The 230,686-nt window shown below is 47.0% G+C and carries 203 protein-coding genes, 5 tRNA genes and 1 pseudogene (2 of these 209 running past the window's edge); 56 read left to right on the top strand and 153 right to left on the bottom strand.

Annotated features, from left to right (window positions below):
- The 4 genes from acs to AMJAP_RS02920 all read right to left on the bottom strand — a co-directional run.
- A protein-coding gene (gene acs, locus AMJAP_RS02935) for an acetate--CoA ligase (protein ID WP_019622986.1) crosses the window boundary here: on the bottom strand, positions 1–1,518 show its 5' portion. 432 nt of this gene lie to the left of the window's left edge; 1,518 of the gene's 1,950 nt are visible here — the first part of the coding sequence; it begins with the start codon at positions 1,516–1,518; its stop codon lies off the left edge, out of view.
- A 308-nt stretch (positions 1,519–1,826) separates the two neighbouring features.
- Positions 1,827–3,200 carry a sigma-54-dependent transcriptional regulator gene (locus tag AMJAP_RS02930; protein ID WP_019622987.1) on the bottom strand — a complete coding sequence of 458 codons (1,374 nt, stop codon included), beginning with the start codon at positions 3,198–3,200 and terminating at the stop codon, positions 1,827–1,829.
- Between the two features lie 78 nt (positions 3,201–3,278).
- Positions 3,279–4,400, bottom strand: coding sequence for a sensor histidine kinase (locus AMJAP_RS02925; RefSeq protein ID WP_019622988.1), 1,122 nt, complete (start codon positions 4,398–4,400; stop codon positions 3,279–3,281).
- Positions 4,381–5,856, bottom strand: coding sequence for a sigma-54 interaction domain-containing protein (locus AMJAP_RS02920; RefSeq protein ID WP_019622989.1), 1,476 nt, complete (start codon positions 5,854–5,856; stop codon positions 4,381–4,383). The genes AMJAP_RS02925 and AMJAP_RS02920 overlap by 20 nt, the downstream gene beginning before the upstream one ends.
- Before the next feature lie 425 nt (positions 5,857–6,281).
- Between AMJAP_RS02920 and AMJAP_RS17860 the strand changes: the two are divergent.
- From AMJAP_RS17860 to AMJAP_RS02895, 6 genes and pseudogenes are all read left to right on the top strand, one after another.
- A pseudogene (locus AMJAP_RS17860) lies at positions 6,282–7,217 on the top strand (flagellin N-terminal helical domain-containing protein); the annotation flags it as partial.
- Between the two features lie 168 nt (positions 7,218–7,385).
- Complete coding sequence (locus AMJAP_RS17855; protein ID WP_376787805.1) at positions 7,386–7,811, top strand: flagellin; 426 nt, start codon at positions 7,386–7,388, stop codon at positions 7,809–7,811.
- 67 nt (positions 7,812–7,878) lie between these two features.
- Complete coding sequence (locus tag AMJAP_RS02910) at positions 7,879–8,250, top strand: flagellar protein FlaG (protein ID WP_019622991.1); 372 nt, start codon at positions 7,879–7,881, stop codon at positions 8,248–8,250.
- A 46-nt stretch (positions 8,251–8,296) separates the two neighbouring features.
- Entirely contained in the window at positions 8,297–9,700 is a 1,404-nt protein-coding gene (fliD, locus tag AMJAP_RS02905; RefSeq protein WP_019622992.1) for a flagellar filament capping protein FliD, read from the top strand.
- 55 nt (positions 9,701–9,755) lie between these two features.
- Positions 9,756–10,169, top strand: a complete 414-nt coding sequence (gene fliS, locus AMJAP_RS02900) for a flagellar export chaperone FliS (protein WP_019622993.1) — start codon at positions 9,756–9,758, stop codon at positions 10,167–10,169.
- Between the two features lie 3 nt (positions 10,170–10,172).
- Positions 10,173–10,547: a hypothetical protein gene (locus AMJAP_RS02895; RefSeq protein WP_019622994.1), complete on the top strand. Its 375-nt coding sequence runs from the start codon at positions 10,173–10,175 to the stop codon at positions 10,545–10,547.
- A 67-nt stretch (positions 10,548–10,614) separates the two neighbouring features.
- Here AMJAP_RS02895 and flgL read toward each other — a convergent pair whose 3' ends face one another.
- From flgL to AMJAP_RS02830, 13 genes are all read right to left on the bottom strand, one after another.
- A complete protein-coding gene (gene flgL / locus AMJAP_RS02890) occupies positions 10,615–11,871 on the bottom strand; it encodes a flagellar hook-associated protein FlgL (protein WP_019622995.1) in 1,257 nt (418 codons plus the stop codon).
- 22 nt (positions 11,872–11,893) lie between these two features.
- Positions 11,894–13,879: a flagellar hook-associated protein FlgK gene (gene flgK, locus AMJAP_RS02885; RefSeq protein WP_019622996.1), complete on the bottom strand. Its 1,986-nt coding sequence runs from the start codon at positions 13,877–13,879 to the stop codon at positions 11,894–11,896.
- Positions 13,880–13,962: 83 nt separating this feature from the next.
- The gene (gene flgJ, locus AMJAP_RS02880; RefSeq protein WP_156815254.1) at positions 13,963–15,048 is read right to left on the bottom strand and encodes a flagellar assembly peptidoglycan hydrolase FlgJ; all 1,086 of its coding nucleotides are present in this window, start codon (positions 15,046–15,048) and stop codon (positions 13,963–13,965) included.
- Between the two features lie 5 nt (positions 15,049–15,053).
- Positions 15,054–16,145, bottom strand: a complete 1,092-nt coding sequence (locus tag AMJAP_RS02875; protein WP_376787804.1) for a flagellar basal body P-ring protein FlgI — start codon at positions 16,143–16,145, stop codon at positions 15,054–15,056.
- 23 nt (positions 16,146–16,168) lie between these two features.
- Positions 16,169–16,843: a flagellar basal body L-ring protein FlgH gene (gene flgH, locus AMJAP_RS02870; protein ID WP_019622999.1), complete on the bottom strand. Its 675-nt coding sequence runs from the start codon at positions 16,841–16,843 to the stop codon at positions 16,169–16,171.
- 22 nt (positions 16,844–16,865) lie between these two features.
- Positions 16,866–17,651, bottom strand: coding sequence for a flagellar basal-body rod protein FlgG (flgG, locus tag AMJAP_RS02865; RefSeq protein WP_019623000.1), 786 nt, complete (start codon positions 17,649–17,651; stop codon positions 16,866–16,868).
- Between the two features lie 36 nt (positions 17,652–17,687).
- Complete coding sequence (gene flgF, locus AMJAP_RS02860; protein ID WP_019623001.1) at positions 17,688–18,431, bottom strand: flagellar basal-body rod protein FlgF; 744 nt, start codon at positions 18,429–18,431, stop codon at positions 17,688–17,690.
- Between the two features lie 165 nt (positions 18,432–18,596).
- Positions 18,597–20,612, bottom strand: a complete 2,016-nt coding sequence (locus AMJAP_RS02855; RefSeq protein WP_019623002.1) for a flagellar hook-basal body complex protein — start codon at positions 20,610–20,612, stop codon at positions 18,597–18,599.
- Between the two features lie 15 nt (positions 20,613–20,627).
- The gene (locus tag AMJAP_RS02850; RefSeq protein WP_019623003.1) at positions 20,628–21,308 is read right to left on the bottom strand and encodes a flagellar hook capping FlgD N-terminal domain-containing protein; all 681 of its coding nucleotides are present in this window, start codon (positions 21,306–21,308) and stop codon (positions 20,628–20,630) included.
- A gap of 32 nt (positions 21,309–21,340) precedes the next feature.
- Positions 21,341–21,775 carry a flagellar basal body rod protein FlgC gene (flgC, locus tag AMJAP_RS02845; RefSeq protein ID WP_019623004.1) on the bottom strand — a complete coding sequence of 145 codons (435 nt, stop codon included), beginning with the start codon at positions 21,773–21,775 and terminating at the stop codon, positions 21,341–21,343.
- Between the two features lie 2 nt (positions 21,776–21,777).
- On the bottom strand, positions 21,778–22,179 hold the full coding sequence (gene flgB, locus AMJAP_RS02840; RefSeq protein ID WP_019623005.1) for a flagellar basal body rod protein FlgB: 402 nt from the start codon (positions 22,177–22,179) through the stop codon (positions 21,778–21,780).
- Positions 22,180–22,437: 258 nt separating this feature from the next.
- The gene (locus AMJAP_RS02835) at positions 22,438–23,259 is read right to left on the bottom strand and encodes a CheR family methyltransferase (protein ID WP_315972440.1); all 822 of its coding nucleotides are present in this window, start codon (positions 23,257–23,259) and stop codon (positions 22,438–22,440) included.
- 48 nt (positions 23,260–23,307) lie between these two features.
- A complete protein-coding gene (locus AMJAP_RS02830) occupies positions 23,308–24,243 on the bottom strand; it encodes a chemotaxis protein (protein WP_019623007.1) in 936 nt (311 codons plus the stop codon).
- 69 nt (positions 24,244–24,312) lie between these two features.
- On the opposite strand from AMJAP_RS02830, the gene flgA reads away from it, so the two are divergent.
- From flgA to AMJAP_RS02810, 4 genes are all read left to right on the top strand, one after another.
- Positions 24,313–25,014: a flagellar basal body P-ring formation chaperone FlgA gene (gene flgA, locus AMJAP_RS02825; protein WP_019623008.1), complete on the top strand. Its 702-nt coding sequence runs from the start codon at positions 24,313–24,315 to the stop codon at positions 25,012–25,014.
- 117 nt (positions 25,015–25,131) lie between these two features.
- The gene (gene flgM, locus AMJAP_RS02820) at positions 25,132–25,443 is read left to right on the top strand and encodes a flagellar biosynthesis anti-sigma factor FlgM (protein WP_019623009.1); all 312 of its coding nucleotides are present in this window, start codon (positions 25,132–25,134) and stop codon (positions 25,441–25,443) included.
- A gap of 8 nt (positions 25,444–25,451) precedes the next feature.
- Complete coding sequence (locus AMJAP_RS02815) at positions 25,452–25,940, top strand: flagella synthesis protein FlgN (protein ID WP_019623010.1); 489 nt, start codon at positions 25,452–25,454, stop codon at positions 25,938–25,940.
- Positions 25,941–26,000: 60 nt separating this feature from the next.
- Positions 26,001–26,076: transfer RNA gene (locus AMJAP_RS02810), tRNA-Arg, on the top strand.
- A 67-nt stretch (positions 26,077–26,143) separates the two neighbouring features.
- Here the strand turns inward: AMJAP_RS02810 and AMJAP_RS02805 are convergent.
- Positions 26,144–26,323, bottom strand: a complete 180-nt coding sequence (locus AMJAP_RS02805; protein ID WP_019623011.1) for a hypothetical protein — start codon at positions 26,321–26,323, stop codon at positions 26,144–26,146.
- Positions 26,324–26,435: 112 nt separating this feature from the next.
- Positions 26,436–28,070, bottom strand: coding sequence for a tetratricopeptide repeat protein (locus tag AMJAP_RS02800; RefSeq protein WP_019623012.1), 1,635 nt, complete (start codon positions 28,068–28,070; stop codon positions 26,436–26,438).
- 310 nt (positions 28,071–28,380) lie between these two features.
- Between AMJAP_RS02800 and AMJAP_RS02795 the strand changes: the two genes are divergently transcribed.
- A complete protein-coding gene (locus AMJAP_RS02795) occupies positions 28,381–29,304 on the top strand; it encodes a histone deacetylase family protein (RefSeq protein ID WP_019623013.1) in 924 nt (307 codons plus the stop codon).
- Between the two features lie 302 nt (positions 29,305–29,606).
- On the opposite strand, the gene AMJAP_RS02790 is transcribed toward AMJAP_RS02795, so the two are convergent.
- From AMJAP_RS02790 to AMJAP_RS02770, 5 genes are all read right to left on the bottom strand, one after another.
- Positions 29,607–30,908, bottom strand: coding sequence for a sodium ion-translocating decarboxylase subunit beta (locus tag AMJAP_RS02790; RefSeq protein ID WP_019623014.1), 1,302 nt, complete (start codon positions 30,906–30,908; stop codon positions 29,607–29,609).
- 13 nt (positions 30,909–30,921) lie between these two features.
- Positions 30,922–32,703 carry a sodium-extruding oxaloacetate decarboxylase subunit alpha gene (gene oadA, locus AMJAP_RS02785; RefSeq protein ID WP_019623015.1) on the bottom strand — a complete coding sequence of 594 codons (1,782 nt, stop codon included), beginning with the start codon at positions 32,701–32,703 and terminating at the stop codon, positions 30,922–30,924.
- A 60-nt stretch (positions 32,704–32,763) separates the two neighbouring features.
- Entirely contained in the window at positions 32,764–33,000 is a 237-nt protein-coding gene (locus AMJAP_RS02780) for an OadG family protein (RefSeq protein WP_019623016.1), read from the bottom strand.
- A gap of 269 nt (positions 33,001–33,269) precedes the next feature.
- Entirely contained in the window at positions 33,270–34,727 is a 1,458-nt protein-coding gene (gene thiI, locus AMJAP_RS02775) for a tRNA uracil 4-sulfurtransferase ThiI (RefSeq protein WP_019623017.1), read from the bottom strand.
- Positions 34,728–34,867: 140 nt separating this feature from the next.
- A complete protein-coding gene (locus AMJAP_RS02770; RefSeq protein WP_201356402.1) occupies positions 34,868–38,737 on the bottom strand; it encodes a VCBS domain-containing protein in 3,870 nt (1,289 codons plus the stop codon).
- A gap of 241 nt (positions 38,738–38,978) precedes the next feature.
- Between AMJAP_RS02770 and AMJAP_RS02765 the strand changes: the two genes are divergently transcribed.
- From AMJAP_RS02765 to AMJAP_RS02755, 3 genes are read left to right on the top strand one after another with little or no spacing between them, the layout of a single operon-like run.
- Positions 38,979–40,625: a peptidase domain-containing ABC transporter gene (locus AMJAP_RS02765; protein WP_169336937.1), complete on the top strand. Its 1,647-nt coding sequence runs from the start codon at positions 38,979–38,981 to the stop codon at positions 40,623–40,625.
- A gap of 4 nt (positions 40,626–40,629) precedes the next feature.
- The gene (locus AMJAP_RS02760; RefSeq protein WP_019620693.1) at positions 40,630–42,789 is read left to right on the top strand and encodes a peptidase domain-containing ABC transporter; all 2,160 of its coding nucleotides are present in this window, start codon (positions 40,630–40,632) and stop codon (positions 42,787–42,789) included.
- Complete coding sequence (locus tag AMJAP_RS02755) at positions 42,786–44,141, top strand: HlyD family type I secretion periplasmic adaptor subunit (RefSeq protein WP_019620694.1); 1,356 nt, start codon at positions 42,786–42,788, stop codon at positions 44,139–44,141. The genes AMJAP_RS02760 and AMJAP_RS02755 overlap by 4 nt, the downstream gene beginning before the upstream one ends.
- 145 nt (positions 44,142–44,286) lie before the next feature.
- Here AMJAP_RS02755 and AMJAP_RS02750 read toward each other — a convergent pair.
- From AMJAP_RS02750 to AMJAP_RS02695, 12 genes are all read right to left on the bottom strand, one after another.
- A tRNA-Arg gene (locus AMJAP_RS02750) sits at positions 44,287–44,363 on the bottom strand.
- Between the two features lie 42 nt (positions 44,364–44,405).
- Positions 44,406–44,482: transfer RNA gene (locus AMJAP_RS02745), tRNA-Arg, on the bottom strand.
- Positions 44,483–44,551: 69 nt separating this feature from the next.
- Positions 44,552–44,628: transfer RNA gene (locus AMJAP_RS02740), tRNA-Arg, on the bottom strand.
- Between the two features lie 4 nt (positions 44,629–44,632).
- Positions 44,633–44,722 (bottom strand) — tRNA-Ser (locus AMJAP_RS02735).
- 67 nt (positions 44,723–44,789) lie between these two features.
- The gene (csrA, locus tag AMJAP_RS02730; RefSeq protein WP_019620695.1) at positions 44,790–44,972 is read right to left on the bottom strand and encodes a carbon storage regulator CsrA; all 183 of its coding nucleotides are present in this window, start codon (positions 44,970–44,972) and stop codon (positions 44,790–44,792) included.
- Positions 44,973–45,124: 152 nt separating this feature from the next.
- Entirely contained in the window at positions 45,125–46,360 is a 1,236-nt protein-coding gene (locus AMJAP_RS02725; RefSeq protein ID WP_019620696.1) for an aspartate kinase, read from the bottom strand.
- Between the two features lie 39 nt (positions 46,361–46,399).
- Positions 46,400–48,952, bottom strand: coding sequence for an alanine--tRNA ligase (alaS, locus tag AMJAP_RS02720; RefSeq protein WP_026339994.1), 2,553 nt, complete (start codon positions 48,950–48,952; stop codon positions 46,400–46,402).
- Positions 48,953–49,151: 199 nt separating this feature from the next.
- A complete protein-coding gene (locus AMJAP_RS02715; protein WP_019620698.1) occupies positions 49,152–49,610 on the bottom strand; it encodes a regulatory protein RecX in 459 nt (152 codons plus the stop codon).
- A 115-nt stretch (positions 49,611–49,725) separates the two neighbouring features.
- Complete coding sequence (gene recA, locus AMJAP_RS02710; RefSeq protein WP_019620699.1) at positions 49,726–50,766, bottom strand: recombinase RecA; 1,041 nt, start codon at positions 50,764–50,766, stop codon at positions 49,726–49,728.
- 97 nt (positions 50,767–50,863) lie between these two features.
- Complete coding sequence (locus tag AMJAP_RS02705) at positions 50,864–51,358, bottom strand: CinA family protein (RefSeq protein WP_019620700.1); 495 nt, start codon at positions 51,356–51,358, stop codon at positions 50,864–50,866.
- An 87-nt stretch (positions 51,359–51,445) separates the two neighbouring features.
- Positions 51,446–52,375, bottom strand: a complete 930-nt coding sequence (locus tag AMJAP_RS02700) for a lysophospholipid acyltransferase family protein (RefSeq protein WP_040404142.1) — start codon at positions 52,373–52,375, stop codon at positions 51,446–51,448.
- A gap of 1 nt (position 52,376) precedes the next feature.
- Positions 52,377–53,774: a cytochrome P450 gene (locus AMJAP_RS02695; protein ID WP_019620702.1), complete on the bottom strand. Its 1,398-nt coding sequence runs from the start codon at positions 53,772–53,774 to the stop codon at positions 52,377–52,379.
- 193 nt (positions 53,775–53,967) lie between these two features.
- Here AMJAP_RS02695 and AMJAP_RS02690 point away from each other — a divergent pair, with 193 nt between their 5' ends.
- The 3 genes from AMJAP_RS02690 to AMJAP_RS02680 are packed head-to-tail and all read left to right on the top strand — an operon-like array spanning position 53,968 to position 64,137.
- Positions 53,968–61,539 carry a type I polyketide synthase gene (locus tag AMJAP_RS02690; RefSeq protein ID WP_019620703.1) on the top strand — a complete coding sequence of 2,524 codons (7,572 nt, stop codon included), beginning with the start codon at positions 53,968–53,970 and terminating at the stop codon, positions 61,537–61,539.
- Complete coding sequence (locus AMJAP_RS02685) at positions 61,536–62,858, top strand: aminotransferase class I/II-fold pyridoxal phosphate-dependent enzyme (RefSeq protein WP_019620704.1); 1,323 nt, start codon at positions 61,536–61,538, stop codon at positions 62,856–62,858. Before AMJAP_RS02690 ends, AMJAP_RS02685 begins: the two co-directional genes overlap by 4 nt.
- 19 nt (positions 62,859–62,877) lie before the next feature.
- Positions 62,878–64,137 (top strand): capsule biosynthesis protein, encoded by a 1,260-nt coding sequence (locus tag AMJAP_RS02680; protein WP_019620705.1) that lies wholly within the window; start codon positions 62,878–62,880, stop codon positions 64,135–64,137.
- Positions 64,138–64,202: 65 nt separating this feature from the next.
- Here AMJAP_RS02680 and AMJAP_RS02675 read toward each other — a convergent pair whose 3' ends face one another.
- The 17 genes from AMJAP_RS02675 to AMJAP_RS02595 form a co-directional block, all read right to left on the bottom strand.
- Positions 64,203–65,015 (bottom strand): SDR family NAD(P)-dependent oxidoreductase, encoded by an 813-nt coding sequence (locus AMJAP_RS02675; RefSeq protein ID WP_019620706.1) that lies wholly within the window; start codon positions 65,013–65,015, stop codon positions 64,203–64,205.
- A 147-nt stretch (positions 65,016–65,162) separates the two neighbouring features.
- Positions 65,163–67,157 carry a capsular polysaccharide biosynthesis protein gene (locus AMJAP_RS02670; RefSeq protein WP_019620707.1) on the bottom strand — a complete coding sequence of 665 codons (1,995 nt, stop codon included), beginning with the start codon at positions 67,155–67,157 and terminating at the stop codon, positions 65,163–65,165.
- Complete coding sequence (locus tag AMJAP_RS02665; protein ID WP_019620708.1) at positions 67,154–68,065, bottom strand: glycosyltransferase family protein; 912 nt, start codon at positions 68,063–68,065, stop codon at positions 67,154–67,156. Before AMJAP_RS02665 ends, AMJAP_RS02670 begins: the two co-directional genes overlap by 4 nt.
- Before the next feature lie 124 nt (positions 68,066–68,189).
- Positions 68,190–70,451, bottom strand: coding sequence for a glycosyltransferase family 2 protein (locus AMJAP_RS02660; protein ID WP_019620709.1), 2,262 nt, complete (start codon positions 70,449–70,451; stop codon positions 68,190–68,192).
- Positions 70,452–71,385: 934 nt separating this feature from the next.
- Positions 71,386–71,934 carry a dTDP-4-dehydrorhamnose 3,5-epimerase gene (gene rfbC, locus AMJAP_RS02655; RefSeq protein WP_019620710.1) on the bottom strand — a complete coding sequence of 183 codons (549 nt, stop codon included), beginning with the start codon at positions 71,932–71,934 and terminating at the stop codon, positions 71,386–71,388.
- The gene (gene rfbA, locus AMJAP_RS02650; protein ID WP_019620711.1) at positions 71,931–72,818 is read right to left on the bottom strand and encodes a glucose-1-phosphate thymidylyltransferase RfbA; all 888 of its coding nucleotides are present in this window, start codon (positions 72,816–72,818) and stop codon (positions 71,931–71,933) included. Before rfbA ends, rfbC begins: the two co-directional genes overlap by 4 nt.
- A gap of 3 nt (positions 72,819–72,821) precedes the next feature.
- A complete protein-coding gene (rfbD, locus tag AMJAP_RS02645; RefSeq protein WP_019620712.1) occupies positions 72,822–73,718 on the bottom strand; it encodes a dTDP-4-dehydrorhamnose reductase in 897 nt (298 codons plus the stop codon).
- Positions 73,715–74,800, bottom strand: coding sequence for a dTDP-glucose 4,6-dehydratase (rfbB, locus tag AMJAP_RS02640; RefSeq protein ID WP_019620713.1), 1,086 nt, complete (start codon positions 74,798–74,800; stop codon positions 73,715–73,717). The genes rfbD and rfbB overlap by 4 nt, the downstream gene beginning before the upstream one ends.
- Before the next feature lie 63 nt (positions 74,801–74,863).
- Entirely contained in the window at positions 74,864–75,949 is a 1,086-nt protein-coding gene (locus tag AMJAP_RS02635; protein ID WP_019620714.1) for a hypothetical protein, read from the bottom strand.
- A 55-nt stretch (positions 75,950–76,004) separates the two neighbouring features.
- Entirely contained in the window at positions 76,005–76,691 is a 687-nt protein-coding gene (locus AMJAP_RS02630) for an ABC transporter ATP-binding protein (RefSeq protein WP_019620715.1), read from the bottom strand.
- Entirely contained in the window at positions 76,688–77,482 is a 795-nt protein-coding gene (locus AMJAP_RS02625; RefSeq protein ID WP_019620716.1) for an ABC transporter permease, read from the bottom strand. The genes AMJAP_RS02630 and AMJAP_RS02625 overlap by 4 nt, the downstream gene beginning before the upstream one ends.
- Before the next feature lie 65 nt (positions 77,483–77,547).
- Positions 77,548–79,260: a polysaccharide biosynthesis/export family protein gene (locus tag AMJAP_RS02620; protein WP_019620717.1), complete on the bottom strand. Its 1,713-nt coding sequence runs from the start codon at positions 79,258–79,260 to the stop codon at positions 77,548–77,550.
- 66 nt (positions 79,261–79,326) lie between these two features.
- The gene (locus AMJAP_RS02615; protein WP_019620718.1) at positions 79,327–79,692 is read right to left on the bottom strand and encodes a hypothetical protein; all 366 of its coding nucleotides are present in this window, start codon (positions 79,690–79,692) and stop codon (positions 79,327–79,329) included.
- A 148-nt stretch (positions 79,693–79,840) separates the two neighbouring features.
- On the bottom strand, positions 79,841–81,238 hold the full coding sequence (locus AMJAP_RS02610; protein ID WP_019620719.1) for a hypothetical protein: 1,398 nt from the start codon (positions 81,236–81,238) through the stop codon (positions 79,841–79,843).
- A gap of 181 nt (positions 81,239–81,419) precedes the next feature.
- On the bottom strand, positions 81,420–82,361 hold the full coding sequence (locus tag AMJAP_RS02605; RefSeq protein WP_019620720.1) for a hypothetical protein: 942 nt from the start codon (positions 82,359–82,361) through the stop codon (positions 81,420–81,422).
- A 126-nt stretch (positions 82,362–82,487) separates the two neighbouring features.
- On the bottom strand, positions 82,488–83,222 hold the full coding sequence (locus AMJAP_RS02600) for a sulfotransferase family 2 domain-containing protein (protein ID WP_019620721.1): 735 nt from the start codon (positions 83,220–83,222) through the stop codon (positions 82,488–82,490).
- Positions 83,223–83,245: 23 nt separating this feature from the next.
- On the bottom strand, positions 83,246–85,882 hold the full coding sequence (locus tag AMJAP_RS02595) for a glycosyltransferase (RefSeq protein WP_156815129.1): 2,637 nt from the start codon (positions 85,880–85,882) through the stop codon (positions 83,246–83,248).
- A gap of 693 nt (positions 85,883–86,575) precedes the next feature.
- Between AMJAP_RS02595 and mutS the strand changes: the two genes are divergently transcribed.
- Positions 86,576–89,167, top strand: a complete 2,592-nt coding sequence (gene mutS / locus AMJAP_RS02590) for a DNA mismatch repair protein MutS (RefSeq protein ID WP_019620723.1) — start codon at positions 86,576–86,578, stop codon at positions 89,165–89,167.
- A 67-nt stretch (positions 89,168–89,234) separates the two neighbouring features.
- On the opposite strand, the gene rpoS is transcribed toward mutS, so the two are convergent.
- The 26 genes from rpoS to rpsB all read right to left on the bottom strand — a co-directional run bounded on the left by rpoS (position 89,235) and on the right by rpsB (position 116,958).
- A complete protein-coding gene (gene rpoS, locus AMJAP_RS02585) occupies positions 89,235–90,227 on the bottom strand; it encodes an RNA polymerase sigma factor RpoS (protein ID WP_019620724.1) in 993 nt (330 codons plus the stop codon).
- 69 nt (positions 90,228–90,296) lie between these two features.
- The gene (locus AMJAP_RS02580; RefSeq protein WP_019620725.1) at positions 90,297–91,178 is read right to left on the bottom strand and encodes a peptidoglycan DD-metalloendopeptidase family protein; all 882 of its coding nucleotides are present in this window, start codon (positions 91,176–91,178) and stop codon (positions 90,297–90,299) included.
- A gap of 3 nt (positions 91,179–91,181) precedes the next feature.
- On the bottom strand, positions 91,182–92,120 hold the full coding sequence (locus tag AMJAP_RS02575) for a polyprenyl-phosphate transporter (protein ID WP_019620726.1): 939 nt from the start codon (positions 92,118–92,120) through the stop codon (positions 91,182–91,184).
- A gap of 24 nt (positions 92,121–92,144) precedes the next feature.
- Entirely contained in the window at positions 92,145–92,813 is a 669-nt protein-coding gene (locus tag AMJAP_RS02570; protein ID WP_019620727.1) for a protein-L-isoaspartate(D-aspartate) O-methyltransferase, read from the bottom strand.
- Complete coding sequence (surE, locus tag AMJAP_RS02565) at positions 92,810–93,559, bottom strand: 5'/3'-nucleotidase SurE (protein ID WP_019620728.1); 750 nt, start codon at positions 93,557–93,559, stop codon at positions 92,810–92,812. Before surE ends, AMJAP_RS02570 begins: the two co-directional genes overlap by 4 nt.
- Positions 93,559–94,611, bottom strand: a complete 1,053-nt coding sequence (gene truD, locus AMJAP_RS02560) for a tRNA pseudouridine(13) synthase TruD (protein ID WP_019620729.1) — start codon at positions 94,609–94,611, stop codon at positions 93,559–93,561. Before truD ends, surE begins: the two co-directional genes overlap by 1 nt.
- Before the next feature lie 16 nt (positions 94,612–94,627).
- Positions 94,628–94,951 (bottom strand): cell division protein FtsB, encoded by a 324-nt coding sequence (gene ftsB / locus AMJAP_RS02555; protein WP_425304023.1) that lies wholly within the window; start codon positions 94,949–94,951, stop codon positions 94,628–94,630.
- An 82-nt stretch (positions 94,952–95,033) separates the two neighbouring features.
- Positions 95,034–96,329 carry a phosphopyruvate hydratase gene (eno, locus tag AMJAP_RS02550; RefSeq protein ID WP_019620731.1) on the bottom strand — a complete coding sequence of 432 codons (1,296 nt, stop codon included), beginning with the start codon at positions 96,327–96,329 and terminating at the stop codon, positions 95,034–95,036.
- 29 nt (positions 96,330–96,358) lie between these two features.
- On the bottom strand, positions 96,359–97,990 hold the full coding sequence (locus AMJAP_RS02545) for a CTP synthase (RefSeq protein ID WP_019620732.1): 1,632 nt from the start codon (positions 97,988–97,990) through the stop codon (positions 96,359–96,361).
- A 66-nt stretch (positions 97,991–98,056) separates the two neighbouring features.
- The gene (gene tilS / locus AMJAP_RS02540; RefSeq protein WP_019620733.1) at positions 98,057–99,376 is read right to left on the bottom strand and encodes a tRNA lysidine(34) synthetase TilS; all 1,320 of its coding nucleotides are present in this window, start codon (positions 99,374–99,376) and stop codon (positions 98,057–98,059) included.
- Positions 99,377–99,426: 50 nt separating this feature from the next.
- The gene (accA, locus tag AMJAP_RS02535) at positions 99,427–100,380 is read right to left on the bottom strand and encodes an acetyl-CoA carboxylase carboxyl transferase subunit alpha (RefSeq protein ID WP_026339996.1); all 954 of its coding nucleotides are present in this window, start codon (positions 100,378–100,380) and stop codon (positions 99,427–99,429) included.
- A gap of 118 nt (positions 100,381–100,498) precedes the next feature.
- A complete protein-coding gene (gene dnaE, locus AMJAP_RS02530) occupies positions 100,499–103,993 on the bottom strand; it encodes a DNA polymerase III subunit alpha (RefSeq protein WP_019620735.1) in 3,495 nt (1,164 codons plus the stop codon).
- A gap of 10 nt (positions 103,994–104,003) precedes the next feature.
- Positions 104,004–104,621, bottom strand: a complete 618-nt coding sequence (gene rnhB, locus AMJAP_RS02525; RefSeq protein WP_019620736.1) for a ribonuclease HII — start codon at positions 104,619–104,621, stop codon at positions 104,004–104,006.
- On the bottom strand, positions 104,602–105,774 hold the full coding sequence (gene lpxB, locus AMJAP_RS02520) for a lipid-A-disaccharide synthase (protein ID WP_019620737.1): 1,173 nt from the start codon (positions 105,772–105,774) through the stop codon (positions 104,602–104,604). Before lpxB ends, rnhB begins: the two co-directional genes overlap by 20 nt.
- 7 nt (positions 105,775–105,781) lie before the next feature.
- Positions 105,782–106,552 carry an acyl-ACP--UDP-N-acetylglucosamine O-acyltransferase gene (lpxA, locus tag AMJAP_RS02515; RefSeq protein ID WP_019620738.1) on the bottom strand — a complete coding sequence of 257 codons (771 nt, stop codon included), beginning with the start codon at positions 106,550–106,552 and terminating at the stop codon, positions 105,782–105,784.
- 2 nt (positions 106,553–106,554) lie between these two features.
- Entirely contained in the window at positions 106,555–106,992 is a 438-nt protein-coding gene (fabZ, locus tag AMJAP_RS02510) for a 3-hydroxyacyl-ACP dehydratase FabZ (protein WP_019620739.1), read from the bottom strand.
- A complete protein-coding gene (lpxD, locus tag AMJAP_RS02505; RefSeq protein ID WP_019620740.1) occupies positions 106,992–108,038 on the bottom strand; it encodes a UDP-3-O-(3-hydroxymyristoyl)glucosamine N-acyltransferase in 1,047 nt (348 codons plus the stop codon). The genes fabZ and lpxD overlap by 1 nt, the downstream gene beginning before the upstream one ends.
- A 6-nt stretch (positions 108,039–108,044) precedes the next feature.
- The gene (locus AMJAP_RS02500) at positions 108,045–108,536 is read right to left on the bottom strand and encodes an OmpH/Skp family outer membrane protein (protein WP_019620741.1); all 492 of its coding nucleotides are present in this window, start codon (positions 108,534–108,536) and stop codon (positions 108,045–108,047) included.
- Positions 108,537–108,546: 10 nt separating this feature from the next.
- Entirely contained in the window at positions 108,547–110,847 is a 2,301-nt protein-coding gene (gene bamA / locus AMJAP_RS02495; protein WP_019620742.1) for an outer membrane protein assembly factor BamA, read from the bottom strand.
- A gap of 29 nt (positions 110,848–110,876) precedes the next feature.
- Positions 110,877–112,229: a sigma E protease regulator RseP gene (gene rseP, locus AMJAP_RS02490; protein ID WP_019620743.1), complete on the bottom strand. Its 1,353-nt coding sequence runs from the start codon at positions 112,227–112,229 to the stop codon at positions 110,877–110,879.
- 12 nt (positions 112,230–112,241) lie between these two features.
- Entirely contained in the window at positions 112,242–113,057 is an 816-nt protein-coding gene (locus AMJAP_RS02485) for a phosphatidate cytidylyltransferase (RefSeq protein WP_315972437.1), read from the bottom strand.
- Positions 113,047–113,808, bottom strand: coding sequence for a polyprenyl diphosphate synthase (uppS, locus tag AMJAP_RS02480; RefSeq protein WP_019620745.1), 762 nt, complete (start codon positions 113,806–113,808; stop codon positions 113,047–113,049). Before uppS ends, AMJAP_RS02485 begins: the two co-directional genes overlap by 11 nt.
- 38 nt (positions 113,809–113,846) lie before the next feature.
- Positions 113,847–114,404, bottom strand: coding sequence for a ribosome recycling factor (gene frr / locus AMJAP_RS02475; protein ID WP_019620746.1), 558 nt, complete (start codon positions 114,402–114,404; stop codon positions 113,847–113,849).
- Positions 114,394–115,152 carry a UMP kinase gene (gene pyrH, locus AMJAP_RS02470; protein ID WP_019620747.1) on the bottom strand — a complete coding sequence of 253 codons (759 nt, stop codon included), beginning with the start codon at positions 115,150–115,152 and terminating at the stop codon, positions 114,394–114,396. The genes frr and pyrH overlap by 11 nt, the downstream gene beginning before the upstream one ends.
- Before the next feature lie 97 nt (positions 115,153–115,249).
- Entirely contained in the window at positions 115,250–116,110 is an 861-nt protein-coding gene (gene tsf / locus AMJAP_RS02465; RefSeq protein WP_019620748.1) for a translation elongation factor Ts, read from the bottom strand.
- 107 nt (positions 116,111–116,217) lie between these two features.
- Complete coding sequence (rpsB, locus tag AMJAP_RS02460) at positions 116,218–116,958, bottom strand: 30S ribosomal protein S2 (RefSeq protein WP_019620749.1); 741 nt, start codon at positions 116,956–116,958, stop codon at positions 116,218–116,220.
- Between the two features lie 282 nt (positions 116,959–117,240).
- On the opposite strand from rpsB, the gene map reads away from it, so the two are divergent.
- From map to AMJAP_RS02445, 3 genes are read left to right on the top strand one after another with little or no spacing between them, the layout of a single operon-like run.
- On the top strand, positions 117,241–118,011 hold the full coding sequence (gene map / locus AMJAP_RS02455; protein WP_019620750.1) for a type I methionyl aminopeptidase: 771 nt from the start codon (positions 117,241–117,243) through the stop codon (positions 118,009–118,011).
- Between the two features lie 40 nt (positions 118,012–118,051).
- Positions 118,052–120,742, top strand: coding sequence for a [protein-PII] uridylyltransferase (locus AMJAP_RS02450; RefSeq protein WP_019620751.1), 2,691 nt, complete (start codon positions 118,052–118,054; stop codon positions 120,740–120,742).
- Positions 120,743–120,794: 52 nt separating this feature from the next.
- Positions 120,795–121,091, top strand: coding sequence for a DUF1244 domain-containing protein (locus AMJAP_RS02445; RefSeq protein WP_019620752.1), 297 nt, complete (start codon positions 120,795–120,797; stop codon positions 121,089–121,091).
- A gap of 65 nt (positions 121,092–121,156) precedes the next feature.
- Here the strand turns inward: AMJAP_RS02445 and AMJAP_RS02440 are convergent, their stop codons facing one another.
- Positions 121,157–121,639 carry an LPP20 family lipoprotein gene (locus AMJAP_RS02440; RefSeq protein ID WP_019620753.1) on the bottom strand — a complete coding sequence of 161 codons (483 nt, stop codon included), beginning with the start codon at positions 121,637–121,639 and terminating at the stop codon, positions 121,157–121,159.
- Positions 121,636–122,346: a FlgO family outer membrane protein gene (locus AMJAP_RS02435; RefSeq protein WP_019620754.1), complete on the bottom strand. Its 711-nt coding sequence runs from the start codon at positions 122,344–122,346 to the stop codon at positions 121,636–121,638. Before AMJAP_RS02435 ends, AMJAP_RS02440 begins: the two co-directional genes overlap by 4 nt.
- A 128-nt stretch (positions 122,347–122,474) precedes the next feature.
- Between AMJAP_RS02435 and AMJAP_RS02430 the strand changes: the two genes are divergently transcribed.
- Positions 122,475–123,695 carry a flagella assembly protein FlgT gene (locus AMJAP_RS02430; protein ID WP_019620755.1) on the top strand — a complete coding sequence of 407 codons (1,221 nt, stop codon included), beginning with the start codon at positions 122,475–122,477 and terminating at the stop codon, positions 123,693–123,695.
- A 14-nt stretch (positions 123,696–123,709) separates the two neighbouring features.
- On the opposite strand, the gene AMJAP_RS02425 is transcribed toward AMJAP_RS02430, so the two are convergent.
- On the bottom strand, positions 123,710–124,360 hold the full coding sequence (locus AMJAP_RS02425; RefSeq protein WP_019620756.1) for an OmpA family protein: 651 nt from the start codon (positions 124,358–124,360) through the stop codon (positions 123,710–123,712).
- A 283-nt stretch (positions 124,361–124,643) separates the two neighbouring features.
- Here AMJAP_RS02425 and AMJAP_RS02420 point away from each other — a divergent pair, with 283 nt between their 5' ends.
- Positions 124,644–126,551: a beta-ketoacyl synthase gene (locus AMJAP_RS02420; protein ID WP_019620757.1), complete on the top strand. Its 1,908-nt coding sequence runs from the start codon at positions 124,644–124,646 to the stop codon at positions 126,549–126,551.
- A 56-nt stretch (positions 126,552–126,607) separates the two neighbouring features.
- Complete coding sequence (locus AMJAP_RS02415; protein ID WP_019620758.1) at positions 126,608–127,024, top strand: hypothetical protein; 417 nt, start codon at positions 126,608–126,610, stop codon at positions 127,022–127,024.
- On the opposite strand, the gene AMJAP_RS02410 is transcribed toward AMJAP_RS02415, so the two are convergent.
- The 3 genes from AMJAP_RS02410 to AMJAP_RS02400 all read right to left on the bottom strand — a co-directional run bounded on the left by AMJAP_RS02410 (position 127,010) and on the right by AMJAP_RS02400 (position 130,432).
- Complete coding sequence (locus tag AMJAP_RS02410; protein WP_019620759.1) at positions 127,010–127,780, bottom strand: TatD family hydrolase; 771 nt, start codon at positions 127,778–127,780, stop codon at positions 127,010–127,012. The genes AMJAP_RS02415 and AMJAP_RS02410 overlap by 15 nt on opposite strands.
- Positions 127,781–127,981: 201 nt before the next feature.
- Positions 127,982–129,562, bottom strand: coding sequence for a peptide chain release factor 3 (locus AMJAP_RS02405; RefSeq protein WP_026339999.1), 1,581 nt, complete (start codon positions 129,560–129,562; stop codon positions 127,982–127,984).
- Between the two features lie 225 nt (positions 129,563–129,787).
- Entirely contained in the window at positions 129,788–130,432 is a 645-nt protein-coding gene (locus tag AMJAP_RS02400; RefSeq protein ID WP_019620761.1) for a hypothetical protein, read from the bottom strand.
- 201 nt (positions 130,433–130,633) lie between these two features.
- On the opposite strand from AMJAP_RS02400, the gene AMJAP_RS02395 reads away from it, so the two are divergent.
- Together AMJAP_RS02395 and AMJAP_RS02390 are read left to right on the top strand one after the other, a co-directional pair.
- Positions 130,634–131,908: an ATP-binding protein gene (locus tag AMJAP_RS02395; protein WP_019620762.1), complete on the top strand. Its 1,275-nt coding sequence runs from the start codon at positions 130,634–130,636 to the stop codon at positions 131,906–131,908.
- On the top strand, positions 131,898–132,452 hold the full coding sequence (locus tag AMJAP_RS02390; RefSeq protein ID WP_019620763.1) for a response regulator transcription factor: 555 nt from the start codon (positions 131,898–131,900) through the stop codon (positions 132,450–132,452). The genes AMJAP_RS02395 and AMJAP_RS02390 overlap by 11 nt, the downstream gene beginning before the upstream one ends.
- A gap of 8 nt (positions 132,453–132,460) precedes the next feature.
- Here the strand turns inward: AMJAP_RS02390 and AMJAP_RS02385 are convergent, their stop codons facing one another.
- From AMJAP_RS02385 to AMJAP_RS02370, 4 genes are read right to left on the bottom strand one after another with little or no spacing between them, the layout of a single operon-like run.
- Positions 132,461–133,129, bottom strand: a complete 669-nt coding sequence (locus AMJAP_RS02385; protein ID WP_019620764.1) for an energy-coupling factor ABC transporter permease — start codon at positions 133,127–133,129, stop codon at positions 132,461–132,463.
- 31 nt (positions 133,130–133,160) lie between these two features.
- Entirely contained in the window at positions 133,161–133,631 is a 471-nt protein-coding gene (gene rimI, locus AMJAP_RS02380; RefSeq protein WP_019620765.1) for a ribosomal protein S18-alanine N-acetyltransferase, read from the bottom strand.
- Positions 133,624–134,562, bottom strand: a complete 939-nt coding sequence (locus AMJAP_RS02375; RefSeq protein WP_019620766.1) for a uracil-DNA glycosylase family protein — start codon at positions 134,560–134,562, stop codon at positions 133,624–133,626. Before AMJAP_RS02375 ends, rimI begins: the two co-directional genes overlap by 8 nt.
- Positions 134,563–134,608: 46 nt before the next feature.
- Complete coding sequence (locus tag AMJAP_RS02370; protein WP_019620767.1) at positions 134,609–136,147, bottom strand: 2-isopropylmalate synthase; 1,539 nt, start codon at positions 136,145–136,147, stop codon at positions 134,609–134,611.
- Between the two features lie 245 nt (positions 136,148–136,392).
- On the opposite strand from AMJAP_RS02370, the gene AMJAP_RS02365 reads away from it, so the two are divergent.
- From AMJAP_RS02365 to AMJAP_RS02355, 3 genes are all read left to right on the top strand, one after another.
- Complete coding sequence (locus AMJAP_RS02365) at positions 136,393–137,550, top strand: MalY/PatB family protein (protein WP_019620768.1); 1,158 nt, start codon at positions 136,393–136,395, stop codon at positions 137,548–137,550.
- A gap of 296 nt (positions 137,551–137,846) precedes the next feature.
- Positions 137,847–138,641: a substrate-binding domain-containing protein gene (locus AMJAP_RS02360; protein WP_019620769.1), complete on the top strand. Its 795-nt coding sequence runs from the start codon at positions 137,847–137,849 to the stop codon at positions 138,639–138,641.
- A 2-nt stretch (positions 138,642–138,643) separates the two neighbouring features.
- Positions 138,644–140,908 (top strand): putative bifunctional diguanylate cyclase/phosphodiesterase, encoded by a 2,265-nt coding sequence (locus AMJAP_RS02355; RefSeq protein WP_169336938.1) that lies wholly within the window; start codon positions 138,644–138,646, stop codon positions 140,906–140,908.
- 118 nt (positions 140,909–141,026) lie between these two features.
- On the opposite strand, the gene epmA is transcribed toward AMJAP_RS02355, so the two are convergent.
- Together epmA and efp are read right to left on the bottom strand one after the other, a co-directional pair.
- On the bottom strand, positions 141,027–141,998 hold the full coding sequence (gene epmA, locus AMJAP_RS02350) for an EF-P lysine aminoacylase EpmA (protein ID WP_019620771.1): 972 nt from the start codon (positions 141,996–141,998) through the stop codon (positions 141,027–141,029).
- A gap of 250 nt (positions 141,999–142,248) precedes the next feature.
- Positions 142,249–142,812 carry an elongation factor P gene (gene efp / locus AMJAP_RS02345; protein WP_019620772.1) on the bottom strand — a complete coding sequence of 188 codons (564 nt, stop codon included), beginning with the start codon at positions 142,810–142,812 and terminating at the stop codon, positions 142,249–142,251.
- A 109-nt stretch (positions 142,813–142,921) separates the two neighbouring features.
- On the opposite strand from efp, the gene epmB reads away from it, so the two are divergent.
- Both epmB and AMJAP_RS02335 read left to right on the top strand, forming a co-directional pair.
- Positions 142,922–143,932 carry an EF-P beta-lysylation protein EpmB gene (gene epmB, locus AMJAP_RS02340; RefSeq protein ID WP_040404222.1) on the top strand — a complete coding sequence of 337 codons (1,011 nt, stop codon included), beginning with the start codon at positions 142,922–142,924 and terminating at the stop codon, positions 143,930–143,932.
- A gap of 52 nt (positions 143,933–143,984) precedes the next feature.
- Entirely contained in the window at positions 143,985–144,737 is a 753-nt protein-coding gene (locus AMJAP_RS02335; protein WP_019620774.1) for a glucosaminidase domain-containing protein, read from the top strand.
- A 39-nt stretch (positions 144,738–144,776) separates the two neighbouring features.
- Here the strand turns inward: AMJAP_RS02335 and AMJAP_RS02330 are convergent, their stop codons facing one another.
- Positions 144,777–148,112, bottom strand: a complete 3,336-nt coding sequence (locus AMJAP_RS02330) for an EAL domain-containing protein (RefSeq protein ID WP_019620775.1) — start codon at positions 148,110–148,112, stop codon at positions 144,777–144,779.
- A 505-nt stretch (positions 148,113–148,617) separates the two neighbouring features.
- Here AMJAP_RS02330 and AMJAP_RS02325 point away from each other — a divergent pair.
- Entirely contained in the window at positions 148,618–149,040 is a 423-nt protein-coding gene (locus AMJAP_RS02325) for a DUF805 domain-containing protein (protein ID WP_019620777.1), read from the top strand.
- A 77-nt stretch (positions 149,041–149,117) separates the two neighbouring features.
- Here AMJAP_RS02325 and AMJAP_RS02320 read toward each other — a convergent pair whose 3' ends face one another.
- Positions 149,118–149,438 carry a DUF1820 family protein gene (locus AMJAP_RS02320; protein WP_019620778.1) on the bottom strand — a complete coding sequence of 107 codons (321 nt, stop codon included), beginning with the start codon at positions 149,436–149,438 and terminating at the stop codon, positions 149,118–149,120.
- 159 nt (positions 149,439–149,597) lie between these two features.
- Here AMJAP_RS02320 and miaB point away from each other — a divergent pair, with 159 nt between their 5' ends.
- The 5 genes from miaB (at position 149,598) to lnt (ending at position 154,916) form a co-directional block, all read left to right on the top strand.
- Positions 149,598–150,971 carry a tRNA (N6-isopentenyl adenosine(37)-C2)-methylthiotransferase MiaB gene (gene miaB / locus AMJAP_RS02315; protein ID WP_019620779.1) on the top strand — a complete coding sequence of 458 codons (1,374 nt, stop codon included), beginning with the start codon at positions 149,598–149,600 and terminating at the stop codon, positions 150,969–150,971.
- Positions 150,972–151,016: 45 nt separating this feature from the next.
- Positions 151,017–152,018, top strand: coding sequence for a PhoH family protein (locus tag AMJAP_RS02310; RefSeq protein WP_019620780.1), 1,002 nt, complete (start codon positions 151,017–151,019; stop codon positions 152,016–152,018).
- The gene (ybeY, locus tag AMJAP_RS02305; RefSeq protein ID WP_019620781.1) at positions 152,015–152,473 is read left to right on the top strand and encodes an rRNA maturation RNase YbeY; all 459 of its coding nucleotides are present in this window, start codon (positions 152,015–152,017) and stop codon (positions 152,471–152,473) included. Before AMJAP_RS02310 ends, ybeY begins: the two co-directional genes overlap by 4 nt.
- Before the next feature lie 62 nt (positions 152,474–152,535).
- Entirely contained in the window at positions 152,536–153,381 is an 846-nt protein-coding gene (locus tag AMJAP_RS02300; RefSeq protein WP_019620782.1) for an HlyC/CorC family transporter, read from the top strand.
- An 11-nt stretch (positions 153,382–153,392) separates the two neighbouring features.
- Positions 153,393–154,916, top strand: coding sequence for an apolipoprotein N-acyltransferase (gene lnt, locus AMJAP_RS02295; RefSeq protein WP_019620783.1), 1,524 nt, complete (start codon positions 153,393–153,395; stop codon positions 154,914–154,916).
- On the opposite strand, the gene AMJAP_RS02290 is transcribed toward lnt, so the two are convergent.
- Positions 154,863–155,402, bottom strand: coding sequence for a zinc ribbon-containing protein (locus AMJAP_RS02290; protein ID WP_019620784.1), 540 nt, complete (start codon positions 155,400–155,402; stop codon positions 154,863–154,865). The two genes, lnt and AMJAP_RS02290, sit on opposite strands and share 54 nt — an antisense overlap.
- A 124-nt stretch (positions 155,403–155,526) precedes the next feature.
- On the opposite strand from AMJAP_RS02290, the gene leuS reads away from it, so the two are divergent.
- From leuS to AMJAP_RS02270, 4 genes are all read left to right on the top strand, one after another.
- A complete protein-coding gene (gene leuS / locus AMJAP_RS02285; RefSeq protein ID WP_019620785.1) occupies positions 155,527–158,118 on the top strand; it encodes a leucine--tRNA ligase in 2,592 nt (863 codons plus the stop codon).
- Positions 158,119–158,128: 10 nt separating this feature from the next.
- A complete protein-coding gene (locus tag AMJAP_RS02280) occupies positions 158,129–158,629 on the top strand; it encodes an LPS-assembly lipoprotein LptE (protein ID WP_019620786.1) in 501 nt (166 codons plus the stop codon).
- A gap of 6 nt (positions 158,630–158,635) precedes the next feature.
- Complete coding sequence (holA, locus tag AMJAP_RS02275; protein WP_019620787.1) at positions 158,636–159,655, top strand: DNA polymerase III subunit delta; 1,020 nt, start codon at positions 158,636–158,638, stop codon at positions 159,653–159,655.
- A gap of 129 nt (positions 159,656–159,784) precedes the next feature.
- Positions 159,785–160,108 carry a c-type cytochrome gene (locus AMJAP_RS02270; protein WP_019620788.1) on the top strand — a complete coding sequence of 108 codons (324 nt, stop codon included), beginning with the start codon at positions 159,785–159,787 and terminating at the stop codon, positions 160,106–160,108.
- A gap of 284 nt (positions 160,109–160,392) precedes the next feature.
- Here the strand turns inward: AMJAP_RS02270 and AMJAP_RS02265 are convergent, their stop codons facing one another.
- On the bottom strand, positions 160,393–161,238 hold the full coding sequence (locus tag AMJAP_RS02265; RefSeq protein ID WP_019620789.1) for a LysR substrate-binding domain-containing protein: 846 nt from the start codon (positions 161,236–161,238) through the stop codon (positions 160,393–160,395).
- 80 nt (positions 161,239–161,318) lie between these two features.
- Here AMJAP_RS02265 and AMJAP_RS17850 point away from each other — a divergent pair, with 80 nt between their 5' ends.
- Together AMJAP_RS17850 and AMJAP_RS02260 are read left to right on the top strand one after the other, a co-directional pair.
- Positions 161,319–161,633, top strand: coding sequence for a DUF6552 family protein (locus AMJAP_RS17850; RefSeq protein ID WP_019620790.1), 315 nt, complete (start codon positions 161,319–161,321; stop codon positions 161,631–161,633).
- Between the two features lie 249 nt (positions 161,634–161,882).
- Positions 161,883–162,749 (top strand): DMT family transporter, encoded by an 867-nt coding sequence (locus tag AMJAP_RS02260; RefSeq protein ID WP_026340001.1) that lies wholly within the window; start codon positions 161,883–161,885, stop codon positions 162,747–162,749.
- A gap of 350 nt (positions 162,750–163,099) precedes the next feature.
- On the opposite strand, the gene AMJAP_RS02255 is transcribed toward AMJAP_RS02260, so the two are convergent.
- From AMJAP_RS02255 to AMJAP_RS02170, 18 genes are all read right to left on the bottom strand, one after another.
- Positions 163,100–163,537 (bottom strand): OsmC family protein, encoded by a 438-nt coding sequence (locus AMJAP_RS02255; protein WP_019620792.1) that lies wholly within the window; start codon positions 163,535–163,537, stop codon positions 163,100–163,102.
- A 193-nt stretch (positions 163,538–163,730) separates the two neighbouring features.
- Positions 163,731–164,594, bottom strand: coding sequence for a phosphatase PAP2 family protein (locus AMJAP_RS02250; protein ID WP_019620793.1), 864 nt, complete (start codon positions 164,592–164,594; stop codon positions 163,731–163,733).
- Complete coding sequence (locus tag AMJAP_RS02245; protein ID WP_083935268.1) at positions 164,569–166,221, bottom strand: ArnT family glycosyltransferase; 1,653 nt, start codon at positions 166,219–166,221, stop codon at positions 164,569–164,571. The genes AMJAP_RS02250 and AMJAP_RS02245 overlap by 26 nt, the downstream gene beginning before the upstream one ends.
- Positions 166,136–167,170, bottom strand: a complete 1,035-nt coding sequence (locus AMJAP_RS02240; RefSeq protein ID WP_019620795.1) for a glycosyltransferase family 2 protein — start codon at positions 167,168–167,170, stop codon at positions 166,136–166,138. Before AMJAP_RS02240 ends, AMJAP_RS02245 begins: the two co-directional genes overlap by 86 nt.
- A gap of 98 nt (positions 167,171–167,268) precedes the next feature.
- Entirely contained in the window at positions 167,269–168,204 is a 936-nt protein-coding gene (locus AMJAP_RS02235; protein ID WP_019620796.1) for a lysylphosphatidylglycerol synthase domain-containing protein, read from the bottom strand.
- Entirely contained in the window at positions 168,204–169,238 is a 1,035-nt protein-coding gene (gene lipA / locus AMJAP_RS02230; protein WP_019620797.1) for a lipoyl synthase, read from the bottom strand. Before lipA ends, AMJAP_RS02235 begins: the two co-directional genes overlap by 1 nt.
- Entirely contained in the window at positions 169,228–169,887 is a 660-nt protein-coding gene (gene lipB / locus AMJAP_RS02225) for a lipoyl(octanoyl) transferase LipB (protein ID WP_040404229.1), read from the bottom strand. Before lipB ends, lipA begins: the two co-directional genes overlap by 11 nt.
- 29 nt (positions 169,888–169,916) lie before the next feature.
- The gene (locus tag AMJAP_RS02220; protein ID WP_019620799.1) at positions 169,917–170,198 is read right to left on the bottom strand and encodes a YbeD family protein; all 282 of its coding nucleotides are present in this window, start codon (positions 170,196–170,198) and stop codon (positions 169,917–169,919) included.
- 16 nt (positions 170,199–170,214) lie between these two features.
- Positions 170,215–171,066, bottom strand: a complete 852-nt coding sequence (locus tag AMJAP_RS02215; RefSeq protein ID WP_019620800.1) for a D-amino acid aminotransferase — start codon at positions 171,064–171,066, stop codon at positions 170,215–170,217.
- Positions 171,067–171,138: 72 nt separating this feature from the next.
- Positions 171,139–172,293, bottom strand: a complete 1,155-nt coding sequence (locus tag AMJAP_RS02210) for a D-alanyl-D-alanine carboxypeptidase family protein (protein ID WP_019620801.1) — start codon at positions 172,291–172,293, stop codon at positions 171,139–171,141.
- 108 nt (positions 172,294–172,401) lie between these two features.
- Entirely contained in the window at positions 172,402–173,244 is an 843-nt protein-coding gene (locus AMJAP_RS17775; RefSeq protein ID WP_019620802.1) for a septal ring lytic transglycosylase RlpA family protein, read from the bottom strand.
- 3 nt (positions 173,245–173,247) lie between these two features.
- Positions 173,248–174,255, bottom strand: coding sequence for a lytic murein transglycosylase B (gene mltB / locus AMJAP_RS02200; protein WP_019620803.1), 1,008 nt, complete (start codon positions 174,253–174,255; stop codon positions 173,248–173,250).
- Between the two features lie 196 nt (positions 174,256–174,451).
- Positions 174,452–175,588, bottom strand: coding sequence for a rod shape-determining protein RodA (gene rodA, locus AMJAP_RS02195; RefSeq protein WP_019620804.1), 1,137 nt, complete (start codon positions 175,586–175,588; stop codon positions 174,452–174,454).
- The gene (gene mrdA, locus AMJAP_RS02190) at positions 175,589–177,514 is read right to left on the bottom strand and encodes a penicillin-binding protein 2 (RefSeq protein WP_019620805.1); all 1,926 of its coding nucleotides are present in this window, start codon (positions 177,512–177,514) and stop codon (positions 175,589–175,591) included.
- Between the two features lie 27 nt (positions 177,515–177,541).
- The gene (gene rlmH, locus AMJAP_RS02185) at positions 177,542–178,009 is read right to left on the bottom strand and encodes a 23S rRNA (pseudouridine(1915)-N(3))-methyltransferase RlmH (RefSeq protein ID WP_019620806.1); all 468 of its coding nucleotides are present in this window, start codon (positions 178,007–178,009) and stop codon (positions 177,542–177,544) included.
- Positions 178,010–178,059: 50 nt separating this feature from the next.
- A complete protein-coding gene (rsfS, locus tag AMJAP_RS02180; RefSeq protein ID WP_019620807.1) occupies positions 178,060–178,407 on the bottom strand; it encodes a ribosome silencing factor in 348 nt (115 codons plus the stop codon).
- Positions 178,408–178,413: 6 nt separating this feature from the next.
- Positions 178,414–179,073: a nicotinate-nucleotide adenylyltransferase gene (gene nadD, locus AMJAP_RS02175; protein WP_026340003.1), complete on the bottom strand. Its 660-nt coding sequence runs from the start codon at positions 179,071–179,073 to the stop codon at positions 178,414–178,416.
- 6 nt (positions 179,074–179,079) lie between these two features.
- A complete protein-coding gene (locus tag AMJAP_RS02170; protein WP_019620809.1) occupies positions 179,080–180,336 on the bottom strand; it encodes a glutamate-5-semialdehyde dehydrogenase in 1,257 nt (418 codons plus the stop codon).
- A 155-nt stretch (positions 180,337–180,491) separates the two neighbouring features.
- On the opposite strand from AMJAP_RS02170, the gene AMJAP_RS02165 reads away from it, so the two are divergent.
- The 5 genes from AMJAP_RS02165 to AMJAP_RS02145 all read left to right on the top strand — a co-directional run bounded on the left by AMJAP_RS02165 (position 180,492) and on the right by AMJAP_RS02145 (position 184,296).
- Complete coding sequence (locus tag AMJAP_RS02165) at positions 180,492–181,988, top strand: hypothetical protein (protein WP_019620811.1); 1,497 nt, start codon at positions 180,492–180,494, stop codon at positions 181,986–181,988.
- Between the two features lie 126 nt (positions 181,989–182,114).
- Positions 182,115–182,885: a sulfite exporter TauE/SafE family protein gene (locus AMJAP_RS02160; protein WP_019620812.1), complete on the top strand. Its 771-nt coding sequence runs from the start codon at positions 182,115–182,117 to the stop codon at positions 182,883–182,885.
- 34 nt (positions 182,886–182,919) lie between these two features.
- Complete coding sequence (locus AMJAP_RS02155; RefSeq protein WP_019620813.1) at positions 182,920–183,537, top strand: LysE family translocator; 618 nt, start codon at positions 182,920–182,922, stop codon at positions 183,535–183,537.
- 143 nt (positions 183,538–183,680) lie between these two features.
- On the top strand, positions 183,681–183,857 hold the full coding sequence (locus AMJAP_RS02150) for a hypothetical protein (protein ID WP_019620814.1): 177 nt from the start codon (positions 183,681–183,683) through the stop codon (positions 183,855–183,857).
- Positions 183,858–184,080: 223 nt separating this feature from the next.
- On the top strand, positions 184,081–184,296 hold the full coding sequence (locus tag AMJAP_RS02145; protein WP_019620815.1) for a hypothetical protein: 216 nt from the start codon (positions 184,081–184,083) through the stop codon (positions 184,294–184,296).
- A 186-nt stretch (positions 184,297–184,482) separates the two neighbouring features.
- On the opposite strand, the gene AMJAP_RS02140 is transcribed toward AMJAP_RS02145, so the two are convergent.
- From AMJAP_RS02140 to AMJAP_RS02105, 8 genes are all read right to left on the bottom strand, one after another.
- Entirely contained in the window at positions 184,483–184,635 is a 153-nt protein-coding gene (locus tag AMJAP_RS02140; RefSeq protein WP_156815130.1) for a hypothetical protein, read from the bottom strand.
- A gap of 217 nt (positions 184,636–184,852) precedes the next feature.
- The gene (rpsA, locus tag AMJAP_RS02135; RefSeq protein ID WP_019620816.1) at positions 184,853–186,532 is read right to left on the bottom strand and encodes a 30S ribosomal protein S1; all 1,680 of its coding nucleotides are present in this window, start codon (positions 186,530–186,532) and stop codon (positions 184,853–184,855) included.
- A gap of 306 nt (positions 186,533–186,838) precedes the next feature.
- Complete coding sequence (gene parC / locus AMJAP_RS02130; RefSeq protein WP_019620817.1) at positions 186,839–189,121, bottom strand: DNA topoisomerase IV subunit A; 2,283 nt, start codon at positions 189,119–189,121, stop codon at positions 186,839–186,841.
- Between the two features lie 83 nt (positions 189,122–189,204).
- Positions 189,205–191,097, bottom strand: a complete 1,893-nt coding sequence (gene parE, locus AMJAP_RS02125) for a DNA topoisomerase IV subunit B (RefSeq protein ID WP_019620818.1) — start codon at positions 191,095–191,097, stop codon at positions 189,205–189,207.
- Positions 191,098–191,105: 8 nt separating this feature from the next.
- Positions 191,106–191,735: a YqiA/YcfP family alpha/beta fold hydrolase gene (locus AMJAP_RS02120; RefSeq protein WP_019620819.1), complete on the bottom strand. Its 630-nt coding sequence runs from the start codon at positions 191,733–191,735 to the stop codon at positions 191,106–191,108.
- 87 nt (positions 191,736–191,822) lie between these two features.
- Positions 191,823–192,599: a metallophosphoesterase gene (locus AMJAP_RS02115; protein ID WP_019620820.1), complete on the bottom strand. Its 777-nt coding sequence runs from the start codon at positions 192,597–192,599 to the stop codon at positions 191,823–191,825.
- Positions 192,596–193,036, bottom strand: coding sequence for a DUF1249 domain-containing protein (locus tag AMJAP_RS02110; RefSeq protein WP_019620821.1), 441 nt, complete (start codon positions 193,034–193,036; stop codon positions 192,596–192,598). The genes AMJAP_RS02115 and AMJAP_RS02110 overlap by 4 nt, the downstream gene beginning before the upstream one ends.
- Positions 193,037–193,092: 56 nt before the next feature.
- A complete protein-coding gene (locus AMJAP_RS02105) occupies positions 193,093–193,716 on the bottom strand; it encodes an NUDIX domain-containing protein (protein WP_019620822.1) in 624 nt (207 codons plus the stop codon).
- 132 nt (positions 193,717–193,848) lie between these two features.
- Between AMJAP_RS02105 and AMJAP_RS02100 the strand changes: the two genes are divergently transcribed.
- Positions 193,849–195,582, top strand: coding sequence for a SulP family inorganic anion transporter (locus AMJAP_RS02100; RefSeq protein ID WP_019620823.1), 1,734 nt, complete (start codon positions 193,849–193,851; stop codon positions 195,580–195,582).
- A 186-nt stretch (positions 195,583–195,768) separates the two neighbouring features.
- Positions 195,769–196,341: a phosphatase domain-containing putative toxin gene (locus AMJAP_RS02095; protein WP_019620824.1), complete on the top strand. Its 573-nt coding sequence runs from the start codon at positions 195,769–195,771 to the stop codon at positions 196,339–196,341.
- A 151-nt stretch (positions 196,342–196,492) separates the two neighbouring features.
- On the opposite strand, the gene AMJAP_RS02090 is transcribed toward AMJAP_RS02095, so the two are convergent.
- From AMJAP_RS02090 to ffh, 20 genes are all read right to left on the bottom strand, one after another.
- The gene (locus AMJAP_RS02090) at positions 196,493–197,305 is read right to left on the bottom strand and encodes a tetratricopeptide repeat protein (RefSeq protein WP_019620825.1); all 813 of its coding nucleotides are present in this window, start codon (positions 197,303–197,305) and stop codon (positions 196,493–196,495) included.
- 114 nt (positions 197,306–197,419) lie between these two features.
- On the bottom strand, positions 197,420–198,304 hold the full coding sequence (locus AMJAP_RS02085) for a tetratricopeptide repeat protein (protein ID WP_040404155.1): 885 nt from the start codon (positions 198,302–198,304) through the stop codon (positions 197,420–197,422).
- A gap of 3 nt (positions 198,305–198,307) precedes the next feature.
- Positions 198,308–199,123, bottom strand: coding sequence for a tetratricopeptide repeat protein (locus AMJAP_RS02080; protein ID WP_156815132.1), 816 nt, complete (start codon positions 199,121–199,123; stop codon positions 198,308–198,310).
- 118 nt (positions 199,124–199,241) lie between these two features.
- Positions 199,242–200,135: a tetratricopeptide repeat protein gene (locus tag AMJAP_RS02075; RefSeq protein ID WP_019620828.1), complete on the bottom strand. Its 894-nt coding sequence runs from the start codon at positions 200,133–200,135 to the stop codon at positions 199,242–199,244.
- Positions 200,128–202,305 (bottom strand): phospholipase D-like domain-containing protein, encoded by a 2,178-nt coding sequence (locus AMJAP_RS02070; protein WP_019620829.1) that lies wholly within the window; start codon positions 202,303–202,305, stop codon positions 200,128–200,130. Before AMJAP_RS02070 ends, AMJAP_RS02075 begins: the two co-directional genes overlap by 8 nt.
- The gene (locus AMJAP_RS02065) at positions 202,302–204,707 is read right to left on the bottom strand and encodes a type VI secretion system Vgr family protein (protein ID WP_019620830.1); all 2,406 of its coding nucleotides are present in this window, start codon (positions 204,705–204,707) and stop codon (positions 202,302–202,304) included. Before AMJAP_RS02065 ends, AMJAP_RS02070 begins: the two co-directional genes overlap by 4 nt.
- A gap of 98 nt (positions 204,708–204,805) precedes the next feature.
- Positions 204,806–205,672, bottom strand: coding sequence for a deoxyribonuclease IV (nfo, locus tag AMJAP_RS02060; RefSeq protein ID WP_019620831.1), 867 nt, complete (start codon positions 205,670–205,672; stop codon positions 204,806–204,808).
- Entirely contained in the window at positions 205,669–205,851 is a 183-nt protein-coding gene (locus AMJAP_RS02055; protein ID WP_019620832.1) for a hypothetical protein, read from the bottom strand. The genes nfo and AMJAP_RS02055 overlap by 4 nt, the downstream gene beginning before the upstream one ends.
- A 43-nt stretch (positions 205,852–205,894) precedes the next feature.
- Positions 205,895–207,628, bottom strand: coding sequence for a single-stranded-DNA-specific exonuclease RecJ (recJ, locus tag AMJAP_RS02050; protein ID WP_019620833.1), 1,734 nt, complete (start codon positions 207,626–207,628; stop codon positions 205,895–205,897).
- Complete coding sequence (locus AMJAP_RS02045) at positions 207,621–208,430, bottom strand: YdcF family protein (RefSeq protein WP_019620834.1); 810 nt, start codon at positions 208,428–208,430, stop codon at positions 207,621–207,623. Before AMJAP_RS02045 ends, recJ begins: the two co-directional genes overlap by 8 nt.
- Before the next feature lie 72 nt (positions 208,431–208,502).
- Complete coding sequence (gene thrC, locus AMJAP_RS02040) at positions 208,503–209,897, bottom strand: threonine synthase (RefSeq protein ID WP_019620835.1); 1,395 nt, start codon at positions 209,895–209,897, stop codon at positions 208,503–208,505.
- Between the two features lie 28 nt (positions 209,898–209,925).
- On the bottom strand, positions 209,926–211,221 hold the full coding sequence (locus tag AMJAP_RS02035; RefSeq protein WP_026340009.1) for a homoserine dehydrogenase: 1,296 nt from the start codon (positions 211,219–211,221) through the stop codon (positions 209,926–209,928).
- A gap of 177 nt (positions 211,222–211,398) precedes the next feature.
- Entirely contained in the window at positions 211,399–212,139 is a 741-nt protein-coding gene (locus AMJAP_RS02030) for a DsbC family protein (protein ID WP_019620837.1), read from the bottom strand.
- A 105-nt stretch (positions 212,140–212,244) separates the two neighbouring features.
- Positions 212,245–213,186: a site-specific tyrosine recombinase XerD gene (gene xerD, locus AMJAP_RS02025; RefSeq protein ID WP_019620838.1), complete on the bottom strand. Its 942-nt coding sequence runs from the start codon at positions 213,184–213,186 to the stop codon at positions 212,245–212,247.
- A gap of 28 nt (positions 213,187–213,214) precedes the next feature.
- Entirely contained in the window at positions 213,215–213,631 is a 417-nt protein-coding gene (locus tag AMJAP_RS02020; protein ID WP_019620839.1) for a PH domain-containing protein, read from the bottom strand.
- Positions 213,632–213,804: 173 nt separating this feature from the next.
- Positions 213,805–214,164: a 50S ribosomal protein L19 gene (gene rplS, locus AMJAP_RS02015; protein ID WP_019620840.1), complete on the bottom strand. Its 360-nt coding sequence runs from the start codon at positions 214,162–214,164 to the stop codon at positions 213,805–213,807.
- A gap of 16 nt (positions 214,165–214,180) precedes the next feature.
- Entirely contained in the window at positions 214,181–214,930 is a 750-nt protein-coding gene (gene trmD / locus AMJAP_RS02010) for a tRNA (guanosine(37)-N1)-methyltransferase TrmD (RefSeq protein WP_019620841.1), read from the bottom strand.
- Positions 214,931–214,933: 3 nt separating this feature from the next.
- On the bottom strand, positions 214,934–215,467 hold the full coding sequence (rimM, locus tag AMJAP_RS02005) for a ribosome maturation factor RimM (protein WP_019620842.1): 534 nt from the start codon (positions 215,465–215,467) through the stop codon (positions 214,934–214,936).
- Positions 215,468–215,498: 31 nt separating this feature from the next.
- Positions 215,499–215,738, bottom strand: a complete 240-nt coding sequence (gene rpsP / locus AMJAP_RS02000) for a 30S ribosomal protein S16 (protein ID WP_019620843.1) — start codon at positions 215,736–215,738, stop codon at positions 215,499–215,501.
- A 182-nt stretch (positions 215,739–215,920) separates the two neighbouring features.
- Positions 215,921–217,321: a signal recognition particle protein gene (gene ffh / locus AMJAP_RS01995; RefSeq protein ID WP_019620844.1), complete on the bottom strand. Its 1,401-nt coding sequence runs from the start codon at positions 217,319–217,321 to the stop codon at positions 215,921–215,923.
- 278 nt (positions 217,322–217,599) lie between these two features.
- Here ffh and AMJAP_RS01990 point away from each other — a divergent pair, with 278 nt between their 5' ends.
- Positions 217,600–218,400, top strand: coding sequence for a cytochrome C assembly family protein (locus tag AMJAP_RS01990; RefSeq protein ID WP_236588741.1), 801 nt, complete (start codon positions 217,600–217,602; stop codon positions 218,398–218,400).
- A 96-nt stretch (positions 218,401–218,496) separates the two neighbouring features.
- Positions 218,497–219,783, top strand: a complete 1,287-nt coding sequence (locus AMJAP_RS01985; RefSeq protein ID WP_019620847.1) for an HlyC/CorC family transporter — start codon at positions 218,497–218,499, stop codon at positions 219,781–219,783.
- Positions 219,784–219,830: 47 nt separating this feature from the next.
- On the opposite strand, the gene AMJAP_RS01980 is transcribed toward AMJAP_RS01985, so the two are convergent.
- From AMJAP_RS01980 to AMJAP_RS01965, 4 genes are read right to left on the bottom strand one after another with little or no spacing between them, the layout of a single operon-like run.
- The gene (locus AMJAP_RS01980) at positions 219,831–220,130 is read right to left on the bottom strand and encodes an MTH1187 family thiamine-binding protein (RefSeq protein ID WP_026340012.1); all 300 of its coding nucleotides are present in this window, start codon (positions 220,128–220,130) and stop codon (positions 219,831–219,833) included.
- A 13-nt stretch (positions 220,131–220,143) separates the two neighbouring features.
- Positions 220,144–220,341 carry a DUF1289 domain-containing protein gene (locus tag AMJAP_RS01975; RefSeq protein ID WP_019620849.1) on the bottom strand — a complete coding sequence of 66 codons (198 nt, stop codon included), beginning with the start codon at positions 220,339–220,341 and terminating at the stop codon, positions 220,144–220,146.
- Positions 220,342–220,351: 10 nt separating this feature from the next.
- Positions 220,352–220,876 carry a gamma carbonic anhydrase family protein gene (locus AMJAP_RS01970; RefSeq protein WP_019620850.1) on the bottom strand — a complete coding sequence of 175 codons (525 nt, stop codon included), beginning with the start codon at positions 220,874–220,876 and terminating at the stop codon, positions 220,352–220,354.
- Positions 220,877–220,878: 2 nt separating this feature from the next.
- Positions 220,879–221,484, bottom strand: coding sequence for a CoA pyrophosphatase (locus AMJAP_RS01965; RefSeq protein WP_019620851.1), 606 nt, complete (start codon positions 221,482–221,484; stop codon positions 220,879–220,881).
- Positions 221,485–221,662: 178 nt separating this feature from the next.
- On the opposite strand from AMJAP_RS01965, the gene AMJAP_RS01960 reads away from it, so the two are divergent.
- Complete coding sequence (locus AMJAP_RS01960; RefSeq protein WP_019620852.1) at positions 221,663–223,801, top strand: TonB-dependent receptor; 2,139 nt, start codon at positions 221,663–221,665, stop codon at positions 223,799–223,801.
- A 76-nt stretch (positions 223,802–223,877) separates the two neighbouring features.
- Here AMJAP_RS01960 and AMJAP_RS01955 read toward each other — a convergent pair whose 3' ends face one another.
- From AMJAP_RS01955 to AMJAP_RS01930, 6 genes are read right to left on the bottom strand one after another with little or no spacing between them, the layout of a single operon-like run.
- Positions 223,878–224,594 (bottom strand): energy transducer TonB, encoded by a 717-nt coding sequence (locus AMJAP_RS01955; protein ID WP_019620853.1) that lies wholly within the window; start codon positions 224,592–224,594, stop codon positions 223,878–223,880.
- On the bottom strand, positions 224,591–224,992 hold the full coding sequence (locus AMJAP_RS01950) for an ExbD/TolR family protein (RefSeq protein ID WP_019620854.1): 402 nt from the start codon (positions 224,990–224,992) through the stop codon (positions 224,591–224,593). Before AMJAP_RS01950 ends, AMJAP_RS01955 begins: the two co-directional genes overlap by 4 nt.
- On the bottom strand, positions 224,982–225,593 hold the full coding sequence (locus AMJAP_RS01945; protein WP_019620855.1) for a MotA/TolQ/ExbB proton channel family protein: 612 nt from the start codon (positions 225,591–225,593) through the stop codon (positions 224,982–224,984). Before AMJAP_RS01945 ends, AMJAP_RS01950 begins: the two co-directional genes overlap by 11 nt.
- Complete coding sequence (locus tag AMJAP_RS01940) at positions 225,590–226,333, bottom strand: sulfite exporter TauE/SafE family protein (protein ID WP_019620856.1); 744 nt, start codon at positions 226,331–226,333, stop codon at positions 225,590–225,592. Before AMJAP_RS01940 ends, AMJAP_RS01945 begins: the two co-directional genes overlap by 4 nt.
- Positions 226,330–227,373, bottom strand: a complete 1,044-nt coding sequence (locus AMJAP_RS01935; protein WP_019620857.1) for a 4Fe-4S binding protein — start codon at positions 227,371–227,373, stop codon at positions 226,330–226,332. The genes AMJAP_RS01940 and AMJAP_RS01935 overlap by 4 nt, the downstream gene beginning before the upstream one ends.
- Positions 227,370–228,161: a hypothetical protein gene (locus tag AMJAP_RS01930; RefSeq protein ID WP_019620858.1), complete on the bottom strand. Its 792-nt coding sequence runs from the start codon at positions 228,159–228,161 to the stop codon at positions 227,370–227,372. The genes AMJAP_RS01935 and AMJAP_RS01930 overlap by 4 nt, the downstream gene beginning before the upstream one ends.
- A gap of 286 nt (positions 228,162–228,447) precedes the next feature.
- On the opposite strand from AMJAP_RS01930, the gene AMJAP_RS01925 reads away from it, so the two are divergent.
- The 3 genes from AMJAP_RS01925 to AMJAP_RS01915 all read left to right on the top strand — a co-directional run bounded on the left by AMJAP_RS01925 (position 228,448) and on the right by AMJAP_RS01915 (position 229,925).
- Positions 228,448–229,017, top strand: coding sequence for an NUDIX hydrolase (locus AMJAP_RS01925; protein ID WP_019620859.1), 570 nt, complete (start codon positions 228,448–228,450; stop codon positions 229,015–229,017).
- A 15-nt stretch (positions 229,018–229,032) separates the two neighbouring features.
- On the top strand, positions 229,033–229,194 hold the full coding sequence (locus AMJAP_RS01920; RefSeq protein WP_019620860.1) for a YqaE/Pmp3 family membrane protein: 162 nt from the start codon (positions 229,033–229,035) through the stop codon (positions 229,192–229,194).
- Positions 229,195–229,316: 122 nt separating this feature from the next.
- Positions 229,317–229,925: a MarC family protein gene (locus AMJAP_RS01915; protein WP_019620861.1), complete on the top strand. Its 609-nt coding sequence runs from the start codon at positions 229,317–229,319 to the stop codon at positions 229,923–229,925.
- A 285-nt stretch (positions 229,926–230,210) separates the two neighbouring features.
- Here AMJAP_RS01915 and AMJAP_RS01910 read toward each other — a convergent pair whose 3' ends face one another.
- Both AMJAP_RS01910 and AMJAP_RS01905 read right to left on the bottom strand, forming a co-directional pair.
- Positions 230,211–230,522 carry a YqfO family protein gene (locus tag AMJAP_RS01910; protein ID WP_019620862.1) on the bottom strand — a complete coding sequence of 104 codons (312 nt, stop codon included), beginning with the start codon at positions 230,520–230,522 and terminating at the stop codon, positions 230,211–230,213.
- 67 nt (positions 230,523–230,589) lie between these two features.
- On the bottom strand, positions 230,590–230,686 hold the end of the coding sequence (locus AMJAP_RS01905; RefSeq protein ID WP_019620863.1) for a DUF3461 family protein. It continues 293 nt past the right edge of the window; the window shows 97 of its 390 coding nt (coding positions 294–390); its start codon lies beyond the right edge, outside the window; the stop codon is at positions 230,590–230,592.

Below are 230,686 nucleotides of genomic sequence, written 5' to 3'. Positions count from 1 at the left end.
TTCATCACGACGAGCGCCATCACCGGTAGTGTAAACACCCTTATACGTCGTAAAGTAAGTCTGGATAAAGCGCTCATGATCACCCCAGATTGAACGACTCTGACCAGGCCAGGAATCTTTAATAACCAGGTTACCATCAGTCGCACCTTCCAGCTCTTTACCATCAGCATCAAGCAACGCTGGCTGAACACCGAAGAACGGACGAGAAGCTGCACCCGGCTTAGCCGCAGTCGCACCCGGCAATGGCATAATCATCATGCCGCCAGTCTCAGTCTGCCACCAGGTATCAACGATTGGGCAACGGTTTTGACCGATGATCCGATAGTACCAGTCCCAGGCTTCAGGGTTGATCGGCTCACCCACAGAACCCAGAATACGCAGACTGGACAGATCAGAGTCACCCAGCACATCTTCACCCTGCTGCATCAGCGCACGAATCGCTGTTGGCGCAGTGTAGAACTGGTTAACCTTATGCTTTTCAATAACACGACCAAAGCGACTGTTATCAGGATAGCTTGGTACACCTTCAAACATCAAAGAGGTTCCGCCGTTAGCCAGTGGGCCGTAGACAATATAACTATGACCCGTTACCCAGCCGACATCTGCAGTACACCAGTAGATATCGCCATCTTTATAATCAAATGCGTACTCATGGGTCATCGCCGCATACACCATGTAACCACCAGTGGTGTGCTTCAAACCTTTTGGCGCACCGGTAGAACCCGAGGTGTACAGAATAAACATCGGCGCTTCAGCTTCCATCTCTTCTGCAGGGCAGTCAGCAGACGCATCAGCAACCAGGTCTTCGTACCAAACATCAACATCATTCCAGGCGACATCCTGTTCAACCCGCTTAACAACGATAACACTCTCAACCAGCGCTTTCGCCGCATCATGCTCAAGCGCTTTATCAACGTTCAGCTTCAGCGGAACCGACTTACCGGCACGCAGGGAATAGTTAGAGGTAACAACAACTTTAGATTTTGCACCTTCGATACGCGCAGCCAGCGCTTCAGGAGAGAAACCACCAAATACGATTGAGTGCACCGCGCCAATACGCGTACAGGCCAGCATCGCTACAGCCGCTTCTGGAATCATCGGCATATAAAGGGTTACAACATCACCCTTTTCAACACCCCGAGCTTTCAGAGCGTTAGAGAATTTACAAACACGCTCATGCAGGTCGCGGTAGGTAATATTTTCAGAGTCACTTGGGTCGTCACCTTCCCAGATAATAGCAACCTGATCACCACGGGTTTCCAGATGACGATCCAGACAGTTGTACGAAGCGTTCAGCGTACCGTCTTCAAACCAGCGGATATCGACATTATGCGGATCAAAAGTTGTATTTTTAACCTTAGTGTAGGGCTTAAACCAGTCCAGCCGCTTGCCTTCTTCGCCCCAAAACGTATCCGGATCATTGATGGACTGTTCGTACATCGCCAGATATTTTTCATTATTGATATGTGCAGACGCAGCCAGCTCTTCACTAACCGGATATACCTTAGAATCGCTCATTTATAATGCCCTTAGCTTATTATTTATTCTTGCAGTAGCGGTAACCCGATACCAGATATTCATCTGGCTCAGATCACATCTCCCTATCCCTGCCCAGCCGATATTATTATTCTTGCGGTGAGACAAATCAGGTCACTAAACCCCAGGACAAACAAGCTGCCCTGAAATCTGTAAAATCAGAGGTTAACTTTATAATAAATGGTTGATTACAGCATAATTAGACATTGGTCTATCCGGCACCGGCCATTAGTCGTAGAGCCCTTATTTTCTACAACTATAGTCGCTAAATTTCGAGAAAATAAAGGATTTTACCCCTTTAGCTCAGCATCAAGATCGATCCCAGCCTCTCTCATCTTAGCCAATTTATAGCGTAACGTTCGTGGGCTGATTCCTAACTTATCAGCTGCGTCCTTCCGGCTCCCCCCAGTCTCCCGAAGCGTATCAACAATTAGCTGAAACTCATGCTGTTTCATATCATTACCCAGCTGACTACTATCGACCTGGTTCAGGCTGACAGAATTTATCCGCCCGGCCATATCAGCCGCATGCATACTACCCGGCTGAATATGAAGATCCGCAGGGCCAATCAACGCTCCCTGCTGCAAGATCAGCGACCGCTGAATAATATTATCCAATTCACGCACATTACCTGGCCAGAGGTGGGATTGAAGAACACGCTGAGCGTCATCACTCATAGAAACAGCTGTGCGATTCATTTTACGAGAGTACTTAGCCAGCAACCGCTGAGCCAAAGGCACAATATCAGCTACTCGCTCCCTCAGAGGCAACCACTGCAATGGGAATACATTAAGGCGATAGTAAAGATCTTCCCTGAACTTATGCTCCGCGACATATTCTTCCAATTTTCGGTTGGTGGTCGCTAATATCCGCACATCAAGATTGATAACCTTGCGACCACCAACCCTTTCTACCTGCTGCTCCTGCAATACCCGCAACAACTTAGCCTGCAATCCCAGATCCATCTCTGAGATCTCATCCAAAAGAATAGTGCCACCATTCGCCTGCTCAAACTTACCCGGATTACTACTATAAGCGCCGGTAAACGCCCCTTTCTCGTGACCAAAAAGCGTTGCTTCCAGCATATTCTCAGGTATTGCAGCACAGTTAATCGCCACAAAAGGCTTATCAGCTCGCGGAGAATGCATGTGGATATACTGAGCCAGCACCTCTTTACCGGTACCGCTCTCACCCGTAATCAGCACTGTAGAATCGGTTTCCGCCACCCGGCGAGCCACTTGTAGCAACTGTTTACTACTGGTTTCTTCCGCTACAGGCTGCAGGTTACTCTGTTCATTTATCTGAGTACCGGTATAGCGTTTAATCACCTCAATCAACGCATCCGGTGCAAAAGGCTTCATCAGGTAATCCACAGCACCGCTTCGTATCGCATCGACCGCTTTGTTAACCTGACCGTATGCGGTAATCAACATCACTGGCAAGCAGGGGTGAGTTTGCAGTATTTTTTCCAACAACTGGTGCCCATCCATCCCCCCCATATTGACGTCACTTACCACCATATCCACCGGATACTCGGCAATAACTTCCAGCGCACGCTCGCCAGAATCTGCTTCCAGGTATTCAAAACCGGCCAACTCGAGAGTATCCACCAGCGCCTCGCGCAGATCAGCGTCATCTTCTACCACTAATATTTGAATACTCATAAGTTACCCGGCCCTGCCTTCATTATTGTCGGTATTACAGCTTTGCAATTTACTTCACAGAAAGTACTGCTCAGTATGTTAATCAACTTCTTCATTCATCTGATAAGGAATCAAAAATCCGGCTTGCGTGCCTATTCCCGGCTGAGACCGCAACATAAATTCACCATGATGCGCTTTCGCAACGACCTGAGCGACAGCCAACCCCAACCCCGTGCCATGAGACTTAGTCGAGAAAAACGGCTCCATCACTTTATTGCACAACTCAGCATCCATACCCGGGCCGTTATCACGCACCTCTATACCCAGTTTATCGCCAACCAGTCGCGCTTCGATAACCAGCTCAGTTCCCTTACCCCCGGCCTGAAGGGCATTATTCACCAAATTCATAATGGCACCCAACAGCGAATCTTTATTACAGTGCAGCTGAAGATCTGACACATGATTAATACAATCACAGTCAGCATCCCAACTATGCAGAGGCATATCCAGGGCATCTTCCAATTCACGAAAAAGCTCAGCAATACTCAACTGATCTTCTAATCGGGTCTCCCCCCGGGCAAAAATCAGCATGTCCCGAACCTGCAATTCCAGATTATCCAGGCGAGACTTTACCTTCCCGGCAAACTTAATTCGCTGCTCTGGACGCAGTTCCGGCTTCATTAGGTGACTGGCATACAAAAGGGCTGCAGATAGCGGGGTACGCACCTGATGCGCCAGTGAGGCCATCATCCGCCCCATTTCAGACAATCGCTGAAAATGCGCCAAACGCCCCTGCAACAAGCGCGTTTCAGTTTGATCGGTCAACATCACCAACTGACCCGCTTCATTCTCAAGCGAGCGGGTCTGTAAACCCACCCGACGACCACTTTTCAATGACACTTCATGGCCATCATCACTGCGCGGGGCAAAGCTACGGTTAATAACCGATACCCATTTTTCGCCCTGCAACGGTCCGTCCAGCAATTTATCTGATGCCTGATTGCAGAGACTTACCTCTCCCCGGCTATCGATCACCAGAATACCTGCGGGCAGTAAATTCAGCAGATCATCCAAACGCCCTGAAGTTCGTAAGTGATCTTGCTCAGCATCCTGTTTATCACGCTGTAACTGATCTAACTGCGCCTGTAGTTCAGCCACCTGTGCCTGTAAGGCATTTATCTCTTTATCGACAGCGCTCATGTTATTTTCGCTGAATCCCATATTTACGCATCTTTTCAACTAATGTCGTCCGACGAATCTGTAACAAATCCGCCGCGCGGGCGACCACACCAGCAGTTTGATCTAACGCCTGATTAATATAGCCCCGCTCAATCTTTTCCAAATACAGCTTCAAATCCATCCCCTGCTCGGGGAGCTCATTCAGTACCTGTCCGATACTTTCACCACCAGAGGACCCGGACACTACCGCATCAGCATTAATATCGGGGCGCTGACCATTGCCTTTATATAACCCAGGATCAGGCTCTTCAATATGACGAAATTTTTCAGGCAATTCCCGGACCCCAATCACCGCATCCGGATACAAAATAGCTAACCGCTCAATGAGATTGGCCAGTTCGCGAATATTTCCAGCCCAGTCATGTTGTTGCAACGAACGAATCGCCGCCGGATGAAAACGCAGCCGGCCAAACCCCTCCTTAGCCAGCCGACGGGTAAACTCATCGACTAAAGGCGGAATATCTTCGATTCTGGAACGCAGACGGGGCATATCAATAGGAAAAACATTCAGTCGGTAATACAGATCTTCACGAAAACTGCCATCGATAATCATCTGATCCAGATCTTTATGGGTCGCCGCTATAATGCGCACATCACAGTCAATGGTCTGACTGCCCCCCACCCGTTCAAAACAACGCTCCTGCAGTACTCGCAGCAATTTCACCTGCATCGGCAGCGGCATATCGCCGATCTCATCCAGAAATAGCGTGCCACCATTGGCCAGCTCAAACCGCCCCGCCCGGGAACTGATCGCGCCGGTGAAGGCCCCTTTCTCATGGCCAAACAGTTCACTCTCAAGCAGATCTGCAGGGATAGCTCCGCAGTTAACCGGCACGAAAGGGCCTGCCGAACGTTTTGACGCTTTATGCAGGTTATTAGCAACAATCTCTTTACCAGTGCCGCTATCCCCGGTGATAAGGACGTTCACATCCCGACCCGCCACCTGACTGATCATTTTGCGCACCAGTGCCATCGCCTCACTGTGTCCTACCATTCCCTCAAACTGACTGGCTACCGACTTAGGTGAAAAGAGATCCGGCTGGCCAGCATACTGAAGCTGTAGCTGTCGATAGATCAACGCTCGGTGCAACATTACCGTTAAGGCTTCCAGGTCAGCATCAGGATTAAGACGACCTATAATTTTTTCCTGGAGATTCTGTGAGAGCTGGTCCAACTCCGGCCAGGGGGAGATAGCAATGACAGGCAGTTTGTCATCTAGCTGATCAAACTGATGTATCAGTTTTTCTAACGAGATAGGAAGCGAGCAATGCCCCAGCCAGATAACGGATCGGTCACCGGGCTCTGTTATATCGCCCTGCAACCAGGACACATAATCGGTGGTTGTATGAGTGATATCAGCAAAGCTAAGCCGTTCTGATAGCTGCGCCCTGGAACTCGCATCATCATCTATAAATATTATCTGTAACGGGCTACCCATAACGATACCAAACTAACCGATATTAAAGTGAGAGAGTCTGATGAATATCACTACAAACTCTATTACGTCAAATTTATGACATAACAAAGCAAAAGACAACCTATGGCGGCGATGTTTTTTTGACGCTTAAATACGATCTAACGATTAAGGTCTTGAGCAATCTCCTTTATTAGAGCAGCTTTAAGAGAAGCACACACAAAATGGGTAATCACTTTTTCAGCCTTAAACCCTCGTAATATAAGGGATTTAATAAAAACACCCAATAAATATTACTTTTTCTTTAACACCCCCCTAAAGTTTCAAAACAGTGCGCCGTTAACCCTTTCACGACATAAATTATTAGTGAGGTGGCGCTGCCGCCTCGAAAGCTCAAAAAAACCAACCGGGGGGACTCCAATAACCGGTTAGGTTAAGGAGATGATCAAATGGCTGTTATCAATACAAACATCGCTTCACTAAACGCTCAAAACAACCTGAGCAAATCTCAAAACGATCTGCAGACATCTCTACAACGTCTGTCTTCTGGTCTGCGTATCAACAGTGCAAAAGATGATGCGGCAGGTCTTGCGATCTCCGACCGAATGACTTCACAGATTCGTGGTCTTAACCAGGCAGTTCGTAACGCGAACGATGGTATCTCTCTGGCACAAACCGCTGAAGGCGCGCTGTCTGAATCATCAAACATTCTGCAACGTATGCGTGAGCTGGCTATCCAGTCTGCCAACGATACTAACAGTGCATCTGACCGTTCTAACCTGCAGAAAGAGGTTGCTCAGCTACAGTCTGAACTTAACCGTATTTCTGAAACAACCACATTCAACAGTAAAAATATTCTCGATGGCAGTTTCACAACCGCTAAATTCCATGTTGGTGCTAATGCAAACGAAACCATTGATGTAAGCATCAAATCTTCAGCTGCAACTGATATGGGAGCGTACGCTGTTGCATCTGAAGGCAACACCGGGATAGCTGCGGCGGGCTCTGCAACTCTAGGTGATATTGCTCGTACAGCAGAAACAGTTACAGTTGCTGGACCACTTGGCTCTCAAGATGTAGCTTTTGCAGTTGCGGACTCAGCTAAACAGCTGGCCGATAAAGTAAATGGCACTGATACCGGCGTTACTGCAACAGCAAGCACTTCAGTTGATATCACTGCAGGCGCTCAACTATCGAATGGTGATTCGCTCAGTCTGACTCTTGGCTCTTACACTACCGCTGCTAACACCATCGGTACTGCGAAAGTATTTGACGTTGTTGTCAACGATACAAGTGATCTTACCGATGTAGCTGCTGCAATAAATGCTGAAAGCGCCTCAACCGGTATTACTGCTACTCTATCAGATGATTTGGCAACAGTAACTCTGACAAATTCTCAGGGTCACAACATAGGCATTACTGATGTAAATGATGGTGACGGCGTTGCTGATGCTGCTCTTTTAGGCGCTAAAACTACCGGCAATGATGGAACTACTATCACCACAACCAATCTTGGAGATGTCATAACCACAAACGCTTCCACTGAAGCTCTGATGGTTTCTGGTACAGTTTCTTTCTCTGCTTCTGCTGATTTTACAATTTCATCTAGCACTGGAACTGGCTCTATGCTGTCTAACAATGCTAATGGATTAGACGCAACTCTAAGTTCTGTAGCAGATGTAGACATAAGCACTCAAGTAGGTTCAAACAACGCTCTTTCAGTCATTGACCAAGCGCTGGCCTTCATCTCTGAATCCCGAGCAGACCTAGGTGCGGTTCAGAACCGCCTAGAAAGCACAATTTCCAACCTAAGCAGCATCAGTGAGAACGTTTCTGCGGCACGGTCTCGAATTCAGGATGCAGACTTTGCGGCTGAAACTGCCAACCTGACTAAGAACCAGATTCTGCAACAGGCAGGTACAGCGATGCTGGCTCAGGCAAATACTTTGCCACAGGGCGTACTGTCTCTGCTACAGTAAGCATAAAGCAAAACTAGAAAAGGGCGGGCTTTGCCCGCCTTTTTTAGCTGAGATAAGGAGGTAAATCATGTCCAGTGAAATACAAATTTCTTCCGCTCAGGCCAATCTGAAGCCCGCTGTCGACACACAGGTCAATACCGAGCAGGCCCAGCAGACTCAACAACAGCCAGTTGAAAAAGCGGCTACGCCAAGTCCGGCAGAACTGTCCGAACAAAACTCTGAAGCGCTGCATGAAACAGTAGCGGCAATTAATGACTTTATGTCGCAGTTCAAGCGTACCCTCAACTTCTCGGTTGATATTGCTGCGGGACAGACGATAATCAAGGTCATCGATACATCCAACGATGAATTAGTACGTCAGATTCCATCGGAAGACTTTATCGCAATCAGTAAACACATTGAGCAGATGAATAATCTGCTGTTTAGCGAGAAGGCGTAACCCGCCTTCCTGCTTCTCTAATAGAGAATAGTAAGACGAGGTTGTTATGGCCATTTCATCCCCCGGTATCGGTTCTGGTATCGATATCAAAAATATTGTTCCCGACCTGGTTGCAGCTGAACGCGAGCCCACGCTTAACCGCCTCGCTCAAAAAGAGGCCAACCTTCAGGCAGAACTATCTGCTGTTGGCATTCTTAAGAGTGCTTTATCAGAATTTCAAAGTAAGTTCAGCGGATTAAATGACGCCACTACCTTTAGTAACCGTACCTCGTCATCTTCTGATGCAGAAACTGCCAGTTTCAGCGCTGATAACGATGCCGCTGTAGGTAGCTATTCACTGGAAGTCACCAGCCTCGCAAGCTCTCAGAAACTGGTGACGCAACAAGACTATGTTGTGAACGAAGGTACACTTGAATTTACCGATGCAGGGGGAAGCTTTTCAGTCACCCTTGATGCGACCAACAATACGACCATTGAAAGCGTGCGTGATGCCATCAACAACGCTGAAGATAATATCGGTGTAACGGCAACTATTCTAAATGTGAACGGCAGCGCCCGATTGGTGTTCACCGCGAATGAAACCGGCGCCGACAATGCACTAACCATCACCGGCACTAACACCGACGGTAATACTGATCTCGCAAATTACAATTACAGCGCAGGCGCTGCCGATATTAATGGAGACATAGCCGGCTTTTACGACCAGGTAACGGCCGCCGCTGACGCTGTCTTCAGCGTTGACGGTCAGTCAATGACCAGCGTAACGAACAGCATCACCGATGTAATACCCGATGCGACCATTACGCTTAAAGACAGTAATGTTGGCGAGCCCATTACGCTCTCTATCAGTGAAAACACCAGCGCCATCAAAAATCAGATCACCACATTAGTTGAAGGTTATAACGAGCTGATCGCGCTGATCAATGAGCAGACCAGCTACAACGCTGAAACAGAAGCATCCGGCACGCTGTTTGGTGACTCACTGATTAACAACATTGAACGGCAGATTCGTAGCACCCTGACAGATCGCATTGAAAACAGCGAGAGCAGCTATACATCGCTGGCATCCATCGGCATTACGACCAACAGTGACGGCACTCTTGAGCTGGACGACGGCAAGCTGGATACTGCGCTGACCGATGACTATGCCGGTGTAACAACACTGTTTTCAGACGACCCTAACGGCGTCGCCTTTAAAGTCGATATCATTCTGGAGAACTACCTTCAGACCAGCGGTACCATTGATGGCCGCACAGATTCGATAAACGATAAACTAAAAGATATAACCGAAGAGCGTACTGCACTTGATTACCGTAGCGCTAAATTGGAAGCTCGCCTATTTAAGCAGTTTAACGCGATGGATCTGATCGTTGCTCAGCTTAATTCAACTGGCCAGTGGCTAACCTCAGCTTTGGATAATCTGCCCGGCGTAGTCCGCGAGTCTAAATAACTTTTTACAGGCTTGAGTGAAAGCATCCGGGCCTGGCACATTTTAAGGAAACATCATGAATCGTAACCTTGCTTCTCAGCAGTATCAGAAAGTAAGCCTTAACTCCGCACTTGCGCATGCCACACCCCACCAGCAGGTACTGATGCTGATGAACGGCACTCTAGAGCGTATCGCGGCCGCTAAGGGCGCTATCGAGCGCCAGGACACAGAACTCAAGGGCACATGCCTGAGCAAAGCGATCTCTATCCTGGGAGGCCTGCAGGCTTCTCTGAGCGATACCGAAAACAATGAGATCGCTCAGAATCTTGATAACCTCTATATCTATATGGCAGACACGCTTATGAAAGCCAATGTGGAATCTTCCGTAGAGAAGCTGGATGAGGTCACGCAACTGATGCTGGAAGTTAAATCCGCTTGGGAGCAGATCCCTGCTGAGCACCACAACACCCAAAGCCCTGTGGAAAAATAATCCATGACTCAGTACAGCCCTGCCGCCACCCTGTGGCTGCAGGGGTTTGCAGCAACAGAACGTCTACAACAAGATATATTTGCGAGTTTAAAAGCAGAGAATGTTAGTCATGAGCCTGATGGTGATGGTGATGGTAGCGATGACTCTCTATCTGATCTGATTCAACAACAAGATACGCTTATTCGCCAACTACCCTTTGATCGATTAACCCTTCAGGATGTGGAAGTATTGAAAAGCAAGATCGCACGGTTACAGACAAATCATCAAACCCTCGTTGAGGCGATCAGCATCCGGCGTCAGTCCCTCCTGGATCAATCCAGTCAGAGCAAGAAAGCTAATCGCAGTATTAAAGCGTATCAGCAAGCACAAGATCTGTAAGATCAACCTCGAAAACCAGCCATAAAAAAGCCCGGTATTTCCGGGCTTTTTTATGGCTGAACTGCTATCAGTTTATATAGTTAAACAAGCTTAGATTCTGAATCTTTGCAAAGCTGCCATAAGCCGCATTCAAAGCGGTCTCCTGCAGGGTAAACTGGCTAATCGCTTCGTTGTAATCTAAGTCTTGAAAAGATGACCGTGCATCTTTTGTATGCAGCAGGAACTCTGTATTCACATCCTGCTGCGCATCCATGGTATTGATCCGACCGCCAATACTACCGCGGGTTTCGATATTCTTTTCCTGTATGCTTTCCATCTGCAGTAATGCACGGCTGACGGCGCTATTCAATTTTTCATTACCTTCCGGATCACTTTCTGTACTTATATTTTTAAGTGCAGAGCTTAGTTCATGAACCATATTAAGAATATTAGTACGTTGATCTTCAGTATTGATAACAACAGGACCATTCACCTTTGGAGCGTCTATAATTAAACTTGCCCCTTCAAATTCAATCACATCTCCCGGCAAATATTCAATATTACTAAGTTGAACAGGAGGGTCACCACTAAAAACAGGATCTCCATTTGCATCTTCCACACTATAACGCGGGTTATTGCCTACACCACCGACATTACCAAAAGAGATAACTGCAGGCCCACGAGTATCATTAAATGCCTGGAAAGCCACATTATCCGTAATTAGCTGCTCTGAAAAGTGTGACGCTTGATTTCCTGTCTGTTGCGAAATAGTAAGAACACCTTCAACATTCTCAAATATCTCAAACCCAGAGTCGGTCGACGCCATTTTGCTGTCCGGGCCAATCTGAATAGAGCGCCGCCCTTCATCACCATTAAAGATATACTTATCGGTTGCACCATCATAGCTATAAGCGGCATCAAAGCCTTTATAACCCGAAAACAGATACTCACCCTGTACATCTTTGGTATTCAGCAAACCGAACAACTGTTTTTCAAGCTCATCCAACTCAGTAGCAATCAAAGCGCGGTCCGTATCAGATACCGCTCCGCTATTGGCCTGTATCGCCAACTCTTTCACTCTTACTGTCGCATCATTCACAGCATCTAGCGTTGTCTCTTCGAGACTAAGTCGACGGCGAGAGATATCAATATTGTCCTGATACTGCTCAGTTTTCTCAACTTCTTTAGTCAACTTAAGAATCTGAGCGGATGCTAGCGGGTCATCCGACGGCTTCAGAATACGTTTACCGGTTGAAAGCTGTTGCTGGATCTCATACAGGCTATTACTCGTGCTGGTAATATTATCAGCACTGCGATTGAATATCTGAGCGGTTGAAATTCGCATAATCTACACCTCACTCTGCTGCTTAAATACTTTGCAACAGGGTATCAAAAATTGTCTGAGACACATTTATCAGTTTGGCAGAAGCACTATAGGCTTGCTGATACTGCACCAGCTTAGTTGCTTCTTCGTCCAGATTGACGCCGCTAATAGAGTCACGTTGATTGACACTGACATCCAGTACCGCCTGACTCGCCTGAGCATTGATTTGTGCCACATTCGTTGCTGTTCCAATATTAGTAACCAAAGCTCCGTAAACATCCTGATAGGACGAACCTTCAATCAGTTTGGCAAGCTGTAGGTCAGACATCGCCAATGCATTGCGATTATCCGACACACCTCCGGTATTGTAGTTAACAGAGAATCTATCACCCACTGCCGGATTATTACTGAGCGTAACCTCATAACCATCTAACGCTATCGCTTCCCCTGCGACATAATTACCAGTCGCCATCACGGTTGCAGTACCTTGCTCATAAACAGTGTATATAAGACCCGTACCTGGATCAGAGATTTCAATATCTATCGCAGGAGTCATCGTTCCCGCAGTACCAAATGTAGACGTCGTCACATCGGTGGCCGCCACTGAAATCGTACCGGTACCAGTATTATCAATGGAACGGCTCGCGCTGAGGGGTGCAGCCAGCGCAAGATCTCGAGGATCCGTCAGCGCCACAGCAAAATCAGACGCGCCGTTGCGTACCGGGCGAATCATAAAGGCATCACCCCCCGCAAAAGAGGTCTGAGCATTTAAAGATAACTTAAATCCATCAACTTGAACTGTCAGCTCATTGGTGCCCGTATCCCAATAGTACTCACCATCCTGATTAACATCTGCCGCCGAGGTCGCTAGTGCAAACGAACTTTGAGTCAGTAGAGCGCCGTCTGATTCACGAGTCAGCGTAAAAGAGTTCTGAGTATTAAATATCAGCTCATACTCAGAGGCTTTCAATGCTTGAACATCGGTAATTTGAACCAAATCCTGCTGTATGATCGAATTATTCGAAGTAGAAGCGCTAACCCTGGCATCCATCAGTTCAAAGTCATTAATATCACGAAATAATAGCCCACCTAATTCGCCATCAAGGTCCACTCCCAGGGCATGCTGATCATTCATGGAGTCAGAGAACGCCATGACAATCCGACCTAACTCGTTAGCTGCATTGGCCAGACTCGATTCACGATACTCAATCAGACCGCCTAACTGGCCGCCGGAAATTTTATCTGTCAGCAGATTACCGCGAGAACCTATTTCAACAGCAACTTCATTTTTTGTGGCATCAGGAGTTCCCTGTACGGAGACTAACCTCTGGCCCCGATCATTAAGCACCAGAGGCTGGCCATCACCAATATAAATATCGACAGAACCGTTCGCATCAAAAGAGGTAGAGATATCAACAAATCCAGCTAGCTGCTCAATAAGCAGATCCCGCTGATCATACATCTCATTAGGTACAGAGTTGGAAGCAGAAAAACGCTCAATATCTTCATTCAGGCTGGCAATTTGCGGCGTTATGCTATTAATTTGAGAAATAACGCCATCTATTTGCCCATTAATAGAATCGTTTTGACGCGTCAGGCTGACATCCATCGCATTGATTCGGTTTTGCAGGGCATCAGCCTGGGCCAGAAAAAGCTGTCGTGCTGGCAGAGAAGTTGGATCATCGACTGCCGTTTGCAAAGCCCCAAAATACTCATTCATCGCATTCGACAAACTTGTACTTTCTGCAGCTAATAAGTTATCCAGCTCGTTAGCAAAACTTTCCATCTTGCTATAAAAGCTCTGGTTACTGGTATCAGACCATACCTGGCGGACCATGAACTGATCAGAGATCCGCTCAATATCATTGACGAAAACACCGCCCCGGTCTTGCAAACTGACAAAATCAACACGCTGACGACTATAGCCGTCAGTATTCACGTTACTGATATTCTGGCCAACCGTATTCAACGCGGACTGATTGGCTTGTAACGCCTGATTACCAATGCTTAACAAATTAAATGAAGACATACATAACTCCCGGGAACACTCTATCGGCAAAGCAGGGAGCAGACAGGTTTCACCTAGACACTGCTCTCTTTAGCGGCCAAAAACTAACTTTCTTTAGTATCTGAACCAGGATTCAAACCGGCCAGAACATCCCCATCAAAAATCCTACTGATCTTTTCCGCATACTCGGGGTCGGTGGCATAACCCGCTTCCTGTAACCGGCTCAAATACTGATATGGGTCTCCAGCCTGCTCCAATGCATGCTGATAGCGCGGACTGTTTCGCAAAAACTCTGCATAATCACGGAAGCTGGCCTCATACGAGTCATACACCCGAAAGGCAGCGCGCTCCTTTTGCGCCACGCCATCGCGAAATTCAACGGTACCAACGCTGGCATTCTCACCAGACCAGCGACTATCAGCCTTAATATTAAAGAGGTTATGACTACTCCCCCCCTCTGGTCGCTGAACCAGGTATCGCCCCCAGCCGGTTTCCAATGCTGACTGCGCCAACAACACCTTAGGATCGACTCCCAACTCAGCTGCAACCGATTCAGCCAGCGGTAACAATGTTTGAACAAACTGCTCTGGCGTTTCAAAGCGTTGCGGCTGCGCCTTTTCAACAACGGCTTCCGGAACAGAGGCTTTAACTTTTAATTCAGGTGTCACCGACGTAGCAACATCTGGCACTGTACTGACTGATTCTTCTGCTTTAGCCTTCTCTATTGCCCGGCTATTAGCCTGTGCCTGACCGAGAATCGCAGAAGCAGCCATGCTTGCCGCTGTATCAACGGTCCGATTCAACATCCGCTCTGATTCAGAAAGCGGTTTGATTCGCCCTTCCTCATCCTGTCCATCATTCAGTCGAGGATCGAGATTGCCACCCAACTGCCGAACCAACACTTCTGCCAGTCCTATTCCTTTATTTTCAGCCAACTCTTTCGTCAACTGGGAATCAGACATCTCTTGATAAAACTGAACTTGAGAACTATTGAAGTAACTGTCTTCTGAAAAAGTAGCGTTGGCATCGCGCATACTCTTCACAAGCATATTCAGAAATAGCTGTTCGAACTGTTCTGCCACTGACTGCAAGGCTTTAGGATCATTGTCCCTTGCCTGCTGGCGCAGCTTATTCATCTCGCCCAATTCAGTGTATAACTGAGCATGTTGAGTCGGATCAGTTTTCATCATCGGCCTCAGATCACTATCAGTTCAGCTTTCAGAGCGCCAGCCTGTCGCAGCGCTTCCAGAATAGCCATCAGGTCACCGGGCGCGGCACCTACCTGATTAACCGCCTGTACGATCTCCTGCAGTGATGCCCCAGGAGAAAATTCAAACATATGGCCACTACCTTCATCTACCTCGATACCTGTACGGGGAGTGACCACAGTATCACCTCCGGCCAGTGCATTCGGCTGATCAACATTAAGATCTTCAGTGATAGCGACTGTCATACCACCGTGGGTAATCGCAACAGGTGATACACGTACGTTCTGACCGATAATGATGGTGCCGGTACGCGAGTTTATAATCACCTTTGCTACTTCCTGTGCGGGCTGAACCTCAAGATTTTCCAGTACAGAGAGAAAAGAAACGCGCTGATTAGGATCACGAGGCGCTGACACCCGAATTGAAGTAGCATCCATTGCCTGCGCCATCCCCGGTCCCAGCAGACTATTCACCTGCTCAGCCACACGGCGAGCCGTCGTAAAATCAGCATGATTCAGGTTCAACACTAAACTATCTCCCTGAGCAAAAGCATTCGGGACCGTCCGCTCTACCGAAGCACCACCGGGAATGCGACCAACACTAGGGACATTCAAAGATAACCGTGAACCATCTGAACCCTGCACACCAAAACCAGACACGACGAGGTTACCCTGGGCAATAGCATATACCTGCCCATCAGCACCTTTCAGGGGCGCCATAATTAAGCTCCCGCCGCGCAAGCTTTTTGCATCGCCTATAGTAGAAACGGTTACATCTATAACCTGACCCGGCTTAGCAAACGGAGGCAGATCAGCATGCACTGCTACAGCAGCAATATTCTTCGATTTAGGGTCAATATTTGGCGGAATAGCCACCCCAAAGTTATTCAACATATTACGGAACGTAGCAGAGGTGAAAGACGTTTTATCACCGGTTCCATCAAGACCAACAACCAAGCCATAGCCTACTAGCTGGTTACTCCGAACCCCCGCCACCGAAGATAGATCCTTTATTCTTTCAGCTTGTACTGCGGAACTAAGCAACGCAGTCATAAAAGCGATTATCCAAAAACTTTTCATCATCTTATCTCCGCTTTGTCCGCTCAAAATGGCCATAGCTGGCCAATAAAGAACTTCGATAGCCAACCCATTGAGTTAGAGTCATTCAACTCACCTGAACCACTGTAGGTAATCCGGGCATCCGCTAACTGAGTAGACAGCACTGTATTACTGGTTGAAATATCCTGTGGTCGAATCATCCCGCTCACACGAATATATTCATCACCCTGATTAAGGGTTAGCCACTTCTCACCCTTCACGATCATCAGACCATTCGGCAGTACCTCATGAACCGTCACAGTAATATTGCCATTCAGACTATTACTCATATCGGATTTACCCTCACCTTCAAACGCGGTGGTCGAGTCACCGGTACTGGCACTCAAAGGTTTACCTAAGATGGTTGGCTGAATACCGAAGACGGTCGGTGAAGCCAGCGTTTGAGAATTTGACTTATCCACACTGGTTTTATTGCTTTTAGTTGAAGAGGTACTTTCCTGAAGCACAACAGTGATGATGTCACCTAACCGATGCGCACGACCATCGCCATATAAGCTATTACTGGTTGCAGCATTAAAGATAGAACCCGTTACCTCACGGGGCGCTGTCATTGCCTGCGGGCGAACCGGTGCAAAATGCGGGCTATCTGGCTTAGGCGGAGCACTGACGCAGCCCTCCAGAACCAGAATTGCAGTGAGTATAGTTAACAGTCGTTTCATCACTTACCTCCTCAACTCAGGCTTACAGATTCTGTGTCACGTAGGACAACATCTGGTCTGCAGTTGAGATCACTTTTGAGTTCATCTCATAAGCACGTTGCGTTGTAATCATATTAACCAGCTCTTCTACCGCATTAACGTTAGAGCCCTCTAACATCCCCTGACGCAGTTGACCCGTTCCGCCCTCACCAGGATTTGCCAGCGTAGGCGTACCACTCGCAGCAGTCTCAAGATACAGATTCTGACCATAAGCCTGTAATCCCTGAGGGTTAACAAAGTCCGCTAACTGGAGTTGCCCCACTTGCTGTGGTGCGGCACTCCCCTGCACTATCACACTGACAATGCCGTCAACGCCAACAGTCATCGACTGCACTTCTGCAGGCAAGGTTAAGCCCGGATCGAGCAGGTAGCCTTCGGAAGTAACTATTTCATTGTCCGAATTCAGCTGAAACTGACCCTGACGGGTATAGCCGGTATCCCCATTAGGCAGTGTGACTTGCCAGAATCCCCGACCAGCGATAGCAATATCAAATGCCTCCCCGGTGGTTTGCATCTCTCCTTCCTGAAACAGCTTTTGCGTACCGGCTACCCTGACACCCGATCCAAGCTGCAACCCTGAGGGGAGCTGTGACTCTTCTGCCGACTGAGCACCGGGCTGACGCTGGATCTGATACATCAGATCTTCAAACACCACCCGGTCTTTTTTGAAGCCAACCGTACTAACGTTAGCCAGGTTATTCGATATAACCTTCAGGGACGTGTCCTGCGCACTTAAGCCTGTTTTTGCTACAAAGAGGGCTCCATGCATAACTATTCTCCACCCTTAATATTCATTATTATTCTGTTACTGAAGCGATAAAATACGCGCAGCAGCAGAGGAGTTCTCTTCAGCCGTCTTCATCATCTTCACATGCATTTCGAATTGACGCGCCAGATCGATAATTGAGGTCAGCTCAGTTACAGAGCTCACATTGCTTGATTCAACAAAACCGGAACGAAGCTTCACCCCTGCATCCGGCAATAACGGCTGATTATTGCCGGTATGCATAAGGCCATCGGTACTTTTAAACAGCTCCCCGGATTCAGGCTTAACGAGTTTGATCCGGTCCAGAATAGCCAGTTCAGACGCACCAGCACCCAAGGGTTTTATGGTAATGGTGCCATCACCACCAATATCTAACTTTTCAAAAGGCGGCAATGTAATGGGTATCCCGCCATTGCCCATGACACGTGCACCAGAGCCCGTTACCAATTGATTGAACTGATTTACCTGTAACTCTCCCTGCCGGGTATAAGCTTCATTACCATTGGCATCAATGACCGCCAGCCAACCATCGCCATCCACCGCTACATCGAGTGAACGGCCTGTCTGCATCAGTGTTCCGCTGGCCGTATTAGTCGCTGGTCGCTCTGCCATTGCATAAACACGGGACTCATGACCTTCACCATAAACCTGCATCGCCCGCGCTTGAGCAAAGTCTGCTTTAAAACCGGTGGTTGTCGCATTCGCCAGGTTGTTGGCGTGGGCTTGCTGAGAGCGCATGGTTTCCCGCGCCCCACTCATTGCCAGATACAACACTTTATCCATTGGATTCCCCGCTTGCCGCCTTCACGCTAAAACGGTCAGACATTGCCGCTTTAGTGGTTTAAATTCTCTATCAGGTAAAATGCAATGGTTGTGCCAACAAATCACACAGACATAAAAAAAGGCGACCGAAGTCGCCTTTTTCTGTTACTTGAGAGTAATACTTGATCAGATCTGCAAAATCGCCTGAGTCACAGTATTCAAGGTCTCCAGCGTTTTAGAGTTCGCCTGGAAGTTACGCTGCGCTTCAATCAGCTTTACCAACTGCTCTGACAAATCAACGTTAGACTGCTCTAAAGCACCAGAACGCAAAGTACCATTAAGACCCGTACCTGGAGGGTTAGGGATCGCGTTACCCGAACTTAACGATGCGGCCCACTGGGTATCACCCACCGGCTGCAAGCCTGCCTGATTTTCGAAGGTAGCAACCGCAACAACACCTAGGGTCTGGTTTTGACCGTTACTAAAGCTCGCTACCATCTCGCCGTTCAGACCGAAACTCACACCGATCAAATCGCCTTTCGGGTATCCGTTTTGCGCTGAAGACTTCTTAATTGAATCCGACGCAAACTGGGTAGTATTGGTCAGATCAAGCTTAATAACACTCTGTGAGTCGGTATTATTCGCCAGAATCTGATCGTTTTCATTAAATCCCTGCACGGTAAGCTGCGGGATAGCCAGCGTACTGGTAACTGTCTGACCATTAATCTCGGTAATATTACCGTCCAGATCATTAAACTTCATCAGGATAGGGCCTTTCTCAGGAAGAGAGCCCGCCTCACCTGGATCAGGATTTTTACCGATAACCAACAATTGATCTTTTTCGCTATCTTCAGGATCTAGAAGATAAGCATACAATCGATAAGTCCCTTCGTAGCTATTATCACCATCAACTGCCAGATCAGGTGTTAATGTGCCGGTGCCACCGCCCGGTACCGCTACACCCGAAAATGGATTTATCGGACCGGAAAGTACTTGCATTGCCAACGTCGTATTCGAAATATCACCACCCTCTGCACGATAATTCACCAGCATACGAGGGGAGCCGGTAGACAGGTCCAGGGAGAAAGATTCAATATTACTATTCGTATTAGAAATAGTAGTGCGCTGAGCATTAACTTCGTTGACAATATCCTGCGCGGTAATACCGCTTGTACCGGTATCAATTGAGATAGTCACACCAGAAACACTCAACTCAAGAACAGCATTAGCACCACCAAAGAGTGTCGAGGACGTTGCACCGGTGAAGTTAAAATAATGTTGCTCGCCAGCCGTCAACTCCGTGACTTCTTCATTGGTTAACGCAACACCACCATCAGCGGTCACCAGATCACCGTACTGAGTTGAGTCAGACTTAAAGATAACCTGAATCTTGCCTGCCGATGGCTGATCAAGAACCACATCAAAAACGCGGCCGTCTGCAGATTGCAACGTTGACAGAACCGCGTCATCCAGAGTACCGCCTGCACCGGTAAAGTCTGCCGTATTAAGCGTTACACCTGAGACCTGAAAGGCACCAGCACCTGCATAATCATAGGTGTGAGTTTCTTTAACCGGACGCTGCTCAACATAGTTATACTTTATTGCAGAGCTATCACCCAGGGCATCTATTCGCTCCATCGTGGTCGAATACGTATACGAGCCTGGAATATCTTTATCGTAGAGTGACTGCAGCTCATTGGCATCCTTACGTGAATCAATATTCACTGAAAGGTCCATCGTATAAGTAGCCTGAGGACTACTCTCTTTTTCGCTAACAGACAGATTACCCAGCGGCAGCTCAATATCATTTACAACCGGATACCCTCGCAGATACTGACCGGTTTTATTAACAATAAAGCCATCTTTATCGAGTTCAAATGCACCGGCACGCGTGTAGGTCAAACCACCCTGATCGTCCGCCAATTGAAAGAAACCCGCCCCATCGATCGCCAGGTCCAGGTTGCTATTGGTAAACTCTGTTGTACCCGCAGCAAAGTCCTGGGCAATATCGGTTACCGTAACACCGGAACCCGGAACATTACTTGATCCAGCACCGACAACCGCCGACGTATAAATATCGCCAAACTCGGTACGAGAAGCCTTAAAACCCACCGTACTGGAGTTGGCAATGTTGTTACCGGTCACATCAAGATCAGTTGTTGCTGCCTTCAAACCGGTAATAGCAGTATTAAAACCCGCCATGGTGTTCTCCTCGCTTTACCCTATCTGTTTAATATCACTTAGCGACACTGCACCCGCCTCGGTATTCACTTTCATACCGATGCCGTTTTGTCCCAAAGTAACGCTATTTACGTTGTAACCTATGTAACTTGCTGCCAGCTGATATTCACCATCAACCTGAGCTTCAGCTACCACACGGTAACTGCCTTCAGGGCGGTCGCCGGCATTCCATTTAAAGTTATGATCGCCCACGTTTTGAGCGCCCATACTAAATTGTTCAACTTTGTCGCCATTGGCATCATAGATCGTCACCCGTACATCCGGAGAACTCACGGGTAATTCAATCACACCGCTGATCTCTTTGGACTCACCGACAACCGCCTGATCAGTCTTGGCATATACAGTCTGCCCCACCAACGAAGACGCTTGTAAGGCGGCCTGGCTCGACAGAAGTGAAGACGACATATCTTCAACCGTGCTATTTAGTTTATTGATACTTTCAACCGTACTCATGCTAGAAATTTGCTGCATAAAGTCAGTCGTATCTGCCGGACTAGTCGGGTCCTGATTTTGAAGCTGCGCAATCATCAGCTTCATAAACATTTCACTATCTGCACCACTGCTACTGTCAGCAGAAGATGAGGTAGATCCCGCATTATTCTTGGCATTAATCTGGTCAAAGACCGATTGTGTATTGTTGACGTTATCAACACTCATAACATACACCTCATATCAAACACTCTCAGGGCTTACTGACCCAGAGTCAGTGCTCGCTGCATCATCTGTTTTGCAGTATTCATAATCTCAGCATTAATCTGAAAAGAGCGCGACGCTGAGATCATATCCGCCATCTCTTCAACAACATTTACATTGGGGTAGTACACATATCCCTTTTCATCCGCCATCGGATGGTCCGGGTTATACTCCTGTCGCAACGGCGCATCGCTTTCAACAATACCCGCTACATTAACGCCCTGGCCCGCCTGCACACCCAAAGGCACACTACCTGGCTGGAGGTTTTCCATCTGTTTCAATTCAAAAACAGGCTTACGTGCACGATAGGTTTCACCTTCACTACTACTCACGCTCTCAGCATTCGCCATATTGCTGGCAGTCGTGTTCAAGCGCACACTTTGAGCGCTCATCGCGGAACCAGCAATATCAAAAACATTACCCAGAGACATAATTACTCACCCTTAATCGCGTTACTTAAGCCTTTAAACTTTTTATTCAGGAACTGGAACGATGCCTGATAATCAACCGCATTCTCAGTGTACCGAGCCATCTCTTCCTGTACGTTGACGGTATTTCCATCGATACTGGGTTGATTTGGCATGCGGTACATCATCTCTGAAGCAAAACCAGAAGCGATCAAACCAGAATTATGAGCATCATCTGTATGTGTCATTTTCAACGGTTGCTGACCACTTTGAGCCCCTTGCAAAACACTCTTAAAATCAATATCGCGTGCTTTGTAATTCGGGGTATCACTGTTAGCAATATTATTCGCTAGAATTTCAGCACGCTGAATCCGCAAGCCAACTGCTTGCTCATGAATTCCTAATGCTTTATCAAAGCTAATCGCCATCGTCCTGCCTCAAATATTCCTATATCACCTATAATGCAAAGGCGATACCAAAATAAAAAACACTTTAATAACAACAAGTTAATAACTATCAATATATTAAGCGGCAACCGACTTCCGTTATAAAGCGGCAAAGCGGCAACGTAAAAGAGATAGCGGCAATAAAAAGAAGGAGGGGGAAAAGTAAACGAAGGGCTGTTGTGAATACGTTCTTGCTTGCGATATTCGAATGACGAAAAACGACTATAAAAAATACATTCCTTATTTTGCCTTATAAATAATACCCGGCCGACAATGAACCATCTCAAACAGATCATTTAATTCTGCAACTGATTCAGATGCCCCCAGAAGGAGGTAGCCACCAGGCTTGAGCGTTTTATGGATTTTCTGCAGAATTTCTCGTTTTCGTTCCGTCGAAAAATAGATCAAAACATTACGACAAAATACGATATCACAAGAACCGATTCCCACGTAGGAACCTAAAAGATTTAACTCACGAAAACGCACCCGGTTCTTAATCTGCGGCTTCAGCGACCAGGCTTCACTTTTTCCAGGCTCAAAAAAAGTTTTCAATCTATCCTGAGACAGCCCTCGCCCGAGTGCGAGCATCTCATACTCAGCCTGCCGTGCCTGTTCCAGCACACGGGTACATATATCCGTTGCAACAACCTCTTCACCATAACTGAATACACCTGGGTTTTCAGATTTGAACTCATCCAAAATCATACTAATCGAATAGGGTTCTTGTCCGGTTGAGCATGCAGCCGACCATATTTTAAGACGCTGCCCTGATAGAGAAGAGGCTAATTCAGGTAACAGTTTACCTTTTAAAATTTCGTAGGGGTGGATATCCCTGAACCAGAGCGTCTCATTGGTCGTCATTGCATTGATGACCTGCTCTTTCAGGTGACTTTTCCCCGGGAGACTCAGACTATCAACAAGGCGCCCTAATGAACCATACTGGCCATCGATCAGAATCTTACTTAATCGACTTTCCACCAAATACTGCTTATGTTTCGCCAACAGTATTCCGCACGCCTGTTCTAAAAAAAGACAAAATCGGTCAAACTCTTGTTCAGTTATTGTTATTTTATGCGCGTTCAGTGTTCTTTCTCCATCGCGTAAAGTGAATCAAGCCTCAACCACGTTAATTCGTGATACAACTGCTTCAGCCAGTTCATCCGGATTAAACTTACCGATAAATGCATCCGCACCCACCCGCTTAGCCATTGCCAGATTAAACCGACCACTCAATGAACTGTGCAGTACAACATACAGTGGTTTCAAGCGACTATCTTCACGAATCTTCTTTACCAGGGTATAACCATCCATTTCAGGCATTTCAATATCAGAAATGACCATCAGAAAAACATCTTTGACCTTATGATCTTTATCCGCCAGCTGCTTCAGTACATCTAACGCGGCCTGCCCATTGTTCGCAGTTGACACTTTAATATTTAAACTTTGCAGCGCCTTTTTTACCTGCGTCCGGGCAACACTTGAGTCATCTACAACCAGTATATGGTATTTAGACGCATTATCTCTGTCAGCGTCACTAATAGATGTCGATTTTACTTCTGTACTGACAGGAATCAGATCCGCTAAGACCTGCTCTACATCGAGAATTTCAATCAGGCCTTTCTCATACTGGACTACCGCTGTCAGGTAGTTTTTCTCATTGGTTTCGATTGGCGGCGGACTCACCTGATCCCATTTTGCGGGCAGGATACGATCAACATTACGCACTAAGAATGCCAAAACCCGACGATTATACTCAGACACAATCAGAAAGCAGTTCTGGCGATCACTTTCTTCTACCGGCACTCCGCCTATCGCTTGCGAAAGATCTATAACCGGGATAGTTTCCCCTCGAATATGAGCAAGACCTTTCAAAGCTGTCGTCTGCTTAGGGATACCCGTAAGGCTTGGGCAAGGCAATACCTCCCGAACCTTGAATACGTTGATGCCGTATTCCTGATCATCATTTAGCCCGAACAAAAGCAGTTCCAGACGGTTCTGGCCCGCCATGTTTGTACGTTGGTTTACAGTACTGTTTATACCTGACATGATGCTCTCTGTACTAAGCGTTACTAAACATTGCTTACTTCACCAGCAATGTAAACTTACGGATTTACCGTGAATAAAAACATTACCACTCTAATAGTCACACTTATAGCTATGTTAGCTGCGCCAGTAAAGAGCACGCTGGCCGCCAACCCTGAGTCTATCACTCAAAGAGCTCATCAACACCTGATTAAACAGTACCAGACAAACAACCCATTTGCCCGCACTGCCATCAAAGTTAAGCCACTACCTAAAGCATTAGACCTTAGACGCTGCGATACCCCTATCGCCTTTATCCACGCGCCCGGCAGCTCATCAAGAATTTCAGTAAAAGCAGTTTGTACTCACCCGGCATGGACAATTTTCATATCAGCAACAATCGAACAATGGCAACAGATCGTTGTTTCCAGTCGCGCCTTAAGCAAAGGTACCATTTTGGGGGATTCAGACATCTATCTCAGAGAATTTGATGTGAAGCGACTATCCTCTCCCTACTTCAGTAATCCCGCCGAGTTATTTGGCAGAGAGATGAAACGTGCTATCGCATCTAATCAAATAATATCTCCATCACAGGTTGAGAAAAAATTACTGATCCGTAAAGGCGACCTGGTCTATATTGAAGCCCAAAATGGTTCAATGTCCGTTCGAATGACCGGCACCGCACAACAAAACGGCTCTCTCGGTGAACAAATTTCAGTCACCAACACCCGCTCTGGCAAAAAGGTAAGGGGCTATGTAAAAGGCAGGGGAATCATATCAGTCAGTCCAGAATAGAGGCTCTCGCAGGCGGATAATTCAGCTGCTATAATGAGCGCATATTTCTTTATAAACTGTTAAAGTTTTCCCTCTACGCGCCGATAGCTGTATTAAGAACAGCATGAGGACCAGAAAATGGTTATTGATATCACGGGTTTATCGTCGACTACACAAGCGACTAACTCTCGTGCCAAGGTAAGTGATCAACCTGCCGCCGAGAGCAAAGCTCAAAAAGCTCCAGAGAGTGGAAACCTGTCATCTGGCGTGAGCTTGAGCGATGCCGCTCAGGCCATTCAGAAGAATGCTGAACAGCTGGTTGATGAAGGAATATCTGTTAACGAACAGAAAGTTGCTGAGCTGAAAGCCGCTATCGATGATGGAAACTATCAGATTGATTACGACAGCACAGCACGCAACCTGTTCCAGTTAGAAAGCCTGCTGGATTAAGCACTGCCGTGACACAGCTACCGCCACTCGAACACATCAATGCCCTGACGACTCAGGGCATTGCCTTTCTTGATACATTAAATAGCCTTCTGGATCAGGAATACGAAGCCCTGCAGCAGCGAAACATTGAGCAGCTACAAGAACTTGTTGAACAGAAGACCGAAGCGTTACAACAACTGGAAGAAAATAATCAGGTTCGAAATCAGCTTTTTATCTCGGCAGGCATCACGCCTGACAAGGCAGGCCTACAAGCCTTTCAAGCTGAATTAGACGAAGCTGATGCAAAGACTTTCTCAACGCTCTGGAACCAGCTCGAAAAAGTACTCTTGCAGGTCAATGATAAAAATAAACGCAATGAACTTATCATTACTCGAAATAGCAGAAATCTGGAACAGCTTTTAAGCATTCTCAGAGGCCAGAATCAGAAAAACACTCTCTACGACCAGAGCGGAGAGAAAGGCAATTACTCCGCACAAAATAGTCTTGGAAAAGCCTGATTTTTTTTGCTTTATCCCCGTGACCTAAAGCCCCAGACCAAGTAGAATTCACCTCGTCGCCTCCCCGTAGTTCAACCGGATAGAATAGGGCCCTCCTAAGGCTTAGATAGGGGTTCGAGTCCTCTCGGGGAGGCCATATTTTCTTTCGTTTTCGATAGCCACGCTATAGACGAAGACACCCCCTACAGCACTTCAACTCTCCATTACTCAATTTCTACCAGCAGTTCGTGTCCAACCACTTCATCTATCACGTCGTACGCTATCCTGTACTCTTTGCCTTCATATTTAACCACAGCATAGTCGTAGCACATTTTGACTATTATGCAGTTGGCAACACTGCCATCTTTAGCGACACGAATGATATTGCGATTATGCAGCAGCATAGTAAGACCACTTAAGTTGTAATGACGGATATCAGAATAGGAACTGGCGTAGAAGACCCTACAAGGTCATGAAACTTATAAAGCGGAGCACTTTTATGAGCTCCTATATATATTATTTTAACAATGACCCCAAAGAAGATGCCGGCAGATCTTCTATTGCCATACTCCGGTACTTTTTCAAAAGACGATTTTTACTGTTTAACTCACCTTCTAAAACTCTGCGTTCCACCAGGTTCAGATAACGATCAACCATCTTGAGCCGACCTTCACGCCGCTCAGAGTCATCCCTTGCCGTCTCCAGAAAGAGCTGGGCGAGATTTAATATCGCAGCGTGATTATTAAAATCGAAGTCAATTGCAGCACCAAAGGATTTAATCGCCAAACCAAATTTACCTGATAAATAATGCTTGATACCCAGGCGATTTGCCTTATCACTCATATCAGGATTTCGCTGTTTCCCAGCAGACGCTTTATCATCCACCTTAGCCGCAGGCTTCTCCAGCAGAGGCAGCGCATCTCCCGACATAACCAGGAGCTCGCGATCAATATCAACTGGGTTTTCAAGCTGACGATTAATCAGTTTAGCGTCTCTAAGAAACTGTTCTTTATCCTTTCGATCACCCATATCTTCTGCCAGCTGACTCCGAATAAGAAACGCTCTGATTTCTGACTCAGAATCTGCAGGGAACTGCTTTCGGGTACTAACAAGCAGCCCATCTATCTCATGCTGAATCTGATCTCGAGTAGCTTCATCACTACTCTTAACATCCATTCGCCGAAGATTTGCGAGCTTCAGATACGGCTCTGCAGAGCGATAACAACTATGACGGCCCAACGAAATTGAGCGTCTGTACGCCCCCTTTGCCAGATCGACTTCTTTAGTTTGTAGAGCGACTCGCCCTAACTCCATCTGCCGCGGGATACCCAGAGGTGCATGAGTTGTTGCCAGACGTAGAGTCTCTCTGGCTTGCTCCAGATCACCCATTTTTTCATGGACTTCAGCCAACAAATCATAAGCGGCAATCAATAACGGATTATCGAGTATCAGTTCCTGCAACAATTGCTCCGCAGCAGCCAGATCATCCAAACGACAATAAGCCTGACACAGATATAATCCGGCCTCCTTATCTCTGGATTCCCAATAGATACCGTCCAGTAATTCTCGTGCTTTGTCGTAGTCACCCAGGTCTAAAAGCAAAAAGCCTCTGAGTTTCTGAAGGTGATCATACTCCGGGTGTTGCCGATCGATCAGCGCCTCACAGATCTGCAAAGCCTGATTTTTGGCTCCGGATTCAATCGCCAGATCAACAGGACGCAGAGCTAACTTTCGCCGCATAATCTGATCAAGCCGGTACTTTAATTCTTCAATAGAAAAAGGCTTGGTAATGATATCGTCTGGATGACTGTCTATTGCATGCAGTACTACTTCTTGTGATGAGTCGCTGGTCATACAGATCCATGCTGCACTGGGCTTCACATAGCCTCTGTAACGAGCTTCTTCCAGAACCTGAACACCAGTAACACTGTCACTGGAATTATGCCCCAAGAGAATGACATCAAAATCACTTTGCGCAATCAAGGGGATAACTTTATCGTTGATAGTAACTGCTTTAACGTTATGAATGCCTAGCTCACGCAACATATAATAAATAGTCGAGCGCATATTACCGCTACTATCGATAAGCAAAACCTGCTTATCGGCATAGTCGACTTGTAATTCACCTGCATTGTTACGAAAAGCGGTCACGTGCCAGCCTTACCCTGAAAAAGTTGTGTCGAATCCAGTATAAAAGCCACACCCCTGAGTAGAAAGGAAAAATGTCTCAAAACGAGCTTAGTTTTCTCAAGACAAAAAAAAGCACCGGGTGTAGGGTGAAACACACGGTGCTAAATACAGTTCTATGCTGTGAAAGTCATAATATAGACTTCAGAAATACAGATACTGATCCATGTCAACAGTCGTAGCAGTAAAATCTTTATTCCCTACAACTTTTGAATAAGCGCTGGCAGAGTAGTAATCCAGTAAACTTAAGAAAAATAAACGAATTTGATCAAATATGACGACTGCATTTATTACCCATCACGATTGTGGCCTGCACAATATGGGGCCAGAACATCCAGAAAGCCCGATTCGCCTTCTTGCCATTCAGAAAGTACTGCAGAAGACCGGCTTAATCGAACAGCTTAAACAGATGGAATCGGTACATGTCACCCCTGAGCAGATTCAACTGGCACATGCCAACCTGCATCAGAAAAGACTGGAAATGAAGCAACCCGACGAAGGGGTTGTTTATGCCGATGAAGATACGGCCCTCTGCCCGGACTCGCTTCACGCTGCCAGCCTTGCCGCCGGCTCTAGTATATTGGCAACCAATCAAGTGCTATCTGATAAGGTCGATAATGCCTTTTGTGCAGTTCGCCCGCCAGGCCATCATGCTGAACACAACGCAGCTATGGGCTTTTGCTTTTATAACAACGTTGCGATTGGCGCCATGCACGCCCTGCAACAACCTAATGTAAACAGGGTTGCCGTTGTTGATTTTGACGTGCATCACTGTAATGGCACGGTCGACATCTTTAAAGATAAGCCGGAAGTTCTGGTTTGCTCTACCTTCCAGCACCCTTACTATCCTGAACGTTACTGTGACATTCAGAGGGATAATATTGTTAACTGTCCGATCGAAGCGCATACCCGCGCCTCAGTATTCCGTGAACAGTTAGAAAAGTACTGGCTTCCAGCTATTCAGAACCATAAACCGGATATTATTTTTATCTCCGCTGGCTTTGATGCACACCACGAAGATCCAATGGCTGATCTTAACCTTACCGAAGAGGACTACCGCTGGGCCACTCAGCTTCTCATGGACGCAGCGCGCACCACTTGTGGCGGACGCATTGTTTCTGTCTTAGAAGGGGGTTACAACCCCGTTTCTCTGGCATTTAGTGTGCAGGCGCACTTAGAAGTGATGGCTGGCTATTAGCCAGCAATCACTTCTATTAAGACCGGAAAGCAAGCTTTCCTAGCTAGACGTGACTGCGTCACTTGCTAGAACGGAGTCTTGGACTCCTACTAGTCGCTAGAAAAACATAAAACCGCCTGATGGCGGTTTTTTTATATCTATAAATCTACAGGCGTATTTTTTTTCTAGCTACTAGCAAGCGACGTAGTCGCGTCTAGTAAGGAGGAACAGCCTCCGGCTAGCTAGGAAAACTTGTTTTCCGGTCTAAGCGTTCAGCACAAAAAAAGGCTGCCATAAGGCAGCCTTTTTTAACATTGAAGCATTTAGCCTACAAACTTAATCATAACGCCTGCTGCAACCGCAGAGCCGATAACACCGGCTACGTTTGGTCCCATTGCATGCATTAACAAGAAGTTCTGAGAGTTAGACTCCAGACCTAATTTGTTAGATACACGCGCTGCCATAGGTACAGCGGAAACGCCTGCTGATCCAATCAGTGGGTTGATGGAGTTACCACCTTGCATCTTGTTCATAAACTTAGCCATCAGCACACCACAAGCAGTACCGATACCAAATGCAACCACACCCAATAGCAAGATACCCAGAGTTTCCACATCCAGGAACTTATCAGCAGAAAGCTTAGAGCCAACTGACAGACCCAGGAAGATGGTTACAATGTTGATCAAAGCATTCTGAGCTGTATCGCTCAAACGATCAACAACACCACACTCACGCATCAGGTTACCAAAACAGAACATACCCAACAGCGGAGCAGCATCTGGCAGCAACATAGCAACCAGCATCAGCAACACGATAGGGAACATAATCTTTTCAGTTTTAGGCACATGGCGCAGCTGAACCATAGAGATCTTACGCTCAGCTTCTGTTGTCAGCGCACGCATAATCGGCGGCTGAATCATTGGTACCAAAGCCATATAGGAGTATGCAGCTACCGCAATTGCACCCAATAGATCTGGAGCCAACAGAGAAGCCACATAGATCGCAGTCGGACCATCAGCACCGCCGATAATACCGATCGCTGCAGCATCCTGGATAGTGAAATCCATCACACCCAGAGTAGTCAAACCCACCGCACCCAACACTGTAGCAAAGATACCAAACTGCGCAGCAGCCCCGAGGAACAGTGTCTTAGGGTTAGCCAGCAGAGGACCAAAGTCAGTCATCGCACCAACACCCATAAAGATCAGAAGTGGCGCAACGCCCGATGCAATCGCTACAGTGTAGAAGTTATACATCATGCCATTGTTGTAGCCAGCATCATTTGCAGCATAAACAGCCGCAGTATGTGCCTGAGCAGCAGCAGCATTATAAGCTTCTTTTACTGCATAAGGATCAGTCGTATCCAATCCAAGTGCGGTCGCTAGAGAGCTAATAACTTCAGGACCCCCCAGGTGCAGCGCATTCTCAACGGCTGAGAAAGCAAGGCCTGCTTCTGGGATGTTGGCCATGATGCCGCCAAAACCGATAGGAACCAGCAATAGAGGCTCAAAGTTCTTGCGAATCGCAAGGAACAGAAGCAACAGGCCTACTAAGATCATGACGATCTGGCCCGGGCTTACATTGTATACCCCTGACGCGTGCCAGAGGTCTAATAGCTTATCCATTTAGAATCCGCCCTTACACCAATGTCAGCAGACTGTCGCCGACCTGTACAGTATCACCTTCCTTTACATCAACGGTAGAAACCGTACCCGCACGTGCTGCGCGAATCTCTGTTTCCATCTTCATTGCTTCAAGGATAACAAGTACATCACCTTCCTGAACCGCTTGACCTGTGGATACCTGAACCTTCCAGATATTTCCAGCCAGTGGAGCAGGAACAGACTCAGCAGGACCGCCAGCCGGTGCGGCGGCAGCAGGCGCAGCGGCGGCAGCCGGTGCAGCAGCAGTGATATCACCACCCTCTGAAACCTGAACAACGTAGTTCTGACCATTAACATTGATAGTGTAAGTCTGTGGACCAGTATTCTTAGGTGCAGCCATTGCTAGGGCGTCCTCTAAAGTAGGGGCGGGTTCAAATGCATCTGCATTCCCGCGATTTTCAAGGAATTTAAGACCAACTTGTGGGAATAGCGCATAAGTCAGAACGTCATCAATCTCGTTCTCACCCGTTGCCAGGCTAGCCCCTTTCTCTGCCGCCAGCTCTTTCAGCTCAGCAACCAGCTTGTCCATTTCAGGCTCAAGCATATCGGCTGGACGACAAGTGATCGCTTCACCACCATCCAGAACACGTGCTTGCAGTTCAGCGTTGTAAGGAGCAGGCGCTGCGCCATATTCACCTTTAAGAACACCCTGAACTTCTTTAGAGATCGTTTTATAACGCTCGCCCATCAGGACGTTGATTACCGCCTGAGTACCAACGATTTGTGAAGTAGGCGTTACCAGCGGGATCAGACCCAAGTCTTCACGCACCCGTGGAATCTCGGCTAACACTTCATCAAACTTATCTGAAGCGCCCTGTTCACGTAACTGGCTCTCCATGTTTGTTAACATGCCGCCTGGAACCTGAGCAACCAGGATACGCGAATCCGTACCTCGCAGAGAACCTTCAAATTTAGCGTACTTTTTACGTACTTCACGGAAATAAGCAGCGATCTCTTCCAATGCAAGCAGATCAAGGCCCGTATCACGATCAGTACCCGCCAGCGCGGCAACAACAGATTCAGTTGCTGTATGACCATAAGTCATAGACATTGATGAGATAGCCGTATCCACACGGTCAATACCGGCTTCTACAGCTTTCAGGATAGTCATATCAGACAAGCCCGACGTTGCATGTGCGTGCAATTGAACTTCAAGATCAGTCTGAGCTTTCAGGCGCGAAACCAGATCAAATGCATCATAAGGTGTCAGAATACCGGACATATCCTTAATCGCGATTGATTCAGCACCCATGTCTTCCAGAGTCTTAGCATACTCAACCCACATATCAGTGGTGTGTACGTTACTCTTGGTATAGGAGATGGTGCCCTGTGCGTGCTTGCCGCTTTCCTTAACAGCTTTGATCGCTGTTTCCAGGTTACGGGGATCGTTCATCGCATCAAAGATACGGAAAACGTCAACACCATTAGTAGCAGCGCGTTCTACAAACTTACTAACCACATCATCAGCGTAGTGACGGTAGCCTAACAGGTTCTGACCACGTAACAGCATCTGCTGCTTAGTATTCGGCATCGCTTTTTTCAGTTCACGAATACGATCCCAAGGATCTTCACCGATATAACGAATACATGAGTCAAATGTCGCTCCGCCCCAGCTTTCCAGGGACCAGAAACCGACTTTATCCAGTTTCTCAGCAATTGGCAGCATGTCATCGATGCGCATGCGGGTAGCAAACAGAGACTGATGTGCGTCCCGCAATACTACATCTGTAATGCCAAGAGGTTTTTTATCAGACATGGGTATAGGCCTTTTGTCGATTAATGCTCTTTAAAATAAATTCTTGGTTTTGGCTGCAAATCAGTGCTTACGGTATTGATGTACTGCCGCAGTCATAACTGCAACCAATTCATCACTACCTGTAGCAACAGGTGCAACAGCTGCTGGTTTGGCAGGCTCTGGAATAGCCTCAGGCGCCACTTTGGCAATCAGCTTTGACATAAAGCCGGTTGCAAAGACCAACAGGGTTAGGAATACAACAACGAATCCCATACCAAAGACCATCAAATTCAGGCCTTCCGACATTAGATTATCCATCTAACGGGTGCTCCTTCTTTGTAAGAAAACCATATGTCTGCTGCCGGCTTGTGGCCGCAGTATTACCCCGAAGGTTAAAACCGGTCGCAACAGAACAGATGAACAGTTAATAAATGGCTAACAATTAAACCTGAATTCTGCACTTCAGGCAACTAGTTAGATAGTATTAACAGCATAAAAAGTGCTTCTATCGTCTGTAATTAAACTACAAAATTCAGCGAAAAAGCCCTTATTTACGATGTTAATTATTTAAAAGCCCACAGCCTTAATCAAAGCTCTGGACGATATACTTTAACGTTCAAAAAGCCCTTTTCCTGCAGGTTCTGGGCATGCATCTGGCTCATTACTCCCTTATCACAGAACAAAAGATACTCTTTGCTCTGGTCCAATTCCTGAAATTTTTCTCCAAGAGAAAAGAAAGGGATTGTCAGCACTTCGACTTTAGGCATATTCAGCGGTTTACGCTCCTGCTCATTGCTATGCCTGACATCAATAATAACCTGATTATCACCAACCTTGGTTAACGCTTCGATTTCTGCGTGAACATTAATATCATCCACGATTTTATCAATAGTAATTACCTGAGCATTTTCCAATGCCTGATCTAAAACATCAAAATCGAAGTTAGCTTCCTCTTCTTCTATCCGTTCAAGCTTTGCGTTCGTTGTCGGCCGATCAGAGATAACGCCACAATACTCAGGAATGTTTTTAGCAAAATCATAAGCTCCTAGCTTCTTTGTGATATCGATAATGTCTTGCTTATCCATCGTAACCAGTGGGCGCACAACTAACTTATTGGTCACGGAGTCAATTACCTGCAGATTAACCAGCGTCTGGCTTGAGACCTGAGCAATACTCTCACCGGTCACTATCGCCGGCAATTTCATACGATCTGCTACTTTTTCAGCGGCACGCATCATCATCCGCTTAAGAACAACACCCATATGCGTATGATGAACGTTTTGTAATATTTCACCCACGACTTCATCAAAAGGCACAGAGATAAACTTAACCCGGGCAGCGCTGCCATACTTTTGCCAGAGATAAACGGAGATCTGTTTTACACCGATCTCATGGGCGCGGCCTCCCAAATTAAAAAACAGAAAGTGCGTTTTACTACCGCGACGCATGGTCATATAGCTGGAAACAACCGAGTCAAACCCTCCCGATATAAGTGATATAACATCTTCCTGCGTACCTAAAGGATACCCACCCTGCCCCTTATGTTGATGGGAGATCAAATAAAGATTCTCATCACGAATTTCCAGCTTAACCGTAAATTCAGGCGTATGAAGATCAACCCCTTTGGTATCACAGTGCTGAAGCAAACCACCACCTATATAACGCTCCAGGTCACCGGATTTAAAGTCGTGCTTACCCGCACGCTTAACACGCACCACAAAGGATTTACCTTTAACCTTATCCCCATAAACGTCTTTAGTGAGCTGAAACACCTCTTCAAAAGAGCCTAGCGCATACTGATCCACTTCTAAAAAGTGGGAAATGCCCGGCGTGCAGCTCATCAGCTCTATAACCTGTTCTCTCAGCTCAGCGCTATCAGAAGGGACCTCTACTTCAATCTTATCCCACAGTCCGCGTACTTTAATATCGTTATCCAGACGCTTAAGAGTTACCTGTAAATTAGACTGTAATCGCTGAATAAAGCGTTTACGCACGGGCTTACTCTTGATGGTTATTTCTGGAAATAGTTTAACGATAATTTTCATATTCGATTTCTGTACCGGATTAAAAGGCGGCCATTATACATTGGTGTGCAGGGGGTACAAAATTCATGCAACAAAAGCCACACTGCAGCATTCAACCAATAAAAAAGAGGCCGAAGCCTCTTTACAAAATTGCACGATATCTACCACTCAATTTTTTCAATACCCTCAAAGGTTAGCTCACTGCCATCAGCCATAGTGACCACACCTGAGGTATCTGGATTTAACTCCAGCGCTTGAGCCGCCATGTCATATTCTAACTCCTGGCCATCGACTGTAATGGTCCAGGGGTTATCCGGATCACTTGAACCATCAGCGCTCAACGCAACAGTATCTGCCCACCCTCCGCCGGTACCTCCGGAGAAATGATCATTTCCTTCGAATGGATTGTAGATATAGGTATCTGAACCATCACCGCCTTCGGCCTTGTCGTTGCCTGAGCCTCCAGTCATAAGGTCATCGCCATCACCACCTTTCAGCTTATCGTCGCCTTCTCCGCCAACCAGATAGTCATTACCGTCACCACCGTCCAGCTTATCCTTACCGGACCCTCCATCCAGGTAGTCATTGCCATCACCACCTTTGAGGTCATCTTTATCTGCCCCCCCATAGAGAGTGTCATCACCAGCGCCACCATCTAACTTATCTTTATCAGCGCCACCATCGAGGACGTCATCTCCTTCACCGCCCTTAAGGTCATCTTTATTGCCTCCTCCATAGATAAAGTCAGCTTCGTTGCCACCCTCCAGCTTATCCTTGCCACCACTCCCTGAAACTTCATTCATCCCTGAAGTGTCAGTATTTTCTTGACCGTATAGATCGTAGTCGATACCAGTCACATCTACTTCAGCAACTGGAGCACTATTAGTACCATTAACAACGATTTGCACTTGCTGTGTGTCTGTGGCGCCGTGCTCATCAGTCACCGTCACTGGGATTGTTAAGGTCTGACTTTCGCCTTCACCCATACTTTGATAGGCAGCATCAGCAGGATCAAAGCTGTAACTGCCATCAGACTCCAGTGCAAACCCCGCCGGAAGAGCGACTCCTTCAGCAAGCCCAAAGCTCAGTAAAGAACCATCATCAACATCTGTTGCACTCAACTGACCAGTGACCTTATTATCAAGCGCTGTCATGACCGTCTCAGTTAACTCAATGTTATCCAGACGCGCACCACGACCGTAATTCACAGCATCGCCAGTGGACACAAACTGGATATTCATTGACTCGCCTGTCCCGGTAAAGGTTACAGTCTGACTTTCCCAATCATTATCTGAATCCCCTGAACCATCAGGACGAACAGTCTCCAACACCTCTCCATTAACCAGCACCTGAAATTCATTTACATCTTCATCAAATCCCGCCCGGGCAGAGCAATCAAATGTCAGGGTATATGTAGCGCCATCTGTTGTATCAACATCTCGGTTAATACTTACTGCATCAGAATAATGATCTACTGCATCATCATTTAACTCAATGTACTGACCATCCCCTGTATGGCCATCCTTGCTATTCCAGACCTCAATCGCATCAGAGTTAGTACTCCAGCCATCAGCACTTTGAACAAAGGAAGACGATGCATCTACTGAATTAAATGTGGTGAGAAAAACAGTAGATGTTTCAGGTTGAGCATCTGGAACAGAAACAGTGGCGGTCACATCGGCACCGGCTACCGGGGCATCGTTAGTGCCGGTCACGGTGACCTGGATCTGTTGTGAGTCAGTCGCACCGTTTTCATCGGTTACGGTGACGGGAATGGTCAGCGTCTGGCTATCGCCTACACCCATACCATCGTACGCGGCATCGGCAGGATCGAAGCTGTAAGAACCATCACTCTCTAGGGTGAAGCCAGCCGGCAGACTGTCAGCACTGAAACTAACACTGTCGCCGTCTATATCAGACGCAGTTAATTGACCTGAGATCGCTGAGTCGCCTTCGGCAACAGTCGCAGTGACATCCGCACCGGCTACCGGCGCATCGTTGGTGCCGGTGACAGTAACCTGGATCTGTTGTGAGTCGGTTGCACCGTTTTCATCGGTAACCGTCACTGGAATGGTCAGCGTCTGGCTATCGCCCACACCCATACCATCGTACGCGGCATCGGCAGGATCAAAGCTGTAAGAACCATCACTCTCTAAAGTAAAGCCAGCCGGCAGACTGTCAGCACTGAAGCTAACACTGTCGCCATCCACATCGGACGCCGTCAGCTGTCCGGAGATCGCCGAGTCGCCTTCGGCTACGTTAGCCGTGACATCTGCACCGGCGACTGGCGCATCGTTGGTGCCAGTCACGGTTACCTGAATCTGTTGTGAGTCAGTCGCACCGTTTTCATCGGTGACCGTGACAGGAATAGTTAAGGTCTGGCTATCGCCAACGCCCATACCGTCATACGCTGCATCTGCAGGATCGAAACTATATGAACCATCACTCTCTAAGGTAAAGCCGGCAGGTAAACTATCCACACTAAAGCTAACGCTATCGCCGTCCACATCGGACGCGGTGAGCTGACCGGAGATTGCAGTATCGCCTTCGGCCACATAAGCCGTAACATTTAAACCAGCAACGGGTTCATCATTGGTACCCGAGATAGTAATCTGAACCTGTTGACTATCAGTGGCTCCGTTCTCATCGGTTACCGTAACAGGGATACTCAGAACCTGGCTATCACCTACAGCCATACCTTCATAAGCAGTATTACCTGGATCGAAACTATAAGAACCATCGGATTCCAGGGTAAAGCCGGCCGGCAGACTGTCCGCACTGAAGCTAACACTGTCACCATCCACATCGAAAGCAACTAACTGGCCGCCGATAGAACTATCACCCTCGTCGGTTACAAGGATGACATCCGTATCAGCTATTGGGGCATCATTAGTGCCAGCAATATTGATTCGAATATCAGCAACACTCTCTAGCCCTCCTGAATCAACAACTTTGACAGGAATAGTCAAAATTTGAGTATCGCCTACTCCAAGATGCTCATAAGCTTCATCTTCAGGATCAAAGCTATAATCCCCATCAACCGTCAACTCAAAGCCTGGCGGCAAAGAAAAGCCGTCAGCTATAACAAATGACAATTGCTCAGAAAGGTCTTGATCTACCGCCTCCAGCTCACCATTAAAGAGTGAGCCTCCTTCCTCAACACGGAAAGAAGCTGAAGATAAAACAGGGGCTTCATTAATATCATTTACATCAATAGAAACGGTCTCAGTAAAACTCTTGCCACCAGCATCCGTAACCGTAATCTCAACAGGCAAGCTCGACTGGGCTTCATAATCAAAGGAGGCACCGACTTTCACAACTAGCTCATTACCGACTATTTCAAATAGATCAGCCCCCTCACCAGTTAACTCAAACTGAAACCCATCAACATTATCAAAATCAGAGGCGGTGAGTGTTGCCACCACATCACCAGGCTGTAATGTCTCGTCAATAGACGTTTCACTTAGGCTGATACCATCCGGAGCAACATTAATAATGCCCTCATTAATTTCATTGATAAGGCTAGCTAACTCATCAAAACTAATATTAAGGGGTACATCGATCGCAAATTCGCTGGTATTACTAATCGCATTTACATTGAGCGAATAAATCACACCCTGCTGGGGGGTTAATGTTTCATTTAGAAGAAGAGCATCGCCCTCTACAGTAAATTGTTTATCATCCAGGCTAAAAGAAAAATCGGCCCCTTCAACCGGAATAGATAACGTCGCGATCTCAGTGCCTGCAGGAAGAGAGCCTTGCCCAGTAAGCGATAACAGCAAATCATTATTCAATTCAAAATTGAATCCGTCAGACTGTAATTCTGGAAGTACAGTGTCCTTCAGGTCATGATCAATACGCCCCTGAATATTCTGTTTAAAAAGCTCTTCCGAGCTAAGAGTGTTATGCCCAAAGACCTCTTCAGCCTCAGAGCGGCTCGGATTTATATGTGTAGTTGTTTCCTGATTAAATAGATCCGCCGATGCCGCTTCGCGTGCAGATTCAGGGGAAGTGTTTTCTTCATCAGCCATAACTCGCCTCTACTACCTATAAATCCAAAAGAGCTTTATTAAAAGCAACCTATTCAGAGTATTAAAAACTTTCGAAGGCCTTGAGAATAAGGCCAAACAGATGCAATATAACCCGAGACAAAAGTGTCTCAATTCAATATGTTGCATTACGCCCTGGTATATAAGAGCTCATATGAGTAGGAATAGGTCGGAACATTTTTCAATTAGGAAGCTAAAAACACCAGGAACATGGAGTCACCCTGTGGTTTTGCTCTCCTCTCTGGCTATCAACATCCTAGCCCTTGCCCTCCCTACAGTCATACTTCAAGTGTATGACCGTATCATTCCTAATCAAGCAACAGAGACCTTTATATTCCTCATATTGGGCATGCTGGGCGTGGTTGTTCTCGATACAGCGCTACGGATTTTTCGCTCCACTTTACTAAGCTGGAGCGGCGCTCAATTTGATCATCGCGAAAGCCTTAAAGCGATGAACCACATTCTAAATACCGACAACGCTGCATTTGAAAAAGAACCTGCCGGATATTACCTCGATAAAACCCAGGCCTTGGAGCAGATTCAAGAATTTTATTCCGGTCAATCGATCCTACTCGTCATGGACTTACCTTTCGTCCTACTATTCTTAGCACTTATCTGGGTCATCGCCGGGCCGCTCATCATGATCCCTGTCGTGCTATTACTAGTGTTTTTTATTGTTGCAGTAATCACCGGCCGCCAGTTACGCCATGCACTCGAAACCCGTTCAGTTATGGAAGACAGGCGACAAAACTTCATCATTGAGACCCTTAAGGGGATTCACACCATTAAATCAATGGCGATGGAAGCACTGATGCTGCGACGCTATGAGCGATTACAACACCAATCAGCTGAAAGCATTTACGATCTAAGCCGCATTAACAGCATTGTCCAGGGTATAGGCGCCACTTTTTCGCAACTAGCCGTCGTCGCGTTTGTCGGTATCGGCAGCATCTCTGTTATTAGCGGCGACCTGACCGTCGGCGCCCTGGCAGCAGGCACTATGCTTTCCAGTCGCGTATTACAGCCCGGTTTGAAAGCTATGGGGTTCTGGTCACAATTCCAAACACTACGCCTGGCAATGGAGAAGATAGAAGACCTATACCAACAGCCGAAAGAAAGCGGCGGAGCAATTCGACAAGAGTCCGGCCTAAGCGGAAAAGTGGAGATTCGCAACATCAGCTTCGCACACCCGGGACAAGACAACACTCTGATCAAAGATCTCTCTCTTGTTGCTTACCCTGGCGAAACCATTGGCATCACTGGCAATAATGGCAGCGGCAAAAGCACATTGGTCAGCCTTCTTTCTGGTTTCCTCAAGCCTGAAACGGGACAAATCTACCTGGACGATCATGACATCCGGGAATACGACCTGGAATTTTTACGTGCGCAGATTGGCATCATGCCTCAAAGAGGCATCCTGTTCGAAGGCTCTATTCTTGAGAACATGACCCTATATCGTGAAGGCGAGGCTCTACAACAAGCCCTTCAGCTATCAAAAATTCTCGGCTTAGAAGAAATTGTAGCTAGACTACCCGACGGATTAGATACTCAAGTAGGGGGCGCTGCGGTAGATGCTCTCTCTGAAGGAGTAAGACAAAAAATAATTATGGTGCGATCACTAGTCGGCCATCCTCAGATTATTCTATTCGATGACGCTAATGCCAATTTCGATATCAAAAACGATGGCAGGCTACTCAATGTCATCAAGGATATGCGGGGTTCCAGAACAATGATTATTGTTACCCATCGCCCATCATTTTTGCGCATCTGTGATCGCCAATACATCCTGAAAGAGGGGCACCTCGAAGAGTACATAGACCCCTATATCGCCTTCCAGGCAACACAAGCCGCTTCACAGGCAAAGGGATAATTAGATGAGCAGCAACCCGCGCCCAATGATGGCCTCAGAACAACTTGCCGACGATCTTCGAAACCATAATGAAACGGCTTTCAAAAAAGTTTCCCCTTTCTCTTCCTGCTTACTCCCTCTGTTAAGAGAGCTCGGCTGGAACAACTACGCAAAAGAACTGATCGAAGCTCTTCCGCATTTCTCTGAACAGATAGATCTGATCGATGTACGTAACATGCTGGCCACACTAGGCTATGAAAGCACACCGGTTAAAACATCCGTTTCTGATCTTAAAAAAGAACTTTATCCCGCCCTGTTTATCTCTGATAACAATCGAGTATTACTACTTCAAGGCTTAGAGGATGAAACAGTATTCTTCTATGATCCAGAAAGCGACAGTTACGAAACATCAACGGCGCTAGACCTACAAGGCACCGCATATCTTTTTACCGACAACCATGCTCATCACGGGAGTAACACCCCCGAGTTAACTAACGACTGGTTTGGTAGCCTACTGCAACGGTTTAATAAAATGATCATCCACCTACTTGGCATGACATTTATTATCAATCTTGCCGCCCTATTAGTACCACTATTTATTATGGTGATATACGACAAAGTCATCGGCGCAAAATCAGCAGAGACCCTGCCTTTTTTAATCACAGGAGCCGCCATTCTCTTAGCTGCTGATTTAGGATTACGTTATTTACGGGCAAAGCTTCTCGGCGTCACTGCTGGACGACTTGATTACCTGATAGGCGTTGAGACTTTCAAACGAATGCTCTACCTGCCACCCCTCTATACCGAACGCTCCACGGTGGCCGCACAGCTATCACGCTTAAAACAATTTGACTCTGTAAGAGACTTCTTTACCGGGCCCAGCGCAGCTATTGCCCTGGAACTTCCATTTGTCATTCTCTTTCTTATCGTCATCGGAATATTAGGCGGTGTAATAGCCCTGATACCACTGGCAATGGTGATAGGCTTTATCATGTTAGGGCTGTTCTGGATGCCTATGCTAAATAGCAAAATAATGCGTGCAGGCAAAGCCAGGACCGATAAACAGCGAATTATTATGCAGACCGTCGCCGGACGGAAAGAGATTAAATCCATTGGCGGCGAAACGGTCTGGTGGGAACGTTTCAGAGAGAACTCAGGCGAATCAGTGCTATCTAACTATCAAACCTTCCTCTCAAATAACGTAATGAACAATCTTGCCCAGGGCATGATGACTTTTACAGGTGTAGCCGTACTTGGCGTAGGAACAATGCAAGTGATGGCAGGGGATATGACTATTGGCGCACTCATTGCCATCATGGCATTGGTATGGCGCGTCCTATCTCCACTGCAAAGTGCTTTCCTTTCGTTTTCTAAATTTCAACAAACCATTAAAGCGATTCGGCAGATCAACCAACTAATGAAACTAAGAAATGAATGCTCCAATGGCAAATCCGGGCTTATTCTGGAAAAGCTCAAAGGAGATATTCGTATTGAACGAGTCAGCTTCCGCTACGGACCCGACAGAGATCCGGCATTACTAGGCGTATCATTCCAGATTAAGCCCGGAGAGATGGTAGCCATCAGCGGCAATACAGGCTCTGGCAAATCGACCCTGATGAAAATGATTGCTGGCATGTACGCACCGCAAGCCGGCTCACTTCAGCTTGATGGCATGGATCTACGCCAGCTTAATGCGATGGACCTAAGACGAGCTATCGCCTATGTTCCCCAGCAAATCCACATGTTCCACGGCACCATTGCCCAAAACATACGTTTAAACAACAGTTTAGCCACTGATAAACAAGTACGCGACGCTGCTGCTGAAGCCGGCGTACTGGACGAAATCATGGCACTACCAGAAGGACTAGATACAAGAATTGGCGATACTACTATTGACCGCATGCCTCCTGGATTTCTTCGCTCTTTATCGATGGCCAGAGCTTTTGTTAGCCCGGCCAAAATCCTCTTACTGGATGAACCCGGCGCCTCGCTAGATGACGAGTCGGATAAACGATTTGTTGAACAACTGAATAAAATCAAAGGGAGTCGCTCAATTATTATGGTTAGTCATCGACCCAGCCATATACGGCTCGCAGATAAAGCAATTTTGATGGAGCAGGGAGCCGTGATTCATGCAGGCTCTCCTGATGAAGTCGTCAGCCTGTTGCTGGAGAATGCAGCATGAGTAGTAAAAACGATAATGTTTTCTCATCCCGTAGTGGCGCTAGCTTGCCGAGAGCCCGGGCTCGTTTTTTGGCACAAGCGATTCAACTCGAGGAGCATAACCCTTCTGCCATCATTAATGCGGCTATATATTTCACCGCTTTTATCCTTGTCGCAGCAATCGCCTGGGCATTCTTCACCAACGTTGACGAAGTCACTTCGGCCCGTGGTGAAGTGATTCCCGCCGGCCTTATTCATGATGTACAGCACCTTGAGGGAGGCATTGTCAGCGAAATAGTCGTCAGGAATGGAGATACCGTTCGAGAAGGCGATCTTCTCTTACGTTTTTCACCACCCGCAAGCCAGTCAGAATTAACTCAAACCGAGATCAGGCGCGCCTCTATGATTCTCGAGGGCGAACGGCTTCAGGCGATTATTGAAAACAGGCCCCCAGACTTCGGCGAGATCGGTAAACAATACCCGGCACTGACCAAAAAACAGCTCACAATATATAGCGCTGAACTGGCAAGCCATGCCAGTGAGTTAAGCGTTATTGATGCCCAGATATATCAACGTGAACAAGAGCTACAGCAACAGGAAAACAGAGTCACTTCCGTTAAAAAAAGCATTAAGCTACTCTCTCAACAAGTACGTATGCGCAAAGAGCTTTTCAAAAGCAGAATTGTTTCCGAATCAGAGCTAATATCCAGTCAAACTGATCTGACTAACAAACAAAGTGAAGAGCGAAACCTTATTGACGGCATTCGGGTTTCGAAATCAGCACTGGCTGAAGCTAAAACTCGCAAAGAAGAATTAAAGTCGCGCTTTATTAAAGACACAGAGCTCAAAGCAGGCGAGGTAGGCGAACAACTGGCAGAAGTCGAACAAACGTTGATCAGAGCTGAAGACAGAGTTAATCGACTGGATGTCTACGCTCCCCTCAGCGGCATAATTCAGGACCTCTCTATTACACGCATCAATGCCGTCGTTGAACCTGGACAGGTTATTATGCAACTGGTGCCCACCGGGGATGAGATGGTCGTAGAAGCACGAGTATCACCTAGTGAGATAGGCCACATCCATCCAGGCCAAAGAACCGAGATCAAGGTCGACAGTTACGACTCAGCCCGTTTTGGGATTGTCACCGGTATTGTCGAACGAATTTCAGCTTCAACCTATCTGGATGAAAAGAAAAACCCTTACTTCCGCGCAGAAATCAGCCTGGACGCCAGCGTCGTCGGCGGCAACCAAAGCATGCTAATATCTCCCGGAATGACCGTCACGGCCGACATAAAGACCGGTTCCAAGTCAATTCTTGATTACCTGCTCAAACCCATCTCACGTGGTTTAAATACTGCATTCAGAGAACGCTAATAAATTAATGCTCAATAAAAAAACCGCCATCCGGCGGTTTTTTTATACTTATAAACACAGTAATAGCGCACGAAATCACATGCGGATAACGCATATAAATGACAATAAAATATAGGAACTTTCAAACACTAACGAGGAAAATAGATGGCGCGCCCGGCACGATTCGAACGTGCGACCGCCTGGTTCGTAGCCAGGTACTCTATCCAGCTGAGCTACGGGCGCTAAAAAGGTAAAACAGATTAAAACCACAAAGTTTGAGAAGGTTGGCGCGCCCGGCACGATTCGAACGTGCGACCGCCTGGTTCGTAGCCAGGTACTCTATCCAGCTGAGCTACGGGCGCGTATAAAACCCAAACTTGTTGTATTCCCATTTGTAACCAATTTCTAAGACTATAAAAAGCCTTTGAAAATGGCGCGCCCGGCACGATTCGAACGTGCGACCGCCTGGTTCGTAGCCAGGTACTCTATCCAGCTGAGCTACGGGCGCTAAATGGCGGTGAGCGAGGGATTCGAACCCTCGATAGAGTTTCCCCTATACGCCCTTAGCAGGGGCGCGCCTTCAGCCACTCGGCCAGCTCACCTAAACAACGGCGCGTATAGTACAAGATTGATTTTCAAAAGAAAAGCGCTATTCCTAAAAAATAAAAATTATTCGCTGTCTTGCTCTTTTTCTTTCTGAATACGCTGATAAATCTCTTCACGATGAACAGAAACATCCTTAGGCGCGTTTACACCGATCCGAACCTGGTTACCTTTAACCCCCAGTACCGTAACTGTAACATCATCTCCAACCATCAGTGTTTCACCAACTCGACGAGTAAGAATAAGCATAGATAAATCTCCTTATTTAACAGACAAGTACTACCGACCTGACATATCCTGTTTGCTCTTCAGCGAAATAACGGGCTGCCGCAGGATTACCTTGCGTTAAACATTAATTATTGTGCAACAGCAGTCTAACTATAGACCACTGCTGATATTTTTTATTCGCTAACAGTATCAGCTGCATCCAGATCGAAAGCAGAGTGTAAACCTCGCACCGCTAACTCAAGATACTTCTCTGCAATTACAACTGAAACCTTTATTTCAGACGTCGAGATCATCTGTATATTAATATTGTCGCCTGCCAATGTATCAAACATCTTAGTAGCAACGCCAGCATGAGAACGCATTCCCACGCCTACAATAGAGACTTTAGCAATTTTATTGTTACCGATGACTTCACGCGCTCCTAACTCCTCTTTAACCTGCTGAAGAATCTCTTCTGCAACAGCAAAGTCATTACGGTGCACTGTAAAGGTAAAGTCAGTAGAATTATCCGCAGAAATATTCTGAAGAATCATATCCACTTCAATATTGGCACGACTTATCGGACCCAGAATACGAGAAGCTACACCTGGGATATCTGGTACACCCAGAACTGTCAGTTTCGCTTCGTCGCGGTTAAATGCAATCCCTGAGATGACCGGCTTTTCCACTGTATCGTCTTCCTCTGTTGTTATAAGCGTACCAGGGCCTTCCTGAAAACTATGAAGAACCCGAAGCGGTACATTATATTTACCCGCAAATTCAACAGCACGAATTTGCAGAACCTTTGAACCGAGACTGGCCATTTCCAGCATCTCTTCAAAGGTAATCTTATCCATACGCTGCGCACCTTCCACAACCCGGGGATCCGTTGTATATACACCATCAACATCCGTGTATATCTGACACTCATCTGCTTTTAACGCTGCCGCCAAAGCAACACCTGTAGTGTCTGAACCTCCACGCCCCAGCGTAGTGATATTACCGTCAGGATCAATCCCCTGAAAGCCAGCAACAACAACCACACGACCTTTATCAAGATCAGTACGCATGTTATCTACTTCAATATCCTGAATACGTGCTTTCATATGCACATCATCAGTCATAATTTTTACCTGGCCACCGGTGTAAGATCGCGCACTTACACCCCGCGCTTCAAGCGCCATGCAAAGTAATGCAATCGTCACCTGCTCACCGGTAGACACCAGCACATCCATTTCACGAGGACTCGGCTGCGACTGCATCTCCTTTGCCATACCGATCAGGCGATTTGTCTCTCCACTCATAGCAGAAACAACCACTACAATATCATGCCCGGCCTCACGGAAACCTTTAACCTTATCCGCTACTCCCTGAATACGATCAACGGTACCAACCGAGGTTCCACCATACTTCTGTACATATAGGGCCATAGTTACCTGTTCCCATCATCAGCCTCTCGGCTGCCATTATTACAAATTCTGTTCAACCAGAGCTTTCACATCTGCTAACGCTACTGAAAGCGAGGCAACATCTGTACCACCACCCTGAGCAAAGTCAGGGCGACCTCCACCCTTTCCACCAAGCTTAGCCGTCAACTCACGCACTAAATCACCCGCCTTTATCTGACCAGTAAGATCCTTAGTGACACCCGCAGCCAAGCTTACCTTCCCCTCAGTAACCGTCGCCAATACGACAACACCGCTACCCAGTTTATTTTTCAGCTGATCAATAGTGTCACGCAGCGCCTTAGGATCAATACCCTCAAGCTGTTCTGCCAGCACTTTAACGCCTTTCACTTCAACAACGTTACCTAAAAGGTCAGCGCCTTTTGCCGCTGCCAGCTTTGCTTTCATTTGCTCCAGTTCTTTTTCCAACTGGCGACTCTTGCCGATCTGCTCTTGCAATTTAGTTTCTAGTTGCGCAGCTGACTGGTCAATAAACTCCATCGCCTTAGCACCGGTAACCGCCTCTACCCGCCGTACACCCGCTGCTATACCACCCTCTGAAACAATCTTCAGCAACGCAATATCACCGGTACGATTAGCATGAGTACCACCACAAAGTTCGACAGAGAAGCCTTCCCCCATAGTTAAAACACGCACAGTCTCATCATACTTCTCACCAAACAAAGCGGCTGCACCAGTTGCTTTAGCTGACTCAATATCCATGATATCAGTGCGCACTTCTGAGTTCAGGCGTATCTGCTCATTGCAAATCTGCTCAACCTTCTTCAACTCTTCAGGCTTAACGGCTTCAAAGTGCGAAAAATCAAAACGCAAACGACCTGCATCACAAAGAGAACCTTTCTGTTGAACATGCTCGCCCAAAACCTGACTTAGCGCTTCATGAAGAATATGCGTTGCAGAATGGTTAACGGCTGTCGCCTGACGTAGGACCCGGTCTACTTGCGGAGCTACCGTATCCCCCACTTTTAAAGAACCACTGTTGAGCACACCATGATGAAGGTGATTTTTCGATTCTTTGGTACAATCCTGAACATCGAATTCAACACCTGACGCAAGTAATAATCCCTTATCGCCGACCTGGCCTCCAGACTCTCCGTAAAAAGGAGTCTGATCCAGTACCACCATGCCTTTATCACCTTCATTCAGCTGCTTAACTGCTTCACCATCGCAGAACAAAGCGACAACGTCAGCCGAACCATTTAACTGCTGATAACCTGTAAACTCGGTATGCCCATCCAATTGAATCGCATCATTATAATCAACATTAAACTTACCCGCAGCACGGGCCCGGTTACGCTGGTCATCCATCGACACTTCAAAACCAGCCATATCAACTGTGAGCTGATGTTCTCTGGCTACATCCGCGGTCAGATCAACCGGAAAGCCATAGGTATCATATAATTTGAATACTGTTTCACCAGGAATCTCTGCACCTGCAAGGTTACTAATAACATCCTCAAGCAAGCGCAAACCATGGTCTAACGTCTTGGCAAACTGCTCCTCTTCTTTAAGCAGCACACGCTCAAGCTGGGCTTGCTTCTCTTTAAGCTCTGGATAGGCATCACCCATCTCAGCAACCAGAGCACTAACCAGGGTATTAAAAAAGGCACCGGAAGCGCCCAGCTTATTACCATGACGCACCGCGCGACGAATAATACGCCTTAGCACGTAGCCAGCACCTTCATTTGAAGGGATAACACCATCACAGATAAGAAAAGCACATGATCTAATATGGTCCGCGATCACACGTAATGATTGCGTATCTGTTTCTTTACAACCGACAGCAGTAGACGCTGCCTTTAAGAGATTTTGAAACAGATCAATTTCATAATTTGAGTGAACACCCTGTAGAACCGCCGCTATACGCTCAAGCCCCATGCCGGTATCAACAGAAGGTTTAGGCAAAGGCGCCATCTCACCATCTGCAGAACGGTTGTATTGCATAAAGACAAGGTTCCAGATTTCAATATAGCGATCGCCATCTTCTTCCGGGCTTCCTGGAGGGCCTCCCCAAACATCGGCACCATGATCAAAAAATATTTCACTGGATGGACCACAAGGACCTGTATCACCCATAGACCAGAAATTATCTTCATCCAGCTTCGAGAAGCGCTCAGGATCGATACCAACTTCATCTTTCCAGATTTTTTCAGCTTCATCATCAGAGACATGTACAGTAACCCAAAGCTTCTCTTTAGGCAGCTCAAGTACCTCGGTCAGGAACACCCAGGCAAAGCGGATAGCATCACGCTTAAAGTAATCACCAAAACTAAAGTTCCCCAACATTTCAAAGAATGTATGGTGACGGGCGGTATACCCAACATTATCCAGGTCGTTATGTTTACCCCCGGCACGAACACAGCGTTGACTGCTCGTAGCGCGATTATATGAACGCTTATCACTTCCCAGGAAAACATCTTTAAACTGAACCATTCCCGCATTAGTAAACATCAGGGTTGGATCATTTGCAGGAATCAGTGAACTACTTTCCACAATCTCATGGCCATGGTTCTGGAAATATTCCAAAAAGGCCTGACGCAGTTCAGCACTTGTCATATTTTTCATGGTTTTAATCGCTCGTAATACCTGACCGTCACCAGCACTACTTCTAAGCAATATTAAAACTTAGAAAAAGGCTCGAAAATCATTATAAAAATGGCGGGGTAGTATATAACGAGACAATAAAATCTACGAATTTTTTTGTTTAAGACTATTTTCTGATCAAAATTAGTACAACTAAAACACTATAGGTAATTTAATCGCTTTCATCGGCAGCAGCTATCGCATAGCCAATCTGCTCTGAATTGAAGCCTCTTTGTGACATGAATCGCATTCGCTTAGCCCGTTCTTTGTAATCATTAGCTAATAATGCTGCTTTATATTTTCGTTTGTACCTATCTGCAGCCAACTCAAACCAATCGATTTCTGCCGCTTCAAATGCACTAGCAATCAACTCACTATTCACCCCTTTACGCTGCAATTCAAAACGAATCTTGATCAATCCCTGTCCCTGAGATGCTCGCATGCGTATAAAACTTTCGGTAAAACGCTGATCCGATTGATACCCACGCTCAATCAACTCATCTAACACTATATCAAGATCAATAAGTTCACTTCTGGCAATCAGCTTTTCTTTCAGTTCTTTCCGTGAATGCTCCCTTCTCGCTAACAGGTAGATAGCTGCGTTTTTTGCTGCACTTTCATTTTCAAACATCTCTTATGCCTCAAAAGATAATTTCTTTGACCAGCACCACTCGTTAACCATCTTCAACCATCAAAAAAGGAGCCTATAGGCTCCTTCATAATTACAAATCCTGGCCAGACCTGCTTTAAAGGTCTAACTGAGGCTCTGCTTCTTCGCTTTCTGTCTCTTTTCCTTTCGGTGCTGCCAGCAACCTTTCTCTTATAGCCGTTTCAATTTCATTAGCTATCTCAGGCTTCTCTTCCAGGTATTTAGCTGCATTCGCTTTACCCTGGCCAATTTTATCGCCTTTATAGGCGTACCAAGCACCGGACTTATCCACCAGGCCTTCTTTAACACCCAGGTCGATCACTTCACCCATATGGTAAATACCCTTTCCATATAGGATCTGGAACTCCGCTTGGCGGAACGGTGGCGCTACTTTATTCTTAACGACCTTCACTCGGGTTTCGTTGCCCGTAATTTCATCACCCTGCTTAACGGCACCAATACGACGAATATCCAACCGAACAGATGCATAGAACTTAAGCGCATTACCGCCAGTTGTAGTTTCCGGGCTGCCAAACATAACGCCAATCTTCATCCGAATCTGGTTAATAAAGATCACCAGGGTATTAGCGTTTTTAACATTACCCGTCATTTTACGCAGTGCCTGTGACATCAAGCGTGCTTGCAATCCCATATGGGAGTCACCCATATCGCCCTCAATTTCGGCTTTAGGGGTCAACGCAGCAACAGAGTCAACCACCAACACGTCAACCGCGTTTGAACGCACCAACATATCGGTAATTTCCAGCGCCTGCTCACCGGTATCAGGTTGTGATACCAGCATTTCATCCACGTTTACGCCTAGCTTTTCAGCATACGTAGGGTCAAGTGCATGCTCAGCATCAACGAATGCGCAGGTCTTACCCATCTTCTGCGCCTCTGCAATCACCTGCAGCGTCAGCGTTGTCTTACCAGAGGACTCTGGCCCATAGATTTCGACAATACGTCCCGTCGGCAGACCGCCTATTCCCAGAGCAATATCCAGGCCTAATGAACCAGTTGAGATTGCAGGTATCGCTTCCCGGGGATGATCCCCCATCTTCATAACAGCGCCTTTACCGAACTGACGCTCAATCTGACTCAGGGCAGCATCAAGTGCTTTCTGTCTGTTTGTATCCATTATAGTGACCTATCTCTGCTGAGCAGTTAAAATACTGTACGTTTGGACAGTATTATTAACAGAGCCAAGCTGCTTTGCAAGAAAAAAATATGTTTTTTTATACAGTATTTTTATTCAGTTGTTTTACAAGCCCTTTTAATGCGCCAACAACCGCTTGTTTCCTAACACTCTGGCGATCGCCCGCAAACTGGTAACGGCCTGCTTCAACCTCGCAACCGTCAAAATACCATGCGATCCAGACTGTTCCAACGGGCTTTAAATCGGTTCCACCGCCCGGGCCTGCAACTCCACTGATAGCAACACTAAGCTGCGCCCGACTTTTCTGAACAGCACCCTTTGCCATAGCAACAACTACAGACTCACTGACTGCACCATCACTGATAAAGAGTGATTCAGACACTCCTAACATCTGCTGCTTAGCTTCATTGCTATAGGTTACAAAACCACACTCAAACCACTCCGAACTTCCAGCCAACGCCGTAATTTCCTGCGCTATCCAACCACCAGTACAGGACTCGGCCGTAGCAATACGCACCTGTTGATCAAGCGCAAGTTTTGCCAGCCCTTCCACTAACAATGTTATCTTTTCCATAAACTGTCCAACTTAAGCATTTGAATTTTAATTTACAAAAAACATAGTCTCTCATCGAACACTGCTTCTGTCTTTTTATAAAAACCACTAGCAGTCTCGCTTTTTGAAAAAACGTTCCGGAAACTTCTTTTCTAGCTTTAATCGTGACAGCCAATACCAGTGGATATAATCATCTTTCAACCACCTTTCAAGAGTTTCATTCAAAAGCTCTGCCAAGTCAGCTGCCGTTCCAGCACCATATTCACCGTTCACCGGAACCAAAGGTGATTCCACAACCGCCTCAAAGTCAGCACCGTCCTTTCGTGTTAAATGAATGGGAATAATGGGGACTTTAAATTTTTCCGACAACCTTGCCGCCATCATTCGATTGCCAGCACTTGGGATATTTCTTCCCAGAGCAGGAGCCCAAACTAAGCCATCTTTCTCTTCATCAATAAATAGAATCAAATTATCTCCAGTCTTCAGGCAGGCAACTAACTCTCTCGTTGCACTGGCCGAAGCAGGAATGAATCTGTTCCCCTGTTCTTCAGGGCTTAAATGCCTACGCACTTCCATCGCTACCTTCAGAAAAACCTTTTCCGGGATAGGATCATAAAGCACAGTGGTAGAAATATGCGAACGCCTCATCACCTCTAAAATCAGTTCCCACTGCCCCGTATGCGCACTAACAAAAATAACAGGACCTGCTAAATCCCGCAGATGCTCCTCCCCCTGCACCGACAAGCGGTTCCTCGCAATCTTGTGCAGTACTGGATACTCAGCATATACACGGCCAATGTGCATAGCATGCTGAATAATGCGCTGCTCTCGGGTCTTGAAGTCTGCAATACCTTCCAAATATTCAAAATTACGATGTAGGCGATTGATCCATGGGCGCTTTGCCTTTATTGATCTGCTCGCCTCAAAATAAGCAATTCGAGCACCAACCCCTGACGCAACATCAATGGGTAATAAACGAAATACTCTGGCTGAAAACAACTCACACCACTGACGTAGCAATGCCGCACGCTTTACCATTTCACCCCCTTCTTTCAAGGATCATGGGCAAGCCTCCTTTCGGCCTCAGCGTCAAACGACATTCAATATCTACTCGATGATCTTCTGGTAGTTTAAGTCTGAATCGTTGCGCTAAAGTAGCCAGACACAGAATACCTTCTGTCAGGCCAAACCGCCCCCCCAAACATACCCGATGACCTACGCTAAAAGGGATATACAAAAACTTATCGGGGCGTGGAGCTCCAGGCAAAAATCGCTCAGGATAAAAAGCATCGGGGTTATCCCACTCTTTTTCATGCCGGTGCAGAAGCCAGGGTAGCGTTAACATTATGGTCCCGGGCTTTATTTTAGTGCCTCTGATTTCATCTTCATCGCGTGCCTGCCTGCTTAATAATGGCACAGGCGGGTACAAACGTAGCGTTTCTTCGAAAACGGCTCGAGTGAATGGTAAGTTAGCCACATCTTCAAGCGTTGGAGTTCGGCCCTGGAGCACTTGGTCAATTTCAGCGTACATTTTAGTACGGGACCGTTCACAACCATCAATCAGGTACCAAGCCCAAGCCAATGCATTAGCAGTGGTTTCGTGCCCCGCCATAAACATCACTATCGCTTCATTTCGCGCCGCCTCAGCATGTAACGGACAGCCTCCTTTGCCAGAAGACGAACTGTCGCCATCAAGAAGTACAGACAATAAGGTCAATTGATCGGGCTTATTACCTTGCTGGTGACGCCTAATAATCTGATCTATCACTTCATGCACTTCTGCCGTAGCTTTCGCTGCTCTTTTTCGCCGAAATGGATTATACAAACCTCGTAAAAATGGCACCCCAAAGGTATCCGCATAATCAAGCTGGTTTATCGTATGCTGATATACCGTAAAACCATTAACCACCTTAGCAGCGTCCGCATCAGAGACATCATCGCCAAATACCGTCCGCCCAATTATTTGAGCCGTTAACCGAGCCATCTCATTCAACACATCAACACAACTACCTTCCGGCATCATAGCCCAGTCATTAGCCATAGTTCTGGCTGATCCCGACATAATGTCAGCAAATCCTGGTAAGTATCTATTTTCAAAAGGAGGAGAACAGGCCTTACGACGCTCTCGCCAAAGCTCCCCATCACTCACAAACAAGCCATCACCTAACAATGGTGCCAGCGCATGTCGCATCTGCGGGCTTTTCTTATCGTAAATATCGTGGCGATCCAGAAACACTCGTCGCACTGTGTCGGGAGAGTTACACAGAAAATACTGTTGATTTAATAATTTAAAAGATAACGATCGGGCCCGATACGCTTTATCCGCCCACACAGATAACATATTTCGCCGAAACCCCAATATATTGCGTGGTGAAAGCCCAAAATACTTAGGCCGGGGCGTTGCTACAGGAATAAACAAGGATTCATCTAAGCTCATTATTAATAATCTGACCTATCAATTTGAAATTCACGTGCTGCAACGCAATCACACTAACAACATCATATCTCTCTACTTAAACCATAACACTTTCTTAAAATTACTGATTAAATAAAATCTCTTATACCTTACTCACATTTCCTCTAGAATAGACCTTTTCTATTTCTATATTTTGCTCGGATATACTTCTTACATGGATAGACGCGTTGCTCTTGTAGGTTACTCATTTCGCCTGCCTCAAACTACACTAAATACGTTTTGGCAAGATCTGGTTAACGAAAAAGACCTGATTACTGAAGTCGAGCCCTCACGCTGGTCCTTTGATAACCATTTACATCCGGACCAAAGCCACCCCGGAACCAGCTATACATTCAAAGCTGGGTCTCTGGGAGATATCTCTGGCTTTGATGCTGATTTCTTTGGCATCTCCCCCCGAGAAGCCGCTGTCATAGATCCTCAGCAACGCTATTTACTAGAAATGTCATGGGAAGCAATTGAGCACGCTGGCATCAAACCATCGTCTTTAAAACGTTCAAACTGTGGTGTGTATCTGGGCATTTCCAGCCTGGACTATGGCAACAGAATGTCAGATGACCTGAGTTGCATCAACGCATCGACAGCAACCGGCAATACCACCAGCATTGCATCAAACAGATTATCCTATAGTTTTGATTTAACAGGCCCCAGCATCTCAATGGATACAGCCTGTTCGTCTTCTATGGTCGCTTTTCATCAGGCCTGCCAATCAATTCTTAGTGGTGAAGTGAGTACAGCACTGACCGGTGGTATTAGCCTGCACCTTCACCCATTCGGCTTTATCATTTTTTCCAAAGCAACCATGCTCTCCCCAGACGGACGCTGTAAGGTATTTGACGAGTCAGCGAACGGTTATGTGCGTTCAGAGGGCGGCGGGATCTTTCTACTTAAAGATTATGACCAAGCAGTTAAAGACGGCGATACCATTCACGCTATTGTCGCCGCTTCTTCGGTTAATACCGATGGGTACAAATCAGGAATTACGATCCCTTCATGCCATAGTCAGGCCAGACTTATGGAGCAAACCTGCGTAAAAGCAGGTATCTCCGCAGATGATATTGATTATCTTGAAGCCCATGGCACTGGTACTCCGGTGGGCGACCCAATTGAAACCAGAGCAATAGGGAATGCTCTGGGGAAAAAGCGCCAAACGCCATTACCTATTGGCTCCGTAAAAAGTAATCTCGGCCACCTTGAACCCGCTTCTGGCGTTGCCAGTTTAATAAAAGCATTGCTGATTATTAAGCACCGAGCGGTGCCTGCTACCATCAGCATGAAAACCCCCAATCCGAATATAAAGTTCGATGACTGGAACATTCAGGTCGTTGATAAACTACTGCCATTGAAACAAGATGGGATTATCAACATTGGCGTTAACTCCTTTGGATTCGGGGGTGCCAATGCTCATGTAATTCTTCAAAGCGCACCTGACCGTCATAGCATTACTACCCAACCGCCGACATTAGAAAAAATACTGCCCATCATTATCAGTGGTCGAACTGAAAACGCACTTAAAGCTAACGCGGCTAACCTTTCTCGTTACCTTAAAGATGAAAAAGGCACTTCCTTTTATGACATCGCCTGGAATTACAATTACCGCAAAGAACGTCACTCTGATACGGCGCTGCTCTTCGCAAAAAGTGCTGACGAAGCCTGCACAAAGCTAACTGACTTCATCAATTCAACAGATCAACCAGCCGAGACTCAAGTTCTGACAGGTAACGGGTTAGAAGAAACCAAAGGGGCTGTTTTTGTTTATTCAGGCAACGGATGCCAGTGGGAAACGATGGGCAAAGCCTTACTCGAATCATCTGAGACCTTCCGTCTCGCTGTGACCGAAGTGAACGAGCTTTTTAGCCAGCATGCCGAGTTCTCGCTTTTAGAAGAGATCAAGGGTCACAACGGTGCTGACCGCTTTGAGTATACGGAGATAGCACAACCTGCACTATTCGCCATTCAGGTGGGCATTACCGAATACCTAAAACATCAGGGTATTCGCCCTGTAGCTGTTCTAGGTCACAGTGTAGGTGAAGTAGCTGCCGCCTGGGCCTCTGGCGCATTAACACTTGCTGACGCTGTCAAAGTCATCTATTTTCGCAGTCTCTTACAGGGTCTGACTAAGGGCACTGGCGCAATGACTGCCGCAGGCCTCAGCCAGGAGCAGACTGAAACACTATTACAAGAACCATGTTTTAATAAAATAAGCTTAGCGGGTGTCAATAGTTACAAAGGAGTTACTTTAGCCGGCGACTCAAAGCAGCTAACGGAACTCGAAGACAGGCTGCAGCAAGAAAGCGTGTTTAATATACGTCTGCCTCTCGACTATGCCTTTCATAGCTCTGCTATGAACTCCATTGAGTCCGAATTGCTAACGACCTTAGCTGACCTTAAACCGTCTTCCACAAACATCCCATTTATTTCAACCGTTACCGGTTCAGTACTTCAAGGCAACGCACTAGATTGTAATTACTGGTGGCAAAACATTCGTAAACCGGTGCTATTTTGCCAGGCTCTGGACACGGTGATCGAAGACGGTCAGAACTGTTTTATAGAGATTGGGGCTCACCCCGTTCTGCGAACCTATCTGAATGATCAGATACGTCATAATAGTATCACCGCTCGGGTAATACCGACCTTAAGCCGTAGCCTTGGTTCTCTTGATGAGTTACAGAAGTGTACAGCTTCCATCATCATGGCTGGCGCCAGTGATTTAAAACAATGGTTCCCTATCAGCGGAAACCGCCTTGAACTACCAACATATGCTTTCCAACATGAAAGACACTGGCACCCAACCACCGTTGAGTCACATAAATTACTCCAACGACCTTCTGTCCACCCATTGCTAGGGGCTGAATTACCCTTTCAATCGCAGCTTTGGGAAAACCAGATCGACACAGTCCGCTTCCCATGGTTAGCAGATCATAAGGTGGGGGAAAGTGTCGTTTTCCCTGGTGCAGGTTTTGTGGAAATAGCTCTCAAAGCTTCAACATACTTCACATCAGCTGAAGCCATTGAAATAGAAGAGTTAGAAATACTGGCGCCACTGATACTTGAGCAAAGCCACAGCAAAGTCATACAAACTAAAACTAATCCTCTCACTGGAGACATATTCCTTTCCAGTCGAACTCATACCCAGTCAGAAGAGTGGACGCCAAACTGTAAGGCCCGAGTCTCTCACCAAAGTACTGGTATCACTCTTAAGAGACAGTCCCCTGAAATACCAACACGTGAGCACGATTTCAATCATGAATTTCATCTGGCACTGACAAAAAAAGCAGGTCTACAATATGGCCCGGCATTCAGCGCTGTTGAATCCGGCTGGAATGACGGCGATCAAGTTCTGGCTCAGTTTAGCTGTCCCGACTGTATTCATCAGGACATAGACAATTTTATTCTGCACCCAGGGATACTGGACAGCGGGATTCAACTGGTTGTCCACTTCCTAAAAAGTGAACTTGAACACACCAATGGCACAGCCTTTATCCCAGTTCGTGTTGGGCGAATTACAACGCAGCTGGATGCGAAAAGTCAGCCAACCCTGGCTCGTTTAAAGCTATTACGAAAATCACCCCATTCGCTCCTTATAGAGATGGAGCTTTTTGATGATCAGGGCATTTGTATAGCAGTATTGGAAGATATCCGTTTCAAATCAGTCCGACTGCATAAGTCTGAACATAACAGGCTCGCTTTTCTTAACTACCACCTGACTCCGATTAACTCGGCAATAAGTAATACAACATCGCTCAATTCACAGTTACAAAAGCTCATCCTAACCTCTGGAGTTCAACACATATCAGAGGCGAGCCGCTTCCACGACGAGGTTGAACCCTTATTAGAAAGCTTTATTGTTCATACACTGCTCGAGACGGTGCAACAAGTTCAGAAATCACTGGGTCATATAAACGATTGCGCACTCGAAGCATTCCAGCTACAACACCCTGATCGAATCAAACTCTTTAAACGAGTACTTGAATTAGCCACTGATGCGCAACTCATATCGCGGCAAGATTCAAACTACCAAATCAATCAGGACTGGCAAAACCCAGAAATTGACAGCCGGCTTATCTGGAACACTTTAGTCAGAGAATATCCGGACTACTTTAGCCTGATAAACCTGGCAGGTCACACGAGCCTGACTCTGCCAGATAAGATATTAAATATAACTAACCGCAGCTCTATTGAGCCGGAAGAAACTTATTCACGCATCTTCCGTGACCTGTCAAATCAGACCTGTTACTCCTATATCGCAACAAGCCTGAATGAATTATTAGCACAGCAAGAAAAATCATTACTCCCTGGAGAGCGCTTACAAGTACTCGAGGTCGCTTCAAACCGGGTTCATTTTGGCCATGGCATTTGTAATCAGATTGATTTTGGCATTTGTGATTATAGTTTCGCCAGTCATAACCCTTCTGCCATCGAGAACTTCAATCACCTAAAGGAGCGTTATCCATTTACGGAGTGCCTCGAGCTGGAAAATACTGATACAGCAACAGCCAACACCGTAAATCCATCCTTTCAACTGGTCGTTATTAGCTTTGATAGCTATCGAGTTCAGGATAACCTCTCATTACTTAAACAAATATCCCCACTCTTAGCAGAAGGCGCCAGCTTACTCATTTATGGCATGAAACCAATCTTCTGGTTAGATTTATGTTTCGGGGACAATCCTGACTGGTGGTCTGCCGAGCAGACGTCACAAGCTTCATCTGACCAGTGGAAAGCCACGCTTGAGCAGCTACGCTTCTGTAATCTGACAACGCTATCTGACGACTTACCAGACAGCGGATTCTATTTAATCAGTGCTACTCAACCTGACAACCTACAAGATGAGCCTGTAACGAATAAAGAGGCCCGATGGCTGGTAGTCAGCAGTAACAGTGAGAAGGAGCAACGACTGATCGATCAATGGGTTAACGCAAATATACCCTTAACCGTTATTCAATCAGCCAACCGATCTTCGCTCGAGCAACAGCTCAGGATATTGAGTGACAATGGTACTCCTGTCACCGATGTAATTGATATGCATCTGTTCGGATCAAACGCAGACCCATTACAAAACCAAACCTCACGGTGCGCCTGTGCCACTGAGCTTACAATGGCGATAGAGCAATCTGCTTCCACAGCAGATTTATGGCTATTAACAGAAGGCGTAGGATCGACTCTTCCCAGTGATCAGCCTATACAATGGAATGAGGCTCAACTGGTGCCGTCCGATTCAGCGCTTTGGGGCTTCGGCAGAACACTGATGAATGAATCACTTAATCATCAGGTTCGCCTGGTCGATCTTCCTCTTGGTTTCTGCAAGCCAGCCATCACAACACTGACCGACATTCTCTGCTCTGAACCAGTAGAACATGAACTATTTATTACCCCTCAGGGCACCCTGTTTGCGCCCAGATTAAGATTCGAAGAGGAACCTGGCACAACAGAACTTCAAGTGAATGATGAAACTATTTCCCTTGGATTTGAATTGCCTGGACAGTTACGAAATCTGGAGTGGCAGGCCAAGCCTTCAGAGTTGATCGCTGACCAGGAAATTGAAATAGAAGTCATGGCCACCGGCTTGAATTTCCGGGATATCATGTATGCATTGGGCATGCTTTCTGATGAAGCGATTGAAAATGGATTTGCGGGCGCTTCGCTTGGACTAGAATTTTCTGGCCGTGTGACCAAAACCGGCAAGCTAGTGAGCGAGTTTTCTGAAGGCGATTCGGTTGTAGGCTTTGGCTCTGCATGCTTTAGTAACCGCATAATCGCAACAAAAAGCTCAATAGCACCAATGCCTGAAGGGCTTAGCTTTGAGGGTGCGGCAACCATCCCAACTACTTTTTTGACGGTCTATTACGCCTTACATCACTTAGCAAGATTACAACCCGGCGAAAGAGTACTGATTCACGGTGCGGCAGGTGGCGTCGGGATTGCTGCCATACAGATAGCCCAGTGGCTGGGCGCAGATATTTATGCAACCGTAGGCTCTGATGAAAAACGCGCTTTCATTGAACTCTTAGGTGTTAATCCTCAACAGATATACAACTCCCGGGCACTAACGTTCGGAGAGGAGATACTGCTAAATAGCGATGATGGAAAGGGCGTAGATGTGGTCCTTAATTCGCTATCAGGAGAGGCTATAAACCAGAATCTAAGAGTACTTAAGCCATTTGGCAGATTCCTTGAACTGGGCAAACGGGATTTCTATGAAAACACCCATATCGGCCTTCGTCCCTTTAGGAACAATATCAGCTATTTCGGTATTGATGCCGACCAACTGCAACAGGAGCTGCCAGAGCTTTCCGCTAAACTGTTCAGTGAACTAATGGAGTTATTCCGAAACGGAACCCTCTTCCCTTTACCCTATACTCAGTTTAATGCACATCAGGTCGTTGATGCTTTTCGCTATATGCAGCAGGCTAAACAGATCGGTAAAGTTATCGTGACCTACGATCAAGGCCTTAATGCAGATCAGCGTACAATTAAAAAAGCGCAAACGAAGAGCTTACAACTATGTCCTGATAGTACTTACTTAGTTACCGGAGGTTTAGGCGGTTTCGGGTTAAAGACAGCCCAATGGCTGGTTAGAAAAGGTGCACAACACTTACTCTTAGTGAGTCGACGTGGAGCTAAATCAGAAGAAGCTCAGGCATTCCTGAAACAATGTGAAATAGATAACATTTTTGTCAGAGCTGAAGCCTGCGATGTTTCTAACCGTGAGGCACTTAGCAACATTATCAACCTGTGCGGGAGTGAGCTTCCCCCTCTCAAGGGTGTTATCCACGCTGCAACAGTCATCAACGACAACTTCATCAGGAACTTGGACCAAGAGCAAATAAAACATAGCCTCGCGGCAAAACTCAGTGGTGCACAATACCTCGATGAGCTGACCCGATCACTAGATTTGGATATCTTTGTACTATTTTCTTCCGTGACAACGTTAATTGGTAACCCAGGGCAAGCGGCTTATGTTGCAGCAAACCATTGGCTTGAAGCGTTAAGCACAACCCGCTACAACCTGGACCTTCCTGCAACCTGTGTCCGCTGGGGTGCAATAGATGATGTCGGCTTTCTGGCCCGAAATGAAGAGATTAAAAATGCACTACAGAACCGTTTGGGAGGTACAGCCCTTAACTCTGAAGCAGGGCTGTCAATACTTGAGCAAATGATTGTAAATAATTGTCAGCCTCTAGGTGTAATGGAGCTCGACTGGCATAGCCTGAGTAAGTTTCTGCCTACATCCGCCCATAAGAAGTTTCGCGAGATTAGTTTGGTCGCAGGTGAGAACGAACAAAGCGATGAAGATACCCTAGATCTCGAAGCGATGATGCGAGATATGACAGAAGCGGAGTTTCACACCACTATTCTGGATATTCTAACCAGCGAATTAAGTGAGATACTGATGATTCCAGCCGCCAAGCTTGACCCCAACAAGTCAATCTACGACATGGGCATGGATTCATTAATGGGCGTCGAACTCATGACGGCCTTAGAGGCGCGCATGGGTATTCAGGTACCTGTTATGGCATTAACTGAAACGCCGATGTTGTCTCAACTTACAAGCAAAATCATCAGTCTGGTTAAGCAAGATGACACGGAAGCAAAGCAATCTCAGGACACACTGTCAATTCAGCACCTCGCCGCACAACATGGTGAAACAGCCGCTGCAGACATCTCCGAAGAGATTATTAGTGCCGTAAACTTAAAAAACGGCCATCAACGGATTGACAATAAATGAGCGCAAAAAAGCTAACAACAGACCTTAAACAAAAACTCATTCAGCAGTCCTTACGGCGAAAATATGAAAAGGTTGATAGGGAAGCCGATGAGCCACTGAAACCCCTGAGGCAATCAAACATACCTAAAAAGTTCTACCGCTTTGATCAGCATCCGGGCTATCGACAGATGCAGATTATCGATCAGGGCGCATCAATGCTGGACTTAGAGAGCCCTTTTTTTAGGGTTCATGATGATATCGCTGGCGCCACAACAAACATTGATGGCCGCGAAATGATTAATTTTGCCAGCTATAACTATTTAGGCCTCTCAGGGCATGAAAAAGTCAATCAAGCTGCGATTGAGGCTATACAGCGATACGGCACATCTGTTTCTGCCAGCCGGATTATGGCTGGTGAACGCCCGATCCATGCCCAGTTGGAAAGCGCTATAGCTACAAGCTACGGCGTTGATGATGCTGTTGTCTACGTCAGCGGCCACGCAACCAATGTGTCCACCATAGGCTATCTGTTTAGCGACAAAGACCTCATTATTCATGACGAATATGCCCATAATAGCACTATTGTAGGAGCGCAACTTTCGGGCGCAAAAAGGCTTTCATTTAGTCACAATGACATGCCGGCTCTGGAGCAATTGCTGGAGCAACACAGACATCTGTTCGAAAGAGTCGTCATAATTGTTGAAGGCCTCTACGGCATGGATGGTGATTACCCTGACCTTCCCCGCCTGATCGAATTAAAGAAACAGTTTCACTGCTTCCTGATGGTCGATGAGGCACATTCATTTGGCGTACTGGGCAAAACCGGCAAAGGACTGAAAGAGATCTATGGTATTCCAGGCCCTGAAGTCGATATCTGGATGGGAACCCTGAGTAAAAGCCTGTCAGGCTGCGGCGGTTTCATAGCAGGAGAATCTGCTCTGATAGATAATCTTCGTTACCTGTCACCCGGATTCTTATACAGCGCAGGCCTTCCTGCACCTACTGCTGCTGCAGCCATCGCTTCTCTTGAAATAATGGCCACTGAACCGGAGCGCATCACTCAATTACACAACATTTCAACCTACTTCTTAGCGCAAGCTCAGTTAGCAGGCCTGAATACCGGTGTAAGTAAAGGCATTGCAATTATCCCGGTTATTATTGGCAGTTCAGTTAAAACCACTCGAATTGCCGCAAAGCTGTTCCGGGAAGGGATTAATGTGCAATCAATCGTTTATCCCGGCGTACCTGAAAATAGTGCCAGACTTCGATTTTTTATCTCTTGCGACCATACTAAGAAGCAAGTCGATACAACCATCGATATCCTGAAGCAACTGCTCTGAACCATAAAAGGAAAGTAAATTGCGTAACAGCAAAAAAGTTTTTCTTTTACTGCAGGGGCCACCATCCGGATTCAGTGCAGCACTTAGCAAAGGCCTTCAAAACCGTGGTGCCAAATGCTTAAAAATAAACTTCTGCCTGGGTGAGTGGTTATTCTGGCAAGGAGCAGAAGCGATAAACTATCGCGGAACACTCACCGACTGGCCTGGCTTTCTGGTTGATTTCATTAAGCAACATAACGTCACTGATGTAGTCTATTATGCTGACCGCCTCCCCTATCACCGGCTTGCTATCGATATTGCTGCTGATTTAGGCATTAATGCGATCACCTATGAGAACGGTTATCTGCGCCCCTATTGGATTACGCTGGAACATGGCGGAATGTCACGACTGTCACACTTCCCTACGGACCCTGGCCATATCCTTGAGGAAGGAAAGAAACATCCAGCACCGACAATTCAACAAGGCCTCGGGCATCCTTTTTGGCAGGAGGCCAGAAATGAAGTTGTATACAACCTGGCTAACTTCTTTGATATCGCCTTCTTTCGCCGCTATCAGGCAGATAAGGTTTATAACCCCTTATATGAATACCTAAACTATATCCCCCGGCTGCTGCAAAACAAAAAACAGACTAAAATCGCGCGCAAGGTAATTACAGGCCTAAAAAGCAAACGTTTCTTTCTTTTCCCGCTACAGATGCAAAATGATTATCAGCTCCGTGAAAACTCACCCTTTCAGCATCAGACTGAAGCAATCACACTGGCGATATCAGCCCTCTCAGAAAGCGCTGAACAGGATACGCACCTGCTATTTAAAATCCACCCTATGGATAACGGAATTGAGTCATGGTCAGATATCATCAACGATCTCACCACACGCTATAAACTAAATGGCAGAGTTTGGTATATCGATGGTGGTAACCTGGATCACATTATCAGAGACTGTGCAGGAACAGTTACCATTAACAGTACCGTTGGCGTTACAGGTATCCAGAAGTTAAAACCGGTGATCACACTTGGCGATGCGATGTATGACATTCCAGGGTTAACCAGCCAACAGACACTAAAAGCTTTTTTCCAACAACCTCAACCTCCTAATCCAGAACTCGTTGACAGTTTCATCCGGTTGATGGCCGCAACTATACAGGTTCACGGCAGCTTCATATCGGAAAAAGGTCGTGAGTTTGCTATCTCTGAGATGAGTGAAAGGCTAATCAATAACAGGGTGAATCAACCCGGAGCTTTACTATCAGAGCCGCCAAGGAATAGAAAAACAAACTAACCTGCTACAAGTAACGAAATCACCAACTCGCGAGATACGATTTACATGCCGAATATAACCATGCCCTACCCTTTGGGACGGCTATAACTGAGCAAACGAAGAATTTTCTGAGATACCGAGGCAGGCAGTAACATCAGGCACCAGGTTCCCAGATTCAACGGAAACGGAAAACTTACCCTGGCAGCATTTCGTGCAATACCACGCTGCATAACTCTGGCAGCATATTCAGGCGTCATCAGAAAAGGTTTCGGGCCCAGCATCCCATCGCACATAGCCGACTGAATATTACCTGGCATGATTACTGTCACTCCAACACCGGACCCTGACAACCATCCTCTCAACGCCTCACCATAAGCTTTCACTGCAGCTTTACTGGCACAATAACTGGGCATCATAGGTAAGCCATAAAACCCTGCTAACGAACTAATTAATGCAATTTTTCCACTGCCACGCTTGCGCATCTCCTTAGACAGATAACTACTCATTAGCAAAGTAGCCTTGATATTGAGATCCAACAATTGGAGCATTTCGTCTTCACACTCTCCGGCATTATCAACCCCAGTACTGATATTCATTCCTGCATTAGCAATAAACAGGTCTACACAGTAATCTTCATTTAACTGGTCTAACCAGGCTATCACCGAGGGTGCATCTAATAAATCAATGCAATACGGCCGTACCTCTGCCCCCATTTCAACGCATTGCTGGGCAACCTGATCCAACACTCTTTCTTGCCGCCCCTGAAGAAGCAGTATAACTCCTGGCCCGGCATAACATTTAGCCAAAGCAGCCCCAATCGCACCAGTGGCACCGGTTATTAATATAACAGCAGGCGTGTAACTATCCCTGAGACGGCGGTTGAAAAAATGTTTCAGCACAATAATTATCCCTGTTATATAACGACAGAAAACAGCTCAGTAAAGAAGAGCATACGAAAAAAAGTCTCTCTCAAGCGAATGATAAGTTTCAGGCGCCCTCATTCTTAATCTAAAAGTTTGTTGCCTTGCTGTTTAGAGCGAGTACTTTTAATCTGGTTTACGGATCCGTTGCCAAACCCACGAGTTTAACGTCGTTCTTGCCGGTTTAAGACGTTGTGAATGAATAAGATCAATCGCTGTCTCGGCATTAACCTGATCACCGGAACCTGGGTCAATGTATACCGGATATAAAATCAAACTCCCGGCGACCAATTGATCCACATTCAAATGACGTGTTCTACGAGCACATTGATGACGATCTGTTGTCAGGCCCCAGCCTGCGTAAAATGGCATACCATACGTAAAGACAGTGAGGCCTCTCATCAATGCTTCAAAACCTGTTAGAGAAGTAAGGGTATGCACCTCATTAACTTTCTCTAATAACTCCGGCATAGCTATATCAGTAATCAGTAGATCACAGTTCGCAGCCATCTGTTCAAAATTATCATTAGCTAATCTGGCCCCTGCCAATACATCAGGATGAGGCTTATAGATAATAAACGCTTCTGGGTTTTCCTGCCGTACGGTACAAAGCAGTTCTGCATTAGTTTTTATATCGTACGAGCCCATACGAATTGATGCATCAGTTTCAACCTGACCAGGAACCAAAATAATTCGACGCCCCTTTGGTAACTCCAATACGGACTCGGCTCCGACGTTATACTTACTCACTTTCAGCATGACCAGGCGCTTTCTTAGCTGCTGAGCACGTAGTATCAAATCTTCAGAAAAGTGACTATCTTGCAAAAGACACTCTAACTCCGAAGGGCGCGTCGCATCATAATAGATTCCCTTCGCATCGATCACTAAAGAAAGAGGCTCTACAGCATCAGCCCCTAGCCCAACCGAACGAATAAAGCCGTCTTCCATATAACTGACAGATAATCTGTTCTGCGTTATTTCAAGCTCGCGTTTTGTTTCTGTATCAGAAGACCATACAAGCACCCGTTCAAAGGGTGCATTAAATTTTGACGCTACCGCTTTAGAGAATTTTATTTGCGCATTTTTTCCCAAAAAAGAACCAACAAACCCTTTCTTCCAATAACCAAAATTAATACCCAGCCACCGACCCCGGTACTGGTCTCGCTGTCGCTTCTGGTCTGCAAGCAAAGACAGAGTTTGTTCGAATTCGCAGCGTACACCTGTATAGGGGTTGATGTAACGGCAGTAGCGAAGATAAGCAGCAGCAAAAAGCTGAGTGATCGATCGAGTAACTTTTCGACGAGAAACTGTCTTTTGGTCTTGCGTTAAACCCCAACCAGAGTAGAAAGGAGCCCCAAAACAATAAACCTGTTTACCAGCAAGCAGGGCTTCAAAACCAAGCTGGCTTGTCACAACGTAGACTTTATCCACAACATCAAGTAACGCCCAGGGGGATAGATCTTGATCGATAACAGTACAACCACACTCTCTAGCCAACGTCAGTAAGTGGCCTGCCTTCTTACCCGCAATAACATCCGGATGAATCTTAACTAAAATTTCTGAATCTGGATTATCAATACGTGCTGACTCTAACATCGACGTAAAACTATTAGCATCAGCCAGTCCATATTCAATAGATGCGTCACCCTCCGTCTGATCTACAACCAGCACTTTTGACTTATCTTCAGATAGCTGGGTGACGGCTACATCAGGGGCATGGTTATATTTTGATAAGCGATAACGACGTAGAAGATCCATACCCAGCCAGGCCCTTCCCAGTTCCTCAGTCGAGAAATCTGACTGGATAATCAACGTTTCAAGATCACTCGCACGGGTAGCATCATAATAAATGCCGGTTTTATCTACGATTAAGCTATGAATAGGTGCGTTATGTACTCCCAAACCCAAAGAACGAAGAAAACCATCTTCAAGTGATAAATATGGCAGCTCAAATTTTGCGGCAAAACGCCGGGCTTTAGCTGAAGTTGGTTTTAAGCCCCAACCAGCAACTGCCGAAAGCCCTGGATCATCTCCTCCAAACCAGAGCATCTGAGAACGACTGCCTAACAACTCGTCTAAATGTCGTAAACGACCTATTCCCGGAGAAAAAAAACCTATCACAAACCAGCCCTTGCCTGAGTAAGCATCTGCTCTCGAATATCACATTGCCGACTCAGTTCCAAAATAGCATCTATCCAGCGCTGCTCATTCATGGGAACTAATAACCCATTAACCTGATGGCTAACAATGGATTGATAAACAGGATGGTCTGCATAAATACCCACAGCCCCTGCCTGGGTAATATCATAAAACTTAGTAAATGAACGCGCATCATTGAAGCGACTTGCCAGCAATGGCGCTAAGCCTATGGTTCGCCCAGGCCTACTAATCATTGCTTTATACGAGATCCAACTCATGGGGTGTAACACATTAACTCTGGGCAAACTTGAAAACAATTGTCGAATTTTTTTATCACCAATGACCTCAAACACAAGAGACTCATCTTGTTCCAATACTTTGCGGATTACCGGTAATAGCCAACGAATCTCCCCCATATGTGATGAAGAGCCATGATAAAAAACTGTTTTAACTTTATGCGAACCAATATAAGGAGACTTAGCGCTCAACAATTTAGGTTGCCAGGCTTTATATTTATCTGCCAGCAAAGGGGTAGAAAGCCACAAACTCGCATTTTGAGATTTAAGCCAGGACATATAGATACGAGCGTTAAAGTAAAGCTTCCAACGATAAGTTATTGATAAACCTGTGTGAGTGGCTGCGTCAAATAAATCGTCGTCCATAAAGTAGATGAGATCGGCAATAAGGTCTCTGTACTGTTCAATCCAGCGTAACCAAGAGCGGTTTAAATAACGAACAAATATTAATGAGATACCAGTTTCCGGTGGCGTAGATGGTGGCAGACGAGATAAGTCAAATACCTGCACATCAGCATTCTGCAATTCAGGACTGATGAAAAAATCTGATGAAGGATTATCACCCGCCTGAACTAACCAAAATTTCTTCATCATAATCACCAAACCTTTTGAAAACAGGGGATCCGATTAAATTAAGGCTGAGTTCAATGTAAATCACTCAAGACGCATACAGTCTTATTAAATATAAAAGCCGCTTTATATCAAAGATAAAATCTATTTAGCGAAGCGAAAAGTCTTCATACGCCAATGTTAAATGTGGATTATAGGCCGGATCAGAATCTAATTCAGCTTTCCAAATTTTGCGCATATACTCCACCTCTTTACGTGCTCGTGCCCGCTTTTTAGCATTATTTTCTGCACCACGGGAAACAGATTCGTGATGATAAAGCTCAGCGTAGGGCGTCCATAAATTTCTATAACCTGCTGAGCGAACCTTGAGACACAGATCGACATCATTAAAAGCTACAGTTAAATCAGTCTCATTCAAGCCCCTTACTTTATTGTAAACATCTTTCCTAATCAGCATACAGGCTGCTGTTACTGCTGAAAGGTTCTGAACTAATTTTAATCTAAAGAAATATCCAGAGTGGTTTCTTGGAAAATATTTATGTGAATGTCCTGCTACACCGCCAAGACCCAAAATCACACCACCATGCTGTAATGTGTCATTGGGATAGTATAGTTTAGCTCCAACGCAACCTATGTCTGGTCTAGATACCTGCCTAACCATTTCGGTAAGCCAATCTGAATTAATCGGTTCAATATCATTATTAACTAAACCAATGATGCTTCCTTTAGCATTTCTTACGCCAAAATTATTAATTGCCGAATAATTAAAAGGAAAATCCCAACGTAACACCTGAACCCTGCTATCACGGCGCTCAATAGCATCTAAGTATTTAAGTGTTTCTGAGCATTTTGTTTGATTATCAAGTATTAAAATTTCAAAATTTTTATACTCAGTTTGTTCGAGAATAGCATCAACACAAGGTTTAAGAATCTCTATCCCGTCACGCGTAGGGATGAGCAAGCTTACTAAAGGCAATAACTCCGGCAAAGGCCAAATTACCCTATAGCTATTTTCGACAAGACCATGAACGACTTTCGCCTGCGGATTATCTACAGAGATAACATCACTCACAGCTTTCAGCCCTGCAATAGATGTATAGCTTTTCTCATTACTATTTAATGCTGTAGAGCCCTCAATTGCCCTCCAGTGATACAAAATACGAGGAATATGTATTATATCTTTAGCACATAACCCCTCAGTGAAGCGTAACACAAGATCATGGTCCTGACTTCCTTCAACACCATGGCGAAACCCTCCGATTTCAATTAATCGATCAGTTTTAAAAACAGACAAATGACATATATAATTTTGCGAGTAGATTAAATCCTGATTCCAGTCAGCCTTAAAGTGAGGTGAATAACGGCCATTATCCGCATCAATTTTATCTTCATCACTATAAATAAACTGTACACTATTGTGTCTATTTATTTCTTCAGCAATATAGAAAAGTGCGTTACATGCCAACTTATCGTCATGATCTAGCAGTAGCACATATTCACCTTTAACTAATTCTAAAGCAGAATTACTTGCGGCTGAGATGTGACCATTACTTTTACGCCAAACAATCTCAATTCGATCATCGGTATGTTCAATTTCAAGAAGCAGATCTATAGTCTCCTCAAGCGTTGAAGAATCATCTGCTATACATAACTGCCAATTACTATAACTTTGTAACCTAACCGAATCGATACAATCCCGTAAATACTTTCTATTAACGTTATATACAGGCAAAATAATTGAAATCTTAGGCTGAGACTCAAAACCAGAAATTATACTATCAATGTCTTTAAGTCTTAGATCTGAAGATTCAATAGCATTAACCCAACGAGAATAATCCGCAACTTTCTTATATTCTCCAAAGACCTTATTATATAAATCATAGACAACCCTATTCCATGATTTACCGCTATCCTTAGAGATCTTTTTTATCTTTTCATACGCAGATTTTTTAGATAAAGAATCAAAGCCAGGATCCATATTTGATAATTTATTAAACATCTTCTTATGGGCAAAGCTAGCTGGAGCCCAAAAAAAACACAGAGACTTAATTGAGAAATTTGATTCAAAATCAACTGGATCAAGCCTTAATCTAGAAGTATCTATAGAGATATAAATTAACCTTTTAGCGACAACATTTTTCCTGACCGGAAGATCAAATCGCTCTTCTTCTCTAAAACCATTTCCTGAATTCACATAGATTGAAACATTTGCAAAATCAACTTCACAGTCTACAATCAACTCCAACATATACCAGCCAGGGATCCAGAACTTAGTATTTATATTGAACTGAGGATCATTATTAACAGACAGCCAATCGTACTTTTCATTATCACTTTCGATTAGCCCCGATAATACTTTTACCTTAGGCTTTCTAACAAATAGAAATTCGTATATTTTTTTAAAAAGCATCAACCATCCTATAAAAACTAGAAAACTGCCTACTAAAAAACAGGAGAGACAATGACACAGACCTTTACACTATGCATACTGCAACAGTATAACCTAAGTCAGCGATAATAAAACCTACTCAGGCTCCTTTATGAGAAGCAACCTTTTATCAACTCGCATCATGAATTAAGAAATTGTAAAACACTCTGGACGTACAACTAAAACTCCACTTATCAAAATTAGTACCCCCTCAAAAATAATATTTCCGCCCCCCCTGAAATATTATTTCCAGTCAAGGATCTAGGCTTAATTTCAAAATTAATGATAGAAAAACAAAGTTTACAACGAGTAGATTAACGCCACCTAGCACATAGAAAAAGGCTATACAAAAGACCGACATCTCCTCGAACTATTTTTTCAAAGCATAATTATCATCTAGATATGTCTTCGTACACATTTATCATTGATAATAAAAATTTAACTATGACAGAAGAATTATGTACGCAGGCCTAACTTAAACCCTATCAAAAGGTTTTTTTAACCAACAACCTTAGAGAACAAACTTATAATAACTTACAACCCACAAAAGGCAAAAAACTAACAATTTAAAACTATAAAAAACCATCTAACTATGTTTTTTATAATCACAAAGAGATAGCATACAAGATAAATATATAGCTATGCAAAGCTCAAACGCATCATCCGCATTTAAATTGAAATCAACTATTTTTTTCATCCCTCTTTCAATAACAGCAGTGACTATTTTTCCATTTAAAAATTCCACCTTCCATTATCAACGACTTTTGACAAGCAACACTTCCTATGTAACTTAGAGAAAACAAACTCACTACACATCAGCCTCTGGAACCCCCTATATGGGATAAAAACATATCTAGGTTCTTTTCAACTTTAACTTCTTCCCAACTCACAACCAAACCGTATTCGGCAATTCTTCCTAAATGTCCTGAAATTTAGGTGCATCGACAAATACTAAGCCGGCCCCATCTTTATCTGAAGTTATAGGATCAATATCAATGGGCCAGCCTATATTCAGCGTTTTATCATCCCACAATATAGAGTATTCATCACCAGGAGCGTAATAATCTGTGCACTTATATTGAAATTCTGCTTCTCCACTTGTCACATAAAACCCATGAGCAAAACCAGGAGGAACCCACAACATCCGTTTATTATCTTCACTCAATAAAGCACTAACCCACTGCCCAAAAGTAGAAGAATTTTTTCTTAAATCGACAGCTACATCGAAAACTTCTCCACGAGTAACTCGGACTAACTTACCTTGAGGATTAAGTAACTGATAATGCAGCCCTCTTAAGATTCCCTTTGTTGATTTGCTATGATTATCCTGGACAAAAGAGTATTTACCACAATGCTCTTCAAACTCACTTTGTTTAAAGCTTTCAAAGAAAAAGCCTCTCTCGTCACCAAACACTTGCGCTTCTATTAAAACAACATCAGGAATCGCTAGTTTTGTAAAATTCATCTCTTTTCCCGGAACTCTTCAACTAACGCAATCATATATTGACCATAACTTGTCTTTCTTAATGCCTCACCATGAGACATTAACTCATCAGTGGAGATCCAATTCTGTCTCCAAGCAACCTCCTCAAGACAAGCAATCTTCAAACCCTGACGATGCTCAATAGTTTGAACGTAGTGCCCTGCGTCCAATAAGCTGTCATGTGTGCCTGTATCTAACCAGGAAAAGCCACGCCCTAAACGCTCCACATTCAGTTTACCTCTGTCTAAATAGGCATTATTGACACTGGTAATCTCTAACTCTCCACGCTCTGAAGGTACGACTTTTTTTGCTATATCTATGACCTCATTATCATAGAAATACAAACCCGTTACGGCATAACTAGACTTGGGGCACTCTGGCTTCTCTTCTATCGAAATAGCTTTGCCATTTGAATCAAACTCAACTACACCAAACCGTTCCGGGTCTTTAACCAAGTAACCAAAAACAGTTGCTCCTTCCTGGTTCACATTAGCCCGTTTCAGTTGATCGGAAAAATGTTGGCCGTGAAAAATATTGTCACCGAGAACTAAACAAACAGGATCATCTCCAATAAAGTCTTCACCAATAATAAATGCTTGAGCCAGTCCGTCAGGAGAGGCTTGCTCTTCGTAGCAAAAATTGACACCAAACTGTTTTCCGCAACCTAATAGCTTTTGGTATTGGGGTAAATCTTCAGGCGTAGAAATAATGAGGATGTCACGTATACCAGACAACATCAAAACGGAGATCGGATAATAGATCATAGGCTTATCATAGATAGGTAGCAGCTGCTTTGACACACCTAATGTAATTGGATGCAGACGGGTGCCCGACCCTCCAGCCAATATTATTCCTTTACGTGCCATATCTTATTCCTCACCATTATTTAAGCTCAGGTATTCATCTAGTGTTAATTGCAGCTGGCTATACCAGTCAGGCATAGTTATGTGGAATTCTTGTTCGATTTTTCCCAAAGATAATCTCGAATTCATAGGCCTTTTAGCTGGAGTCAAATATTGACTTGAAGGAATCCCATTCACTTCTGCAACTTTAAGTGTAACATCCCTCTCTCTAGCCAAATCAAAAATCGAGCAGGCAAACTCATACCAGCTAGTCTCTCCTCTCGTAGCTAAATTATACACTCCAACACGAGGCACGATCGGCTGGCTAATACTAGTTACTGCTTGCGCAGTAACCTCGGCAATTAAACGTGCAGGAACTGGGACACCACACTGGTCATTAACAACACTTAATGATTCCCGGCTAGCCCCTAAAGTTAACATCGTTTTCATAAAGTTACTGCCACGAGCACTATATACCCAGCTTGTTCTAAAAATCAGATAATCACAACCTGATGAAATAACATTCTGATCTCCTTGCAACTTAGATTGTCCGTAAACAGACATTGGGCCTTTTTCATCAGTCTCACTCCAGGGAAGCGAGCCTGTTCCCGGATATACATAATCTGATGAATAGTGAATCAACCATATATTATTTTTTGCCGCATAGTTAGCTAGCAATTCAGGTAAAGCAGCATTCATTGCAAAAACCGCATCATGCTTCTTCTCTGCCTCATCAACAGCAGTCCATGCTGCAGCGTTCACAATCAGGTCTGGGCTTGTTTCTTCAAGATAATCAGCAACACGACACATATCCTCCAGATCTAAACGATCCCTATCTGGAGAGTCAATCTCGCCAAAAATAGATAAACTACGTTGTAACTCAAACCCTACCTGACCACTACAGCCAGCAATCAGTACTTTCATAATTTACCTAGCCGCTCTCCCTGATAGCTTCCATCCAAAACCGCTTGCCACCAATTTTCATTATCAAGATACCACTGAACAGTTTTCTTTAAGCCTGTTTCAAATGTCTCTTCAGGTATCCAGCCAAGCTCTTTTTCAATTTTACTTGCATCAATCGCATATCTTAGATCATGCCCTGGACGATCTGTAACATATGTAATCAACTCCTTATAACTAGTAAGGTCCACGGAGTCATTGTTATTTGTAGGATACAACTCATCAAGCAGATTACACAAAGTCATTACCACTTCTATGTTCTGCTTCTCATTATGTCCACCTATATTGTAAGTTTCCGCAATAACTCCTTCTTGTGCAACCTTGATCAAAGCTCGGGCATGATCTTCAACGTAAAGCCAGTCTCGAACCTGCTTACCGTCACCGTATACCGGTAAAGCTTTCCCCGCCAAAGCGTTGAGAATCATTAAAGGAATTAGCTTTTCGGGAAAATGAAAAGGACCATAATTATTTGAACAGTTCGTCACCAACGTCGGCAACCCATATGTTCTCTGCCAAGCTCTTACCATATGATCTGAACTGGCTTTACTTGCAGAGTATGGAGAGCTGGGAGCATAAGGAGTATCTTCTGTGAAGAGATCCTTTTCGCCATGTAGATCACCATAAACTTCGTCGGTAGATATATGGTGAAAACGAAACTCTTCGGCCTTTTGCTTATCTGTATTTTTCAGCTCAATATAATAGTTACGAGAAGCTTCCAGCAGCGTATATGTACCAACAACATTCGTCTGAACAAACTCTCCAGGACTATCTATAGAGCGATCAACATGGCTCTCAGCGGCAAGATGCATGACAATATCAGGCATAAAATCTAAAAAAACCGAATTCATTGCTTCTCGATTACAAATATCCTCATGTATAAAAAAATATCTGGGATGTTCGTTAATTCCAGCCAATGATTGTTTATTACCAGCATAAGTTAATTTATCGACATTAACGACTTGATGCTGTGTATTATTAATTAATTCACGAATTACGGCAGAACCGATAAATCCAGCCCCACCAGTAATTAAAAAAACCTTTGACATATTAGTAGCTCGAAACATGATTATTTAAAAGTTATTTACTTATGCTAGCATTAGTAGAGCAATCTAATCTCGATGATCCTTAATGATCATCATTAACATCTGAGCAATTAAAGCAATAAAAATTGCAACAATTGAATAAACCGCAATACTATGGGCTCGTTGCGGCTCAAGCGGATATTCTGGATATGTTGGTGTTTGCAACACAGAAACCTGTTTTAATTTCCGAGCAGCTTCAATCCGAGTCCCTTCTAACGCAGCCAATGCCCCTGAATAACTCTCTAAAGCAAACCTAACCTTAAGCTCAAGAGTTTGATACTCTGCGGAGACCGTATTTAAAGCACCTCCCGACTGCTTTGCCATCCGATCTTGTTGCTTACTTATTTGATTACGGGTAGCTTGAATTGCACTTTCAATTCTTACCATTGAAGGAGAAGTGCTACTCTGATAACTCTTTAAGACAGCCCTCTCAGCCTGCAAATTAGATAATTGACCTTCAAGTGAGGCAACGACTGCACTTAAACTAGCTACAGTACCAGTAGGGGATATCAATCCTTTCTCGTTTTGATACTCGATAAGCAACGCACTCGCTTGAGCAAAATCATCTCCCAATACACTAACCTGATTTTCCAAAAAGCTAACCTGCTCTTGAGCAAGTCGCCTACCTAGCAGATTCATATATATTTCACCCTCTTCCAACAATAAATTGGCAATCTTATGGGCTACATCCGGACTAAAAGCTTCAACTTTAATACGCAAAACATTTGCATATTCATCTAATTCAACGGAAATTCTTTGTAAATAATATGCATGTAAATCTTCCATCGGAACATAGCCACTCGGAAGACTAGAAATAAAATCAGCATCCGAATCTGAGTAATGTTTACGAAAATCTACTAATTCATCAACAGTTTTAAGCATATCAACTGACAAAAGGTAATCTCTTAGTAGCAACATATCCCCGCCACCTGATGCCCCTCCAAATAACGAAGCCACATCCATTGTTGGCAAAGTAATTTGGGGGCTTTCAAGAACGATATTAGCCTCAGAAACATATCGATCACTAGCTATTAGCCCCCAATATATAACTGATAGCGCAATAAAAAGTAAACATGCACCCCACACTGGGTTTTTGATTAGTCTTTGTTTCATTCAGTTCTCTTCAACAGACGTTGATTAAGGTTACTGTATATTTTAATTTTTGGAATTAGTTAGCGACTTCAAGAAGTTTCGGTAGGTTATTCTTCGTATGATATGCCTTCAATGCATCATTGATATCATCAAACCAAATCGCTGTTCCTTCATCTACAAATATTCCGGCCTGACATAAATCTTTTAAAATCCCTTCACCATGAGAGACCATAATCAAACTAGCTTGTCCAACCTTATCCTTAAAAGCTTTCTTTGCCTTATGACGAAAGATCTGATCGCCTACAGAAGTAGCTTCATCAGATAAGAACACATCAAAATCGAAAGCTAATGACAAGCCAAATGCTAAACGTGCGCGCATACCCGAAGAGTATGTCTTCACGGGCTCATCAAATGATTTACCTATTTCAGCGAAATTTTCAACTTTCGCAATGATAGTATCGATATTACTTTCCTTAGAGTGAATACGTGCTACAAACTTCACATTCTGCCTACCTGTCATGGTCCCCTGAAAGCCACCTCCTAATCCTATAGGCCAGGAAACACTGCAGTTTCTGATAATTTTGCCGCGATCAGGGCTATCCATTCCACCAATTAACCTGAGCAACGTTGATTTACCAGCTCCGTTTCTTCCTATTAAACCAACACTTACACCTTGAGGTATTTCTAGATTGACATCTTTTAAAACCCAGTCACTACCATGGTGATTATGATAACGCTTATACAGGTTACGAATACTAATCATTGTGCTTTAAGTCTCTGATCGAAGCGAAGATGTAAAATAAGACCAAGCAAAATAAAACTCAAATTCCAATACCATAAATAAGCCAAATTAATTCCCAGTAGAGAGCGATAGCCCTCAAAAAAACCTAACCTTAAACTTTCTAACCCATGCACTATAGGATTCCAAAGTAAAAACTCTTGAATCCAATGTGGCAAAAAATTTAATGGAAATATCACCCCAGAAACAATCATTAAAGGAAGCATTATGATTTTTAATACATAGCCAATTTCCGGAACCATTTCAGAAGCTGCGGAGGCAGTAAAAGCAGAGCCTAACCCTAGACACCATAACGAAAACCAACAATAAAAAGCATACAGCGGATCTACTGCTACTAAGTCGACACCTAACAAGCCCCCGATAATAATAAATAAGAGCATAATAAAAGATTTAATCATCCCCTCAAGAAAACAACGAACTAATACTGGATCTATGGATTTAACCTGCCGATAGGCAAACAATCCTTTATTAGACTGAATCGCTCCCAGAGACCTTTGCAAATTTTCTCTGAATAAGTAAAAACCCATCAGACCCACAATGATCCAAGGAATAAATTCAGCACCACTCACATGGCCTCCCCTGTTCATCACGACTCCCCTGATTGACACCATGACTGCGACCATTGCTATTGGTTCAAAGAGCATCCAAAACCAAGCCATGCGATCTCTCGACGTTATTTTAGCTATAGCTTCTCGCATAAAAAGAGCATACCAAACAGCTCGAGTTACCTGCCATGGAGTTCTAGAAGTCAGCACTCATTAATCCCTCAGCTATTTAGAAGATAAATTACAACAGAGTATTCTAGTTATTAACATTCCCATCACAGCCCAGTAACAACCTTAGTTGCTACAGCAATCTGATACAAAATCTGAGAAATACTAGTTGCTAACTGTAGATTCTTTGTTGGAACTTCTGGCAAGACCAATATTTCATCTCCAGCTTTGAGCTCAATATTCCCGGCATCGCGCACTTCGCCATTTTGGCGCACAATTAGAATTTTAGATTCATCAGCATGTGAACTAAACCCTCCAGCGCCATCAATATAATACCTAACACTTTTTCCTGATTGAAAAACAACTGATTGCGGGACTAAAACTTCACCACTGATTAAAAGAGAATCCGATTGTTCAGGAATAGTAATCACATCACCATCCTGTAGGCGGATATTGGCAATATGATCATTTGAAGCAACAACTAGTCGACCGTTAGGTTCTTCTAGGGAAGCCTTCGCAATAAATTGGCTAATAAGTTCAGCTTCCTGAACTCGAATACTTGCTTCTTGCGAAGTAGAAGATGAAGCCCCAAGGTAAGTAGCCTCTAGTCTTTTTAAACTTTCGTTTAGAGACGCCTTTTGACGTATAGCAATACTAGTCCTTCGCATGGAGATGCTCGTGATATCTGTAATGCTTTCTGGCACTGCTATGGAATCAAGAAAATCATGCAACATAATATCCCGCGGTAAAGAATAGCGAGATGGCCCAAAGAAACTTCCTTCAACCTCAACAACAATTGTATCGTGACGTTTATCAGCACTTAAAATAACTTCATCACCATTTCGTAAGGATTGTGTCGAGAATTCTTGCAGAGGGAAGTAGCCGGTCAACGGACCATTATGTCGACTTCCACGCAGTAACACATGAGAGACACCGGCCTTCATATGTACCAATTTGATCAGGGCCCTGCCTATCATCTCATTCTTAGTTAATTCATATCTGTATGAACGCTCAATATCACCAGACACTATAACTGAGGCTTCGCGGCCACCTACTACCAGTGTATCTCCATCACGAAATTGTGGCCGAGCCATCTGACCATTTAGAAGAAAAGCATAAAGATCAACAATCTGAATAATTTGACCGTTACGGATAACCTTAATAGCCCGGTATGACCCCATCTGATCATCAACACCTCCGGCCTGATTAAGAAAATAGATGAGAGAGTCATTAGGAGTACCGGCATAACGGCCAGGACGAGGAACAAAACCTGTAACAAAGACCCCAACAGGCTGAACCCCTTGAACCTGAGTATATACATGTACATTCTCGGGGTAGATAGACCGAACAGAGCCACGAATACGGGTATCGAGGTCTTTATGACTTAAACCTTGTACTCTTACCGGACCAATAGTTGGAATGAAGACATTCCCGCGCGCATCGACGGGAATAACACGCTCCATTTCAATAGCCCCCCATATGCGAAGAACAACCTGGTCACCTGGAGTTACTTTATAATCAGAATTAAGTCCATCAGACCTCAAACCACTGAAGCCACCATCAAAAAGCTGACTACCGAATGGACGAATATCGTCCAAATCAGAAATATCTTGTAAGCCTGATTGGCCATATGAACCTGATTTCCAATCAACATTCTGTTGAATCTGTTGCTCTACACCCCCTCCACCCATTAACTGTTGTACAGCGGGGTCTAAATTTCCAGCATTCTCAATAGCGGCATTTGTAAAACTACTGAAACACAGCACGATAGCAGCTAATACACTATTATAAATGACTGAGTTTATATTTGACTGCATCATGCAAAAATTCCAATTTACGTTATAACCGTTTTTGATTTTTTTTGGAAAACTAGGAAATACTTTTTATTAGATAACTGCCTGCCTAAGAATCCAAACCGTTGATTCAATTTTGCAGGCAATATAATTATCAACTACACCTTCGCCAATCAAAACAACTTTCCTACACAACCTACCGCTCGCTGCAAAATACGGTATTCCTGCTGTCATATTTCGACCCTGATTCGGCCCTGAGGACAAAAGAAGTGAGACGTCCCGCATACTATCCGTCAGAAGTGCACTAACATCAACGGGCAACACGCTGCCTTCTTTCGGGCTAGACAAGTGATTATTAGCACCTGATAATTGCATCGTCTGAGTTGAGCATGCAGTTAAAAAAGACACGAAAATGATCGCAACCACCGCAGGAAACATGCCATATGTATTCAGCTTCATTGAGCCACTATCCATAACTAAATTTATTAAAGATAATCATACAGTAGAATCTGCCAGAATTCACTTGTCGTAGAGCAACATGGATACTGAAAGACTTAATCTCATCCTCCATAATAGTCTAGGGAATAACAAACATTTTCCTGCAGATTTAAATATTATTAATCTTATTCAATAGCACTTTACTATTTTCGTATTTATTCTCTTCAGGCTTTACAGAAACCACTCTATTTAAAGAAATAAAAGCCTCACACTGCCAAAAAAACTCCTTTGTTGTATAGTGTTCATTATCACCAGCTGCATAATAAGACACATAATCCGATGCTATTTTTTCAGCGAATTCAAACTCATTCGTAAACAAATACAACTCAAACATCAACAATTTGTATAGCATATTATCAGAATCACATGCCATAGCCTTTATCAAGAACCCTAATGCCGATAGCAAATCAAAATCTCGAGAAAGAAGGTAGGCATGATATAAAGAAAAAGACTTTTGAAAAGGATCAAAACCCGCTATATCCGCATCTAAATCATTACATAAAAAATAGTTTATATACTTTTCTCGACCCCAATACTGCTCAGGAGTTAAAACACTAACTGAACCAACAGCTCCTGCTAACTTAGTAACACCACTACTACCAGCTGCAAAAACAGAAAAACATCTAGACATTAACACTACATCAAACAACACATCCCATCCATGCATTTTGTTGTTATAAAAGTCTCGAGCCAAAACTACATCAAATTCATTTTTTAGTGAATTTAACAACTCACCATCTTGTCCAAACAAAATAACATTCTTACTTAAACCAACCTGCTCTTCGATTATCCTTTTAACAATATTAATAGGCAGACAGCGGCCATTAGCATACCTGCCACTCAACCTATAATCACCATAAATTATATCTCCACCTCGTATGTGAATCCCTACAAAACCATCATCTATTCCAACCCTTTTCGCATTGAGAATCACATTCTTAAGCTCTGGCTTAAATGGTAATTCATAGAAACACTTAGTCAATCTTTTAGCATCATTTTCATCAAACTCAATTACGCTCGGCAGTCCTGCTTGAGCACATCTTGATATATCCCAGCCTCTAAAACCCCAACTAACAGGCTTATCAAAAATACTTTTTCCGACGCAGCTAAAAACATCATCAAACCCAAAGCAAGTTGTTTCATCAACAGAATAAATATCGACAAATTCTTTATCAAAAACATCAACAGCCTTCTCCATTGAATGATACTTATCTCCTATAAACCCCCTCCCCCATTTAAACCTGAATTGACAATCAAACTTTTCGGATAAGGCTTTTGCTATTATTAAAGCCATAAGACGCATTGTTAACCCATCTCCACGCCGGGCTAGAAACGCAACTTTACCTTTTCCATCTAAAATAAAATAATTTTCAATTTTTTTTCTGGCTTCAACATCCTCTGAAGATAGCTTTAAAATTGCACGCCATATATCTAAAGCAGCTATCTCACTTTTCCTTTCGAAACTTCTAGCACCACGACGCAAAAGCTTAACAACTTCAGAGTTCATCAAACTTATCCTTTTTTGAAAACCACTTCACTACAGAAATACACTTTCATCGCACAAATCATTAAAACAACACACAAAACAAAGAATATCCAATAAAAACTTTCTAGAACATTACAGAATCAAACATTAACAACAGCGTTGAGCACTTAGTACACAAACATATAAAACACGCTTAAATATTCTATATTCCCAATACTTTATTTCTTATCTCCAAAAACTCGTTATCACTTAATTCAAACAACGAATCATCACCTCCTTTTGACAATCTTAAGACTCCATTCTCAAGATATTTGGTAGAGATCAAATTATTACTTTCACATACTCGCTCGAAAATCTCATCAGCCATAGAAAATGAAGCCCTAAAAACTCCTGTATCATCATTTAAAGACATTTGAGCCAATCCAACATATAGCTTTTTTCTTTGCTGCTCTTCTAGGATGTTTTTTTCTTTCATATTAAACATCAACTTGAACGATAAATATTTCCTTGACAAACTATTGTTATTATCGGCAGACCTTATCAAAACATCATTAATACCAAGAACAGACTTAAAGAAATCACTTACAACATCACCGTCAATGAGACTTTTCCTATCAAACAATCTAAATCTAACATTGGAAAATTCACAAACCCAAGAATTTACAAACTTTGAATAATCCAATTCAAAACCATCAAAAAACTCATCAAATTTCTTATCGTAATCGCCCGCATGAACCTTTTGATTATACGCAGAAGCAATATATCCAACCTGTTCTCTTAAATAACAAACAATCGTTACGTCGAAGCCCGACTCATCAAAAACCTTTCTTATAACTTTGGGATTAGAATTCTGGAAGGATTCTGAGCTTAAAATCAAAACCTCATTTTCTTTTAGCTTTATTAAATCTAATTCCTTGGACTTTTTTTTAACAAGCAAATCCAGCTCTTTGCTACTTAACTTATTTGTAACTGACCTTCTTAAAGAGACAGCCAAATTATGATGAGCATATCCTTTATAAAAAGAACCTCTCGGATATTTAAAAAGATATTCCTCAAGAATCGAATCATTTTCAGACAAAACCTTTTGAATAGAAGACGTTCCTGATTTATGCCTACCAATGTGTAGTATTGCTTTTTTCTTCACTTTGAATCCTTCACATTCAAAAAACACAAGCTCGATACTATTTTATTACAGCTCACAAAAAATACTAGAAATCTGAACTTTAATAAAACAAAGAAAAAACTTAAAAGAAACCCTAAACAAAATCAGTTATTCAACGCCCAACAAACAATCATAGAGTTTTTTATCTTCAGAGTTAGCTAGTTCCAACTTAGAATAAACCTCATCACCGATTTCTTTTCTTATATCATTCAAACGATCATCCAAACTTTTTTTGATATTTCTCGACACATTCCGTTCAACCGGATTAAGTTCAATGCAGACTCCTTCACTGCCAAGCAGTCTCTCAAGCCTTTCTAAAGACTCAGAATACCTCTCAACACAGCCAACAAACGGTAATTCAGCGATAGCTTTTTTTGCCCTCACAAACTCATCGCCAAGCTTGGCGCCAAACATAGATGCAAAACGTTGCATATGGAAATTTCGACATTGACGATCATTAGCCAACGAAAGGCGAGTTTCTATATATCCCGATAGGTTTGTACTTCTAGCAAGCACAGAACCAAACCCATCACCCCCTTGTTTTCTTTCAAAAGCATAAGCAGAAGCGATACGATCTATGGGATGACGCATGAATATAATTGGAAAGATTTTGACAGTATCAATCTTGGGAACAGGAAAAATAGCGGTATGAGTTGAAAAACATATAGCCTGAGGGTTGTCGATAATCCACTGCTTTAATTGCGCTCGATTTAAAGCCGGTTGCCCAGGAAACTCCTTAGTAACCCATTCACCGTTTTTTTCACTAAAATTTTCTTTCAATGAGGCATCAAGAGAGGTGCCTGCATTTTTAAACAGATGATAATGCAATAAAATCGTTTTCATCAAAATTTCCTACAGCCGGCCTACTATTTACTTGAGTAAATACCAACACTAGCAAAAATATCTTTAAACACTTTATGCCCATGTTCAAAAGAGTATTTTTCTTCTACTAATGTTTGACTATTCTCAGCAAACTTTGTCCATAGCAATTGGTTGTCATATAATTTTATTATCGCATCTACCCACTCTTGCGGATCTTGTGCAATAAGAGTGCTTATTCCCTGAGTTAATCCAGTGCCTTCGGCTGCCACCTCAGTTAACACTGTCGGCAAATTATATGCCATTGACTCTAAAACTTTTCCTTTAATACCTGCACCAGAGAGTAGTGGCGCCACAAATATTCGATGATCATGATAAACCCCGTCTAGCGTCTCAGCAAATCCAAGCATTTTGACATTCTCAACTTCCATCTTTTTGTAACTGGACGGCATATTACTACCATAAACATACAGCACAATTTCAGGACGCTTTAATGCTAATAACGGCATAATTTCATTAACTAAATACTCTACAGCCTCACCATTTGGGGTGTGGTTAAAGCCACCAAGAAAAGCAATACCTTTACGTTCTTCGTATCCCGGCCCTTGGACTTTTTCTTGCAACACCCATGGGGTTAAATGCATTTTACTTGAATCTAAAATATGACTTGTAATAACAGCGTGTTCTGTTGTGTTGTAGCATAAAATCGCATCTACTTTACGACAGACTGCCAATTCGTTGTCACGAGTTCGCAAAGGCCCATCCAGCTCCTTTTCTCCTTCTTGTAGCGCTTTACGTAGTTCCCTTAAAAAATGCAAATCAGCATTATTAAAGATCACTTTGATATTTTTCTGCTGTTTAATGCGATCAATATACTTTTCGGCCACATGATAGCGCGTAACATAGACAGCATCCATTTCAGCTAAGCGACGATCAAAAACATTATCCATTGAAGTATAAAAGGGTGCATAAAGCACTTCTACGCCCATTTTCTGGAGAGCTTTTGTATACTTACCAAAATGAGCTAAATTTTCTGGCACAAACGTTACTTTAAAGCCAAGTGATATAATTAGCTTGATCTCTTCAATAGCAGCATAACTACCAGCGTCTTGACTTGGGACTGGCGTTGCATAATCCAGAACCAATATCCGTTGATCGACTTTACGATCCTTCTCAATTTGCATATTAATTAAACTGGGCGTGCCATTATTGCGATATTTTTTAAACCACTTTGAACGAAACGTTTTTTCATTTACTTTTTGATAACGTTTTAAGCCCTTAGTCACATCTGTGCCGTGACTCTGGCCTTCAAAATGAATAACTTCTGAATATGGAACATACACTGTCCTGAAACCAGCCTCCCTTACTTTAAAAGCAAAGTCTGTATCTTCGTAATAACAAGGCGCGAGCTCCTCGCTAAATTTATCAACCTTTTCCCATACATCTTTACGAACACACATTGCTGCCCCAGTCAAATAATCAACATCTCTGGAATAACAAAATTCTGGAGTCATAGGGTTTTCGTTGCGGCCTACATTCCAGGGCTCTCCACTCTCCCATACAATACCACCGGCTTCCTGTAACGTACCATCCAAATTAAGTAACTTTGAACCTGTCATACCTATTGCTACATCTTCCAAAATCTTTTGAGTCAGTTCATCTAACCAGAATGAAGTTACTTCTGTATCATTATTAAGAAATACAATATATTCGCCTTTAGCAATCTCACTTGCCCGATTACAGCTTTTCAGAAAACGAAGATTTTCAGTATTTCTTGATACAACCAAATTATCAATAATATTTTCTGCATTAGCCGTTTCGTCTGTAGAGCAATCATCAGCTAATATTACTTCATAACTAACCTTATTAAAGGCTAAAGCTATAGACGCAATACAATGATAACTCAAATTAAATTTATTATAGGCAGGTACAATAACCGACACTTTTGGATCTTCAAAAAAGGGCAATGTAAAGCGTGGATACTTATTCCGATTTTCATAGCCTTCTACGACCAACTGATGCACCAAACCTATTTTATCAGCTGTTAAATAATGAGAGCCTTTAGCAAGTGCATCTATGTGAAAACGCAGTGATTCAAAACGCTTATTACTATGCACATTCATTGACATAAAACCAGGAGTATTCGCACTATCCTTTAAATACATCCATGGTGTCATTATTATACTTTCTTGATCCCCTTTATTTTCACCTCCTATTCCTTCTAAAAAGTCACTTACATTCTCTATCGATACTTTTTCTGAATCTTCATCTTTAATATTTATTGGCGAAGATAACTTTATTTGACCGTCAACTATAAAAAGGTTTTCGCAATTCAAATCATTAATCATTACTTCTTTTATTATTTTCATCGATTCCATATCGACTAAATGTAATTCACAGTTCTCCGGCAATTCATCTTCTGATATAAACAAATTAAAACCATGTTCTCCTGCATGTATACCATGATCCTTCACGTCTTCACGATACAAACATGCGTCACCTTTAGCGATTAGACTGCCGTTACACAACACGCCAACATTGACAGTTCTATTCGTTATTTCTGAAGCAGCCCACCCCCCAATATTTTGTCCATTAATATAGTCAATATGGCCTACTAGCAACTCTTCAGCTTTTGCCATTTTCTTTAAAGAATTAACGACATTGCATAGTTGTTCTTTAATCATTGTATAAGTCACTTTAACGCTATAATTATTGAAGAAGAGAGGGCAGGTGTCTTCACTATCTCACAATGAAGCAAAATTTGAGAAAAATGCCGACAAACTATCTGGGTATTAAAATACTTCATCTTGATTCCTTTCATAAATATCCGTGTCTCATTTCAAGGAGCTCGTAAGTCTTAGCTCTTCCTATCATAATCATAATTCTCAATCACCTAACCGTAGACAACAAATACAGAGAATAATGATTTTGCTGAATGAATTATGTACTAAGTTGATTACGATACCATAGGTTTTGAAACAAGTTAAAGGCTACTAAGCAGCCATCAACTAACTAGGCTGGCAATAGCTCGAAGTCTACCACACCCTGTCCTCCACAATGATCACAGGGGATGATTCATATAAATCTAAATTCATCTCACGCAATGAAACTTACCTGAGTCATACGGACTTACTCCACTTAAGAAGTGCTTAGGGAGTACTTAAGCTTAGATTCTAACGATTAATTGATCAGACTTTCAATTACTAACTACCAATCAAAGTTCAATCTGTAGCAATAATTATCTGTCTTTTTGATAAACTGTGATCCAACCACTCTAAGGCCAATATTCTACTGCCCAATAAGCAGATAAAGTCAGAACACAGCCCTTAGCAAAACTCATCTAACAAACCGTTTAATAACGCTAAGATATACATACAATGAGCAAAGATATAGCGACAGCTTCTATAAAGAAACCCGAACACACACCCATGATGCAACAGTACCTTAAGATTAAGGCTGAACATCCTGATCAGTTGGTTTTCTATAGGATGGGCGATTTCTACGAGTTGTTTTTCGATGATGCTAAGAAAGCCTCTCAGCTGTTGGACATCTCACTAACAGCTCGTGGTAAATCTGGGGGAGAGCCGATTCCGATGGCCGGTATTCCTTACCATGCTGCTGATGGTTATATTGCTAAAATTGTCCGTGCAGGCGAGTCAGTCGCTATCTGTGAGCAGGTCGGCGACCCTGCCACCAGTAAAGGGCCGGTTGAGCGCAAGGTCATGCGTATTGTCACGCCAGGCACACTCAGCGACGAGGCCCTGCTTGATGAACGCAGTGACAGCCTTCTCATCGCTGTTAACACTAATTTACAACACTACGGCATCGCCATTGTCGACATCAGTACCGGGCGCTTCAGCCTGCTTGAGATTCAAGGCGAAGAAGCACTTCATGGTGAACTGGAACGACTTAAACCTGCCGAAGTGCTATTCAATGATGGGCACTCATTATCGGAACAATTAAAAGTCTATAAAGGACTTCGCCCCCAGGCACCCTGGAATTTTGAACTGGAAACCGCTGAACGCCTGCTTTGCCAACAGTTCCACACAAAAGACTTAACCGGATTCGGATGTGATCATCTACCCGTTGCACTAGGCGCTGCAGGGTGCTTGCTACAGTACGCCAAAGACACCCAGCGTACCTCTCTGCCCCATATTCGCCGCTTAACTCTGGAACAGCGAGATGAAAGTGTCATTCTTGATGCTGCTACCCGTAAAAATCTTGAAATAGATATAAACCTGGCAGGAGGCCGGGATAACACCCTGGCGTCTGTGATCGACAAAACAGCCACACCGATGGGCAGCCGGATGCTACGTCGTTGGCTCAACCGCCCCCTGCGCTGTTTAAACACACTGAAATCAAGGCAGGAAGTACTGCAGTGGCTGATCAGTGATTATCGCTTTGAACAACTTTCACCCTCTCTTAAACAGATCGGTGATATTGAACGAGTACTGGCACGGGTAGCGCTCCGTTCTGCCCGCCCCCGTGATCTGGAACGACTTAAAAATGCCTTTCAAGTTTTGCCTGAGCTACAAGATCTATTAGACACAGCGCAGGCACCTCTTCTCAACGACCTGAAAGAAACGGCCAGCACTTTTCCTGAGTTAAGCGAGCTGTTAACTAAGGCTATTATTGAAAACCCTCCTGTCGTCATTCGCGATGGCGGGGTCATAGCCAACGGCTACGATGCCGAACTAGATGAACTGAGAGGCCTGAGCGAAAATGCCGGCGCTTATCTGGTAGAACTTGAAACCCGAGAGCGAGAGCGCACCGGGATAGCCACGCTTAAAGTAGGCTATAACCGTGTGCATGGTTATTTCATCGAAATTGGCAAAGCGCAAAACGCGGAAATACCAGCAGACTATATCCGCCGTCAAACCCTGAAAAATGCTGAACGCTATATCACACCGGAACTCAAAGAGTTTGAAGACAAAGCCCTCAGCGCTAAGAGCAGAGCACTGGGACGCGAAAAAGCGCTTTATGAAGCATTGGTAGAAACCCTTGCAGCCCAACTTGCCGACTTACAGGACAGTGCTGCAGCCCTTGCAGAACTTGATGTACTTGCCAACCTTGCCGAACGAGCCGATAGTCTTGATTATGTCGCACCCGAACTAACCGAAGCCCCTTCAATTAACATTACCTCAGGTCGTCACCCGGTTGTTGAAGACGTACTGGATGATCCCTTTGTCGCTAACAACCTTAGTCTGTCACCTGAACGGCAAATGCTGATTATTACCGGCCCCAACATGGGTGGTAAATCTACTTACATGCGCCAGACAGCCCTGATCACCCTGCTGGCTCACATCGGTAGCTACGTCCCGGCGCAGGCTGCATCCATCGGGCTGGTAGACCGCATTTTTACCCGTATGGGATCTTCTGATGATCTGGCCGGCGGGCGCTCTACTTTTATGGTGGAGATGACGGAAACCGCCAACATTCTGCATAACGCCACCGAACAAAGTCTGGTACTGATGGATGAAGTGGGTCGCGGTACCAGTACCTTCGATGGCTTATCTCTAGCCTGGTCTGCCGCCGAATACCTTGCCAATGACGTTAAAGCAATGACGCTCTTTGCCACCCATTATTTTGAGCTAACCGTGTTACCAGAGCTGTGTCAGGGGGTCTTTAATGTTCACCTGACCGCTATGGAGCACCAGGATCATATCGTTTTTATGCATGAAGTTCAGGACGGTCCTGCCAGCCAAAGCTATGGCCTTCAAGTAGCGCAGCTAGCCGGTGTACCAGAACACGTCATCCTCCGCGCAAGACAAAAGTTAGTACAACTAGAAGAGGATACCGGCCAGGCCGAACAGCGCCGCCAACCTCCGCCTGTCCAGGATGATCTATTCGTCGCGCCCAAGCCTCACCCCGCTCTGGAACAACTAAAAACACTTGAACCTGATAACCTTACTCCCAGACAAGCACTGGAACTGGTATACAGCCTCAAGAAAGCCGCGGAAAGACACTAAACCAAACCAAACCAAAAAAGGCCTTGGGTATCACTATACCCAAGGCCTTTTTAACATATAATTGCAGCTATTCTTTTAGCAGATCTTCGCCACTTAAACCGTTACGTTCAACAATTTCGCGCAGTTTACGTAGCGCTTCTACCTGAATCTGTCGCACCCTCTCCCGGGTCAAGCCGATCTCTTTGCCTACTTCTTCCAGCGTGCTCATCTCATATCCCCGCAACCCAAAACGACGAGACAGAACCTCTGAGTGCTTCTCAGGTAATAAACTCAACCAGTTTTCAAGATTGCCGCTAATATTGGATTTTTGAAGCAACGTCTCCGGATCTGACGACTCTTCATCAGCAATCGTTTCCAACAACATTTTGTCAGAATCTTTACCCACAGGGACATCCACCGAGGTAACCCGCTCATTCAGTCCGAACATCTTTTCGACATTTTCTACCGGTTTATCGACTGCATCAGCGATCTCTTCAACCGTCGGTTCATGATCAAGCTTCTGCGCCAGCTCACGGGCAGCACGCAGATAAACATTGAGTTCTTTCACTACATGAATGGGTAAACGAATAGTCCGGGTCTGATTCATAATTGCCCGTTCAATCGTCTGGCGTATCCACCAGGTAGCATAGGTAGAAAAACGAAACCCGCGCTCAGGGTCAAATTTCTCTACCGCCCTGATCAGTCCCAGATTACCCTCTTCAATAAGATCCAGCAGAGTAAGTCCGCGATTGATGTAACGACGGGCAATTTTCACCACCAGACGTAAATTACTTTCAATCATGCGTTTACGGGACGCTTCATCCCCTTTCAGGGCTCGACGAGAGAAGTAGACTTCCTCCTCCGCAGTCAGCAGCGGTGAGAAGCCGATCTCATTCAAATACAGTTGCGTGGCGTCCAGAGATTTAGCATTAAGCAGGTCGTTATGAGCCATACTGCCCTTGCCGCGCCCGCTATTTAAAAAGGCAGGATCTGCGCCTGGTTTGGCTTTTGCTTTATCCTTTGCATCTGAATCAACCGCTACCTGATCCAGGTCCTGCTCGCTATTTTCTACATTTTCCATTGCGATAACCCCGAGTAACCTTTTTCTTATATTCTTATTAGTTACAGATTTTTACAATTAATGATGTGTTTATCTTTTACGCGGCAGATACTTCATTGGATCCACAGGTTGGCCATCTTTACGGATCTCAAAATGCAGCATTGTACGGGCAGCTCCACTGCTGCCTATCTCAGCAATTTTGTCGCCTATTTTTACCATATCATTTTCTTTTACATGAATGCGACTGTTATGAGCATAAGCACTCAGGTATTTCTGATTGTGATTAATAATGACAAGCTTTCCATACCCAAGCAAACCACTACCGGCATACACCACCTTACCTGCTTCAGCCGCCCTCACTGGATCACCCTTAGTCCCCGCAAAGTTAATACCTTTATTAACCTTTCCGCGACTACTATAACCCTGAATAATTTTACCCGATGCTGGCCAACGCCAGCTCAGAGCACGGCTTGAAGAGGCTACTTTTTTACGCACCACCGGAGCAGGCACTGTTTTCTTACTATCAGCTGCTGCCTGCCTGACGACCACAGGCCTCGCTTCAGTAGCTAGCTTCGCTTTCTTTTGAGGAGCGACTGGTTTCTGTGCTGAAACCACTTTCTTAGAAGATGGTTTAGCAGGAACACTGGACGCGACGGACCGCGTGGAGGGGGTAGCTTTTAGTTTTAATGTTTGACCGGGATAGATCTCATAGCGATCACTGATACCATTCGTGCGGGCCAGCTGACGAAAATCTAAACCATAACGAAAAGCAATTGAGTAAAGAGTATCACCCCTTCTCACCCGATACTGATCAGGACGTGACTGACTCGTTACAATTTTTACCGGTTGACGGCCACCAATGGAGCGTTCATCCACTGGGGAATAATGACTATTTGAGCTACAGGCAGACAATATCAAAGTACCGACAACCACTGCCGCTACTTTGATGCAATCTGCAACTGCTCTCACCATAGTTTATCCTTTAGCTGCCTGAAAGCGCTCCATCACAACGATAATCGCTATACCGCTCAGCATCAAGGCACCAGCTAAAAGCATATAGGAGGGAGTGCCGGTCATACTCTCAAAATGCCAGGGCAAAATATTTTCCTGCTGTAGTGGCACTTGCTCGCCATGCCGATTGAGCGTGTAAGCCAGGGTATATTTCCAGGGCCAGACTTTATTCAGCGAACCCAGCATAAAGCCAGCAAGAAGCGCCAGCGTCATCTGATGATAACGGCTAAACATCCAGCTCAACAGGCGCGAAAAACTCATAATCCCTACCACACAGCCCATCATAAACAGACCTATCAACTGCAGATCAACACCTTTAACTGCAGCAAGAATATGAGCATACATACCTAACAATAAAAGAATAAAGCTACCGGAAATACCTGGCAGTATCATGGCACAAATCGCTATGGCACCCGAAACAAATACCATCAGCGCAGTAGGCTCAACACTAACAGGTGCAATAGTGGTCACCAGGTACGCCACCAAAGCACCTGAAATAAAGCTGCATACCAGATTAAAATCCCATTTATCGATATGACTCATTACCAGCCACACCGACGCCAGAATCAAACCGAAGAAAAACGACCAGAGAAGAATAGGATGATTCGCCAGTAGAAAAAGCACCGCGCCGGCGATAGTAGCAATACTGGCAATAATGCCCGCTAACAACACCATGAGAAAACTGCCATTCACCTGATGCCAGAAAGCTTTTGGCCCCTTGGTAAACAAGACTTTTAGTGCCGCTAAATTAAAGCTCTTAATGGTATTAATCAGCTCTTCATAAATCCCGGTTATAAAGGCAATAGTTCCGCCAGAAACACCGGGAACAACATCGGCAGCGCCCATCATCACCCCTTTGAAAAACAAGGCAATATATTGCTGCATCGTACGCTTAGTATTCATTCAATATTCCATTACATCTTTAGTTCAGCGTACCGTACCGCTTAACAGCGGTACAAATTTAACCCCTTCAAGAACTGAGGTTTCATAGTCTGTTTCTGTGACCCGAACAACCAGTTTAAGTTGCTGATTCCGACTTCCGCCAACAGGAATAACCAAGCGCCCACCCACAGCCAGCTGAGCCAACAGCTCTGGCGGAACCTCCTCAGGCGCCGCAGTCACCATAATGCCATCGAAAGGTCCCCGCTCAGGCCACCCCATGCCACCATCACTATGCTGTAAAGAGATGTTTCTGATTTTAAGTAATGAAAACCGCTGTCTGGCTTTATCCTGCAACGGCTTTATACGCTCGACGCTGAAAACTTTATCCACCAATTGGGCAAGTATTGTCGTCTGATAACCTGAACCGGTACCGACTTCAAGTACCCGTTCAACAGGACCCGCAGACAACAGAATCTCTGTCATTCTAGCGACTATGTAGGGCTGTGAGATTGTCTGATTAAAGCCGATAGGCAGCGCCGTATCTTCATAAGCCCGGTGAGACAACGCCTCATCAATGAAGATATGACGAGGCGTACCCGCCACCACATCCAGCACCTGCTGATCAGTAATACCCTGATTCTTTAGCCGCTGCACCAACCTGCTGCGGGTACGCTGGGAGGTCATCCCGATACCCTGCAACTGCAACTTATTCACGTTAATTCCTCAAGCCAGTTACCCACATTATCCATTCCGGAATACTGGGTCATATCAATATTTATCGGTGTAATTGAAACATAACCAGATTTAACTGCAAAAAAATCAGTACCCGGCCCACAATCTTCTGCTACACCGACGCCTGAAATCCAGTAGCGGAGCGCTCCTCTGGGATCAATCGACTCGACCGGCGAATCTGCCAGTGAGCGGTGCCCTAACCGGGTAACATGGATCCCTTTAATCTGATCCAGCGGGAGATCCGGTACGTTGATATTCAGTACCGTGCGCGGGGCAAGGATAAGATTACGTATATCTTTTATCAGCTGCCTGACTACTTCCGCTGCCGTATCATAGTGCTGAGGATTACTGCTAACCGAAGAAACAGCAATCGGCGGCAACTGAAGATGGCGCCCTTCCATCGCTGCCGCAACCGTTCCAGAATAAATAACGTCATCGCCAAGGTTTCCGCCGCAATTAATCCCGGAAACGACCATGTCAGGCGCAGCATTAAAGACAGCAGAGGTCCCCAGATGGACACAATCGGTCGGAGTACCGTTAATACCTATGAAACCATTCTTATGATGGTGCGCTTCCAGAGGGCGATCAAGGGTCAGCGAGTTACTGGCACCGCTACGATTCCGATCAGGTGCCACAATATCCAGCTCAGCATCCTGTCCCAGCACTCTTGCCAGGATTTCCAGTCCGGGAGCATGAACTCCATCATCATTCGATAGCAGAAGCCTCATTATTCCGTCTCCACTTCCTTAGGACCTGCCGCTGAGCTAACTTGTACCAGCTCACGTAGGACACTGGTTGCAAAGCTACCTGCAGGAAGATCAAACGACACCACAAACTGATCTTCAGCCTCTCGTTCAACCACCAGATTACCAGGCAATAATCGCGCAGCGCGACGCTCCTGATTCAGCCCCAAACGCTCCAGGCCTTCTAACTGCTCCTGCCACTCCTGCAATTGCCTGGCTTCCCATTCGGCCGCAACATCAGTACAGATTGAACGGCCCCGACCCCACATAGCCGCCGTCAGATGTAATTCACCCGCGGATAAACGTGATGCTATAGCAGCGTCTTCAGGATCATATACAAAACAGCTCTGACTACCATTGATCATCAACACGTCACCCGCCATAGGCGCAGCATAAAGCTCTTGTTCGATACGCTGAGATACCAGCTGGTTAAACATAAAGGAGCGTACTGCTGAAATATAGAGACCTTTCTTATGCCGCTGTCGCTCTTTCAACTTACCGGCAATCAAAGCGGCACCTTTAGTCAGGTTGCCCTGATGATGCCCAAAACGTTGCTCGCCAAAATAATTAGGCACACCCTTTTTGATCTGCTCGGCTCTACCTGGAAGCGCATCAGCTTCCGTTACCTGTCGCAGGCGGATCTGAAACCGGTTTCCGGTGAGACTTCCCAAGCGTAGTTTACGGGTATGCTTGACCGCTTTAAGTACTTTAATTGTATCGGTTTCAAACAATGACCAGGTAAGCGGCGAACGTCCCGGCAGATGTACGCTAAACCACTGTTCAGTCACCGCATGGCGATCTTTTTTTCCGGCATAGCCCACTTCACGAGGACTGACCTGACAGAAATGCGCTAGCTGGCGAGCCACCCAGTCAGTATTCTCACCGGTTTTACGGATATATAAGAATACATGGTCACCGCTGCCTTCAGGCTCAAATGACAGATCTTCTGTGACTCTGAAATCATCAGGCTGGGTGCGGATAACAGCGGAAGATGCCGGTTCACCGTAGAGATAATTTAACTCAGATGGGAAATTCATTAACGCTATGGTTCCATTACTGGCCGGTATTGGTCGGCGATCGTTCCGGCAATGTGGGAACCAGCTGAAAGAAAGACTCACCCTCTTTCACCATACCCAGCTGATTCCGAGCCCGCTCTTCCAGCGCCTCCAGTCCCTGCTTGAGGTCTTTAACCTCAGCATCTAACTGGTGGTTTCTATTCACCAAAAGGTCGTTCTCAGATCGTTGCCGTTCAATCTCCTGTTGCAGCACCTGAACTTCACCAAGATTGGCTTCACCAAACCATAGCCGATACTGCAGCCCGATCAGACAGACCAGCAGTAACAACATAATCCAATGAAACAAACTCAGGCGAAACACAGTCAGGCAGCACTCTTACTCGGTGTTTATAATAAAAAAGGGAGCATCAAGCCCCCTTAGTATTTCACAGATCAGTTAAAAATTAACCCTGACCCTTAATTTCAGACAACCCGTTATAAACCGCGTCTGTACCCAGCTCTTCTTCGATGCGCAGCAGACGGTTATATTTAGCTACACGATCTGAACGGCAAAGCGAACCGGTCTTAATCTGGCCTGCAGCCGTACCTACAGCAAGATCGGCAATAGTAGTATCTTCAGTCTCACCAGAACGATGGGAGATGACTACGGTGAAGCCTGCGTCTTTCGCCATTTTGATAGCGTCCAGCGTCTCAGACAGTGAACCGATCTGGTTGAACTTAATCAGAATTGAGTTACCAATACTCTGCTCAATACCACGACTTAGAATCTTAGTATTAGTTACGAACAGGTCATCACCAACCAGCTGAACTTTATCGCCAGCGATCTTTGTCAGATACGCCCAACCATCCCAGTCAGATTCGTCCAGGCCATCTTCGATGGAAACGATTGGGTAATTTTCAGTCAGGGCAGCCAGGTAATCACTGAAGCCTTCCGCATCAAAAACCTTGCCTTCACCGGACAGATCATACTTGCCATCTTTATAGAACTCAGAAGCAGCGCAATCCAACGCCAGCGTGACATCTTTACCCAGTTCATAACCAGCATTTGAAACCGCTTCTTTGATAACAACCAGCGCTTCTTCATTCGACGCCAGGTTTGGTGCAAAGCCACCCTCATCACCTACCGCAGTGTTCAGCCCACGAGCCTTCAGCACAGACTTCAATGCATGGAAGATCTCAGCACCACAACGGAGGCCATCAGAGAACTTCTCAAAGTTAACCGGCTGAACCATAAACTCCTGGATATCAACATTGTTATCAGCATGCTCGCCACCGTTGAGGATATTCATCATCGGCAGAGGCAGCGAGTACTGACCCGCAGTACCATTAATGTCTGCAATGTGAGCGTATAGAGGAATCCCTTTTTCAGTTGCTGCCGCTTTAGCCGCCGCTAGTGAAACCGCCAGGATAGCATTGGCACCCAGGTTCTCTTTATTCTCGGTACCGTCCAGCTCCAGCATCTTGTTATCCAGCGTGCGCTGATCGGTCACATCCATACCGGTCAGAGCTTCACGAATAACGCCATTGATAGCAGCAACCGCTTTCAGTACACCTTTACCCAGGTAACGACTCTTATCACCATCACGCAGTTCCAGCGCTTCGCGGGAACCCGTTGAAGCACCGGAAGGTGCACAGGCAGAACCGATAACACCGGAAGCCAGGATTACATCCGCCTCGACGGTTGGGTTACCACGGGAATCCAGTACTTCGCGGGCTTTAATATCAGCAATCTGTGCCATTGATCAAACTCCTAAAATTTATTTAGTCTTTACTTTTCAAGGTCTGCAAAGGTGAGTGCAGCCTCGATAAAGCCACTGAACAAACCGTGGCCATCTCTAGGGGTAGAGGTAAATTCAGGGTGGAACTGACACGCTACAAACCACGGATGATCTGGCGCTTCCACAACCTCAACCAGCTCGCCATCTACAGAACGGCCGGAAATAACCAGGCCCGCCTCTTCCAGCTGAGGAACGAAGTTGTTATTTACTTCATAACGGTGACGATGACGCTCTTTAATCTCTGTAGAACCATAAGCCTGATGAGCGGTAGTTCCCTCTTTCAGCGTACAGATCTGCGCGCCCAGACGCATAGTGCCACCCAGGTCATCGGTATAGCCGCGCACTTCTTTCGCGCCTTCTTCGGTCATCCACTCGGTAATCAGACCAACCAACGGTGAAGCACCCTCGGCATCGAACTCTGTACTGTTGGCATCGTCAATGCCGGCAACATGGCGCGCATACTCGATGACGGCAACCTGCATACCCAAACAGATACCCAGATAAGGTACCTTGTTTTCACGGGCATACTTAACCGCTGCAATTTTTCCTTCAACGCCCCGTTCACCAAAACCACCCGGTACTAATACCGCAGAGACATCCTGCAACAGATCAGTACCATCACGCTCGATCTGCTCGGAATCGATGTACTTGATATTAACCTTAGTACGCAGGGCGATACCGGCATGGGAGATCGCTTCGATTAACGACTTATAGGCGTCCAGCAACTCCATGTACTTACCGACCATCGCGATAGTCACTTCACGATGCGGATTCAGCTTGGCATCGGACACGCGATCCCACTCACTCAGATCAGCAACAGGGCACTCCAGATTGAATTGTTCAATAACAATCTGATCCAGCTTCTGCTCACTCAGCAACCGTGGGATTTTATAGATACAGTCAGCATCTGGCAGAGAGATAACCGCACGCTCTTCCACGTTGGTAAACAGGGATAACTTACGGCGTGATGACGTAGGAATAGCAAAGTCAGAACGGCAAACCAGAATATCTGGCTGAATACCGATCGAACGTAATTCTTTAACCGAGTGCTGCGAGGGCTTGGTCTTAATTTCACCTGCAGTGGCAATATAGGGCACCAGCGTAAGGTGCATGAACATGGCACGACGGGCACCCAGCTCGACTTTCAACTGACGAACCGCTTCCATAAACGGCAGAGATTCGATATCACCTACGGTACCACCGATCTCAACCAGTGCGATATCCGCATCGCCGGCACCTTCAAGTACCCGACGCTTAATCTCATCGGTAATGTGAGGAATAACCTGAACCGTTCCGCCCAGGTAATCACCACGGCGCTCTTTACGCAAGACATGTTGATATACCCGACCAGCCGTAAAGTTATTACGCTTTGACATCGTGGTACGAATGAAACGCTCGTAGTGCCCCAGATCGAGATCGGTCTCGGCGCCATCTTCGGTAACAAAAACCTCACCATGCTGAATGGGACTCATAGTCCCCGGATCTACGTTGATGTACGGATCCAGTTTCAGCATTGTTACTGTCAACCCACGGGCCTCCAGTATTGCTGCGAGTGATGCGGATGCGATGCCTTTGCCCAATGAAGAAACAACACCGCCTGTGACGAAAATATATCGCGTCATGAGGAACCTGTATCTGGTCGTGAAAAGTGAGTCGAGCTGTTCTGAAAACAGCTAGTAAAGATGGGGCTACAGGGTATCAGAATCGACTCTGACAGACAATGCAGTTGGTGACCATTTCAGCGTAAAACCATGGCCTTTTTTTTCACTCTGCCAGCCATCACAAACACAGATTCCCGGCAAAGCAACAATTTCCTCTTCTACAACACAAACAGGCCATGAATTTCGCTGCCAGGGAGGAACATTATGTTCCTGAAATAACTTTTTCAGACTACAGGAACCACCCCGCCCCAATGGCTGACACCGATCACCTTCCAGTCGGTTTCGCACTATCACTCCCGACAGCGAACGCAAACCGGTTTCTCCAGAGTCCAGTTGCACAGTGAGAACGCCCTGCTGAGTTTCAAGACCTTTCTCAGTTACCGGTCGATTACCCCACTGCGTTTCTGGCAGGTCCGGATGCAGCCTGATAACACCCTGATAGCGCAGCACTCTTAATCCAGGAAGCTTAAGCTCTGGCTGCCGGTCTGCTGCAGCATTAACCAACTGTAAGACACTTTGAATCTGGCGCTCTCCAATGGAAAAGCCCGCCTGTTTAAACCAGTAGCGCAACAGGTTATTTCTACGCGGGCGACTAAGGCTGACCAACGACTCACAATTAAGTAACGACCGTTCACCCACACTGGCAAGATCAATCTCCGCCAGTTCATTCTGTAACTGTTCAGCTTCTCGAAGATAGCGAGCAGTCTCACCCCAACGCCGGGCAAACCCAGGCCACCTGACTTGCAACAGCGGCATAACCTCATGCCTAAGATAGTTTCGGTCAAACACCAGCTCACTGTTACTAGGATCCTCTATCCACTCCAGTTGCTCTTGCTCCGCCCAGCTCAACAACTCATAGCGAAACGCATTCAACAGGGGACGCAAGAGCTTCGAATGCCCAAGCAAACGCGTCACCGGCATCCCTGTCAGGCCACGCAAGCCCGTACCACGCAACAATCGAAACAACATCGTTTCGGCCTGATCATCAAGATGGTGCGCCAGCAGCAAGCAATCACCGGGCTGAAGCAGCCCCTCAAACGCCTTATAACGCGCATTTCGTGCAGCACGCTCTATACTGGCCGAGACATCAACAGCAACTTTTAGGCACTGAAAGGGAAGATTAAGCGACGCGGCCTGCTTTTCACAAAAAACAGCCCATTGTGATGATTGTTGTTGAAGCTGATGATCGATATTTACAACCAGCAATTGATCGGCCGGGATTGATCTGGCCGCCAGGTGCAGCAAAACAATTGAATCAAGACCACCACTCAGCCCTACGACCCAGCGCCGGGTCCCTTTACGACAGGTATCGAGCTGCTGATTGAAGTGGGACTGTAGATTACTCATAGATATTCAGGAAGCAAAAAAAACCGCCGGGCTGGCCGACGGTCTCAATGTTACTGGCTGATGCCGTAAGACATCAGACGTTCGTAACGCCGTTCGAGAAGCTCATCCTGCTCTATCTCGGATAACCGCTCCAGCGTTTCCAGCAAATGTTTCTTAAGGTTAGCAGCAATCAACCCGTGATCACGATGTGCTCCACCCAATGGTTCATCAACTATCTGATCAACCAGTCCATGCCCGTGAAGGCGATCAGAGGTCAGACCCATTGCCCGCGCAGCGTCTGGCGCCTTATCTGCACTCTTCCACAGGATAGAAGCACAACCTTCCGGGGAGATAACGGAGTAAGTTGAGTACTGTAACATCATCAACTCATCGCAAACGCCGATGGCTAATGCACCACCAGACCCACCTTCGCCAACAACCGTTGCGATAATAGGGGTTTTTAAGCGAGACATTGCGGCCAGATTAAACGCAATTGCTTCAGACTGACCACGTTCCTCGGCATCAATACCCGGATAAGCGCCTGGTGTATCAATAAATGTCAGGATAGGCATTTTGAAACGTTCTGCCATCTCCATCAACCGTAGTGCTTTACGGTAGCCCTCAGGACGCGGCATACCAAAATTACGGCGAACTTTCTCTTTAACTTCACGCCCTTTTTGATGACCGATTACCATGACTGGACGACCTTCCAGTCGGGCGATACCCCCAACAAGCGCCTGATCATCGGCAAAATGACGATCACCATGCAGCTCTTCAAAGTCATCAAAAATCAACTTTACATAGTCTAGTGTATAAGGACGTAAAGGATGACGCGCTATTTGAGAAATCTGCCACTCGCTCAGATCACTAAACAGAGACTCCGTGAGACTACGGCTTTTACCCTGCAGCTTGGTAATCTCTTCCTCAATATTCAGCTCATTGTCATCGCCAACCAGGCGCAGCTCTTCGATCTTTGCTTCCAGATCAGCGATAGGCTGTTCAAAATCCAGATAATTGGGATTCATATAGTGATCTTCCGTCAGTTTTGCTTCGTTTCGGCCGCGATACAGAGGCAACAGGTTGCGACCGACGATAAAAAATTGGCCTAATTCTACTCTTTGTTGGGTTTAAGAACCACCCCGATCAATAGCGAATACGGACCGCATCACCACCAAACTGGTCTTTCAGTTTAAGCAGCAGTTCATCGGTTGGCGGTACTTGCCAGGCTTCACCCAACGTCAGGAGTGCAGAGGCATCAATGCGGCTATACTTCAATGCAACAGGCATTTTTACACTGCTTTTATGCGCTGTAAGCAGTTCACCAAAGGCCTTCAAAGGACGCTCCCGCAGCTGCTGCTCATCACAATCTATCTCTATATGCTTACCATACCGCGCTCTGCACTGGGTAATATCAACAACGGAATTACCTCGTACTTTAAGTTTATCCGTACCGGAATAGCTATCGACAGTAATTTCACCCTCAATTAGCAACACAGCATCTTTGACCAATACAGTCCGGTACTCATCGTAAGCCTCACCAAACAAAGAGACTTCAATCCGCGAAGTGCGGTCATCCAGGGTAACGAAACACAGCGGGTCGCCTTTCTTCGTTTTCATAACCCGAACATCCACCACCAGGCCTAACATCTTCTGCTGCTGCCCCCGCTGAGGCTGCAGCTCACCGATGCGCTTGGAGATAAAGTGCGGCAATTCGGATTCATATTCATCAATGGGATGCCCGGTAACATAGAGACCCAAAGTCTCTCGTTCGCCCTGCAAGCGCTCTTTATCGGTCCACTTACGGAGCTTCATATACTCGGCGTAAGGATCTCTCGGCTGCTCAGCTTCAACCTCACCAAACAGATCAAACATTCCTGCATTCTGATTGCGTTCCGACTGATCTGCTGCTTTCAGAGCTTCGGGTATACAGGCCCAGATTTGAGCCCGATCAGGCCCCATATGATCCAGCGCTCCGGAGCGTACCAACGCCTCCAAAACACGTTTATTCAGCTTTTTACTGCCCACACGCTTACAAAAATCAAAAATATCGGAAAATTCGCCACCGTCATTGCGAGCTTCAACTATCGCCTCTATCGGCCCCTCACCAACGCCCTTGACAGCCCCCAGACCATAGACGATTTCACCCTCATCATTCACGGTGAACATATACTCACCGAAATTCACATCCGGCAACACTAATGGCAACTTCATGGTGCGGCACTCTTCAACGAAGATCACCACTTTATCGGTGTTCTGCATATCAGATGACAATACTGCTGCCATGAAAGGCGCCGGATAATGCGTTTTCAACCATGCGGTCTGATAGGACACCAACGCATAAGCGGCCGAGTGGGATTTGTTGAAGCCATAGCCGGCAAATTTCTCTACCAGATCAAAGATATTACCCGCCAGATCAGCATCAATACCGTTCTGCTCTGACCCCTCAAGAAAAGAGGTACGCTGTTTAGCCATCTCTTCAGGTTTTTTCTTACCCATCGCCCGACGGAGCATATCTGCACCACCCAGGGTATAGCCTGCCATCACCTGAGCGATCTGCATGACCTGTTCCTGATACAGGATAATACCGTAAGTAGGTTCCAATACTGGCTGCAGGCTATCCAGCTGGTAGTCAGCATGGGGGTATGCCAATTCAGCCTGACCATGCTTTCGTAGGATAAAGTCGTCCACCATGCCTGACTGAAGCGGGCCTGGCCGGAATAGCGCCACCAAAGCGACAATATCTTCAAAGCGATCCGGCTGCAAACGGCGCACCAGATCTTTCATGCCGCTGGACTCAAGCTGAAATACCGCAGTGGTTTCAGCCGATTGCAACAGATCAAAGGTCGGTCGGTCTTCAAGATCGATCAGAGCAATATCCAACGGTTCTTCGCCCGTTTTCGCCCGTATACGATCGATGGTTTTGACCGCCCAGTCGACAATAGTCAAGGTACGCAGACCCAGGAAGTCAAACTTAACCAACCCCGCTTCCTCGACATCGTTCTTGTCGAACTGAGTGACCAACCCCTGCCCCAGTTCATCACAATAAGTAGCAGAGAAGTCAGTCAACTTAGTCGGTGCGATTACCACACCTCCGGCATGCTTACCCACATTTCGGGTCAGACCTTCTAACTTAAAGGCCATCTCCATAATTTCCTGGGCTTCTTCGTTACCCTCAACAAACTCCCGCATCAAAGGCTCTTCATCCATAGCCCTGGTCAGCGTCATGCCAATCTCAAACGGAATCAGCTTAGACAGTTTATCGGCCAGACCAAAGGGCTTACCCTGCACCCGGGCAACATCACGTACAACCGCTTTCGCCGCCATCGTACCAAAAGTTACAATCTGAGATACGGCATCACGGCCGTAAGTTTCTGCTACATAATCGATAACCTTATCCCGGTTATCCATGCAGAAATCGATATCGAAATCGGGCATTGATACCCGTTCCGGATTCAAGAACCGTTCGAATAGCAAGTCATATTCAAGCGGATCAAGGTCGGTAATCTTCTGCGCATAAGCAACCAGCGAGCCCGCACCTGACCCTCGACCAGGACCAACAGGTACGCCGTTATCTTTACCCCACTGAATGAAGTCCATTACGATCAGAAAGTAGCCCGGGAAACCCATCTGCGTAATGATATCGAGTTCAAAGACCATCCGTTCTTCATAGGGCTTACGCTTTTCAGCATAATCAGGAGCATCTTTATCCAATAAAATATCAAGCCGCTCTTCCAGCCCCTTCCAGGATACATCAGCAAAAAACTGATCCATCGTCATCCCATCAGGAATCGGGTACTTAGGCAGATAATAGGTCCCTAAATCGAGCTCGACATTACACCGTTTAGCGATCTCAACACTGTTGTCCACAGCGGAGGGAATATCGCTAAACAACTCAGCCATCTCTTCAGCAGAGCGAAGGTACTGCTGTTCGGTGTAGTTCTTTGGGCGGTTAGGATCTTCCAGGGTCCGGCTCTGGTTAATACAGACACGAACCTCATGGGCTTCGAAATCTTCAGGCCTGATAAACATCACTTCGTTCGTCGCAACCAACGGGCAACCCGTTTCATCCGCCAACTGAACCGATGCATGAACACAGCTTTCATCACCGGGACGGCCAGTACGCTGAATTTCTAAATAAAAACGATCCTGAAACACCTGTTGCCACTGCTCAACTACAGCCCGGGCAGAGTCATTATCAGATAGCGCCCGCCCGACTTCGCCCTCCTTTGCGCCAGACAAAACGATCAGGCCCTGCGAGCGATCAAAGATCCAGCTTTTCTTCAGCAGTGCCAGTTCCGGCTGGACGCTCTGCCCTTGCTCGTAAGCCAGCGAGATGAGCTCCATCAAATTGCGATAACCCTTTTCATTCATCGCCAGCAGGGTCAGTCTATGGGGCGGTGACTCAGGCTCAGATTCGTTTTCAAGCCACACATCCGCACCAAATATCGGTTTAATCCCGGCACCGGTTGTTGCTTTAAAGAATTTAACCAAAGCAAACAGATTTACCTGATCGGTTATGGCAATCGCTGGAATCTGCTGGTCTTTAGCAACACCAACCAGCTCTTTTATACGCACCAGACCATCGACCAGTGAAAACTCGGTATGCATGCGCAGATGTACAAATGCCGGATCAGTCATTTCAGTTCATTTACTCAGTTTCAGTAGAAGTTAACGCTAACAAGTCAGCCACCGGTCTAAAGCTACGACGGTGTTCCGGAAGAGGCCCATGCTGGCGCAGTTTTTCCATATGCAGCGCCGTAGGATAACCCTTATGTTTTGCAAACCCGTAATCAGGATGGCGAAGGTCGAGCTCTAGCATTTCTCGGTCCCGATAAACCTTCGCCAAAATAGACGCAGCGCTGATCGCCGGTTCTTTCAGGTCACCTTTTACAATCGCTTCAGCAGGACAGGGCAGCCCCGGAGGGCAACGGTTACCGTCGATTAACGCGAATTCCGGCGTCACACTCAGCTGATTCACAGCCCGTTGCATCGCCAGCATAGTCGCATGAAGAATATTCAGTTCATCGATTTCTGCAGGGGTCGCCCAGGCGATCGACCAGGCCAACGCACGCTCCTGGATCAACGGGAATAACTGCTCACGTTTCTTCTCGCTAAGTTTCTTAGAGTCAGTTAAGCCATCGATAGGATTAGCCGGATCAAGAATAACCGCCGCAGTGACAACGTTGCCAATCAGAGGCCCCCGCCCCACTTCATCCACACCCGCGATCAGTTTTGTCGCGGAAAAGTCAAAAGCCGACGTTTGCATCTAACCGTCCTCGTGCCTGTAACAACTTAACAATCGCATCCACCGCTTTTTTACTGGCATCCTGACGTAATTGATGATGAATATCGATAAAACGCTGTTTTAGTTCGCTGCTATCATCGCTATCCAATAACGCTTGTTCAATCGCAGGCCCAAGAACATCCGGCCTTACTTCATCCTGAAGAATTTCCGGAACCAACGACGCATCAGCTAAGAGATTCGGCAAAGAGATATACTCACTCTTCACTAAGCGCGAAAGAATTTTATAGGTCAGCGGTGCCATCCGATAGGCAACAACCATCGGCTTCTTTAATAATAACGCTTCCAGGGTTGCCGTCCCCGATGCGAGCAAAATCGCATCGGCAGCCGTCATAACATCCCGGGACCTTTTTAATATAAGCGTTACGGGTAAGTCACTGTAGTCCTGATCTAACAGTTCACGTAGATGTTCAAACCGCTGCTGGTTTGCCGCAGGCATGACAAAAGTCAGATCAGGCTGTCGCTTTAGCAACCAGCGTGCCGTCTCTAAGAAGGGAACAGCCAGGTACTTAAGCTCACCGCTGCGACTACCCGGCATTAACGCTACAATACGCTGTTTTTGCGAAAGCCCCAGTTCAGACCGAGCCTCTGCCTGGCTCACCTCAAGAGGAATCATATTTGCAAGCGGGTGGCCCACAAACTCAACTGGCATAGCATGCTTTTCATAGAACTTCGCTTCAAATGGAAACAAAGTCAGCATCAGATCTGTGGTTTTAAGGATTTTAAAAACCCGTTTACTACGCCACGCCCATACCGATGGACTGACGTAATGTACCGTTGGAATACCGATACGGCGAAGCTTACCTTCCAGGTTCAACGTAAAGTCTGGCGCATCGATACCGATGAAAACATCAGGCCTTTCATCTGTAAAGCGAGTAACAAGTGCTTTGCGGATACCTAACAATTCCCGCAACCGGCTCAGAACTTCTACCAGCCCCATCACGGACAAGCGATCCATGGGATAAAGGCTGTGACAGCCTTCTTCCTGCATCAGCTCACCGCCAATACCTTCAATCGTAATATTAGGAAAACGACGATTTAATTCTGCCAACAGCCCGGCACCGAGAATATCTCCCGACGCCTCACCTGCAACGATACCTATGCGGAGGGGACTCATTAACAGCCTATCGAATGATGCCTCGAGTCGAGGCCTTTAGAGAGTGTGTCAGCAACTGTATTTCGGGAGTTTCATTAACCATCACGTCAAGCTGCTCTATAGCCTGATCCAGCTTCAAACCCTGACGATAGATTATCTTGTAGGCGCGTTTAATATTCTGAATAGCCTCAACCGAGAAACCGCGACGCCGCAATCCTTCAGCATTTATGCCATGAGGCTGCGCGCTGTTGCCGTTGGACATAACAAATGCAGGAATATCCTTTAGCACCACAGTGCCAGCGCCACACATACTATGGGATCCAATCACGCAAAACTGATGTACCGCAGTAAAACCACCCAGAATGATGTTATCACCCATCTTAACGTGGCCTGCAATCGCACAGTTATTAGCCAGAATATTATCGTTACCCACTACACAATCATGGGCCACGTGAACATTAGCCATAAACAGATTATCGCTACCGATAATAGTAACGCTGTTATCCTGAACCGTACCCCGGTGAATAGTGCAACCTTCGCGAAAAACGTTGTTGTTGCCAATTAAAAGCTCTGTAGGCTCACCGTTATACTTTTTATCCTGACAGTCTTCACCAATACTGGCGAACTGAAATATGTGATTATCTGAGCCAATTTTTGTCGGCCCTTTAATAACCACATGAGAGTTTATTTTGGTCCCGGAGCCGACCTCAACTTGAGGACCTATAACAGTCCATGGCCCCACCTCAACATCATCAGCAAGGCGAGCAGACGGATCAATAATGGCGCTTGAGTGGATCAATTTTAAACCTTTCTATCTGCACAAAGAATAGTCGCGGAGCTTGCCAGCTCACCGTCTACTGTAGCACGAACATCAAATTTCCAGATACCGCGTTTTTCAGAAACAATTTTAGCCTCTAACTGTAGACGATCGCCTGGAACAACCGGACGCTTAAAACGTAGCTTATCAGAACCTACAAAGTAATAAATAGATCCATCCTGAGGTGTTTTATCCATGGTTTTAAAGCCAAGGATACCTGCGGCTTGCGCCATCGCTTCCTGAATCAATACACCGGGCATGACCGGATGATCCGGAAAATGTCCATTAAAGAACGGCTCATTCACTGTCACGTTCTTATAAGCAACGATTGATTCTCCCGGAATTAATTCAACCACCCGATCAACCAATAAGAAAGGGTAACGGTGTGGTAAATACTTGCGGATCTCGTTTACATCCATCATTAAGGCTGACCTTCAATGTTCTGCTGCTTTACAGTTTTTTCTAATTTTTTAATGCGCCGAGACATCTCATCTAACTGACGAAATCTCACCGCATTACGCTTCCATTGCTGATGCGGCTCTGCCGCAGTCCCTGAAGAATATGCACCCGGTTGTAAAATCGATCGACTAACCATCGACATCCCCGTGATATGCGTACCCTCTACAATGGTTAAATGCCCCGCTATTGCACAAGCTCCAGCGATGGTGCATCTTTTTCCTATACGAGTGCTACCCGCAATCGCCGTACAAGCGGCAACCGCCGTATGATCACCAATAATTGTGTTATGACCTATCTGAATCTGGTTATCCAGAATCACACCGTTACCAATAACCGTATCATCCAGAGCGCCTCGATCAATTGTTGTACCGGCACCTATTTCAACATCATCGCCGATATTAACACCACCCAACTGATGAATTTTTACCCAGTCTCCGTTGCTATTGGCAAAACCAAAGCCATCCGCACCAATGACTGCCCCACTATGTATAAGACAGTCTTTTCCCACTTCAATATCACTATACAAGGTTACATTGGCAGCCAGACGGGTATTTTCACCTATGGAGCAAGCGGTGCCGATGACGCAATTCGCTTCGATAACTACTCCGGAAGCGATCGTCACCCTTTCTCCTATGACTACGTGCGGACCAATAACCGCATCAGCAGCAACCCTAGCATCGGAGCTAATAACAGCTGAGGGGCTCACTAACTGACTTACAGCACGACCATTGTTCGCAAACAATGCCGTGGCTCTGGCATATGCCAGATAGGGATCATCAACAACAAGCGCCACGGTCTGCACATCTTTTCGGTGCGCTTCTGTTACCAGAATTGCACCTGCAGCGCTCGCGCTTACTTGCGACTGATAACGGCTATTATGAAGAAACGACAACTGGGTTTCAGTCGCAGACTCTAACGTCCCAATCCCATCAATCAGATAATCCGACGTAACAGTCTCAGCACCCAAAAGTAGCGCCAGTTCAGTTACTGAATAACTCGATTCAGACATCGGCAATTACTGCTTATTCAACAGCTCAACCACCTTGGCGGTGATATCCAGTTCAGGTTTTGCAAAAATAGTGGCTTCTTTACTAACGACAAGATCGTAGCCTTCATCATCAATCAAGCCGCGGATAACCTTATCCAGTTTAGGCCGCATCTCTTGCAGAAAGACTTCTTCACGCTGACGCTGTTTCTGCTGTAACTGCTGCGCCAGACGCTGAAATTCACCATAGGCCTTCTGAAACTGAACCCGTTGCTGATCTTGAACTTCCTTAGATTGAGTACCCTGACCTTTTTGAATATTTTCCTGAAGTTTTTTTGCCTGCCCTTCCAGATCCATCAGCTGTTTCTGTTCACCACTAAACTCGGATTTTAGCTGATTACGGAACGCTTCCGCAGCCTGACTGGTCATCAATGCCTGCTGAACACTCAAAGTACCTATTTTCTCTGCCATCGCATTAAGGCTGAACAGTAATCCAGTGATTATCATCAATGATCGAAACATTTTTTTCTCCTTAGAAAGTTCGGCCAAGAGCAAATTCAAAGAACCGCTCATCATCTATATCTTCTGCATTTAAGGTTTTGGAAAGCGCAATAGATATTGGACCAATCGGTGTCAGCCAACTAAAACCAAAGCCTGCAGAATAACGTAGCTCATCCAGTTTAATACCATTATCGCAATTGACACTACCGGCAGGGCATTCTGTCTGGAACACATTACCTGCATCGGCAAATATCAACGTACGCATTGAATCGGTATCTTCTAAGAAAGGGACCGGGAAGATTAGCTCGCCACTGAAATCAATAGCAACGTTACCGCCGAATGGATCGCTTTTAGAATCACGAGGCCCCAGAGAGTTAGCTTTAAAACCACGTACTGAACTCAAACCACCGCTGTAATAGTTTTTAAAGAAGGGATAAGCGTTATCACCTAACTTACCCGCGTAGGCCAACCGACCCCGCACCGATGCAATATACCCACCGTCATAAAGAGGGTAGTAGATTCGCCCCTTATACTGTTCTTTATGATAAGACAGATCACTACCAGGGATACCGATCTCAATTGAGGCACTCTGGGAATAGCCTTTGGTCGGGAATATCTTCCGATCCAGGTGGTTATCACTCCACGACAGTTTCGTATTAAAGATATTGTATTCATCGCCTTCTGCGTCCAGGAAGTCAAACACTTCAGTAGACGTATCTGAGACAGTCTTCACCTTCAGCCTTTCGTAGTTAAAACTGAAATTAAGCCGCTGATAGTCATCCATTGGATAACCAAAATTAACCCCGCCACCTATAGCATCGGTAGAGTAATTACTCACATTTTCTTCGTCGTAGTTAGTTTCACGAGAGTAAACATTATACCCGCGACTAACACCATCAACAGTATAGTAAGGTTCTACGTAGCTAAACTTATACTCAGTAATAGTATCACTCTGAGTAATACCAAAACCTACACTATCACCTGACCCAAGAAAGTTTTCCTGTTCAACACTCAGGTTAAAAATCGCCCCACTGGTTTGTGAGAAGCCAACACTGGCTGCAAAATTACCCGTATTATCCTCGATAACACTGTACTGTAGATCAACCAGATCATCCGTGCCTGGCACAGGTGTCGTTTCCACATTTATATCTTTAAAATAACCAGTTTGCGCAATACGCTGCTTCGATCTTTCGACTGAAGCGGTCGAAGCAATGCCTCCTTCCATCTGAGATAATGAACGTCGCACTACCACATCAGCAGTCTTAGTGTTTCCCTTTATAGAGATACGACGAACATAGGTACGCTTTCCCGGAGCCACGAAGAACTGCAGATTAACCGTATTGCCTTCTACAACCTTGGGCACCGGACTCACATTTGCAAACAGATAGCCGCTATCACCCAGTTTACGAATCAGCGCATCCTGAGATTCCGTCATCTCACGGCGAGAGAAAATAGCTCCCTCTGTGATTGAAATCTCGTTTAATAGTTCCTGTTCATCGACGACCAGCTCACCCGCAACCGTAATCTCTCCAATACTGAATTGCTCACCCTCAGTGACACTCACAGTAATGAAGACATGCTTTTTATCCGGCGTCAAAGAGACCTGAGAAGAATCAATCGTGAAATTAATATATCCCCGATCAAGGTAGTATGAACGGAGCCGCTCTAAGTCACCTGCCAATTTCTCACGGGCATATTTATCGGAATCGCTGAAAAAATCCCAAAAACCGGGCAACTTCAATGAGAATTCTTTTTGCAACTCTTCATTAGTAAAGACCGAGTTACCCACAATATTGACATGTTGAATGGTGGCGACCTTGCCCTCTTTAATATCAATATTTAGTGCTACGCGGTTCTCAGATAGCGTTTCCACTTCTGCTTCTATCGCTGCACCATAACGCCCCTGGCCGGCATAAAGTCTCAACAGATCCTGACGGATTTTATCAAGCGTCGCACGCTTGAATACATCACCCTCACGAAGACCGTTCTGCTTCAGGCCATCCAGCAGCATCTCATCTTCCAGTACTTTATTTCCTTCCAGACGAATGATACTGACGGCAGGACGCTCCTGTACTTTGACAATCAAGACGTTGCCGTCGCGGGCTATTTGAATATCATCGAAATAGCCGGTGCGAAAGACCCGACGCGTTGCCTCTGCAAGCGCATCCTGGTCAACACTCTGACCGGAGTCTATGTCAAAGTTTCGCAAGACCAGTCCAGGTTCAACGCGTTGCAAGCCCTCCAGCCGTACATCCTCAACAGTAAATGATTGCGCCCACGCGAATGATGACAGTAAAGCCAGGGTAAAAAGAAGTCCGATTCTGATCTTCATGAACTAGTTCTTATATTGAAATAGATAAATTAAAGCCGCATTAAGTCATTAAAAATAGCGACGCCCATAATCGAAAACAAAACTGCCATCCCGATTTTCAAACCGACCATCTGCACCTTTTCAGATACAGGCCGCCCTCTTAGTAGTTCTACCGCGTAATACAGCAGATGACCACCATCCAACATAGGGATTGGCAATAAATTAAGAATACCGAGACTAATACTCAGATACGCCAAAAAACCTGCGAATGCCTCCACGCCCGAAGCCGCAGAAGCCCCCGCCACTTTAGCAATGGTTATCGGTCCACTCAAGTTTTTTACCGATAAGATCCCTTCAAACATTTTCCAAATAGAATCAAGGGTTAGCGTGATCATCTGCCAGGTTTTAGAAAACGCTTGCTGAATTGACTCCAGAACACCGTATCGCACCTGCCGTAACATCTCCGGAGGCCAGTTAACCGGTGCAACCGCAGCGCCTATTTTACCCACGGCCTGCTCGCCTTCAAATTGCTCGATAGGTGTTAACGCCAGGGATAACTGCTGCTCATTACGCAGCACATCAATAATCATCTCCTGACCAGGACTTCGCCTGACCAACTGAACGAACTCAATCCACTCAGTAATGGCTACACCGTCGACAGCAATCACCTGATCGGCAACCAACAATCCTGCTCGACTGGCAGCACCTGCTTCAACAACCTGCCCAAGAACGGCTGGATAAACTGGTCGATAAGGAATAACACCTAACGCCGACAGGGGACTTTGTGCCTCGGGATTAAAATCCCAGCCCTTCAAATTTAATTGAAGATCCTGTCTCAACCCCTGTGCCGACTGACTCACCGTAAGGGGCACAACAGCAGATTCTCCAATATAAGCAGCCAGCGCCAGATTAACATCATCCCAGGAAGGCGTGTCGCGACCTGCAACTGAAAGCACCTCAACACCTCGCTGTAAGCCCGCTTGCTCCGCAACGCTTCCGGGAACAACACTACCGACAACAGGTACAACCTTCTCTACACCGGAAACAAACATCGCCCAGTAGACAAATACAGCAAAGATAAGATTAACAATAGGCCCGGCTGCGACAATTGCAATGCGCTGCAGAACCGGCTTTCGATTAAAGGTCTGATTCTGTAACGCAGGCTCAACCTCGGTTTCCCGTTCGTCCAGCATCGAGACATATCCCCCAAGAGGAATCATCGCGATAACATACTCAGTGTCTAACTTGTCACGCCAACGAATCAGCGGCGTACCAAAGCCAACCGAAAACCGCAGCACTTTGACACCACAACGCCTGGCAACCCAGAAATGTCCGTATTCATGAATCGTTACCAGGATGCCTAACGTAACAATTAATGCGAATACGGTATTAAGAATATCCATCAAACCTCAGATTCAGGAGATAGCCAACAACTGCACACCCAATACAAACACTGGCGCAGCCGAGGTAATGCTATCTATTCGGTCGAGTATGCCACCATGACCTGGCAACAACTGACTACTGTCTTTTATACCACGATGCCGTTTTAGCATACTTTCAAACAGATCACCGAGAACCGAAGCAACACCGGCAATCATCGCTAACAGCAACAAATAGACTCCATCCAGCAGAGCAAGTTCAAGATAGATAACAAAACCGAGAGCGATAACGGCACAAGCAGCCAGACCACCCCACATCCCAGCCCGGGTTTTACCGGGACTAACGTTAGGCGCAAGCTTCGCCTGCCCCCAGGCTTTACCCGCAAAGTAAGCACCAATATCGGCACCCCAGACCAATAGCAACAACATCAACATCAGAGCACTGCCGGACGGAAGGCTTTGCAGACTGACCAAACCCATCCAACAGGGCAAAAGAACGACAACACCGATCAGGGCACGCTGCCATACTGAGCTCCATGCACCTGTTACGGGATATCGAACCACCCAGAACAGAGCAATCAGCCAAAACAGCACAGCGACAGATAGATAACTAATAAAGTTAGCCTGCGGAGAGATATAGTTTAACGCCGCCATCAAAGCAGCAATAAGAGAAGTGTATCCAAAACGAGAGGACAAAGAGGTCAGGCCTGACAGATTCGCCCACTCCCAGGCACCTAACAATACAATACCCGCGACAAATACTTTAAAGACATCAGAGCTGGTGAGAAAAAGCCCAGCCAAAGCTAATGGAGCCAACAGGACAGCAGTCCATACCCTCTGTTTAAGCATCATCCGCCTCTAACTGTTCGCTGGTCTTACCAAAGCGTCGCTCACGAGTTGCATAACTCTGTATAGCTGCACCTAAGGCATACTTATTGAAGTCTGGCCACAATAAGTCACTAAAGAAATATTCGCTGTAGGCCATCTGCCAAATCAGAAAATTACTTATTCTTTGCTCACCCGCCGTACGAATACATAGATCCGGCGCCGGCTGATCACTTAAAGAAATCATTGAACCCAGCAGGTCTGCATCGAGTTGATCTGGCGCATACAGACCGTCTAAACAACCCTGAGCAAAGCGCTTAGCCGCCTGAACAATATCCCACTTGCCACCGTAATTGGCCGCCACATTGACGATCAAGCCAGTATTTCCAGCAGTCAACTGTTCCGCTTTAGCGATCTTCTTCTGCAATGACTGACTAAAACGACTTTTATCGCCAATCACATGCAATCTGATATTGTGTTTGTGAAGCTTTTTCACCTCACGATCAAGCGCCAGCGCAAACAGCTCCATCAAGCCCTTGACCTCAAGGGGAGGCCGCTGCCAGTTTTCACTACTAAAAGCAAACAACGTCAGCACTTCTACGCCCAGCTCAGCGCAGCCTTGAATGACACTTCGAACGCTATCAACTCCAGCCCGATGACCCGCAAGGCTTCCCTTTCCATGCTTTTTCGCCCACCGATTATTGCCATCCATAATCAAAGCAATATGACGTGGAACAGATTTACCCGCAGGCAAGCTGAGCTGTAATTTTTCAGACATATCAGATACCGGCAACCTGAGCTACCGGCTATTCCCTATCAAATTTCCATCAAATCAGTTTCTTTCGCCTGAAGTAACACGTCTACTTCAGCGATAAACTTATCCGTCAATTTCTGAATCCGATCATCACTGCCACGTGCTTCATCTTCAGTGATCTCTTTTTCCTTCAACAGGTCTTTCACATCACCGTTCGCATCACGACGAACACTTCGGATTGATACCCGGCCGTTCTCCGCTTCCTGACGTGCCTGACGAATATAACCCTTACGCGTCTCTTCCGTCAGCGCTGGCATTGGCACACGGATAACCGCGCCCGCCGTAGAAGGGTTCAATCCCAGATCTGATTTCATAATTGCTTTTTCAATATCCGGAACCAGATTAGATTCCCATGGAGATATCGATAAAGTACGACCATCCTCAACACTAATATTGGCAACCTGACTCAACGGCACATTAGAACCATAATAGTTCACCTGCACGGTTTCCAGAATACTAGGGTGAGCACGACCTGTACGAATTTTCTTCAGGTTAGTAGCTAAAGCTTCCAGACTTTTACCCATACGATCCTGGGCGTCTTCAGCGATCTCATTCAGCATATTTATCTCCTACCGTCTCATTATTATCAATGAGAGTTCCCTCGTCGCTGCCAACAATCAGATTGGCCAACGCACCCGGCTTGTTCATATTGAAAACCCGAACCGGCATCTCATGGTCACGGGCCAGACAGATTGCAGTCAGATCCATTACTCCCAGCTGCTTTTCAAGCGCTTCATCAAAATTCAGATGCAGATAACGCTTGGCAGAAGGATCTTTCATTGGATCCGCAGTATACACACCATCAACTTTGGTGGCTTTAATTACCACATCAGCATCAATTTCAATGCCCCGCAAGCAGGCGGCTGAGTCTGTGGTAAAAAACGGGTTACCTGTACCCGCAGAAAAAATAACAACATCGCCCTGGTCCAGATAACGGACCGCATTACGACGATCATAATCATCTACCACACCGGTCATCGGTATCGCAGACATAACCCGGGTAGCTATGTTACTACGTTCCAGCGCATCCCGCATCGCTAGCGCGTTCATCACGGTTGCCAGCATGCCCATATGGTCGCCGGTTACCCGATCAAGACCTGCCGCGCTCAGTGCAGCACCGCGAAACAGGTTACCACCTCCGATAACCATACCGATCTGTACACCAATACCCACTAACTGGCCAATTTCAAGGGCCATGCGGTTCATTACTTTAGGATCGATCCCGAAATTCTCTTCTCCCATCAGGGCTTCGCCACTTAACTTAAGAAGAATACGTTTGTACTTGGAATGCTTATTTGAGGCAGGCATTGGTTCGTCTCCACCCAGACTGAGTTCGTACCAGTGTATCAATAAAAAAAGAGATTGCGCACCCAGAACAGGCGCACAATCTGTGCAGGGTCAGTATTTAACCCTTCAGTTGCTCAGCAACCTCAGTAGCGAAGTCTTTCTCTTCAACTTCGATACCTTCGCCTACTTCAATGCGGATGAAAGATGCAACGGACGCGCCCGCATCTTTAACCAGCTGACCCACTTTAACATCTGGGTTCTTAACAAATGGCTGTTCAACCAGGCTATTCTCAGCCAGGTATTTGTTGATACGACCAACAACCATCTTTTCAGCGATTTCAGCAGGCTTGCTTGCCATATCAGGCTGCGCCAGAATGATCTCTTTCTCTTTAGCCACAACATCAGCAGGCATATCTTCTTTGCTAACCACTTGTGGGTTAACAGCTGTCACATGCATCGCAACATCTTTAGCCAGTTCAGCATCACCACCACTCAGAGCAACCAGAGCTGCCAAAGTACCAGTACCGTGAACGTAAGCTGCAACAACAGCACCTTCAACGATCAAAACACGGCGCACACCGATGTTTTCACCGATTTTCTGAACCAGAGCATCACGAACATCAGTCAGCTCACCAGCCATCAGCGCTTCAACATCAGTCTGTTTCTCAGCGAACGCTTTCGCCAATACAGTCTGAGTGAATGCCAGGAAGTTAGCATCACGTGCAGCAAAGTCGGTTTCAGAGTTAACTTCTACAGCAACAGCGTAGCTATTATCATCTGCAACTTGTACTACAACAACACCTTCAGCAGCGGTACGACCGGCTTTCTTAGCAGCCTTCATGCCTGAAGCTTTACGCAGCTCTTCGATCGCCTTATCAACGTCGCCATCAGCAGCAGCCAGCGCTTTTTTACACTCCATCATACCCAGACCGGTACGATCGCGCAGTTCTTTAACCTGCTTAGCGGAGAACTTTGCCATTTGGTTTTACCCCATTAACAATCTATAGATTCAAATTCAAAAAAAGGGGAGCTAAGCTCCCCCTCCGGCGTACTTGAATAATTTATCCAAATCGCCTGACAGTCTGATTACTCAGCAGCAGCTTCGTTGTTTTCAACTTCAACGAATTCGCTCTTGTCACCAGCATTCACTTCAGTGCCTTCAGAACATGCATCCGCAGCAGCTTTAACGTAGATCTGAATTGCGCGCAGAGCATCGTCATTACCTGGGATTACGTAGTCAACACCGTCAGGGTTGCTGTTAGTATCAACGATACCAATAACGGGGATACCCAGCTTATTTGCTTCATTGATAGCGATACGCTCGTGATCAACATCGATAACAAACAGTGCGTCAGGAAGACCACCCATGTCCTTGATACCACCGATAGAACGTTCCAGCTTTTCCATCTCACGCTGACGCATCAGAGCTTCTTTCTTAGTCAGCTGAGCGAAAGTACCATCCTGGCTCTGTCCTTCCAGATCGCGGTAGCGACGGATAGACTGACGGATAGTCTTGTAGTTAGTCAGCATGCCACCCAACCAGCGATGGTTAACGTACGGCATGTTTGCACGGCTAGCTTCTTCTTTAACAGTTTTGCTAGCAGCGCGCTTAGTACCAACGAACAAGATCTTGTTCTTGTTCACAGCCATACCTTTAACAACATCCAGCGCACCGTTCAGGGCAGGCAGAGTGTGCTCAAGGTTGATGATATGAATTTTGTTACGAGCACCGAAAATGTACTTACCCATTTTCGGATTCCAGTAACGGGTCTGGTGACCGAAGTGAACACCTGCTTTAAGCAGGTCACGCATTGTAACTTTTGCCATTTTAATTTCCTAAAGTTTAGGGTTAGACCTCCATGCACCCCATACCCCAACCGCAAGCGGCACCCAAGAGTATGTGTCGGTAACATGTGTGGATTTAAAAATTTGCATTTCATACACAAATTTCGAGCGCGATTTTATACCATAAATCCCCGCAAACATGAAGCAGAAATTATAATCTATTTATAGTGTTTTTTTGTTCTTGAGTGGTTAATTAGCTACAATCGCTCAACTATCTTCACATATTTTCTTATGCCCCAAAGGCTTACATTATTAAGGGTTTATATGAGCATCACTATTAAAACACCGGATGAGATCGAAAAAATGCGCGTCGCTGGCCGTTTGGCCGCGGAAGTATTAGAAATGATCGAGCCCTTTGTAAAGCCTGGCGTAACGACTGAAGAGATCAATAAGATCTGTCACGATTATATCGTCAACGAACAAAATGCGATCCCCGCACCACTGAACTATCACGGCTTTCCAAAATCGATCTGCACCTCCGTTAACCACGTTGTATGCCACGGCATCCCAAACGATAAGAAATTGAAAAACGGCGATATTATCAATATTGATATCACTGTTATCAAAGAGGGTTACCACGGCGATACCAGCAAGATGTTTTATGTAGGTAAAGCACCGCCCCATGCGGAACGTCTCTGCGAACTCACACTGGAATGCCTCTACAAAGGGATTGCACTGGTTAAACCCGGCGCTCAATTAGGCGATATTGGCCATGTAATTCAGGAACTGGCTGAATCCAATCACTATTCCGTTGTACGTGAATACTGCGGACATGGCATCGGCAAAGATTTCCATGAAGAACCGCAGGTTGTTCATTATGGTAAACCCGGTACCGGCTTCGAACTACAGGAAGGCATGTGCTTTACCATTGAACCGATGATTAACGCTGGCAAACGACACGTTAAACTACTTAAAAGGGATGGCTGGACAGTCGAAACCGTTGACAAACGACTATCTGCTCAATGGGAACACACATTATTAGTCACCGCCGATGGCTGTGAAGTCTTGACCAAACGTAAGGAAGAAAACTTCTAAGCCTGGCCTCTTTAGATCTGGCCTCTGATGGGACCCCTCAATGTCGAATACTGCTTTTGCTGCTGACTCAACACTGTTCTCAGCTTGTGAATTTACTGCCGCACTAGCGGAATCCAGCTCACCTTTACCGGTATTCAAGCAGGCCCTGAAGTCCGCTCAGGAAACCATGGACCAGCGGTTCAAAGATGGCGAAGATATTCGCAAACTGGTTTATGGCCGGGCCTGGCTGGTTGACCAGCTTCTTCTCCAGGCATGGAATCTGTTTAAGTGGCCATCAGAGCAGCATGTCTCCCTGATAGCCGTCGGCGGCTATGGCCGCGGCGAACTACACCCCCGTTCTGATGTAGATCTTCTGATCCTGCTTCACGATATCGAAGATGCCGAAGTACAAGAAAGTATCAGCGGCTTTCTTACATTGCTCTGGGATATCAATCTGGATATCGGATCCAGCGTGCGAACCCTGGATGAGTGCTACGAGGAAGCTAAAAACGATATCACGATTGCCACCAATCTGATTGAATCGCGTCCCCTGGTGGGCAATGAAGACCTACATATCCAAATGTACCTGAAGGTCACTTCTGAAGGGGCCTGGACCGATAAAGAGTTTTTCCTGGCCAAAGTTGACGAACAATCACGGCGACATGATAAGACCAACGACACTGAGTACAACCTGGAACCCAATCTGAAAACTTCTCCCGGAGGGCTGCGCGACCTGCAGACTATCGGTTGGGTTGCCAAACGACACTTCGGCGCTACCTATATCCGCGATCTGGTTGATCATGGCTTCGTGACTGAGATAGAGCTGGACACTCTCAACAAAGGCGAGTTGTACCTCTGGAGCCTTCGGTATGCCATGCATATGCTCTGCAACCGTCGTGAAGATCGCCTGCTATTTGATCATCAGCGGACACTGGCAGAGTTCTTTGGCTACACCGATCAGAACGGCGCACTGGCCGTCGAACAGTTCATGTATAAGTATTACCGAGTCGCCAAAGCGATGTCAGAGTTTAACGGCATGCTATTGCAGTATTTTGATGAAGTCATACTCCGGCACGAAGAAGAGCAGGTTATCGTGCCGCTGAATAACCGTTTCAATCTGCATAATGGCTTCATTCGGGTCTCCCATGAGTCAGTATTTGAGCACCAACCCTTCGCCATGCTGGAGATGTTCGTCCTGCTGGCACAGAACGATGAAATTAAAGGCGTTCGCGCTTCTACAATTCGACTTATCAGAAACAACCGACACCGCATAGACGATGATTTCCGTAACGATATCCGCAACACTTCGCTGTTCATGGAACTTTTGCGTCAGGATGCAAGAGTATCCACCGAACTCAAACGGATGAACCGCTATGGCATACTCGGTCTTTACCTACCTGAATTCGGTCGAATCATTGGCCAGATGCAGCATGATCTTTTTCACATCTATACGGTGGATGCCCACACCCTTAAAGTGATTCAGAATATCCGCCAGTTCCGCCACGGAGATCAAAGAGAGAAATTCCCGATCGCCCACCGGGTGGTGAATCAACTCCCCAAGATTGAACTTATCTATATCGCCGGTTTATACCATGATATAGCTAAAGGCCGCGGTGGTGATCACTCGGAACTCGGAGCAACCGATGCCATCGAATTCTGCCAACGACACCACTTGGGCAAATGGGATACCTATTTGGTTCAATGGCTAGTCAAAAACCATCTTCTGATGTCCATGACAGCACAACGTAAAGACATATCTGATCCGGATGTCATTGTCCGTTTTGCGGAACAGATAGGTGACGTTGTCCACCTTGACTATCTTTACATTCTCACCGTCGCCGATATTAACGCAACCAATCACACCCTATGGAACAGCTGGCGCGCCACCCTGATGCGCCAGCTCTACACTGAAACAAAACGCACTCTGCGCCGCGGACTTGAAAACCCCGTCAATAAAGACGACAGAATTGAACAGACTCAAAATGAATCTCTGGCCATATTGCAACGCAAAGGCCACAGCTCAGCTGACGTTGAACAATTCTGGAACATGCTGGGTGAAGATTACTTTCTGCGGGAACAGCCTCAGCATATTGCCTGGCAAACCCAGGCAATACTTGAGCATGGCGATTCGACCTTACCACTGGTAATGATCCGCAAGACCTCTTACAGAGCCTACGAAGGTGCGACCGAGGTATTCGTCTACATGCAAGACCTGCCCAATCTATTTGCGGCAACAGCCTCTGCACTTGACCAGTTAAACCTGACCATTCAGGACGCTCAGATCATGGTGGCAGATAACAACCAGGCTCTGAATACATATACCGTGCTGACCGAAGACAACCTGCCTCTGCCGGAAGATGATGATTATCTTGAGCGAATCCGAATCCGCCTTATTGAAGAACTGGATGATCCAGATGATTTCCCAGCCATCATCCAGCGACGAATTCCTCGCCAAATGAAGCTCTTTGCCTATCCGACCCAGGTCAGCCTGAGTACAGACCCGGCAACCCAGCTAACCATAGTTAAAGTCATTACCCCCGACCGTCCCGGCCTGCTGGCCCGTCTTGGCGGCATCTTCGTAGACCTGGGAATCCACGTACGAAAAGCGATGATCACCAGCATTGGCGAGCGGGTAGAGGATCTTTTCTATATCAATGACGACGATGGGCAACCGATCACTGACCCTGAGCTCTGTGAAAGCCTGAAACAGACCATCTGCCAGCAACTCGATGAACACAGTCAGTCAACCTGATTTCAAATAACAAGCCAAGAAAACAGCACTGCTTAGATCACAAGGATCCATCATGGACACAAAAACACAAACCGAACTTGAAGCAGCAGCCTTCCGCCGCTTAGTAAAACATCTGGATGAGCGTAAGGATGTACAAAATATAGACCTGATGATTCTGGCGGGTTTTTGCCGTAACTGCCTGTCTAAATGGTATAAAGCTGCAGCCGACGACCAAAATATTGAGATAAGCTATGAAGAGGCCTGCGAACACGTCTATGGCATGCCATACTCCGAGTGGAAAAAACAACATCAAAAGCCAGCGACACCTGAACAACTGGCCGCTTTTGAGGCGACACAGAAGCCAAAATAACCCAGCGCACTCCACCCATAAAAAAACGCCGGATAACCGGCGTTTTTTTTTCATACTAACAACCGTTACTGACTGGATTGCCAGGCCCGCTGAACCTGATTCAGATCAACCTCCAGAATCGTTGCATAGACGTCGGATTGTATCGGATAGCTCTTCACCACCCGAGCACCGCGCACTATCCCTGCAACAGCCCCCTGAAATTGATTATTTTGCAGCACCATATCTTTTACTGAAGTCGTACCTGCCAGATATTGCCCATGTACCAGCACAGTCAGTTCACGATAAGCATCCAGCTTAGAAGCCTTCATCGCCATCAGCATTTTATGCTGCTCTGTTTGCCCCTCCTGAAGACTGATAGGGGCATATCCCGTTACCTGGGCCCAATTTGGCTCCACAGGCGTCGAATCAACCCGGGGAGGCAAGTCCGGCAACGCCGAGACAATATCCTTGGTCGACTCGACAAAGGTTTCGCAACCTCCCAGCGTTATCGCCAGCATCAAAACAAAAACACCTTTAAACACTCTTTTTACAGCATGGGATAAAATCATTTCACGCCCTCTGTCGCCTTGCGTGTGCCGTTTTCAATTATCATCCCCTCATCCATCGCTTTAATCGGATCGTACCCCGGCAAAGCCCCTTCTAGCCGGACCGAAGGTATATTTGTTTGTGACGCTGCCAGAATTTGCCGGGTAGTCGTATCCAGCACCCGGGCATTAATAATAATGCCGTCCTGGTGCTGACTATAGGTACCGGTAAGGACAAAATGAATACGAAAGCGATTATGCAATGCTGATAGGTTTGCAGTAGACAGAGGGTCTTTTGCAGAAGTATTTAAGCTCACTGCCCGAAAATCGATCAGGTTATAACCATGCTGCTGCAATTGAAAAATAAAATTTTCACTCAGCCGCTCGCCGGTAGGTGTACCGGATGCTTTACTCCCTAACTGAACAAAGGGAAGGATTGCGATAGGCAACCGCTTTACCCGGTTCTCAGCCAGACCCACATTCAGCTGAACCGCCATCTGTGCCACCGCCTCACTCAGCGGATCAGCACCTGACGACGACTCTCCAACAACGCTGACTTCATGCTTAGTCAACTCACGTCGCGCCTCCAGGTTAGCCGCCTCAGCTTCACGCATCTGCGCCATCACCTGCGGATCAACACTCTGTACCGTCACCGGAACAGGTTCTTTCAGCATGCACCCGGACAACAGGCCAGACAGCAGAATAGGAACAAGCAGTAAAGAATATCTCATCAACACCAGACACCCAGAATTAAATATCCGTTTAAACTAACATAAATCAGGCACTTAAACAGTCCCTGCTGTATTGCATCAAGTCAATAATTTGCATACCTTAGAGTATTATCGGTCAGCCATAAGTTATGTTTAATCCTATGCTACGTATCCTCGCCGCTTTAGTAATTAGTTTTATCAGCCTGTCACTGCATGCCGTTACGATGGAAGCAGAGGGACAAGCCCTGATATTTAACAACGATCTCGACTCTGCCCGTCAGGCCGCTATCAAAAATGCCACCCAGCAGGCATCGCTTCAGGCCAGCGCGATTGTCAGCAGCACCCAGACCCTGAATCAGGGGGTATTGAGCATCGATAACATGCAGGTCAGCACGCTGGGAATGGTAAGCAATATAGAGGTACTGGACGAAGAAATTAAGGGACGTATGCTATGGGTAAAAGTGCGAGCTAACGTCGATTTCGAAAAGGGCTGTCCCGCCGGAGTATCTGGCCACGGCTATCAGAAATCCGTCGCTATCACCGCCTTCCCTCTACTTTATCCACAGCAAGCGAATCTGGGTAAACTCAGTAGTATCCAGACCGAACTTGGAAATATACTCAGCAACCAGATCAATCAAACAAGTAACCTGAAAGCACTGAACGCCGGTATGCTGAATGTTCACCAAACGGCATCCACAGCACCGACTCGACAACTCAGTGCCGGAGCCCTGACAACCGTTCTGGATCATACCCGGCAATTAGATGTGCAATATATAATCTCCGGCGTCATCCGGGATATGACCATGGCTGACTCCTCAGTTATTGACCCAAATCGCAACATTCTGTTCGATCTTTACAACCGAATGGATTACCGCAGCAAACGCCATCTGCGCAGCCTGGCACTGGATCTCTATATTCATGATGGTTTCTCGGGAGCCCTGCTCTTCAGTAAGCAATACGCCACCGCAGGCCGCTGGAACCTTGAACCTGAAGCACGCCCCGGTTTCGCCAGCGCCGAATTCTGGCGTCTGGATTATGGTAAGCAAACCCGAAAAATGCTCAATCAGGTTGCCACCGATCTGAATAACGAACTCCGCTGTATGCCATTCTCCGCCCGCATCACCAAGAGCGACGGAAACCTTATCTGGTTTAATGCAGGCGCACTCTCTGGTATCAATGCCGGCGACAAGTTAACGGTCTACCGTAAATCCAGCTTCTTTACTGAAGACATGCGCAGCCAAGTACAACTCACCAACACCCGCAAAACCGTGACCGTTACCGAAGTACAGCCAATGTTTGCAATTGGCCGGCTACCAGACGATGGCGCTATTTATAATATACAGCCAGACGATGTCGTAATTTCCTGGTAATAAGCGCGAAGCGCTTATTGGCTACCCCGAATATTTACTTCTACACGCCGGTTCAAAGCACGGCCTGACGCATTGTCATTACTCGCTACAGGATAACGTTCACCATAACCACGGGACTGTAATCTAAGCGCAGCTATACCTCCACTGGCAAGATACTGGGACACACTGGCAGCACGACGCTCTGAGAGGGTTTGATTGGTTTCAAATGAACCGGTGCTGTCGGTAAATCCATCGACGTTGATCGCCGTTTTATCAAACTTCATAAAGACCTTGGTCACTGAATCCAGTACCGGATAAAAACCCCGATCAATATTGTACGATCCGGTTGGGAACGTAACATTCCCCGGCATAATCAGACGAATAGAGTCTCCAACCCGCTCTACCCTTACTCCAGTGCCTTCCAATTCCTGACGCAGCAACATCTCTTGCTTGTCCATGTAATAACCAATACCACCACCGATGGCACCACCCACCAGCGCACCGGCAATCGCACCTTCGGTCCTATTCCCTTTTCCAGCCACCGCATTACCCAGTACAGCACCGGCAATTGCACCAATACCACCACCCTTCGCTGCATTACTGGTTTTAGATTCCTGAGTATAGGGGTCAAGCGTCTGACACCCTGCCAATGCCAGCACACCGGCCAAGACAATAATTTTTTTCATTGTTGCTCCTTAGAATCTACAAAAAGAGAAGCCTGGAAAAAGCTCCACTTTGTTTAACCAACACAGATCGAGGCTTCGTTAGTCGTTTTATAACAGACTAAGTTCCGCTGAGAATCAACCTAAAGGCTAAATTATTACATTTTAAGCTGAATATCACCTGAGCAGGGTATTTTTACCTATATAGATCTGGCCTCAGGTTACAACACCTTATAGAATCTCTTCTTAGGAAAAATTGTAAGACCTTTGTATCGCGATTTTATTATTCAGTCCCGAGGGTAATCACTTGTCTCAGCTACCTGTCATTGTGGGTTTCGGCGGTATCAGTCCAGCCGGACGCAGTTCATTTCACCATGGCTATCGCCGCCTTATCCTGGACAAACTAAACGATAAAGAGCGCACCGAGACTCTCCTTGACCTGGCAACGTTGATGGGGCTGGCCTGTTATAATGACGGCGGCTTTATCAATCAAAGCGGGGATGCAACAGAGGTTAATGAATTGCTGGACGTTATCCGTCCGCAGATCTGTAACAGCACACTGATCCGGCGCATCGAAAAAGAGTGTTTCGATATACACCACCTGACCTTTAATAAACCCGCAAAGATAAACACTGAAGAGTCAATTCGCTTTACCCTTCGCCCCCGGCAACTGCCAATGAACACGCCCGAAAACTGGGAATTAAAACAACTTTCAGCGACACAGACAGAAGTCACACTGAAAGGCGATCTGGACGTTATATTCCCTGACTTTCGAGAAGCCAAAGTACAGTCAGCGGGGCAGCTACCTACCGGTTTTAAACCCGGCACACTTTATCAATCCCGGAATCATCCTCGCAATCTACAGATGACGGTTTTTTCAGCCTCTGATGCATTGCAATCATCTGGAATCCCCTGGGATAAAATTGCTGATAGCGTACGCCCTGATCAGATTGGTGTGTATGCCAGTAACTCCATCGGTCAACTGGACGACTTTGGCTTTGGCGGACTGACAAAGTATCCATCCATCGGCAAACGCACGACGTCCAAACAGATGCCGCTTGGCTACGCACAGATGCCTGCTGACTTTGTTAACGCGTACGTACTCGGTAGCGTTGGTGTAACAGGCGGAGCATTAGGCGCCTGTGCAACATACCTCTACAACCTGCGTAGCGCTGTTAACGATATACGTTCCGGTCGCCGCAAAGTGGTTCTGGTAGGCGGCAGCGATGCCCCGGTAACGCCAGAAATTATCGAAGGTTTCCGGGCAATGGGCGCATTAGCAGAGGATAAAGACCTGCTAGCCCTCGATGGGCTGACCGAACTCAACGCCGATGATTATCGCAATATCTGTCGCCCATTCGGTAACAACTGTGGCTTCACCATCGCTGAATCCTCCCAATTCACCCTGTTGATGAGTGATGACCTGGCCCTTGAACTAGGAGCTGATATATACGGCGCTGTACCGGAAGTATTTGTCAACGCTGACGGCCATAAGAAATCGATCTCGGCACCTGGTATTGGTAACTACATTACTCTGGGTAAAGCCGCTGCACTGGTTAAAAATATGCTGGGTGAAACATCTCTACAACAGCGTAGTTTTGTTCAGGCGCATGGCACCAGCACACCGCAAAATCGAATTACTGAATCTCATGTTATCAACCAGACCGCCAAAGCTTTTGGCATACAGGACTGGAATGTCGCCGCAATGAAATGTTTCCTGGGTCACTCTCAGGGAACCGCCGGTGGCGACCAGCTTAACTTATCGATGGGTGTCTGGAAGTACGGTTATATTCCAGGAATCCTCACCACAAATGAGTTTGCCACTGATATTCATGCCAGCAACCTGAAGCTAAGCAATGAACATGTCGAAGTGGGTAGCCAGGGAATGGACTCTATTATCCTCAATTCAAAGGGCTTTGGCGGAAACAATGCCAGTGCAGTGGTACTAGCCCCGCATATCACCACAAAAATGCTGCTAAAACGTCATGGTCAGGCTGCTATGGCTCGTTATCAGGACAAACTTGAGGTTACCCGTGAGGCCGCTGTTGCATACGATCAAGACAGCATCAAAGGGCTGTCCCAGCCGATTTACCTATACGATCATAACGTCCTCACAGGTGAAGACCTCGATATCAGCGATCGCGAAATAAAGCTACCAGGGTACTCCCAGACGGTCAGCCTTGATGTCAGCAACCCATATGAAGATATGAACTAACAGCTTATAGCCCTAACGAAGTGCTTTATTGAAAGTCTAAGACAACAGGAATAGATATGTTCAGAGTGATAACCGCAGCGCTAATAACCCTCGCCCTGACAGGGTGCATGGGCAGCATCCCCGAGCTGCCAGAGCCTACAGACAAAAGTTACTACACAGTCGACCTGAAAGACTTTTCTTACTGCCAGGGAAATGACCAGGACTGTATGAACTTAAGCTCAATTAGTTCCGGCCTCTCATACTTCGGCGCAATCGAAGAGGTTTACGGCCAGCAACTCACTGGGCCAAACTATCGCGGTAATCTGTTACGCATGTTGCTTAAACCAAAAAACGCCGAGTACCCAGTTGAAAAAACAAGTAAAGATGGGCGTTACTACAAAATCCCTGCTAACAAATATACCGAAACTGTCTGGAATACTCTCCTCCGTATTGATACATCACTCTACAGCCCTAAAAACTTACAACAGCCCTAAACACTTAGACGACTGAATCGAAGTTACCTCAATCACGTCAGCCAGTGGCTGTTGTCGAATTTTCGCAACAGCCATAGCAACTTTAACAACTCGCTCGGGATAATTAACCTGCCCCTGGTAGCCCTGCAGTGGCATATCCGGGCTGTCTGTCTCCAACACGAAGCTTTCCAGAGGCAACTCAGCAACCAGCCGTCTCAGCTTCGAGGCTCGCTCATAAGTCACCGAGCCACCAACACCCAGCTTAAACCCCAATTTAAGATACTCTCTGGCTTGTTGCTCACTGCCTGAAAATGCATGCACCAACCCCGCTCTCTCCAGTTTTAACTGGCGCAATTGCTTTAGCAATGGATCATGAGCTTTACGAACATGCAGCAGGACCGGTTTCTGATATTCTTTTGCCAATGCTAATTGAGGGTTCAGTACCGCCAACTGCTGCTGCAGGTTTGCATCGGGAATAAACAGATCAAGTCCGATCTCCCCCACCGCTACAATTTGATCATTATCCTTTAGCGTTGCAGCTAACAGGGCGATATCATCAGCATGATCCCCCTTCAGGAAACAAGGGTGAAGCCCTAACGCAGGATAGAGTCCTGCGTGCCCGGAACACAGATTCAGAACCGCACTCCAGTTATCAACACTAACACCAGGCACAACGAACTTATCAACTCCAGCTTTACGGGCACGTTCGAGTACAGCCTCTATCTCAACAGACAGCTCAGGAAAATCCAGATGACAGTGAGTATCAATTAGTTTCATAAAAACAGTATAAACAGATTGCGATTCAGGTGCTTATATCCAGCAGAGTATAAATTCAATTATGAACATCACCGCTCACGCATATCCCTACACTCATGGCATATCGCACATCTTGTGCATAACCGCTCACGTACATCCTGTACATAAAAAAGCCGGTACTGAGAATTAGCTCGGTACCGGCTTAACAGATCAACTATAGAACTAGTGTTCGCGGGTAGCGCGGAACTGCATATCCGGCCAGCGCTCCTCGGTCAGGCTCAGATTAACCCGGGTAGGCGCCAGATAGGTCAATAGTCCACCGCCATCCAATGCCAGGTTATCGCCACCTTTTCTACGAAACTCTTCTAATTTGCGGTCGTCATCACATTCAACCCAACGAGCAGTAGAAATAGTGACAGGCTCATATAAACACTCAACTTTATACTCATCTTTCAGACGGTATACCACGACTTCAAACTGTAGCTGACCTACCGCACCCAGAATCAAATCATTTTTGTTGATCGGCTGGAAAAGCTGAACGGCGCCCTCTTCTGACAGCTGTTGCAAACCTTTCTGAAGTTGCTTCATTTTCAGTGGATCTTTAGGCCGTACACGACGGAACATTTCCGGCGCAAAGTGCGGAATACCTGTAAATTTCAGATCTTCGCCTTCCGTAAAAGTATCGCCAATCTGAATCGTACCGTGATTGTGCAGGCCGATAATATCGCCAGACCAGGCTTCCTCAACATTAGAACGATCACCTGCCAGAAAGGTTACTGCATCCGCAATCTTTACATCTTTCTTGATCCGCACATGGCGCATTTTCATGCCCCGGGTATAACTACCGGAGCAGACACGCATAAACGCGATTCGGTCACGGTGCTTAGGGTCCATATTGGCCTGAATCTTAAAGACAAAGCCAGAAAACTTCTCTTCATCTACCGCTACAGAACGGCTCAGCGTCTCCCGGGCAATCGGAGAAGGGGCGAGCTCCACGAAGCCGTCCAACATCTCACGAACACCAAAGTTAGACAGCGCTGTACCAAAGTAAACCGGTGTCTGCCGACCTGCAAGATACTCTGTCTGATCATATTCGTGGCTGGCACCACGTACCAGTTCAACTTCTTCAACGAAATCATCATACAGGTCACCCAGTAGCTCCTGAGCTTCTGGGCTTTCTAGCCCTTTAACCTGAATATCCTCTGAAATCACGCTGCCCTGACCAGGGGTGAAAACATGAATAGTATCGGTATAAAGGTTATATACCCCACGAAAATCCTTACCCATACTGATCGGCCAGGTGATCGGCGCAGCAGCGATCTTTAATACTTCTTCAATCTCATCCAACAGATCAATCGGATCACGGATATCCCGGTCCATCTTGTTAACAAACGACAGGATCGGCGTATCCCGCAGCCGGCAAACTTCCATCAGTTTAATGGTTCGAGCCTCGACACCCTTAGCGCCATCAACCACCATCAAAGCGGAGTCAACTGCTGTCAGTGTACGGTAAGTATCTTCCGAGAAATCCTCGTGTCCCGGTGTATCCAGCAGATTTACAATCCGACCATTATGGGGAAACTGCATCACTGATGAAGTTACGGAAATACCCCGCTCCTTCTCCATACTCATCCAGTCAGAAGTAGCGTGGCGATCAGATTTCTTGCCCTTAACAGTACCGGCCTTCTGAATCAGGTTTCCGAACAACAACAACTTTTCGGTAATGGTAGTTTTACCCGCATCCGGGTGGGAGATGATAGCGAAAGTTCGACGGGTCGAAACTTCCTGTGAGATGCTAGACATAGAGATCCGGTTTTTTTGAAAAGGGCCCTGCCAGTAACCGGCAATGGCCAAGAATAATATATTGGGCGCTATTTTCGCCGATCAGCCTTCAATCCACAACCGAAAGCTCCTTTTCCGATCCCTATTCAACAATAAACTTGTCAATTGCGCCATGCCATCCGGTCGTATAGCCATCTCTTGATCCGCTTATGCCACCCCCCAACCATTTCAAGCATGAAAGCCACCTCATTTTGAAAACTTCCAGGGTTTGTCATCAGGAACATATAAGCTCACTCTCTTGATACAACGCGGGAAAATATCCGTTGCCTCAGAAAACAGGACATCCCGCCCCTGAGAAATTTTTCGGGTATAAAGTGGAATGGTCCAACCGTAAAACAGCGCATGACAAACCTGGGTTTTCTGAGCACCTGCAATATCCACTTCATGCCAATTGCACTTATAACCCGCGATTTCCCGAACAGGGTCTCCCTCTGATAGCAACTTATAGGAAACCGAACTCTTTATACCTGACACATGTAACCGTACACGCGCCATATTATTCTGATACGTATAGACAGCCTCGTTGGTTTCCCACTGCTCTTTACGATACGGGTTATATAGTATTTCACCACGACGCCTGGCCTGGACATCCAACTGTTCCCCGACTTCTTCAATATAATGGGTATCCATTGACGCGATAACTGTCCGGCGCCCCTTCATATCGGGCTGTTCATTAATTAATCGCGTAAAAATATGGTCGTAAGAGATGACATACGCGGGCACTTCATCTACCCCGCAACTCAAGTCAGCCTGCCCCTGGGCGTAACTGTTAGAGCCCCCCATCGGAGACAGTAAAGAGAGAAACAATGTTAACAGCGTACTACGTTCCATAATCAGATCCGATTAAGGTCTCAGCATTTAATTAATCATTCATAATGATTGTCAGACTGAGAGCAGGTCGTATAAGGTGACGCAAAAATATCAAAGAAGCGCTTCTGCTTTCAAGCATTAAGGTAATAATGGTGCGACAATCTGCCACATCCATGATACATCTCTCTTGGTTATAATTTCGCTTTCTGCCAAGCTAACGATATGAACTACACCAGCGATACCCGCCATCAGCTACTGCAACTCAGTTATATCCGTACGGTCACCATTTTTGGCCAGAGCGGATTACTGCTGTACCTCTATCTGGGGTTGCATGTCAGCCTCAATTTCTGGCTGATTTCATTTGCTCTGATAGCGATGGCACTACTTAACTTGCTGTCGTTTACGCGACTCCGCTCGCCCCTGCCGCTGACTCAGCTTGAATTTTTCTTTCAATTAGTCGCTGATATCGCCTTTTATGTATGTCTGCTCTACCAGGTTGGGGGGGTCGGGAATCCCTTCTCAGCGTTACTGCTCATCCCGCTGATTATCAGCGCAACATCGCTACCTAAACAATTCACCTGGGCTACCGGGTTGCTGGTCACTATCAGTTACTCTGTGTTGATGCGGTACTTTATTCCTATCAACCTACCGGATACTGGACATCAGCATCAATCCACGGCATTACTCAATCTCCATTTGGCAGGCATGTGGGTCAATTTCATTCTGACTGCAGCACTGATTACCTGGTTTGTCGTCAATATCAGAGAGAGCCTGCAACGTCAGGAACTGAAACTAAACCGCACCCGGGAACTGAATCTTCGTAATCAGCAATTGTTATCGCTGGCAACGATGGCTGCAGGCACTGCCCATGAGATAGGAACGCCCCTGGCCACGATGCGCGTCGTCCTGCATGAGATGCAGCTGGATCACAGCGATAATCAGGATCTACTGGAAGATATTGAATTACTGCAGTCCCAGGTTGAAAACTGCACTGACCGCTTGAAGCATCTGGCAGAATCAGTAAAACAGGAGCAAAAAGATGCTCGACCACTCCCTGCAGAGCTTTTTTTCGGGGAGATATTGGACCGCTGGCTACTGTTACGGCCCACCGCTACCTTTAGCCCCCCGGTGATTGAGCTCAATAATGAGGCGTATATTCTTAGCTCTATCCCTCTACAGCAGGCTTTTCTTAATTTACTTAACAATGCCGCCGACGCCTCCAGCGAACCTCTGCAGATTAAGTTAACCTCAGATCTGCAGCAAATTCTCTTTACTATCCGGGATCAAGGCCCCGGGATACCGCTGGAACAAGCTGAAAAACTAGGTAGCCCTTTCATTACCACGAAAGGAAAGGGGCTGGGCATCGGACTATTCCTCACTGCGTCCGCGCTTGACAGTTACGGTGGTGAAGTCCGATTATTTAATCACCCGGAGGGCGGTACCCTGACCGAAGTTACACTGCCTATCATCAAGGAGTCTCAAACTGATGGACACTAATAACGACGCCAGGCTTAAGTTTCTGATTGTCGATGATGACGAAACCTTTTCCCGGGTACTGAGTAAAGCCATTAAAAGACGTGGCTACGAAACAGCGATTGCCAGTTCTGCCGAACAAGCCGTGAGCCTATTAGAAGATTTCACACCGGATCTGGCAACGCTGGATCTTAAAATGGGGGGAGCCTCTGGCATCACGTTGGTACCCAGATTAACAGCTCTCAATCCCGCTATTAAAATTCTGATTCTGACCGGCTACGCGAGTATCTCGACAGCTGTAGAAGCCATTAAACTGGGCGCTACCGATTATCTCGCAAAACCCGCCGATACCGATCAGATCCTGTCTAAACTGCAAGCAACAGATGCAGATCCGGCTATAGATATCGCGGACAAACCGATGTCGGTAGGGCGACTCGAATGGGAACACATTCAAAAAGTACTCACAGAGCATGAGGGGAATATTTCTGCCACTGCTCGAGCGCTAGGGATGCACCGAAGAACCCTACAGCGAAAATTGCAAAAACGACCGGTTAGAGAGGAACACTGATACGGTTATTATTGATCATCGATATATTTTTTAGCATCGAACGTGCGAATCCAATCAGGATAAAAAACCATCATTCCGGTCATAATAATGCCGTTCAACAGCCCCTCAGGAAACATAATCAATGGTAATATCTGGATATATTCCTGATAAATTTTCTCACCACTGTAGACATCACTGATCCAGAGAAGAAAACTCATGCTCAGCCCGCCACAAAGCGTTGCCACCCCGGCGCCCAGAAATGCACAAAGAAGCAGATAGATAAAAAAGTTGGCGGGCAGTCTGGCTTCAACCAACCGCAGAACTCCATAGCTTACCAATGCGGGTATCACGACGGTACATAGCCCGTTTATAGCAAACCCATTCCAGCTTTCGTTCCCAAATAGTGTTGTACCGAGCAGCGCCAGACTCGCTGAAAGAATCGCAAGGTCCCAGCCAAACATCAGTGTCAGTACAGTGACTCCGAGAAAGTGAATCCCCAACCCAGGAGAGATCCCCGCGCGCATTTGCCACAGCAGCATCAAACCAACAGTCGTACCAAGAAACAGGTGCTGGAGTTGTCGACTACTAAATAGGGTCGACCAGGGGGCGAACCAGAGCGCCACACCAAGCAGCACAAAATAACCCACCTGGGCAAACCAGAACCAAAAGCCACTGATCAGATCGATCGTTAAACTCATATCGGAACCCGTATATGAGACTCTGCTGATACTACTCCGCTAAAGACTCGTTAAGATTGTTACAGCTCATTAGAACAGCATCTTCCCGACCAGTTGCGGTCGGATAATAGCCTTTTCTTACACCATCTTGTTGATAACCCAGGCGTCGATAAAGGCTTATCGCTGGCGCATTTGAGCTGCGCACTTCGAGCATATTTCGAACAATACCCCGTTGCTGTAGTTGTTGATGGGCAAATTGAAGCACACGGCCTGCCAATCCTCGCCCCCGCAAATCCGTGCGTACAGCTATCTGCAGTAACTCAGCTTCATCTAATACCGTTGATAGCATGGCAAAACAGCCTAACTGCCCATCCTGCCATAGCCCAACAGATAAACAACGTGCACTTACTATATACGAGTGTAGCTGACTATCGGACCATGGCGGGTTAAAGCAGTTGGCTTCCAGCTCAGCAAGCGCGGGCAGATCATCAACGGTCAGCTGGCGCAGGAGAGCATCATTCATCAATGATAAAGGTCTGTTGCAGATGATCCAGCAACGGTTGAAGGTCACTCCAGACCTCTCGCTTACAGCCCGGCAACATCATCATCTCCGTCAGGCTTGCACTGGCCAGCGTTTTGACATCGGAGCGCAGGCTGAACAGCATCCCTCTCAGCTGCTCTAACGATTCCTCTCGTTCAAGCACCATCTGAGCAGCTGATTCACCCAGTAGCAGCACCGTTTTAACCGCGTTTTTCTCTAAGCTTTTCTTCAGTTTATGCTGCACCGTAAGGCGTGCCTGCTCCGCACCCTGATCCAGTGATTTGCTGGCAAACATCGGCCAGGGAAGCGTGTAATAATCAGTCGCACTTCCGCCAACAAACCCGATAGAGCGAAGAATTTTATCTAACAAAATCTGATGATGAGCATCCGCCTGAGCGCTTCCTTGCCGGGTTGCAGAAGATACCGGCGGCAGCGAATCAATAACCAGACAGTCCTGATAAGCCATAAACGCCAATTTAAAGGGCGATTGCTCAGTCTGCTCTGCCGGTTCAGGCAGATCAATCGCTACCACCTCCGGCTGGGCCACAACGGCCAACCCTTCGACCACCTCAGCGACTGGCTTAGGGGCTGACTCCGGCGAGCGAACCGGTTGTGGCGTACTAGCAGCAGGGGTCGCTGCCGCTTTTTCTGGTACGGTCTTTCTGGCCGGGGCATCAAAACTAGCGCTCAGTTCAGCCCGGGCTTGCTTCGCCGCAATGGCTCGATCAGCAGGATTAACGAAGGAAGCGGTCGCTGTCTTGCCTTTCTCTGATGATTGAGAAGACTCATCTTCAGGCCAACAGTATTCCCAAACCCAATCGGGCGTCGGTCGGGCACCGGGTAACTGACGACGCGGCAACCAGCTGACAATGCCCATCGTTTCCAGATACTGATGTCGCAGTGACTGCTCCATATACTGTTGCCCTTTAGTTAACGTATGAGCCTAATTGAAACGCTACTCACACTTGTGGATGTGCTTTCTCTTCAGTAGATTCAAGCATGTTCAGTGCATGAATATAAGCCTTAGCCGACGCAATGATGATATCGGTGTCCGCTCCCAGGCCATTGACGATCCGGCCTCCCTTCTCTAGCCTCACTGTCACCTCACCCTGAGAATCGGTACCACTGGTAATCGCATTTACCGAATAAAGCTCCAGTGATGCACCTGACTGAACAATCGATTCAATCGCTTTAAACGCAGCATCAACCGGGCCGCTACCATCTGCTTCTGAAGTCTGCTCCACATCATTCATGGAAACCGTCACTTTCGCTAACGGCGTTTCTCCTGTCTGCGAAGTCACCGACAAGCTGCTCAGCATAAATTTCTCATAGTGTGAAGCACGGGTATCGCTGACCAGCGCCTGCAGATCTTCATCAAAGATCTCATGTTTCTTATCCGCCAGATCTTTAAATCGAGCGAACGCAGTATTCAGCTCAGCATCTGATTCAAATGTTGTACCCAGCTCTTCCAAACGAGCACGGAAAGCACTACGTCCCGAGTGTTTGCCCATTACCATCTTGTTTGCGTTCCAGCCAACATCCTGAGCGGTCATAATTTCGTAGGTTTCACGGTGTTTCAGTACACCATCCTGATGAATCCCGGACTCATGAGCAAAAGCATTAGCGCCAACAATAGCCTTATTAGGCTGTACCGGGAAACCGGTCACACTGGAAACCAGTCGGGATGCTGGGACGATCTGAGTGGTATCGATACCGGTATGCAGCCCTAACACATCCTGACGGGTGCGCAGTGCCATCACAACCTCTTCCAGCGACGCGTTGCCTGCGCGCTCTCCCAGGCCGTTAATCGTACACTCTACCTGCCGCGCGCCAAAGCTCACCGCCGATAGCGAGTTAGCAACCGCCAGACCGAGATCATTATGGCAGTGAACTGAGAAAATGGCCTTGTCAGCGTTTGGAATCCGCTCCAGCAACTGCTTAATAGTAAAACCGAACTCTTCCGGCACCGCATAGCCAACAGTATCCGGAATATTAATAGTACGGGCACCTGCATCGATCACTTTCTCAATAATCCGACACATAAAATCCAGCTCTGAACGGCTTGCATCTTCCAGTGAGAATTCCACATCACTGACCAGATTACGCGCCCGCTTAACCGCATAGACCGCCTGCTCCACTACTTTGTCAGGATCCATCTGCAGTTTATATTTCATATGAATTGGCGAAGTTGCGATAAAGGTATGAATACGACCAGAACTGGCATTCACCAGCGCTTCACCTGCACGGTCTATATCGGCATCCAGTGCACGGGAAAGCGAGCAGATGGTACTGTCCTGAATCGTATCGGCGATCGACTTAACCGATTCAAAATCACCCGGTGAAGCAATAGCAAAACCAGCTTCGATAACATCAACCCGCATCTTTTCTAGCTGTTTAGCAATGCGCAGTTTCTCTTCACGGGTCATGGATGCGCCGGGGCTCTGCTCACCATCACGCAAGGTAGTATCAAAAATTATTACACGATTATTATCGGTCATGACCGGACTCCAGAAACTGATTGGCTGACACTGCTTTGGTGTCGCTAAAAGACTGTGATGATTTGCCGAAAACGAGCGCGGCAGGTGAACAACTATCCGTCAATAAAGAACAAAAAACATCTGATATTATGACGATAGCCGCTATATTATCTATTATCGCCTAATATAACTTCCTGATGGCTATTTGCAACTCAATGACGTACAAATATCTGTCTCTTAGCCGCTAAATTAAAGGGATTCAGCGAATGAATAGTGATCGCTTCGATCAACCGATCGACCGCCACACCACCTCCAGTCAGAAATGGGAAAAATACCGAGACACCGATATTCTGCCTATGTGGGTGGCTGATACGGATTTTATGGCACCCGCTGCCGTAATCGAAGCGCTACAGACCAGAGTAGACCATGGCATCTTTGGCTATACCAATACGCCGGCCGAACTCAATCAATTGATTATCGAACGAATGCAAGCGCAATACCACTGGACGATTCAGGCCGATTGGTTAGTCTGGTTACCCGGACTGGTGTGCGGGCTCAATCTTGCCTGCCGCAGTGTAGGAGTTAGCCAGGACGAAGTGGCTACCGCTAAACCGGTCTACCCACCCTTTATGTCAGCTCCACGACTCTCTGATAGAAGACTGATTAGCATTCCGATGGTTGAACACGAGCAACGCTGGGTGATCGACTTTGAGGCTCTTGAGCAAGCCATTACCAACACCACCTCTCTGCTGCTGTTCTGCAACCCCCATAACCCTGGCGGTACCGTTTATACACGAGCTGAGCTTGAGAAACTAAGCGATATTTGTCTAAAACATGATCTGGCCGTCTGCTCTGATGAAATTCACTGTGACCTGATTCTGGAACCAGGACGCCAACATATTCCGCTGGCATCACTGAACACTGACATTGCAGCAAAATCGATCACGCTCATGGCGCCCAGCAAGACATTCAACATCGCAGGATTGGGTTGCTCTTTCGCTATAATCCCCGATGCAGCGCTGCGCAAACAGTTTCAGCAAGTCCGAAAGGGAATAGTGCCCGACGTCAATCTGCTTGGTTATACCGCCACCCTGGCCGCCTATAAAGAAGGGGAAGACTGGCACCAACAACAACTGGACTACCTCAAGGGCAACCGGGACTACCTGGTCAAAGAGATCAATCAAATCCCCGGATTAAAACTCAATCAGGTGGAAGCCACTTACCTGGCCTGGATCGATGTATCCGCCGCTAAACTGGAAAACCCCGCCCACTTTTTTGAACAAGCGGGGGTGGGTATGTCACCGGGCAGAGATTTCGGTGATGACCGTTTTATGCGGCTAAATTTCGGTTGCACCCGAAGCATGGTTGTTGAAGCAGTCGATAGAATTCGCCGGGCGATGTTGAGTCACTTACCCGGGGGGTAGTTTCGCAGCAGTGACACTTAAAAAAAGAATCGAGGCTACTTCGCTGATTCTTAGTCCCGCTAAAAACGCTAACCAGGCCACCGCTTAAAAAAATCAGTAGAATATTCAAACAAAACAATCAATACAACTCAATGAAAAAAAAGAGCTAAATGAAAAAAACATACTAATTTTGGGTACATCTCTGTATGTTTTCATCATTTTATTGCCTATGATTAAACAGTAAGGAGTCCATAGGAAAGAATTGAGCGCAAAGGACCTGTTCACTGGCTCCATTAATTCTTAATGAGCGGTCTATCATGCTGAAAACATTGGCCTTCACTCTTTTGTGCCTGACGGTACTGCCTCTCAGTGCTGCAGAATCTATTATTATTGGCGGCTCAGGTGCCGATCTGGAAACATTCAGAATTTTATCCCGCCAGTTTAGCCAACAACATCCGAACATCAGAATAAAAATACTACCCAGTATCGGCAGCGGAGGCGCCGTCAGAGGCGTGTCTTCGCAGCGTGTAGATATTGGCCTGATGTCACGCCCTTTAAGCCAGAAGGAAGCACTCCTGGGTCTACATTCACTTCATTATGCAAATACTGCGTTAATTTTTATTACGAATAAAAACCAACCAATTACTAATGTTACCCTGAAAGAATTGCAGGGTATCTACAATGGGCATAATCCAGTGGGCGGGCTCAAGCCTGTGTTACGGCCTCATTCAGACTCAGACACCCTGCTTCTTCAAGAAAACCTACCTGAGCTTATACCGGCAATGAACAACGCCTTTAGCCGCACGGGAATCCCTATCGGAATCACCGATCAGACCACCGTCCAGATGGTGAGGGATATTGATCGGGTTATTTCAACATCAACACTGTCTCTGGTGCTTTCTGAAAAACAAGATCTGAATGTACTCAGCCTTAATGGTGTTACCCCCACAGTAGAAACGATAGGTAATGGCAGCTACCCACTTTGTAAGAAATTATTCATGTTGCATGATGGCCAGTTAAATAATGACGAGCGATTATTCATCAACTTCATAAACTCGGCTGAAGGGCAGGCTATTCTCACCGACACAGGCCACCAACCCGTAGACTTATGACTATGATTCAATTGCCGTTCACTAAAAGATTAGAAAATCTGCCCTCACAGTTAAAACGCTTAAGTATGCTGTTTTCGTTAACTATTGCGATATTGCCGCCAATAGGCTACTGGAATATTGCAAGCAAATACAAAGCCACTCAACTTGCAGAACATGCGGAGCAGGCAGCCCATGCAGTGTCTAAATTGGTGTTTATTAATCCCGATGCCTGGGATTTACAATTTCATCATTTAGGACATATCGTAGAACAATACCGGCCACGAACAATTGAGACAAGGATTCATGTGAAGGACCTAAATGGAGAGCACCTCCTGCTGTCCGAGTCACATAGTCATTACGACTGGCCTATATCAGGCAGCGCCGAAATTAAAAATAATACCCTGACCGTCGGCCATGTCACTATTGAATCCAGCCAAGTACCTTTATTACTCAAGACACTGATGGTCTCTGCTCTCTGCCTGATTGTTGCGACTGGGTTTCTGATTTTCATCAATCGTACTTCAATCAGGGGAATCAATAGAGCCTCATCGGAAATAAACCGAATTCATACTGAATTACAGCAACAACGAACTTACCTCGATAGCATTCTCCGCTCAACCGAAAATGTCGCGATCATTGCTACCGATAGTGACTGGAATATCCAATATTACAACGACACTACTACACGGTTATTAACCCCTGCAGCATCATCACTAACAGGGCTGCCACTTTTCAAGCTACACGCGGACTTATGGAGAAATATCCAGATCGTCCAAATGAATAAACACGCAGTAAGCGATAACAACACGATGTCTTTCATCTTTACTGAGGTAAAACAGGGACACACACACCACCTCCAAGTGCATTTATATGAGATAGCCGAGGGGGACAGTCCGCCGTCTGGGTACACCCTGCTCTGTTCTGATATAACAGAACAGCGAGATGCGGCTGCTATGATAGAGCGCCAGGCTACGTATGACAGCCTGACTGATCTGCCAAACCGACGATTATTTCTGGAGCAACTCGAAAGAGCACTTGCCAGTGGATACCGTCATCAATATCTGGGAGCGGTTCTATTTCTCGACATAGATAACTTTAAAAACATCAATGATTCTCTGGGACACGCCATCGGAGACTTACTGTTGCAGCAAGTCGCCCTGCGACTGCAGTCTGGCATACGAAAGGAAGATATTGTTGCACGACTAGGTGGCGATGAGTTTGTCGTACTGTTACAAGAAATATCATCCGACGAGAACGAAGCAATTAAACTGACGCAGCTGTTTGCTGAAAAGCTCGGCAAAACACTTGCCGTACCTTATGTCGTTAGGCAACACACTTTGCATATCACTTCCAGCATAGGTATCTCAGTCTTCCCCGGCAGCCCATCAGACCAACCGGGCGATATTATGCGCCAGGCAGATACCGCCATGTACCAGGCGAAAGACGCTGGCCGCAACACCTTAAGACTTTTCCTGCCCAGCATGCAGCACGTAGCAAATGAGCGATTAAAAACCCTGAACGATCTACGTAAAGGCATTGAGCACTCTGAGTTCATCACTTTCTATCAGCCCCAATATGACCAGAATGGTTGCATGGTTGGAGCTGAAGCCTTATTACGCTGGCAACATCCTCAAAAAGGTCTGATCTCACCAGACAATTTCATCCCGCTCGCTGAGGAAAGCGGTTTAATCATAGAGCTGGGGGCCGTCGTGTTAGAAACAGCTCTAAGCAATTTATACAGCTGGATAGACTCAAAACAAGCACCATTATCCTTTCAAATTTCAGTGAATATAAGCCCACTTCAGTTCCTGCAGGATAGCTTTGTACTAAAGATTAAAGAAGCACTGAAGAATACCAGTATTGCTCCGTCAAACTTAACACTTGAGATTACCGAAAGTGTATTGCTTGATAATGCAAAGTTAGCGATGGAAAAAATTCATGCCCTCAGAGATTTCGGTGTGCAATTTTCAATTGATGACTTCGGCACCGGATACTCCTCACTTGCGTATCTTAAACAACTATCAATTGATGAAGTAAAAATTGACCGATCATTTGTCCGGGACATTTTAATAGATGATAGCGATGCAGCCCTGGTTGAAACTGTTATAAACCTAACCTCTCGCTTACGACTTGACTCTGTTGCTGAAGGAGTTGAAACCGCAGCCCAATTTTCATTCCTGAAAAACCTGGGCTGCACCCGATATCAAGGTTACCTCTTCAGCAAGCCTTTACCGTTACATGAGTTCAAAGCATTGTTACTGTCGCAGAAAAATCTAATGTCGGCATGAGGCAAGCCCCTGAAAAACAACAGAACTCTCTAGAGGCCGCTTGAATACTCCCCCGAGTAAATTTCACAACGACTTCAGGCAGCGCATTAGTCATGCTGCTGTGATTAAGCCTCAGTTTTTAAGCCCTGTTAAAAGGCAAAGCGATCACATCACTGATCTGCTCGGTTCCCAGCGCCAGCATAACCAATCGATCCAGCCCCATAGCGACACCGGCACACTCAGGCATCCCGTTTTCCAAAGCGTCCACCAGCAGATTGTCTGTTGGCCGCATTGGCAGGCCTTCACTCTTTCGCTGGTCGATATCCTTATCAAAACGGCGAGCCTGCTCAGCCGCATCCGTTAACTCAAAGTAACCGTTCGCCAATTCAATTCCCGCCACAAAAAACTCAAACCGACAAGCAACCGGCTGACCTTCACTATTTGTCATTACTTTTGAAAGAGCAGCCTGACTCGCGGGATAGTCATAAACAAAAACACCGCCCCGGTCCACCAGTTGCGGTTCGATCACATGGGACATCAAGAGATTCAGCCAGTTATCCCGGTTGTCATCTTCCATTTCCAGTTCGATATGCTGGCGGGTAACTGTGGCAAGCTCTGTCGCTGTGACAGTGTAAGGATCAATCTGCAAATACTGTTTGAACAGATCACCGTAACTTATGCGCTGACAGGCTGTCAGTCCCAGTAGCGGTGTAACCAGCGCTTCAACCTCATCCATCAAACGGTGATGGTCAAAGCCAGGGCGATACCATTCCAGCATCGAAAATTCAGGATTATGACGTTTACCATATTCCCCATTACGAAACGCTTTACAGATCTGGTAGATCGCGCCACTGCCGGACGCAAGCAAACGCTTCATAGCATATTCAGGTGAGCTTTGCAGATAGCGTGGTTGCTCCTGCTGGCCCGGTAACGGATGGTAACGACATTCGATAGTATCGATATAGGGATCACTGACGGCAGCAGAGGTCATCAGAGGCGTTTCCACTTCAAATACCCCATGCTCTGCAAAGAAGCCCCTAATTTGAGTATAAATAGCTGCCCGCCTGCGCAGATTTTCAACCGACGCTGTCGCTTTCCACAACTCACTCATCGATACCACCTATAAAAATAATTCGCCGCTCTTGTGCGTCCACGGACCCACTGCATACCGTGCATCCTGTACATAAAAAATGGCAGCCGTAGCTGCCATTTAAAATATTAGAAAATTGAATTAAATGCGTGATGAGCGCAGTGAGAACAAGGCTTAAACCGGTGAGCACGCGGAATTAAGTTGCCTTAATGAGCATTGCGAACCGGTTTAAAACGCAGTTATCACAAGCGCAATAGCATTTAATCAATTTTTAAGCGCGGGAAACGTACTCCCCTGTCCGCGTATCAATCTTCAACACCTCACCCTGCTCAATAAACAGCGGAACACGCACTACAGCACCTGACTGAAGAGTCGCCGGCTTAGAACCACCCTGTGCCGTATCGCCTTTCAGGCCTGGATCAGTTTCAGTCACTTCCAGTTCGACAAAGTTAGGCGGTGTAATTGAGATAGGATTGTTATTCCAGAGTGTAACCAGGCACTTATCCTGCTCTTTCAGCCACTGATGCGCATCGCCAATCGCCGTTTTATCCGCCGCTACCTGATCAAAGCTCTGTGGATCCATGAAGTGCCACATCTCTCCGTCACAGTAGAGATACTCCATATCCGTATCCATAACATCCGCGCCTTCAGCCGTCTCATTCGACTTAAAGGTACGCTCCCAGGTACGGCCCGTAATCAGGTTCTTCAGCTTTACCCGGGTGAAAGCCTGGCCTTTACCAGGTTTAACGAATTCAACATCTACCATAGAGCATGGATCACCTTCGATCATCACTTTCAGGCCGTTCTTAAACTGGTTCGATGGGTAATTTGCCATAACACTCTCGAAATAAATTATAATTTGGTGAACTGTAGCCACCGCAAAATTGACACACATTCTACTTGAAAGGAGAATGCGAGCAAATTTTCCGCGAAAATATTCCTATATGAACTCAACTATCAAGCTGCCAGACTCTTGGCAAACACTCCTCAGCCAGACTTTGAAGCGTCCGGAAGAGTTGTTTAGCTACCTACAGCTTCCCGATTCATTATTGGATGATGCCAACCGCGCAAGTCTCGAATTCGCAATGCGTGTCCCCCTGCCCTGGTTAGATCGCATTGAGAAAGGCAATCTCGATGATCCGCTTTTACGCCAGATCCTGCCCCTGGGTGATGAATTGGACACAGTCCCGGGCTTTACTAACGACCCATTAGAGGAGATGAGCAGCAATCCTGTCGAAGGCCTTATCCATAAATACAAAGGACGGGTTTTAGTCGTACTGACCGGTGCCTGTGCGATTAACTGCCGCTATTGCTTTCGCAGACACTTTCCCTACGCTGAAAACCGCCTAGGCCCCGAACAGTGGCAAAAGATCCTGGATTACATCACCGCTGACACAAGCATCACTGAAGTTATCTTTTCAGGAGGTGATCCACTGGTGTCGAGCGATACCCGGCTGACCCAACTGCTTAACGACCTGCAAAAGATCCCCCACCTGACCCGTTTACGCATTCATAGCCGTCTGCCAGTCGTGCTGCCCCAGCGAGTAACCGAGTCTCTCACGACGCTGCTCAGTCAGACTCGATTCAACATTGTCACTGTGATCCATAGCAACCATCCACAGGAGTTAGATCCTTCCGTGGCTAAGGCCGTTAAACAACTAAGTCAGGCGGGGGTTACCGTCCTGAATCAGGCCGTACTGCTGCGGGGTGTTAACGACAGTGTTGAAGTGCTTCAAGCGTTAAGTGAAAAGTTGTTCAGCATCGGTGTACTTCCCTATTACCTGTTCACCTTTGACCCAGTAAAAGGTGCGGCTCATTTCGACGTTCCTGATGATGAAGCCAAGCAGATCATTAGCCAATTGCAGAACCTGCTACCGGGCTATCTGGTTCCTAAACTTGCCAGGGAGATCCCTGGCCAGGGAAGTAAAACCCTGTTAATTCCTAACCAGGAGTAGCCTGCTGATGTATCCGCAATTTCAGAGATTCCTATTATTCGTGGCCCTCTTAATGTTTGGCTTCGGAGCCTTGATCCAGATTGCGGATCAACGAAAGTCATCTGCGACAGCTGTCATATACAAATCACTGCACTCCCCTGCGGATATCATTCCCCTTAGCAACCCGGTAATACCCGTTGCTTATACTTCAGTTATCTCGTTAAAAGCACTACCGGTAAATGAAAAGAAAGAGCGGTTCATTGCCCTGCTGCTGCCTGCCATTCTGATTAGCAAAGCAAAACTGAAAGAACAGAAAAACCAACTCAACCAGATGCTGGCTAAATCACAACTAAGCGCTACCGATCAGGCGTGGCTAAACCAAAAGTTATCGGCATACCGGGTCGACTCAACCACAAAACTGAGTCAACGCATGATAGAACTACCCAACAGCCTGATTCTGGCACAAGCGGCCATTGAAACAGGCTGGGGCAGCTCTCGCTTTTTTATTCAGGCGCTGAATATTTTTGGCGTCTGGTCTTTTGATCCGACAGAAAAAAGAATCATGGCTCGTCAGCAACGCGAGGGAAAACCGGTTTATCTGAAACGTTATGACTCACTACTGGGCGCTATAGATGACTATCAATTAACACTGGGAAAAGGCAGTGCCTATCGCGCGCTTCGAGCAGCAACGCAACAGACCCAAAACAGTCTCCAACTGTTACAACATCTGGGTCGTTACAGTGAGTTAGGAGACATTTATATACAAAGACTGAATACCGTCATTCGACAAAACAATTTACGCCAATATGACGACTATCAACTCTGAAAATCATCTATATTGCTTTCACCTGAACAGGCTGACAGGCTAACGATCATCCTCGCCACTTACTTGCTGCAGTAACAGGTCCAGTGGCTCAGGAAGACCTAAACCATAGCCCTGCCCATAATCCACACCGATCTCACGTAGCAAAGCTGTTATTTCATCATTCTCAACAAACTCAGCAATGGTAGTCTTTCCCATTACCTGGCCAATATCATTAATCGACTTAACCATCGCCAGATCAAGCTGATCATCCAGAATACCTTTAACAAACTGGCCGTCAATTTTCAGATTGTCGACGGGGAGGTTCTTCAGGTAGGCAAACGACGATAAACCACTCCCAAAATCATCCAGAGAGAACTGACAACCATACGCCTTCAATGCATTAATAAATCGCTGAGCTTCTGACAGATTAGCAATGGCAGAGGTTTCAGTAATCTCGAACTTAACTTTATAAGGTAACAAGGACGAATCATCCAGATGGGTAATAATTGCCTGTTTCAGACTCGGATCCCCCAGACTCCCACCGGATAGGTTAATCGCACAGCAACCAAAATACTGGCTGAACTGGGTAAAGTTTCGTTCCAACCAGGCAAATGCATGCTCCACCACCCATTGATCTATCTGTCCAGACAGCTGATAGCGTTCTGCTGCTGGAAGAAAAGCACCGGGCGGCACAATAGTTCCATCCCTGCTTTTCATCCGCAGTAGTATTTCAACATCCGGTTTAAGCTGTGAATTTTGTAACGGGACAATCAGCTGTCCATAAAGAACGAAGCGATTTTCATCCAGCGCTGAGTTGATTTCCGAAACCCACTTCATCTCCCCTTCCCGCTGAGCCAACATTTCGTTGCCTACTGAATACAGGTGAACCCGGTTACGGCCAGAATCTTTCGCCGTATAGCAGGCAGAATCCGCATGTTTCATAATCTCAGTCATACCGGCGGAATGCTCATTAATTTCAACGACTCCGATACTCACACCAATACTGAATACCTGCTGTTCCCAACAAAACTTAAACTGAGCAATAGTATCCCGCACACCTTCAGCCACTACCCAGGCTTTATCCATTGGGCAGTTATGTAACAAAATGCCGAACTCATCCCCCCCTAGCCGGGCCAATGTATCATTCGATCTCACCCGTTCCTGCAGCAGGGCCGCAACCTGTCGTAACAGTTCATCGCCTGCGACATGCCCGGAAGTATCATTAACCACCTTAAACTGATCAAGGTCGAGAAAACAAAATGCATGACTCACCCCTGGGCGGCACTGAGTTTTCAACAACGTATCAAGACGAACTTCAAATTCTCGGCGATTAACTAATGCGGTTAGCTGATCATGACTGGCCTGATAACTGATCTGCTCTGAAATCAATCTATTCTCAGTAATATCCTGAAGCGTGACGACATAATGAGTCAGTTCATCTTCCAGATTATAAATCGGGGCAATGCTGACCTGCGCCCAATAAAAATCACCTGACTTTTTACGATTAACTATTTCTCCACGCCAAACCTGCTTATTGCTAAGCTCTGGCCACACATCCTGATAGGACGTTTCTCCGGTACGCTCATAGTGCAGGATTTCTATATTCTGGCCTATGACATCTTCTGCACTGAACCCCGTCTCCTCTGTAAACTTAGGACTGGAATACTCAATCTCTCCATCGGTGCGAGTAATAAGCACCATATTAGGACTAAATTCGACGGCTTTAGATACTTTACGCAGCTCTTGTTCAGCGCGTCTGCGCTCCTCAATTTCATATTGCAACGACGCAGTTTTTTCACCAACCAACTGTCGTACCCTGAGCGTCCGGCCAGTCAGAGACAGTAACCAGCCCCCCAATAACGCGGTAAACACCATCCCTGCCAGCAAAATAATCCAGCTACTCCATTGGATAAACGACAAGTAAAACTCAGGTTTCGTGGTGTAATTAAACTGATAGGTCCGACCACCGATAACATATTCGGCGGACCTTGCAAGCATGTTATAAGTTGAAGCAGCAGGATCTGCAGAACTGAAAATCAACTCTTCAGACTCTGTAATATCCAGCAGCTCAATATTGATATGAGAAGCCAGACCCTCTCGACTTTCCAGCACCGAGTTTAAAAAATCCCCCATGCGATAGACGGCAGCAACCAGACCCTCACTCGACAAGCCATAATCGACTCCCCCGTGATTAACTTGCAGATAAGCAACAACCCCCCTTTGTTCTCCAGATTCCTGAACCAACCTGACCGGGGCCGTAAAAGCGATCCCATCCGTTTGTCGAGCGATAGACACCGCATTACTGGCAACAGGATGACTCGCGACGTTAAAGCCTAAAGCCCGCTCATTCCCGACATAAGGCTCAATATAAGTAACCGGATAATAAAACTGACGTTGCACCGCAGCCTGGAAAAAGCCATCTACATCTCTTTCAATTATTTTCCGTGCCACTCCTGAATGGTTTGCTTCATACTTAGCACGAGCACTATGGGGAAGTCGGGGAATCCATTCCAGCGCCTGAATTTCAGGGTATCGGGACAAGGTATGCTGTGTAAAAGCGGAAAACTCAGCATTATTAACATTCACACTGCTGATAAAAAAACTACGGAGCGAATGGAGTACTTCAACCCCTGCATTTAACCTTTCTTCGAAATGCGTATGTAGCATCTCTGCCTGCCGATTAAACTGAACTGTGCGTTGTTGTGATTCATGGTTTTTAGTGACGATAAATAAAGCGATGATTACAACCAGCACTCCTCCCATCGGCAAACCAACCGCCAGTCTACGGGTATAGAGAGTACTTTGTTTACTAGCAAACAGAGCCAACAACATGGGTACCATTACGATGGCGCCAATAGTGTCTCCAACCCACCAGGTCACCCAACTTACCAGGTAGTCCCCCCAGCCAATAATGCCAAATAATAAAAAAGAGGTGGTCGCTAACAGACTTGCGACAAAAGATGCCAGCGGCCCAATAATAAGCAGAAACAGCGCTATCTCTTTATCGTCAATCAGGGAAGGAAATCCTCCCAACAAACGACGCACCAGCCAGACGGCTCCCGCCGCTTGCAGTACCGCAGCGATACTCAGAAGAAACATCAATAATAGAGACCGAACCAAACTGACAGCGCTCTCTGGGTCCAGCCAGCTGTTGGCATAAAGCATCATCAGGGCGGCAAACAGCCCAAAACAGGCACGATAGCCTCGCAGTAGAATAGCGGTGATAGATACACCCGCAGCAGGCCATACCGCTGATGCCTCACTCGGTTGAATCGACAACCAGGTAATCGAGAAATGAGCCAAAGCCAGATACGCAAGACCCGGTAAAAGGTGCGTATAGAACCCCTCTAGAAAGACATTTTTAGAGGCTATATGAGCTGGCAGTTTTGGCGACATATAAGGCTAAGTACTCTGATAATTAGGATAAAAAGAAGCTCCTTAACAATTTACGCGAAAATATTAGCAATAGTCACCTCGAATTACCCAATTTGCAGATTAACTTACCTCAACCCATTATCAAAACCTCAGGACAAGAAGGAATGTAGCTACCATGAAGACGATTGATAGCTTGCGATAAACTATCGGGATCAGGATCAAGCTGCTTACATATGCTTTTTTAATAAAGCGATATAATCATGTTTTTTTATACTGACAGGCAACCTATTGCTAACAGCTGTAAAACGAATTTCGCCCTGAGAGCCCTGTTTTATAAAAGCGGCCATAACTCTGATCTCAATCACTTGTACTGCCTTGACCCTGAATCTGATTTTGCTACTGTTTCCCTCGCTATCAACAGATATGCTCCATCACTTCATATCCGATTTAATCCGGTCACTTTAACCTGGTTAAGGCTCACCATTTGTTATTCAGGATAGATCTACTATTAAAAAAGGACTTTACAATGAACACCGATATTTATGCTTCACCACAGGCGATGCTAGAGGACGAATCTGCAGCCATCGTCCCGCTCACCACAAAACAACTCTTATTTTCATTTCAGGGACGGATTGGTCGTAAGGCATTCTGGCTTACAACGCTGATAGCAACACTCGTAGCAAGTGTAATTGTAGGGGCTCTTTTCACCGGGTTATCCTACACCGAAATAAGCGCTGAAGGATTGATCTTTATCCTGGCAGTACTTTATATACCCATGATATGGGTCGGGTTGGCGATACAAGTAAAGCGCTGGCATGACCGAAATAAGTCAGCCTGGTGGATTCTCATTATGTTCGTGCCTGTTATCGGCCCTATATGGGCGTTTATTGAAACAGGTTTTTTAGCGGGGTCTCCTGCAGCTAACGACTTCGGTTCTCCCAGCGCTTAACGTTAAAAATGCGCGACACCCGCCTTATTACATCGCAGGTTCGCGCATTATTTTTTCTGACGTAGTTGCCGCTCCAATCAAATGCGAGGGCGCGGAGGCATTACTGGAAACTGTGTAACGGTTCCCTTAGCTTCAGTAATCTTAGCAACACCTTCATGCTTTACTTCATCAATACGAATAATCGCCTGCATCGGGATATAACTACGTTCTACCTCTTCAAACTGCTTTTTTAATTTCTCTTCGGAGGGATCTACTAACATTGCACTTTGACTGCCAAAAACAAAATTTTCGACCTCTAAAAAGCCCCAGAGATCACTCTGATAGACATTATGAGCATAGATTTCGTAGACTTCATTTTGATTTAGGAATTTAATTCGATAGATGGGTTCACTTGCCATTCTTCAAAGCACTCAGGTAGGTTTGACTGCCTGCTATATGGGGTTATTTTGTATGATTACAAGTCATACAGATACCTAGTTAAAAACTATGATCCCAGAAGACCTTAAAGTATAATTTCCGCCCTTTTACTTTTCCTAAGATTTGAAGACAGGTGTGCAATGGCCAAGAAGCTATTCATTAAAACCCACGGTTGCCAGATGAACGAGTACGATTCCGCCCGCATGGCAGATCTACTGGGCGAAAGCCATGAACTTGAGCTTACCGATAACCAGGATGACGCCGATGTGCTGCTCCTGAACACCTGTTCGATCCGCGAAAAGGCTCAGGAGAAAGTATTCCATCAGCTGGGACGCTGGCGCAAACTCAAAGCGAACAACCCCAGCCTTAAGATCGGTGTGGGTGGCTGCGTTGCATCTCAGGAAGGCGACGCTATTCTTAAGCGCGCCCCCTATGTAGATATGATCTTCGGACCACAGACTCTTCACCGTCTGCCTGAGATGATCGACATTACCAATGCCGGCACACAGAAAAAAGGCATTGTCGATATCAGCTTCCCTGAAATCGAAAAGTTCGATCACCTTCCAGCGCCCCGTGTTGAAGGGGCTGAAGCCTTTGTTTCCATCATGGAAGGCTGCAGTAAATATTGTACATTCTGCGTGGTTCCCTATACCCGGGGTGAAGAGGTCAGTCGGCCGCTAGACGATGTTATTACCGAAGCGGTTGAACTGTCTGAGCAGGGTGTTCGTGAGATTCACCTGTTGGGCCAGAACGTCAACGCCTATCGCGGCGCAACACATGATGATGACATTGCCGACCTGGCGGAGCTGATTCGCTGCGTCGCCCAGATCGATGGCATCGACCGGATACGCTTCACCACCTCTCATCCTGTTGAGTTTACCGATAGTCTGATAGAAGCCTATCGCGATGTGCCTGAGTTGGTTAGCTTCCTGCATCTACCGGTACAGAGCGGTTCAGACCGCATTCTGAATGCGATGAAGCGGGGTCATATGGCCCTGGAATATAAAGCCCTGATTCGGAAGATTCGAGCAGCACGCCCCGATATCACCCTATCTTCGGACTTTATTATCGGTTTTCCAGGCGAAACGGATGCCGAATTTGAAGCAACCATGAATCTGATCGCAGAAATCGGCTTTGATAACTCTTACAGTTTTATCTACAGCCGTCGTCCAGGCACACCGGCAGCAGACCTGCCCGATAATATTTCTGAAGAAACAAAAAAACAGCGCCTGAGCATCCTTCAGGACCGCATCACCCAGCAAGCTATGCAGATCAGCCGTCGTATGCTCGATTCTGTACAGCGCATCCTGGTAACCGACTACTCAAAGAAGGATCCAGGCAAACTACAAGGACGGACCGAGAACAACCGGGTAGTCAACTTTCGTTGTGATAATCCCGACATGATCGGCCACTTTGTCGATGTCCGCATCGCAGAAGTTTACGCCAATTCACTTGTGGGCGAACTGGTGGGGTCTGAACTGGACGGTACACTGGCACAGAATGATGCTAAATAAGCCGTTAATCTATACTTGTCAGCATCTCTATCTAAGGATCAATTTTTGAACACAGCGCAAACCCTAAAGCTTTCACTGGAACCGGACAGCCCTCAGCACCTGTCTAGCCTCTGCGGCCAGCTCGATGAGCATCTACGGCTGATAGAGCAGCGACTGGGCATCGAAATCAGCAACCGGGGTAACAACTTTCAGTTGGCCGGCAAAGCAGATCTGATCCGTGCCGGTGCTAAGATGCTGGAACAACTCTATGAGGATGTGCAACAGGGCGAGCCGGTAACACCGGACCTGATTCACCTTCTGTTGCAACAGTCCGGCGTCGAACAACTGTCTGGCGGCGAACCTGCAGCGCCTGTTTATCAGGCCGACATCACCATTCAGACCCGTAAAGCTCAGATTCGCCCACGCGGCCCCAATCAGCAAAGCTATGTTCGTACCATACTGACCCACGATATCAATTTTGGTATCGGCCCTGCCGGTACCGGCAAAACCTATCTGGCGGTTGCCTGTGCTTGTGAAGCCCTTGAACGGGAAGAGGTGAGCCGGATATTATTGGTTCGCCCGGCAGTTGAAGCAGGTGAAAAGCTCGGTTTTCTACCCGGCGACCTGAGCCAGAAAGTAGACCCTTACCTGCGTCCACTCTACGATGCGTTATATGAAATGCTTGGTATTGAGCGGGTCAGCAAACTTATCGAACGAAATATAATTGAGGTTGCCCCGCTAGCTTATATGCGGGGTCGGACCCTGAATGGGTCGTTCGTTATTCTTGATGAAAGCCAGAATACCACCCGCGAACAGATGAAAATGTTCCTCACCCGAATTGGTTTTGGCTCAACAGCAGTTATCACTGGCGACACCACCCAGATTGATCTGCCAAAAGGCGTTCGTTCCGGACTAATCCATGCCAGTGAAGTTCTGAAAGAGATCAAAGGGATCGGCTTTACCCATTTCACCTCCAAAGATGTGGTGCGCCACCCTCTGGTTGGACACATTGTCGATGCCTATGATCGGTATGAAAAACAGCAGCCCTCTCAACAGGATAAACGATGAACTATTTTGTTGATCGCCAATGCCAGATTGAAGATACCGAGCTTCCTTCTGAAGCCCAGCTAACTGAATGGGTTAGCGCCGTTCTGGCAGGTCGCTTGGACGCCGCTGAACTTTCAATCCGTATTGTTTCTCCTGCAGAGAGCCAGGCGCTAAATAATCAATACCGTGGTAAGGACAAACCAACCAATGTGCTGTCATTTCCCTTTGAGATGCCGGAGGGTATTGAGCTTGATCTGCTGGGTGATCTGGTCATCTGTGCCGACGTTGTTTCCAATGAATCTATTGAACAAAACAAACCCCTTTTCAACCACTGGTGCCATATGGTTATACATGGGGTCTTGCATCTGTTGGGATTCGACCATATAAATAACCTTGAAGCAGACGAGATGGAACAGCTGGAGCGGGAAATTCTCGCCAGTTTAGCGATTCCTGATCCCTATTTATTGAACGAATAGCGCTGACAACTTTATAGATTTGCCGACCCAATACGTCAGCAATCGCACAAACGGAGCACACAATGAGTGAAGATCGACCGGGCAATGGCCATCAGAAAACCTGGCTAGGTAAGCTTGCCCAAGCCTTTTCTGATGAGCCCAAAACCCGCGAAGACCTGCTGGCTGATCTGAAAGATGCCACCGATGAAAATATTCTTGATCAGGAAGCCTTCAGTATTATCGAAGGTGCTATGCAGGTTGCCGATCGTCAGGTGCGGGATGTCATGATCCCCCGATCTCAGATGGTCGTGGTTGAGGCTGACCAGACGCCGAAAGAGTTCCTGCCGATCATCATCTCTTCCGCTCACTCCCGTTTCCCGGTCATTGGTGAAAATCCAGACGACATCCTCGGTGTTCTGCTAGCCAAAGATCTTTTACCGCTGATACTGGATGATAACAATCTGGAAAATTTCGATATTTCCCAGCATGTACGTAAAGCAACCTTTATTCCGGAGAGCAAGCGCCTTAACGTGCTCCTGAAAGAGTTTCGCGCCACCCGCAACCATATGGCGATCGTTGTCGATGAGTATGCCGGAGTATCGGGCGTTATCACCATCGAGGATGTATTAGAGCAGATTGTCGGCGAAATTGAAGATGAACATGACGCGGACGATGATGATGGTAATATTAAACCGTTTGATGATAACGGCTATATCGTTAAGGCTCTGACCTCGATCGAAGACTTCAATGAGTTTTTCGATATTGGCATGCCTGACGATGAGTTTGATACTATCGGCGGACTGGTGACTCAGAAATTTGGTCATCTGCCAAACAAGGATGAAACAGTAGAGATCGATGATTTTACATTTAAAATTCTTAGCGCAGACAACCGCCGGATACGCTTGTTACAGGTTATTCGTTCAGCGTAGGTCAAAAGACCATGGCTAACCGTACAGCGTATATTTTCTGGCGGGTTTTGCTATGCCTCTTAGCGGGCGCAATTGCCCCTTTCTCGCTCGCCCCTTTTGATTATTGGTATCTGGGCGGCATCTCCGTCGCATTGCTGTTTTTAACACTTCACCACTGTTCCCCCCGGGTTAGCGGCTGGTTAGGCTGGTGCTATGGCCTGGGCTTTTTCGGCACCGGAGTCTCCTGGGTGTTCGTGAGCATCCATGAACATGGCAACGCCCCCACCCTGCTCGCAGGGGGAATGACCTTTGCGTTTGTCGCTGCCCTGGCAATACTCTTCGCCCTTCAGTGCTGGATCTATACGCGATTTTTCCGTAATTCAATCGGTTTTTGTGCGCTTTGGCTGCTCTTCGAATGGTTGCGCAGCTGGTTGTTGACAGGTTTTCCCTGGCTCTATCTTGGCTATGGACTCATTGATACACCGATGGCCATATTCGCCCCGTTAGGGGGAGTCTGGTTTCTCAGCCTCTATGTTGTTCTGGTCGGCACCCTCTCGATCACCTTTTTCAAACGGCTTAACCACCCCCTACAATCAGCAGCAATATTAATGCTGCTGGCTATCCCCTGGGTGGCGATACAACAAGAAAAAGTTCCGCAAGACTGGACCTCGCCGGTTGGCGAACCCCTGAATGTGATGCTGGTGCAGGCAAACATCCCTCAGGAAGAGAAATGGATACGCAGCAATCTGGAAAACATTCTACAAACCTATGTCGATCTGAGTCAGGACAGCGATAAAGTCGATCTTCTCATCTGGCCCGAAACCGCTATTCCTACTTTTTACAAAACCGCATCCGTCATGCTCAACCCATTGATAGAACAACTTGAGCAAAGTAATACCGCGATGATCAGCGGCATCCCCACAATGTACCTGGACCCGGAACACCCCAAAGGAAGACGTTACACCAATAGCCTGACGCTCTTTGCTGGTGGCAGCGGCAGTTATGATAAACAACGACTGGTACCTTTCGGGGAGTATGTCCCGCTGGAACGTCAATTACGCGGCCTGATTGATTTCTTCGATCTGCCGATGTCTGAATTTAGCCTAGGATCAGCCGATCAGCCTCTGCTAGAGGCCGGTGAAGCTCAAATCGCGCCCTTTATCTGTTACGAAATCGCCTACCCTGAGCTTGTCCGGCACAACAGCCTTAACAGCGATCTGTTATTAACCGTCAGCAACGACACCTGGTTTAGTCATTCGACTGCGCCGACGCAACACCTGCAAATTGCACGTATGCGGGCACTGGAAACCGGCCGCTGGTTAATCCGCAGTACGAATAACGGCATCAGTGCTCTGATTAACCCAGAGGGTATGATCAGCGCAACCATCCCCCAATACGAGCAAGCGGTACTGGTTGGTAACGTCCAGCGAATGGAAGGGCTAACCCCCTATCAGCAGTGGGGGCTCCTTCCTTTGCAAATTCTTACCGGACTCATGCTGCTATTAGGACTCTTCACCGCTGCCCCAGGGGGCAGAAGAACGCACAAAGGTATCTGAACCACACTTCTGACAAAGAGACAGGCGGCTGGTACTGGTATTCGTCACCTGTTCGCCACACACCAGGCATGAAAAAGTTCCTGCGGCTGCAATCTCGCGGGCATGATAATGCTCTTCACCACTAGCCAGCAGCTGTTCCAGTTCAGCAATACCAATGCGGGTTCGGTCTGCCAGTTCCATCAACTGCCGGGCCACCTTTTGCTCCAGTATATTCAGATCAAAGTTAAGCCAGGCAGCAATCCCCTCCCCGGTTTCATGGGCATAATATCCCAGACGTTTGAGATCTCGCTTGAGATAGGCGCTCAGCAGATCCATTTCATCCCGGGTCATCTCTTCCGCCGTCAACTCCAGCTCGACCGCCTCTTCAATCTTCTCTTGTAAATAATCCCAGGAGCGATGTTCTGCTGATGCTAAATCCTTACGCAAACGACTGAGTACACGATCATACTGAGCACTGCGATCCGTGCCGTTGTTATTGTTGCTCATATCATTCTCCAAAGCCGACGAAAAACTATATGTAAGATTGCATATATTGTATCCTATGCTCCATTGACCAAACTTTCCATTGACCGGCACCACTCCTTTGCCGGTTTTTATTATCAGAGCCAAAATGAACGAACAATACAAACCGCAGCACATTGAGCCAGAAGTCCAGAAACACTGGGTCGACAACGAAAGCTTCAAAGCGACTGAAGATCTTTCCAAAGAAAAGTTCTACTGCCTATCCATGTTCCCCTACCCGAGTGGTCGGCTGCACATGGGTCATGTTCGTAACTACACTATTGGTGATGTAGTTTCACGCTACCAGCGCATGCAGGGTAAAAATGTCCTGCAGCCAATGGGCTGGGATGCTTTCGGTCTGCCTGCGGAGAACGCAGCGCTGAAAAACAATGTTCCCCCAGCTAACTGGACCTATGAAAACATCGACTACATGCGTAATCAGCTCGATTTGATGGGTTTTGGCTACGACTGGAGTCGCGAAGTTGCTACCTGCCATCCAGAGTACTACCGCTGGGAGCAGTGGTTCTTTACTCAGCTGATGGAGAAAGGACTGGTCTACAAGAAAGAATCTGAAGTTAACTGGGATCCGGTTGACCAGACAGTATTGGCCAATGAGCAGGTTATCGATGGCCGGGGCTGGCGCTCTGGTGCGCCAGTTGAGCGTAAAAAGATCCCTCAGTGGTTCCTGAAAATCACCGATTATGCCGATGAGCTGTTGGATGATCTGGACAAGTTGCAAGAGTGGCCTGAACAGGTGCTCACTATGCAACGCAACTGGATCGGTCGTTCTGAAGGTGTTGAGCTAAACTTCCACGTTGAAGGTTTTGGTGAGATGGAAGTCTTCACCACCCGACCAGATACCCTGATGGGCGTCACCTACGTTGCTGTCGCGCCAGCTCACCCATTGGCTCAGAAAGCCGCAGAGAACAACCCAGAACTACAAGCATTTGTCGCTGAATGTAAAAACATGAAAGTGGCCGAAGCGGATATGGCCACAATGGAAAAGAAGGGCTTCGATCTGGGGATCAAAGCTGCGCATCCAATTACCGGCGAAATGGTTCCGGTATGGACAGCTAACTTCGTACTGATGGATTACGGCTCAGGTGCCGTCATGTCTGTGCCAGCCCATGATCAGCGTGATTTTGAGTTTGCCCAAAAATATGGCCTGCCGATTAAGCAGGTTATCCGCCCGGCAGATAAGAGCACCGTCATTAATATCGATGAAGAAGCCTATACCGATAAAGGCCTTCTTGTGAACTCCGGTGACTTTGATGAACTGGACTTTGAAATGGGTTTCAAAGCGATCGCTGCTGAACTCCAGAGCAAAGGTAAGGGTAAAACCACCATCAACTACCGACTGCGTGACTGGGGTGTATCCCGTCAACGCTATTGGGGCACCCCCATTCCAGTTGTTAACTGCGACAGCTGTGGTGCCGTACCGGTACCTGAAGATCAACTTCCGGTTGTTTTGCCTGTCGATGTTACTTTTGACGGCGTTGGCTCGCCAATCAAGAAAATGGATAGCTTTAAAAAGACCAGCTGTCCTAAATGCGGTGCCGATGCCGAGCGTGAAACCGATACCTTCGATACCTTTATGGAATCATCCTGGTATTACGCACGTTATGCCTGCCGTAATGCCGACACCATGCTCGATCCAGAGGCCGCAAACTACTGGCTGCCGGTTAATCAGTATATTGGCGGCATTGAACACGCCATTCTCCACCTGCTGTATTCCCGTTTTTTCCACAAGTTGATGCGTGATCAGGGGCTGGTTAACTCTGATGAACCATTCGAGCGCCTGTTATGCCAGGGCATGGTTCTCGCTGAAACCTATTACCGTGAAGATGAGAACGGTGGCAAAATCTGGATCGCTCCCAACGAGGTTAAGGTTGAGAAAGACGAGAAAGGTCGCGTTATCAAGGCAACCCATATCGAAGATGGCCAGCCTGTCGACTCTGCCGGTATGGGCAAGATGTCTAAATCAAAGAATAACGGTATCGATCCGCAAGTAATGATTGATAAATACGGTGCCGATACGGTTCGTCTGTTCATGATGTTCGCTGCACCTCCTGAGCAATCGCTGGAATGGTCTGACTCCGGTGTTGATGGCGCCCATCGCTTCCTTCGTCGCCTGTGGAAGCTGGTATACGATCACCTGCAATATCCGGGTGATCTGGTCGCGATAGAGCCAGATACGCTCAATGACCAGCAAAAAGAGCTACGACGCAAAACTCACGAAACCATTAAAAAGGTTTCAGATGATGTTGAGCGACGCCAGACATTTAATACCGCCATCGCTGCAGTAATGGAACTGACTAACGCCATCAGCCGCTTTGTTGACGCTAGCGATCAGGGCCGCGCAATCACCCGTGAAGCCCTGACTTCTGCGGTTCAGTTGCTCGCGCCTATCGTCCCTCATATTACTCATCAGCTCTGGAGCGATCTGGGCAACAGCGACAGCCTGCTGGATGCTGCATGGCCTAAAGCCGATGAAGCGGCTATGACCCAGGCCAATGTATTGATGGTGGTTCAGGTTAACGGAAAAGTACGGGCAAAGATCAATGTGCCAGCCGATTCCGAAGAAAGCGTCGTCCTGCACACTGCTCTGGCAGATGAAGGAGTGCAACGCCACATGGATGGTAAAACAATCCGTAAGCAGATTGTGGTGCCAAATAAGTTAGTTAACATCGTTGTCGGTTAAGGAAGCACAGATGACCTACGGCCTGAATCGGTTTTCAGCAGCGCTCGTTCTGACAGTCACATGCCTGTTTCTTACCGCCTGTGGTTTTCACCTGCGCGGGAGTGCTGAAATAGCAGAACCGTTGCGTCAGCTAACCCTGGTCATGCCGGACCGCTCTCGCAGTAATCTGGAGCCGCTTCTGCGGCGCCAGTTTGAAGCAAACGGTGTGACGGTGAATGGCGGCTCAGGTTATCAGCTGGAGATAACGTCTGAGTCCCGTAGTCGCCGCGAAGCTTCGCTAGGGGCTAACGCCGATATCGATGAATACGAACTTACCCGAAAAGTGAGTTTTCTTGTGACCGACCCTCTGGGTGAGATTGTATTGGAGCGTAAGCTAACGATAGAACGTACTTACGATTACGACGCAGATCGGGAAACCGCCAGCAGCGTACAGGAAGCCCAGCTCTACTCTGAAATGGAGCAGCAACTGGCCGGCCAGATTCTGCGCTTCTACGCCAACATTAAACCGTAAGCCACTATGAAGATAAAACCAGAGCAGCTTGCCAGCAAACTCAGCCAGCAACCGGCTCCGGTTTATATGGTAACCGGTGACGAAACCCTGCTAATAGAGGAAAGCTGCGACCTACTACGCCAGCATCTCAACTCCGTAGGCTTCACCGAACGGGAAACCCTCTACACAGAATCGGGGTTTAAGTGGGAATACCTGCTTGAGTGCGCAAACGCCCTCTCTCTCTTCGCCGAACAAAAAATCATCGAACTTCGCTTAGGCGGTAGCAAGCCTAATAAACAAGCCAGCGAAATCCTCAGGCAATACCTGGAACGTCCTGCAGAAGATAACGTACTCCTGATTATCGCTAATAAGCTCGACGCCAATGCTAAAAAAAGCGCCTGGTTCAAAGCGATTGACCAACAGGGCATTATCGTCGAGATCTGGCCAGTAGAACTGCAGCAGCTCCCCGGTTGGATAAATCAGCGAGCGCGCCAGATTGGTCTTAACCTTGAAAACGATGCTGTGCAGTTACTCTGTGAGCGAATCGAAGGCAATCTGCTGGCCGCTAAGCAGGAGCTGGACAAGCTCAATCTGCTCTACGCAGGTCAAAGCATCTCCGCTGATATGGTAATGGATAGTGTGTCTGACAGTTCACGTTATGATATCTATGGCCTGACCGAGGCAGCTATTCAACAACAGGTTAGCCGCTGCAATAAGATCATTGAAGTACTGCGCCAAGAAGGCACTGAAGCGACCGTAGCACTTTGGGCAATCAGCCGTGAAATTCGTTCCCTGATTGCCGTTCAGGAGGGCTTACAGAAAGGCACTCCTTTCGACACGATCTGTCAGCGAGAGCGAGTCTGGGGCAAACGTAAAAACTGGCTGCGCTCAGCTGCCCAGCGACTCCATCCTGATAGCCTTAAACAGATGCTAAGCCGATGTACTGAAGCGGACTCTCAGATCAAAGGAGCAGTTGGCGACCCCTGGTTAACCCTCACCGGTATCACCCTTCAAATGGCCGGTGTAGAGCTGAATTTAGAACGCTGAACAAGTCCAGCTAGCTAGACACGGCTTCGCCGCTTACTCGGTAGCTAGAAAGAGCAAGAGAATTTAGTTGGTCTATCTTTAGATCATAAGCGATACTTAAGCAGGCTTTGAGAGAGGAACGATTCTGAAATGAATACCCGACTGATCATGCTACCCGCTCTACTCACCCTGTTATTGACCGGCTGCTCAGACAACAGCGATCCGCAAACAACTTCAATCGATGGCGAAGAACTCTACTCCGTCAACTGCGCCCGCTGTCATAAGAAAGATGGTACCGGAGACTTCCTCAAAGGCATTCCCGCAAACAAACGTACAGCACTGCAGGAAGAGCAGGTAGTACTCCTCATCCGACAAGGCGATCCATCACGGCCCGAGATGCCGACATTTCCGGACCTCACCGAACAACAAGCCTCAGCGATTGTGGATTACCTGTTTAGCCTGAAGGTTAGATAAACAGACCGCCTTCGGGTCGCTAGAACGCCATAAAATCAGACCACCGAACAAGTTCGGTTAGCTAGAACGCCGCTTCGCGGCTGCTCGTGGCGAGACGGAAAACTTCGTTTTCCTTGCTAGATAAGAGCATAAAACCCAACCTGTCCGCTTTTCAATAAAGCCTGCTTTCGTCCCTAAGCGGACATGTCGAACTTTGCTCTTCGAATACCCCACATTCATAAAGCATTTGGGTTGGTGTTACTGGCTTTAAATGGATAATCCACAGATCATATCACTGCTTTAACTCACAGCTGGTTAAGCCAATTGATCAAGATCTCTCGGTGGCGATTCTCAACGTCTTGAGATTCAGGCCAAAGCAGATGAAGCCCCTCATCCTGCTTACCATCGACTTGTCTGAGTAAGATTAATTTATTGTGTGCTAATTCCTGTTCTAACAGAAAACTCGGTACCAAGGCGATTCCCTGTCCGTTAATCGCAGCATCAATAGCAAGGTGTGAATGGCTCAATTTCAACACTTTTCTCGGTGTATGCCTGAGTAAGCGGTACCATGATTGATGGCTGTCCTCTATCAGGCGATGATTAGAAAAGTCGATCAAAGTGGCTGGATAATCTGTCTCCGACAGGAACTTTGGCGCGCACACTGCATATAAGATCATTCCTGCCAGTTGCTTATGCATTAATTTTGGATCGTCTGGAGGGAAGCCCTGACGAATTGCTAAGTCGACATCTTCAGTAGTGAATTTGGTGATACCTTCACTTGCGACAATTCGAACGTTAATGTCTGGAAAGCGCTCACTGAAAACAGCAATACGCGGCATAAGCCATTTAGTCACCACCGAAGGAGGGGCGCTAATTGTTAGCAGCTGTCGTTGTCCTGTTAGTTCATCTGTCGCACTGTTAATCAGGTTAAGGGCCTGTCTTATATTCTGATGATAGGCTTTTCCTTTCTCCGTGAGTTCTAATCCACGGGCGTGTCGTGCGAATAGCTTAACCTCTAGGTCTTGTTCCAACCTTCTGATCCTCTGAGCGACAGCTCCCTGAGTTAGGAATAGCTCTACTGCTGCGTGCCTGAAGTTCAGGTGACGAGCGGCGGCATCAAACATTATTAGAGTATTCAAATTGATCGGCATAGGTACTCAGTTAAGCATTAGGCTAAGGGTGTAGATTTTCTACATTCTGGAATCAACATATATGATTAGTCAACTTTGTCATGGAACTTTATTGTTACAGCCATAGCATTAACGTACTTATGATCAATCTTGGGAATACATATATGCAGATAATAGTTAGTAGAAGTTTCTGGGACAGAGACAGAGTTTCTTTTTGGATTAAATGGGTCTCATCCGTGATTCAGATACTAGGCTACTCCGCGACTGCTTTCGGTATTACACCATTAAATATATATCTATTTCTGGTGGGTTTAATCGGATGGTTTGCTGTTGGAGTGCTTTGGAACGATAGGGCGCTAATGTTGATACATCTGGTAGCACTAGGAGCAATGTTGATAGGTATGCTGTATGAATAGACTAATTTTCAGTCTGCATAAAGATGTCTGCTATTGACACGTAGCAGACTCAAACGTTTGATCTGGCCCAGCTCAGAAGCAATAAAGTCATCTACCGACCCATGCGGACATTATTCCGTAAAATATTTACCCAATGCGTTGACCTGTCTATAGGTGCATACTTGATAATTGCATCTCGAGTGATCAGAGAGGTACGTAATTTTAATTCAGAGGCTAACTAAACGATTTTCAACCCCTCAGCTAGAGCGCTTGTTTCCAGCTCCTTTGAGGGGGATTCTGTTGGCACTCATGTCTACAGCTCTATTCGTATTTGTTGGCGTACTAGTTCGAATACTGAGTGATACAATTGATGTATTCCAAATTCTGCTGTTTCGTCAGCTAGTGTTTATTACGCTCCTGATCCCCTCCATTATTATTTCCATAGATACGCTGTTGAAGCCTCAGATGGTTCATTTGCACCTGCTTCGAATCGTGGGCGCGTTTATGGCTCTTTATCTAGGCTTTATCACCGTTAGCAATATTCCGCTTGCTGATGCAACAGCGTTAGGTTTTACACAGGTACTATTTGTCGCAATTATCTCTCGGGTTTTTCTGTCTGAATCGGTAGGTATAGCTAGACAAATCACAGTACTCGTTGGTTTCTGTGGTGTACTACTGGTCGTTCAGCCTGTATTTGAAGCTACATCCACTATATATACGCTTGCAGGATTGGCTGGTGCACTTGGAGCCGCTGTTGCTGTTGTTTGTGTCAGAAGAATGTCTCGCTCCGAGTCCAGAGTGATTTTGCTTACGTATCAGGCTGTATTCGTGGGCCTGATAGCACTGATACCAGGCCTTCTTGCGTGGCAATGGCCAACTATGCATGAACTGGTTTTACTTGTGTTTGTAGGTGTCATTTCTTCAGCCGCACAATGGATTGGTGTCACCGCATACAAGTTGGGTGAAGCTAATGTGATCGCAAACATTGAGTATGCAAAGATAATTTACTCACTAGCATTTGGTTACTGGTTATTCGCAGAAATCCCGAACAGCGTAGCAGTGGTAGGTGCACTTATTATCATTGGTAGCGGTTTTTTACCTCTGGCTTCCAGATACTGGTCAAAGTCACTTCGATAGCCTGCTAAGGGTCGAAATAAACCATTAAATCAGGATTTTTTATGTCCGCTATTGGCTGTGGATTCATAGGGGACATTTAAAAGAAGGTGAGTCATTCTTTTTCTAGCCACTAGCAAGTTGCAAAGCAACATCTAACGACTAAAGCTAGTTCACTTCTGGCACTTAGCAGATATAACCGAGGCGCTTTAATCCACATAAAAAAAGGCCGATGCGTCAAGCATCAGCCTTTTTTTGATCATCTGGCTTACAACCTAAAAAAACAGTCTAACCCTGACTTTTACTTTTTCGAACAAGGAAAACGAAGTTTTCCGTCGAGCAACGAGCAAACCGCAAAGCGGTGTTCGAGCTACTTATACAAGCGAATGCGTAACTTTCGTTTCAAGCATTATGTTGTCATCCAGCGGGCAACGGTGACAAACTTCTTCAAGAAACGTTGCTTTCTCCTCATCACTCAAATCAGCATCAATCTGCGCTTTAACGGTAATCGTTTGAAAACCTACGCGGTCTTCAGTGGGTTTACCCAACAATCCGGCAGGGTTCATTGCCCCATCGACATCAACATTAATACTGCGCATCTCAATCTTCTGTTGAGTCGCCGCTATACGGGCAATACTGGCAATACATCCAGCCAACGAGAACAGGAAATACTCGAGCGGTGTAGGGCCTTCATCGGTACCACCTGCCTGTTTTGGCTGATCGATAGTCACTTTGTGCCCGCGGATATCTGCATGCACCTGAGCACCTGCGTTCATAGAAGTTGATACCGAAATAACTTTATTTGCAGCCATGATAAAACACCCTTTATATATAAAAATATTGCAGGCGCGCTATTTAAAATAACAGTTACATAAGCACGCATACATAAGAAATATCTAATATATAAATTATCGCATAATTAACCCTACGATAGAAAGAACCAAACACTACTGATTGAGCTTTTTATATAAGCTTATACACAGATGATAGTAAGGCTTGCCTCTACTAACGAGTTCGCGGCTGTCGTGGCGGTAGAAAGTACTCAAAGACAAAGACTAGTAACGAGGACAGGGCGATAACTTTAGCGAAAAGATGAGCCTGTGGATAACCCCCGTCATGCCCACCTAAAATCATCAGAGCTGCTGTCAGGAGCAAGAAGAGGATAAAAAAGTGCGTCGGTAAACGAAAACCTAATGCGTACCTTTGCGCTGTCTTAATCGCAGCGACAGTCACCAGTATACCCAGCGCACTACCCACTAAAACATCGATCGGCCAGTGAGCAGCAACCATCACTCGACTCAGAGCAACCAAACCTCCTATCAACAACAAACTCACACGAAGAACGGGGTTGTTGAAGAAGTAATAGGCCGTTGTGACGAAAACCAACGCCGACAACGAGTGGCCCGAGGGGAAGCTGCCATTTTTTAGCGCCCTGCCCACCAGATTATATTCATCAGTCAATAACGTAACCGGAGGCCGGCCAGCATCGAACAAGTTTTTAAACCCATGGGTCGCGAGTGTGCCATAAACCGCAGCAATCAATAGCACCCATAAAATCGCGGGATTACGCCGTGCAACCAGCAGAGACAACGCCAACACAAATGTTGTATCCCCCATAAATGTAACGATCTGCCAGAAAGTTGAAGGGAAATAGGGGGTAAACTGGTTTAGCAGATGAAAAGCACCATGATAGCCCGCTATCAGCCAGAGTAGCAATGCTGTGCCCAGTAAAACCAACGCCAGCAGTGTTAAACGAACTAACGCCTGCGGGTCAGTCTCCTGATTAAAACGTTGCTGCGCACTCTCCAGCTGGCCCGGTAACCCGGCAACAATAAAACAGGCTTTAATCTGTGTTAACAGACTTTGCATCACGCCACTCCATTAACCGAATACCGCCTTTACTATAGAGCGGTTCTAATAGCGCCTCAGGATGGCGTTTCTGCAGTTTGCTCAGGTTATCTGCATCAGTAAAGATCAGATCCCCCGGTTTCGGATTTTTTTCTTTCGGTGTAATCGCATCGCGATAAACACTGAAAGTCGGCATATGCAGACCATAGGCAACGACATGCTGCCCTGCTCGCGCTTTAGCAATATACGCCGCTTCCTGAACCGGTAACTGCTGTAAACCCGCCATTACCTGAATGAAGAAATTAAAAACAAACAGAGTCTGAATAAAGCCAATAGCAACAAACTTAATGGGTTTTTCCAGCTTTGATGTGAAAACAATGCCTACAACCAGCAACAACGCAATAACACTGGCACTCAGATAAGGCGCTCCCACCACATCCCAGACTCTGCCCAGCATCTCTTGCTCATAGAGTTTGCGGCTACTACCAGCGGCAGACTCAAGCATCCAGGGCAGCGCGAGCATCAGGATAAAGAACATTAACGGGAAGATTAGTCCCCAGCTACTAAACAGGCGATCACGATGGTGAGCAAACAGTAGCAGTAAGCCCGCAATACCATAGACTACATAGTGAGGCAGCTGAGTGCCTGATACTGACACCAACGCAAACACAACACCCAGCCAGATCATGAGATAGAGAGTAAGTGAGTCCTTACAATATTCACGAAGATTGCGTAGCAGCGTAAACAATGCCGAACTAAACGGCAGTAACACCAACGGCAAGGCTATTAGGTAATACCAGAGCTTTCCGCCGTGCCCTTCACGGGTATCACTGAAACGATTAAGGTTATGGTCTAGCAGAAAGCCTTTGAAGAATCCCATCCCCTGATCCTGATACACCAGCCATAGCCAGGGAGTCAGAATCAGTAACAATAGCACCCAACCCGGCAGATAGAATATCGCCGTCAGCCAGCGTCGCCACTGCCCCTGAATGACAAAGAAAATACCACTGACCAGTAACGGAATCAGCACCGCTACCGGACCTTTTGTCAGCAGCCCCAGCGCCATCCACAGGTACACACGTAACAATAGGAAGCGAGACGCTTCAGGCTGCTGCCAATAGCGCCAGATATCCAGCACGGTAAGGGTAAGAAACAGGTTTAGCCAGGCATCCGCAATAGCCCCTTTCCCGATAATACCGATCCAAAGCGTGTTTGCCATGATCAGTACAGTGAACAGTGCAGTATCACTATTCCACTGTTGGCGGGCAAAGCGATAACACACCAGCATCCAGCAACTAGCGGCGATAGCCGACGGTAGTCGCAGAGAGAATTCACTCAGATCAAATAACGAAACGCTGAGGGCCTGAAACCAATAACTTAAGATTGGTTTATCGTAGCGGGGCTCACCGTCCAGATAGGTCGCAGCAAAGTTGCTGTTGGCCAGCATCTCTCGCGTTGCTTCGGAGAACGCTCCTTCATCCAGGTCAAAAAGAGGAAAGCCCCAAATATTCCAGAAGAAAGCAAAAAAGACTGCTGCGAACAGCAGCCCATAATGAAGCGCGTTATTTTGGCGCAATGTCGGCGTCATGCGCAGTCGTCTCATCCATTCCAGCAGGCTGAGGAGTAAACCACTGCCCTTCTTCATCATCGCTAAGTTTCTCACGCAGTGTATAACCACGGGTATTAGACGTTTCAAAGAAAATCCGCGACATCATCTCAGCGAGTACACCGGTGGTGATGAATTGCAGAGATACCACCAACAGGAAGATACCCACCATAAACAGCGGACGACTACCAATATCTTCACCAAGGAACAGTTTTACCATCACCAGCCAGGTCATGATCAGCGAACCCAGGACGCCCATACCTAAGCCAAGGTAGCCAAAAAAGTGGCCCGGACGCGCTTTAAATTTCAGGAAGAAAAATACCACCAGCAGATCCAGAATTACCCGGAAAGTACGTGACAGACCATACTTAGATTCACCAAACTGGCGAGCATGATGATCAACAACGGTTTCACCGATCCGCTCTGGCTTAGTAACGGAAGCGACCCAGACAGGGATAAAACGGTGCATTTCACCAAACAAACGCACCTGCTTAATAATGCTGGCACGGTAGACTTTAAGGCTGCAACCATAATCATGAAGGCGTACTTTAGTGACTTTAGCAATCAGACGATTAGCCTGACGCGAGAAGAACTTCCGGGTAGACTCATCCTCCCGCTTCTTCCGCCAGCCCTGCAGCATGTCCAGGTCGCGCTCTTCCATTTCAATGATCATGCGCTGTATATCACCAGGATCATTTTGCAGATCACCATCCATAGTGACAATAATTTCGCCGCGAGCAGCATCAATACCCGCCTGCATTGCAGCGGTCTGACCGAAGTTACGCTGCAGCTCGACTACTCTCAGGTGATCGCCCCATTGCTCCTGAGCCTCATTAAGGCGAGCAACCGTCTGATCCGGGCTGCCATCATCGACGCACACAAGCTCCCACTTACCGGCATAGTCACTAAGAGCTTCATGTACCCGCTCAACCAGCGGAAATACACAGTCCTCTTCTTTATACATCGGTACAACGATCGATAATGATTTCATAATTTACCCGGATCTAGGTCATTAAAAATTTAATAGCGGACTCTATCACAAAGCCCTATTGATATGAAGATAATGCCCGCCACGACTAGTATTGCAGACTACTCCGTCCCTGTCTTCAGAGTCGTTTGACGACTGAAAATTTTTGCCACTAGCCAGCCCAACAGAAAAGCAACGAATGACATCAGCAACAGAAACAGATGCAACTGAACAGCGACAGTCAGTAGTGCGGTGGTATCAATCGCATAGAGCTTACCCGCAAGCACAAAAGCCGCTTCAAACGTCCCTGAACCCGCTATCCCATGTATCGGCAGGATTGATGAAAGGTCGGCGATAGCCACACTGGTGACAGCCTGGGCCAGGGTCAGCTGCGACAGCTGCAGCACCACGCCAAGAAACGCCAGCAGTTTCGTTAGCCAGACCGCATAAGTGGTCAGAACAATCGCACCAAAATGACCACCACGGGTAGGCAGATCACTGAATGCTTGCGCCAGCTTTGCCAGTTTGGGACTACTGAAACGACCCAGCAGCCAGACCACTAACTGCTTACCGCGATCAAACAACAAAAGACCAAACAACGTCATCAGCATGATGACGACTGAGATCACCTGATCTGATTGCCATAGAGCCAGTACGCCGGCAATGGAGAGCAGTGCCACTAAATCCAGTAACCGATATAACAACAGATGTGAAGTAGAGGCTACAACGGCAATACCAAAATACCGTTTAATCAGTACCGGGAACGCCACCTCACCCGTGCGCATTGGCAGCAGATTATTCAGCAGATTATGGTTAGTACTCAGATAAAACATCTGCGGATAGCGCTCCGCCGGGAGTTCGAAACTGATCTTAATCCGCAGCGCCCGCAATGCATTACTGCAGAGCGACAAGACAACCAGTAAGGCCAGAGTGCCCGCTGAAAAGCCCTGCCACGACGTCAGTAGGCTGTACCAGCCGATCTGATACTCAACCACCATCAGGGTAATCACCAGGATCACCACTGACAGCAGTAATTTAAGCAGTTGAGTGCGACCCATTAGCTGATTACTTCACCCTTGGCTTGCAAATCTGCATGATAGGAAGAACGCACCAGCGGACCACTCGCGACTTGCGAAAAGCCCAGCTCTTTTGCCACCTTGGCATATTCATCAAATTCTGCCGGCGTGACATAACGATCGATAGGAAGGTGATCACGGCTAGGCTGCAAGTACTGGCCAATCGTGAGCATATCGACATCATGAGCTCGCAGATCACGCAACACGTCAAAAATCTCTTCCTTCGTCTCACCCACGCCCACCATCAAACCAGACTTTGTCCGCACATCCGGGCAACGCTGTTTATACTTTTTCAGCAATTCCAGAGACCACTGATAATCCGCACCCGGGCGCACTTTACGATATAACCTGGGAACAGTTTCCATATTATGGTTGAAAACGTCGGGAGGCGTCTGCTGTAAGACATCCAGTGCAACATCCATACGTCCCCGGAAATCAGGTACCAGCGTTTCTACCTGAATCGACGGTACCGCGTTCCGGGTTTCTGTAATACAGCGCGCAAAGTGTTCGGCTCCCCCATCACGGAGATCATCACGGTCAACGGAGGTAATCACCACATAACGAAGCCCCATGTCGGCTATCGCTTCGGCTAACTCACCAGGCTCGTTCTCTGGTAGCGGTTTAGGGCGACCATGGGCAACGTCACAGAAAGGACAACGTCGGGTACATATATCCCCCATAATCATGAAGGTTGCAGTACCATGGCTGAAGCACTCACCCAGATTAGGGCAACTGGCTTCTTCGCAGACAGACGCCAGTTTATGTTTACGTAGTTTTTTCTTGATACCCTGCACTTGCGGCGTGGTACCCAATGAAACCCGCAACCATTCCGGCTTACGCAGAATCTGATCCCGCTCAGTTGGAATTACCTTAACAGGGATACGGGATACCTTCTCTGCCCCTCTGAGTTTCACCCCGGCTTCAGCCCGATGCGGCTTATCTTTTTGAACCCCAGAACCTTTCTTTTCAGAGTTTTGAGACTGAGCACTTTGCAACTTATCACTCTTATCTGACATCTATATCTTCCAGCGAATTAGCATTGGCGCGCTCGATGTAGCCGAGTCTTTTCACCAGTATTTCTATAAGTAAACCTTTAACGAATTCCCGATCAATATCATCAGCCAGATTGGTCAGACGGGTAACAGCCATACCCGCATAACCGCAAGGGTTAATTCGATTAAAGGGTTCCAGATCCATATCCAGATTAAACGCTAACCCATGAAATGAGCAGCCTTTACGCACCCGCAATCCCAGCGAGCAAATCTTTGCTTCATCGACGTAAACGCCGGGGGCGTCAGGCTTGGCATACGCCTCAACACCTAAACCCGCCAACAACTCGACAATACTGGCTTCCATCCGGGCCACCAGCTCTCTTACACCAAACTTTTTACGACGGATATTTAACAACAAATAAACGACCAACTGCCCTGGGCCATGATAGGTAACCTGACCACCACGGTCGACTTGTACTACCGGGATATCACCGGTGTCTAACAGATGAGACTCGTTGCCATGATGCCCCTGGGTGAACACAGGCTGATGTTCTAGCAGCCAGATTTCATCAACCGTTTCCGCCACGCGATTTGCCGTAAAATTCTGCATCGTCTGCCAGGTCGGCAGATATTCTACAAGCCCCAAATCACGGACTACTACTCTTTCAGACATTTGAGCGGTCTGTTGCTCAGACGATACCATCAGATCACCATCTGTACACGACCAGTCGCTTTCAGCGCCTGGTGTAAAGCATCCAGCTGATCCGCACCGGTTGCCGTAATTTTCATCCGCACAGAGGTAAAAGTACCTTTACTACTACCCTGCTCGTCAACCTTACTCAGGTCCAGATCAGGGGCATACTGGCGAACAATGTCGATCACCAGCTCTTTGAAATCCGGAGCCGCCCGGCCAATAATTTTTATCGGATAATCCGGGCAGGGAAATTCAATTTTAGGAGCTTCTTGCTCAGTTTGCTGCGCCATATCTCTCTCTCAGTTACTAACCTTTCATCAGATTGCGCTGATAACAGGTGAATAATTCAAACATCCGGGCCCATAACGGCCCTTTCTTTCCATCAGCCACCGGCTGACCATCAATTTCCAGTACCGGCACAACAGCCCGGGTTGAACTGCTAACCCAGACCTCATCTGCCGCTAACAATCGTTCGTAATCAATATCCACTTCCTGTGCGGGTATTCCATTTTCATCGGCTAACTGCAGAATCAGTTCCCGGGTAGTACCACCGAGTATATCTGAACCACGTTTGGGCGTATAAACCACCCCTTTATCAACGACAAACAAATTGCAGGAAGCCCCTTCCGTTAGCAGACCCTCCCGAATCATCAACGCTTCTTCAACACCCGCAAGGCGAGCTTGTTGCATCACCAGAATATTAGGCAGCAAGCCGGTACTTTTGATATCACAGCGGCCCCAGCGCAGATCCGCCGTAACAATAGCCCGAACGCCATCAACAGAATCAAGCCCGGTATCATAAATATCATTAATCGGACTACAACTGGCAAACACTGTCGGCACCATATCCGCATCATAAATATGACTTCGGCGATCAGAACTCCCTCGGCTAATCTGTAAATAAACCGATAAGTTACCGCCACCATTCAGCTCCACAAGACGCTTTAGAATGTTTCTCCAGTCATACTCTGCAGTGATCTGTATTCCTCGTAAACTATGCTCTAAGCGCTGTAAATGCTCATCAAGCCGAAACCCCTGACCCTGATAAAACGGAATCACTTCATAAACACTATCGCCAAACAGAAACCCCCGATCAAAAACAGAGATCCGGGCTTGATCTGCGGCTATAAATTCACCGTTCAGGTATACAGTTTTCATCTTCGCTTAACGACAGATGCCCGGACTTAGTCAGTAGCTAAGCCCGGGCATCCATTCCTCAGAGCCTTCTGCTCAGTTAATCAGATTATAAAAGAATAGCGCAATTGCATCCCAGATACGCTGTACAAATCCCGCTTCATTAATACTTTCAAGCGCTACAACCGGCGCCTCTGCGACAAGTTTTCCTTCAAGCATTACTTTCAAAGTACCAAAACTTTGCCCTTTCTGAATGGGCGCTTTGATCACTTTATCCAGGTCTAACACTGCCTGAAGCTGTTCGCTCTCTCCCCGGGGAATGGTAATTGCCATCGCATCGGTCAGACCGACCCTTAGCTTATCCTGCTGTCCCGCCCAAACCTTTGTCGTTTCCAATACCTGGCCGGCATCATAAAGCTTATGGGTACGAAAATAACGGAAAGCATAAGCCAGTAGTTTTTGACTCTCCTGAGCACGCGCTTCCTCACTCTTAGTCCCCATGACGACGGTAATTAAACGCATCCCATCGCGCTTAGCGGAAGCCACCAGACAGTAGCCTGCCGCATCCGTGTGACCGGTTTTAAGGCCATCAACTGAATCATCACGCCATAACAGTTTATTACGATTAGGCTGGCGAATTTTGTTATAGGTGAAATACTTTTCAGAGTAGACACCATAATGCTCTGGGTATCTTTGAATGATTGCCTGCGCCAATAACGCCAAATCCTTAGCCGAGGAGTAGTGCTCTTCAGCAGGCAAACCGGTCGCGTTCATAAAATGACTGTTATTCATTCCCAGTTGCACGGCATGCTGATTCATCATGTCCGCAAAAGCTGCCTCGCTACCCGCGATATATTCGGCAACTGCCACACTGGCGTCATTACCTGATTGAATGACAATACCTTTCATCAGGTCACTCAGTAATACCTGCGTCCCTTCCTGAATAAACATCCGGGATCCTGGTGCACGCCAGGCTTTCACCGACACCGGAACCAGGTCCGACTTGCTTACATTCCCCTTGGTCAGCTCTGACTCCAGAATATAACTGGTCATCATTTTGGTCAGGCTTGCCGGTGGAAACCGTTCCTCTTCACGACTAGCCATGATCACCTTGCCAGTATCAGCATCGATAACAATATAGGCACGGGCAGCAACCTGAGGCGGTGCTGGCGTTATCTTCACTGCCTGAACAGGCAGCGCAAATATAATCATCAGCAAGAGAGCAGAACGGAGTGCAATTTTTTTAATCATGGTTTTATATGTACTTTATTTACGGTTACAGAGGGTCCAGATACTGATGGGACCTGAAAATCACATAATGGTTCTTTAAGCTTTAAATAACATTTCTTTTAGCAGCGCTTAGTCTACCAAATGTGGTCGCAGATAACCTGCGGCTTCAATTCTCGACACCAACTCGGCCAAATTCGCATTCAATTGCACAGGCCCGACCTGAACCCGATACAGAGTTCTGTCTTTCAGAGGCAATGGCACTATCCGCAACTGATAGCCGGGAAGCATTGTTTTTAGCTGATTTACCGCTTCGGACGCCGTAGATTCTAAACTGAAAGCGCCCACCTGAAGATAACGCGGGGCGGCAGATCCGCCTGACACAGGGGCAGCAGAAACCGGAGCCGGTAACGCCCTGACGACGGCTTTAGAAGAGCCACTCCAGCTAGCTGGATCAATCGCCTCGACTTCAACCTTCGCCGTACCACTGCCTAACATATCAAGTTTAGAAGCTGCCGCGTAGGACAGATCTATGACCCGGCCACCATGAAACGGCCCCCGGTCATTAACTCTAACAATCACTTTCCGGCCATTACTCAGATTAGTAACCTGAACATAACTAGGTAGCGGCAGTGATTTATGGGCGGCGCTCATGGCATACATATTGTAGGTTTCGCCATTTGACGTTTTATGGCCATGGAACTTCTTGCCATACCAGGAAGCCACTCCACGTGCTTTGTAACCAACACTGGAAGACATCACATAATAGCTTTTACCCAACACCGTATAAGGACTTTTATTACCGCCCCTGCTTATAGGCTCAACCCGGGGCACCGCATCCGGTACGTTCGACACATCGACTTTACGGGAGGGCCCATAATCCTGTTCTACTGCATACCGCCCCCCGGAAGAAGAACAGCCTGTCAAAAATGCGACTATCGTCAGTGCAAGCAGATTAAGGATTACTTTTTTCATCGTTTATCCCGCGACGCCTGAGTGTTTTTTTGCAACGGCCTGACTCAACTCATAGACCGCCATCGCGTACAGACGGCTGTGATTATACCGGGTAATCACATAAAAGTTATGCAGACCGAACCAGTGCTGGAATTCACCCTTAGATTCTAACCGTAACAACGTCGCTTTATCGTCCAGATTCAAACCCTGACGGGTCTTGATACCCCGTTGAGACCATTCGTTCAATGTTATCTCTGGCTTAAGTGCCGCATTGATCCAGGTTTCGTCCGCTACCTTACGCATTACAACATTACTGCGCACCGGGGCATCAGCTTTCCAGCCATGGGCATTGAAATAGTTAGCGACACTACCAATTGCATCAACCGGATTATTCCAGATATCTTTCTTGCCATCGCCATCGAAATCAACGGCAAAGCTTCTAAAGCTGCTAGGAATAAACTGACCAAACCCCATCGCACCGGCATAAGAGCCTTTCAAGCTGAAAGGATCTACGTTTTCATCACGTAACAAGTAAAAGTATTCTTTCAATTGTCCCTTAAAAAACTTACCTCGTGGCGGATAATCAAATCCCAGAGTAGCGAGTGAATCAATTACCCGGTAACTCCCCATATTCCGACCATAACGGGTTTCAACACCGATAATCGCGACAATAATTTCAGCCGGCACACCGTACTTTGCTTCTGCCCGTTGCAATGTCTCTTTATGCTTTTTCCAAAACTCAACGCCTTGGTTAATGCGCTTGTCCTTGAGGAATATATTACGATACTCACCCCAGTTCAGACGCTTTTCAGCCGGACGAGAGATCGCTTTAAGAATACTTTCCTGACGCTCCGCCGAACGCAGAATAGTTCTGATCTCACCTTCATCAAAACCCTCCTTGCCCATATCAGAAATAAACTGCTGTGCCCTCGGATGATCGCCATAGCCATGCGCCACCGCGTTTTGAACCCCCGCAAACCCTACACTCAGCACAACTCCTGCCAGTAACCCAGTCACTTTAGCTTTGAACATATCTCTCCACCTTTAAGGCTTTTCCTTTGAGACCTTAAATTCTGATCTCACATCCAGGCTCTAGCTCTGCCTGGCACCCTTTACTTAATTAATACTGACCCGATCACCATCGAGTTAAAAGACTCGACTGTATCACAGAGTTCTGACAACAAAACCGTTCAATAATTAGGTATTTAATATTGCAGGCAATACCAGGCTAATGACTAATCATCTGCCTGTGCGCCTGCACCGACATCAGCAAGCCAAAACCTGCCATCAGCGTCACTATCGACGTACCACCATAACTCACCAGCGGTAATGGCACGCCAACAACCGGCAACAATCCACTTACCATACCGATATTTACAAATACATAAACAAAAAAGGTTAACGTCACACTGCCCGCCACCAGACGACCAAAACTATCCTGAGCTTTTGCCGCAATCACCAGGCCTCTGGCAATAATCAGCAGATAGATAAGTAACAGAACCAGCACGCCAATCATACCCATCTCTTCTGCCAGGACCGCAATAATAAAGTCGGTATGACTTTCCGGCAGGAAGTCCAGCTGTGACTGAGTCCCCTGCATCCAGCCCTTGCCATCAAGACCACCAGAGCCAATCGCCGCCTTGGATTGAATAATATTCCAACCTGACCCTAACGGATCACTTTCCGGATCCAGAAAAGTTAACACTCGCTGCTTCTGATAATCCTTCATAACCATCCAGAGACCGGGCAAGCCGGCTGATGCGACAGCCAGTGCACCAAAGATATAGCGCCAGTAAATACCAGAAAGCAGCAACACAAAAACCCCTGAAGCGGCAATCAGCAGAGAGGTACCCAGATCAGGTTGTTTCATAATTAACACCACCGGCATAAAGATCAGCACCAGTGAAATAATAATATGGCGAAAGCTCGGTGGTAATGGTCTGCTGGCCAGATAACAGGCAATCATGATCGGCAGTACCAGCTTAACAATTTCGGAAGGTTGAAAGCGAAACCCAGGTAACGCCAGCCAGCGCTGAGCACCTTTAGCCCCTACACCAAAAAGCAACACGGCCAGTAACAACCCTATACTAATAACATACAACGCGGGCGCCCAACGGGCGAACAATTGAGGCCTCATCTGGGCCAGTACGATCATCACAGCAAAACCCGCCGCCATCCGAATAGCCTGGCGCACGACATAGCCCATATCCCCACCGGAAGCGCTATACAGAATCAGCAAGCCATAGCCGCAAAGCACCAGAATAAGCAGTAACAACCAGGCATCCAGGCGCGTGTAAGACCAAAGCCCCCGGCGGCGGGCAAGGTGAGGCTGAGCATCCGGCATACTACGCTGAAAATCAGCCATTTATTGACTCCTCACCAATTCTTTCACATCTGCATCCTGCTGTTTCAAAGCCATAAACGCATCAATGACTTTTCGTGCAACAGGCGCAGCAGTACTAGAGCCACCACCACCATTTTCTACAATAACTGATACAGCAATCTCCGGTTTATCTGCCGGTGCAAAAGCGATAAACAATGCATGATCGCGATGCCGCTCGGCCAGACTCTCGGCATCGTAAACCTCATCCTGTTTAATACCTACCACCTGAGCCGTACCGGTTTTCCCCGCTATCTGAAAATCAAGCCCGGTCCCGACTTTACGGGCGGTGCCCCGTGGGCCATGAACTACAGCAATCATCGCATCAATTATTTTCTGCCAGTACTGGTCATTTTTAAGCTTAATGTCAGGTAGCACTGCGCTGGTACCTTCCAGGCCGCTGATATCAACAATGCTGCCATCAACAATCGTATTTCCTTCTCGCTGACTACGCTGCATAACGCCTTTCAGCATTCGCGGTTGCTTCCAGACACCACGATTCGCCATCACTGCCGACGCTGTAGCAAGCTGCAATGGCGTGGTGAGCATCCATCCCTGACCAATACTCAGATTAAGTGTATCCCCGGAATACCAGGAGCCCCGGCCGGTTTTCTTTTTCCAGGCTTTACTGGGCAGAATTCCTGGCAGTGCTTCAGGCAGATCCAGACTGGTCACTTGCCCCAGCCCGAATTTATTCAGGTATTCTGATATCACATCAACACCCGCACGGTTGGATACATCATAGAACCAGACATCACATGACTGATAGATCGCCATTTCCAGGCCTACCTTACCGTGCCCACCCCGTTTCCAGTCACGATAGTGACGTCCGCCTTTTGTCAGAGTAAAGAAGCCGGGATCCTGTATTGTATGAGAGGGACTCACAATACCGCTGTCGATTACGCTCATCGCAACCATCGGTTTAATAGTCGATCCCGGCGGATATTGCCCCCTTAGCGCCCGATTGAACAGAGGCAGATCCGGAGACTCACGTAACGCTTTGTAATCTTTAGTACTGATACCGGTAACAAACAAGTTTGGATCATAGCCAGGGTTACTAACCATCGCCAATATACCGCCGCTTTTCGGATCAATAGCAACTATCGCCGCCCGACGCCCTTCGATCAGTTTCTCGGCTGCCTGCTGCAACCTGATATCCAGATGCAGGACAATATCCTTGCCAGGCACCGGATCGGTCCGCTCAAGCACCCTCATTACCCGTCCCCGGGCATTCGTCTCTACTTTGTGGTAGCCCACATCACCGTGCAACAGGGGCTCATAGAATTTTTCGATGCCTAACTTACCGATATAATGCGTCCCACTATAATCAGTCGCATCAACCCGCTTCAGTTCTTTTTCATTGATCCGCCCAACATAACCGAGCGCATGTACCAGTCCGGCACCGAACGGATAATATCGAATCAGATCGGCCTCTACCTGCACCCCGGGAAGCCGCTGATAATTCACCGCAATCCGGGCGATCTCATCATCATTAAGGCGAAACCTAAGTGGCACTGTCTCATACGGCCGGCGTCGCTGTTTAAGACGTTTACGAAAGGACTTTAACTCTCTCTCGGTGATTGGAATAAGTTTCTGGAGTTCGGACAGCGTCGCCTCAACATCACTGACTTTCTCTTTGAGAAGCGTGACACTGTAACTAGGACGATTTTCCGCCAGCAGAGTGCCATTGCGGTCATAAATTAACCCGCGGGTTGGCGAAACGGGTTTGAGCTGCACCCGGTTATCATCCGACAGAGCCGCCAGATTGTCATGCCGGACCACCTGAAGGTAATACAACCGGCTAATCAGCACTCCCATCAGTATCAGCACCACAACAAAAGCGATGAGTGCCCGGGAGAAGAACACCCGCCCCTCTTTGGTATGGTCTTTCAGACTATCGAATGCTGACATCTAAGCAATTCTTCACTGGCTATTTGACTACTTATGATAGGGATGGCCCTGAAGGATACTCCAGGCCCGATATAACTGCTCGGCTAACAAGATACGTACAAGTGGATGAGGTAAGGTTAAACCTGACAGCGACCATTTCTGATCAGCAATAGCGACACACTCGGGTGACAAGCCATCCGGCCCGCCCACCAACAGGCAGATATTCTGCCCCGACATCTGCCACTGCTCAGCCTGTTCAGCTAACTGCTCGGTACTCCAGTTTTTACCACCGACCTCTAGCGCAACAACCCGATCACCTTTAGGTATCGCTGCCAGTACCTGCTCCCCTTCTTGCCGTTTAGCACGGGCAAGATCGGCACCTTTACCCCGGTGACCCAGGGAAATTTCTACCAGTTCAAGGCTAAATTCATGGGGCAAACGCTTAACGTACTCGTTAAACCCTTCCGTGACCCAGCCCGGCATTTTAGTACCCACAGCGATGAGGCGTATCTTCATACTAGAAAACCAAGTTCCTTATTGCGTAACGTATTGCATCGATATGCTGATTAGTTAACAGAACCCTGCTCTGCTTCATCAAAGCCCCAAAGGCGTTCAAGGTCGTAGAAACTACGCGCATCCGGCATCATGACGTGTACCACCAGCTCACCCAGATCCACCAGCACCCACTCACCGGTATCCAGGCCTTCTATTCCCAGAGGCAGCAAGCCCTGGTGCTTCATCTCTTCCTGAACATGCTGCCCAATAGACATCACATGTCGCTTAGAGGTTCCGCTGGCGATAACCATTCGATCAGTTACCGTCGATTTATTGGTCACATCAATTTCAACGACGTCACGTGCTTTCATATCATCGAGGGCCTGACGTACAGCGCTGATTATCTGATCCATTTCCATTAGTAATTATTTACCTTCGTTTTTAAAGCCATACAGCTTATTTTTTTGTATATAGTTCCAGACCGCATCAGGTATCAGATAGCGCGGTGAACAACCTTCTCTGATCAGCTGACGGATCTGGGTAGCCGATATCCCCAACGGGGTCAGCTCGCGAAAAATCACATGACCAGCAGGAGACGTTAGTAACCGTTGCTGATCTTTAGTTTCATGTTTTTTGCTGATTTCTTGCATCAGTTCGCAAGGTTCATAAACCCAACCAGGGCGCTTAACAACAACCACATGGCAAAGAGTCAAAAGTTCCTGCCACCTATCCCACTGGGGTAGAGACAGATAAGCATCCATCCCCAGCACCATGCAAACAGGTGTATTCACGCCAATTTCTCGACGAAAAGATTCCAGCGTCAATACAGTATATGAAGCGTCCTCTGACCGAACCTCACGATCATCGGCAAAAAGTCCCGGTTCATCAGTAACGGCCAGACGCACCATATCCAAACGCTGCTGCCCGGTTCGTTCAGGCTGCTGCCGGTGAACAGGTGCTTTAGAGGGAATTAAAGTGACCTCAGACACACCCAGCCACTGCTCAATTTCCAACGCGGTACGAAGATGGCCATTATGGATAGGATCGAACGTCCCACCCATAAACACTTTCACTGAATCGTTCATCAACAATTACTGTCGAATATGACCATCACCCAATACCACATACTTTTGCGAAGTTAATCCTTCCAGACCAACCGGCCCTCGCGCATGAATTTTATCCGTTGAGATGCCTATCTCAGCACCTAAACCATATTCAAAACCATCCGCAAAACGAGTAGAGGCATTTACCATCACTGAGCTTGAATCTACTTCACGCAGAAAACTGCGTGATTTAGTGTAATTCTCAGTAATAATTGAATCGGTATGGTGAGAACCATATCGATTAATATGCGCAATCGCCGCATCCATATCACTCACTAACTTAATCGACAGGATTGGGGCAAGATATTCAGTCTCCCAATCCTCATCAGAAGCTGCCTTCAGGTTAGGAAGCAATGCCAGGGTCGCTTCACAACCCCGCAGCTCTACACCTATCGCCTGATAACGCTCAGCCAGCTCTGGAAGAATACTTGCAGCGCGGGCCTCATGCACCAATAAGGTCTCCATCGTGTTACAGGTACCATAACGATGAGTTTTAGAGTTTATCGACACATTGATCGCTTTGGACTTATCAGCATCTTCATCAATATAAACATGACAAATACCATCCAGATGCTTAATCACAGCAACTTTTGCATCTCGGCTGATACGTTCAATCAGCCCTTTGCCGCCCCTGGGCACAATGACATCGACATATTCAGGCATAGTAATCAGCTCGCCTACCGCTTCACGGTCGGTCGTTTTTACAACCTGAACAGTGTCTGCTGGTAGCCCAGCTGCCTGTAATCCAACCTGAATACACTCAGCAACCGCAGCGTTACTATGAATAGCTTCAGAGCCACCCCGAAGGATCGTCGCATTACCTGACTTCAGACAGAGACTGGCCGCTTCAACCGTAACATTAGGACGTGACTCATAAATAATACCGATCACACCTAAAGGAACGCGCATTTTACCTACCTGTATACCACTAGGCAGGTAATTCATATCAGTGATCGCACCGATCGGGTCGGGAAGAGCAGCAACCTGACGCAAGCCTTCGATCATTGTATCAATCTGAGACTGTTTCAGCTCCAGACGATCTAACATCGCATCGTCGAGGCCGTTTATCCGACCTTGCTCAAGGTCTTTTGCATTCGCCGCAACCAGCTCAGTACGGGATGCATCAATTGCATCCGCCATCGCCAATAGGGCACGGTTCTTTACACTGGTATCCGCTTTCGCTATTGCGCGTGAGGCACTGCGTGCTTGCTGACCCAGTTCTGCCATATACTCTTTAACGTTCATAACCTTCCTTCTCCGTCGAGACCGGCCATTATACCCCGCCCGACCGCAAGGGTCATCGACAGAGAGAGTAAAAGCGAAAAAAAGCCATTTTTGCAAAGCCACTTAGCTGCTATCATCAGCAAGTTCTTCTGTCCCGGAATCTGAACCGTCGGAATATGGATAAGCCGCAGCCCTTTATAGCACTCACAAGTCAGCGTTCACGACTGACCTTTACCCTTGCCTGCATTTTGCTGGGAGGCTTGCTGCTGGCTGGCATTTACCTTTCTATCGTCGCCGGAAAAGCCGCCAAACATCAAACCCGGGAACAGGGTGAACTACTGGGCCAGCAAACAGTAACACTCATTAAGCCCGCCTTACTGTCCGATGACGGCGTCAGTCTCAACTTTGTTCTGAACCAACTGGTACGCCAACCCTACGTTGAAGCGATCATTCTTAAAGACCCAAAAGACCGACTCATTGGCCGCGCTGGAGAAATAACACAGGACACTCTGATAAAGCAGGAAATACTGATCCACCAACAGACCCAGACACTGGCAATTCTTGAGCTACATCTAAACCCAGAGCCCAATCAGCAACATATCAGCAATCTTCTGATCCAAACGGTAATTTTAGCCCTTATTATCATTATTCTGACGCTAACCGGTTGTTGGATATTACTGAGCCGCCACCCCGCCAGACTCTCTGAAGCAGAGCCCACAATCGCACCAACAGATAGCCACAATTTGTCTCCGAATACATTTCTTGCTGAAGCCACTCACGATAGCGCTCAGAAAAAACACTCTCCTCCGCCCGTCGATACAAAAAACATCGACACACTAAACAAGGACGATCCGGAACAGCTGGTTGAACTACTCCGACCTGCCTCAGACACCCCAGCCATGCCTGATTTTGCCCCGTTCACCGAACATAAAGAGAGCACTATCACGCAAAGCTCAGAGCCTGCGAATGCCGCAGACACAATCGTGGAAGAGGTAAACTTAACGCTTCCTTCACGAAACAAGGCACCCAACCCTCTCTTTGAGAACAGCAAGCACGAGGTACAACTGGATCTCTATACGTTCGAGCAGGAGCTTGAGCTCATTGTCGCTGCCGATACCGCTGGTTACCTGCTTTACCTAGACCTCGCTTCAGGCCATTCAGACAATATCCGCAACGATGAGCTCAATGAATTACAAGAATACTACTATCGAATGCTGGATATGGTGATCGCCATCTACCAGGGCGAAGTCTCCCGAATTGATAGTGGAGACCTCCAGCTAGCATTCCTTAAACCCCACAAAGACGACTCCCACGGCATAAACGCAATCTGTGCCAGCCAGCTATTCAATCGCTTATACAAGCAATTTAATCAGCAGCGCATCCGCAGCCTCAAACCGGTATTAAATCTACATATGGCACTCGTACGGGGTCATTACAAAAAACTACCAAGAATGCAGGAAGAAGCCCGCTTCCTGACCCACAGCACCGAAAGTAACGATCTAATCACCCACACTGCACTCAGTGAGGCACCCGATCTCAAGGTCAGTCTGCTCGCCGGGGCTGACATTGAACGCATCGAAGAAGACAAAGTACTGATCAAAACAGTCAATGAGAACTATCAAAAGCTGTTAGATAAACAAGCTAAGCATCTGCTCAAGAAGCTATTCCCCTAACAACCTGAAGCCGTAACCAGTACAGTTTAATGCGCGATTCACACAGCCTGTATCTGTACTGCTAAACAGCGATAATCTATGCTCTGCATTATTCTTTATCCTTGCCAGACCTAACAAGGTAATCGCATGCTTAGCGATCTGATCATTCTTTTTACAGCGGGTTTTCTCGGCGGCATACTTAACTCTATCGCCGGCGGAGGCAGTTTTATCACCTTCCCTGCACTACTCTTTGCCGGCGTTCCACCCATTAGCGCCAACGCCACCAACACTTTCGCTTCATGCTCTGGCTATATGAGCGGCACCTGGGCCTTCAGAAAAGACTTGCTCGAAGTTAAGGCCGACCTACCTCGTTATATTATCGTCAGTCTTATAGGGGGCATCTGCGGCGCCTGGCTGCTACTACAAACACCGGAAACTGCATTTGAAACGGCCGTCCCCTGGCTACTCCTATTTGCCACTCTGCTCTTTATCTTTGGCGGTCAACTCAACCGCTCGCTAAAACACTTAAGCACCAGGCACCGCCATGCATCAATGGCAGGTACCGTCCTGCTCAGCCTGTTACTCATAGGAGTCTGTCTCTATGGTGGTTTTTTTAACGCCGGCCTTGGAATTATCTCTCTCAGCTACTTAGCACTGGCTGGACATACCAACATTAATCAGATGAACGGCCTGAAACTACTTATCTCAACCTTTGTATCACTGATTGCAATCATCCTGTTTATCTATAACGATGCCATCGCCTGGTATGAAGGATCCATTGTCCTTGCCGGCACCCTTTTCGGCGGTTATATGGCTGCACGACTGTCTCGAAAACTACCTCAACAATGGGTCCGAAACTTCGTCATTCTTGCCAGCGTCGGGATCACTGTGTATTTTTTTTACGACGTTTATCAGTAGCAATCGAGAAACTTTTTACTTCAGAGAATCACTTATGGATCTGCTCACTCTCCTACTGTTTATTCCGGCATGCTTTGCCCTCAACATGTCACCAGGCCCGAACAACTTACTGGCGATGAGCAACGCCAAACGTTATGGTTTTCATACCGCTTTTTTTGCCGGTCTGGGCAGACTAACTGCCTTCACCGGCATGATAGGGCTTACAGCAACCGGGCTCGCCGTCATTCTACACACCTCCGAAGCTGTGTTTATGGTTATCAAAATTGTCGGTGCAGGCTATCTGTTCTGGTTGGCTTATAAACTATGGCGATCGAACCCAGGCAAAACTGAAACCCTTGCAACTGATGACAAAAGCTTACTCGACCTGGCTCTTCAGGAATTTTTACTGGCCGCAGGAAACCCCAAAGCCATTTTAATATTTACAGCCTTTCTGCCGCAGTTTGTTAATCCGGACAAGCAGACAAGCCTTCAGTTTTTTGAGCTAGGCTTCACCTTTCTCGTACTGGAATGGATTGCCATCGCAACCTATGCCCTGTTTGGACTGTATCTTCGGCAATGGTTCTCTCAGCCTCATAAGCGACGACTATTTAACCGGGGATGCGCTTCACTACTGGCAAGCGCAGGGCTCGGCATACTGCTAACGCCAAAATAACAGGACTAGAGCAACGCTCAAAAAAACCAGCCCCTTACCCACAACCAATACCCATGACATTCACCGCCATAAATTTGAACAGCCCATGAATGCCCAAAAAATGGTAAACTAGTAAAGTATTCTATGAACAAGGAGTTATTTTTATGGCAGTTAAGTCAAAAAAATCAGCCGCAAGCGAAACCCATCTCTCCATCAAAGAACAAACAGCTGCCTTTCTAAAGGCCGGCGGAGAGATTCAACAGATAGCCAAAGGCGTATCTGGCCGGGAAGATAACAGCGGATCACGTCAGATAGTGCTGGGCAAAAACAGCTCAAGATAAACAGCTCAGTCTCTGCCGCACCCTTTCAGGGTGCAGCCGCTTGATCCATGAATACATTCAAGCAGACACAGCCTGTCCGCTGACAACTGCAAATCCAAGGAGCGAGCAGCCACAGGCTCACTCATAAAACCAAACACCGCTTAATCATCGACACTCATTTCAGAACCAATAATTTCTGTCGTCGATTTAAGCGCACACAACCAATCAGCCGGATTTTTTGGTAATGACTAATAAAGCCTTTATTCTTCAACGAATATCTAATTTCGCCGGAGCCGAACTTGACCCCGATTCAGACAAGCAAGTCAGCACAGTTCTGCGGGATAAATTTAATATTCACCTCCCACAACGCCGATCTATGGTTGAAGCCCTGAAAGCGGTCGCTAATGATCACGAGATCATTCAACTCATCATACAATACCGCTCCACAACGCTAATCTAATCAGATATCAGCATGTACTCCTTTGCAGCCGCTCCTGCTAATATCGACGAATGCCTGACGCAATCCGCATGAGATGACTTACAATCTCATCACTGACGACTCCAATCATTAGCTGAGAAATTCAGACACCAGGACAGCTACCCCCATCTCCACCAGCCCGAAATTATTCACATTAAAGTGGCCCGATTAACGGGAACCATCACTCTCCACCCACACCATCAACAACACACCCTGACAAGTATTCATACTCAGCCCAATGATTTCCGACAAATAATGAATAACACTAGAGATACGATTCGACTTCAAGGAAAGCATCGCCAAAGCAACAATGAATGGCACAAATGAGAACTTCTAAAACAACAGGCTGACAGAGCAGCCCTCAAGGGAACCTATAAGCCACGGCAGCCATAGACTACGAAGAAAAAAAATACCGGGAACATAAAGAAAAAACGATTGAAGAAATACGACTAACACGCCCGGCACACCGACCATTCAGCGCGAAACAGGCACAAAAAAAGGAGCGCAATGCGCTCCTTTTTATCAGAGGTAAGAAGTATTACTTCTTAGATTCCATCTGCGCTTTGATCAGATCACCGATCGTAGTAGGACCAGCAGTCTCTACTGGCTTATCAGCAACAGCCTTGATAGCCGCCTTCTCATCAGCCTGGTCCTTAGCTTTAACAGACAGGGTGATTGAACGGTTACGACGATCCAGGTTAACGATCTTCGCTTCAACTTCATCGCCTACTTTCAGAACGGTAGAAGCATCTTCGATGCGATCGATGCTGATGTCAGACACTTTCAGGTAACCTTCGATACCTTCAGCCAGCTCAACATTAGCGCCTTTAGCATCTACAGACTTAACGATACCTTTAACGATAGTGTTCTTCTCGTTAGCAGCAGCGTACTCAGAGAACGGATCGCTTTCCAGCTGCTTGATACCTAGAGAGATACGCTCTTTCTCTGCATCGATAGACAAGATAACGGCTTCAACTTCTTCGCCCTTCTTGTATTCGCGCAGCGCTGTTTCGTTGTCAGCATCCCAAGAGATATCAGACATGTGAACCAGACCATCCAGATCATTTTCCAGACCAACAAAGACACCGAAATCGGTAATTGTCTTGATAGTACCGGTAACTTTATCGCCCGCAGCGAACTGCTCAGCAAAAGTAGACCATGGGTTAGCAATACACTGCTTCATGCCCAGAGAGATACGACGACGCTTCTCATCAACATCAAGAACCATAACCTCAACTTCATCGTTCACCTGAACAACTTTAGAAGGGTGGATGTTCTTGTTAGTCCAGGACATTTCAGACACGTGGATCAAACCTTCAACGCCATCTTCGATAGACGCGAAGCAACCGTAGTCAGTCAGGTTAGTAACACGCGCAGGAACCTTAGTTCCAGCAGGGAAACGAGCCAGGATAGAAGACCAAGGATCTTCGTTCAGCTGCTTCAGACCCAGAGACAGACGATTAGTCTCTTTGTCGAACTTGATAATCTGAACGGTGATTTCATCACCCGGAGTCAGCATATCGCTTGGGTGTGAAATACGCTTCCACGCCATGTCAGTGATGTGCAGCAGGCCGTCAACACCGCCCAGATCTACGAACGCACCGTAGTTGGTCAGGTTCTTAACGTAACCCTTAACTTGCTGACCTTCTTCCAGAGTAGCCAGCAGCTCATCACGTTGAGCGCTGTTAGCTTCCTGAAGAACTGCGCGACGAGAAACAACGATGTTATCACGCTTTTGGTCTAACTTAATCAGTTTGAATTCCAGCTCTTGACCCATAAGGTGGTCAACATTTTTAACTGGACGAACATCTACCAAAGAACCAGGAAGGAAACCATTAATCTTGTTAACAGTAACGGTGAAACCACCCTTTACGCTTCCGCTGATAAAACCTTTAACAGTTTCTTCAGCTTCGAAGGCAGTTTCCAGAACACCCCAAGACTCGGCGCGCTTAGCTTTCTCACGGGACAGACGTGTCTCACCGGAGCCATCTTCAACGCTTTCGAGAGTTACCTTAACCATGTCACCCACTTGAACTTCAAGCTCTTGGGCATCATTCAGGAACTGGCTACGAGCAATAACAGCCTCAGATTTCAGGCCAGCATTTACGGTAACCCAGTCGCTATCGATTTCGATAACTTCACCCATTACAACAGTGCCTGGCACCATATCAACGAGTTTAAGGGATTCTTCAAATAAGTCAGCAAAGCTTTCGGTCATGCTTTTTCCTATTCTGAAAACACTATTGATCAGTATTCTCAGGGTCTATTACCTGTATTGTCAGATGATACAGGGCAGTTTAAATATTCCGAATGGTCGCACAATCTGACTAAAAAACGGCCACACAGAAGAGAGTTAGGCGCAGTATTTTACAGATAACCACGCCCAGAAGAAAGCATATACAGAAATCAATTTGTATTTTTATGCTAAATCAGAGGTCTGTTTCTCTGAGAATCGGCAGGGGGCTATCCTAAAAGCCACAAAAAAAGGGGCGAGCGCCCCTTTCATATTAACTCCCTACGCCGATTAATCTTCCTGCGCCTCAGCCGCTGCCGCAGACTTTTCAATCACATCCAGCGAGTCGACTCGCTGATAACCCCGTGGAAGCTTATTACCTCTACGCCCCCTTTCACCCCGGTAGTGCTCAAGGTCAGAAGGCTTCATCTTCAGATGCTGTCGACCGGAATTAACCTGCAAAGTATCTTCCGGCGCCAGCGTTACGATCGCGACGATCAACTCCTCCCGCGAAGCTGCCCTGGCAGACGGAATATTGATAATTTTATTACCTTTTCCCCGACCTAGCTCAGGGAGATCTTTAACCGGGAAGACCAGCATCCGCCCTTCATTCGTCACTGCCACCAGCAAGTCACTATCTTTGCGCTTCAACAGCATCGGCGTCATACCTTTCGCCCCTTTCGGCAAGGTCAGGGTCGCTTTACCGGTACGGGTTTTGCTGGTCATATCTGCAATTTTTGTCACAAAACCATAACCCGCATCTGAAGCCAACAGCACTGCATCACTGTCTTTCCCGGCAATAGCACCGTCGATAGTGGCGCCTTTGGGCAAGGTCAGCTTGCCGGTAATAGGCTCTCCCTGTCCTCGCGCAGAAGGCAATGTATGGGCTTCAAGCGAATAGGCACGACCGGTACTATCCATCAGAATCAAAGGCTGATTCATACGCCCCATGCAAGCCAGATTAAAGCCGTCTCCAGACTTATAACTCAACCCCTGCGGATCGATATCATGGCCTTTAGCCGCCCGGATCCAGCCTTGCTTCGAAATCACCGCTGTAATCGGATCAGCGGTAAGTAACGCTTTCTCGTCCAGCGCTTTTGCTTCTTCACGAGCGACAATTGGGGAGCGGCGATCATCACCGTACTCTTTTGCATCGGCTTTTAGCTCATCACGAATGAGCTTACGCATCAATTTTTCAGAACCCAGAATCTCTTCGAGGTACTTGCGTTCTTCAGAGAGCTCATCCATCTCTCCCCGAATCTTTATCTCTTCCAGCTTAGCCAACTGACGCAATCTGATTTCCAGAATCGCTTCAGCCTGAATCTCGGAGATACCAAACCGCTCGATCATAACCAGCTTTGGTTTATCTTCGGTACGGATAATCTCAATAACCTCGTCGATATTGAGATAAGCGACCATCAGACCTTCAAGAATGTGCAGCCGGGCCAGCACTTTATCCAGACGGAACTGCAACCGGCGACGCACGGTTTCAGTACGATAAACCAGCCACTCAGTCAGAATCTGTTTCAGATTTTTAACCTGTGGCCGGCCATCAATACCGATCATATTCATATTAACGCGGTATGTACGCTCCAGATCGGTGCTGGCAAACAGATGCGCCATCAACTGCTCAACATCAATACGATTTGAGCGAGGCACGATGACTAAACGCGTCGGATTTTCATGATCAGACTCATCCCGCAGGTCTGAAACCATCGGTAGTTTTTTCTGCTGCATCTGCTGGGCAATCTGCTCCAGCACTTTGGCACCTGACACCTGATACGGCAGCGCAGTAATAACAATATCACCCTGCTCTTTACTGTAGACCGCCCGTACCCTCAGACTGCCTTTACCGGTTTCATACATCTTGCGTAATTCATGGCGCGGGGTAATCAACTCGGCATCGGTAGGCATATCCGGCCCCGGCACAAACTCGCAGAGATCTTCCAGACTGGTGCTCGGCTTAGAGAGCAATTGAATACAAGCCTTCGTGACTTCACGCAGGTTATGGGGGGGGATATCAGTCGCCATACCTACGGCGATGCCGGTAGTACCGTTCAGGAGAATATTCGGCAGTCGTGCCGGCAGGGTCAGCGGCTCTTGTAAAGTACCATCAAAATTCGGCCCCCACTCTACGGTTCCCTGAGTAACCTCTTTCAGCAACACTTCGGCGTATTTAGCCAACTTTGATTCGGTATATCGCATCGCCGCGAACGACTTAGGATCGTCCGGCGAACCCCAGTTACCCTGACCATCAATCAGGGGATAACGATACGAGAACGGCTGCGCCATCAATACCATCGCTTCGTAACACGCACTGTCACCATGCGGATGGAATTTACCTAATACATCACCAACGGTACGGGCCGACTTCTTATATTTTGCTGTCGATTTCAAACCCAGTTCAGACATCGCATAAACAATGCGGCGCTGAACCGGCTTCAGGCCATCACCAATATTCGGCAACGCCCGGTCAAGAATGACGTACATGGAGTAATCCAGATACGCCTTCTCGCTATATTCTTTCAATGACAGGCGTTCAATGCCTTCATCAATATGTACTGTTCCGCTCATTTTTTATCCCGGAGCTTATAAAACTCGACAATTTCTTCAGCGTGCTCTTCATAGCACAACAATAGAGTCCAAAATATTCAGCCTCAAATGTCCGCGAGGTTACCCTTACTTTCCAGCCACTCTTTCCGGTCGGGAGAGCGCTTCTTCGCCAAGAGCATGTCCATTACCTCATTGGTGCCATCACCCGGCTCTATCGTCAGCTGAACCAGCCGACGCGTATCACGCGACATAGTTGTCTCACGCAGCTGCAGTGGGTTCATCTCACCCAGCCCCTTAAATCGCTGCACACCAATTTTGGCATTCTTACGTTCAGACTTTATCCGCTCAACAACACTTTGCATCTCATCATCATCGAGTGCGTAATACACATCTTTAGCCACATCTATCCGATACAGCGGAGGCATTGCCACGTAGACATGCCCAGCCGCAACCAGCGGCTTAAAATGGCGCACAAACAACGCGCAAAGCAACGTAGCAATGTGCAGGCCGTCGGAGTCCGCATCGGCGAGGATGCAGATCTTGCCGTAACGTAAGCCATCGAAACTATCGGCGCCGGGCTCAACCCCGATCGCAATTGAAATATGGTTGACCTCCTGTGAGGCCAAAACCTCATTTGGGTCAACCTCCCAGGTATTGAGAATTTTTCCCCGTAACGGCATAACCGCCTGATACTCTCGATCCCGGGCCTGCTTTGCGGAACCGCCCGCAGAGTCACCCTCCACCAGAAACAACTCACCCTGCATCGCATCATTACCGGTACAGTCAGCCAGTTTTCCCGGCAGAGCAGGTCCCGAGGTAACTTTTTTACGAACCACTTTCTTGTTGGATCGCAGACGACGCTGGGCACTGCTAATAACCAATTCCGCCAGCTTTTCACCATCTTCTACATGGCGATTAAGCCAGAGACTAAAAGCATCCTTCGCCGCACCAGAAATAAACGCGGCAATATGACGGGATGACAAACGCTCCTTGGTCTGACCAGAGAACTGAGGATCCTGCATCTTCGCTGACAGGACATAACAGCAACGCTCCCAGATATCTTCAGCGGATATTTTTACACCTCTGGGCAACAGGTTACGGAACTCACAGAATTCACGCATCGCTTCCAACAAACCTGTTCGTAAACCATTTACATGCGTGCCGCCTTGCAGAGTCGGAATCAGGTTAACGTAACTTTCACAGGTCAGATCCCCTCCTTCAGGCAACCACTGTAAGGCCACATCCATTGCATCTGAATCGCCCTGTAAAGAAACCGTCAGAGGCGCTTCAGGCAATGTTTCATATACCTGGGTGGTGCCCTTAAGATAGTCCACCAGACCATCTTCGTAATACCACTCCTCTTTCTCTTTAGTGGCACCACTGGCATCAGTAAATATAACCCGTAAACCAGAACAGAGTACGGCCTTAGCCCGCAGCATATGTTTCAGCTTTGTCAGGCTGTATTTTGGCGTATCAAAATATTGAGGGTCAGCCAGATAACGCACTTCAGTTCCGGTATTGCGCTGACCACAGCTATCAACGATCTCCAGCTCAGAAACCTTTTCACCATCGGCATAGGTCATCCGGTAGACATTACCACCACGACGAATAGTCACTTCAAGCAGCTTTGACAAAGCGTTAACTACAGAAACGCCTACTCCATGCAAACCACCGGAATAGTTGTAGTTTTCGTTAGAAAACTTACCCCCGGCATGCAACCGCGTCAGAATCAGCTCAACACCGCTGACCCCTTCCTCAGGGTGGATATCGACCGGCATTCCCCGACCATTGTCTTTGACGCTGATAGCACCATCTTTATGCAGCACCACTTCCAATTGAGTGGCATGACCGGCCAGTGCTTCATCAACACTGTTATCGATGACCTCTTGCGCCAGATGGTTTGGCCGGTCGGTCTCGGTATACATACCGGGGCGACGGCGAACCGGATCCAGTCCACTCAGTACCTCAATCGCATCGGCGTTATAATTATTACTCATCGGATGTTTCAGTCCTTATCAGCCAGGGATGTCAGATCAGTGACATCAGGCAACTCTACTCGGCCATCAGCAAATGCCAATATCGCCGGAATAACAGATTCAAATTGATCAAAGCCGTGGGAACCACCCTGCTGCACCAGCATGGGCGAATCCCTGAATTTCTCGACACCTTCCTGATAATCCAATGTTTCATCAGCAGTCTGAGTCAGCAGCAGATATCGTGAAGAGTCTTTAAGTTGATTGCAGTTTAATGCCAGCAACTGATCCAGATGCTGATGGGTCAACTCATATTTCTCATCACTGTAATAGCTTTCTTGCTCACCCAGCATACTCTCCAGCAATTCATAAGGTCGTATAGCCGGGTTAATCAGCACTGTACGCAGACCATACTTCTCAGTTAACCAGGTACTGTAATACCCGCCCAGCGAGCTGCCAATCAGGAGTATATTACGATGTGAATGAGTGTCTATCAGCGCTTCTAATAATGCAATCGCCTGCGCTGGCCAATGGGGTAAATCCGGCACTAAAATATGATCTGATCGACCATTTTCAGCCATCCAGTCCACCAGAAAACGCGCTTTGTAGGAATCGGGCGAACTATTAAAACCGTGAACATAGATAAACAGGGGCTGGGGCATCAAAAACCTTTCATTCTGCGACTGTTTTTATCTGTATATATATACATGCTTTGATAAAAGTACCGGAGAGCTGTTAATGATGCAACCTTAACCCGCGACTCTTTTGATCAGGGTCTCTATCTGGCCATCACTACTGAGTTTTAGAAGCCGGTAAGCCGGCGCCTGTAATACAGCATCATCCTCCAGCGTAAACTCACCACAGCCTGCTTTGAACTGTACAGAGGTTGAAGGCGTCATCATCACCCGCACCCCCTCAACATCACTATCCCTAGCCTGGTGCACATGCCCGTTGATGACTCCCCGGACATTATCAGAGGCCGTCAGTATCGCCCAGAACGCCCCCGCATTGCCCAGCATAATCTGATCCTGCCAGTCGCTTTCAACCGGAGCCGGATTATGATGTAAAACGACCAGACAATGCCTGTCATCCAGTGCCTGCAACTGCTGCTGCAGATAATCCAATTCACTTTGCGCAAGGCTACCACCGCCCCGGCCATCCGGCGCAGAGGTACTGTCTAAGAGAATAATCGCCCAGTCATTGGCCAACACTGTACGCTGATTCAGACCACCGCCAGCCTGGCTACCGATCTGTTGCATCAGCTGAGCATCATCATGGTTACCCGGTATCCAGACGCTGGGAACAGGTAACTCGGCAATCCTAGCTTTCAGGCGTTGATACCCCTGAGCCGCGCCATGGTGTACCAGGTCACCGGTCCAGAGAATCATCCCGACAGGCTCGGGAAGCCGCAGCAGATCATCAACAACCCTGTTCAGATGTTGATCAACATCGATTCCCCGATAATACTGATGCGGATCATTCGGTAGATGACAGTCGGTAATTTGAGCAATAACCAACGAGTTCATGAATAACTAAAAACAGGCTCTGTCGCCTGGCCGTGAGTGAGGCAGTGGCTAAGCCATTCACCCAGGTATTGATTCAACTGCGCTTTTTCATCCTTCTGGTGCATCCGGTCATTCGGGTAACTGTATACCCCTCTGAACTGACGACGACTCTTCAGGCAGATAACTTCAGCCACCCGGGCATCATGATAGATGCGAACCACAAGACTCGGGGCTTCAAGCCAGCTGTGATCGAAACTCTGGGACACCAGTACGGTCGTGGTATAGGTAAAACGCTCCTCAACCTGCAGACGTACCCGGCTCTGCTGTTCATGCCAGTGAACCTCGAACGCGCGCTCATCGCACTGTTCAAGATCCGGCATCAGCCGCATCAGTCGCAGATAGTTAGCTTCACAATCAGCCATCTGCTTTACCAGGTCAGGGATATAACGTTTTTTCATATATTCCAAATTATTCAGATTTTGACTATCCAGTTATATTTTTCTGAATACTCATCCTACAGACAACCCCAGCGTTGCAGGAGTTTCTGCTTGTTCAGTTGTAACCATTGTACCGCAATAATAGTCGCCGCATTATCGATAGTGCTGTTGGCCACCATCTCGCAGACCTCAGCAAAGGGTAGCACATGCACCAGAATATCTTCGCCCTCATGAGCCAGCCCATGCACGCCGCCCACACCATCGCTATCCACTCTGGCACAAAGCAATTCGATATACTCATCACTCCCGCCGGCACTGGGCATATAACGGGTAATTGGCACTATATCGGAGATATCAGCACCCGCTTCTTCCACTGCCTCTCGCCGGGCAACATCTTCAGGCGTTTCCCCTGGCTCAACAATGCCCGCCACCAGCTCTAGCAACCAGGGTGAATCTGCCTTGTTTATCGCTCCTACCCGGAACTGTTCAACCAGGACAATGGCATCTTTGACAGGGTCAAACAGCAAGACACACACCGCATCATCACGTCGAAACTGCTCTCGGATCACCTCAACCTCGCCCCCTTCAAACAGCGCGTGACGAATATGCAGTCTGTTGATCTTAAAGAAACCATCCCAGAGTTTTTCCTGTTGAGTGATCTCTATATCCGTCGACGTAAATGTTGGTTTCCAGGTTGCCATAGCAGAGTTCCCGTTTCAGGAATGATAAATTATGAATAGTGGATCAATATAGCATGGCTGGTAAGCACCTCTTAACAGGAGTTATAATTAAGAGAGATATATTTATTCCATAAGGAAATATAAAAAAGACTTATGTCCGGCGCTATCGATTACCTGCCTCTTACCCGGTGGTTTAAACACTACCACCGGGACGATTTTGCCAGCGATCTGGTGGCAGGCATCGTGGTCGGTATCTTACTGATCCCTCAGGGAATGGCCTACGCCTTTCTCGCAGGACTTCCTCCACAATACGGTCTGTATTGCGCCATCGTTCCCCTGTTTATATACGCCTTGCTTGGCTCCAGCCGTAGCCTGGCCGTAGGCCCGGTCGCCATCACCTCGCTGATGGTAGGCTCAACCATTGCAGACACCAGCGCCAGCGGCCTGGCTGATCCAGCCACCATTGCGGTCAACCTTTCACTGCTGGTCGGCTTAATTATGTTAATACTACGTGCATTGCAGCTGGGCTCTATCGTCAATTTTATGAGCCACTCGGTTATCTCTGGTTTTACCAGTGCTGCCGCGCTGTTAATAGCCGTCAGTCAGCTTCGCCATCTAACCGGCATAGACATTCCTAACGGTGGTTTTATTACCGATTCCTTTGGCTATATTCTCACCCATATTAGCGAACTCAATAGCGTCACGTTACTACTCGGCATACTGGGCGTATTGACTCTCTGGATAGTAAAAGAAAAGCTAGTCGTACTACTCAAAAACACCTCACTCCCTCACTGGCTGGTTCAACCGATCTGTAGAGCCGGCCCGATGTTTGCCATGATTATCGGCATCACTCTGGTTGCGATGTTTGGGCTGAACCAAAACCAGCACGTTGCTATCGTTGGCGCTATTCCTGAAGGCCTGCCCTCGATCAGCACCTTTAACATTGACTTAGCGCTCTGGCAGACGCTCATGACTCCGGCCCTGCTGATCGCCTTGATCGGTTTTCTCGAAAGCGTCTCCGTTGGTACTACGCTGGCCAGCCGGGACAGGGAACGCATCGAACCCAACAAAGAACTGATCGCTCTGGGCGCCGCCAACCTGGGCGCCGCCTTTAGCGGCACTTATCCGGTAGCCGGCGGGTTTGGCCGATCGATGGTAAATTATGCTTCCGGCGCCAGAACCACTATCGCATCGGTTATTTCAGCCCTTATGGTCGCCCTGACCGTCAGCTTTTTCACCCCACTGTTCTTCTATCTGCCGAAAGCAATTCTAGGGGCTGTGATTATTATGGCCGTCCTGCCACTGATCAATATCCGCGCATTTACAGACAGCTGGAAATTCAATAAAGCCGACGCCCTGACACTGCTAAGTACCTTTGTTTTCGTTCTGGTACTAGGGGTAGAGTTAGGCATCCTCAGCGGTATCGCAATCTCATTTCTATTATTACTTTACCGCAGCAGCCAACCCCATATCGCCATTGTCGGGCGTGTCGGCAACAGCCCGCATTTTCGTAATATCGACCGTCACGAAGTCACCACAGACAAACATATTCTGGCGATTCGGGTGGACGAGAGCCTGTATTTCGCCAATACCCGCTTTGTCGAAGATTTCATTCGCACCCAATGCACCTGCCACAGAGAAGTTACCCATGTCGTTATACTTTGCAACGCAGTAAACTTTATCGATGCCAGCGCTCTTGAAAGTCTGGAAAATCTAACAGCACAATTAGCCTCAGAAGGTATAACCCTTCACCTTGCAGAGGTTAAAGGCCCGGTCATGGATAAGCTTAAAGACACACACTTTCTGCAACAGCTAAGCCCGGGGCAGGTCTTCTTTACCGCTGATGATGCGATGTGTGCATTAGAAAAAAGATCAGCGAGGATATAACTCTCCAGCTTCAAACATAAAATCAGCATTGAATAACAATCAGATACCACCTGTAAACGACCATACTGCCATAAATAATCAGCGGCTACTGACTCTCACAATTTATTCACTAAGGATGACAGCGCCCGGCTTTTATCATTAGCCTGATTAAGATACAGTCAGTATTCACATGAAAAGGATTTCAATATGTGCCGCACTATCACTGCCCCCATTTTATACAGCGTTCTGTTACTCATTCTCAGCTCTATAACCCATGCAGATGGCCGGCTTCGTCCAAAGATGTGGGCCACACCTGTCATTGGCACTGAACTAAATAATATTTATCGCGTTGATGAACACCTCTACCGCTCAGAACAACCCGACGATGAAGCTTTCCCTCAACTAGCTGCGTTTGGTATTAAAGCGATATTAAACCTAAGAGAATTTCATACCGACGAAGATGAAGCAGGCAAGACAGAACTCAAACTCCACCAACTGAAGTTGCGCACTGGAAAGGTCACAGAAAATCAGTTGATTGAAGCATTGCGAGTTATTAAAAACAGTAAAAACCCAATACTAGTACATTGTTGGCATGGTTCAGACCGTACCGGCACCGTCGTCGCCGCTTATCGCATCATCGAACAGAACTGGAGTAAAGAGCAGGCACTGGACGAAATGATCAACGGAGGTTACGGCTATCACGCATCGATCTTTCCGAATTTGGTTGAGCTAATTAATGGGCTGGATGTAAAGAGGGTAAGAGCCGCATTAACGAATTAAAACAACTATCAAAGCGGGGTGATGCCGTCCCGTATCAGGGGCGCAACCCCAGCATCATTCTAGTCTTACCGATCATCTTTTTCGTCAAAACAACTAAGAAAATCGATGTAACTCAATTCATTCTGGCCTGGCATTCCTTGTCATATTTAACTTACTCGGGCATCTCGTTCTGACCGGTTTCAGGGTTATACAGCCCTTGTTCCGGGTGGGGAGGCAATGGTGCTAATTCATTAAGGTTTGGGAATTTCAGGTCGGGATTTTTTTTCAAGCGATCATAATACTGATCATATTGATTAGCCAAGAACTCATCTTTTGAATAACCAAAAGATCCTTCTCGAAAAGTTTGGTGTAAAGTCAACATACTACTCCTACGACCTAACGCCGCCTGATAGTAATAGATGGCTTTAGGATAATTATCCTGTATCAAGCCTACATCACCTAAAGCATCTGCTGATTCAGCATAGCCTTGTTTCATTGCACAACGATGAAAGGTTTCACCCTGTTCGAAATCTTTACGCTGATGTAGATAAATTTCTCCTAATCGGTACTGGGACTGAGGATTACCCAGCTGAGCGGCTCTATGGTAATACTGCCAGGCCCCCTCTTTATCCTCTTTCAGCGCCAGCCCTTTTTCTGCCAGAACAGCCAAATTGTAGTAACCCAGAGGGATATCCCGGTCTGCCATCCACTGAAACCACTCCAGCGCTTTAAAGTAACTCTGTTCTACACCACGTCCATTAAGGTAACGCACGGCTAACTGACTGCCAGCTTTCCAGTGGCCCTGATCCGCTAATAGTTGATACCGATTGGTGATATTCACTTCATCTTTATTGGGTATCTGTTTTTTCTCATAAGCTCTGATCTCCTGATACTGTTTTTCCAACTCTGGATCGACATCAGGCAAATGATCTTTTTCAAAAGCGCAAACAAAGGGTTCTATCTTGGGGGTACTCTTTTCTGTCATAGAACTATTCCCTTGCGATTCACTGTTGCAAGCGCACAAAGTCATTGTTAAAACAGCAAGATAAAGGAGTTTTACTAAGTTCATTATGGTCTGACAATCCTTGTCATATTTAACCTACTCGGGCATCTCGTTCTGGTCGGTTTCGGGGTTGTAGCGACCCAGTGTGGGATGATAAGGCAGTGGATAACGTTCGGCGATGTTGGGAAGTTTATAGAGAGCATCTTTTTTTAATCGAGCTCTAACTGAATACAACTTATTCCCAAACTCTTCATCTTTTTCATATCCAAGTTCACCATCAAGAAACACACCACTAATAAACAAAGCAGCACTCTTATCCCCGCCCCCAGCAGCCAGCAAATAGTAGTAGGTGGCTTTGGGGTAATTATCATCTACAACCTGTAGCCAAGATGCGTATTCATGTAGGCCCAGCGTACTGTACTGTTGTGCTGCACACTCATAATAGACTGCTGCTTTTTCGTCTTCCTGCTTTTCTCTTGGCAAGTCATAACCATAATATTTTCCAAGTCTCACCAGAGCATTAGACTCTCCCATGGATGCCGCCTTATGCAGATATTGCCAGGCCGCTTCGGTGTCCTGATGTACACCCCGCCCTCGCTCTAATAACACTGCCATATTGTAATAGCCAATAGGGACATTCATCTCGATCAGTTTTTCGGTCAGATCCAGCGCTTTACCGCTGTCTACCGGTACACCTTTGCCTTTAAGATAACGACGGCTCAAGTTATGCATCGCTTTCCAGTGGCCTTTATCAGCGGCCAATTGATACAGACCACTGATATTCTCATGATCTTTTTTACCCGGTTTTACTTCCGCACGCCGGGCTTGCATAAACAGCTCATCGGCGTCCTTATCCAGCGGCGGCAGATAGTCCGCCTCTCGGGCGCATTCAAAGTCAAAGGCCATCGCAGGGGCTCCGGTTAATAACAAAATAACCAGCAACCCTGTTTTCAGTTCCCTTGCTGTTAATCTTAGATCCATCGTTTACTCGGGCATCTCGTTTCGATCGGTTTCTGGGTTATACAAACCTTGCTCTGGGTGGGGGGGGAGAGGCAGCATTTCACTTAAGTTCGGAAATTTCAGATCAGGATTTTTTTTCAAACGATCATAGAGTTTGTCATATTGCACAGCTCGAGCTTCATTTACTTCATAGCCGAAATCCCCATCACGAAAGACCCCCTCAAGAGTGAGCATACTTCCTGTACGGCCTAACGCCGCCGCCTGGTAGTAATAGAGGGCCTTTGAGGAATTTCCTTCAATTAAGCCAAAATCACCTAGAGCATGACCAGACTCTCTATATCCCTGTGCCAAAGCACATTTATGATATGAAATACCTTCAGAATCGTCTTTACGTTTGTAAAGGTATATCTCACCTAATCGATATTGCGACTGAGGGTTACCCAACTGCGCCGCCCGATGATAATACTTCCAGGCACCTTCTTTATCCTGTTTCAACGCCAGCCCTTTTTCGGCCATAACTGCCAGGTTGTAATAGCCCAACGGAATATCTTTATCGGCCATCCACTGAAACCACTCTACTGCTTTAAAATAGCTTTGTTCTGCCCCTTTACCATACAAATAACGAGTAGCTAACTGGCTGGCCGCTTTCCAGTGACCCTGATCGGCTAATAACTGATACTGATTGGTGATATTCACTTCATCTTTATTGGGTATCTGTTTTTTCTCATAAGCCCGAATCTCTCGATATTGCTTTTCCAGTTCAGGATCGATTTCAGGCAGGTTATCTTTTTCAAAAGCACAAACAAAAGGCTCTATCTTAGGGTTACTCTTATTCGTCATCTGTGCATTCTCTTGCGATTCACTATTACAGGCACTCAAGAGCAAAGTAAAAATCGCAAGGAAAAGTAATTTAACTAAGTTCATTTGAATCTGACATTCCTTGTCATTTTTCATTTACTTACTCAGGCATCTCGTTTCGATCGGTTTCTGGGTTATACAAACCCTGTTCAGGGTGGGGAGGCAACGGGGCTAATTCATTCAGGTTAGGGAATTTCAGGTCGGGTTTTTTCCGTAAACGATAATATTTTTCATCATAACTATCAGCTAAAGCTTCATTAATCTCATATCCAAAATCACCGTCACGAAAGACTCCTTCAAGAGTTTGCATACTCTGTCTTCGGCCTAACGCCGCCGCCGCCTGGTAGTAATAAAGGGCTTTAGGATAGTTTCTTTCTGCAATTTCTGTATAGGAAGCCAAAGCATCCCATGAGTCCCGATAACCTTGCTTCGCAGCACAGCGATGATAAGGCAATCCAGTTTTTTCATCTCTCTTTGGATATATATATATCTCGGCCAAACGGTACTGCGCTTGAGGACTACCCAGCTGTGCAGCCTTATGAAAATACTTCCAGGCACCCTCTTTATCTTGCTTCAGAGCCAAACCTTTTTCTGCCATGACGGCCAGGTTGTAATAGCCTAAAGGGATATCCCGGTCCGCCATCCACTGAAACCACTCAACTGCCTTAAAATAGCTCTGTTCAGTTCCTTTGCCATACAGATTACGAGTCGCTAACTGACTAGCCGCTTTCCAGTGACCCTGATCGGCTAATAACTGATACTGATTGGTGATATTCACCTCATCTTTATTAGGTATCTGTTTTTTCTCATAGGCACGAATCTCTTGATACTGCTTTTCCAGCTCCGGGTCTGTCTCGGGTAGATGATCCTTTTCAATTGCACAGATAAATGGGGTTATCTCTTCTTTCATCGTCACCTGTCCCTGTGGTTCGTTATTACAGCCGCTGATCAGTAGGGCTAATACACTAACGATAAGCGGTTTTAAATTAATCATTGGCGGCGGCCACCTGACAGTCCGGATCATAAAAATGGGTTAACGTACCTTTTAACGGTCTCCCTAGATATTGAGCGCGCCAATTACCTGTCATTAATTTGTCCCAATAGTCATAATTACCCAACGAATCTTTCTTTACTCTCTTCGCATGTATCTGCCAAAGTCGATTACGGCAGTGACTGGCCAGCGAAGGAGTTGGGGTGGCAATGGCTAGTTCGGTATCGATCTCCATACTGCGCTTATTGATATTGGCGGAGCCCAGCAGAAAGTAGTCATCATCAACCAGTAGCAATTTACTGTGGACATAGATCTGGGTATAGAGATTGGGCTCGGCAGTACTACCGGTACAACTGGTAAGGGTTGCGATATGAACTTTCAAGCCATCACTGTTCTGCAGTTCAAAGGCCTGTTGCGGATCATCCACATCCAGTTCGTTTTTAATAACTTGCTGATTTTTCTTTTCTAGCTCTGCCACAGCCTCTGGATAATGTTCACGCAGCTCTGCAATTTCCTTCTCAACCCTGGGCAACTCTTCCTTTACCCGAGCGGTTTGATTGCCAAGGAGATAATCGTAATAGGGGCCTCGACTACCCTCTTGTGCAAGGAACTTTTTATAGCGCGCTCGGCGGGCTTCCAGCTCTATAAGCTGCTGCCGCTGATCTTTAACCAACCGAGGCAAGCGTTCTTCATGCCCCAACGCCTGCAGCATCGCATAGGTATTGGTTCCCTCTCCTCCGCTGTTGGGCTTATTTGTTATCACAAACCAATAGAGGTCTTTTGCGCCTTTTTGTTTACGTTTTAACGCTTGTTTTTTCAGCCGTTCAGCAAAGGGGGTATAGCGAAAGTACTGATTTTCGCTGTAAACGAAGTCAGTCGTATTATTCAACGCTCGTTCATAAGCCTTTCGGATCGATCGATCCTGAAAGTCTTCTTCCGTTCGGCATATCTGGGCAACCGAACAACGAAAACCACTCTTAAATTCAACCGCATCTCTGAATTGTTGGGGGGACATCAATTCCCGGCTTTCGTCTATCTGAGAATCTCGATTTCGCCAGGAGTCATAAGGAATCTCCTTATCCCAGGCATGGCTGAAGTTATCATTCAGATCAACCAGCACGCTCCCCCTTGCACGGGTAGAGATATCCTGCCAGGGACGAAACCCCGGATATCGAACAGAACTATTAAACGCGTGCTGATCATCGTCATAATAGTTTTTCTGCATGTTATGTCCCATTACAAAGCCAACAGCCTGTGACGGCCGGGAGTAATCAACCAGCACCATTTTCTGGTGATGCGTTGGAAATGCCAGACCTGCTATTTTTTGCTTTTTAGAAGCAAAGGGCATTTCAGAGTCATCCGTCATATCTGCAACGGAGGCAAAATCTTTGATATCTCTTGTAGTAAACGTAAGATTTGCAATACGCCCATGCTGAGCACGTAGATACCAATCTTCGTTAAATACCCGATCGCCTTGTTGCAGGAACGGTGTTCCATTGTAGCGGGTATACGCCTGATTATACCGTTCCTCAAATTCTGACTTTTTTTGCTCCATTCGTGTTTTCAGCTTGTCCAGCTTCCATTGGCGAGGATCAGCCTTGTATTCACGGCTTTTCCAAAAAGGCTCATCTACTGTTGATAAATCCTGATTTCTCCAGTCATCAACTGCACTCTGATACGCTTGTTGATACTCTCGAAGCTCTTTTAGTTCAGCAGAGTTCGCCTCAGTATTAAGGCTATTTTTTTCAAAGCGCTCTTTTCTTAAATCTCCGCCAGTCCGTCTATCAAAGTCAGGTAAGCTTTCATCTTTGAACATAGGGGATATATCGGCAATCTTGCTGTACCAAATCATTACCCTAATCTGAACTCCTTCTTTAGCCTTCCTCTCCAACAGCTCACCGTACCTTTCTTCTCCTTTAGGTCCCGACAAACGCAGCGACGGATCAAACCCCCAGCAGATAATATCGATGCTGTCAGTGGCATTCTTAATCGCTTCTTCAAGTGCGCCAAAGGCCTCTTTGCCGTTAATCAGAGGGGTAATCTCTATATTTTCTCGATGGGGGTAGATAACATTCTTGTCTGTTTCCGGGCAAAGTAGCCACTTGGGCGCAGTAGTCGCTTTCAACTGGGCTTCGGTGGTTACCTGTTTGCATTCTGTCGTTTCGGCGGTCATTCCTTGTCCTCCAGTTTGCCTGTCACCGTCTGCCCTTTATCCGCCTGCCAGTGAGCGATTCGGGCAACGCTATCATCAGCATTGTCTCCCTTTTCAGTTCGATACCCCTGGTTGGCAATCCGCTCCAGTTTGCCCTGAACGCCTTCGCTGTATTTTTCGATTACATCGATATCAAAACGGTGGCCACTAATCAGCTCGACGCTGTACTTCCCGGTGCCTTCAACATGGGGAGCCTTGATATAGCCCTTTTCGTCAGTCAGCCCTTCGGCGATCAGGCCGCCATCCCGGTAGAGTTTATAAGGCTCGTTGGCATACCCCTTTGCACCCGGCACCGGGGCGATTTTGAAACGCACTTCATCTTTTTTATCTGTGAAATCCAACGGTAGTGGCATTTGTATTATTTCAGCCTGTTTCGGGTCGGAGACAAAACCCGCCAGGCTGTTATCGGCTTCTAATGGGCGCTGCGGTTGTGTTGGGCCGGCTTTAGAAGCGCGTGCGCCGCTGCCGCCTTCGTTGAGTTTGAGATCGGCACCGGTAATAGTGACCCCGCTGGGGTCGAGTTTTATCAGGCCGCTGCCGGCCTTCAGGGTTAACTCGGTGCCGACGTCGATAATAATCTGGTTACCGGCTTTGTAATGGATTTGACTGCCTGCATACTGCATCAGCTTTTCAGCGATAGCAGTGAATTGTGATTCGCCGATAGTCAGGTGCTGATCTTTATTCACCTGCTGGAACTGGTCGCCCTGGGTCAGATGATGCTCATTGCTATGGCATTCGCTGTACACTTTGCCCTCGACGATCTTATGCCGGTCATTGCCCAACCAGCTGCGCTGATCGTTTTTAGTACGCTGATCCAGATCTTTCTCTACGTGATGGAAGACCTGCTCTTCTCCCTTTTTATCCTCAAAGCGGATCTCGTTAAAACCGTCTCCGCCTTTGGTGGAATTTGTTTTAATGGTGCTGCGGGTTTTATGCTCAGGCAGTTTATAGGGAGGGCGGTTGAGGCCGTGGTAAACACGACCAATTATCAGCGGTTTGTCCGGATCACCTTCGAGAAAATCAACGATCACCTCTTCGCCTATGCGAGGGATAAACATGCCACCGAAGCTACCACCGGCATGGGCCTGGCTGACTCGGATCCAGCATGAACTGGTTTCATTCCCTTGCCCTTCTCTGTCCCAGTGAAACTGAACTTTGATGCGGCCATGCTCATCGGTATAGATTTCTTCGCCCTCGGGGCCGGTGACGGTGGCTGTCTGAGTGCCTTTAACCCGCGGATAGTTAATATCGGTATCTGGACGGAACGGCACCGTAAACGGCGTGCAGAGATATTTATTGCTGTATTGACTACCTTCGGTGGTTGAACCCGCCTCAAGCACCTGCGGCTGAGAACATTCATGCTCAACCCGCGCAATTAAATACTCAGCATTCAACTCATCCCGATCATGACCGGTAAGTTCAAAACTGTAACCGGGGGTCATCCGATTAACATCACTCTGCCCCTTAGCGGACTGACGATAACTGTTGAGGGATTCGAGTAGGATCGTGGCGTTATTGGCACCCTGACGGGTATCCATAAACCGGCCGGGGTAGTTGTATACTTCCAGAGGAATATCCAGCTCTGCCGCTTTAGCTGACTCCAGTTTAAGGCTGGGTTTTTTAAAGTTAAAATCCCGCAGAGTCACCTTGCCGGGCACCACCGATTCACGATAACTAAAGTTGAAAATATGCTGTTCTCGCACGGCTCCCTGACTGTCGTGGTAACAGTCGAGTTGTGGGTCACCGCTAATCGCCGGATTACTGATTGAGGCATCGCTGAGAATCGCAACATGAGATTCTTCGCTGTGTTCGAAGTAATAATGGATCCCCTCTTCGGCCAGTAACCGCTGAATGAAATCCAGCTCAGTTTCCCGGTATTGCACGCAGTAGTCGTACTCCGGGTAACTTTTACTTAGATCAAAGCGAAATTCATCGGCATTTAAACCGGCTTCCGCCAGGATAGTATCGATTATCTGCTGGATGTTCTGATGCTGAAAGATACGGCTGTTTTTACGGTGCTTTAGCATCCATAACCTGGGCACCAACGTTATATGATAACTGCTTTGATGTAAGCCCTGCTCCCCCAAACTCACTCTGGCAACCATGCCATGGATATGACGAACACTTTCGGAGTTAAGATCAAAGCTGGCGCTATCGGTCTGATCTAACAGGGTGACAAACGCAGACTGACCGATGAGAGTGGAAAAGTCGATATCCCCATCGGCGGACACCACCTCAATCGCAAACTCAAATAGTGAGGAGATCTCTTCTGCCCCTTCAAGACGGAGTAGACTGAACTGTTCAGCGTCTGCAGCAGACTGTAACTGAAAGAAAAAGCGCTCTTCATTTGCGTTGAGAAACATCGTTAAATCCTTTTAACGGAGAGGAGCCTTCCCGGCTCCGGTCTGATAACTATATGGTGTGTTATTTTATACAGCAAGTTGCATGCCGTACAGGCCATTTACGAACTCAGGTCAGTAAACCCTCGCAACATCTGGATCTCTTCCGCCCAAATAGTGTCGTCTATAGTTTCCAATACCATCGGAATTCCGCGGAAGCGGTCATCGGACATAATATAACGAAACACTTCCAGGCCGATCTCACCCATGCCTAAGCTATGGTGGCGGTCTTTACGACTATTGAACTCCGTTTTAGAGTCGTTCAGGTGCATACCCTTCAGATACTCAAAACCAACGATGCGCTCGAACTCGGCAAAGGTATGCTGGCAATCATCCCGATCGCGCAGATCATAGCCGGAAGCAAAGGTATGGCAGGTATCAAGGCAGACACCCACCCGACTCTTATCTTCAACCCGATCGATAATATGCGCAAGATGCTCGAAACGACAACCCAGGTTACTCCCCTGACCTGCCGTATTTTCGATGACTGCCGTCACACCTGAGGTTTGATCCAGGGCGATATTGATCGACTCAGCGATGGTATTAAGGCAGGTTTCTTCATCCACTTTGCGCAAGTGACTGCCCGGGTGAAAGTTCAGGTAGCAGAGCCCCAGCTGCTCACAACGCTGCAATTCATCGACAAAGGCGGCACGCGACTTTGCTAACGGCTCAGCCTCCGGATGCCCCAGGTTGATCAGATAGCTATCGTGAGGAAGTATTTGCTCTGGTTTAAATCCCAGACGCTCACAACTGTCGCGAAACTTTTTGATACTGCCTGAGGTGAGGGGTTTAGCCTCCCAGCGACGCTGATTTTTGGTAAACAGCGCAAAAGCATTCGCCCCTAGCTTTGCCGCATTCAGCGGGGCATTTTCAACCCCGCCGCTGGCACTAACGTGGGCACCGACATAATAAAGTGGTAGATCACTCACAGCTTGCAGGCACCGCCCAGACAATCATCAAAATCCATACTTTCTAACTCAGTACGCTCTGACTGGGCAGCTTTGATACGGCTGAACATCTCAGCTTCAGCACTACCATCTTCTGCGATGCCCGCTTTATCAAAAACCGCGACCAGTATATTCAATTCATCCAGGGTAAAATCGTTCATCGTTCATCTCTCATTTTGTTCTCGCAAAAACATGGCTGCCGGATCAAAGTGGCAGCAGGTGATCTATCATCAGTTGCAGGCTACGCTGCCCGCGAAATTCGTTTACATCCAGGCGGAATACCGCCCTGACCCGCTGAACGGAATCGTTCGGCCAGGTATCCGTATCGGCATTGAAATGGATCGCATCAATCGCTACTCCACTATCTGGTTCCATCAGCACTAATTTCAAGTGCCGCTGACCGACTATTCGTTGCTGCAGCAAAGAAAATTCACCATCAAACAGAGGTTCCGGGAACTGATGCCCCCAGGGGCCGGATTCCCGCAAGAGCTCAGCCGTCTCCATGGTCATCTCTGAGCCATTCAATTCACCATCAGTCAGCACCGCATGCTGTAACTGTTCCGCGCTCAACTGATATCGTACCGCTTCATCAAAGGCCTGCTGAAACAGTCCCAGATTCTCTGCTGCGATGGTCATGCCAGCCGCCATCGCGTGACCGCCGAATTTTTTCAGTAGCTGTGGATATTTTGCCGCCACGGCGTCCAGTCCATCACGAATATGAAAACCACTGACCGAACGGGCGGAGCCTTTCAATTCACCCTCATCACCTACCGCAAAAGCAACCACCGGGCGATTTACTTTCTCTTTGATCCGCGAGGCCAGAATACCGATGACACCCTGATGCCAGTCCTCATCATAGAGGCATAAGCCAAAGGGAAGTTCGCCCTCGGCATCAAGCTGCAACTCATCCAATAACGCGTTCGCCTGCTGCTGCATCTCCTGCTCGATACCCCGACGCTCCTGATTCAGGGTATCCAGCTGCACCGCCAGTTGACGGGCACGTTCTTCATCATTGGTTAGCAGACACTCAATACCGATCGACATGTCATCTAAACGCCCCGCTGCATTTAAGCGCGGCGCCAGCGCAAAGCCAAGGTCAGTAGCGGTCAGACGGCTTCGCTGCCGGCCGCTAATGTCAATCAACGCGAGAATACCCGGACGCGCTTTACCTGCACGAATACGCTGCACTCCCTGATACACCAGCGTACGGTTATTCTGTTCCAGCGGCACCACATCGGCAACCGTGCCCAGCGCTACCAGATCAAGCAGAGGCCCCAGGTTCGGCCTAGCCAGCCCCCGATTCTCAAACCAGTTTTGTGCATCTAATGCTCTGCGAAGCGCCGTCATCACATAGAAGATGACACCCACCCCACAAGTGGATTTCTCGCTAAACTTACAACCAGGCTGGTTGGGATTAACAATAGCACTTGCATCCGGGAGCTTTTCGCCGGGCAGGTGATGATCGGTAACAACAACATCGATACCAAGAGTGTTCGCCTGAGCGACCCCCTCAACACTGGAGATACCATTGTCGACAGTAATGATCAGATCGGGTTTCTGTTCAGCCGCAACCTTAACTATCTCTGGGCTCAATCCATAGCCATATTCAAAGCGATTAGGCACCAGATAACTCACCCGATTCGCGCCCATCATACCCAGGCCCAACATCCCAACGGCGGTACTGGTCGCACCATCGCAATCGAAGTCACCTACTATCAGGATATGCTGGTCTTGCTCCAGCGCAGTAATCAGACGGCTAACCGCTGCATCCACCCCGAGCATGTCTTGCCCGGTCTGCAAAGTCTGCAGGCTCCGACCTAGTTCTTCTGAATTATGCAATCCGCGGCTAGCGTAGATCCGAGCCAGCAACGGCTGTACCTGATTGAAAACAGGGCTGTTTTGATCCACCTCACGGCGGCGAATCAGTAAATCACTCATTTAGACTGACCTCCTGAGCGACTGAAGGGAAAAATTCATCCGTTTTATCCGTCAGGTAATAAGCCCCCAGGCCAAGCCATTCACGCGCGCCGATTGACAACTCGTGCAGGTTTTTCCCCAGATCCGCACGCCAGCTGTCGAAGCTTGCCGGCAAAGAGTAATAATCAACCGGATAGGGAATAACATGCCATCCCTGATTACGAAAAATCCCCACTGACCTGGGCATATGAAAGGCCGATGTCACCAACAGCCATCCCCGGGGGTCATTAAATTCAACGCCAGAAGGCAGAACTCCCTGACTGTAGATAGCATTTTCAAAGGTATTGCGGGAATCTCTTTCAAATATAACCCGATTACCTAACTGTTGACCCTGCAACCAGCTCTGCAATACATCAGCACCACGAAACTCAGGTTTACGAACTGAGCCAGAACCACCGGTAAGAATAATGGGCGCATCTGCATACCGCTGCATCAGAGGCAAAATCGCCATATCCCGTTCTGCAGCCATATTGAACTGCGGTTGCTGCCAGACGGAACTTAATTCTGCTTCTTCCGCTCCACCCAGGACAATCACCCCGGCAATATTGTCAGGCATCTCTGTAGGCGGAGAAAAACGCGACTCCAACGGTTGCAGCAGCCAGTTTCCTACCGGATAAAAAGTGATTATTAACAAACACAGGGCGCAGAATGATGAGAGCTTTTTCCAGCCTTTTAATAAAGCTAAAACCAATAATAAAATCAAAAAGTTGCCAGGATTAGCAATCACCCAGAACAGCTTCGACAATATAAAAAACAGATCCATGCTTATTATCCCCCAATAAAAAGCCCGCTAGAGCCAGAGACTCTAACGGGCTAGTATCAAAGCAGCAAGTACTTAGTCGTTATGAACGTTTTTAGCAACGAACTGCTGTACCGTAGACAGTTCATTAGGCAATACCGTGAACTGTTCTTCACGCTCAAACAGATCCGCCATATGGGCTGGCAGCTGGGGAGATTCCAATCCCGCCTTCAGCACCGCTTCCGGGAACTTGACCGGATGCGCTGTGGACAACACAATCATCGGCACACTGGTATCACGATTACATTCTCGCGCCGCCGCCACACCGATAGCCGTATGAGGATCCAGCAGATAACCGGTTTCCTGCGCCACTGTTTCGATCAGCTTACAGGTCTCTTCATCATCACAGGCATAGCTATCAAACAGCTCTCGCACTTTTTCCCAGCGCTGCTTGTCTAATTGCACTGGCTCCGTTTTGAACTTAGCCATCAGATCATTGATCGCTGCACCGTCCCGACCATAAACATCAAACAGCAGACGCTCAAAGTTTGAGGACACCATAATATCCATCGATGGAGACAACGTGTGAACCAATTCACCCTTGCTCATATCATTACCGGAGATCACCCGGTGCAGGATATCGTTCTTGTTAGTCGCAACCACCAGCTGACTGATAGGCAAGCCCATCTGTTTCGCCAGATAACCCGCAAAAATATCACCGAAGTTACCGGTCGGCACTGAGAACGCCACTTCACGATGAGGACCACCCACCGCCAGAGAAGCTGAGAAGTAGTAAACGATCTGGGACATAATACGTGCCCAGTTGATCGAGTTCACAGCACCCAGCTTACGACCGCCCAGGAAGTCCTGATTAGCAAAGCTGTCCTTAACCATCTCCTGACAGTCATCGAAGTTACCTTCCAGCGCAACATTGAACACATTATCTTCGATAATAGTGGTCATCTGCTTACGCTGCACTTCGGAAACACGATTGTAAGGATGCAGAATAAAGATATCCAGATGGTCGCTGTGACGACAACCTTCAATGGCCGCAGAACCGGTATCACCGGACGTCGCGCCCATAATGACCAGACGTTCCTGACGCTTGGTCAGCGCATAATCCATCAAACGACCCAGCAACTGCAATGCAAAATCTTTAAATGCCAGCGTAGGCCCGTGGAATAGCTCCAGCACCCATTCATTCGTGCCCAACTCTTTCAGTGGTGCAACAGCGATATGATTAAACCCGGCATAGGTCTCATCGATCATCTGCTTAAGATCAGCATCTTCCACACAGTCATCAACAAACGGCTTAATAATTTTATACGCCAGTTCGTTATAAGGCAGACCGGCCCAGGAAGCGATCTCCTCTTTACTGAAAGTCGGCAAAACTTCCGGTACATAAAGGCCACCATCGCTGGCCAGACCAGCCAATAGCACTTCTTCAAAATTCAGCGCAGGGGCATCGCCCCGGGTAGAGATATATTTCACGGTCTAAATTCCTGCTCTTCCTGTTACCTTACAGATGCTCAACACGGATACGGGTAACCGCTTGATTAACATCAGCCAGCGCTTCGATCTTAGCGATCGCTTCATTCATCTGCTTCTCCTGAACATCTTGAGTCAGGATAATCACAGGCACTTGGTCTTCATGGGTTTCTTTCTGAATAATCGCATCAATACTGATTTCTGACTCACTCAAGATAGAGGTCACCATCGCCAGAACACCAGGACGCTCATTTACCGTCAGACGCAGGTAGTACGCACTAGTTACCTCATCAACCGGCAAAATTGGCAGCTCAGACAAGCTACCTGGCTGGAATGCCAGATGCGGCACACGATTATCACGATCAGCCGTCAGTGTACGAACGACATCAACAATATCCGCTACCACAGCAGAGGCTGTCGGCTCAGCACCAGCACCGGCACCGTAATACATCGTCTGACCTACAGCATCCCCGTCAACCAGAACAGCATTCATCACACCGTGAACATTCGCCAGCAGTGCCTTTTCTGGAATCATGGTCGGATGCACACGCAATTCGATACCGTTTTCGGTACGCCGGCTGACACCCAGATGCTTAATCCGGTAACCGAGCTCTTCTGCGTATTGCACATCTTCAGCTGTAATCTTGCTAATACCTTCGGTATAAGCCTTCTCAAACTGCAGAGGCACACCGAAAGCGATGGACGCCAGTATCGTCAGCTTATGCGCCGCATCGATACCCTCAACATCAAAGGTTGGATCAGCTTCGGCATAACCAAGCGCCTGCGCTTCAGCCAGCACATCAGCGAAATCACGCCCTTTATCTCGCATTTCGGTCAGGATAAAGTTACCGGTTCCGTTGATGATACCCGCCAGCCAGTTGATCTTGTTCGCCGACAGACCTTCACGAATCGCTTTGATAATCGGAATACCACCGGCAACCGACGCTTCAAACGCAACCATAACGTTCTTTTTCTGAGCCGCTTCAAAAATCTCATTACCATGAACGGCGATCAGGGCTTTATTGGCTGTTACAACATGCTTACCATGCTCAATAGCAGTCATCACCAACTCTAGCGCTAGCTCATAGCCGCCAATCAACTCAACAACAACATCGATCTCAGGATTGCGGGCAATCTCGAAAATATCCGCTGTAATATGGGTACCCCGGGTGTCGCAATCAGGATTTTCACGACGGGCACCGATCGCTTCTACAACGATACTACGGCCCGCACGACGGGAGATCTCTTCAGCGTTGCGTTTAAGTACATTGAACGTACCACCACCAACGGTGCCAAGACCACAGATACCAACTTTTACAGGTTTCAAACCATTACCTCGCGCTATTACTTTGCTATTCGAGCGGCAGACATTACTGCGGTTAAAAAATAGGCACGCATTATAGCGAATATCCGCCATAAGCTCTACGCAGCGCTCTACCTTACCGCAAAAAAGTTTATGCATAAAAAAAGGGAGCTCATAGCTCCCTTCTTCTCAACTCAAAACTTAATTAGCAACACCCAGCATCTTCGCCAACTGAGCAGCCGGCATATAACCCGGCACCAGACTCCCATCCTGCAACACCAGCGCAGGCGTTCCGGTCACTCCCATCTGCTGCCCCAATTTATACTGACCCATCACCGGGCTGTTCTCACAAGTAAGAGGAGGAACAGTCTGACCCGCTTTAGACAGAGTCATCAACGCAGCCCGCTCTGACTCATCGGCACACCAGATAGAGTTCATCTCTCGCTCAGTATTAGAGCCAGCACCGGCACGCGGAAAGGCCAGATAACGGACTTCGATGCCCTGCTCATTAATCTGCCCGATCTCTTTATGTAACTTCCGACAGTAGAAACAATCCGTATCGGTGAACACCGTCATATGTGCTTTGGTCTCGCCTTTCGCTGGAAAGATAACCATATCTTTAGTATCGACGGCAGCTAACTGCTCAATCCGGCCGGACTTCTTGCCCTCTTCCGTAAGGTTAACCAGCTTGCCATTTGACTGAACTTTATACACCTCGCCGACAATAAAATGACTGCCCGCCTCATTCACATAAAGCAGCTCACCACTCGCCAGAGTTACTTCATAAAGACCTGGAAACTGGGCATCAGCGATAGCAACGATAGGCACCTGGCTACTCAGCGCACTCAAGGCAGAACGTATAGCCGCTTCTTTAGATTCATCCGCTGAAACATTAAAGCTCAGCAACATCAAAGCCACTATGGACATCATTAGTTTTTGCATAATTCCCTCAAATATTTGAATCGCCTTTCAAAGCTCTGCCTGTAAGACGCTAAAACAGCAGCATAGTTTCCAGCCTAACGACGAAAACTGAAAATAACCTGAAAATCAGCCCCGCGGGTGATGCTGTTGATGTAGCGATTGTAAACGATGTTTAGCCACATGCGTATAGATCTGAGTCGTTGAAAGATCGCTATGCCCCAGCAGCAACTGCACCACTCTCAAATCCGCTCCATGATTCAAAAGATGAGTAGCAAAAGCGTGTCGCAGCACATGCGGTGACGGCAGCTGATCAATACCTGCAGTGAGGCCATGACGCTTGATCCGATACCAAAAAGTTTGCCGGGTCATCTGCTGGCCACGACGACTGGGGAAGACCACTTCATTTCCGGCATCCTGTATAAGACCGGGACGCGCCTCTTTCAGGTAGCGTATCAACCAATTGGCAGCTTCATCCCCTAAAGGAACCAACCGCTCTTTATCCCCCTTACCCACAACTCTGAGCACACCCTGGCGCAGATTAATTTGTGACAACTGTAGCCCCACCAGCTCACTCACCCGTAATCCGGATGAGTAAAGCATCTCCAGCATCGCCCTATCCCGAAAGCCCAGAACATCATCCAGATCCGGCGCATTCAGCAAGGCTTCAACATCAGCCTCACTTAAACTCTTCGGCAAAGGACGCCCACGCTTCGGACTTTCAACTTGCAAGGTCGGGTCTTCGCTTAACACTCCCTCCCTTAATAGATAGCGAAAAAAACCACGTAAACAGGAGAGCAATCGAGCCGTAGAGCTGGCTTTCATTCGCTGACGTACGCGCCAATTGAGATAGCTAAGCAGATTAGTTCGACTGGATTCAAGCAGGCATTGTTTCTGACCGTTCAACCAGCATGCGTATATAGAGAGATCACGGCGATATGAGTTAAGTGTATTTTTACTTAAGCCCTTTTCTAACCAGAGCGCATCGATAAATTGCTCAATCAGCTCAGAGTCACGCGGAGATGGATGCTCTGCGGTTACCCGCGCATCGGTTTGAGTTTCGCTGTTCACACAGTGGGTATCCGTCACCGGAGCCGTATTATTTCAATACTTTCAGCCCGGAAATTTTTGTCTTATTGATAGGATAGCTAGCACTACCCTGGGCTACATGCTCATCGACGTAGATGGTATTACCCTTCACCCGCCTAAGCGTACCTTCTACTTTGCGACCAAAATAGGTTTCCAGCTTAACCCAGCTGCCAATATATTGCCCGAGCTGCTCATGATGGATTGATTGGTAGGTTTTCTCATGCACCGTTTTCGGAGCAACCTGCCCGCCCCGCACTGCACGCCGAATGGCTTCACGGGTTGCCTGACGACGCGCCTCTTCATCGGCAGTCCGACCCTGGGCATCCCGTTTATCGACAATGTCCTTACCGCCATCCGCACCAACTGCTTTAGAACCGGTACCCAGCAGAAAAAACAGAGAGCATATACTGACCAAAAATCTCTTCATCGCTCCCTTCCACAGCCCATCGAGTATCACCACATACCCTGACAGTATTAAAAAAAACCAAGCGGGTACAACAATATTCCATTTATTTTAGTGCGGGATTAATTTCCATGCGAATTTCAGACAATAAAAAAGGCGACCGAAGTCGCCTTTTATACTCAAACTGGGCTAAATAATTACTTAGCCAGTTTCTCTTTAATACGTGCAGACTTACCACTACGCTCACGCAAGTAGTACAGTTTAGCCTGGCGCACGTCACCGCGACGCTTAACTTCAATGCTATCTACAGTAGACGCAAAAGTCTGGAAAGTACGCTCAACACCAACACCGTGAGAAATTTTACGTACGGTGAACGCAGAGTTTACGCCACGGTTACGCTTACCAATCACAACGCCTTCAAACGCCTGCAAACGCTTACGCTCGCCTTCAACTACTTTTACCTGAACAATAACGGTGTCACCCGGTGCAAATTCTGGTACTTCTTTGTTCATCTGTTCAGCTTCGATCTGCTGAATGATAGAGTTTTTGCTGCTCATCGCTCGCTCCTAAATACTAACCTTGAGACGCTTCGGTCTCACGGATAAATTCGTTTAACAATGTTTGCTGCTCTTTATCTAACCTAAGGTCATCCAGCAGGTCCGGGCGCCGTTTCCAGGTTCGGCCCAGTTGCTGTTTCAGACGCCAGCGCCTGATCGCCTCGTGGTTACCGCTAAGCAACACATCGGGTACGGACATTTCGTCGAGTTCTTCCGGTCGGGTGTAGTGCGGGCAATCTAGCAACCCATCACAAAAGGAATCTTCCGTCGCTGAATCCTGATGCCCTAAAACTCCGGGAACCAGTCTGGATACCGCATCGATCATCACCATTGCTGGCAACTCGCCGCCGCTGAGGACAAAATCACCCAACGACCACTCCTCATCGATTTCAGTCTCCACCAGACGCTCATCTATACCTTCATAGCGCCCCGCGACAAGAATCAACCGCTCACAAGCGGCCAGTTCCTTCACCCCAGCATGATCAAGTCGGCGCCCCTGCGGCGAAAGATAGATTACTCTGGTCTTATCACCTGCAGTTTTTTTAGCTGCATGGATTGCGTCCCGCAGCGGCTGCACCTTCATCAACATTCCGGGACCACCGCCATAAGGACGGTCATCCACCGTACGGTGTTTATCCTTTGTGAACTCCCTAGGGTTCCAGCACTGCACATCGAGCAAGCCGTTGCGCACTGCCCTTCCGGTTACGCCGTTGCGAGTTATCGCTTCAAACATCTCCGGAAAAAGGGTAACTACACCGATCCACACCGGTTAAAACTCCGGATCCCAATCGACCCGTATCGTACCTTCTTCAAGGTTTATCTCTTTAATCACCTGATCCGGCAGGTAGGGGATCAACCGCTCTCTGCGATCAACACTGTCTGCCTTACCTTTTACTACCAGTACATCATTTGAACCGGTCGCAATCAGATGACTTACCTTACCCAGCTTCACGCCGGACTCGGTCAATACTTCAAGCTTTTCCAGCTGACTCCAGTAAAAATCACCTTCGCCCAGCGCTGGTAGCAGGCTAGTTTCTATCGCGATATCCATGCCACAATACTGGCGAGCTATATCACGATCATCAACACCTGCAAGCTTAGCTACCAGTCCCTTACCATGTTTTTTGCCTTCGCTAATCTTAACCGGCTGCCACTGACCGTTTAGTTTCAGTAGCCATGGTGAGTAATCCAGAATGCGCTCCATCGGCTCGGTATGGGAGTATATTTTCACCCAACCTTTAACGCCGTAGATCGTCGTGATCCGCCCTACTGTTGTAATATCGTCTGACGTCAAACCACTCATCTTAATAACCCAACTGATCGCTTAATAACGTTTACTTAGCGCCTTTTACCAGCTTAGCAACGCGATCAGACATCTGAGCGCCTTTAGCTACCCAGTAGTCAACACGTTCCTGATTAATACGCAGACGCTCTTCCTGGCCTTTAGCCAGAGGGTTGAACAGGCCAACACGCTCAATAAAACGACCATCACGCGGATTACGAGAATCAGCTACAGTCAAATGATAGAAAGGACGCTTTTTAGCGCCACCACGAGAAAGACGAATAGTTACCATACGTTTGGTCCCTTTATTAAGTGAGCTTTGATATCACCCACAGTTCACAGATTCCAGCCTCATTCCGATCTCCTCATAGAAAAAATCGATGTAGACTGCACCTAATCATAAAAACAGGGCGGGAATTCTACGCGAATCCACCGCCCTTGAAAAGTCTTTTGGCTATTTATTAAGCGCCGACATCACATACGTGGAAAGCCGCCCGGTCCCCCAGGACCGCCCATGCCGCCAGGCATCATACCCTTCATGCCGCGCATCATCTTCGCCATGCCGGCCTTAGAAGAAAACTTCTTCATCATTTTAGCCATCTGCTTATGCTGCTTCAGCAGACGGTTAATATCCTGAATCTGGGTACCAGAACCCATCGCGATACGTTTTTTACGCGAACCGCTAATCACGTCCGGACGCTTACGCTCGTGTGGCGTCATTGAATTTATAATCGACTCAAACTGTTTAAAGCCTTTCTCAGCATTAGAGAGATTAGCCCCTTGCATCGCCTGACCCATCTGACCCATGCCGGGCAGTTTATCCATCAACGAAGACATACCACCCATGTTGCTCATCTGTTGCAGCTGGTCACGGAAGTCTTCCAGATCAAAGCCCTTACCTTTCTGAACTTTTTTAGCCAGACGCTCAGCTTTGTCCTTATCAACCTTCTGCTCTACTTCTTCGATCAGAGATAGAACATCGCCCATTCCCAGGATTCGGGAAGCAACACGATCAGGATGGAAAGGTTCCAGCGCATCTACTTTCTCGCCTACGCCTAAGAACTTGATCGGTTTACCCGTAATATGGCGAACAGACAGCGCCGCACCACCACGGGCATCACCATCGGTCTTAGTCAGTACCACACCGGTAAGCGGCAGCACATCATTGAATGCCTTGGCTGTATTCGCCGCATCCTGACCAGTCATGGCATCAACTACAAACAGAGTTTCAACCGGATTAATCGCTGCATGTAGCGCTTTGATCTCATCCATCATGCCGGTATCGACATGCAGACGACCGGCGGTATCAACAATCAAAACATCGAAATGCTTAACTTTGGCATGATTGATCGCCGCATTTACAATATCGATCGGCTTTTGTTCAACAGACGAAGGAAAGAAATCTACCTCAACTTCTGCCGCCAGTGTTTCAAGCTGCTTGATCGCCGCAGGACGATACACGTCAGCAGACACGACCAGTACTTTCTTCTTCTCTCGCTCACGTAAGAAGCGAGACAGCTTCGCCACAGAGGTAGTTTTACCCGCCCCCTGCAAACCAGCCATCATCACAACAGCAGGAGGTTGAGCAGCCAGGTTGAGTGCCTCATTGGCCTCACCCATGACTTTTTCCAGCTCCTGCTGGACTATCTTAACAAACACCTGCCCAGGGCTCAGGCTCTTACTGACCTCAGTCCCTACAGCGCGTTCTTTAACACTGTTTATAAATACCTTAACGACTGGCAGAGCCACGTCAGCTTCAAGCAGCGCCATACGAACTTCACGCAGGGTGCCTTGAATATTGTCTTCGGTCAGCTTCGCCTGACCCGTAACCGATTTTAGCGTTTTCGCTAAACGATCCGTCAGATTCTCAAACATAGTTACGCCTTAAGGGGGAGGGTTAATCCGGTACTGCTTCGTCAGAAGTCGCAATGAAACCAGCGCTTCGGCAGCAAAATAAAGACCGCCATTATACAGCAGCAGCGCCCTATAGGAACCTGATTAAATGGAAACGGGTTATCAATTGGTCAGCATCAGCGCTGACCTTGGTCAATTAGCCCTGTATCAATATTTCATCAACCGCATATTTATGACACACTTAGCGCCATCTAAAGAGGGAAAAAACCGTTCCCTTCCCTTACTTTTTTATGGATCTGATGAGCTCACCGCTGATGCAAACTCTGCCCACACTAGTTGCCATTCTCTGCTACCTGATCGCTGCCAGCCTGCAGTGGCAAACCGTTAAAGGCCACAGTATTAATCGCCATCTGGTCAGATTGGCGGGATTAACCGCTATTATCGCTCACGGCTATGCGGTCTACCTGGAACTTCATCACCCCGAGGGTATTCAGCTGGGTTTCTTTAGCACTGGCTCACTGATTGGCTGGCTGGTTGCAACCCTGGTATTACTTAGCTCGCTACGACAAAAAATCGACAACCTGTTTGTAGGCATCTTTCCGCTGGCAGCCATCACACTACTATTCTCTTTAATCGGCGTTGATGCCAATACTGCCAGACATTACGACAGCGGCCTGGTCATCCATATCCTCCTCTCTATTCTCGCTTACAGCATCTTCACCCTGGCCGCTTTTCAAGCAGTACTGCTGGCCAAACAGGACTATCAGCTTAAGCATCATATGACCAAAGGTCTGCTTCGTTCACTGCCACCATTACAAACAATGGAGGCCTTGTTATTTGAGATGATCTGGACCGGGCTTATCCTGCTAACGCTCTCATTAGCCAGCGGCGCATTGGTTTTTGATGATCTGTTTGCTCAGCATCTGGTCCACAAAACCGTTCTATCCATCCTGGCATGGCTGCTTTATGCCACCCTGCTCATAGGCCGTCACTTTCTGGGCTGGCGCAGTCATAAAGCGATTCGGTGGACCGTCGGCGGCTTTATTGTGCTAATGCTCTCATTCTTCGGCAGTAAGTTTGTTGTCGAACTACTCATGTAAGCAGCGTGCCCGACAAAGCTCCGGCTAAGTATGCTTGACAGTTTCTGGGGTTAGCCCGACAATAGCTTTCCAACCCGCTACTGAAGGTTAAACGTCTTGGAAGGCGCATCGATCGAGTCCCTGTTGGGACTGCTTGTATTTCTTATTTTCTGCTCAGCATTTTTCTCCAGCTCTGAGACCGGCATGATGTCACTCAACCGTTACCGGTTGCGTCATATGGTCAAAAACAGACACCGGGGAGCGATCAAAGCCAACAAACTTCTCAAACGCCCTGATCGACTTATCGGCGTTATTCTGATCGGCAATAACTTCGTCAATATTCTTGCCTCAGCAATTGCCACTATTATTGCTGTTGAGCTGTGGGGAGAAGATGGCATCTTCATCGCGACAGCGGCACTGACACTGGTCATTCTGATTTTTGCCGAAGTTTCACCCAAAACTATTGCAGCCCTGTACCCTGAGAAAATTGCCTTTCCTGCTGCCTATATACTGCAGCCACTGTTAAAACTGCTTTATCCACTGGTCTGGATAGTTAATTTAATCACCAATAACTTACTAAAACTGATCGGCGTTAAAGTCACTCCCGGCGAACACCATCACCTCAGCACCGAAGAGCTTCGCACACTGGTAAATGAATCCGGCGCGGTGCTGCAACAGCGCAACCAGTCAATGTTACTGGGTGTTCTGGAGCTGGATGATGTCACCGTCAACGACATCATGATTCCCCGAAACGAGGTTTTGGGCATCGATCTGGACAACGATCTGGAAGAGATTATTGACCAGCTAAGCACCACCGCTCATACACGGATGCCGGTATACCGGGGAGAGCTGAATAAAGTTGTCGGCATTCTCCATATGCGTAACCTGGCCCAGGTATTCAGGCAGGATGCCGTAACTAAAGCCGCTATTCTTCAGGTTATTCATGAGCCCTACTTCGTCCCCGAAAGCACTCCATTACAAACCCAGCTATTAAATTTTCAGAAAGAGAGCCGACGGATCGCGTTAGTGGTTGATGAGTATGGTGATATTGAGGGCATCGTCACCCTGGAAGATATTCTGGAAGAGATCGTTGGGGAGATGTCCATCAGTGGTAAAGAGGAAAATCAGGATATTTTCCCTCAGACAGATGGCAGCTTCTTTATCGACGGTACCGCCAACATTCGCGATGTAAACAAGTCACTGGACTGGGACCTGCCCACCGATGGCCCTAAAACCATTAACGGGCTGGTGATGGAAGTCATTGAAGCGATTCCAGATGCGAATGTCTGCTTACTGATCGACAACTACCGAATTGAAACACTGCAAGTAAGTGACAATCTGATTAAAACGATCCGGGCAACCCGGTTGAAGCAGGATAGCGATGATGAGGAAGAGGAGGACTAGCGCCTCTTCCCGGGCCCGGGCAACCGGGCTACTTTAACTTATTGCCTTCACACTAATTTAGCTTTCACGCTGTTAATTTTATCATCCATGGTCTGATCACGATCGGTACGAGTACCGATACGCATGCTGCTGGTGATCCGAACAGCTCCCATGTGGTGAACCACCTCATGGCAACGCTTTACTGCCGCAAATACAGCGTCCCAGTCCCCCTCAACATTAGTACCATAAGCGTGCATCTGATGATCCAGACCCGACTCCTGCAGCACTCTCTGACAGGCAGTCACATACTCTGACACAGAGGTACCAACACCTATCGGCACGACACACAGATCGATCATTACTTTCATATCAGTCTCTGTTTCAGGCACTGCGATCATCCTCTTCCCGCTGTCGAATCAAAGCCCACACCGCTTTTTTCTCATCATCAGATAACACACCCCATTCAGCGATTTCTATTCCGCTACGACGACAGGCTATACAGAGATCTTTCTCATCCAGTGCGCAGACGCCTATGCAGGGCGAACGAACAGACAGAGATACTGGGGTTTCATTCTTCATTGGTCACTTCTTAATTCTGTTGCTGTAATTCCAACCGATAACGCTGCATATTTTCAACATAATGCGCCGCGTTCTCGAGTAATCCCTGCTGCTGTTCTTCACTCAGTGAACGCTTTACTTTCGCAGGAGAGCCAACCACCAGTGAACCATCAGGAATCACCATTCCCTCCGGGACCAGCGCATTCGCGCCAATCAGGCAGCCTTTACCAATTTTTGCACCATTGAGCACTACCGCACCGATCCCGACTAAGGAACCATCACCTACCTCACAGCCATGCAACATGGCCAGATGTCCTACGGTTACATCTTTGCCAACTGTCAGCTTATAGCCAGGATCAGTATGCAATACCGAGCCATCCTGAATATTGGATCGCTCGCCAATAGTAATTTGATCGTTATCTCCGCGAATAACCACGTTAAACCAGACACTGGCCTGGTTATGTAATTCAACCGAGCCTATCAGGGTAGCGTTATGCGCAACATAATGCTCTTCGCCCACTAAACAGACCTCGCGGCCACTCATAGAAAACAACATAGTTAACTGTACTCCGGTCGGGTTTTCATCGGGATACCGGCATCGAATCCCACATTTAAAAGCTCTACCAGCATATAGGCGGTGAGCCCCCAGATAATATCACCCTCATACATATATGCAGGCACGTAATGGGTCTTCCCTCGAAAAGGAATGGCATCGGTGTGATGGGGTGGTTTTTCAAGAAAAAAGCTTAACGGCACCCGGTGAATCCGGTCCAGTTCACCCAGGTTGGGTGTCAAAACAACATCATGGGGAATAATCCCAACATAAGGAGTAACCCGAAGCTTATGTTTCGATAATACCGCGCCCAGAGGGCCGACAACCTCAACATCTACAGGCCTGAGATCGACCTCCTCTTCCGCCTCTCGTAAAGCGGTGTAGAGCAGATCAGGGTCAGTATCGTCCCGCTTCCCCCCCGGAAAGGCGATCTCACCGCTATGAGTGTTCAGATGATCGGCACGGCGGGTCAGTATCACTTCAGGGCCCGCTGGATTATCCGTCAACGCGATCAAAACCCCAGCTTCCGGCCCACTTAAGCTAAGTGTACGGGGAGCATAGCGATCTATACGTTGTTTAAGCCTATCAAACATATGGATTTTATCAGTCATAAGTATAAATCCATCATACCTCCCGATTGATCGAAAGTTTAGCGTTGCCTGTCTATATCTCTGTCATTCAGGCGCAATTGCCAGCTGCGACATCTTGCCACGCGACAACGTGTCACATTGTTTTACCCTGTTGGAGAGCCTATTTTTTCGCGCAGAATATTCTCTTAATGGGCCCATTATGGACAAGTATCCCAAGCAATTTCGCTGCTGCCAACTCGCTATTTGCATAGCAACCACGCTAACCAGCATTCATGTACAGGCAGAAGAAACCGCTGTATCCGACATTATTACCGTGACTGCCACACGTACCGAACGCACGTCAGCAGAGGTACCTGAAAGCATCTCAATCATCGACCAGGAACGCCTGGAGCAGGAGAAAATGTTTAATATTGCCGACGCCCTCAAAGGAACACCTGGCGTACTGATTCAATCCACCAGCGGCGGCAGTAGCTCCCGCCTGATTGTTCGGGGAGCCGGCCTGAAAGCGCAGTACGGCATACGTGAAATCATGGTATTACGCGACGGAGTTCCGATTACTGATCCAGACAGTTTCACACGGATGGATTTTATCGACACTCAGGATATTGAGCAGATCGAAGTCAGCAAAGGACCGGCAAATATCTATGCTACCGGCTCTACCGGCGGCGCGATACATATCCTATCTAAATCAGTATTCGATAATCGCCGCGACCAGCTGCGCCTTGGATTCGGAGATCAGGGTACCCGTAATCTACACCTGCGCAAATCTTATACGTCCGATGAAGGTAACGCTCTGGCCTTTACCGCTTCGCATCGCGCCCAGGAAAATGGTTGGCGTCGACATAACGAGTATGAATCCAACCAGTTCAGCATTAAAGGAGGCATCCTGCCAACAGATAACAGCGAACTGGAGATAGAACTAAGCCTTACCCAGTCAGAGATGAATCTGCCGGGCACTATGGATGAAGCGCAGTTCCATCAGTTCAAACGTACAGGAGAACAAAGAGACAATAATTCAGCCTTTAAAAACAGCGCCCGCGATTCAGATATTATCTTTTTTAATAGCCGCTTGACGGTAGAACTGGATGATCTGACACTCAGGCCCCGAATATATTACAACCACTGGAGTCACTTTCATCCGGTAACCGGCGCGATCAACGTTAACCCCGGGGTCGATATTTTCGGCACTGACCTGGAACTGGACTATAGCCATCACCTGGTAGGTGAAGACAACCTGGTCAGCGGCGTTACCTTCAGGCAGGATCGCACAGATAACGCCCGTAAATACGCCTACGCAGACATACTCACTGCCGGACCACGCATCATCAGTACTCTGTCTGACAGGAAAGGTGAATTATTAGAAAAACAGGACGAGCTGAATACCGTTTATGGCTTCTTCTTACAGGAAAATTTACGACCAACTGATCACTTACTTATCGATGCAGGCTTCCGCTTCGACAGAATAAAAATAGAACAGGACACCTGGAGCAGCGATACCGCATACAACTATGGGATGGGGAATTACCTGACCATTCCCGGCAGTGGAGGCAATACCAGTTTAAGCCGTAGCTTTAATCTTTTCTCTCCCCGCATTGGTGCCAGTTATAAACTAAACAACAACTTCACTCTGTTCGGTAATATCGCCCAGGGTGAACAAGTGCCCTTCTCTAGTGAACTGGAGAGCAACATCGACCTGCTCAGTGCGACCAATCGGACCGTTGAAGTCGGTTTGAAAGGCAGAGCTGCGGCTTGGCAGTTTGACCTGAGCGCTTATGCTACTGAAGTAAAAGACGAAATCATTCAGGTACGTACTGACGGCGAAACACTCTATCAAAACGCCGGCAAAACCGACAAAAAAGGGCTCGAATTTAGCGGCACCGTTCAGGTTCTCAAGCAGACGATTCCCGGCGAGCTTCAGTTAGGACTAAATTACGCCTATAGCGACTATCACTACGACGAGTTTTCAGAAGTGGTCTATCTGGGGCGCACCCCAACAAACTTTGATCGATCTGGAAATCAACTGCCTTATATTCCGGAACACTACTACAGTCTGAATCTTAATTATCAGCATCCCAACGGCATCAAACTCAGAGTGCAGGCTGACAGCTGGGGAGAATACTATCTGGATAACGCCAACACAGAGACCTATAACGGTTATGACTTTGTTACCAGCGCTATTCTGGGGTATTCAATCGGGCCACACGATATCAATCTGAACATCCAGAACTTGTTTGATAAGCGCTATGCGGTAGAGGTTAAGAAAGACACTCGTGGAGATAAGTCCTACTCTCCGGGCGCGCCACGCAGTCTGATGTTAAGCTACAGCTACCAGTTCTAACAATCTCCTATAAGCTGACAGCGGTTGCTTCTTGCGCCGCTGCACAGCACCTCAGACACCCGGCTGAGGTGCTGAGTTACAGAAGCTTATATTCCAATACCAATCGATAACTGAAAGCCCCCTGATCTCCCGGTAGCAATAAAGGCAATGAATGCTTAACCGCATTCAAGGTTGCTTTATAAAATAATCGATTCCCCTCTAACCACTCGAAATGCTCTAGTGCACCCCGACTATCCAACGATAAACGAAAGCTCACTCGCCCTTCAATCCCACGGGATACAGCGCGTTTAGGGTAACGTTTATTCTTATCTATACGTTGCACCAACACTGCCAGAAAGCGTGCCCGCAGCTGATCAGGTGTCATAACAGGAGCCGCCACCGGCTCAATCATGGCATCGACCTCGGTCCTTACTACCTCCGCAACAGGCTCAACCGCCTTTGCTGTCTCTACTGCAAATTTAGGTTTAGGTTTAGGTTTAGGTTTAGGTTTAGGTTTAGGTTTAGGTTTAGGTTTAGGTTTAGGTTTAGCAAGCTTAACTGCAGCTTCAGGAGGAGTAAAAATTTTTGCTGTTTCCGGTGACGCTTTCAATGGCACTTCTGCTGGCGTGACAGGCTGCTGTGACGGTGCGACAGATAAACTGACCGGCTGATAACTTTTGGGCGCTGATACTGCCGCACTCAACGCAGGCTGATATAGTTGTTGCCAGATGAAGGCATGTACGGCGCCGGATAAGACAATCCCTCCCACAACATGCCAGCCAGAAAAGCGCCGGGGGGCCTCCATCGAATTCATGGTTCCCGTGTGGCAACTTCAAGGTTACTAATATTCAGTAAGCGGGCTATATCAAGCAAGGTTACAACCTTTGCAAAATTGACCTGATGATCAGCTTTAAGACGCAGTAACCGATCAGGGCTCGCCTCAAACAACGACTTTAACCGCTGTTCCAGCAACTGAGCATGCACCACTTCTGAGTTGATATAAAAGATACCCGTCCGGTCTATCGATACAACTACGGGCTCCTCTTCAGGAGAGGTTTCAACACTAACCGCCCCCGGCAACATGAGTTCGATCTGCTGTTCATCGACAAAGTGTGCCGTAAGCATAAAAAAAACCAATAAGAGAAATACAATATCGATGAGAGGCGTCAGATTAAGTGCTGTCAGACTATGAGCGGGCAATTTATAAGACATCTGCCACAGCCTCCCATTGGGCAGACGCTGAATCAGAGGTGATCTCTGCGCTCTCCGAGCGGTCTAACACTAAAGCGGCTGCCTGATGCAGGCGCCAGTGAAATCGCCCTAGTCCCGACTCAAGAAAATGCAACAAAATAAGCAAGGGGATCGCCACAGACAACCCCACACCGGTGGTTAACATCGCCTCCCAGATACCGCCGGCAAGCGCCATCGCATCAACCTTCCCTCCTGCACTTTCAATCACCTGAAAGGCTTTAATCATACCGGTAATCGTACCCAGCAAACCCAACAGCGGAGCAGTATTAGCCAGCACAGCAACTGTCTTAAGCCCCGATTCTAAGGGTTTCATCTCGGCCTGAATCAAATGGCTTGCCGTAGCCCGTAACTCCGGGCTATGCCCATGTATTCTCAGCACAGCACTTAGCTGATCAACGATCCGTTTTTCAGCGCTCTCTTTCCACAGTGAAGCAGAGACAGAAAGGTTGTTGCGGGGAGTAAACAGGAGTTGCAGATAACGGCTGGCAATAATGGTCAATCCAATCAAAGAATAAGCCGCCAGTATCCAGATAATCGGCCCACCTTTTTCAATCCACATCATACAAACACTCCTCTGAGTGCGGTATTAACCGCTACTAACATCAACATTAACGCGCCAGCCCGGGTCAGCCCCTGTTGCCACTTTCCTAGCTGTTTCTGTAATTCCTGCCCCAGCAGAGCAAAACCATATCGCACCAGTAGAGTGGGTATTACAATCGCGCCTAAACCAAAACTCAGCGCAACCGAAGCACCCCATATCGGGTCAGCGCTTTGCGCAGCTGCCGCCAACAACCCAAGCAGAGGCACACAGGGGTTTAGTGCCAGTGAAAAACCCAACAGCGCCAACTGGATCCTGTTTTTTTCAGGGGACTTTTCATTGTCAGCCGCATCCGTCGCAATTAACTGGACACTGCCGGAAACCGACACCGCCTTTCGGGGTTCTGAATGTTGAGATAACGCTGTTGCGCAAGCTTTATTCCGGCTCTGAAGCAACATCCGCAACGCTAGCCAGAAAGTCACCAGTGCGATAGCCCAGGGCAACGAAGGATGATTCAGGTAGTTTTGTAAAAGACTACCGGTACTCGCTGCGATCGTGCCCAGGATCAGATAACCGGAAAGCCTGCCTGTCATAAACGGAAGCAGCACCAGGTGAAAGGGCTGGCGCGCAGCCGGCCCAAGTAAAACTGGTCCCAGGTAGGGAAGACAACTAAGGTTGCACGGTCCGCTACCAAAACTCAGACCTATCACAAAAGCAGTAAAAATCGCAGCAAGCAGTTCCAGCTCCAGTAATTCAGGCGTCATACCTTATCTTTTTCCTGCCGGTTAAAATCGACCAGTTTCACTTTATCCCAGCCTGTTTGTGCTTTCTTCCGTTGCTTGAAATAAGCCGGACTGGAACTAAAAACAGGCACACTGAGATAACGCAGCTGCAAAACATCCGTATCCGGACAAAACTCAACACAACGGCCACACAGGGTGCAATCTGGCAAAGTGATATCGGTCGCCTTCGCAACCCCATTAAGTTCAGTCTGCAACTCACGGATATCCATCGGACAGGCCTCAGCGCAAAGACCGCACTTATCACAGCGAGCGGATCCCTGTTTGACCAGCCGGGTAAAACCTAACTTTCTGAAAACCGCATGCAAGGCCAGCATCGGGCAAATTCGACAGAACGGTTGCCTGAGTGTCATCGACATTGCCACTATCAGGCCAAACAGAAAATCACCGGTCACTGAAAGCGCCATATAACTGGAACTTGAGGTATCAACAAACAGCTGTTCATTCGAGCCGGTGAACAGTGTTGTTAATATCCGGCTGGGGCAGATCTGACAGAACGGATCACCCCACTCATCACTCAGGAATCCCAGGCTCGTCAGGGCAGGCAACCCAAATACCAGAATAGCCAGCATCAGCCATTTAACCGGCCTGATTTTATCGACCGCACCGTGGCTAAGGCTATCCACCCGGCGCAAACCGAGCTTCTGACCTATTAACTGCATCACCTCTTGAAAAAAACCCAGTGGGCAAACCCAGCCGCAGAACGCCTTATTTAAAAACACGAACATCAACAGAAAGGTGGCCACTGTTGTCAGAAACGGCATAAAAAACATAAACCAGTTGCCTGCATCTGCCGCTGCGCCAAGACGATGATGAATCTGATGCTGCAGCGGAATCAACGCACAATAGTCCGCATTCATACCGTCATAGGCACAACTCAAAGAGGGTAGCGCCCCCGAAATTTTATCCGCGGCATAGAAGCCCACAACGACTGATCCGTACACCAGAAATACAAACATGCATAACTGAACAAAGCGCCGAACGATGGTCAAATTGAAAGTCACTTCGTTTTCCTCCGACTATGGACAGGAAGGCGGCGGTTTAACCAGAAACCGAATACCAGCCCTCCCAGAGCAACACCCGAACCTAAGCTGACACTCTGCCAGCTCTCGCTACTGACTCGATACTCAGCACTCAGACTGGTCTGATACTCAATACCCTCCCGCGTTAACTCGCTGAATAGCCGTAGCTCTCCCGGTGGGTTCGCACGTTTGCCAGGTTTCACATCGGGAAAGTCATTCGGAATGGCAATTTCAAGCCTCCCGGTCGCATCACTGTGTAAAATCTCACTGGCACCGAACTCAGTCATCACTAATACCGGTTGATCGGTTAGTAATTCACCTTCAAACTTCAATAGAAACGAGTAATTTTTCCCGCTGGTATAACGCCAGTGCTCCCGGGGCAACGGATCCGGGATAATTTCAAAAGCCCCTAGTCCAACTGCAAGCAGATCAGAGGGAGAGTAGTCCACAGGCTTACCATTCAGATACAGGTAGCGCACCGCCATTCGCCGATACTTATTTCCATTCTCATGGGCAATCAACGCGTGATAATTATTTTTCCCGGTACTGTTAATGCGAAATAGCTCTGAGCCCGAAAACAAAACAGAGCGTTCCAGATCTGAATGTATTAATTCAACGGAAGAGTTTGTACCGGATAGTCTGTCAACAAGCTTAAAAACATGAGCTTTTGCCCCCTGATGACCTTTTGTTTCACCCGTCGAGGGCTGCCAGTGGAGATCCGCCTGGACCTGCCCTGTCAGCAGCCAGAGGAATAAAATAAGATTGCGCATAACGCCTGAATTCCGTTCATTTAAAGCCGCTGATAGTAACGAGACTTAAAGCGTCGGGGATGTGACCAAATGACGCATGAGACAATTAGACGCACGCTATATAAGTTGCCGGAACACCTTTCAGGCACAGACCGCTAAGATGTTACATCGGTATTAACCAAGCGATTAATTGAGCTTGTAGGGGCTTTTGCTTTACAGTTAAGTAGAACACTGTAATAACTCATCTGCCCACTATTCGGGCGATCTTTTTAACAGTGATTATTAGCAGATACCTGAAGGACATTAGATGAATTTCTGTAGTCAGTGCGGATCAACTGTTCGATTCGACATACCAGAAGACGATACCCGCCCCCGCCATATCTGTAATAGTTGCGGTGTTATTCACTATATTAACCCTAAAGTCATTGCCGGTTGTTTGCCCGTATATGAAGATAAAGTACTGTTATGTAAGCGTGCGATTGAACCGCGTAACGGCTACTGGACACTGCCCGCCGGATTTATGGAAAACGGCGAATCAACCCGCAATGCAGCAACCAGAGAAACTCTGGAAGAAGCCAATGCACGGGTGAGTAACCTCCAGCTCTACACTATAACGTCGCTGGTTCCGGTGAGTCAGGTACAGCTGATCTATCTGGCACAGCTTGATGATCTGAATTTCTCGGCAGGTGATGAAACAGAAGACGTGCAGCTTTTTTCTGAAGAGGATATCCCCTGGAAAGAACTGGCCTTTCAAACCATTAGAAATGCCCTGAAATTCTATTTTGAAGATAGGAAAGAGGGTAAATTTCCAATGCGTCACGTTGATCTTGAAACGCCAGCCGGGCAATATGTGGATAAATCGATTCAGTCTATTTAAAAAGGAAACAACCTCATGGATAACAAGCTCATTTTAATCATTCTCGCCATCTTGCTACCACCGATTGCCGTCTTTATGAAAGCAGGTGCAGGCTTGCAGCTGATTATCAATATTGTGCTCTGCCTGTTCTTCTACATTCCAGGGATTATCCATGCGCTTTGGCTTGCGCTAAAATAATATTTATAGAGTAAGCATCTATTCAGCTAAGTTAAAATAGATACTCTTGAAACGTGAAAAGCGGCCCACAAGGCCGCTTTTTTGTTTACTACGTCTATCCGGCGTCCATTTAGAGAACCACTATGACTTTGTTAATTACGACCTGGGTTAAATTTTTTATCCTGTTTGCACCCTTTTTTGTGGTGTCGATGTTCCTTGCTCTTACCCGCAGCGATACTCCTGCAGAACGCCGTAGCACGGCGAACAAAGCGGTGCTTGCTGCCGCCTGTGCAGCCCTGATTCTATTTTTCTTTGGCACACCGTTATTCGAACTACTCGGCATCACCATTGATTCATTCCGTATCGGCGCGGGCATACTGCTTTTCCTCTCCGCCATCAGTCTGGTTAAAGAAGGGGTTCGCAGTAATGCTCAGGTACCTGAAGGCGCACGGGAAGACGCGTCGGTCGTGCCCCTGGCTATCCCAACTATCATTGGCCCCGCAACCATCGGTGCAATTCTTGTTTACGGTTCTGAACTTAATGGCATTGATATGGTATTCGGTCTGGGGGGAATGTTCCTGGCACTTTTATGCTTACTGATTCTGCTGCATGCCGCCACACGACTGGAACGCCTGCTTGGAAACACAGGATTAAATATTCTCAGTAAAATTACGGGACTGATTCTTGCCGCAATGGCATCACAAATTGTTCTTACTGGTATTACTGGCTTTATGGCAGGCATCAATTACTGAGCAATATTGCAGCAACAGCAGCCGCCTACCCGAAGCCCAGTCACCACGGGCTTCTCTCTTCTTACCCCAGTGATACCCAAACTTAATCCACAGCCCTATCCACAGATTTTGTGACTCGTTTCAACGAAAAAAAATCAGCCCACTAACAAGCTGATCAGAATTAACACTCTACAATTTTAATAATAAAAATCAACTAGTTAACAAACAAACACAAAGGTTACCCAGATTTAATCTACAGGGTTACACACAGAAAATGTTCATAACCACAAATCGTTATAAACACGCTCAAATATCAGCCAACAGCCAGACGTCATACGCAACCTCTTCGTAGGGATGAGCCTGTTTTAAAGCAACAATTGCTGACTGTATGAGAGCATCTTCACAAACCATCTCAACCCTCCACTCTTCTACCTTCTCTAACTTTTCTCGCTGGCCAATATGGGGATTACTGCCCACTAATGGCCGAAACTGACCGGTCCCTTTAACCTGCCAGCAACAGCAATCGTAGTCGCCTATTCTCCCGGCACCCGCTGCAAAGACCGCTTGCTTAACGAACTCCAGATTGGCTTCAGGAACAAAAAATGCCAACTTATACATCTCATTCTCCAACAAAAAAACGGCCGATGATTGCTCACCGACCGTTTATCTCAAACCCTGATTCTGCTTACAGCTCTTCAATCTGCCGACGCAGATCTTCCACCTTTCGCGTCACAACCTTCTCAAGATGCTCCAGTTCATCCAGCAAATGTTCTTTCTTGTCT

This window comes from Amphritea japonica ATCC BAA-1530, assembly GCF_016592435.1.
GTDB classification, from domain to species: Bacteria; Pseudomonadota; Gammaproteobacteria; order Pseudomonadales; family Balneatricaceae; genus Amphritea; species Amphritea japonica.
This window is presented reverse-complemented; position numbering and strand designations above follow the sequence as displayed.

Coding starts and splice junctions, on each gene's coding strand:
- AMJAP_RS02930 (WP_019622987.1), bottom strand. CDS start 3,200: ATGAGTATTCAAATATTAGTGGTAGAAGATGACGCTGATCTGCGCGAG.
- AMJAP_RS02925 (WP_019622988.1), bottom strand. CDS start 4,400: ATGGGATTCAGCGAAAATAACATGAGCGCTGTCGATAAAGAGATAAAT.
- AMJAP_RS02920 (WP_019622989.1), bottom strand. CDS start 5,856: ATGGGTAGCCCGTTACAGATAATATTTATAGATGATGATGCGAGTTCC.
- AMJAP_RS17855 (WP_376787805.1), top strand. CDS start 7,386: ATGGTTTCTGGTACAGTTTCTTTCTCTGCTTCTGCTGATTTTACAATT.
- AMJAP_RS02910 (WP_019622991.1), top strand. CDS start 7,879: ATGTCCAGTGAAATACAAATTTCTTCCGCTCAGGCCAATCTGAAGCCC.
- fliD (WP_019622992.1), top strand. CDS start 8,297: ATGGCCATTTCATCCCCCGGTATCGGTTCTGGTATCGATATCAAAAAT.
- fliS (WP_019622993.1), top strand. CDS start 9,756: ATGAATCGTAACCTTGCTTCTCAGCAGTATCAGAAAGTAAGCCTTAAC.
- AMJAP_RS02895 (WP_019622994.1), top strand. CDS start 10,173: ATGACTCAGTACAGCCCTGCCGCCACCCTGTGGCTGCAGGGGTTTGCA.
- flgL (WP_019622995.1), bottom strand. CDS start 11,871: ATGCGAATTTCAACCGCTCAGATATTCAATCGCAGTGCTGATAATATT.
- flgK (WP_019622996.1), bottom strand. CDS start 13,879: ATGTCTTCATTTAATTTGTTAAGCATTGGTAATCAGGCGTTACAAGCC.
- flgJ (WP_156815254.1), bottom strand. CDS start 15,048: ATGATGAAAACTGATCCGACTCAACATGCTCAGTTATACACTGAATTG.
- AMJAP_RS02875 (WP_376787804.1), bottom strand. CDS start 16,145: ATGAAAAGTTTTTGGATAATCGCTTTTATGACTGCGTTGCTTAGTTCC.
- flgH (WP_019622999.1), bottom strand. CDS start 16,843: ATGAAACGACTGTTAACTATACTCACTGCAATTCTGGTTCTGGAGGGC.
- flgG (WP_019623000.1), bottom strand. CDS start 17,651: ATGCATGGAGCCCTCTTTGTAGCAAAAACAGGCTTAAGTGCGCAGGAC.
- flgF (WP_019623001.1), bottom strand. CDS start 18,431: ATGGATAAAGTGTTGTATCTGGCAATGAGTGGGGCGCGGGAAACCATG.
- AMJAP_RS02855 (WP_019623002.1), bottom strand. CDS start 20,612: ATGGCGGGTTTTAATACTGCTATTACCGGTTTGAAGGCAGCAACAACT.
- AMJAP_RS02850 (WP_019623003.1), bottom strand. CDS start 21,308: ATGAGTGTTGATAACGTCAACAATACACAATCGGTCTTTGACCAGATT.
- flgC (WP_019623004.1), bottom strand. CDS start 21,775: ATGTCTCTGGGTAATGTTTTTGATATTGCTGGTTCCGCGATGAGCGCT.
- flgB (WP_019623005.1), bottom strand. CDS start 22,179: ATGGCGATTAGCTTTGATAAAGCATTAGGAATTCATGAGCAAGCAGTT.
- AMJAP_RS02830 (WP_019623007.1), bottom strand. CDS start 24,243: ATGTCAGGTATAAACAGTACTGTAAACCAACGTACAAACATGGCGGGC.
- flgM (WP_019623009.1), top strand. CDS start 25,132: ATGGTTATTGATATCACGGGTTTATCGTCGACTACACAAGCGACTAAC.
- AMJAP_RS02805 (WP_019623011.1), bottom strand. CDS start 26,323: ATGCTGCTGCATAATCGCAATATCATTCGTGTCGCTAAAGATGGCAGT.
- AMJAP_RS02795 (WP_019623013.1), top strand. CDS start 28,381: ATGACGACTGCATTTATTACCCATCACGATTGTGGCCTGCACAATATG.
- AMJAP_RS02790 (WP_019623014.1), bottom strand. CDS start 30,908: ATGGATAAGCTATTAGACCTCTGGCACGCGTCAGGGGTATACAATGTA.
- oadA (WP_019623015.1), bottom strand. CDS start 32,703: ATGTCTGATAAAAAACCTCTTGGCATTACAGATGTAGTATTGCGGGAC.
- AMJAP_RS02780 (WP_019623016.1), bottom strand. CDS start 33,000: ATGGATAATCTAATGTCGGAAGGCCTGAATTTGATGGTCTTTGGTATG.
- thiI (WP_019623017.1), bottom strand. CDS start 34,727: ATGAAAATTATCGTTAAACTATTTCCAGAAATAACCATCAAGAGTAAG.
- AMJAP_RS02770 (WP_201356402.1), bottom strand. CDS start 38,737: ATGGCTGATGAAGAAAACACTTCCCCTGAATCTGCACGCGAAGCGGCA.
- AMJAP_RS02760 (WP_019620693.1), top strand. CDS start 40,630: ATGAGCAGCAACCCGCGCCCAATGATGGCCTCAGAACAACTTGCCGAC.
- AMJAP_RS02755 (WP_019620694.1), top strand. CDS start 42,786: ATGAGTAGTAAAAACGATAATGTTTTCTCATCCCGTAGTGGCGCTAGC.
- csrA (WP_019620695.1), bottom strand. CDS start 44,972: ATGCTTATTCTTACTCGTCGAGTTGGTGAAACACTGATGGTTGGAGAT.
- AMJAP_RS02725 (WP_019620696.1), bottom strand. CDS start 46,360: ATGGCCCTATATGTACAGAAGTATGGTGGAACCTCGGTTGGTACCGTT.
- alaS (WP_026339994.1), bottom strand. CDS start 48,952: ATGACAAGTGCTGAACTGCGTCAGGCCTTTTTGGAATATTTCCAGAAC.
- AMJAP_RS02715 (WP_019620698.1), bottom strand. CDS start 49,610: ATGTTTGAAAATGAAAGTGCAGCAAAAAACGCAGCTATCTACCTGTTA.
- recA (WP_019620699.1), bottom strand. CDS start 50,766: ATGGATACAAACAGACAGAAAGCACTTGATGCTGCCCTGAGTCAGATT.
- AMJAP_RS02705 (WP_019620700.1), bottom strand. CDS start 51,358: ATGGAAAAGATAACATTGTTAGTGGAAGGGCTGGCAAAACTTGCGCTT.
- AMJAP_RS02700 (WP_040404142.1), bottom strand. CDS start 52,375: ATGGTAAAGCGTGCGGCATTGCTACGTCAGTGGTGTGAGTTGTTTTCA.
- AMJAP_RS02695 (WP_019620702.1), bottom strand. CDS start 53,774: ATGAGCTTAGATGAATCCTTGTTTATTCCTGTAGCAACGCCCCGGCCT.
- AMJAP_RS02690 (WP_019620703.1), top strand. CDS start 53,968: ATGGATAGACGCGTTGCTCTTGTAGGTTACTCATTTCGCCTGCCTCAA.
- AMJAP_RS02685 (WP_019620704.1), top strand. CDS start 61,536: ATGAGCGCAAAAAAGCTAACAACAGACCTTAAACAAAAACTCATTCAG.
- AMJAP_RS02665 (WP_019620708.1), bottom strand. CDS start 68,065: ATGATGAAGAAATTTTGGTTAGTTCAGGCGGGTGATAATCCTTCATCA.
- AMJAP_RS02660 (WP_019620709.1), bottom strand. CDS start 70,451: ATGCTTTTTAAAAAAATATACGAATTTCTATTTGTTAGAAAGCCTAAG.
- rfbC (WP_019620710.1), bottom strand. CDS start 71,934: ATGAATTTTACAAAACTAGCGATTCCTGATGTTGTTTTAATAGAAGCG.
- rfbA (WP_019620711.1), bottom strand. CDS start 72,818: ATGGCACGTAAAGGAATAATATTGGCTGGAGGGTCGGGCACCCGTCTG.
- rfbD (WP_019620712.1), bottom strand. CDS start 73,718: ATGAAAGTACTGATTGCTGGCTGTAGTGGTCAGGTAGGGTTTGAGTTA.
- rfbB (WP_019620713.1), bottom strand. CDS start 74,800: ATGTCAAAGGTTTTTTTAATTACTGGTGGGGCTGGATTTATCGGTTCT.
- AMJAP_RS02635 (WP_019620714.1), bottom strand. CDS start 75,949: ATGAAACAAAGACTAATCAAAAACCCAGTGTGGGGTGCATGTTTACTT.
- AMJAP_RS02630 (WP_019620715.1), bottom strand. CDS start 76,691: ATGATTAGTATTCGTAACCTGTATAAGCGTTATCATAATCACCATGGT.
- AMJAP_RS02620 (WP_019620717.1), bottom strand. CDS start 79,260: ATGATGCAGTCAAATATAAACTCAGTCATTTATAATAGTGTATTAGCT.
- AMJAP_RS02615 (WP_019620718.1), bottom strand. CDS start 79,692: ATGAAGCTGAATACATATGGCATGTTTCCTGCGGTGGTTGCGATCATT.
- AMJAP_RS02610 (WP_019620719.1), bottom strand. CDS start 81,238: ATGAACTCTGAAGTTGTTAAGCTTTTGCGTCGTGGTGCTAGAAGTTTC.
- AMJAP_RS02600 (WP_019620721.1), bottom strand. CDS start 83,222: ATGAAAACGATTTTATTGCATTATCATCTGTTTAAAAATGCAGGCACC.
- AMJAP_RS02595 (WP_156815129.1), bottom strand. CDS start 85,882: ATGATTAAAGAACAACTATGCAATGTCGTTAATTCTTTAAAGAAAATG.
- mutS (WP_019620723.1), top strand. CDS start 86,576: ATGAGCAAAGATATAGCGACAGCTTCTATAAAGAAACCCGAACACACA.
- rpoS (WP_019620724.1), bottom strand. CDS start 90,227: ATGGAAAATGTAGAAAATAGCGAGCAGGACCTGGATCAGGTAGCGGTT.
- AMJAP_RS02580 (WP_019620725.1), bottom strand. CDS start 91,178: ATGGTGAGAGCAGTTGCAGATTGCATCAAAGTAGCGGCAGTGGTTGTC.
- AMJAP_RS02575 (WP_019620726.1), bottom strand. CDS start 92,120: ATGAATACTAAGCGTACGATGCAGCAATATATTGCCTTGTTTTTCAAA.
- surE (WP_019620728.1), bottom strand. CDS start 93,559: ATGAGGCTTCTGCTATCGAATGATGATGGAGTTCATGCTCCCGGACTG.
- truD (WP_019620729.1), bottom strand. CDS start 94,611: ATGAATTTCCCATCTGAGTTAAATTATCTCTACGGTGAACCGGCATCT.
- eno (WP_019620731.1), bottom strand. CDS start 96,329: ATGGCACAGATTGCTGATATTAAAGCCCGCGAAGTACTGGATTCCCGT.
- AMJAP_RS02545 (WP_019620732.1), bottom strand. CDS start 97,990: ATGACGCGATATATTTTCGTCACAGGCGGTGTTGTTTCTTCATTGGGC.
- tilS (WP_019620733.1), bottom strand. CDS start 99,376: ATGAGTAATCTACAGTCCCACTTCAATCAGCAGCTCGATACCTGTCGT.
- accA (WP_026339996.1), bottom strand. CDS start 100,380: ATGAATCCCAATTATCTGGATTTTGAACAGCCTATCGCTGATCTGGAA.
- dnaE (WP_019620735.1), bottom strand. CDS start 103,993: ATGACTGATCCGGCATTTGTACATCTGCGCATGCATACCGAGTTTTCA.
- rnhB (WP_019620736.1), bottom strand. CDS start 104,621: ATGCAAACGTCGGCTTTTGACTTTTCCGCGACAAAACTGATCGCGGGT.
- lpxB (WP_019620737.1), bottom strand. CDS start 105,774: ATGAGTCCCCTCCGCATAGGTATCGTTGCAGGTGAGGCGTCGGGAGAT.
- fabZ (WP_019620739.1), bottom strand. CDS start 106,992: ATGATGGATGTAAACGAGATCCGCAAGTATTTACCACACCGTTACCCT.
- lpxD (WP_019620740.1), bottom strand. CDS start 108,038: ATGTCTGAATCGAGTTATTCAGTAACTGAACTGGCGCTACTTTTGGGT.
- AMJAP_RS02500 (WP_019620741.1), bottom strand. CDS start 108,536: ATGTTTCGATCATTGATGATAATCACTGGATTACTGTTCAGCCTTAAT.
- bamA (WP_019620742.1), bottom strand. CDS start 110,847: ATGAAGATCAGAATCGGACTTCTTTTTACCCTGGCTTTACTGTCATCA.
- rseP (WP_019620743.1), bottom strand. CDS start 112,229: ATGGATATTCTTAATACCGTATTCGCATTAATTGTTACGTTAGGCATC.
- AMJAP_RS02485 (WP_315972437.1), bottom strand. CDS start 113,057: ATGATGCTTAAACAGAGGGTATGGACTGCTGTCCTGTTGGCTCCATTA.
- uppS (WP_019620745.1), bottom strand. CDS start 113,808: ATGTCTGAAAAATTACAGCTCAGCTTGCCTGCGGGTAAATCTGTTCCA.
- frr (WP_019620746.1), bottom strand. CDS start 114,404: ATGCTGAATGAGATCGCTGAAGACGCCCAGGATCGTATGGGTAAAAGT.
- pyrH (WP_019620747.1), bottom strand. CDS start 115,152: ATGCCTGCCTCAAATAAGCATTCCAAGTACAAACGTATTCTTCTTAAG.
- tsf (WP_019620748.1), bottom strand. CDS start 116,110: ATGGCAAAGTTCTCCGCTAAGCAGGTTAAAGAACTGCGCGATCGTACC.
- rpsB (WP_019620749.1), bottom strand. CDS start 116,958: ATGGCAAAAGTTACAATGCGTGACCTGCTTAAAGCAGGTGTTCACTTC.
- map (WP_019620750.1), top strand. CDS start 117,241: ATGAGCATCACTATTAAAACACCGGATGAGATCGAAAAAATGCGCGTC.
- AMJAP_RS02450 (WP_019620751.1), top strand. CDS start 118,052: ATGTCGAATACTGCTTTTGCTGCTGACTCAACACTGTTCTCAGCTTGT.
- AMJAP_RS02445 (WP_019620752.1), top strand. CDS start 120,795: ATGGACACAAAAACACAAACCGAACTTGAAGCAGCAGCCTTCCGCCGC.
- AMJAP_RS02440 (WP_019620753.1), bottom strand. CDS start 121,639: ATGATTTTATCCCATGCTGTAAAAAGAGTGTTTAAAGGTGTTTTTGTT.
- AMJAP_RS02435 (WP_019620754.1), bottom strand. CDS start 122,346: ATGAGATATTCTTTACTGCTTGTTCCTATTCTGCTGTCTGGCCTGTTG.
- AMJAP_RS02430 (WP_019620755.1), top strand. CDS start 122,475: ATGTTTAATCCTATGCTACGTATCCTCGCCGCTTTAGTAATTAGTTTT.
- AMJAP_RS02425 (WP_019620756.1), bottom strand. CDS start 124,360: ATGAAAAAAATTATTGTCTTGGCCGGTGTGCTGGCATTGGCAGGGTGT.
- AMJAP_RS02415 (WP_019620758.1), top strand. CDS start 126,608: ATGTTCAGAGTGATAACCGCAGCGCTAATAACCCTCGCCCTGACAGGG.
- AMJAP_RS02410 (WP_019620759.1), bottom strand. CDS start 127,780: ATGAAACTAATTGATACTCACTGTCATCTGGATTTTCCTGAGCTGTCT.
- AMJAP_RS02405 (WP_026339999.1), bottom strand. CDS start 129,562: ATGTCTAGCATCTCACAGGAAGTTTCGACCCGTCGAACTTTCGCTATC.
- AMJAP_RS02400 (WP_019620761.1), bottom strand. CDS start 130,432: ATGGAACGTAGTACGCTGTTAACATTGTTTCTCTCTTTACTGTCTCCG.
- AMJAP_RS02395 (WP_019620762.1), top strand. CDS start 130,634: ATGAACTACACCAGCGATACCCGCCATCAGCTACTGCAACTCAGTTAT.
- AMJAP_RS02390 (WP_019620763.1), top strand. CDS start 131,898: ATGGACACTAATAACGACGCCAGGCTTAAGTTTCTGATTGTCGATGAT.
- AMJAP_RS02385 (WP_019620764.1), bottom strand. CDS start 133,129: ATGAGTTTAACGATCGATCTGATCAGTGGCTTTTGGTTCTGGTTTGCC.
- rimI (WP_019620765.1), bottom strand. CDS start 133,631: ATGAATGATGCTCTCCTGCGCCAGCTGACCGTTGATGATCTGCCCGCG.
- AMJAP_RS02375 (WP_019620766.1), bottom strand. CDS start 134,562: ATGGAGCAGTCACTGCGACATCAGTATCTGGAAACGATGGGCATTGTC.
- AMJAP_RS02370 (WP_019620767.1), bottom strand. CDS start 136,147: ATGACCGATAATAATCGTGTAATAATTTTTGATACTACCTTGCGTGAT.
- AMJAP_RS02365 (WP_019620768.1), top strand. CDS start 136,393: ATGAATAGTGATCGCTTCGATCAACCGATCGACCGCCACACCACCTCC.
- AMJAP_RS02360 (WP_019620769.1), top strand. CDS start 137,847: ATGCTGAAAACATTGGCCTTCACTCTTTTGTGCCTGACGGTACTGCCT.
- AMJAP_RS02355 (WP_169336938.1), top strand. CDS start 138,644: ATGATTCAATTGCCGTTCACTAAAAGATTAGAAAATCTGCCCTCACAG.
- epmA (WP_019620771.1), bottom strand. CDS start 141,998: ATGAGTGAGTTGTGGAAAGCGACAGCGTCGGTTGAAAATCTGCGCAGG.
- efp (WP_019620772.1), bottom strand. CDS start 142,812: ATGGCAAATTACCCATCGAACCAGTTTAAGAACGGCCTGAAAGTGATG.
- epmB (WP_040404222.1), top strand. CDS start 142,922: ATGAACTCAACTATCAAGCTGCCAGACTCTTGGCAAACACTCCTCAGC.
- AMJAP_RS02335 (WP_019620774.1), top strand. CDS start 143,985: ATGTTTGGCTTCGGAGCCTTGATCCAGATTGCGGATCAACGAAAGTCA.
- AMJAP_RS02330 (WP_019620775.1), bottom strand. CDS start 148,112: ATGTCGCCAAAACTGCCAGCTCATATAGCCTCTAAAAATGTCTTTCTA.
- AMJAP_RS02325 (WP_019620777.1), top strand. CDS start 148,618: ATGAACACCGATATTTATGCTTCACCACAGGCGATGCTAGAGGACGAA.
- AMJAP_RS02320 (WP_019620778.1), bottom strand. CDS start 149,438: ATGGCAAGTGAACCCATCTATCGAATTAAATTCCTAAATCAAAATGAA.
- miaB (WP_019620779.1), top strand. CDS start 149,598: ATGGCCAAGAAGCTATTCATTAAAACCCACGGTTGCCAGATGAACGAG.
- ybeY (WP_019620781.1), top strand. CDS start 152,015: ATGAACTATTTTGTTGATCGCCAATGCCAGATTGAAGATACCGAGCTT.
- AMJAP_RS02300 (WP_019620782.1), top strand. CDS start 152,536: ATGAGTGAAGATCGACCGGGCAATGGCCATCAGAAAACCTGGCTAGGT.
- lnt (WP_019620783.1), top strand. CDS start 153,393: ATGGCTAACCGTACAGCGTATATTTTCTGGCGGGTTTTGCTATGCCTC.
- AMJAP_RS02290 (WP_019620784.1), bottom strand. CDS start 155,402: ATGAGCAACAATAACAACGGCACGGATCGCAGTGCTCAGTATGATCGT.
- leuS (WP_019620785.1), top strand. CDS start 155,527: ATGAACGAACAATACAAACCGCAGCACATTGAGCCAGAAGTCCAGAAA.
- AMJAP_RS02280 (WP_019620786.1), top strand. CDS start 158,129: ATGACCTACGGCCTGAATCGGTTTTCAGCAGCGCTCGTTCTGACAGTC.
- holA (WP_019620787.1), top strand. CDS start 158,636: ATGAAGATAAAACCAGAGCAGCTTGCCAGCAAACTCAGCCAGCAACCG.
- AMJAP_RS02270 (WP_019620788.1), top strand. CDS start 159,785: ATGAATACCCGACTGATCATGCTACCCGCTCTACTCACCCTGTTATTG.
- AMJAP_RS02265 (WP_019620789.1), bottom strand. CDS start 161,238: ATGCCGATCAATTTGAATACTCTAATAATGTTTGATGCCGCCGCTCGT.
- AMJAP_RS17850 (WP_019620790.1), top strand. CDS start 161,319: ATGGAACTTTATTGTTACAGCCATAGCATTAACGTACTTATGATCAAT.
- AMJAP_RS02255 (WP_019620792.1), bottom strand. CDS start 163,537: ATGGCTGCAAATAAAGTTATTTCGGTATCAACTTCTATGAACGCAGGT.
- AMJAP_RS02250 (WP_019620793.1), bottom strand. CDS start 164,594: ATGCAAAGTCTGTTAACACAGATTAAAGCCTGTTTTATTGTTGCCGGG.
- AMJAP_RS02245 (WP_083935268.1), bottom strand. CDS start 166,221: ATGATGAAGAAGGGCAGTGGTTTACTCCTCAGCCTGCTGGAATGGATG.
- AMJAP_RS02240 (WP_019620795.1), bottom strand. CDS start 167,170: ATGAAATCATTATCGATCGTTGTACCGATGTATAAAGAAGAGGACTGT.
- AMJAP_RS02235 (WP_019620796.1), bottom strand. CDS start 168,204: ATGGGTCGCACTCAACTGCTTAAATTACTGCTGTCAGTGGTGATCCTG.
- lipA (WP_019620797.1), bottom strand. CDS start 169,238: ATGTCAGATAAGAGTGATAAGTTGCAAAGTGCTCAGTCTCAAAACTCT.
- lipB (WP_040404229.1), bottom strand. CDS start 169,887: ATGTCTGAAAGAGTAGTAGTCCGTGATTTGGGGCTTGTAGAATATCTG.
- AMJAP_RS02220 (WP_019620799.1), bottom strand. CDS start 170,198: ATGGCGCAGCAAACTGAGCAAGAAGCTCCTAAAATTGAATTTCCCTGC.
- AMJAP_RS02215 (WP_019620800.1), bottom strand. CDS start 171,066: ATGAAAACTGTATACCTGAACGGTGAATTTATAGCCGCAGATCAAGCC.
- AMJAP_RS02210 (WP_019620801.1), bottom strand. CDS start 172,293: ATGATTAAAAAAATTGCACTCCGTTCTGCTCTCTTGCTGATGATTATA.
- AMJAP_RS17775 (WP_019620802.1), bottom strand. CDS start 173,244: ATGAAAAAAGTAATCCTTAATCTGCTTGCACTGACGATAGTCGCATTT.
- mltB (WP_019620803.1), bottom strand. CDS start 174,255: ATGTTCAAAGCTAAAGTGACTGGGTTACTGGCAGGAGTTGTGCTGAGT.
- rodA (WP_019620804.1), bottom strand. CDS start 175,588: ATGGCTGATTTTCAGCGTAGTATGCCGGATGCTCAGCCTCACCTTGCC.
- mrdA (WP_019620805.1), bottom strand. CDS start 177,514: ATGTCAGCATTCGATAGTCTGAAAGACCATACCAAAGAGGGGCGGGTG.
- rlmH (WP_019620806.1), bottom strand. CDS start 178,009: ATGAAGATACGCCTCATCGCTGTGGGTACTAAAATGCCGGGCTGGGTC.
- rsfS (WP_019620807.1), bottom strand. CDS start 178,407: ATGGAAATGGATCAGATAATCAGCGCTGTACGTCAGGCCCTCGATGAT.
- nadD (WP_026340003.1), bottom strand. CDS start 179,073: ATGAACGATTCAGTGAAAGTGTTTATGGGTGGGACGTTCGATCCTATC.
- AMJAP_RS02170 (WP_019620809.1), bottom strand. CDS start 180,336: ATGAACGTTAAAGAGTATATGGCAGAACTGGGTCAGCAAGCACGCAGT.
- AMJAP_RS02165 (WP_019620811.1), top strand. CDS start 180,492: ATGGATAAGCCGCAGCCCTTTATAGCACTCACAAGTCAGCGTTCACGA.
- AMJAP_RS02160 (WP_019620812.1), top strand. CDS start 182,115: ATGCTTAGCGATCTGATCATTCTTTTTACAGCGGGTTTTCTCGGCGGC.
- AMJAP_RS02155 (WP_019620813.1), top strand. CDS start 182,920: ATGGATCTGCTCACTCTCCTACTGTTTATTCCGGCATGCTTTGCCCTC.
- AMJAP_RS02150 (WP_019620814.1), top strand. CDS start 183,681: ATGGCAGTTAAGTCAAAAAAATCAGCCGCAAGCGAAACCCATCTCTCC.
- AMJAP_RS02145 (WP_019620815.1), top strand. CDS start 184,081: ATGACTAATAAAGCCTTTATTCTTCAACGAATATCTAATTTCGCCGGA.
- rpsA (WP_019620816.1), bottom strand. CDS start 186,532: ATGACCGAAAGCTTTGCTGACTTATTTGAAGAATCCCTTAAACTCGTT.
- parC (WP_019620817.1), bottom strand. CDS start 189,121: ATGAGCGGAACAGTACATATTGATGAAGGCATTGAACGCCTGTCATTG.
- parE (WP_019620818.1), bottom strand. CDS start 191,097: ATGAGTAATAATTATAACGCCGATGCGATTGAGGTACTGAGTGGACTG.
- AMJAP_RS02120 (WP_019620819.1), bottom strand. CDS start 191,735: ATGCCCCAGCCCCTGTTTATCTATGTTCACGGTTTTAATAGTTCGCCC.
- AMJAP_RS02115 (WP_019620820.1), bottom strand. CDS start 192,599: ATGAACTCGTTGGTTATTGCTCAAATTACCGACTGTCATCTACCGAAT.
- AMJAP_RS02110 (WP_019620821.1), bottom strand. CDS start 193,036: ATGAAAAAACGTTATATCCCTGACCTGGTAAAGCAGATGGCTGATTGT.
- AMJAP_RS02105 (WP_019620822.1), bottom strand. CDS start 193,716: ATGGCAACCTGGAAACCAACATTTACGTCGACGGATATAGAGATCACT.
- AMJAP_RS02100 (WP_019620823.1), top strand. CDS start 193,849: ATGTCCGGCGCTATCGATTACCTGCCTCTTACCCGGTGGTTTAAACAC.
- AMJAP_RS02095 (WP_019620824.1), top strand. CDS start 195,769: ATGTGCCGCACTATCACTGCCCCCATTTTATACAGCGTTCTGTTACTC.
- AMJAP_RS02090 (WP_019620825.1), bottom strand. CDS start 197,305: ATGACAGAAAAGAGTACCCCCAAGATAGAACCCTTTGTTTGCGCTTTT.
- AMJAP_RS02085 (WP_040404155.1), bottom strand. CDS start 198,304: ATGGATCTAAGATTAACAGCAAGGGAACTGAAAACAGGGTTGCTGGTT.
- AMJAP_RS02080 (WP_156815132.1), bottom strand. CDS start 199,123: ATGACGAATAAGAGTAACCCTAAGATAGAGCCTTTTGTTTGTGCTTTT.
- AMJAP_RS02075 (WP_019620828.1), bottom strand. CDS start 200,135: ATGATTAATTTAAAACCGCTTATCGTTAGTGTATTAGCCCTACTGATC.
- AMJAP_RS02070 (WP_019620829.1), bottom strand. CDS start 202,305: ATGACCGCCGAAACGACAGAATGCAAACAGGTAACCACCGAAGCCCAG.
- AMJAP_RS02065 (WP_019620830.1), bottom strand. CDS start 204,707: ATGTTTCTCAACGCAAATGAAGAGCGCTTTTTCTTTCAGTTACAGTCT.
- AMJAP_RS02055 (WP_019620832.1), bottom strand. CDS start 205,851: ATGAACGATTTTACCCTGGATGAATTGAATATACTGGTCGCGGTTTTT.
- recJ (WP_019620833.1), bottom strand. CDS start 207,628: ATGAGTGATTTACTGATTCGCCGCCGTGAGGTGGATCAAAACAGCCCT.
- AMJAP_RS02045 (WP_019620834.1), bottom strand. CDS start 208,430: ATGGATCTGTTTTTTATATTGTCGAAGCTGTTCTGGGTGATTGCTAAT.
- AMJAP_RS02030 (WP_019620837.1), bottom strand. CDS start 212,139: ATGCAAAAACTAATGATGTCCATAGTGGCTTTGATGTTGCTGAGCTTT.
- AMJAP_RS02020 (WP_019620839.1), bottom strand. CDS start 213,631: ATGAAGAGATTTTTGGTCAGTATATGCTCTCTGTTTTTTCTGCTGGGT.
- rplS (WP_019620840.1), bottom strand. CDS start 214,164: ATGAGCAGCAAAAACTCTATCATTCAGCAGATCGAAGCTGAACAGATG.
- rimM (WP_019620842.1), bottom strand. CDS start 215,467: ATGAGTGGTTTGACGTCAGACGATATTACAACAGTAGGGCGGATCACG.
- rpsP (WP_019620843.1), bottom strand. CDS start 215,738: ATGGTAACTATTCGTCTTTCTCGTGGTGGCGCTAAAAAGCGTCCTTTC.
- ffh (WP_019620844.1), bottom strand. CDS start 217,321: ATGTTTGAGAATCTGACGGATCGTTTAGCGAAAACGCTAAAATCGGTT.
- AMJAP_RS01990 (WP_236588741.1), top strand. CDS start 217,600: ATGAGCTCACCGCTGATGCAAACTCTGCCCACACTAGTTGCCATTCTC.
- AMJAP_RS01980 (WP_026340012.1), bottom strand. CDS start 220,130: ATGAAAGTAATGATCGATCTGTGTGTCGTGCCGATAGGTGTTGGTACC.
- AMJAP_RS01975 (WP_019620849.1), bottom strand. CDS start 220,341: ATGAAGAATGAAACCCCAGTATCTCTGTCTGTTCGTTCGCCCTGCATA.
- AMJAP_RS01970 (WP_019620850.1), bottom strand. CDS start 220,876: ATGTTGTTTTCTATGAGTGGCCGCGAGGTCTGTTTAGTGGGCGAAGAG.
- AMJAP_RS01965 (WP_019620851.1), bottom strand. CDS start 221,484: ATGACTGATAAAATCCATATGTTTGATAGGCTTAAACAACGTATAGAT.
- AMJAP_RS01960 (WP_019620852.1), top strand. CDS start 221,663: ATGGACAAGTATCCCAAGCAATTTCGCTGCTGCCAACTCGCTATTTGC.
- AMJAP_RS01955 (WP_019620853.1), bottom strand. CDS start 224,594: ATGAATTCGATGGAGGCCCCCCGGCGCTTTTCTGGCTGGCATGTTGTG.
- AMJAP_RS01950 (WP_019620854.1), bottom strand. CDS start 224,992: ATGTCTTATAAATTGCCCGCTCATAGTCTGACAGCACTTAATCTGACG.
- AMJAP_RS01945 (WP_019620855.1), bottom strand. CDS start 225,593: ATGATGTGGATTGAAAAAGGTGGGCCGATTATCTGGATACTGGCGGCT.
- AMJAP_RS01940 (WP_019620856.1), bottom strand. CDS start 226,333: ATGACGCCTGAATTACTGGAGCTGGAACTGCTTGCTGCGATTTTTACT.
- AMJAP_RS01930 (WP_019620858.1), bottom strand. CDS start 228,161: ATGCGCAATCTTATTTTATTCCTCTGGCTGCTGACAGGGCAGGTCCAG.
- AMJAP_RS01925 (WP_019620859.1), top strand. CDS start 228,448: ATGAATTTCTGTAGTCAGTGCGGATCAACTGTTCGATTCGACATACCA.
- AMJAP_RS01920 (WP_019620860.1), top strand. CDS start 229,033: ATGGATAACAAGCTCATTTTAATCATTCTCGCCATCTTGCTACCACCG.
- AMJAP_RS01915 (WP_019620861.1), top strand. CDS start 229,317: ATGACTTTGTTAATTACGACCTGGGTTAAATTTTTTATCCTGTTTGCA.
- AMJAP_RS01910 (WP_019620862.1), bottom strand. CDS start 230,522: ATGTATAAGTTGGCATTTTTTGTTCCTGAAGCCAATCTGGAGTTCGTT.